The organism is Lachnospira eligens, assembly GCF_009680455.1.
Classification (GTDB): domain Bacteria; phylum Bacillota; class Clostridia; order Lachnospirales; family Lachnospiraceae; genus Lachnospira; species Lachnospira eligens_A.
Genome location: NZ_WKRD01000004.1, coordinates 57,672 through 288,357, shown reverse-complemented (window position 1 = coordinate 288,357; position 230,686 = coordinate 57,672). Strand labels below are relative to the sequence as shown.

The window sequence follows — 230,686 nt, the reverse complement described above, 5'->3', positions numbered from 1 at the left end:
TCCATAAAGATAAACTTCTGTGCTTTCTCCAAATCCTTAAGCTGTGCCTCTAATCCTTTCACTGCTTCATCAAAATACACAATATCCGTATTCTGATAGATTGGATACTGCGAATTTCTTTGTATGTAACTTGCTATATTTCCTGCTTTCGGAATTGTTTCTTTTATTCTGCTCAAACACTCCTGACTGTCCGGAAGCATTGGTAACAATTTGCTATCAATTTCTGCATATCGCTCACGCATTTTATGTGTGCCACCATTCAAACCAATCAGCAAATACAGGCCTACACCCATAATTGGGAAAATTAGAATTAAGATGACCCAAGGCATTTTCATAGAGGATGTCTTATTTGATGCGTACAATCCCAAAACCAAGATTCCACTCAAAATCCTTGTAAATAAATTTATGATTTCTGCATATTCATTCAAGCGTGTTACGATAGTAATAATAAAAATCACTTCCAGAAGAATGCAGATTATGGAAAAACACAGCCGTTTTACCCCATTTTTTGTTTTTGCTTTGCCCTCTAAAGTATCTTGTTTCATATATATTCCACCTTCCTACTTGCTCAGTTTTCTCCCTAAATTTCGTAGAACATACCAATTTTGTCTTTTATTCTCTGCATTTCATTATCTGCTTCAATGATTGCTCTTGCAGAATGAAGTAATTCTTCACTTATCTCATCATAGCCAGGCATTTCTTCAATTCCTTTTTTATAGCGAAGTTGATGTTCCAATGTTGCCCAGAAATCCATACCATTGGTTCGAATCTGTAATTCTACACGCATAGGTGTTTTACCCTTAGCAAAAAATACTGGTATTTCAACAATCATATGATAGCTTCGATAACCATTCGATTTTGGATTTTTTATATAATCTTTTATTTCAATAACTTTAATATCATCCTGTTGGGTAATCAAATCTGATATCATATAAATATCGTCAATAAACGCACAAACTATTCTAACGCCTGCTACATCATTGAGATATGTCTGTATATTTTCTGTTGTAAATTCATATCCCATCTTCTGCAGTTTATCGTAAATACTATTGGGCTGCTTAATTCTTGTTTTTATAAAAGAAATAGGATTTCGATTGTTCTCAACTGAAAATTCATCATCCAAAACCTCAAGTTTAGTTTGTATCTCCCGAATAGCACAACGATACATCATCATTAAATTATAAAATTTTGTAGCATTATTTAAAAACTGTAGTGATTCCGGACTGTTCATCCTGAGTTTTTTTACTTCATCTTTTGTCATGGAACTTTCCTTTCTACCTCATCCCTGATTTCAAAACATTATTTATTTTGATAGTTGATTCGTTCTCCTTGAATTACTGGATAACAAATCATTTTATCACTATCCAGATTTTCTATATGCATATCTACTGCACTGATCTGATGTTTTTCATAAGTATTGTAATAATACCATCCTTATGGCAGACAGTGGTTACGAAAGTTTTAATACCTTTGCACACCTGATCCGGAAGGGAATGTATTTCGTTATCCGCATGAAGGATATCAACAGTAATGGTATCCTTTCCTCTTATGATTTGCCTGACAGCGAATTTGATACTCATATAAGGACAACACTTACCAGACGCCATACGAAAGAAACACTGGGGAATCCTAACACCTATACCATACTTCAGCCTTCTACCGATTTTGATTTTCTTGATGAAAACTGCATGTATTACGATATTGAATTCCGTATTGTACGTGTTCGCCTTGATAATGGAACCTATATCTGTATTGCCACCAATCTTTCAGAAGAATTTCCTCTGGAAGAAATCAATAAACTTTACCTGATGCGCTGGAGCGAGGAAACAAGCTTCCGTGAACTCAAATACACCATCGGTCTGATCAACTGGCACAGCAGCAAATATGATGGAATCCTTCAGGAAATCAATGCCCATATGATTCTGTATAATTTCTGTGAATTAGTGACTTCTCACGCTATGGTAAAAAAATCTAAAAATGCCAAACGCGTCTATAAAATTAATTTCGCTATCGCAGTAAACATATGCAGGGCGTATCTCAAACACAGTGGTAACGAAACAGAGACCATGCTTCTCATACAAAAGTATCTGACACCTGTCAGGTACAATCGAAAATATCCTATTCCCCTCCGTCCAAAGAGAAATAGGGATTTCATGTATCGGGTTGCATAAATTTCGTTACCATTATACTGCATTATGAGGCAGATATGCAATCTGTCTTTTTGTCATACACAAAAAAATGATTTGAACTCATCATACACCTGCTTTCTACGCATTAGTGCACCAAAAAAATACAGCATTTCTTAACTGAACAGTATTTTCAATGCATGAACGCATATGATATACTGTTTTCATCATAAAAAACCTTATCTAAATACAGTTCATCACTCTCTGCCTTAACTTTCATAAGACAGTAGAGAACCACTGTACTAATAATGATTACGAACCAAATTAACACTTTGCCCATTCGACCACTCCTCTCAAATAAATAGAGGACCAAACCAGCTGATGGAATATTCCATCTCAAGTGCTAATTTAATCCTCACTAAATGTTTTAATATAAAATTGTACCTAATCTAAGCACACAGATTCACTCTCAGACTGATTGCGGACATCTGTGATACTGACTTGGTTTTTCGGTTTTGATATAACAGCGCTGCCTTATCTACCGCTAAATTGGTATAAAAATAAGGACTAAATTAGGCATAACCCCTTGATTTTACTGTGTTTCATCTAACTTGGTCATATTATAACTCAAACACCTGTTTCCCATCTAGAAACCGTTCGGCCTGAAACTTTTATCTTTTCGGCAAGCTGTTCCTGTGTAATATCCTTTTCTTTCCTAAGTTCTTTTAAGAAACGTCCAATCTTTTTCTGATCCATACTGTTTCCTCCTTTCATTGACAGAGTAATATTATTCTACTAAACATAACACGACACAAAGCGAGAAAATGCCGTATTTACGCTATTGGACAAACCTGTCTAGTATTATTTATATTGGCTTTAGCCCTAAAAACTTCGAGTTGTCTCTATCTTTATCTTTTAATTATACACAGGATTTGAATCTTTTTCTACTTATCTATAATCAAAAAATCCTCTCGAAAAATCCTCTTCCTTGTATTATAAAACCACTTTCATAAAGTTTTTCTTCTTTTTCAGAATACCTGCGTATCACCACGAATGTTCCGACTGTCATAATCACTCCAAATACGATTCCTGCCAGAATTCCATTCGTCCCCATTCCATAACTCTCATTCAGATAATAAGATGGCAGGAAAGAAAGGATTGTTCCCACAACCGATGGCGGTATAAATCTTAGAAAATTCTTATAGCAAAGGCACTTTACAATTTCCTTGTCTATCATTCCCAACATTCGCAAACTACAAACGACCCTGCTATTTTCTTCCTTCTCTGCCTGGATACGTGAATGAATTAACAGAAACTCTGCCATTATCATAAGCCCTATCACAAATGCCATCAAAAATAATAAAAATTGTCCTGATTTCTTTGCATCCTGGTATTTCTCCACTTTCGAAGACAATTCATAATATGTCTGCTCATCTTCATTCAACTGATTGCTTTCCTGCAGATATTCTTTTACTTCACATACTCCCGCATAAGAATCTTCCCAATTCTGAAACTGAAACAAGTTTGCGATACCAGCACTACCTGTTATATCTGCACTTAATTTTTCGAAATCAGAATCGTTGATGATCAGTGTTTTATCTGCAAAGGTCGGATTTTGATTAAACAGTATCTTTACATCTGTTCCAACAGACTGCAGCTTTCTGTCCCCGGAAATCGTTACAGTAGATACTGGCTGTATGTTATGTTCATACCCATCTTCCAGATTGTACTGAAACAAATTCAAAAACTCGCCTTCCTGAATCTGATAATCACATCCAAAATCCCGGTTTATTTCTGTCACAGGAAGGTAATTAAAAACATCATCTCTGATATAGGGAATCTGAATGACCTGTTCTACAGTAACACCATTTTTCTCCAATATATGAAGGACATCCTGTACTGAAACCTGATTCATTCCATAGATTTTTGAGTACACCATGTCATAGGGAGAATAACTTTTTGCATCCTGTAGAAAAGCCGGATATAAAGTCACACATACCCCCGTAAGCATAACAGATACCGCTATTATGAGAGATGCTAAAACATACCTACATCCCCATTCTTTCTTGTGTCTGCGGACAAATGACCATTCCACCAGATGAAACCTCATGTAGTTGGGTGCAAGTCTGCATAAGAACGTACCGATCTTTCCTGTTTTTTCTGCCCGATATTGTGCTTTTAGCAGGGTTCCAATTTTATCCAGCATAAGTCTCCCGGCATTCAGGATAAAGGCAACTGCCACCACTACTGTATATAGAACTGCTGTAAGCTTATATGCTTCCGGGCAAAACTGCCATTGCACTCCGTGAACATCTATTGCATAAATGATAACGGAAAAAAATAAAAATGACAGCACAGTTCCTGCCGCAAGTGCTATTGCTAATGCCAGCACGGATATGATCACATTTTCAAAAAGTAAGTTTCTAAACGCTTCCTTCCGGCTCATGCCAAGAGAAAACATCACGCCGTATTCCTGTTTTCTTGATGCCAGAAATGCCTGACACGAAACAGGAAGAAAAAAAAACAGAAACACTGCAGACAGAAAAAATGGAAGATAAATGTTATTGGATATTGATGAATTTACAATCGACGCATTCATAAACGTCCTGTTTGTGGAAATAACTGCAAAACAACAGAATAATGCCGTTGCAGATAAATTGCATAGAAAGTACAATCGATATTTGTAAAAACCAGCTTTCAGCATCTTTCGGGAAATATCAAAAAAGGTCATCTTTTCCACCTCCCAAACCGCACAGCGTTTTCCATATATCTTCTCTGAAATTATCGGCAGTGTTCTCTTTCTTTACTTCTTTTGCCAGATTCCCATCCTGTAGAAAAAGTACCCGGTCACAAAAGGATGCCGTATAAGCATCATGTGTTACAAGCAGAAAGCTGATGCCAGACCGTTGATTCATCTGTTTCATACATCGCATCACATCCCCGGTGGTCTTTCGGTCAAGGCTTCCTGTTGGCTCATCTCCAAAAATAATATCCGGTTCATTGATCAGCGCCCTGCCAATCGCAACTCTCTGTTTCTGACCTCCCGATATTTCCGTAATTCCTTTGTCAGCTAATTTTTCAATGCCGAGCACATACGCTATTCTTGAAAAACGCTCTTGCTGGATGTCTGCTTCTTTTCGTTCAAGAATGAGTGGTAACAATATATTTTCTTTTACTGTCAAACTCTCCAAAAGCTGGAAATCCTGAAAAATCATTCCCATATGCTTTCTGCGAAAAAATGCCTTCTCTTCTTCCGTAAGCTCTGAAAACGTTTCTCCTCCTATTACGATTTCTCCATCGTCCGGTGTGTCAACCCCGGTCAGCACATGGAGCAGAGTAGTCTTTCCACTGCCGGATGGTCCCATAATAGCAACCATTTCTCCTTTCATAACTTGCAGATTCACATTCTGCAAAATCCGCATAGTTTCTCCTGCAGTTTTATAACTTTTTGAAATATGATTTGCATTTAATACATACATCGAAGTTCCTCCTGATAATAAATTTTAAATTTGATTATCAGAAGTATTTAATCATCCATCCGAACCGATAGACTGCAAAGGGTAACTCCCGGTCTGAAAGAAAACTCACCTTGTCCGAGGTCTTTAAAGCCATCATATACCCAGAGCACCATTATTTCTATTCCACCGAAACATATACACTCATAGAAATGCAAACATATACTTTCGCTTATATCGTTTTCACTATTTGACTTTTCCAAGCATTCCATCTGCTGTATGACTATACTTTCCAAATCCCCTTCTGCATAATATCCACTCCAGATTCGGAAATTTAGCGACAAAAGTAAAATCAGCATGATGGAACTTAAAACCATAATAGCAGCAATTCTCTGTTTTTTTACTGAAATCATATGAATCAAACCCTATACTTCTGCTTTATCATCTGGAAGTTATCGCTTAATCTTTCAAATTAGTTAAATCTTCTAAATACATTTCTATATTACCACACTCTGGACAGACCGCAACTTTTACATCATCTATAATTTTTGCCTTTTGTTTTTCATCTACATGAACAACAATCCCATAGCCCCCACCATTTACTTTAAGTCTTAAATCTGACATCATAACTTTTCCGCATTTTGCACATTTTCTCATTGTTTACCACATCCAAATGTATAAATTTGTCGAGTAGACTTACACCTCACAATGTAAGCCCCTCACAGAACCGTACGTGCGGCTTTCCCGCATACGGCTCTTCATAATAATATTTACAGTCTCAAAACAAGCTGCCATAAATCTTTGGCATTGCCAATGGATAATATTTCAGCATTTCAATGAATCCTTCTCTTGTATAACTCTTTCTGTCACTTCGTCTATTCAGCACCTTAAACAGAAGTTCTCTCACTTGTTGTTTGTAGTTTGAAATCATTCTGCCATTAAAACTTATGCCATAGTACCTATAATGACCTATTAGTTTCAGATTTAGCATATCCATTAGTTTCTTTAGCGGTTGGTCTCTATTCACATACAACCATACCTTGATGTCTCGAATTTTCTGTCTGAATTTCTTAGAGCTTGTCTTTGGCATTATATATGGCATGCCTTTGCGTGAACGCCCACAATAGAATGTGAATCCCAGAAAATCAAATGTTTGTAATCTGATACACTCACCGCTCTTTTGCTTTGCCCTTGCAATATAAGCACCGCTTTGTAAGAGACGACTTTTACTATCTTCTAATTGCAAACCGAACTTTTCCATTCGTTCTTTAAGAAGCTTGTAGTAATTCTCTGCTTCCCATTTGTATTGAAATCCTGCAACAAAATCATCTGCATATACAATTAGAAAGTTATCTCCCTTGCATTTTTGGGTAATAATAAACTTATACCATAGTGTCAATACATTGTGCATATATATGTTTGCTAGGATTGGACTTATGATATTGCCTTGTGCTGAACCTTCTTCATTCACCATAAGTTCACCATTATCCAGCACTCCCACTTTAAGATACTTCTTGATAAGACCAATTATGTTGGGGTCTTTAATATAAAGTTTGAGAAACTTGATAATCCATTCATGCTTCATATGGTCGAAGAATCCTTTGATGTCAGCATCCACAATATAGCAGATTTTCGTGTTGTTTAATCTCTTATACAGTTCTTTTATTGCGTTATGACATCCTCGATTTGGTCTGAATCCGTACATGCAGTTCAGAAATCTCGGTTCATAGATAGCTTCCAATATCTTCTTTAATGCTAATTGGACTATTTTGTCCTCATAGCACGCAATTCCTAATGGTCGAAGTTTTCCATTGCTTTTAGGGATATATACCCTAATTGATGGCTGTGGTTTGTATGATTTTCTTTTCAGTCTTTCTACCAAGTCATCTATGTTTTGCTCCAGATTTCTCTCGTACTCTTTCTTAGTAATCTCATCAATACCGACTGCTTTATTTCCGTCTAATTCTTTGTGACATTGCAAAAGCATTTCTTTATTGATTAGATGATACAACGATGTGAACTCTGGTCTCGGCGAATTTGCCGATATTTCTGCTATTCTTTCTAATTTCGTTTCCATCAATACCCCCGTCCCTGAGTACGGTTGATGTGTCCTCAGAAAGACCATTATTATGTAGCTCCCTTCCCTCCATTGGCATTACCCAACTTCTTCAGTACTATGAAGCTATCCGACTGCCTACTATTCTTTTGGCATTCTCCTGTTTTGCAGTTGTTTGCCATACTTGCAATGGCAAGAAACAATAGGCTCTCCCCAGTTGACTGAATAGTCACAATGTAAAACATAAAGTGCTCTTTGACCCCGCAGAAGCAAACCATTTCTTACCATGACGATTTGGTTTGTGTTGCTTTCCGCTGGAATTAAAACGTCAGCCTTCTAGATGTCAAAATTTCGAGGCTCAATCACACTCTCTATTTTCTCGCTGTCTACGCTTAGCAACTACCATTACTGGCAGTCACCCAAGACTCGCTACTGGCGGTTGGTTAGACCTTACCAGACAGGCATTCCACCTGCTAGACTACTCGCCCTTGTCTGGGCGCACAATTCCGATTTGTTAAACTATCTATACAATACCGTATCTCTTTGGCTAATACAATAATTGCATCCCTGATATATACTTGTGCCTGGTCCACTTCGTCCAGTACATTACCTGAAAAATCACAGTTGATCAGTGCTTCCCTTGTAATAACATTGTTGATTGCTTTTCTTGCGGTGGGATCACTGGTCATTCCTCCTTTTGTGGTAAAAAAATAGCACCTTAACCATTTGGCTACCTTATTACGAGCAGTCTCAACTAACTTTCTTGCTGAATCACTGATTTGTATATCATCTTCCTGAACCAAAGCATGGGAACCATTTTCTTTTTTCTCAATATTTCTACTTGTCATATTGGGATTGTTAATATACATATTACTCTAAATCTTCATAGTATCCTCCTAATCTACTGGATCATAATTGTAATTTGCCTGTACCCCACTTACCCTTCCAATGTGAATGGTACTATCACTCATATGTTATCTCCTAAATAATTTTATATATGTCTCATCATTGTCATTTTCCGTTTCTGTTCCAGTCAATTATAACTTTTCCAGTCTTTCCAGAAACGCAACATAGAATTCTCTTTCTTTCATACAAGCCCTCTGAACTTCTATGCTTTTCGGAACATATTCCAGTGGATGGTCTAAATTATACAGAGCCTGTTTCGTTGCCTGAATTGCAGAATCTGTTGTGTTTCCCAAAATGCCGATGTTATCCACATCGTCCTCACCATTCATCTGCTTATTCAGCCTTTGTACCATCATCTGTGATATATGGCTCAACATTCCGTTTTTCTTTATTCCCAGACCATTCGCATTTACTTCCTTCGCTGCTTCCATCCATGCATCTTTTACATCCTGCGGAGCATTCGAACCAATCATATCAAATGCTTTTTCGTTAAAATCCGTATCTTCCATATATGGATTTATACTCTTATTTTCCTGTTTAGCACGTTCTGTACTAAATTGAGGAATATCTTTCTGTCTGCGCCTGTTTTCATACGGCACACCATTCATGGAATAGTTAGAACTAATCTGCATATATCAATCCCCCCTTTTTTATTTGAATTGCATTATTATCATTAGGCTTTCGCTTCAAAAACTGGTCTTTTTTCCAGATAATCCGGTAGTTCTTTTAATTCAAAATTCATACCATTCTTTACGGCGTTATATTCCTTCCAGTAAATGGAATAGAATTCATCTTTTCTTGTAAGTTCTGCCTGAGTCATTTCATACCCCCAGCCGGCACCGGTATTTGACAATACATTAACACCTTGACTCTGAATTTGAACACCATAACCGCCTGATGTTAAAATAGTGGAATTTAATGTTCCGCCTCCAACAGCTTGAAGTTTTAATAAAAAATTTTATTCAACCACTTCTTAAAGCGGTTCATACTTTCTGTCATCCATTGGTCACACTCTGGCTTCAAACATACTTTGGCTAACACCTTTCATCCACATATTCTGTGCTGCTCCATATCCTTTTTCCTGCCCTATATCATACAATCCACTGCTGTCAAAGCCTATTTTCAATACCAAATCATTTTCTTTCTTCCAGCCATTCTTATTTTAATCGCACGCTCTTTACGCTTTCATATCAAAATTGCCTTGTGACATTATATTTTCATTCATACCACCAGTTCTTTGTTCACTGTTTAATGCTTTTCTTGCATCACAAAAAGCCTCATAATATGTCGATTTTAACGCCGAATGTACCTGTGACTCTGCTTTTGTTTCCTTTTCTTGCCAGCCTACTCCCTCTGTATATGTCAGAACTTCTTCACCACATTCGTTATATACATGAACTGCTGATCCTGTTCCCTCTCCCTGAAACTCTGCCTCATATGGTATCCCGAACAAAATACAGAGCCATTTTTTATCAGCTTTTTCAACTTCTTTCATTGCGGACATATTGCCGGAATTCATTGATTGATTAAATTTTCCAATTAAGGCTGCCCTGTTCGGTGCCACTTTGCTTACTTCCATCTTACGCAAATTCATAAACGCATTTCCCATATATACGTTGTCCTGTGCATCTTTTTTTGCCAGTTCAACAATTTTCTCTTTTAAGGAATCCGTTAATTTCCATTTGTTTTTTTCAGAAGATTTAGAAACTTTTTTAACCGAAGTGCCCCATAATTTTGCTGTGCTATAATTATTTGATACCTCCATTTTATAGTAACTCCTTTCTTCATTATTCGGTGTTCTTCCAACTATGCTACCTGTTGGATTTCTCTCAGCATCAATATGATATGTAACTTTATTTGCAAACCACCATACTGATATCATCTTTTGAATTTTGACACTCAGCAATAACCATTGCATATTTCCATCATAATCCTAAAGTGCATACATATGTTGTAATTTACTCAACATATTACTTACTCTGCCTTCAACAGCTTCTGACTGATTTCTTAATTCATACCTGCTTCCATAGTAATCATTTAAACGGTCTTTCATTTCATTACAAAATAATTTTTGATCTGTTTTACCATTTAAAAACTGATTGCAGATACCACTTATTTCATTCTTCTCATTGGTATAAAAAGCTTTCTCATCTGAGATTATTTCCGACTTGTACTTATAAGATTCTGTTGGCTATAACGCGGATATTTACTATATAAATTTTTCTGTCGGTCATAGATGGAACCAATCTGATTATTTAAAATGTTCATAGCCCACTTTCATCCCTTGCTTTTTTATCGGATAAAATCACTTGTTTTCCCAGTTCCATGTCATCAAACGACCATATTACGCACACAAAGGCCATATTTTCACAAGATGGCCACTGCCTTAGTAGAAGCTCTGTATCTCAAACTCTTTGAAATACAATGCTTCCCTGCATTTTCTATATCGTCATATTGATATTATTACTTGACTATCCAGCACCTCTTTGGAGTGACTGTCTCTATCAAAAAAGAAGCCAGCAGTTTATTTACTCACTACTGACTTCCTATACTACTCATTTTATTTACTTCGCTGCATCTCAGACAAGTTTTCATTTTAAACATAACCTCTGTTTTCCCGCCAGCCTTTTACATACCACCTAATTCCAACATATACCAGTTGCATGAATAATAAGAGAAATAGCATATTGATCGGCAAACTTGAAGTTGTTTGTACAATGTTCAAGATATAACTGTTATTATGTCTTGATTAGAGTACAAACTCATATAAGAGGAACTCCCTCGGTACTCCAATATCAACATATGTGATTTCAACTTTATCCACATACTTAAATCCAAACGACATATACATTTTCTGTGGAATATCATTTCCCTCTATGCAATCAAGACGAATTGATTTAAAGTTTCTTTCCCTTGCTGTGTCTATTGCGTGTTGAACTAACTGCTTCGAGTATCCACGACCTCCATATTCCGGAAGGACACGCAAGGCATGAAGAACTACTGTCTCGTTATCATTTGCATCAATAAGCCATTTAACTGTGTGATACGCCTCATCACGATCATGATTCATAATATACGCCGCAACAATTCGACCATCTTCAATACCGATAAACTGATTTCTCTCTTTGATTGCATCTTTGATCATTTCATCTGGAGGGAAACCACCTTTATCTCCCTCCGGCAGAAAATCTTTTCCGCTCAAAACTTTACACATACCGTCATAAAACTGTCGCAATTCTATAAAATTTTTCTCTTCTGCATATCTGATAATCATAGAAATCTATCCCTCCAGGAAGTTTGGTAATTTTTACAGACAGAGTACTCTTGCAATCTGTCTATTTTTCTCATTTAATATTCATGTATAATATATGTATCTCCTTTTTCATGCAACTCCATATACGTTTTAGGTGATTTACTACCATAATTACTCTATCATTAATTGATTTCATTGTCTATATACAGACAACTAACATGCACAAAAACGGTACCAAGATGCATAATTATGAAAACTACTTATCAAATTCTTCCGCGTCCTGCTCATCCACAAGATAGCCTTCCGGTGTTGCATACTCTCCAGTAATCTCATCAAGATAACCAAGCATGCAACTAATAATCCCTGATATCCATAGCGCAGGATGTATTTTTCGAGTCTTTCGTGTAATAATAGAAATCACGATACCAATAAACGAGCATAATGGTCCACAAAATATGACATCAATATAGGTATACGGTGCATGATTTGCGCTGTAAAAGTAAAGCACAAATGAAAATAATGAGAGTATACCAAACACAAGTACTGCTGCTTTCATGATGGTGTCTTTACTTGAAGTCCCTTTTGTTCATCTTCTTCCCACTCCAAGATCAATGTTGTCCACCCCACCTGACATACTCACATATTATACCACAAGCAAAACTTTTATCTCAATAATGAAATCATTCCCCTGTATTCTTGCACTTATATCTCCATTCATACGCTCCACAAGCTCTTTTGCAATAGATAAACCCAGTCCGGTTGAGGCTCTGCCTCTTGCCACATCTGCTTTATAAAAACGCTCGAACACATGGCTTAAGTCAATATTTTCAGGATGTTCCGTATAATTGCTGATTTTAAGCAAGGCGTAATTATCCTCACGGGTAAGCTTGATACTTATATTCTTTTCCCCATGATCAAGACCATTTTTTATGACATTCTGTATAACTCTCCTTAAGCCCTGCTTATTACCTGATATATACAGCATTTCCTCAGTAATACTAATATCTGGGCAGATGCCCTGTTTCTTCCATTCATCATAATAAGAAAATACAGCTTCTTTTAATATTCTGTTCATACAACAATCCGTAAGCTCCAGCTTATACGAATCATTTTTCAGCTTAGTGAATGTAAAAAGCTCCTCCAGCATTTCATTAAGGCTATTAAGCCTTTCTCTGATTATATCAAGATATCTCCTCTGGTCATCTATATTGTCACATTCCTCTATAAGCTGGAAATACCCATCCAGTGATGTAAGCGGTGTCCTTATATCGTGTGAAAGATTAGTATATGTATCTGCAATCAGCTCTTCTTTTTTTCTGTACTCATTTCTTTCTTTTTTACGCAGGTCAAGAAGCTCATTCAATTTATCTGAAAGCTCACCTATTCCCCCCATATCTATTTCACGTTGAATCAGCTTGTTACTGTCGTGTTCTATAAGAAACGACAACTGGCGGCAGATGTCCTTAATCTGCCGCTGGTATTTCCACATAATAAATGCCTGTATAATAATTATTACTGCTAATATTCCAATAATAATCCTCATCCTCTAAATATCCCTTTTCTGAAAAATATAACTGCTTAATGACAGCATTATAATAATAAATATAACTGCCACACACATTGAACTAACAACATCATCCCTGCCTGCATTCATAGGAAGCATTGCCATCCTTCCAGTTACTGTATACTTATAGATGCTGAAGTTATGAAGTCCCTTTCTGTTAACTACATAATCTATAAAGGCATACATAATACTCATTATATTCATGGTAAGACATACCGACAAGGTCATGCTTATGACATTATTCTTAATTATAACTGCTATTGCCATACATATTAACACAAATGCATAATGAAGCGTAAGTTCCGTTAAGAAATAAGGTATAATCTCCTTCCAGTTACCCCACACCACACATTTAAACGCAAGCATATTCGCTGCTGCCTGGAATACAAATATCCCTGCAAAGGTAATTGCTGTAAATAAGGCAAGCGCAACTGCCCTTGAAACAATAAGCATACCCCTTTGTGACACCTGTCCACCAATATTCTTAATATAACCGCTCTTAATATCTGCTGTTGCAAACATAACCGCAAATATTACAAGAAAAAGTGCATAAAATTTCCCCTGTGCATTAGAAAAGAAAACATCCATTACCGTAACCTTCTTCCCTGGCTCCGTAGGTAATTCCACACTCATACCAATATTGACATTATCTGCATTCTGCTGCGAAAGCTGTTCCTTATTGCTTTCCACTGCCTGCTGTTGCTCCCATTCCTTATTAGCTGCATCATAATCTATTTTTGAAAGGAATGAGGTAAGCAGTGCTGATGCCAGCAATATAATCCATATTACATACATACTCTTTGTACGAAACATTCTGTATACATCCATCTTTATCATATTAAGCACGATTGTCACCCCCTGTAAGCCTTAAGAAATAATTCTCAAGTTCTTCACTTGTAATAGATATTCCCTTAACTGGAATTCCCGCCTTTGCAAGCTCCATGTTCAGGCTGGCACTTTCTCCCAGTCTTTCAAATATATGAATATGTTCTTTATCTATAACCTGATAGCTGCTAAAGCCCATATCATCAAGCACAGCAATAGCCTGCTTAGGATTATCAAGTGTAAGCTCTATGCGCTCACTGCATTTTTTCATAAGCTCTTCTCTTGTAAGCTCCTGCACAAGGCATCCATTATGAATAATGCCATAATCTGTAGCAAGCTTTGATAATTCCTCCAGAATATGACTTGAAATACATATTGTCATGCCACGCTCCTTTGCAAGCTTCTGGATAGTTTCACGCACCTCCACTATTCCCTGTGGATCAAGTCCATTAATCGGCTCATCAAGAATAAGCAGGTCAGGCTCGCCTACAAGTGCAAGAGCAATCCCTAAGCGCTGCTTCATTCCAAGCGAATAATGCTTTGTTTTCTTTTCTCCAACAGTATCAAGACCCACTGTTTTTAACAGCTCTTCTATATATCCTTTTTTCTTAATCCCCGTAAGCTTACATTTAATGTTCAGATTGTCATATGCCGACATATTTCCATAAAGTCCGGGAGCTTCTATAAGACACCCTACTCTTGAACGTACCTTTTGTAAGTCCTTTCCCTTATACCCAAACATTTCTATTTCGCCATAAGACGGTGTTGACAGTCCGCTAATCATCTTAAGACAGGTTGTTTTACCGGCTCCGTTTCTTCCAATAAAGCCATATATCGCACCCTTTTTAATGTGCATATTTACATCATCAACCGCCCTGTGTCTGCCATACTGCTTAGTCAGATTCCTTGTCTGCAATAATAATTCACTCAAAGCTTTTTCCTCCTTTTCTTAACTGCTCTTATCATAAAAAATAAATGCTAATCAATCGCAAATAAATAGTAAAAAAAGAGTAAATTATTCATGCAGGCGATATCCAATCCCCCATATTGTTTCTATATATTCATCAGGTGTCACGGTCTTTATTTTCTTTCTGATATTGCTTATATGCACATCCAGTGTCTTTGTTTCACCCATATATGGCTCATCCCACGCATATTCAAATATATCCTCCTTGCTAAACACCTGCTTCGGATTTTTAAGCAGCAATTCCAGTATTGCAAATTCCTGTTTTGTAATCTTAGGAAGCACCCTGCCACCGATACTTACCTCAAAGGTAGAGCGTATAAGCACCATATCCCTGAACTCAAGCCTTCCGCTGCCTTGTCCTTCCTGTATACCAGCCTTTGTTTTTACTTCCGTTTCTGATTCTATTTCTGCCTCTGCTTCACTTTGTGTTTTTGCCTCTATATGACGAAGCTGCACCTGAATACGGGCCAATACCTCTCTAATCTCAAAGGGCTTTGTTATATAATCATCTGCTCCGTCTGTCAGCACTCCGATTTTATCATCTATACTATCCTTTGCCGTCAGCACAATCACCGGAAGCCTTCCCTGTTTTCTTATCTCTTTTAAAACCTCTTCACCACTTGCACCAGGCAGCATTAAGTCAAGCAGTACAAGCGTATAAGCCTTTTCTTTTATATCCAGAAGCAGCTTTGCCTCTGTTCCTGAAAATGCCTGTTCGCATGTATAACCTGCCTTCCTAAGTACCTCACAAAGAAGGTTATTAATATTTATATCATCCTCTACAATTAGTATATTAGGCATAATTTTTACTCCTGTCCGATATTGTTTTATCACTGATTCCCTGTTTAATCTATATCATAATACTAACATAAATCATATTGTTTCATAGTTTCTACATTTCGATATTCATGCTTCTCATAATATCCTATCAGCTTACCTTCATCTCTGAGTGCTACCATGTAAACATCTTTATTCTGTTTCGCATTTATTTTTCACATTATAACATCTATCAAATTGATCCGCACTAAAAAAGGACGCAGAATCTCTCCCACGTCCCCAAGACTATCTGGCTTTATCTCCTCTCACCTTCGATACTTCCTTATGTGCCGCTTCCTGCTTCCACTCACTCAGCTTCTGCCATCTCCGGCTCTGTCTGTCTCTGCTCCTTCTCCATATACTTTTCCTTATCAAGCTGCACATTAATAGCCAGATTATCCAGTTTATCAATCGAAGCATCCAAATGAAGCTCCATTGATACTCCACGCTTAAGGTGCACGCTCTTTCTCTCCATATATATGCCACATTTACTCTGCTACTACAAATGTGATAGTTATTAGACTTTGTTGTATTTTGCCAACTTATCTCTCGCAACCTAGCCTTATATGTGATTTCTGTCCTTCTGACCAGAGATTTGCTTACAGCTTCCTTCAGATTCCACCTCACAATGGACACCCTTGCTGTTCAGCTATGCATTTCCCACTAATAAAGTATGGATTATACATCTAAAACTCGCTCTTTACAATCACTTGTAAAGGATATGAATAAGGGGACAATTAATCTTTCTCATAAATTACAGCGACCAGAGGGACAATGGAATCGTAAGCAAAAATCAGATTTGATTGATTCACTACTTCGCCATTATCCAATTAATCCAACATATGCAATTGTAGAAGAAGACGGCACTCTATCGGTTATTGACGGTGTTCAGCGTTTATCTACTATAAGAGATTATATTGAGAATATATTTGCTTTATCAAAGGATATAAATGGTATTATTATTAACGGTGAAGAAAAGAATGACGATACTCCCTATGATATTTATTATTGCAATCTTTACAGAAACTTCTTATATACCCATTATTAATTCCAAATTTATCTAATGGAAGTTCTCTCCCACATCCCTTATTCTTTGGCTCCGACTGATGAATGGTACTCTTGCGATAGGACTTCTTTTTATCATCAGATACCTTTGCACCGATAGTCTTAGGACCTCTCTCTACTGTATAGATGTTGCTGCCTTTAATCTTGGCTCCCTTTGGTTCGTGGGCATGAATCTTGGCTTTCTCCTTGGTGTGAATGACCATCGGTTTGTCATCAACCTTTCTAATTTTCAATTTTCTCACCTCCTACTTTGAAAAATAAAATAAGCCGCTAGGGAGCAAAAATTACTCCTTAACGGCTATGTAAAATCATTCAATATTCAATTATTAAAAGCAACATGAAACTGAAAGTTGTCGTCTCGCTTGCAAAGATAAAATTTCAATTTTCAGTGCCTACACTAAATCTTTTAGTTCTTTCGCAATTGTTCTATAAATAGCTTTCACATCAATTTTCAACTCCGTGCTAGTGCTATATTCTTTTCTCTTCATTGAAGCAAATGGTTCATCAACATCCTGTGGCATATAAGATTTAATTGCTGTAATTTGCACGTTATCATCATCAATGGAATCAATTTCCTTTTTATACCAATAATATTCATGCCATGGATGATCTGCATCTAATTCACTTTTAAATCCTAGATTTAGCAGATTACTATCTTCTTTTTCGTCCCCGGTAATAAAAACGGAAAAAGTGCCCTCCGATTGTTTTCTAATTTCGCATCTATACCCACAATACTTTTCCATTACAAATACATAATAAACGTCTTCTATTTCTTCAGGCATAACTTTCTTATAATACAAATCATCATTCAAATCGTAATTCATATTTTTTATTATAGGTATCTCATGCTTAAATTCTCTCCCAATAGTAAACCCTTCTTCGAGAAAGGCCGAGCATATTATCAGATACCCTTTTTCCCTATGATAACCGACATACTGATATTGTTTACCCTCAAACTTTACTACATATCGTCCATTTCCAAGCATATTCTCAGAAAGTTCCATTTTGCGTCGTTCCTTATATTTCACTAGCAACAATCTGTTTCCTACATTCATATTAATCACCAAACCTTTGACTCGAGAAATAGGAATTTTTATCATCCCTACAAACTGAAAGTTTCATTTATTTATACTTACTGATTTAATAGTATAAATCTCAATTAAAATAATCTGTATTATATACCTCTAATAAATTTTCAACGGCAGTAACTCCGTTCGGAATTTCCCTTTTACTGCGATTTATCCATATTGCATTTATTCCAACTGCCGAAGCTCCTTTAATATCACTACTCAACGAATCACCAATATGTACCACTTGTTCAGCAGACAAGCCTGTACTATTTAGTGCAAACTGAAAAAGTTCTTTTCTTGGTTTGTATGATTTAGCATCTTCACTTGTAAATATTCCATTAGGCTTTAATCCATGATATTCTATCGCTTTTAAAACATCATCTCTATCTATGTTAGATACAACATAAATTGGTACTGGACACATTTCAAAAAACTGTTTGGATTCCTCAAAAATAGGTGGCTTTATCCAATGTGCAAACATCAAATCACTTAATTCTTTTGCATTAGCCGTTGAATTGAAATACTCTATTGTTTTCTTCAATGACTCATATTCTAATTTTCGCTGTGTTTCAAAACTATCCTCATAGGCTGAATTAAATGCTTTTTGAAATTCATTCCACCAGTATGTACCTATCTCTGATTTATCAGTCACTTTCCCTGTACTATATATTTCTTGTGATACCTGTTTAATTACTTCTCCATCCTCATGTACAACAGTACCATAAAAATCTATAAACACCGCTTTTATCATTTAAATACCTCTGACTCTTCACCAACTTCAAATTTTCTTTTCCCTAATAATTACAAATATTCCTTGGAAATTGCTTCCACACCATACATTTATATAAATGCATCCAGGTCCGCTGCATCCCCAATCAACAAATTCTCGTCAAAGTGTACGATATGCATATCTTAAAATCCAGCCACATGTTCTCCGGTACAAATGATACATTTTAGAACTGCTTCCTTATTTATTTTTCATATCGAATCTTATATGCTTTTTTCTTTAAAATAGGGAATATCTAATTTATTATCATCAAGGTCGGATATTCATCCGACCTCTTGATTATACTATAGATTCTATAAAAATTCATCTGTTATCACTGCAGCATTGCTTCTTTTTTCTTCTGTTCCGCAATCTTCTCATGAATGTTGGTATTATACAGCCTGTACAAATCTGTATCCTTACTAATCTGATTATCAAACGGAATCACCACCGAGCCACACTTGATAAGTCCCATTCCCGATGCGGTATTGGTTACAAATCTAAGCTGTGCCTCTGATACTCCGATAACCTCTGCCATCTTGGAACTGTCTGTATTCGCCTGCTTTAAAAGTGCCACAAACTCTGAGTTTGCAAGCATTGTGGTTCTTATATGTAAGAAGTACCTATGAATTAGAACTCTTATCTTAATATATATCTTTGAAATATATACAAAGATGTATGTATGCGTGATTCCTATGAATCCCCATTACGCCCGCATACTCGGAACTACCATCTAGTCGCATATGCGTTCACGATACACTAATTATTAATCAGCATAATCTCCTCTTTTGCCTTCTGAGGATAAGGACTTTGACACCCTTTGTGGTTTATTATCCATCCGCCATATATCTTTCCCTGCTCGCTATGCACCTTCATCTCTCGATCCATCAATTCTCATCACGTAAGCTATGACTGATATTTGTCAGGAACTACACCGGATTTTTACCAGAAGAAATTACTTTCTTTTACAGTAGTTGAATATTCAGTAGTATGCGATATTCTTACGAACATCGTAAACATATCTTAATACACTAGATACATATTGTCGGTAACATCATATGCACTAAATTAATAAATTTAGTAACCTATTATGATTTTTATGCATGCATATAAGTTCTCTTTTGTGAACTTGTATTTTAATTATAACTTCTGAAAAATTATCGTCAAGAAAAAGTTCCTTTTTGTGTTCTTTTTGTGCTATCATATAATATGTATTTAATGTTTTTATTTGTGGAGGTTATTCAATGGAAGATATAGAAAGATCAAATCTAGCTAGAACAATAAAAAAATATAGAAAAGATCGAAAACTTACTATGGAGCAATTAAGTGAAAAAAGTGGAATAAATTTATCAACATTAAAGAAATATGAAACTGATAATAGAAATCCTAAACTAGAACAACTCTCTAAAATTGCAGAAGCGTTAGAAGTAAGTGTATTTGAATTTTTAGACATAGAGGTAAAATCTGTAAACGATATTATATCTCTTGTTAATAAAATGAATATTGCTACTGATATTGATTGGGATATTGATAATGATAAAGTATGTATTTCTTTTAAGAATAAAGAAATCAATAATTGTTTAAAAGAATACGCTGTAGATTACAAAAAAGACAATATATTAATTGAAAAAACAGAAACTAATTATGAATCTACACTTACAAGACTTATGCTTATAAATGACAAGCTCAGATAAAAATAAATCATTGCAACAGTGACCAAATTCTCGTGCAAGCGCGGATATTAACTCGTTGCTCACATAAATACAAAAATAAAATCCTGGTTTCACTTCGTATAACTTGCCATCAACCTTAAGACTAACCTCACATAACGCTATGCATCCACGCTTAATACGTATGCCTTTTCTCCTTTCAGCTGCCTGGACTGCCATATTTCCACCATACTTTCCATCACCAGCAACCGGCTTGTTTAATATAATCTTATCTTTATCTCGTATACTATATCCATCTTAACTAATAATTCCAATACTCTTAATCCACTTTGTAAAAAGTACTTTCCACTCACCAGTCTGTGCAAAATCATCACCACAGCCATAACCATGGCCACCTGTTCTGAATATATGAAGTTCAGCACTTACCCCGGCTTTTCTTGCTGCCATATAAAAGCCCACACTGTTCTCAGACAATGTTGTTCTGTCATCATCCGTTTCACATATAAATACTGGCGGCATATCCGGTCTTACAAGCTTATCCGGATTATACTTATGCAGTATCTTTGCCTTACTGTCACTGATTCTCTCAAGCACCTGTTCCTCAGACATATATCTTTTGCCTGCTTCAATACAATCGTCAATACTTATAACCGGATATGAACAAACAGCAAAATCTGGTCTTGCTGATAGTTTATCATATTCATCCTTATACTTATAATCCGCATACACATCACTTTCATACGCTGTTGATAATAACGCTGCCATAAAGCCTCCTGCTGAAAAGCCCATGACGCCTATCTTAGCTTCATCTATACCGAATTCCTGCGCCCTTCCTCTTATAACTCTCATTGCGCGCATAGCATCTATAAGTGGGACATCCTCTGCATTATCATGTTCATCTGATGGAAGTCTGCATTCAAGAACAAATGCAGCTATTCCCATACTATTAAGCCACTTTGCAACATCTTCACCTTCAAAGTTGTATACAAGGCGTCTGAACGCACCTCCTGGAATAATCAATACTGCCGGAATCCTTTGTCTGTCTGTACTGTTACCAATACCATCAGGTATATAAGGAACAATATCCGGATCTGTAATGTTCTGCACTATATGCTTTACTCTTCCATCAGGCATATCTTCAGTGTAATATTTTCTTGTAAGCTTAAAGTTCTGCGAACCCGGAGCCCCATGCTCAAACAGCCTTATCTTGTTTACTGGTGTCTTAAACACCTCATTCTGCGTATCTGTCATATCTACTCATCCCTGCTCTCAAGAAACAAAAGCTTATTAGCCTGTATGCTCAGCTCATCATAATGCATAAGCATATCACTCTCATCATATTCTTCTGAAATCACTTTATAGCCTTCAAACCTTATAAGATTCTTGAAATATTCTTCCACATCTGCTGTCTGCTTAACAACAACCTCACTGAATGCCACTCCCTCTTCTGACTCCTGAAAATCTGGTCTGTAAAGAAGCTCACCGGTAATTATATTTTCTTTATCGGCTACAAATACAGCTTTGGCATAATATTTGTTACTGTCCGTTGTCGCAAGACGTATTCTTCTTGGTGGTGCCATCGTCTTATCATTCATGGCATTCGCTTTCCTGACTTCTTCTGAATCAAAATATTCCTTTTCAATTATCATATTTAACCTTCTTTCTGTCATATAAATCACTCATAGTTTTACAATATCCAAAACAGGACGATATATTTAAGGTTCTTATGGATATATGTTCTAAACAGGCTTTTGTATCAGGGGAAACTATTTTTCCATTTTTTAGCCCCTAAAAATGGAATTTATTTTTTCACTTTCTTTTCCCCAGTTTTGCATTAAATAAATTCATTTTCTTCTTTTCACCTTGCTTCTTTTTGAAAAAATTATATTTCCTTTTTTATGAAGAATTTCGGAAAATTAGATTTGCGTGATACAAAGAAGTAATTATCTACCACTATGCTAACTCACATAGTGCTAAACGTCAATTATTTCTTACCATTATATTTCATCTGGTCTGACTTCTGTTGAATTAACTTCACACACCATCTGCATCATATAATTTTTATTCATATCACCATTATCAGGAACTAATATAAGTTCGTGTATGCTGCTTGGTAAAACATATAGCCCTTTACAATTATTAAAGCCAGCTAATTATGAGATATCAAAAACAAGGAAATACAAGCATGATATTGGAAAGATAGAAAACATGGAATACGATAAAATATCCGATTTTTATACATGTAAGAATAACTGGAAACTTACAGTATCACATATAAGACACAATAAAACTAAAACAGGACATGCAGTTCAGAAGATACCTAAGCAAAGGGATTGCGAATGTACTCGCTTAAAGTACTCTTTTAGCAATTGCAAGAAACATAAATAAACTTCATAATAAGATTCAGAACGGGAAGACAGGAACACATTTATTTCCTTTAAAAAGTGCCTGAATTTAGAAATATCAAAATAAAAATTTTAAAAACCTATATAGGTTTATTAAAGTACGCCAATTTTTGGAACATCCCATTCATTTTAATAAATAGTAACTTATCACCAGTAAACAAGCAACTTAAAGCCACTTTTATCTGGTTCAGTTTTTAAGCAGTTTGGTTCAGTTTTGGTTCAGATAAAAAACCAAACTGTACTAGTTTACACCAATTTACATTAAGTATTAGTATATACATTTTTTGCCAAACCGCTTAAATACTGCATTCTAATTTCAAGCAATTATACTATTCGTATGATTACATTCTGTCGTGGAATGTTCTAGTAATAACTGTTGCAAGTGGTAATAATCTGCTCTTTAATATGCTGATAGCATCTTCACTTATAAGTCTTGCACCACTTGTCGCCACCATAACTGGATCAACAACTATATTTCCTGCTTTATACTCTGTAAGCTTATCTGCTATTACCTGAATCAGTTCACCTGAAGCAACCATTCCTGTCTTGACAGCATCCGGATATATATCTGTAAATATACCATCCAGCTGCTCTGCTAAAAACTTAGGAGATACCTCCATTATATCTGTTACACCAGTAGTGTTCTGTGCAGTCAGGGCTGTGATTGCACTCATCGCATATACACGATTAGCTGTCATTGTCTTTATATCTGCCTGTATTCCGGCACCTTTTTAGTCTTTATATAATCTATGAGCCCCGCCTGTTCAAGCTTTTTCCTTAATCTTGTAACATTAACAGTCAACATGTTATCATCTGCTATTTTAACATCATATCCCCATTTTAATAACTGTTCACATACATTATCAGCTATAATCCTGTCATCCTCAACTATTAATATTTTATACATAGACTCACCCTGCTTCAATGTGCTTCATTATTGTATTATTATTTACAAGCTATTACGTTAAGTATATATTCATACATTCTCTTAGTTGAAGATATGCTTAAGTGTTCCTCAGTTGTATGAATATCAAAAATATCAGGTCCCATTGATATGCAGTCAAGTCCTTCTATTTTGCCTGCAAGTATACCACATTCAACACCTGCATGAATAGCCTCGATAGTTGGCTTTTTACCATACATCTGTTCAAATATCCTTACCATGTCATCACGCAGCTTAGAATCCTTCTTATATTCCCATGCTGGATATTCACCTGTAAATTCAGCATTTGCCCTGAATGCTTCACTAATGAATTTGATCTGGCTCTTAAGATTCTTTAAAGCAGCCCCTACAGAACTTCTAAGTGAGAATCTAAGACATATACCTGATTCATCTAGTGAAATCACACCAAGATTAAGCGAAGTTTCCACAAGATTATCTATATCCTGGCTCATTCTCATTATTCCGTTAGGTAATGCCTGTATAAGTGAAACTGCCTTTGTGCTATCTTCATATGTTACTGCCTCTGTGCTGCAACCCTCTGATATATCTACAACACACTTTAAGTCTGCATCAGATGTAGCAAACTCTTCTTTTATCTCTTTTGCTGCATTCTCAATAGCTGCTTTAACCTCTGCTGTCTTGTCTGCTGCTACAATAATCTCAGCCATACATTCTCTTGGAATAGCGTTATCCTTTCTTCCACCGTTAAACGCTGCAAGATATACATTATTGTCTGTGATAACATCCCTTAATATTCTTGACATAAGAACATTCGCATTACCTCTGCCTTTATCTATTTCGACACCTGAATGGCCTCCTGTCAGTCCTGATAAAGTAATACTAAGCTTTGTTCCAGTAACCTTATTTTTATCAAGCTTTAGTGTAACTCTGCTACTGCAGCCACCTGCACAGCTTGCAAGCATGATTCCTTCTTCTTCACTATCCATATTAAGAAGCTTTTTGCCCTTTAACATAGATACATCTATGGAAGAAGCACCTTCCATGCCTACTTCCTCAGATACTGTACACACGAACTCAAGACGTGGATGTGCGATACTGTCGTCATCAAGTATTGCAAGTGCATAGGCAACAGCTATTCCATCATCACCACCAAGCGTTGTTCCCTTAGCAGATATGAAATCACCATTTACCTCAAGATCCAGTCCATCCTCATCCATATTCTTATCACAATCAGGTGTCTTCTCGCATACCATATCCATATGTCCCTGAAGTATTATAGGTGCTGCATCCTCATAACCCTTTGAGGCTTCCTTTATTATGATTACATTGTTAAGTGAATCCTGATAATATTCAAGCTTTCTTTCCTTAGCGAAATCAACAAGATAATTGCTGATTTTTTCTTCCTTATATGATGGATGTGGGATATTACATATATCCTCAAAAAAAGAAAATACATTTTTAGGTTCTAATTCAGATAATACTCTCATAACACTGTCTCCTTTAAAATATTTATAATCTACAAATCTATTTTATTCATTTGTTTATCTGCTTATTTATCTTGTTCATATATACAATAAACTGATTCTTATGAAGCAGCTTTATAAAATAACACAATCTCTCATACAGCGGCTCCGCTTTATCTCCAAAATGCTCTTTCACAAGCTGTCCTATATCATAAATACTTCTTACACCATCTATGCTATGCCATACAAATGTACCGAAATCATCTAGTTCGATGTAACTATATCTGGGCTTTCGTGCAATAAGCTGCGCTATTCTGTTAAAAATCCCCTTATTGTGTACTTTGACTTCTACATGACCTTTTTTGTTTTCCCTGCATTCGAACAACGAATTATGCTTTGGAACATAGTCTAAGTAATTATCCTTCTGCTTAGCCATAAATCAAGCCTTCTCCTTTAATCCTAGAAAATAAAAATCTGCCGGCAAAATAACCGGCAGACTCATTGTAACATATTATTTATTATTTTGTCTTCTTTTCTTTTTTGTTAATAAATGCTACTAATGTTGCAACAAGACATGCAAAGAATACAAGTCCTCCAATATTACCAAGATTAATAATCTTTGATATATTAATAGCATCGCCAAGAGTATCTGCACCAATAGGAATAATAGCGAATACCGCTAAAAGGATACCAACCAGTCCTTCACCGGCAATAAGACCTGATGAATAAAGTATTCCCTGATTAACCTTAGCCTTACGCTCTTCTTCTGTAATACCTTTCTTCTTATCAAAGTAAAGTCTTACAAGTCCACCAACCATAATAGGTGTACTTAAATAGATTGGAAGATAAAGTCCTACTGCAAATGGAAGCACAGGTATCTGAAGAATCTCAACTACTATTGCAATTGCAACTCCTGCAAATACAAGTGACCATGGAAGGCTGTTACCCATAACACCTTCAACAACCATCTTCATAAGAGTTGCCTGTGGTGCTGGTAATTCTGTTGAACCATAGCCCCATGCTGCATTAAGTAAATAAAGTACTCCACCAACTGTAATAGCTGATACAGCTACACCAATAAGTTCACCAGCCTGCTGCTTGTAAGGTGTTGCACCTACTATATAACCTGTCTTTAAATCCTGTGATGTATCTCCTGCTATAGCAGCAATTATACATATTACAGAACCAATACTTATAGCCGCAACCATACCCTTCATTCCAACAGTACCTGTTGCCTTAAGAATCGCTGATGAAATAAGAAGTGTCGCAATAGCCATACCTGATACAGGGTTATTGGAACTACCTACTAATCCAACCATACGAGATGATACTGTTGCAAAAAAGAAACCAAATATGATAATGATAATTGCACTAAGAAGATTTACAGGAATAGCTGGGATTAACCACATAATAATAGCAAGTACTCCGATTCCTAATACAACAAACATCATAGGAATATCCTTAGTTAATCTTGATTCTACTCCATCTGCCTTCTTACCATATCCCTTAAGTGCCTGCTTAAATGTCCTTACAATAAGTGGTAATGACTTAATCAAGCTTATAATACCACCAGCTGCAACTGCACCGGCTCCAATATAACGTACATAATTAGACCATATCTGTGATGGATTCATCTGTGAAACTGGAATAAGTGCTGGTCCAATGATATTATCTCCACCGAATAATGCGATTAATGGCATAATCATAAACCATGCAACAGAACCACCTGCAAGAAGGTATGATGATACCTTAGGTCCACATATATAACCAACTCCTAAAAGTGCAGGTAATACATCTGCACCTACTGCTGAACCCTTATATGGTTTAATTGTAAAATCAACCTCACTTGGGAACACCTTAAGTCCATCTGCTATAAACTTATAAACAGCAGCAATACCAAGACCTGCAAATACTGTGCCAGCCTTAGCACCACCTTCTTCACCTGCAACTAATACCTCAGCACATGCCTGTCCTTCTGGATAAGGTAACACACCATGCTCCTGGACTATCAATGCACTACGAAGTGGAATCATGAATAATACTCCAAGGAAACCACCGATTAATGCAATAAGCGCTATCTCAACTAAAGAAGGCATAACTGTACCTTCCTCCTGCGCCCACATAAATAATGCTGGAAGTGTAAATATAGCACCTGCTGCAACCGATTCACCAGCAGAGCCAATAGTCTGGACCATGTTATTCTCTAATATGGAATCTCTTCTTAATATAAAGCGGATAATTCCCATTGAGATAACCGCTGCTGGTATGGATGCAGAAACTGTCATACCAACTCTAAGTCCTAAATATGCGTTAGCACCGCCAAATAATATAGCTAATAAAGCACCTATAATAACAGATGTAACTGTTAACTCAGGCATAACCTTATCAGCTGGAATATAAGGCTTGAACTCTTTCTTTTCGTTCATACTCTTTCTCTCTTTCTTAATATTCTTATGCAAAAAACGTACATAATATAATATTATTAAAAAAATATGAAAATGTCAAATATCTTTCAGATGTAAATTGTAAACCGTAAATAGTAAACATAGCTTTATTCCTATGCAATTCCTGCAATCAGAACTTTGCAAATATATTAGTACTATTCTTAAGATTCTGGGCAACACTCTTGTTTTCTATCATTTTATTGCTGATATTGACTATATCCTCAACAAGATCCTGTGTGCTTATTCTTCAAATTTCACATCCTGAAGATTATCTCTTTGAGCTGTAATTCCATCTGCACACCACTCATAGGTATTTGTAAATATCTCTGGTGTATGAACCGTTTCAAAAAGATAAGTTCCATCTGCATTTCCATAATTGCCAAGAACTTCAAGTAGTTTCTGAATTCCTGCTCCAATACTCTCTCTATTTTCGGCTTTGTCAATTTCTTTTAAAATCCGCAGAATATCTCCTTCTCCTGCAAGGATATTGTAGTTCTGCCTATTCAATATCCTCTTTCCATAAATAGATGTTCATATCAAGGCTCATCGCATATCCCCTGTCTGTGGAGAATTTTGTCGAATGAAAAGAATCATCCTTGTACATCTGCAAAAATTCTCTTGTGGTTTATTATCCATCCGCTATAATAACTTACCTTGCCGCTAAGCACCTTCATCTCTCGATCCATCAATTCTCATCGCGAAGCACTGACTGATATCTGTCGGGTAATATACCGGATTTTTACCAGAAGAATAGAAGTCAAATCTATAAGTGACATAATTTCACTGGTAAATAAAATGAACAATGCTACTGAAATTGAATGGGATATAGATAATGAAAAGGTAAGTATTTCATTTAAAAACGAGAATATAAACAATAGTCTCAAAGATTACGCCTTAGATTATAGATGTAAAGATATTAATATAGAAAATGAATCTTCTGATTCTGAAGCAACTTTAATCAGACTTATGCTTATTAACAACAGTCTAAAGTAATTACTAACTATTTATTTTCTATATAATTTCTTACAACAACATATATTTTAATTAAACTTGTCGCAAAATATTAATTTGCATATATCATGTCTTCAAGCCAAATTTGATGTCGTGAAAATTTAACAGCTAATAAAAAAAATAGAGTGCAGATTCTAACTGAATCTGCACTCCTTTTTTGTTCAGATTATAAATGGTGCTTTTTATATCTTATTATATCTTGTTATAACTTAATATCGACTTTTCCCAGTTTTCATGCATCTTTGCAGACATTATAGCTGGTCCAGTTTTTTCTCGATTTGGTCCAGATTTGGTCCAGTTTATAAATGAAAATATACTATTTTATGGTAATTTACATTAAACTGATTTTTCTTCAAATCTCTCAAACCCGCATAAACACTGTATTATAAAATCTGAAAAAACTCAAAAACAGCAATTACATTCTATCATGGAATGTTCTGCTGATAACATCCATCTGCTGTTCCTTTGTAAGGTCGATGAACTTAACAGCGTATCCAGATACACGAATTGTGAAGTTAGCGTACTCTGGCTTTTCTGGATGCTCCATAGCATCAAGAAGCTTATCCTTACCAAATACGTTAACGTTAAGGTGATGAGCACCCTGATCGAAATATCCGTCCATTACGTTAACAAGGTTGTTAACTCTCTCTGAATCATCATGTCCAAGAGCATCTGGGTTCATTGTCTGTGTATTAGAGATACCATCAAGAGCCCACTCATATGGAAGCTTTGTAAGAGAGTTAAGTGAAGCAAGAAGTCCGTTCTGCTCTGCACCATAGCTTGGGTTTGCACCTGGAGCAAGTGGTGTACCAGCCTTACGTCCATCTGGCATGTTACCTGTAAACTTACCATATACTACATTAGATGTAATTGTAAGGATAGATGTTGTTGGCTCAGAATTTCTGTAAGTATGTCTCTTCTTAATCTTGTCAAGGAATGACTTAAGAAGCCATACAGCGATATCATCAGCTCTGTCATCATCATTACCATATTTAGGGAAGTCTCCCTCTGTCTTAAATGCCATAGCGATACCTGTCTCAGGATCTCTCTCTGATACAGTAACCTTAGCATACTTAATAGCTGAAAGTGAATCTACTACATGTGAGAATCCTGCAATACCTGTTGCAAATGTTCTCTTAACATCTGTATCGATAAGAGCCATCTCAGCAGCTTCATAGTAGTACTTATCATGCATATAATGGATAAGGTTAAGTACATTAACATAAAGATCTGCTAACCAATCCATCATCTTATCAAACTTAGCAACAACTTCATCATATTCAAGAACATCTGAAGTAACTGGCTTATAAGCTGGTCCAACCTGAACCTTAGACTTCATATCTACACCACCATTGATAGCGTAAAGTAAGCACTTAGCAAGGTTAGCTCTAGCTCCGAAGAACTGCATTTCCTTACCTGTCTGTGTAGCAGATACACAACAGCAGATTGAATAATCATCTCCCCATGTTACCTTCATAACATCATCATTCTCATACTGGATAGAAGATGTTGTAACTGAGATATGAGCAGCATACTTCTTGAAGTTCTCAGGAAGTCTTGATGAATATAATACTGTAAGGTTTGGTTCTGGTGAAGGTCCCATGTTCTCAAGAGTATGAAGGAATCTGTAATCGTTCTTAGTAACCATAGAACGTCCATCGATACCTGTACCACCAACCTCAAGAGTAGCCCATGTAGGATCTCCTGAGAATAATTCATTGTATGATGTAATTCTTGCGAACTTAACCATTCTGCACTTCATAACAAAATGATCGATAAGTTCCTGTGCCTCAGCCTCTGTAATCTTACCAGCTTCAAGATCCTTATTGATATAGATATCAAGGAATGTAGAAACACGACCTACTGACATAGCAGCACCGTTCTGTGTCTTGATAGCAGCAAGGTAACCAAAGTATAACCACTGAACAGCTTCCTTAGCTGTTGTAGCTGGCTCAGAAATATCATAGCCATATGCAGCAGCCATAGCCTTCATTCCCTTAAGAGCATTAATCTGATCTGTAAGCTCTTCTCTCAACTGGATAACATCGTTAGTCATAACTCCGCATCCACAGTTAGCCTTATCCTCTTCCTTGCACTTAATAAGATAATCAATACCATAAAGAGCAACTCTTCTGTAATCACCTACGATACGTCCACGACCATATGTGTCTGGAAGACCTGTGATGATATGAGATCTTCTTGCAGCTCTCATCTCTGGTGTATAGGCATCGAATACACCCTGGTTATGTGTCTTATGATATTCTGTGAAAACCTTGTGTAATTCAGGATCTGGTGTATAACCATAGTTCTCGCAAGATTCCTCAGCCATCTTAATACCACCATATGGCATAAATGCTCTCTTAAGTGGCTTATCTGTCTGAAGACCCACTACCTGCTCGAGATCCTTCATTGATTCATCTATATATCCTGGGCCATAAGCTGTAAGACCTGTAACTACCTTAGTTTCCATGTCTAAAACTCCGCCCTTAGCTCTCTCTTCCTTCTGAAGCTCCTGTAATTTTCCCCAAAGCTTATTAGTTGCTTCTGTTGGACCTGCAAGGAAACTCTCATCTCCATCATAAGGTGTGTAATTGTTCTGAATGAAATCTCTTACATTGATTTCTTCTTTCCAAAGTCTTCCCTTGAATCCAGCCCACTGTGTCTTCTCAACCATTTGAATTGATCCTCCTTAAATATAATATATTTCAATGTACATTTTAAGAAAAATGTATTTCTTTTTGTACACTGTATACAATCTTAGTCAAAATAAAAATTGCCATGCATTATAGGATACTTATTGTTCCTATAAATATACATTGACAAATCCATAACAATTTGACCATGATTACTCTAACATGCTTCTGATAATAAATCAATAGGTTTAACAAGAGTATTTAATTTTGTACAATTTAAGGGGAATATCGTGAAATATTCCCCCTTTATAAATGCAGTATTCATCAGTACTTCAGGCTGTATTAATGTTATTTACCAATAAATTCCATTACCTGTCCTTCACTTATAAAACCAACACTCTTTGCCACACACTCACCGCTCTTAAATAAAAGTAATGTAGGGATTGACATAATATTATATTTCTCTGCAACTGATGATTCCTCATCCACATTAATCTTTACAATCTGAACATCATCCACCTTAGCTGCAACCTGTTCAAGAACTGGTCCTAACATCTTGCATGGTCCGCACCAGTCTGCCCAGAAATCCACAAGAACCGGCTTATCCGCTTTAAGTACCTCATTATTGAATTCACTTGCTTTTACATGTTTGATTTCCATATCTTATCTCCTTTATCTTTAATAATTATTATTTCATATTTCTCCGCATATATTCAAATTTTTCTCTTCTCATCTCCACAAGCATCTGCTTAATATTCCACTTTCTATTAGTATCTGTCAATACTGCCTTAAATGATACATCAAAACTCTTCTGTCTCATTTCAAAGAGAAGCTTATCCATATGCTTATCTGTCACGTCACAGAATATAACAAGACTCTCTTTATTTTCTTGTGGCTGATATCCCTCTGCATCTGATAATGATATGCCTCTTACATCATCTGCAATTTCTGCCAGAGTCCGGTCTGTATCCGACTCATTAATGAATCCGCTTATAATTCTCATATTAGATGCTGCTTTAATGATATGCTGAGGGTTCTTAACATTATATAACAATATCTTTTCCAACATTAATTATCCTTCTTTGCCTTTCTGTTAGCAATAATTTCTTTGATTTCATTAATAGATTCTTTATGTACTCTCGAAACAGCATTAGGATTTCTCTTAATAATACTTGTAATATGGCTGTATCTTCTATCAGCTCTCTCAGATAACTGTCTTCTTTCTTCAGCCACTGCTGCCATGAATTGTTCCTTTTTCTTATTAAATTCTTCTTCTGCAAATGTGGCCGTAATCTCCATTCTTCTGGCATACATCTGAAGCTGTTCATTCTCTTTCGTAAATTTTTCAAGTGTCGCCTTAAGGTCCATAGCCTCATTAATTGAAACAGCAAAATCTGCTGCCATGTATATTGCCAGAACTACTGCAATAATATCTGCTATTGTTCTTGGAATCATAAGTACTGCTGCTTCGATGGGCTTGTGTATTACACACACAAGCAAAATAGAGAATGCTCCCCATGCAAGTGATATAAAGAAACATATATGCCCTTTAAAATTAAGTGGAAGATTGCTGTAATCCCAGTATCTTACACCAAAAAGCTTCTCCATGCAGCAGCCTGTGCAGAATTCAAGTATTGTAGATGATACCATTCCTAGAAGAAAGACCAGTGGAACAATATCTTTCACTGCAATCGTACTAATCAATATTACAATTGCCCCTGAACCATATATTGGCAGGAATGGACCATGCAGGAAACCTCTGTTTACCCACTTATGTTTCCTCACAGAAACGTAACAGCATTCCCATATCCAACCTAAAAAACAATATATAAAGAAAAAAATAAGCCATTGCGATACAGCGTAATATCTCATAAGCATACCTCCATATTTAATCAAATGAGAATATGCTATATATACCTACTTCAGAGTTTCACAGAATTTATTAATAATAAGTGCTCTTCTGTTTCTGCTGATTTCAATATATTTGCCATTTCCCACTTTTGCAAGATTCTTCTTAATGTTAGTTATATAAGATATATTAATAAGCACTGACTGATTAATATAATGAAATCCTTCTGTAATAAGTACTCTGTAGATTTCTACAAGACTACAATACAATTCAATTTCACCAGACTCGCGTGAATGCATAGTAACTCTTCTGCCACCTCTTGCAAAATACATTATGTCCGCAACTCTCTCCTTATACACCTTTCTTGAAGATTGGTATACAAAATAACTTTCATTATCAATCTTAATTAGTTTTATCTCCAAGTAAATTTTCTCCTCTCATATATAATTCTTGCATGCCCTTCTAATTATATATGATATACAAAATATTTCAATGGAATAATTGCGCATCACTATACACAATTTGGTCGAATTTTATTATCTCTGATAAACTATCTTTCCTGAAGATATAGTATAATGTATTTTACCTGGTAATTCCCATCCGATAAAAGGACTATTAGATGCCTTTGATGCAAAATCTTCTTTCCTTACGGTCCATAGTTCTTTTTCTCCAAAGATAACTAAATCTGCTGCTGCTCCTTTAGTAATACTTCCCGGTATCATACGATAGAATTCAGCAGGATTCTTACTCATTAATTCCATAAGCTTCATTAAAGATATATGTCCCGGTTCTACCAGTGATTTGATTCCAAGTGCCAGAGATGTCTCCAGACCTGTAATTCCACTAGGTGCATTTTCTAATGGTCTGGCCTTCTCTTCATCACTATGTGGTGCATGATCTGTCACTATCATATCAATCGTACCATCTTTAATACCTTCAATTATCTTAATTCTGTCTTCTTCCGTTCTTAATGGCGGATTCATTCTGGCATTAGTTCCATACTTAAGTACCGCATCTTCTGTAAGAGTAAAATGATGTGGAGTTGCTTCAGCATGCACATCAGCACCAAGCTTCTTGGCAGTTCTGACAATTTCCACTGAATTTCCTGAGCTAATATGCTGTATACATACCGATGCTCCTGTATGCAATGCAAGAATACAATCTCTTGCAACCATAACATCTTCTGCTGTAGCAGATGCACCTCCATATTCAAGCTGTTCAGCAACTTTTCCCTGATTAACTCCTGGTCTTATTATAAACTCTGGATCCTCTTCATGAAGACTGATTGGTAAATCCAACTCTGCTGCCTTCTTCATGGCCTCTACAAGAACATGTTCATTCATAATCGGAATTCCATCATCTGTAAATCCAACAGCTCCCGCATTAGCAAGTGCTTCCATATCTACAAGTTCAACACCTTTTAATTCCTTAGTTACAGACGCTGTCTGCAAAACATGAATTCCTGTTGTCTCACCTTTTTTCTGAATATACTCAAGTGTTTCAATATTATCAACTGCTGGTTTAGTATTAGCCATGCAGACTACACTTGTAAAACCACCTTTTGCTGCTGCTGCTGCTCCAGTAATAATATCCTCTTTATAAGTAAATCCTGGATCTCTGAAATGTACATGTGTATCCATAAGTCCTGGTGCAACAATAAGTCCCTCTGCATTAATTACTTTTGCACCTTCCATAACATTAAGATTATATCCAGTTTCCTCAATTATATTATTCTTAATAATGATATCCATAATCTCATCTGTTTTACTGACAGGATCTACAACTCTTCCACCTTTGATTATAATCACCGATGTATCTTTCGCATTATTATCATCATTATCCTGTATCTCCGTACTTTCTAATACTCCTATATCCTCTAATTTTGTTCCACATTCAGAACAGAATAAGGCATCTGAATTATTAGAAAACCCACACTTATTGCATCTCTTTTTAATTTCTGTCTGCTCATTTTTTACAGAAAATTGCATTGCAGACTCCAATCTAGAACCACATCCAATGCAAAATACTGCATCGGGTGTTGTACTACGCATTCCGCATACCGGACATATCTTATCATCTCCACCACTCACACATCCTGTATTCTGTATATCAGTCTGCATCTGCACTGGAGCTGTATACATAACAGGTGGCGCTTGATGTGTAAACTGTACTGTTTCTGGTTGCTGTGTCTGTACAACATGTACCTGTGGCTGCATACTCTCTCTGTTTACTGCGGGTACATCTATAGAATCAGCATATTCACCAAGTATATTCCATGTCATATTCTCTGGCTGTTTAAGGAGTTCCTTTAACCTTACCATAAATGAAACATCTGAATTCATAGGTGTTCTTATCATTCTGAGTATCTCATCAAGAAAAACATTATAAAATTCACCATTATTGTAACCTGTAGCTGGATAATACAAATATAAAGCCTTTCCCGTAGCAGATTCAATTAATACAGTATCAAGTGAAACCATGACATTACCATATTCCATATTATATGCTGACATACCCGACAACGCATTGACACTGCTCTTCATAAATACAGAAAAAGTATGCTGGTCTATAACCCTGTTTTTAAAAAACTCTTTAGCTGTCTCATATCCCGCTGTTCCATACTCTGCTGTAAATCCATTATTATCTGACACTATATGAAAAGGGAGAAATCCTTCTACAGCTGTATTTGAAAGTAATTCAGCCATATTCTGATTAAGCTGTTCATCTTTTGTACTCTTAACCTTAACACTCACCTGATTATTCTTGGAAACAACCTTTACTTTTCCCATAAATACATCCTCTCTTCCTGTTATCTGACTTATTATAGATATATTTCGTATTATACATCACAATTGCTTTATATGTCACTCAAAAGAAACTATCTTTGCCTTTCTGCTTATTATTCCATTAATATACACAAGAACATGCTCCTTATAGGTTATTGAATCTCTTGCGTACATAAATGGTTCTTCTCTATAAAGCAGACACTTATATCCCTGTTTCTCATATTCATTCAGATTTGCTATTGCTTTTGCATGTATCACATTATGAATTTCCTGTTCTTCTCTTGAAAAAATTCTCTGTGGATAACCTGATGCCGCTTCCCTCAAATCTGCTATTATTGCATCCACAAACACAGCATGTTTCCTCATTCCAAACATTGCCGCCAGCTGTATACTTCTTAACCCTGAAGTTTTCTTCTTATAAGCTTTAAGTTTTCTTCTTATCGAATTATCTTCAACTCTCTCAGCTATATCTATAAGATAATCTACAGCCTCTTCATAAACACAATCTGGGCATGAAACATAATACTGGTCTGGCACAGACTGAAATCTCTTAATTGGAGGAAAATCCGCCAGTTTCATAAGCACACGTTCAGCATCATTGCATACCTCTTCTCCAAGATATCTATACTTGTCTCTTATATCAGCAAGCTGATATTCAAGCTGGCGTAAATATTCATATCCTTTTATCCAGAAATGCCCCATGCTGCCATAATTAAATAAATATGTTCTTAATTCCAGTCTGCTGAATTTTATTGTAAATATATTCTTATTCCCCTGATTAACTATAAGCATATATCCATCTTTTAACATCTGCACAGATGGTATCTGTTCCTCATCCACATCAATATAATTTCCAGTCATAACTGAATCTTTAAATACAAGAAAGCTCTCCACTGCATCATTCATAAGATAAGCAACAACCCAGTCCTTCTCCCCTTCCATATGAACAGGACAGAATACATTAAGTTCAAATACCTGTGAAAGCTTAACAAACGCATCATAATCAGAATCACGCACGTCATTAAGCATATCATTTTTATTATCTTCTGATACATAATCCACAATTTTACTCATCAATTACACATCCCTTAACATAAAGAATTGCGTGTTACTGAAACTCTGTTACATGCTTTCTCATCCACACTGGCATAAGATTTCTCTGACATTCAGGATTATAGCGTTGTTTAATTGCTATAGTCTCAAAAAAGATTTTCCACATATCTGTATATTCATCATTCACATCTTCTGTCTTTGCCAGAACTGACATATCATAATCTGTAAAATATCTTATATACATCTGCCCATCAGTAGTATGAACTACAGACTTTTTTCTGTTATCATCAATTATAAGCCAGTTCTCAGAAGGCATTCTGTCAGCAAAATGTAAAGAAACTTCATATATAACATCGCTTTCTGGTTCAAGATGACACACATATACTTTGTTACCAATTGAATTAAACCTTGCAAACTCCATAAAATATCTTGTCTCGTGCAAAACCTTCCTGCGTATATCCTTAATTCTCATAACATCAGAGTCATTTCTCATAAATGTTATATCTGATCCAATCTTAAACCCTTTTATCAGAAACCTATAGGCTGTATCTAATGCATCCTGTTCTGACGATAAACATGCATAATACACACATGCATATGCCTCTTCAGATATCTTATGTTTTATCGAGCGCACTACTTTCTTATACTCTTCTTCATTATACTCAACATATATATATTCGTCGAATAAAGAAATCTGTTCTTCTCCACGCTTTTCAAGTCTAACACATCCATGGCCTACTTTCAAAGCCTTCTCCCATGCATGATATATACAACACATCATATCTTCAAATGTATTCTCGCATGTAAATATATACATAAACAGACCTCCATATAAAAACTCTTCATTACATCCATCATATATACCAACACTTTTTATTCAAAAAGTGAAAGCTGCTGATACTTTTCATTCTGATGCGTAATCTCCCAGTTCTCCTTGTGATTATCATCAGTCAGACATTCCGTTATATATGACTCCTCTATTGGTATTCTATACATCATTCTTCCATTACATGTTATAAAATAATGTGCTCGCTTAAGTACTACACCAATCTTCTTTAATATATCAAAATCAAGCTTCGCATATCTTCTTGTCTCCACTATTCGTCTGGCAGACTTAGGACCAATTCCAGGAATTCTTAAAAGCATATCATATGATGCATTCTGTACTTCGACAGGAAACTGTCCAAGATGTCTTATTGCCCAGTCACACTTTGGATCAAGCTGTTCATTAAAATTAGGTCTGCTCTCTGACAATAATTCATCTGCCTGAAATCCATAGAACCTAAGAAGCCAGTCTGCCTGATATAACCTGTGTTCTCTTAATAGTGGAACATCTGCATCCAGCTGTGGCAATGCAGAATCCTCATTAAGTGGTATATAAGCAGAATAAAATACTCTTTTAAGATCATAATTCTTATATAAATGCTGCGTCGTTCTGATAAGCGTAAGATCAGTTTCCGGTGTCGCACCTATTATCATCTGTGTACTCTGCCCTGCAGGCGCAAATGGACGCTTTACACACATATCTTTAGAAACCGCTGGAAGCGATAACTTATCTCCTGATTCCAACGCTGTTCTCTGTGTTCCTGATAATGCTGCTTGACCGTTATCCGTCCCGTTCTGGTTGAATATGCTTCCTGTCAAATATCTGTTAATGCTGCTTCTTTCCATTCGTGCATCTTTTCCCAATGCCAGTCTGTTAGCCGCAATTGTACCTGTAATCTTTTCCATAGGCTCAAGAATAGTCTTAAAACTCTTATTAGGAGCAAGCTTAGAAAGACTCTGTGCTGTAGGCAGTTCCAGATTAATACTTACCCTGTCTGCAAGATACCCAGCCCTTGAAAGCAGCTCATCTGGTGCTCCCGGTATAGCCTTAACATGTATATAACCATTAAATCTATACTTAGTCCGTAAAAGCATCAGTGTTTCACATATTCTTTCCATAGTATATGACGGATTCTTCAAAACCCCAGAGCTTAAGAATAATCCTTCAATATAATTACGCTTATAAAACTCTATAACAAGCCTGCATAATTCATCAGGTGTAAATGTAGCCCGCGGCACATCATTAGAGCATCGGTTCATGCAGTATTTGCAATCATACACACAATGATTAGTCATTAAAACCTTTAGAAGCGAAATGCACCTGCCATCAGCACCAAAGCTATGACATACACCGCATGCCACGCTGTTCCCAAGGAAGCCTTTCTTTCCCTTCCTGTCTACTCCACTTGATGTACATGCAACATCATACTTGGCAGCATCTGCCAGAATTTCTAATTTCTCCATAGTTGTAAGATCTGAATGTAATTCGAACATATGTTTATTATAGAAACATATGTTCGGTATGTCAAGCATTTTAATCAAAAAAAATAGAGCCATACCTTATCAGTATGGCTCCGTCTTTTTCAGAACAAATGCATCAACTATTTTCTTTACTGTGGCAATTTCTTCCGAACTGCACATCTTCAATTCATCAATTATATCTATACTTGCTCTATTTCCACGCATATTTCCTAACATCAGATAATCTGGCGTTACATTAAGATAATTACATATATCTACAAACAAAGTTATGCTGCAATTGGTTCTTCCACCTTCAATATTAGAAAGATATGTCTGCGACACACCCAGCTCTTTAGCCATTTCCGTCTGTTTTATACGCATTTCCTTTCTTCTCTGCTTAAGTCTGGGTCCAATATTTATAATTCGTTCTTTCATAACTTCCTCACACGAACTCTTTCAAATTATTGATAAAATTCATTATTATTTCCTGATCTTTCTGAGACATGCTGTCAAATATATAATCAAGAAGCCGGCCTCTGACATCATACAGATTTAAATACATAGATGGGACATAACCATACAAATCGTAAAGTCTTATAAGAACCATTGCATCCGGAAGTTCCTTATTATTCTCAATTTTGCTGTATTTAAATCTTGATATTCCCAGATTATCTGATATAACCTGTTGGTCAGTTATACCATTGACATCTCTAATACATTTTAACATAGAATCCTTAGTTGAATCCTTGTCAATAGATTTAAGCAGTCTGATATACTTTACAGTATCATCTGAAAAATCAGCTATCTTCTTCTCACACATATAAAGAATATGCTCACTCACAACGCCTCTTACATATTCCTTCTTTGATTCTTCACCAAATGTCTCTATTTCTGAAGAAATCACATACCTGCATGGCTTTTCATCGACATCAACTAACATCTTGTCAATATCCGCCCCTGAATCAGAAAATTTTCTGAGGTCAATGCCTGACACCATGCTCCTTCCCGCTTCCCTGTTAGAATACTCTGGTGTAGTCATGCCAACCCGCACAGCCATTTTCGCCTGATCGTAGTCCATTAATTTTCTATATATGCTCATTCTTTTGCAAAATGCTTTGTAACGATCTGTATACTCCATAGCAACCCCTGTACATTAGTATGATTACTATTAAATTTTAGTATACGCACATTCCGCACATATATAGCGTTTGTTGCGAATTAGATTAGTGCAAATGTTTATGTGCAATTAATGATAACATCTTGATTTTATCATATCGGAATAAATTTCTTAGTGTATAGAATAATATTTGTGACAGATAATAAAAATGTTGCATAATATCGCAAAAATACATTTAAGACATTCAAAAGTACAGTTGAGACATAAGCCATTTAAAAATATTTTATATCAAATATAATTAATAATATCTTAATGAAGGAGGAAAATGTTATGAAGAAAACAATTAAGTCTGCATTAAGCAAAGGCGTTTCTGCCATGCTTAACCGCACTTTAACTTCTGGTGCTAATGCTTCATCAAGCTACTTTTTAAATCAGCCTGTTGAACCAACATCATTAAAGAAGTTTAAGAAGACAAGATAATGGTAGAGAAACTTTCTCGCCACATAGCTTTATGGCTTATAAAATCAGGTATACTTGAGAATGATGACATTGATTTATACATATACGCAATACAATATTTATTATTGATTATTAATCCGACAATTATTTTCACAGCGTATTGTATAGCCACTCATAATATAACGATTGGACTAATTGAAGTATTTTCGTTTTTGCTCATAAGAAAATATTGTGGTGGTTATCATTGTCAGTCTTCTACGGCATGCCTGATTTTTTCTGTCATAATACTTATTGCAATTGCATGGCTTTCCTCCTTCATTAAGCCATCATTATATATGTTTATTGCGCTTATAATTGCTGACGCGGAATTAATTATTAAAGGTCCTGTAATATCTGTTAATCACTCAGTATCAGACTCAGAGAAAAAATATTATCACCGATGCCTTATCGGTATACTGGCTGTTTTTAACATTATTATTATCACAGCAACTGCCTCACACCTGTATAGGACAGCAAGCTGCATATCAATTGTAATTATTTTCTGCTTTATTTCACATATTGCATGTATGACAGAAAAAAACAGGAAGCTGTACTATTAATTCATACAGCTTCCTGTTTTCTATATCATAAGCATTATTGATATTGTAAATTCATTTTCATCAAACTGTTCAATGTGGCTTCCATGATATTTATCGACAATCTTATCTATGCTCTTCATTCCATATCCATGTTTTCTGTCAGAATCCTTCTTAATTGAAATGAAATTTCCTCCTATTATTTTAGGTGGAACAGCACATGAATTTACACATTTGATAAGTGTTGTCTCTTGCTTTCTCTTAACAACCAGTTCGATATATTTTTCATTAATTTCCTCACATTGCTTCGCAGCTTCATATGCATTCGATAATATATTGCCAAACAATGCCACTATATCTGTGGCAGCTATATCATCTATTGTTCCTGGCCGTATATCCACAACAAATTCTATATTTTCTATATAACATTTGCTATTATATTCGCTTATTAAACCGTTTAGTACATTATTATTAGAAAATGTTGTTCTCTTCTTAATATTATATTGTTCCATAATTGAAGTTATATAATCCTTCAAATCACTATTAGTTTCCATATCAAGCATTGTATTAAGATGATTATTCATATCATGTCTTAATATTTCAAGACTTTCGTTCTTCTCATTTTCAAGCTTATAATATCTTGCGTCTGCCTTTTCCTGTTCAAGCTGAATCTTGATACGTTCATTTTCAGCATTACGTTCATCAATTTTTATGTTAGACCACAAAATTAATATATCTGAACATACCAATCCAATCGAACTTATCATCATCCATATCGTCTCTTTTTGATGCAAATCCCAGGTTGTTCCAATAATATAATATGTCATAAAAACAATTAATGATGTTGTCAATGAACCCATTAAAAGAATTTTTGACATATCACCTTTATCGAATACAATGCTCCTCTTCTTTATAAACACTAACGTCTGCGTTATTAAAAAATAGCTAATATTACATAGGCAAAACATAAAAATTATATCTACCGTATCCTTTTTACCTGCATTCTCAATACCAACAATATATCTAGCTGTAAAAAACATTATTAATTCCGATAATGCATTCATTGCATTTAATATAATACCCCAAAACACTGCTGATCTTTTGCTTATATTAAACAATAATGCTATTAACAAAATATACGTTGAATTGTTAATTGCCGTAATAAAATATATATTTCCCGTCAGAAACACGCCAAACATTACAGCATGTCCTATCATGATAGCAATGCCCGTCACCCACTGTTTATATCTATGTTCATACATCTGTGACATACTCATCCACAATACTATTGCTTCTACAAGATGTGAAAAAATGTAACTCATTATAATTTCCATATCCACCTACTCCTGCCCTGCCAGATACAGAAGCATTTTCTGCTTGAATGCAGTTCTTTTTTCTCTTGATAAATCTATTGGTTCTTCGATGCCCTTAAGTTCAATATACTTATCAGTAAATCGCTCAACTCTGTCTATATTAACAATGAAGGATTTATTGACAAGAAAAAATTTATCCTCATCAAGAACACTCTGCCAATAAGAAAGACTTTTGAGACTTATGTACGACTTCGTATCTGTTTTGATATATCTTTTTCTAACAAGTGACTCTATGCATATAATCGAATCCTGTTCAATAATTACATTATCACCCTTATATTCAATATTGATTTTCTTGCTCTGACTCTTGCTGCATAATAATAATGCCTTATGTAAACCTCGCATAATCACAGGTCTTTCCAATGTTTTATTAATATACCTGAAAACTCCCTCGTCCATTGCATCATCAAGATAGCCCATATACGAAGTTATTATGAATAACACAATATTCTTGTTATTATTTCTTAAACATTTGCCAGCTTCAATTCCATTAATTCCGTCCATCTCAACATCAAGAAATGCAATGTCAATCTTTTCATTATTCTTAGCTGCTTCATCTCCACTGTTATATTCATAAACCTTATAATCCGTTATCTTATGATCAGCAAAGAATTCATCCACATATTTTCTTATCATATCAATATAAAGCTTATCATCATCACATATTAATATATTCATGCATTATCCTCTTCACTTAACTAATTAATAATTTTATTATATCAAAATGTTTAAAAAAACGACAGAAATTTCTTCCTGCCGTTTCTCTTAACATATATATTATCAATCTAAGAAGCCTGCTCAAACTGCGAATTATAAAGGTCAGCATAGAAACCGTTTCTTGCAAGAAGCTCATCATGAGTTCCCTGCTCAACGATATCACCATCCTTCATAACAAGTATCACATCAGCATCTTTGATGGTTGAAAGTCTGTGTGCAATAACAAAGCTTGTTCTGCCCTTCATCAGATTATCCATAGCCTTCTGGATTCTCTCCTCTGTTCTTGTATCAACAGAAGATGTTGCTTCATCAAGAATAAGGATTGGATTATCTGCAAGGATTGCTCTTGCAATTGTAAGAAGCTGCTTCTGTCCCTGTGAAACATTGCTTGCGTCCTCGTTAAGCTCACAGTCATAACCACCCGGAAGTGTCTCAATAAAGTGATGTGCATTAGCTGCCTTGGCTGCTGCAATAACTTCCTCATCAGTTGCATCAAGCTTTCCGTATCTGATATTCTCCATAATTGTACCCTTATAGAGCCATGTATCCTGAAGAACCATTCCAAATGCGTCTCTTAATTCTCTTCTGTTGAAATCCTTAACATTATGTCCATCAACAAGAATAGCTCCATCATTAACATCATAGAATCTCATAAGCAGTTTAACAATAGTGGTCTTACCTGCACCTGTCGGTCCAACGATAGCAACCTTCTGTCCAGGCTTAACATTTACACTGAAATTCTTGATGATAGTCTGGTTCTCATTGTATCCGAATCTTACATGCTCGAAATCAACCTCGCCCTTAATTCCTTCTGTAGAAACAGGATTCTTAACAGTCTGGTCTTCCTCTTCTTCATCAAGAAATTCAAATACTCTCTCAGAAGCTGCTGCCATAGACTGTACCTGATTGATAACCTGAGCAATCTGCTGGATTGGCTGTGTGAAATTCTTCACATACTGGATAAATGCCTGAATATCACCGATTGTTATAACATTTTTAATAGCAAGAAGACCGCCGGTTAATGCAACACATGCGTAACCTAAGTTACCTACAAACATCATGATTGGCTGCATCATTCCTGAAAGGAACTGTGACTTCCATGCTGAACCATAAAGGACATCATTAGTCTTGTTAAATGAATCAACCATATCCTTTTCTTTATTAAATGACTTAACAATCATATGTCCGCCATAAGTTTCCTCAATCTGTCCGTTAATATGTCCAAGATACTCCTGCTGTGTTTTGAAATATCCCTGTGACTTCTTAACAACGAAAGAAACAAGTCCCACTGATATTGGAAGTATTATAACCGCAATAAGTGTCATAAGCGGTGAAATGCTTAACATCATAACAAGAACACCAATCATAGTAGTTAAAGATGTAATGATTGTTGTAATACTCTGGTTGAGTCCCATTCCAAGTGTATCAACATCGTTAGTAATTCTTGATAACACCTCACCATATGTCCTGCTCTCGAAATACTTCATAGGCATACGGTTAATCTTCTCGCTGATTTCTTTTCTTAATCTGTAGCAGACCTTCTGTGTAATGCCTGTCATTATCCAGCCCTGTACAAAGTTAAATACTGCACTTGCGGCATACAGACAAAGCACGAATATAAGAATTGTTCCAATCTTTCCAAAGTCAATTCCACCAGTTCCACCGATTTTCTTTACAAGACCTTCTGACAGAGCTGTAGTTGCCTTACCAAGAACCTTCGGACCTACAACAGAAAATACTGTTGAGCATACAGCCATAACTGCAACAAATATTATCGCAATCTTATAGCTTCCAATATATCTTATAAGCTTTCCTATTGATCCTTTGAAATCCTTGGCTTTCTCAACAGGTGCCATTCCTCTTCCCGGAGGTCCCATTCTTCTTTTCGGTGGCATTTTGATATTTTTATTATCTTCCATACTGACTAGGCCTCCTTTCCAAGCTCTTTAGCAGAAAGCTGTGAACTTGCAATCTGCTGATATGTCTCACATGTCTTCATAAGTTCTTCATGCGTTCCCTTGCCAACAATCTTACCATCATCCATAACAAGAATCTGATCTGCATGAAGGATTGTGCTGATTCGCTGAGCTACAATAATAACAGTGGCATCAGACACATTTGCAGCAAGCTCCTTACGAAGAATTGCGTCAGTTTTTAAATCAAGTGCTGAAAAACTGTCATCAAATATAAACACTCTTGGGTGCTTTGCTATTGCTCTGGCAATAGAAAGTCTCTGCTTCTGACCGCCTGAAACATTAGTACCGCCCTGTGCTATAGGACTGTCATACTTCTCAGCCTTATTATCAATGAACTCAGTTGCCTGTGCAATCTGTGCTGCCTTAACGACATCTTCATCGCTTGCATCAGGATTACCGAATCTTAAATTACTTGCAATAGTACCAGAGAAAAGCATTCCCTTCTGAGGCACGTAACCAAGCTCACTTCTTAAGTCATGCATAGAGATATTTCTTATATCATGACCATCAATAGTAATGCTTCCTCCTGTAACATCATACAATCTTGGAATAAGATTAACGAGCGTTGACTTTCCACAGCCCGTACTTCCTATAATTGCTGTAGTCTTACCCGGCTCTGCTTTAAATGTAATATCCTCAAGTGCGTTCGCTTTAGCACCCGGATACATGAAATTTACATGATTAAACTCAACTACACCCTTTGCAGACTCAATTGTCTCAGGATTCTCAGAGTCTTCTATTGAAGAATGTGTATTAATAACTTCATCTATACGGTCAGCTGCAACCATCGCTCTTGGAAGCATTACAGACATCATTGTAAGCATAAGGAATGACATAACTATGAGCATCGAATATGTTATAAATGCAGTCATAGAACCTACCTGCATAACTCCGGCATCAATTCTGTGTGCGGCAACCCACACGATAAGAACTGACAAACCATTCATGATAAACATCATGCTTGGCATCATGAATGTCATTGTTCTGTTAGTAAAGAGCATTGTCTTAGTAAGCTTCTTATTAGCTTCATCAAATCTTTCCTCTTCCTTCTTCTCTCTTCCAAAGGCTCTTATTACAGAAAGACCTGTAAGAATCTCTCTGGATACAAGATTGACATTATCTACCAGCTTCTGCATAAGCTTGAACTTAGGCATCGCAATTACCATAAGAAGCATTACAAATGCAATGATAACCGCAACAGCCATAACTATAACCCAGCCCATGCCGGCTCCCGTTCCAACAACCTTTATAATTCCTCCAACACCAAGAATTGGTGCATACAGAATCATTCTCAGCATAATAACCGTAACCATCTGAACCTGCTGTACATCATTAGTTGTTCTTGTGATAAGTGATGCTGTAGAGAATTTGTCCATCTCAGCATTAGAGAATCCCATGACATTAGAATACAGTTTTCCTCTCATATCTCTTGCAACGCCTGCACCAACTCTTGATGCAAGGAAGCCTATACATACAGAAGTAACCGCCATAAGAAGTGCCATGGCAACCATCTTAAGACCAGCTGCCCACAGATACTTAGTCTGGATAAAATCCATGTCCATTCCTGCCTTGGCATCCATGCTCTTTGCATAAGCAACGCCCATAGACGAAACAAGAGTCTTTCCCATGGTATCAATAGTCTTCTGGAATTCGCTTCGCATAGAAAGGATATCGTCTTTACTCATAGCCCCTGCACTATACATTGCCTTCACTATCTGTCTCATATCCACACATATAGTTTCAACCTCATTACCATCCGAATCTTCCATCATCTGTGTAAATGTAGTTAGTTCAACGCCCATAGACTTTCCAATATCTTCTACCGAAACATTGGCAAGCTGTTCTTCACTTACATGCATCTGCTCTGCCATACGGCTCTTGAATGCACTTTCAGTCACTGAAGACATCTGGTTGTTAATTATAAGTGCTGTAAAAAGTGTGTCGTCTAAATCAGTCTTGTTCTTAGAACCTTTGACACTTAATTCATAGACATTATCATCTTCATTATAAGAATACGACTGTTCCCACAGCTGTGCTTCTTCCTCTGTCATAAAAAGCTTCGCAGTGTCAAATTCTTCCTTAGTAATCTTTTCTGGCACAGTATGCTCTATGCCTCCATTCTGTATACCTGTATCAATGATATCTGAAGTATACGCAGGAAGCGACAAGTCACACACTGCCTGAACAATAAGCAGTGCAAATACCAGCACTATCGACTTCCAGTATGGCAGCACATTTTTAATAATTCTGCTCATAAACACTCTCCCATCTTTATTAATAAATATTTTCAAAAAATCTGCTTTCAATAATAAATAAGCGTTTCTTATATTAACACCGATTTTCATCATAGTAAATTAATGTCAAATGTATTTTTATAAATAATTTATAAAGAATGTTTGAATAATAACAATATATATGTTATTATACGCGCGAACGTCATCCGTTTTTCGGAGATGTATCTTAACAAGCCGGAAGGGCTGCATACCTTTCCGCAAAGGAGACAATATGAATACTATCAATGCAACTCGAACTTCTGCAACGAAGTTCAACACTAAGTACATGGTGGAGCTGGCACTTATGGTTGCGGTCATACTCGTTATGTCACTGACCCCATTAGGCTACATCCGTACCCCTGGACTTTCTATCACCCTTTTAACTGTTCCTGTAGCTGTAGGTGCTATCATCTTAGGACCTGTCGGCGGTTTAATCTGTGGTCTGACATTCGGACTTACAAGCTTTTATCAGTGCTTCGTTGGAGGCGCAATGGGAACTGTTCTTCTCGGAATTAATCCATTTGGTACATTTGTAACAACAGTAGTAACAAGAACTCTTGAAGGCTTCCTTACAGGACTTATATTCAAGGGACTTCACAGTATTAATGGAGTTAAGAAATTTTCTTATTATATAGCAAGCCTCTGCTGTCCTTTACTTAATACTTTATTATTCATGAGTTCACTTGTTCTCTTCTTCTATAATACAGATTATGTACAGGCCTTCGTTACTGCACTCGGAGCTAAGAACCCACTTATATTCGTAGTATTATTTGTTGGTGTTCAGGGACTTATTGAGGCAGGAATCTGCTTTATTGTTGCTAGTGTGGTTTCCCGTGCATTATATGCTGCACTTAAGCTTAACCAGAATTAGTCAGTCACTTTGATTGAATAAATCGGACATTAATCAACGGAGGATTAGTTTTGTTTACAGAGATTTCAGTTAATGATATTAATGATTTTAGATTAGGTCATGCTTCCAATAAGGAAGCTGGCACTGGTGTAACTGTTATATATTTTCCAGACGGAGCTACAGCAGGCTGTGACATTAGCGGTGGCGGTCCGGCATCAAGAGAAACACCTCTTACTATGCCTATGACTGCTGACAATCCGATTAATGCCATCGTGCTGTCAGGCGGTTCAGCATACGGTCTTGCCGCATCTGACGGAGTTATGACATGTCTTGAAGAACATGGTATAGGATATAACACAGGCGTTTCACTTGTTCCGCTTGTATGCCAGTCATGCATATTTGATCTTGGATATGGAAGCTCTAAAGTACGCCCAGACAGTACTATGGGATATGAGGCCTGCATTCAGGCACTTATGAAGGCCGGTGTTGTCAATACTGATGCTTCCACCGCTGCCAATTCGGATAGCAGCGAACCCATTCAGGGCTGTATCGGTGCCGGAACAGGTGCGACTGTCGGCAAGATTATGGGAATGAAGCAGGCTGAAAAGTCAGGACTTGGAATATATTCAGTGAAAGCTGGCACATTTATAATGACAGCAATTGTTGTTGTAAATGCACTTGGAGATATATCAGATTATGAAACCGGTAAAAAGCTTGCCGGACTTAAGAACGCTGACAGAACAGAGTATATAAGCTGTGAAGAAGCACTCTATCAGTTCATGGCACCTCGCGATATGTTCACAGGCAACACAACAATCGGTGCGATTATAACCAACGCTGCATTTAACAAGGCTGAACTTAACAAGATTGCATCTATGGCAAGAAATGCGTATGCACGCTGCATTAATCCAGTCGGCACAATGGCAGACGGAGATACAATATATGCTGCAAGCACTGCAAAACGAGGCGGCAACGAAGCTGTACGTGTTGATATCAACTTCGCAGGAACACTTGCTGCCCGCGTTATGTCCGCTGCAATTAAGAATGCTGTAATGAATTCTAAGATATCTGATGAAGAATTTTTAAGCATGGTAAAGTAACACATGAAATAATCCCCGATAAGCTGCTGTTCTGACAGTCTTACCGGGGATTTTTATATTATCTTTATTTTTACATTTTAATTATTCACAAAGCTTAGAAAATGCATCCGCAACAAACTGTACCTTAGTTCCTATAATAACCTGTACAGATGTCTTTCCAGGTTTCATAACACCAGCAACACCAGCTGATTTAATAACCTTATCATTAACAAGTGTAATATCCTTTACTTCAAGTCTCAGTCTTGTAATACAATTATCTATGCTTGCAATATTCTCTTTTCCGCCACAGCCTTCAAGAATTGTCTTTGCAATTGCTGTATAATCGTCACTTGCAAGTTCAACTTTCTTTTCTGCTTCTATATCATCATCTTCTCTGCCAGGAGTCTTTAAATCCCATTTCTTAATGGCAAATAAGAATACAAAATAGAATACGAAGAATGCTGCTATACCAAGAGGAATTATCAACCATGTCTTCTGTGCTGCCGGAAGAGATGATGAGAATAACAGGTCAGTAGCACCTGCTGAGAAACTAAATCCTGCTCTGAAGCCTAATGCAACTGTAATCATTGTAAATATACCATAAAGAAGTGCATAGATAACATAGAGTCCAGGAGCAAGGAACATGAAACCAAATTCAAATGGTTCTGTAACACCACAGATAAATGCACATAATGCTGCAGAAGCAACAAGTCCTATAGCTACTTTTTTCTTAGCTGGCTTTGCACATTTAATCATAGCTAAAGCTGCACCAGGAACACCAAACATCATACATGGGAAGAAGCCTGACATATACATTCCAAGACTCCATGAAACATCACTTGATGTTTGTCCTGCCCAGAAGTGCTGTAAATCTCCAAGTCCGATAGTATCAAACCAGAATACGTTGTTCAACGCATGATGTAATCCGGTAGGAATTAACAATCTGTTCAAGAATGCATAGATACCTGCACCAACAATATCAAGCTTTACAATTGCCTTACCAACGCTTACTAATGCGCTGAACAGTAATGGCCATACAAATAATAACACAACAGATACAAGAATTGATACTACTCCTGAAACAATTGCTACGCATCGTTTTCCACTAAAGAAAGATAACCAGTTTGGTAATTTTGTATCTTTAAACTTGTTATAACACATAGCACCGATTATACCAGCAAGAATACCAATAAATGGATTCTCAATCTTGTTAAATGCAAGAGTTTTAGTTGCACTGTCTGCTATAGAAGGTATAATTACTGTAACAAACTTTGTAGAAAGAAGTGTTGTCATCATAAGCCACGAAGCAAGTGCCGCAATTCCTCCGGTACCATCATTTTTATCTGACATACCTACACCGACACCAATTACAAAAAGGATTGCCATGTTATCAATTAAAGCTCCACCAGCTTTTACAAGAAACAGACCAATCATATCAGCTGCGCCCTGAATATCTCCACCCTGAATAGCTTCTGGACACAGCATATAACCGATACCCATAAGGATACCACATATAGGCAGTACTGCCACAGGAAGCATTAACGCTTTTCCCAGTTTTTGAAGAAATTTCATACTTTTCTCCTCCTTTAAATCATTATTAATCGGGGTTATCCCAATCACGCGCATTGTGAAATCCTGAGTAATTATGATATTTTCAGAACTTCATCATCAATAGATACCTCACCCTCCTTTATTAGATTAATTTTATTATAATCGTCGGTATTGCATATAAGGACTGGTGTAATCGTATCCAATCCTGCCGACTTTATTTTTTCAAGATCAGCCTCTAAAAGTAAATCACCCTTTTTTACCTGCTGACCACCTGAAACATGTGAAATAAATGGTTCTCCCTTGAGCGTTACCGTATCCAGCCCAATATGTATCAGTAATTCTGTTCCCTGACTGGTTGTCATTGTCACAGCATGAAGAGTATCAAACACCATTGAAATCTCACCATCTGCCGGAGCATATATCTTTCCTTCAGAAGGGATTACTGCAAATCCATCTCCAAGAACCTTTTCTGAAAATGTTGGATCTGAAACTTCAGTAATTGGCACCACTTTTCCTTTACATGGAGAATAAATAATATTATCCTTTGACTTTCCTTTGAAAAAACCTAGCATATTATCTCCTTTCCATCAATATATACTCTCTTAATATTCAATTCCTCATCAATAAGCACGAAATCTGCTTGTTTTCCTACAGAAATACTTCCGACTTTATCATATATACCAATTTCCTTTGCCGGATTCTCTGTTGCACACATAACAGCTGTTTCTAATGAAATCCCTGCTTTTTTAACGACATATCGAAGACAATCCATTAAATTAGTTGCTGATCCGGCAATTGTTCCATCATGTAATGTTGCCAGATTACCTTTTACCACTACAGGCTGTCCTCCAAGAGTATATTCGCCATCCTCTAATCCTGTTGCTCTCATGCTGTCACTGATTAGTATTATGCGTCCCGCACCCAACATAGCAAATGTTGCCCGTATTACTGATGGATGAATATGAACTCCATCACATATCAGTTCTGCATGACATTGATATGAATCTCTTATTGCACCTATAACACCAGGCTTTCTATGATTCATAGGGGGCATTGCATTGTATAAATGTGTTGCATGAGTTGCACCATGTTGAATTGCCTCCATCGCAGTATCATAATCCGCTGCTGTATGAGCAATCGACACCACAACATTATCTTTTACTTTATCTATGAAATCCATCGCACCCGGCTCTTCTGGTGCAATATCAACAATCTTTATTAAATCATGTGCAGCTTTCTGGAGTTCACAGAAATACTCATAATTACAATGCATAATATTCTCTGCTGCCTGTGCACCCTTTTTTTGTGGACTTATAAAAGGTCCCTCCATATTAATTCCTACCAGATGGGCTCCACCATTATATGAATACTCTCCGGCATTCTTCATAACTTCAACAAGTTCTTCCTTAGCTATCGTCATGGTTGCCGGACATATACTCGTCACTCCGACAGAAGCCTCATACCGCGAAATTATATCAAGTGCCTCTTTAGTTCCATCACACATATCTGCGCCCTTGCATCCATGAAAATGAATGTCAACAAGTCCTGGAATCATCTTAAGTCCTGTAGCATCTACAACTTCATCGCCAACATAATTATGTATATCCAGCACTTTGGTGAATGTACCGTTATCTACAACGACATCTCCCTTAACAAATACATTATCCTGTGTATAAACATCAGCATTCTTTATAATCATATCTTCTCAACCTTCTATCCACCAAGTTAATAAGCTTTAGTAAATCTTACTAAGAGCTGCTTCATCTGCTACCAGTGTTACATCATTATGCAGCTGCAGAACTGATGCAGGAACATATGGTGTAATATGTCCAAAAAAGGCTTCTTTCACAATCTGTGCTTTATCTTCCCCACTTGCAATAACCAGAATCTTCTTTGCCTGCATTATTGTCTTGATTCCCATTGTGTATGCCTGTCTTGGAACGTCTTCTGCTGATTCAAAAAATCTCTTGTTAGCTTCTATTGTAGATTCTGTTAAATCAACACAATGAACCTGTTTTTCAAATGAATCTGATGGTTCATTAAATCCTATGTGTCCATTATGGCCTATTCCTAGAAGTTGTAAATCAATACCTCCAAGAGACTTAATCAGTTCAGAATATCTGTTACATTCTTTTTCTGAATCCTGCTCCATTCCATTAGGAATATGAGTATTCTCAACTGATATATTCACATTATCAAATAAATTCTTATGCATAAAATAATAATAACTCTGATCATTGTCCTGACTGAGTCCCTTATACTCATCAAGATTAACAGTCTTAACTGCTGAAAAATCCAAGTCACCTTTTTTATACCATTCTACTAACTGCTTATATAACCCAACTGGCGTTGAACCAGTCGCAAGTCCAAGTACACATTCCGGCTTCATAATAATCTGTGCTGATATAATATTAGCTGCCTTTCTACTCATATCAGCATAATCTTTTGCTTTGTATATTTTCATCACTTATCACTCCATTTCACATATTCTGCTACGAACACCAAGTACCATTGATGGCGATACACTAAGCTCATCTATACCCATCTTAATAAATCTCTCTGTAAGAGTAGTATCTGCTCCAAGTTCTCCACAGATTCCTACCCATTTACCATGCTTATGTGCACCCTGTACGGTCATCTCAATCATCCTGAGAACTGCCTCGTGATGCGGATTATAAAATCTGTCTAATCTGTTATTCTGCCTGTCAATTGCAAGTGTATACTGTGTAAGGTCATTAGTACCTATACTAAAGAAATCTACAAGCTCTGCAAGTTCCTCACTTAGCATAACTGCCGCCGGTGTCTCTATCATAATTCCCTGCTCTGGAATCTCATATGGAATATTCTCATTCTCCAGTTCCTCTGCCACCTCAGCAACAATCTTCTTAATACTTACAACTTCTTCTACAGAAATAATCATTGGATACATTATAGATAAATTACCATATTTAGCAGCTCTTAATAATGCTCTCAACTGTGTTTTGAATATATCCGGCTGTTCCAGACATATTCTTATGGCACGATAACCCAGCGCAGGATTATCCTCCTTGCCAAGACCAAGATAATCTGCTTTTTTATCTGCTCCAATATCAAGTGTACGAATAACTACTTTTTTATCAGCCATCATCTGTAATACCTGACGATATGCATTAAACTGTTCTGTTTCGTCCGGAAGTTCATCTCTTCCAAGATACAGAAACTCACTTCTGAATAATCCTATTCCTTCAGCATCATTTTCTAATACATAAGCAACATCAGATACATTTCCAATGTTCGCATAAAGGTTAATCTTTCTGCCACTCTTTGTGACTGACTCTCTTCCTTTATAATTAGCAAGCAGCTTTTTCTGTTCCTGTTCCTTCTGCTGGGCTTCCTTAGCCTGTGCTATCTGATTCTCATCCGGATTCAGGTAGAAAATTCCATTCTGACCATCTACAATTGCATTAACTCCATTGGGTAAGGATTCTAACTCAATTGGTACACCAATTAATGCTGGAATATTCATCATTCTTGCAAGAATTGCTGTATGGGAATTAGCCGAACCATGTACGAGCACAAATGCTAAAATCTTATTCTTATCCATCTGTACAGTTTCACTCGGTGTCAAATCATCTGCCACAATAATTGATGGCTCTGTGTTTTCCCAGTCAGGCTGCTCTTCACCGCTCAAATTGCTCACCAGACGATTAGATATATCCTTTACATCCGCTGAACGTGCCCTCATGTAATCGTCATCCATATTAGCAAACATGTCAGCAAAATTATCTCCTGTTATTGACACCGCATATTCTGCATTAACATTCTCATTGCATATCATATTATGAATGGCATCCTGATAATCTTCATCTTCAAGCATTATCTGATGCACTTCAAATATCTCTGCATTAACTTTACCAACCTCCTTTAATGCTTTATCATACAGCCTGGCAAGCTGTTGAAGCGTCTTTTCTTTAGCTTTGTCCAGACGCTTTAATTCTTCATCAACATTCTCAACATGTACACGCTTAATCAGACTTTCACTTTTCTTTAGAACATTAACTGGTCCGATGGCAGTACCCTTATATACTGATTTTCCAATATATTTCTCCATATTCTACCCTCTCAGATTCTAATAATAAACATTCCCCAGATATACAAATATTTATTATATTAACTAAAATGTACTAATTTCCATGTATTAAATTGTCGTTCGCTTTATTATGTTTACATATTAACAATTTTTTAACAAAATGTCCAGCATTATTTGTCATATTTTAATAAATTATGTATTTTTATTAATACATTGCAGATTAAAAGGCAATAAAAAAGACTAACCAGCCAGTGTAATTTATAATACAACGCTGATTAGTCCATATTAGTATTTCTATCTGTCCGCATTTTTCAACTTATGATTAACAGCCATCGCAACCACACCAAGTAACACAATGAAAAGAGAGATAAACTGCGATGTAGAGAATATTCCGACCTCACCTCTGTAATCGTTTCTTAAGAACTCAATTGCAAATCTTCCAAGTCCGTAGGTTATGCAATATAAGAATCCAATATTACCTGCTGCCATATGCTTTCCGGCAGCTTCCTTACCGTCAGCCTTGCGCTTCATAACAGCAGTATAAGAAAACTTAGCTGCTATTATCATAAGAAACGCCATATTAAGAAAATCTGCCCCCGATGATATAAGCTGTGTAGGAATCAGTTTAACTCCTGATGGTGCAAGTGAACCAGCCGGGAAAACAACTCCCCAGGCTGCATCTGTCTGTCTTCCGTAACAGCAGCCTGCAAGGAAACAGCCGATTCGTCCAAAGCCCTGTGCCAGCGCTATCTCAGGCATTACCAGGTCAAAATATTCAAGGAATGATAACTTCTTAATCTTTACATATATAAGGTTGCACAGTACACCTGCAATAAGTCCGCCATATACAACGAATCCCGATGAGCCAAGCACACCTATAGGATCTTCTATAAAATCCTTAAAGCTCACTATTATATACAACAGCTTTGCTCCAAGAAATCCCGATACTCCCGCAATTATCGCAATATCAATAAGAGCCTCCTCTTTCATTCCCATTTTCTTAGCCCTGTACTCGCCAACAAGCAGTGCCAGCACAAAACCTATGCCAATCATCAGTCCATAACCATGAATTACGAACTTTCCTATATGAAATAAATCTGTCTTCATAAAATCAATCTTCCTTTCTGTCACCTGTGAACCAATCCTACATCAGTCCCAGCTTTTCCTTAGCCATCGCAAGTCTTCTGTCAAATTCCGCATAAAATGCCTTATCATCAGCACATCCGGCATATGTCGTCATATAGAACACTCTTAAGTTAAATGTATTAAGAATCTTCACATTATCCTCTGAAAGTCCCGGTAGTGCCGCCTGAAGCTGCTTCACATACTCATGCCATCTGACAATATAAGAATCATACTCCGCAAGTCCCTCGATGCCAAGCCATTTTTTCAGTTTAATCTTCGATAGATTATCCTTATTACACTCGCCCTTCTGCACAATATATTTAAAATGTGTCTCATCCTCCCAGTATCTTCCAAGTGGGAACATTCTGCATATTCCCGGTCTTATCGTATGTATATTGCACAGATTATCTTCACGAAGAAAAGCACATCTTCCGTCTGATTTCTGCATTTTTAAATTAGGCATAATAATACCATCCACAACATTTAACTCAAGCTCGTTCATCGTAAGCTGTTCAAATGTTTTCCCTAATCCGGTTGTGAGCTTGTAACAGTCATATGGGTCAATCACAATCGTACTTCCCATATTCTGGCAGCATACAGTCTGACAGCCCTTACACGAGTTAGTATCAACACGCACAAGGTCATTCTCAGTATACAGTCTGCCATCCGATATATCTTCTAATGAAACATTTCTTAACATTATTCAATCCTTTCAAACGTGTACAAAAGATTATAAATCTTCACGCACATATTTACTTCACATTTAACTATAGTAAAAAATATGTATCAAATCAAGAACATTTTACTCCCATTTTTCGCCATAATGTGCTAAAATACATTCTTGTATATTTATTTTAGGAAATCTGATATTGAGAAAGGATTAAGAAAAATGAAAGATAAGATTGTTACATTTGGTGAAATTATGCTTCGTCTCTCTCCTGAGAACAACGCAAGATTTACTCAGTGCAATGCATTTGAGGCTGTTTATGGAGGTGGAGAAGCCAATACTGCTGTGTCCCTTGCTAACTTTGATGTTGATGCTAATTATGTAACAAAGCTTCCAAAACATATAATCGGACAGGCTGCAATCAACTCACTCCGTCAGTACGGCGTGGGCGTAGACCATATCGTGCGTGGCGGCGATCAGATTGGTATCTACTTCCTTGAGAAGAAGACAAGCCAGCGTCCAACTAACGTTATCTATAACAGAGCAGGTTCTGCATTTGCGCTTGCTACTGCTGATGACTTTAATTGGGACGAAATATTTGACGGTGCAACATGGTTCCATTTTTCAGGAATCACACCTGCAATCTCTGATGAGATGACTAATATCTGTATCACAGCCTGCCAGAAGGCTAAGGAAAAAGGCATGACTGTAAGCTGTGACTTAAACTACAGAAGCAAGCTCTGGTCAAGCGAAAAGGCATGTGAGGCAATGTCTCGTATATGCCAGTATGTTGATGTATGTATCGCTAACGAAGATGACGCTATCGGTATCTTCTCTATGAATCCTGCCGATGCTAATGGCGAGGAGAAAAATGCTTACATTGCCAAGGAACTTATGAAGAAATTCCCATTCAAGATGGTTGCTTCAGTATGGAGAACAGAAACTTCTATCACAACATTTAAGCTCCAGTCAATGATTTACACAGAAGGCAAGGCTTACTACAGCAAGGAATTTTTCATGCACATTCTTGACTACATCGGTGCCGGAGACGCTTACTGCGCTGGTCTTATCTACAGCCTTATCAACAACTTTGACCCTCAGAAGGCAGTTGAATTTGCTAACGCTGCAAGCTGCTTAAAGCATACTGTAAGTGGAGATTACAACTTAGTTACAGTTGACGAAGTTATGAAGCTCGCTTTCTCTGATGCTGGTAACGAAGTTCAGAGATAATTTTATTATTCATATAAAAAACTTAAAGGCAGTTAATCCCTTATATAAGAATTAACTGCCTTAGTTTTTAAGTTCATTTCATAATCACTCTTTTTCCCCGGCAACAATCCTGCCCTCATAAATCTCAATTATCTCATCTGACAGCATTTCAAGTTCTTCCTTGTCATGGCAGGCAATTATAATAAGTGCTCCTCTTTTTTTCTGCTCCTCAAGTATCTTGTGAACCTGTTTTGCACACGCTTCATCGAGCGCATTTATAGGCTCATCAAGAATTATGATATCAGGTTTTTCCATAAATGCCGCTGCTATTCCAAGCTTCTGCTTCATTCCAAGTGAATATTTTTTATAGGTTCTCTTATCGCCAGGATCCAGTCCCACCTGCTCCATTGCATGTCTTATATCTTCAATTTCAATCTTATTCTTAATACATGCCAGCATCTCAAGGTTCTTCAATCCCGTATATTCCGCCACAAACGAAGGATTCTCTATAAGAATTCCTATGCTTGGTGGAAATGTAAAATCTTTTCCCAGTATTTTCCCATCAATCTCAATTTCACCCTTCACTTTTATAAGCCCACTTATAGCACGCATAAGCATGGTTTTTCCAGAACCGTTCTTTCCCTTAAAACCATATACCATGCCACTTTCAAGTTCAAGATTAACATTATCAAGAACTCTTGCTCCTTTTATATCTTTACACACATTTCTTAATACAACCCTCATACACTATATCTCCTTTGCATTTAATATATCCATCCTGCTGACATATATATATACTGCTATTATGGATATAAGTATTATTACAACATCAGCAATCATCATATGAATACTGTCTGTTCCTCCAGCAGTATATATATTATTTCTCATACACATAAGACCATTGAATACCAGTAATACATTTCCTGAAAATATCGTTATTATCATTCCTGTTGATATAAGTAAAAGTGCTATTACAGACGAACATATCATTGATAAAAACATCTGCACCAGTGCTATGGCAAATAATGAAAGCAACGGAAGAACCAGACTCATAACCACTATTTTACCTGCTGCCACATTTGTTACATTCTCTGGATATCCATATATACGAAGCACTTCCATATGCACATCCAGTCCCGGTTCATATCCATGAATTACACTTATAATTACAATTAATATATCCGTCAACGCTGTCATATATAAAGCACTTGCAAAACACCACATAACTTTACCTGCAAACCATTTGCCAATGCTTCCACATCTGATTATTATCTGCATACCCACACTGCCAAAATCCCTGACACAATAGTTTCCTACAATAAATGCAATGCCAAGAACCATAAACAGATACTGTTCTGATATATAAAATTCTGCCATATTGTCTGGTTTAATTATTCTGCTGCCCCTGTAAAACACCTGAAACAAATCCCCCACTGATACCTGACCTGTATATCCATGTGAACCGGTTTTTCTTCCCAGACTCATATCAGCAATAATTACCAGTGCAGCTATTACAACAGTCGATATTATGTATAAATATTTTCTTTTAAATATTCCACGCGCTATATCATTTTTTAAAATATTCCAAAACATCATCGGTTTCTCCTTAAACTGTCACATTTTCCCATCAATAATATAACCATAAGCAGTACAGCCACTATCACAGCCATATACACAAGACTGCTGTATCTCCATCCATTCTGGTATACCCTGTATGTTATAAATGTTTTCAGCACTCTGGCATTTCCCTGCTCAACCAGCATATACAGATTAAGTACTATGCATATAAAATATCCGGCAATCCAGCTATGTATATATCTGTGTATTATCATCAGCATTTCCATGTTTATAATCATCATTAAAATTAATGTTATGAAAATTCCTGAAAACACTGTGATAAACTTTGTGTCTGTAAGATATGCTCCATAAACTCTCTTTGCCATCGCATTTTTTGACTGCCAGTTATCAATAATTCCATGTGTCGATACAACACCGCCTATAAACACCCAGACAGCCATAATAACTACATATAATACAATCCTGCCAATTCCCCCACCAATTACAGAAATGTAAAAATTTCTTATATTAACATACCGCACCATTCTGTTATCATCATACATTCTTCTAAAATACGATATTAAAAGAACCATAATAACAGGAATTGCTATATAAGGAACAACCCTGTAATTATATGTAATAATAAAATCTTTCACGCATGTGACGCCCTTTGCCTTTCTTGCTGCAAATGCATATTCACACACAAATAATGAAACTAAAATAACAACAGCATACAATGATATCTTTTTCCACTCCGGTGGTCTTTTCCAGATTCTCCACTTCATAAAATCCCCCTTTATTAATTATTCAATAGAAAATACCATTCTTCTCTCTAATGGATACTGTGACATAACTATGTAAACATCAGACTCTGCATATCTCTGTCTGCTATTAACCATCCATGCATCCTTATACTTTATGTTGGTTACAAATTGTACTCTCTGTGTTTCACCTGATGCCACTGTCTTAATATCAGTATTCATCCTTTCCAGAGAGTTGCTGTCACCATTAAATTCTGTACAATAGATAAATAATGATGCCAGACGGTTTATGCTTACAGCCTCCTGTCCGTTATTTTTTATATCAACAGTAAATACAAGATAATCTGAATCGTCTTTTCCTTCTGAAAATATTCCAAGCTGTTCTTTTGTGTAATCTTTTAAAATACCTGCCCTGTCATACATTTTGCATGATACCGGTGAGATACTCACATCTGCTGTAATAATATCCGCTATGTCAGGTGTATAATTAATCCATTCCCCATACCCGCATTTTTCAATCTTTTTGGATGGAAAAATCGTATTAATTCTGATTGTAAGCACAAGCCATACTGCCAGAACCACTACTGCACATACTATCAATGCTATTTTCTGCTTTCTTTGCTTTCCCGATAATCTGTCGTTATAAAACATCCATTTTCACGCCCCTTACCATAAAATGCACATATCCGCATAAAACAAGCACAACAAACAATATGCATAAAGAAACTAATGTTGTTGGCGAACTCTGTGGAACATAAAACACCTTCTGTATTGCAAGCCCCCTTATAACCGGATTACCCGAATATACAACCAGCCTTCCCGATACTATACATATAAGAAAAGGCAGCGATAATACAACAAATCTGTTATTAGCATATAATGACAGTGATAATGCCAGTCCCGCTATAAGTCCTGCAAATACAAATATCAGTGCCATATATACAATGCAATATGCAATCACATTTTTAACAGCAAGATTCATAAACAATGCCTTATAATTCGGCAGCTGGTACCAGTCATAATTAATTACCGGAAACATTGTCATTGTAAGCATAAGATTAAGTAACAACGGAAATACTGCTGAAACCCCGGCAGTCATAAACACCGCTACAGATTTGGCTGCCAGATATTCTCTTTTTTCACCTCTTACGGCTATATTCTTAAGTATTCCGGACTTCCTGTCTGTGTAAAATGATGCTGCATACGGAATAGTTATTAATAAAAATACCACCATCTGGTATATATTAATCTCTGGATTAATCATTCCACCCATCCAGCTTTCCGTAACATTTCCAACAACAGAAGACGCAATATCCGGATGATATCCGTCAAATATATGACTGACTGATGGTATAACTTCTAATACAAAATGTGCCAGTCCCAGCATCCCTCCTAATAACATTGCAGCTTTAAGTTCTTTCCCATGAAAAGCTCTGTAAAGTTCTATTCTTATCATTCGCCCCATATACATCACCTTCTTACTCAATATTAAACTTTATAAAGTTTTCCCCGTTAGCGACCTGCTGAACCCCTAAAAGGCTTAATCTCAGATAAATATTGTCATAATTAATATCCTCAGTGTCTGTCGCAACATTTCTGCCATTCTCATTTCTGTAATATTTTTTTACTATCTTGTCCGGCTCAACCATACATAAAACTATATTGCGGTGTTCCCCAGCCTTAAGTGTCATATTTCCATAATCTGCGCCTGTTGATTCTGCATAATCGTAAAATATTGATTCACATATACTCAATCTGGTAATCTCCCCATTCTCCCTGTCCAGACTATATGACTTTATTCCAGCAATATTAATTGTGGCTTCTGAATCTGAGTTATTAACAAGTTCTGCCGATATCATAAAAATCTTAGTACCAATCCCATCATATCTGCTGTCAAATGTCCCGTCTGCTTCATTGTATGTGTTAGTAAATCCTGCTTCTCTTGAATTAACCTTTTTTATCCATTCTATAAAATTACTGTCTGTACCACCAATTTCTTTATACGCATCCATATTATCAGCCAGTATAGCCTTATTTACCTTTATACTAATATTATAGTTTAAATGTGGACTTGTAAGAATTGTTCCCTCTTTAGAATAATCATCTATAATTACTGCGTCTGATGGCAACTTCATAACATCCGCTTCCATAATATATTCACGATTCGTCTCAATTCCACCAGTCTGCTCAGTTTCAGTCTCCGTCTGCTGTATATCCGTATAATCTTTATAAGAAACTCCACAACCTGATATACATGTCATACTTATCAATGCTACAAATATGCCAACAAACCATTTCTTTCTCATAAAACCCCTCCCTTTTTTGATTTAATCACACTTGCTTTTCTATATTAATATACGAAATCATGCGGAAAAAAGTTTGACAGTTTTATCAGTTATAACTGATAAAAATCAAAAAAGGATTGGAGACTTCTGACAATCTCCAATCCTTCTAAATCATCATATATTCATTTTCTAGGACTTATCCCCATACTTCTTCAGCAATTTCCTTGACAAGCTTTAACTTAGCCCACTGCTCTTCCTCAGTAAGCTTATTTCCAATCTCGCATGAAGCGAATCCACACTGTGGGCTCAGATACAGTCTGTCAAGCGGAACATATTTTGCTGCCTCATGAATTCTGTTAATAACAAGCTCCTTGTTCTCAAGGGCTGGTGTCTTAGTTGTAACAAGTCCAAGAACAACCTTCTTATCCCCTGATACCTTTGCTAATGGTGCAAATCCGCCTGAACGTTCATCATCATATTCAAGATAATAAGCATTAACATTTTCCTCACCAAAAAGTAAATCAGCAACGCTGTCGTATGCGCCTGAACTGAAGAATGTTGAATGATAGTTACCTCTGCACACATGTGTGTTGATAAGAAGATCTTCTGGTGCTGCAGCTACAACCTCGTTGTTTAACTTAAGCATAAGCTTCTTGTACTCTTCAAGAGCCTCCCCGCTTCTGCCTGTAAGTGCAACAGCAAGCTTTGGATTAACCATTCCACCCCATACGCAGTCATCAAACTGAAGATTTCTACAGCCTGCTGCATATATTTCAGTAACAAATTCATTGTAAGCCTTGATTACATCTTCTGCAAATGCTTCCTCTGTTCCGTAGATTGCAAGTGTATCTGCTAAAAGCTCTGCGCCCGTAAAATATGCGTAGAACTGTCCCGGTGAAGGAATTGTCTGCTTTGCAACAGTGTTCTCATCCTCTAATGCCTTAACGAATTTGAAATGTTCAACAAATGGATGGTCCTTTACTGATATTTTACCAACCATATATGTATCATCAATCATTGCTGCTTCTGCATCAAATGTTGTATTACCGTCAACTGTCTTTCTATGCTCAACGCCATTGAAGCCCCACATGAAATCAAGATGCCATGTAGATCTTCTGAACTCTCCATCAGTAATAACATGATATCCAAGCTCCTTAACCTTTGCTACAAGCTCTCTTATGCAGTCGTCTTCAACTGCTGTAAGCTCTGCCTTGTTAATCTTTCCGCTCTCATAATCAGCTCTTGCCTTCTTTAATCTTTCTGGTCTTAAAAAACTTCCCACATAATCATATCTGAAAGGTGTATGTAATTTACTCATGTGTATCCTCCTGTTATAAATCAATTGTAAGGATAATTGTATCAGATATGATTTGACATTTATAATACATTTTAATTGTGGTTAGCCATATCTTTAAACTATGTCTAGTTTTGCTTTATGACCTTATTTACAGGTGTGTTCACATACTGAAAGAAGCCGTTATGGATCCATCCTTCTGATAAGACCATAAAATAAGGCAGCCCCGCATAGCTGAGTCTGCCTTACTTTCTTTATTTAATGTTGATGCCACTGGCATATTGCTGCAGAAACTGTTTCTTTCCACATGGTCTTCCCAAATAATATCCCTGCAGATAATCAACCTTCATTTCTTTCATTTTCAGAAGCCATTCTTTTTCCTCGATGCCTTCTGCGCATATCCTGACGTTAATACTATGTACCATGGTGATGATATTTTTATATAATTCATAATCCCTGTCACTGTTCATCGCCTTGGCAGTAAAATCCCTATCCATTTTCACGTAACTTGGATTCATATCACGGATACAATGAAGATTCGAATATCCTGTTCCAAAATCATCGATTACAAAGGGAATCCCGTTCTTGTCCAGAGTTTTACGGAATTTACAGAACGAAGGTGTCATATCCATAAATCCGCTTTCTGTCATTTCAACACATAAGCATTCCGGCTGTAATGAATATTTTTGAATTGCATCCAGAATATCCCGCTCCACATTGCCTTGCAGGATCTGAACATAGGATACATTTACATTCATCCGAAAATCAGGAATATATTTCTGCATTTCACAGCACATTGCTGCAGCTTCGTTCAAAATATATCTTCCAGCGGGAATGATTAATCCGGTCTCTTCCAATAATGGGATAAACTCCATCGGTGAAACAAACTCCCGCCCTTCTTCCGTTATCATGGAAAAACGCATCAGTGCCTCTGCTCCAATGATCTGTTCGGACTGACAGTCCACAATCGGCTGGTAGTATACTTCAAAGCCATCATAATGGTTCACAATAGCATTACGAAGTGTTGCTATGATTCTTCCTTTATGTAAAAAGACCTCATAGTCATCCTGGTCAAAAATATAGAATCCATTTTTACCCATGCTTTTTGCCTGTTTCAAGGCAAATTCAAACTTTTTGCGGCATTCTTCGGTTCCCTCACAAAATGTTGCTGCATCTATAACACCAATAGAAATAGAAAATATAGCTTCATAATTTTCGTCTACTATGAAATTATGAAGTTTATCTGAAATCTTTTCTTTCAGTGCCACAGCTTCTTCTGCGGAGGAAGCTTCCAGATCCACGATCACATACTGATCCGCTACCAGATGGTAAATTCTCTGCTTGTCTGAAAGGCATTCCTTCATACAGCCGGCTACGCTTTTCAGGATATAATTACCATAATCAGCTCCCCTGGAGCTATTGATCGCTCCAAAATCATCAATTCCTATATGCATAAAAAATCCCTTGGTAATGGGTTCTTTTTGTGCACGCAGGTAAGCAAGGAATTCCGGACCGCCAAGCAGTCCGGTGACATTATCAGCCCTTCTCTTGTTGCCGGTCTCATTCAGACACCCGACCAGATACTCTGCATTTCCCTGCTGATCATTGACAACGATACCACGGCTGTTGATCCAGACCGGCATACCTTCTTTATCAAGCCATCTATAATGAAGATTATGTACCTTTTCTCTTCCTTCACATATATCCGCAAGATGCTTTGCCAGCATCTCACGGTCTTCTTCATATACTACATTCATAACTTCATTTGACATATCTGTCAGGATATTACTCGGTATATTAAATCGTTCCACAGCTGACTGTGAAATCTCAAAGGTATTATTCTGCAGATCAAATATATACAGATAATCGTCCATACATTCTGTAATGATCTCAAATAAAATATCAGCTGCCTGCTCTCCAAATAATTTAAATATATCATTAATCACAACAATAACCTTCCTTATGACTACTTCACTCTATTCCTGTCATTTTCTAGAATAACTTAAAGATATTCACGCGGTCATGCATCTTGGCTGCTCCCTCTGCCAGATTAATACTGATCGCAGTATTCTCTTCTGAGGATGCTGCATTGCCCTGTACCACACCGGACAGCTGTTCAATTCCCTGACCGATCTGTTCCAAGGACTCAGCCTGGGAGTTTGCTTTCTCCATGGTGTTCTGTGCAATCTCTGCAAATGACTCCATATCTGCAATGATCTGATTGAATGCGTCTGCTGTTGTTCTTGTAATCGTATTGCCATTTTCGATTTCCACTAAGGTCTTATCGATCAGATCTCTTGTATTTACAGCAGATTTTGCACTGTCTGCTGCCAACTTGCCGATCTGATCTGCCACTACTGCAAAGCCTTTTCCTGCTTCTCCTGCTCTGGCAGCTTCAATGGAAGCATTCAGGGATAACAGGTTGGTCTGGGATGCAATATCCTCGATATCTGTGATAATATTACCGATCTCCTTGGAGATTTCTGTAATGTGCTCCATTTCCATCAGCAGATCGTTCATTTTTTCTTTTTCTTCGTTCGCTTTATCTGCAGAGGCTTTTACACGTGCAGATGCGCTCTGTGTTTCCTTCGCTGTATCTGCCGCCAGATCCACGACCGTATCAATGGTGGCATTCAATTCCTCGATTACTCCTGCCTGCTCTGTTGCACCGTCCGCCAGGGATTTTGATGCATTTTCCACCTCGGATGCATTCGATGATACCTGTTCTGCCAGATTGCTGATCTCGGTCAGGGTACTGTTAAACCGTTTCAGAATATACAGCAGTGATACCTTCAATTCCGAGAAATCGCCTAGGAAATCTGTAATATCATCACCATTTCTGGTCAGGTCACCCTGCGCTATTGCCTTTACCTCCATAGAGATCTCGCTGACATAATCTGCCAGAATACCCATGGCTTCTTTCAGATTCTTAATGGTATCGCCAAGCTCATCATCAGACTCATAGGTAAGCATTTCTACATTAGATAGTTCGCCCTTACGCAGGCTGGCAACTGCTGCATCTATCTGTTCTACCGGCTCAGTAATGGAATTGGTAATGATCCTTCCGATCAGTGTCGTCACTACAGCAATCGCAAGACCCGCTGCCACAATCACGACAAATATGATGATGGTGCATACATTGGCCATGGTCTTTGCCTGATCTAATTCTACCTGGAACTCGTCACGTAATATAGTTAATTTTTCAGTAAAAGCTTTATATTCTTCATACACCTCTCCGGTCATCAGCTTTGCTGCTTCCTGCTGTTTATTCTCACGGCTCAACTTCAGGATTTCATCTGAAGCAGCCCTGTATTTTTCCCATGCAGCGTTTGCTACTTCGTAATCGTTCTGTCCTTTTTTAGCATCACTGTCTGCAGACATGATTGCATCCAGATTCGCATCTGTATCTTGGATCTGACTCTCCAGCTTCCGAATTTCCTCTTCACAGGCAGTCATATCCGATGCATCTGATTCTACCAGGTGCTGATACTGCTTGATTCTGTATTTCGCAGTCATTGTCTCTAAATCCTGCAGATATTCCAATGACGGAGACCAGACCTCCGTGATCTTCTCTATATTTGAACGGATCACTAATGTCGAGATCAGTGCCACCAACACTAAAAATAATGTCATAACAAGTACTGTCATTCGATATACTTTTAATTTTCCTGCAACCTTTAAGTTAGCTATACGCTTTTTAATCTTTTCCATGATAGTTTTCCCTTTCTTTGTAAATTATTGATCTTTTATCACATTTGTTTATCCATAAACTGCTATAAGATAGCATACTTTATTGGAAAAGTCTATAAAAAAAGCATTAAATTATTTTCTACTACATATTAGTGGTTCTATTGCTAGAAACTGGTGAAAATACTTCTTTCTGACCATCCAATCCCAAGTCTTTTGCCATTTGTTCCATATCCTTATATATCTTGTCTTTGTACTTATCATAAAGGAACTCAAATCCATCTTTGCGAAGAATTGATGGCGAATTATCCATGTGAATGCAGTCTTTCATAACACAGTCATATGCAAGATTTCTGCACATAAATAAACTGTATGTCTAGACAGCTTAAGCTGTTGTTCTGTTAACTGCAAACTGCACTTCTATTATTGTTCCTCCTGATGGGTTAGGCCTGATTGCAATACTGCCATCGTGTACCCGCACAATTTCATTAACAAGCGCAAGTCCAAGACCAACACCACCAAGCTCACGGCTTCTTGATTTATCTACGCGAAAGAAAGGTTCAAACACACGTTCCTTAAGTTCCTCTGGAATTCCACTTCCCGTATCCTCTACTGACAGATAAACCTGCTTTTCCTTCTGATATGCCTCTACTATGACCTGTCCACCAGAATGATTATATTTTATGGCATTCTCAACAAGATTATATACAAGCCTATATATAAGTATATCACTTCCAACCATATTTACATCCTTACATTTTCCAATAAGCTTTATATTCTTTTCCTGTGCAAGTGGCTCCAGATCCGCCAATACCTCATCAATAAGTGCATTAACTATAATCGTCTCATCACGTCCCACTGTCTGAAGCTCGCTCATGTCAAGGAGCGTTTTTACCATTTTACTAAGTCTTTCATTCTGTTCAGTAACCATCTTTATCGTCTGTATGGTATCTGCATCATTACCTGGATGCTTGCCAGAATTATATAAATCAAGCTGAATCTGCATTAATGATAATGGAGTCCTAAGCTCGTGTGCCGCATTCTCAGTAAACTGCCTCTGTATCTTAAATGCCTCCGATAGACGTTCAAGCATCTTATTATACGAAACACAAAGACACTTACAGAAGATATTGATGCTATACGAAAAATCGAGGAGCAGATAGCAATAGCAAATAAAACATCATATAATCGTGTAGGTTTTCCTACATTTTTATATGATAAAAAACCGACAATTTTATATTAACATTTGCACCATAAACAGGTATGCGGATAAGCCAATATAAGATATAATGACATAACAGGTGTAACAAATTGAAAAATAAAAAAAACAACTTTAATATTTATTATGTGGACAATTATGTACGATGGTGATAATCACTTTCCGCACGATGGCAAACAAGGCAGATGTGGCAGTGGTGAGGGATATAGCTGGGATGATAATGATTACAGACCTGACGGATGTCTGGAACTTCCAAGCATACTCAGCATTGCCTGTCGGTCAGTTGCAAAAAGAAGGGGCTGAAAAGCCTGCTCTTATATATACATATATCTGTCTCCTATTTTTAACTCCAGCTCATACGGATATCATACATCAGCCTTGTAAGTGCAATACTGTCTTTAGCTGTATATACATCACTGCTGCAATATCCAAGTTTTACACATCTGCTTACTTCTCTGATTTCATATTCAAAGCCATTTATATCAACCGGACACTCGATTGTTTCTGGTTCTTTTCCTTCCACCTCAAGTATCATGGTCTCGGCGTGTTGGAAATCCGGTAAAAATATACTTCCCTTTGTTCCCTCAATTCTGGCATTACGTTTTAATTCCTGCCCAATTGTCTGGACTGATTCTGCCGTACATCCATCATTATATGTCAGTTTGAGACAGCTGTAATCATCTGTTCCATACTCATTAATATGTACTTTTTGAGTTTCTACATTCTGCGGCTCATTCCCTGTAACAATACGCAGAAATCCCAGATTATAAATTCCTATGTCCAACAAAGCACCTCCACCAAGTGCAGGGTTAAATTTACGCTCTTTTCTGGCACCTGTTGCAACAAACCCATACTGACATGAAATATGTTTTATTTCTCCAATAACTCCTTGCTGTAAGATACTGTGTAAACGATCATACAATGGAAGAAACCATATCCAGAGTCCCTCCATGATAAAAAGATGCCTATCCCTTGCCAGCTTGTACAGTTCCTGTGCCTGTTTATCATTTATCGTAAACGGCTTTTCGCACAATACATGCTTTCCATGTTCAAGACATAACCTGCAATTCTCATAATGCAAGGTATTTGGTGTTGCTACATAAACAGCCTCAACATCCTGATCTTTAACCAGTGCTTCATACGAATCATAATATCTTGGGATATCATGCTCATTAGCAAAGGCTTTTGCACTTTCAATGTTACGTGAACCAACTGCTACTAACTGTTCATTTTCTTTACTCATCTGATTTATGGTTGATGCAAATTTTTTTGCAATATTACCTGTAGCCAAAATTCCCCACTTCATCTTATCTCTCCCATCGATTCTATAAATTTATATGTAATATATCCTCATTTAACAATTATTAAAGGATACAAATCTATTATACCTTATATCATCATCTTCGCATATCCATTTTATATCATATTTTATAATACAAAAGGCCAGACCCGCCAAGCCCAATGGTTACTGACGAATCTGACCTTTTACAATTACTAAAAATTTTATATATTATCCTTCAATCTCTTTAATAAGATTAACCATCTCAATAGCACCTTCAGCGCACTCAAATCCCTTATTGCCTGCCTTTGTTCCGGCGCGCTCAATTGCCTGCTCGATTGTATCTGTAGTAAGCACTCCAAACATAACAGGAATATCACTTGCTAAAGAAACATTTGCAATGCCTTTGGAAACCTCGCTACACACATAATCGTAATGGCTTGTAGCACCTCTTATAACTGCACCAAGACATATAACTGCGTCATACTTGCCGCTTTTTGCCATCTTTGAAGCTATCAATGGTATCTCAAATGCGCCCGGCACCCATGCAAGATCAATATTTTCTTCTGAAACATCATGTCTTACAAGCCCGTCTTTAGCTCCCGCAACAAGCTTAGACACAATAAATTCATTAAACCTTGCCGCTACAATACCTACCTTAATTCCACTGTCAACTAACTTACCTTCTAAAACTCTCATCATCAATTTCTCCTTATAAATAATTCATATTTTTACACTACATTTAAAATGTGTCCCATCTTTGTCTGCTTTGTCTTAAGATAGAACCTGTCAAAGCTGGTCGCATCTATCTCAATAGGCACTCTCTCACTGATTTCGATTCCAAAATCTGCAAGCTGGTATACCTTATCGGGATTGTTAGTAAGAAGCCTTAAGCTCTTAGCGCCTAAGTCTTTCAATATCTGTGCTCCTATGTAGTACTCGCGTGCGTCTCCCGGCAGACCAAGTGCCAGATTAGCCTCAAGTGTATCCATTCCCTGATCCTGAAGTGCATATGCCTTAAGCTTATTAACAAGCCCGATTCCTCTGCCCTCCTGTCTCATATAAAGAAGTACTCCCCTGCCTTCATTGTTAATCTGTGTCATCGCTGACGCTAGCTGCTGACCGCAGTCACATTTCATTGAGCCAAATGCGTCTCCAGTCAGGCACTCTGAATGTACCCTGCACAAAAGATTGCTGCCATCACCAATGTCTCCCTTTACCAATGCAACATGATGCTCGCCATTTAACTTATTAACATAACAGTGTGCCATGAATTCCCCATACTTTGTCGGCATTCTTGTAACTGCCACACACTCAACCAAGTTGTCATGTCTCTTTCTGTATTCCTGAATTGCTTTAATTGTTATGAATTTGAGATTGAATTTTTCGGACATTTCTATGAGGTCTTCTTTTCTCATCATTGTTCCGTCCGCTTTCATTATTTCACAGCACAGACCACATTCTTTAAGTCCTGCTATTCTCATAAGGTCTACTGTTGCCTCTGTATGTCCGTTTCTTTCAAGAACTCCATTAGGTTTTGAACGTAGTGGAAACATATGTCCCGGTCTTCTGAAATCCTCAGGCTTTGCTTCATCTGACACACATGCTCTTGCAGTAAAGCCTCTCTCCTCTGCCGATATTCCTGTTGTCGTCTTAACATGGTCTATTGACACTGTAAATGCAGTTTCATGGTTATCAGTATTGTCAGCAACCATCTGTGTAAGTCCCAGCTTTCTGCACAAATCTCCACTCATAGGCATGCATATAAGTCCTTTTCCATATGTCGCCATGAAATTCACATTTTCAGTAGTTGCAAATTCAGCGGCACATATCAGGTCGCCCTCATTCTCTCTGCTTTCATCATCTGAGACAAGTATCAGCTTTCCATCCTGTAAATCCTTAACTGCCTCTTCTACTGTGTTATACTCAAACATTTTCTTTTACCTTCCTTTCCCTTTGATATTTTAAAATCCATTCTTTAGCAGGAACTCTTTCGTTATCCCGCTTTTCGGCTTTTCCTTTTCAAATGTGATGAATTTCTCTATGTACTTACCGACAATATCATTTTCAAGATTAACTACATCACCAGCTTTCCTAAGTGACAGCGTTGTCGCACCTGCCGTATGCGGTATTATTGATACTGAAAAGCTCTGGCTGTCCGTCTTGGCAACCGTAAGACTTATTCCATCTATGGCAACCGAACCTTTTTCAACAATATATTTTAATATTCCGCTGTCTGTCTTAATCTGATACCATATCGCGTTATCATCCTTGGTTATCGCTGCAACTTTTCCTGTTCCATCAATATGTCCTGAAACTATATGTCCTCCGAACCTTCCATCAGCCGCCATTGCCCTTTCAAGATTAACTGCACTACCACTCACCAGTTTGCCAAGTGATGAGCGGTTCAGCGTCTCATGCATTACATCCGCATTAAATGTATTATCATATATCCCTGTCACTGTAAGGCACACACCATTGACAGCAATGCTGTCTCCTATATGTGTTCCCTCAAGGACTTTTTCTGCCTGTATTGTAAGGATTGCCGACGCCGTTCCTTTTTTCACATTATTCACATGTCCGATTTCTTCAATAATTCCCGTAAACATTACAACTCTCCTTCAATCAGAATATCGTCACCAAGAAGACGAACTGTCTTGTTTCTCAACTGATATGCTTCATCTACATTTGCAACACCCTGACCTTCAACTGCTGTCTTACTGTCTGCCCCGCCAAATATTTTAGGTGCAATGTAAGTCTGAACCCGTTTCACAATTCCAGCCTGCAATGCCGAGAAGTTAAGTGTTCCGCCTCCCTCTAGAATCACGCTGTCGATACCTTTTTCTCCAAGTATGTTCATAAGCTCTTTAAGGTCAACGTGCTGCTCTGATTCTTTTGTAATTATCACTTCACAGCCTGCATTTTCATATAAAGATTTCCTGTCGCTGTCGGTACTACATGTAGCAATTATTGTTGGTATCTGCCCTGTACTTTTTACAATTCTGCTGTCCAGCGGAGTTCTCAATCTGCTGTCGCATATGATTCGCACAGGATTGTGTGGATTGCTTACGGCTGTACTTCTACAGTCAAGCATTGGATTATCAGCAATCACAGTGCCGACACCAACCATAATTGCCGCATATCTGTGACGGTCTGCATGCACATTTTCTCTTGCCTGCTCACCCGTAATCCACTTGGAAAGTCCCTTATATGTGGCAATTTTCCCATCAAGTGTCTGTGCCGTTTTCATCACAACATATGGCTCTTTATTCCTTATGTAATGAAAGAATACATAATTCATCGCCAGACATTCTTCATTGCATACACATCCTTCAACTTTAATCCCGTGTTCTTCCAGATATTTAACACCTTTTCCACTTACCAGAGGATTAGGATCCATCGAACCTATCACAACCCTGCTTATTCCTGCCTGCACAAGTGCTTCAGTGCAAGGCGGCTGTTTCCCATGATGGCAGCACGGCTCAAGTGTCACATATATGGTTGCTCCACTGGTATCCTCCATACATCTTGAAAGTGCATCTCTTTCCGCATGAAGCTCACCATATTTCCTGTGCCAGCCTTCACCTATAATTCTATCATCCTTTACAATTACAGCTCCCACCAGCGGATTAGGATTAACCCAGCCTGTTCCTCTCTTCGCCAGTTCAATCGCCCGCTTCATGTAGAATTCATCTTCTTTTGAAAAATTGTTATTTATTTCCTGCTGCATATCTGCACCTTCTTTCTGTTCCTTCCTGTCCTGCTTTTCTCTTTCCTGATTTTCCTTGTTTGCTGTATCTTAATTTCATTCTTAATGTGCTTGTTGTTTTCCTGATTTTGCCGGTTCAAAGTCGTGATACCTATAAGTAGTCGCATTTTCAATGGTTTAGTAGGTAATTGCTTAAGTTTTCTTCAGTTTTTAGCTAAAATAAACCTACTAAAGCCACAAAAAACTTACATTTATAGGTTTTTACCAAATTTACCTGCTGCCATTCTGCTCTGAATTGCTATAATATGCCGCCAGATTGCTCAGAATTGAATCGCCGTAATATGCAGCCGCCACAATTGCCAGTTCCAACATTTCAGACCAGACTCCGCCTCAACAATACAGACATCCTAGCACGACCAAAATCCAGCCCAGACATAAAAAAAGCTTCCAAAGCAGTTTCATCTCACCACTTCAGAAGCCTTACGCCAAAATATCGAATTTCTATAATCAAATTCTTACTCTGACAATCAAAAAAACTCTGAGATAATAATTCATCTCAGAGCCAGTATCCACATTCAAGCCAGCCATTCATTCTACTATGATTACATTATGAATAACTAACTTTAATATCACTTCTTCCATCCAGACTTTACTGTCGGCTTCGGAATTACACCGAATCATGCTCTGGCTTACGCCTCGGCTCGTGGGCTTTACCACCGGTAGGGAATCACACCCTGCCCTGAAGTTCCATATGTATTAAATTGTTTATAGTATACACCCGATTTTTAAAAAATCAAGTACTTGACATATTTATTAATTTTATGATACTATACCACGGCACAATTAAATATGGTTATATTGGAAACGACACATCCCCCGGATGATAACGAACAACACATGTTTTGCTTATGTTATTATTTAAGGAGGATTTTTTTATGCCAAAAAACAAGTTTCAGGATGTTGTTTTCACAATTATTATGGCAACAATTATGGTCTATGGAATGGTCGTATATAATGTTGCCCTCAACACAGGTACTGTAAATGGTACTACTTTCTTAGCTGCAACACATGAATTGCCAATCATGGTTCCTATTGCATTCGTACTCGAATTCTTCGTTGTAGGAAAGATTGCTAAAATGCTTGCTTTCACAGTTATGCGTCCTACAGACAGACCTCAGTTCATCACATATGCAATATCAATATGCATATGCTGCATTATGTGTCCGATTATGAGTCTCGTTGCAACATTTCTTTTCAAAGAACCATCCTTTGGCATGTGGGTTAAGACATGGGCAATGAATTTCCCTATGGCAATCTGCTATCAGATGTTCTATTGCGGACCATTTGTAAGGCTTATATTCAGGGCAATATTTGTTAGAAAAAATGCTGATGCAACAGAAGCTGTAACGGCTGCAGAGGCAGAATAATATTAATCACTAAGGGGCTGTCACTTGACAGCCCCTTAAAAAAATCAATTATTTATAATATTACATTTTCAAACAAAAATACCATTACCGGCATGGTTACTATAGCACTAAGCGTTGTAATCACATTTATGGCACTGGCATATTTTGAATCATTGCCATATACCTGACACATCTGCGTAACTGTTGATGCTGAAGGTGTAATAACTGCCAAGAAAACAATAAGCATAATTTTAGGTGCATCCTGAGAAATACCAGCAAGATGGCTTAATTTTATCAAAAGAAGTGCTATAAGCGGTACAACAACCATTCTCAACAAAGAAACAAAATACAGCCTTCTGTTAGCAAAAATTTTCTTTAAATCCATCCCTGCAAAAAGCATTCCTGTAACTATCATGCTGGCAGGTCCTATCATATTGCCAACAGAGCCTATCGTATCATTAATTATTAAAGGCAGTCTGATTCTTGTAAAGAAAAGTATTACACCAACCACAATCGAGATCATATTTATATTTAACACAATCTTCTTCCAGTCATATGAACTTTCACGGCTGATTATTTTTTTACAGTGAGTCCACAAAAAGATAAGCTGCACACTCATGAAAACACATCCGTAAAGCACCCACTCCTGACCTAGAATAAATGTCACAATTGGAACAATAAGATTACCTGAATTTGAATAATAAACAGATGCTATCTCCACCTCATTCAGGTGAAACAATCTCCCCATAACTGATATAACTCCAAGCAATACAATCTGTAATGTCACTGATGCCGCCAAAGCAAGCAACAACCCATTTACTGTCTTTGATGTATAATCCACCTGAAAAGCCTTTATAATGACACATGGTATAATCAGGTATAAAACAATTTTGGATAAAACTTTACTGTCCTCATCTTTTACGATACCTGCTTTTACAATAATAAAGCCCATAAGAATCATAATGAATAGCTCTACTATCTGTTCCATAAGAAGTATGCTAATATGCATAAAAATCATCTCCTATTGTTATGATACGCCCAACGCATTATATACATCTTTTGCAATTATCATTCATCCACCAGGCATAACATTCTTTTAAGCAAAAGCCTCCTCTTTTATATAAAAAATCAATATATAAGCAGGGGAAACTTTTCCCCCACCTATATTACATATGTTCTTTGCAAATATCAAGATGCATAACTAATGCCATAGGTCGTATGTCTGATTGAATAATAGCTCCTGTCCCATACGCCGCAAATTCATATGGGAAAATCATTCTTGCTATTTGTATTGTTTAAGAAATATTTATCGGAAAGTGGCATAGATAATGACCATATCATTGAGATTGCTTTAGATGGCATTGAAAATGAGGAGTTGAGAGATCCAAAGAAGTGTTACCAGTATATTAAAGATGCAATGAAAGATGACCAGAAGTATTATCTACTTTTAGACGAAGTACAGTTTATGCCACGATTTGAGGAAGTTCTGAACAGCCTGCTTCGTATCAGCAATATTGATATATATGTGACTGGCAGTAATTCTAAGTTTCTATCCAGTGATATTGTAACTGAATTTAGAGACAGAGGAGACGAGATAAGAATATATCCGTTGTCTTTTGCAGAGTTCTATGCAGCTTTCGGTGGAGATTATGATGATACTTGGGAAGAATATATGATATATGGTGGTTTACCACAGGTGGTACAGTTCTCTATGGAACGCCAAAAGGCTGAGTATCTAAAAAACATTTTCACAAATGTTTATATTAAGGATGTTGTAGAAAGAAACAAGCTTCGAAATGTTGATGAGATTGATACATTAGTAGATATTCTCGCTTCTTCGATAGGGGCTCCTACTAATCCAACAAAAATATCAAATACTTATAAAAGTGAGCGTGGTATAAATTACAGCAATAAGACCATATCCAACCATATAGATTATCTTGTGGAGGCATTTTTGATTTCTAAAGCTGACAGATATGATATTAAAGGCAGAAAATATGTAGGGGCAAATCTGAAATACTATTTTACAGATGTGGGACTTAGAAATGCCAGATTGAATTTTAGACAGCAGGAACCTACTCATATCATGGAAAATATTGTTTACAATGAGCTACTTATCAGAGGCTATAATGTAGATGTTGGTATTGTAGACGTATATACGAAAAATGATGAAGGAAAAACAACTCGAAAGCAGTTTGAAGTTGATTTTGTGGTCAATCAGGGTAGTCAGAGATATTATATTCAGGTGGCTTACGATATGACTTCAGAGGAAAAGCAGAAGCAGGAACTTAATTCATTTAGAAATATTCCAGATTCATTTAAAAAGATTGTGATAGTAAACGGAACAAAAAAACCTTGGAGAAATGAAGAAGGCTTTGTAATCATGGGAATGAAGTATTTTTTGCTTAATGCGGATAGTTTGGAGTTATAGTATGCTTGGACTTGACAGAATTTTTTAGAATGCGGGAAGCTTCTTGCATATTAATTACTAGTCCTCATTAGAAATTCCATATGGTAACACATATTCTTCATCAGGCAGTTCTGATATTTCACCTGCATTAATGTTTTTACTCTTTTCATACACAACCTCCAGCAATTTAATAAAAAAGACCAGCAAAATGCTGGTCCTAAAATATGTATATATCCAGACATACAATCACCAACATGTGGTCAAAACATCTGGAACACTCCATTTGTCAAAAATTTCTAATATTACATTATAATGGGTAAGAACTTAAGTCAATACCTGTATTTTATCTAATGTTATTTATGCTGCACGATGTATATCTTTTTAGTTTAAGCATAGCTTTCTTCCATATCACTGATATCTTCAAGAACCTCCCTTATTCCATAAAGCATTTGCTCTTCAGTTAATTTATGTATCACTTCCCGCTTAGAGATCTGATTCTCAATTATTGGAATCAAAAGATTTCTTGCAAATTTCTTCCTATCATTACTTGCAAACATATCTTTAAGAGTTTTTCCATCTAATTTATCCTTTAATCTGTCTACGGACTTTTCTGCTTCCTTATTGCTAAGAAGATATTCTGATGCCATTTCAGTAAACACATCCTGAATTATTTCCACCATTTTATCCGCATCATCTTCAATAAAGCTTCCAACCACAGCATTTGTTACTTTCCCTGCTGCAGAACCAGCAACCATAGAACCAACTAAGCCACCCACAATTGTACCTATTCCTGGAATTGCGGAACCGATTGCTGCGCCGGCAACCCAGCCTCCTGTTCCAGCCCCTACCGTTGCAGCTGTATTTGCCATATTTTTAAACAACTGTTTTCCTGATATTCTCCCTCTGAATATGTTGGCAACATCAAAGGAAGACAGTACAACAAATGTGATGCCTGCCGTAATTGTATTGCTCCTTAAGAGCTTTGCGGCAGCTTTCATTGCCGCTGCGCCATAAATAGGCTTTGAACCTACACGGAATGCATTAATTAAAACTGCAGATGCTTTCGGCCCCATCATAGCAACTATAGCTTCTGAACTTCCTACAAGTGCACTATTAAGCCCAGCTTTAGATAATTGCGCTGCAAGTACTGATGTAATAAATGCTGTTCCACCTACTTTAAGACCTGAATATGTTGCAATTTTTATAGCATCTTCAAAATCTTCTCCATTCCACATTGATGTCGCAAATGTAATCATCGCAGTAACACCAAATGCAGAGGATGCTATTATTGTTCCGTTTACTGCATCGTATGTAAGAGATTCAACAGTTCCTGCTTTAGCAATATTTTTTGCCTGTGCATATGTAAAGTGTCCTTTCTTAACAATATTCTTTGCCTCATTAGGATCAGACACCCCCTTTACCTGTCCATTTTTTATCTTCTCCTCCATTGCCATTACAGCTTCATCATACTTATCAGATGGAACTTCTATCTTCATTGGTTTTCCATCCGTCATATATCTGAATGTACCTTTTCCATCATTTTCAAAGCATTCATTTATACATCTTTTTCCTGTAGCGCAATACTTCGACTGTATATTTACGCCATCAACAACTCTGTCAGCACCATTTTTAGCGTTATCATCTCCAACAATCTTTGCATCATGTCCTGTCAGTTTATCAAATAGGTTATTAGCTCTTTCCGCGGCAAAACCATGTCCCTGTCTTGAATGAAATTTCTCTTCTTCAAACTGATTATTAACAGTCCTAAATGCTCCTATCCCTCGACCTGCTGATTCAGCTCCGAAATTATTCTTCTTTTCATTTTCAATTTTCTTCTTCTCCGCCTTTTTGTTAGCCTCAAAGTTTTTCATTTCATTTAGGAAATTTTTTAATGGAGTCTTGTTTATAAAAGAACCTTCTATATAAAATGTGCTTCCGTCTAAAAAATCTATTGCCAATTCACGATTACAATCTTTTTTGCTACTCTTCAATATCCTCAATTGTTTTATATCATCATACCAAAGCTTTTTAGGCTTCTCCATTGTTTCCACATAATACATCTTATCATCAGTAAAAATATAACCATTTTTACCACTTCCAAATACAGTTGTATCAAGAAAACCTAGCATTGTAGTTCTATCCATCCCCTGTGCAAATGTTTGTAATGCATTATCAATTTTCTTAATAGGAATATTTCCTTTGACATGATAATTTCCAGCAGCCGTCATATCTGCCAAATACTTTCTCATTATCTCAATCTTTTCTTCATGTTCCCCCATAAAACTAATTCTCCTTATTCTCTGTCACTACATTTCCTAATAATTCAACATATCTGTGCATAAGCTCCTGCAAATAAAACCCATTCAGCCTTTTTGAAACTGGAAGACTATCAAATTTGCTGCCTGCATAATCTAAGGCCTCATTCCACAACTTATTTAATTCCAACTTTTCAGGATACATTTCCGCAAACGCTTCTTTTATTGTATCTTCTATATATATCTTCTTATCTTCAACAATTCTTTTCTTCTTATCTTCACCTGCAAGAAATGGAAAATCCATATGCATTGTTTCATTCAATAATCTGTTTATCACATCACAGTCACCATTCATGTAGCTTCTCCTTGAACCCATCTTATTCTTTCTTTACCTTTTAATCATACTTTTGCCATCAGCAAGAAATATATTTCTGTTTTTCACGCATATAAACTGAATATATTATAACTCTTTGATGACTTGACAGCAAGATTTGTTATTTTTCATAGCATCTAACCGACTGCAATGATTTCGCACTTCCATTTATTAATATATTATAAAGCAGCTTGTTATCAGAATATATGAGATATATAATTATAAAATAGAAATAAAAAGCACAATAAGGAGCAAGCAGATATATGTTTTATTTTATATTGGAACCCATAATGATGTATAACTGGATATTAATATTAGCGGCAGTTATCCCTGCGGTATTCCTTATGATTAAAGTATACAGAGCAGACAGAATGGAAAAGGAAAGCGGCTACCTTTTAAGACAGCTAGTTATTGCGGGAATTCTATCCACCATTATTGCCCTAATTGAGGAAAAAATAGGGGAATGGATTTTATCATGCTTTGTTCCCGGAAATAAATTGCTGTATCAGATAATTCTTTATTTTGTTATTGTTGCCATAGCCGAAGAAAGCTCAAAGTATTTCTTCTTAAAAAAACGGACATGGAATAATCCAGAATTTAACTGTCAGTATGACGGTGTTGTATATGCAGTATTTGTTTCTCTCGGATTTGCCCTTTGGGAAAATATCAACTATGTTTTATCATATGGTTTTTCAACTGCTATTGTAAGAGCAATTACAGCAATTCCAGGACATGCCTGTTTTGGTGTATTTATGGGTGTATTCTATGGTCTCGCAAGAAAACAGTATAATCGTGGAAAAAAATTTAGCTCCAAGATATTCAGAATATTCAGTGTTGTGTTACCAGTTCTATTACATGGCTCATATGATTTTATAGCTTCCATGGAAAATACAATGGGAGGTCTATATTTCGTGGCCTTCGTTATTATACTTTTTGCACTGTCTTTTGGACTGGTAAACATCTCATCAAAGAATGATAAATACATATGATATAGAAAACACCAGCACATTTAACCTTAACGTGCTGGTGTCTGTATGTTAATACTTTTCGTATTTATTCATCTGTCTTCTTTTTAAGAATACAAGAAATACTACCACGCAGGAAATTACTATCAGAACTGTTAATGCTCCAAATGTAACCGCTGCTGGATGATTATTAATTAAGCAACATATTTATAAGCCAGATTATTGGCAGGAAGATATGCATCTCCTCCATACAAAGCTGTATAATCATTTACCACCTTATTACCTTTTGCAACTGCATTTCTGCAAAGTATACCATTATCCTTATATTCTTCTTCGTCCCATTCAATGGAGTTTATTTTATGTATTGATAATCTTTTATTTTTTTTCGCATAATCCGTATATTTCCACCAGAATATGTTAATATATGAATATCAATCCACAGATTGGAGAATTACCATGAAAGCATATGAAAGATTATTAAAATATGTCACTTTCCGTACACCAAGTGATGAAAACAGTGAAACAACTCCCTCATCTGCATGCCAGTTTGAGTTAGCCAGATTTCTTAAAAATGAGATGGAAGGATTGAATTTATCGGACATTGTACTTGACGATATGTGTTACCTGTATGGTAAGCTTCCAGCAACCAAAGGTTATGAAAATGCACCTGCTATCGGATTTATTGCACATATGGATACTGTGTCCGATTATTGCAATCACGATATTACACCAGTAATAACAGAAAACTTTAATGGTGTATCACTCACACTTCCTGCGGGAATAACCTTGTCTGTGCATGATTTTCCTCATCTTGGCACTCTTAAGGGTCGTACACTTATCACATCAGACGGAAGCACTATACTTGGTGCCGATGATAAAGCAGGTATTGCTGAAATCCTTACTATGATAGAACATTTGCAGAAAGGCAATATACCTCATGGAACAATATGTATTGCATTCACACCTGATGAAGAAATCGGCATGGGAGCTGAACATTTTAACATAGAACAGTTCGGTGCCAAATACGCCTACACAATTGACGGCGACACAGAAGGCGAGATTCAGTACGAAAACTTCAACGCATGCAAAGCGGATTTTCATATTAAAGGCTTCAATGTACACCCAGGTTCTGCCAAAGACACCATGATTAATGCCAGTCTTGTTGCAATGGAGATTAACAATGCGCTTCCTGCTATGGAAACCCCTCGCGGCACAGAAGATTACGAGGGCTTCTACCATCTTGTCAGCATGTCTGGCGATGTCAGTGAGGCTTCGCTTAATTATATAGTAAGAGACCATGATAAGAATTTATTTGAAGCAAAGAAAAATACTCTGCGATTAATCGAAAAGAATATGAATGAAAAATGGGGCAAGGGAACTGTTACGCTCACCATTAAAGACCAGTATAAGAATATGTCCGAAATCATTGCGGGCTGCATGAATCTTATTGATAATGCAAAGAAAGCCTGTGAACTGGCTGATATAGTACCGCTTATTCTTCCTATCCGAGGGGGAACAGACGGCTGTCAGTTAAGCTTCAAAGGTCTTCCATGCCCTAACCTTGGAACTGGCGGACACGCATACCACGGTCCTTATGAACATATTACTGTTGAAGGCATGGATATGACCGTTGCAATGCTTGTTAAATTGGTTGGAACATTTACTGAATAACAACTATATTTCATAACACAAAACAGGAGTTAAGCTATTGACCTACTCCTGTTTTGTATTATCAGTTGCTATTCAGTTTTTATTACTTTCGCTTTGAAACAACATACATAACTGCTGCTGCAATACATCCAGCTAACGCAATAATTGCTATTACAAGCCATAATTTCCCATGATTTCTGTCCCCAGTGTTGATTGATGATGCATTTGTTTCATTTTCATCAAATGTATACTGGCTTGTTGTTTCTGATTCTATCTGACTGATGGTCTCTGTTTCTGTTTCAGATTCTTTAGTACTCTCCATCTCTGTTTTTGTCGCCTTGCTGCTCTCTGAATCAGATTCTTTGATACTTTCTGTTTCTTTACTACTTTCAGTCTCCTTGATGTCCTCAGTTTCAGATTCTGTTTTCCTGCTGCTTTCTGTCACTGTTTCTGTCTCTGGTTCTGTCACTGCTTCCGTCTCTGGTTTTGTCTCCGGTTTTGTCTCTGGTTCCGTCTCTGGTTTTGTCTCTGGTTTTGTCTCCGGTTCTGTCTCTGGTTCCGTCTCCGGTTCTTTAACAGTAAAATGTGCACTAGCTGTTCCACTCGATGAAGCAATACCTATAACATGCTCTCCCGTCGATAAATTTTTTATTAAATCTGGATTAAGTGTTACAATAATACTTCCTGCTTTTACCGTATAATCCTTGTCTTTTACAAGCTCTCTGCCATCAAGTTCTACTTTTACAAAATCTGAAAATGCTGCATTAGACTTAAATGTAATTGCCTTATCGGAATTCTTATCAATTATACATTTATCACCAGCAATTATTTCTGGCGTCAGTTTTGATGTAACAACACTATCTTTGTCTATCTGCTTTGATGCATTTGAATCTGCAAAGTATTTTAAACATAAAGAGCAGTAATAATATTCAGTATTACCTTCCTGAGTCACTGTAGCTGCTTTAGCTTCTACATGCTGTAACTTATGATTATCCTTATTTAATTCACCATATTCCTCATGACATACTTCACACACTGCACGATTGACGCATGTTGCCTCTCCGCCACTATGAATATGCTCTGGAATGCCACCCTTTATTTCAAATGTGAGTATATTATTCTCGATTGAATTGACACTGATATAAATATCTCCGTAAATCCATATATCTTCACCTATTCCTAATGCTGCATCTGCCTTTGTGTTATACTGTCCACCAAGAACTTCATAATTCCATTTAGGTGATGAAAAATACATATTACTTGGAAACTTAGTGTCACTGTCTATAAGATAACATACCAGACCGGATTTTAATGGGATTTTATCCACTCTGTTTCCATTAATCTTGAACATCTGCTTATATTGAGAATCATATTTGTTACCATTATCCTCAAAGTTTCTGTACTCAAGATACAATGTCTTACCCTTTTCCGGAATATCCATCTTATATCCTGTAATATTATCCGTACCTGAAGTTCCTAATGCTTTAAGACTATATTCTCCTTCGGACAAAATCGTCTTAATATCATTCTCATCAGCCCAGCCTAATACTTCTTTTTCCTTAAGAGACATAAACTGTGGTACTGGAGATATATGCTTTGCCATAACTGACATGAAATACACCGGTGACGCATTCTTTGAGTTATATAAATCCTTCAGCCCCATAATATGTCCCATTTCATGTACTGCTGTTGCAATTGATACAAATACCTGGTCATCCCCATCCTTAAATAAATATCCGTTAGTATCACCATCAGGCTTACAATACGAATTGGTTATCTGGACATATTTGTAACTATTAATAGTTTTTTTGCCGGTATTAACAGAAATATTATTAACATAATCTGTATAATTCCACAATGGTGATGACCAGCTTACTGATATATTACCTGACCCATTATTCTTATAAATAATTGTAATTGAATCAATAGTACCATTGTTATCTTTATCAAGCACACCATAGTCATAGTATACAGTATTATTATAATCAGAAATTTTATTACCAGATGATATGGCATTATTAACAGCTTCTGACCACTCCTGCCTAAGCTCATACATTCTGCTTGCACGCTCCGAAGCATCTTTATAACCAATGGTATTAATATCACTGTACTCTGCATAATACCCACGAGGATGTGAAAGTACAATTGAACCGCCATTATCATATAAATATACACTTCTCATTCTTAATTTGTTATCTGATACACATTTGTAATAATCGCCTACACTATATGAGCCTGCATTATATGAATTATCTGTTATTTTTCTGACAGAACTGCCTTCATATACATCATTTATAAATTCGGTTTCACCTGCAAATCTGGCAAATACCACTAAATTAGTAAAATTACTGTCATCATCATCTGCCTGTATCCTGTCTTTATCACCTGTTAATAACAAAATTGACAGAAAAACAGCGCAAAATAACAGTATTAGTTTGATTTTTCTCATAAAAATTCCTTTCCATGTATAAACAAGCTAACTATTATATTATCCGGTTTCTCTGTCAGAATCTTACCATATTATTAAATTTAATTCAATTCAAATAACTATTTTACGGCTTGCACACACCACAAGCTTCATACCCCATATCAATAATCTCCTGCCTGCTTCCTGTATAAATCTTTTTATTGGAAGCATCCATGCTCTTTGCACTGTTGCAGGATTCTTTGTGGAACTTCTTAGTATTCGTATTAAGTACATATGTCTGCACATTTGCTTCTGCTGCAGTTGTTGACTTTGAAGCATCTGCAACTATTGAATCGTCCTGATGGCTGTCACCTGTTGCATAATCAATAGCAATTCCCGGCTGTGCATTAAAACAATACACATTGAAAAGAATTCCATCGCCATTATCCTCAACTGACTCAGCCTCCATCTGCACACCGCTGGCAACAAGATTATCGCCAGAAAATACAGGTGTTACGCGGTACAAAACATGATTATTAGTTTCCTTTATGTAATCCGCCACCATATTTTCAAAAGGCAGCATACCATCAACATTAAGATATCTTGTTCCTGTAATCAGATTCTTTTCATTGGCATTCTCTCCGGTAAGCTGATATCCAATCAGATGACATCTGTTATACAGATATTTGCCATCAACATTATCATACTTAGCCGTCTGCCAGCCTGTCGGCTTCACCTCACCAATAGAGCCGCGCTTTTCCGCAGGCATAAGATCTTTACCAATATTCGCAAATGCTGTGGTACATCTTCCCAGACCGTCAAGCTCACCATAGCTTTCAAATGAAGCAGTCGTCATATCTGCTTCAGTAAAATCAGGATTATTGTCATTAATTACAACATATGGCTTTCCATCATATGAAAGAGTTACCATATCTGCCTGCCATGATGCTGACAACGCCTCACCTGCATTGGCAGTATTCTTAGAAGAGCATCCGTTTACCCAAAGCCCGCTCCACACAATGAAGCCTACCAGTAAAAATGCGGTTACTCTTCTCAATACTTCTAACCTTATATTACGCATGTATTTTTCCTTATTTCTTTCTTACATATCTTTCTTCAGTAATTTTCTCATGAGAATTACCCTCAAAATCAGTAGAACCCTCCAGCTTAAAATCATTAAGCATGTCCTTAGGAAACTTCACATCAGAAGGATACTTCCTGTTCCACTTATACAGATAAACCTCATCCACCATATCCTCATAAGAAACAATCTCAGAGTCCTCAACAAAACAGAAATCATCCCTTCCGGCAAAACCAAACTCCTGATTAACCTCAAGATTCTCATAATCACAAAAAAGCTGCTTGCTATATAAAGAAAGCCATAACTTCCCGCCATCAAGCATCTTAATAATATGCTCATTAAGAACACTGTCCTTAGAAACTCGTCTGTTATTAAACATAATTCCATAATCATCATCAACAATAGATATAACCTTCATAATGTCCTCCTTCTTTTATGTCCAGCAAGGTGTGACTGGGTTGGATAAAGGACTTTCTTAAAGGTGGAACGTGTCATTAAGACGCTGTACGGATTTTATCCGCGTTACAGTCACCGTCCGCAACCGGCGCATACTCGCCATCCATGGCTCGAATGCGCCTTTTTCTCACATCGTGTGCGAAAATTGCTACACATTTTATAAAATCCTACAGCCTCTAAACTCCACTTGAACCTTCAAGAAAGTCCTTTATCCAACCCAGTCACATCCTCCCCATCACAAACACAGTTGCTCTACACGACCATAGCTCAATCCCGCCACCACACCAGCAAGGGAGCAATGCGACCAACGCTGAACCACGCATCTCACCCCACCACAAAAGCGAGGGAGCAACGCGACCAACGCAAGTAGGTAAAAACTCCCCGGGGTGGTGGGCTGGGTGTGGTTGTATGGTTTAATTGAAAACCGTAAGAAGACGCCGGTACTTAGTGCGTGGGGAGAGCCGCCGAAAGGCGGCAAATCCCCACAAACTTAGTACCCGCTGCGTCTTCGCCCGAGCGGGAGCGCGTTTTCAATTAAACCATACAGCCATCCCCAGCCCCCTCTCCGGGGAGCCATTTCTTACCTACTTCTTAAAGGGAAACCTCCCCGATTCCAGCCTCTTCTTAAGCATAACCCCACCTATCGTCTGAGGCTGCTTAGCCGGACTATTTTCAGCTTCTCTTTCCTCCGCTTCTGCAATTCTGCGGCGAATCTCTTCCATCTTGTTATCCATTGCAGCAATCTGATCTGCACATGAAGACAATTCTGCAGCCAGCTGTTCTGCTTCAGAATCTGGAATATTCTTCTTATAACGAACCTTATGCTCCACGCTCGCCCAGAAATCCATGGCAATTGTACGGAACTGAACCTCAACCTTCATCATCTTCTTTTCATTCTGAAGGAATATCGGTATCTCAATTATAAGGTGAAGACTTCTGTAACCGCTTGGCTTAGGATTCTTGATATAATCCTTTCTCTCGACAAGCACTACATCGTCCTGCTTTAACAGGCAGTCGGCAAGCATATAGATATCTTCCGGGAAAGAGCATATTACTCTTACCCCCGCAATATCTCTTATACCTTCCTCAATGCCTTCCATTGTTATAGGAATATTTTTCTTCTTCGCCTTCTTAAATATTCCATCCATAGACTTAATTCTGCTCTTGATACTCTCAATAGGATTTCTGTCATACTGTAATGAGAACTCCTCATTAAGCACCTTGAACTTAGTCTCAACCTCCATAATGGCGCATCTGTAATAAGCCATCAGTGTGTTAAACGGCATAATATTTTCTTTTAATAACTCAATCATTTCATCAGAAAGGAGATTCTCTTTAATGAATCTTTCCTGTTCCTGCTTGAGTATCTCTTCTAATAACATAGTAACCCCTTTTACCTTTGATGCATCTTAAAGTGCCTTCTTAATAGCAGCTAAAAGCTCATCATATGTATCAAATGCCTCTAATTCAGGATTATCAGCCTTAATCTGCTCTGTACTCTTAAAGAGGAAGCCTGCCTTGCTTGCCTTAATCATTCCTAAGTCATTGTGGCTGTCTCCTGATGCAATAGTATCATAACCAATAGACTGTAAAGCCTTAACTGTTGTAAGCTTTGACTGCTCACAACGCATCTTGAAACCTGTAATCTCACCATTGTCAGCGACCTCAAGTGAATTACAGAAAATAGTTGGCCAGCCCAGCTTCTTCATAAGCGGAGTAGCAAACTGTGTAAATGTATCTGAAATAATGATAACCTGTGTTATACTTCTTAATTCATCAAGGAATTCCTTTGCTCCCGGAATTGGGTCAATCTTAGCAATAGTATCCTGAATTTCTTTAAGTCCAAGACCATGCTCCTTAAGAATACCAAGTCTCCAGTTCATAAGCTTATCATAATCTGGTTCGTCTCTTGTTGTTCTCTTAAGCTCTGGGATTCCGCTTGCCTCTGCAAATGCAATCCATATCTCTGGTACAAGAACGCCCTCAAGGTCTAAACATACAATATTCATATCATTATCTCCTCGCTTATTATTCTTAGATACACTCGTATCTCATGTGTTATTTCACTTATATTATTGTAACCCACTACCTGTCAAAACTCAATATGCCATTTCTAAGTCTTTCAAGCCCATCCATTAAAGTTGTCTTAGGACATGCAACATTCAGTCTTAAGAAATGTTTTCCATCTCCGCCAAAGCCTTCTCCCGCTGACAGGAAAAGTCCTGTATTCTTTCTTATATATGCCGCAAGCCTTGTTGAATTGTCTGTGATATCAGACACATCAAGCCAACAAAGATAAGTTGCATGTGATTCCACCATTGACACTCTCGGAATATTGTCTTTTATGAACTTTTCGGTAATCTGTTTATTCTCGTAGATATATTCTCTTAACTGCTCAAGCCATTCCTCACCCTTTGTAAATGCAGCTATAGCCGCATCAACTGCGAAAACATTTGGCTCAGCTACCTCATCGGTATTGATTGCACGCCAAACCTTGTGACGGAGTCGCTCATCCGGCACACATATTGCTGCTGTCTGTAAGCCTGCCATGTTAAATGTTTTCGTAGGTGCTATGCATGTTACAGATATATTCTTACACACCTCCGAAACACTTGCAAATGGCACATAATCAATGCCCGGGTCTGTAAGCTCGCAGTGAATCTCATCAGATATAACAACGACTCCATACTTGTAAGCAAGCTCTCCGATACGTGCAAGTTCTTCCTTTCTCCATACATTTCCACCCGGATTCTGTGGGTTGCACAGAATAAGAAGTGTTGTCTGTGGGTTCTTGAGCTTAACTTCAAGGTCTTCAAAATCTATTACATACCTGCCATTCTCATATGCAAGCTGGCTCTGTAACACATTTCTGCCATTATTAAGAATACTGTTAAAGAAAATGTTGTATACAGGTGTCATGATTACAACATTCTCTGCTGGTGTCGTAAGCTTTCTTACAGAGCTTGATATTGCAGGTATAACGCCTGTTACGAACATAAGCCAGTCGTCTTCCATCCTGAAATTGTGGCGTCTTTCCCACCAGCCTGTGTATGCATCATACCAGTCCTTTGATATCTCAGTATAACCGTATACACCGATGTCTGCCTTTGCCTTAATAGCCTCCGTTATCTCAGGTGCTGTCTTAAAATCCATGTCAGCAACCCACATAGGAAGCTCATTCTCTGCCACATTCCATTTTAAAGAATCCGTATTACGGCGGTTCACTACTGTATCAAAATCATATTTCATTCTCGGATTTCCCTTCTTAATTCTACTTATTAATTCCTGCATACTATCTTAGTAAGCGAAGGATCAACCTTATCCTTCTCAATTATAAGCTTATCTATACTGTCTGCTGTTATCGTTCCGGAAGTTGGATTTAACACGCTGTCAACCCTGCTTGTGATATCAGCATCTACTGTTGAATACTCGAAAGCAAGTGTTGTATTAATAAGCTTGCAGTTCTTCATAACAAGATTGTCAATGTAGCATAATCCCTGAAGACTCTCTATTGTACAGTTAATAAACGTAAGATTCTTTGAATTCCAGCCAAGGTACTCACCTGAAATGTATGAATCATACACTGTTATATTTTCAGCATTCCAGAAAGCATCCTTGCTCATAAGTCTTGAATTTCTCATCTCAAGATTCTTACTTCCGTCAAATGGATAATTGCCAACAAGCTTAAGACCATCAATCTTCATATCGTTGCTGTTCATTGCAAAATAATTACCCTTTGCCACTACATTTGTCATAGTAACATTATCACAGCTCCAGAGAGTTTCCTCTGCATTGACAAATTCCACATTCTTAAGACCTAGTCTGTTACATCTTCTGAAATTCTTAGGTGCTTCAATAATTGTATCCTCAACATTAATATCGTTAGTGTACCATACTCCTGCTCTTCCCATCTCAAAGAAATAACAGTCCTTTACATTGACATTGTTGCAGTACCAGAGTGGATATTTCCACTTAAAGCTGCTGTTTACAAGCTCTATATTACTGCTCTCCTTTAATGGAGACTCACCATCATCAAATATAGAATCTTCAATACGAAGGTCTTTGCTTGCAAAAAGAGCACGTTCTCCTGTAAGAAGCTGCTACTTAACTAATTTCTTTTCCATATTTACTCCATTCTTATCTACAAACATTAAAACCCAATCACCATATTATAAGTGATTGGGTTACATTCTAAACATTCTTAAGGTTCTCTACCATCTCTTCCATTGTGTGCCAGCCAAGTACTGCACATTTAACTCTTGCTGGCATATGAGAGATATCTCTTAATGCTCCGGCTTCATCAAGCTCATCAATCTCTTCCTCAGTTGCCTCATCCTTAATCATCTTAAGGAAAAGTTCTGAAAGATGTACTGCCTCATCTATAGGCTTTCCAATGATAAGCTCAAGCATTATATCTGCTGATGCCTGCGATATTGCACAGCCATCTCCTGTAAATGCCCCATCAACAATAGTTTTCTTAGCATCATCAAACTTAAGCTTTAAGATTATGTCGTCTCCACAGCTTGGATTAACACCCTCAAGCTCTAAGTCTGCATTGTCTATATCATGCTTATGATATGGATGCATGTTATGGTCCGTAAGAACCTCATTATAAAAAGTTTTAGTCTCCATATCCCATAAGCCCCCTGATCTTAGATAGTTCTTCTATAAAATGCTGTACTTCTTCTTCTGTGTTATAGAAAGCAAAGCTTGCTCTCGTTGTTGAATTAACCTTAAGGAAATCCATTAATGGCTGTGCGCAGTGATGTCCTGCTCTTACTGCAATATGCTGTGAATCAAGTATAGAAGCAACATCATGTGGGTGTACTCCGTCAATTGTAAATGTGACTATACCCTCATGGTCTTCTGCCTTCGGAGAACCTATTAAGTTAACTCCCTTCATATCATTAATGGCGTCAACAGCAATCTTAGTAAGCTTTCTCTCCTGTGCCATGATTGTGTTAAATCCAACTTTGTTAATATATTCAATTGCCGCATGAAGTCCGACTGCACCGCCAGTATTAACAGTTCCTGCCTCAAACTTATGTGGAACCTCTGCATATTTAACTCTGTCCCAGTGAACAATCTCAATCATCTCACCACCGCTTAAGAATGGTGGCATCTTGTCAAGAAGCTCTTTCTTGCCATATAATGCTCCGATTCCCATAGGTGCTAACATCTTATGTCCAGAAAATACAAGGAAGTCAACATCAAGGTCTGTTACATTAACCGGCATATGAGGAACACTCTGTGCTCCGTCAGCCACAATAACCGCACCATGTGCATGTGCAACCTCTGCAATATGCTTTATATCATTAACTCTTCCTAATACATTAGAAACCTGGGTAACTGCTACAAGCCTAGTCTTATCTGTGATAACCTCTAAAGACTTGTCTGTAATCTCTCCATTCTCATCAGGTGTAAGCTGCTTTAATACCGCTCCACATTTTTCTGCAACATGCTTCCATGGAAGGAAATTGCTGTGGTGTTCCATAACACTAACAACAATCTCATCACCCTCTTTAATGAAATTCATTCCATAACTGTATGCAATTAAGTTAAGACTCTCTGTAGCATTTCTTGTAAATACTATCTGGCTTGCATCTTTAGCACCAATAAACTGAGCTACTGCCTTTCTTGCATTCTCATAACTTTCTGTAGCAATCTCACTTAATTCGTATACACCTCTGAACGGATTGGCGTTCATCTCCTGATAATACTTATTAACTGCATCAAGAACAGCCTGTGGCTTCTGTGTAGTCGCTGCATTATCAAGATATGCAATATTGCTTCCCGAAATAAGTGGGAAATCTTTTCTTATAGACTCAATCGTCTTACTTAACTCACTCATTAATAAACCTCTTTAATGTAGTCATGTATCTCGTTCCTGATACCATCATCAGGGATTTTGCCGCATACAGCTAAAAGCTTAGCTGCTGCCAGCATATTATAACATTCTTGTGCCGGTATTCCTCTTGATTCAAGATAGAATAAAAGCTCCTCATCAGGCTTTCCTATAGTTGCACCGTGATTACCGACAACATCTTCTTCTGCACATAGAATAATAGGAATAGTCTGGTTGACACATTTTTCATCAATAAGAAGAACTTCTTCCTTCTCATTACCAACAGAACCTGCTGAACCCTTAATGAAATCAATAGTTCCTCTGAACAGCTTAAATGCTGTATCTCTCAATGCACCTGCCGCATTGATTGCACATTCTGTCTTCTTGCCGATATGTCTTACGCAGTAGTTCATATCAAGTCTTTCTTTACCTGCTGCAACATATCCAATCTCTGCAGACATAGAGCTTCCATCACCTGCAAGCTTAATCTCACAGCCTTCGTATCTGTTCTTTCCGCTTAAATAAAGCTGCACAAGTTCAATTCTTGCACCATCTTCACAGTAACCACCGATATCATTAATAAATGTTGTCTCACTGCCTACCCTCTGAATCTGGATAAGACGGATAACCGAATCCTTGGCGGCATATAATCTTGTCTGTACTGCTGCGAAGCCTTCTCCATCTTTATCTCCATTAAAATCCATGTAAACATCAATGCTGGCATTCTCTTTAGTTTCAATACCAACAACATTGATGTCTGCATTACTCTTTCCATAATTGAAGTCGAGTCTTACAAAACCTGCATTCTTCTTATCTGTTATATAATATACAGGTTCAGCCTGTGACTTCTTAGCTGCCTCTGTAATCTCCTGACCACATCCACCAATGATATTGTCAAGCTCACCATTGTTAAGCTTTCCATCATCAATGAGACTTACATCATTAACAGAAGCATTTAACTCACCTGTACGGTTAATTACAACCTCTCCAACCTTGCTCTGGTTCATATGAAGATGATTCCATGTCTTGGCTGGGATACGGTTTATTATCATGTCCTTTTCTTCGATACCTATCATATCATATTCCTCACTCTGATTAACTTAACCAATGCTGCCCTTCATCTCAAGCTTAATAAGATTATTCATCTCCATTGCATACTCAAGCGGAAGCTCCTTAGATACATTATCAGCAAATCCTGAAACAATCATTGCTCTCGCATCATCTTCCGGAATTCCTCTTGACATAAGATAAAATACAGCATCATCACTGATTCGTCCAATTGTTGCCTCATGTCCTACATCCGCATCATTAACACGGATATCCATAGCCGGAATTGTATCAGATCTTGAAATATCATCTATCATAAGTGACTGACATGAAACTGATGATTTACTCTTCTTAGCCTTGGTAGTCATTGTTACCGCACTTCTGAAAGTACTGATTCCGCCACCCTTAGATATTGACTTAGTACTTACAACTGATGTTGTAGCTGGTGCGTTATGAACTACCTTCATACCTGTATCAAGGTTCTGTCCTGCTCCTGCAAATGTAATTCCTGTGAATTCACAGCTTGAGCGTTCTCCATTAAGGATACTCATAGGATACAGATATGATACATGCGAACCAAATGAGCCTGAAACCCATTCAATCTTACCACCTTCAGCAACAGTTGCTCTCTTAGTGTTAAGATTATACATATTCTTGCTCCAGTTCTCAATTGTTGAGTAACGAAGCTTTGCATTCTTAGCCACAAAAAGCTCAACCGCACCTGCATGAAGATTGGCAACATTATATTTAGGTGCTGAACATCCTTCAATAAAGTGAAGACTTGCACCCTCATCAACAATAATAAGTGTATGCTCAAACTGACCTGCTCCTGCAGCATTAAGTCTGAAATATGACTGCAGAGGAATCTCAAGATTAACTCCCTTTGGTACATACACAAATGAACCACCAGACCATACAGCTCCGTGAAGTGCTGCGAACTTATGATCCTGTGGTGTAATAAGCTTCATAAAATGCTCGTGTACCATATCTGCATATTCACCTGTAAGTGCACTTTCCATATCAGTGTATACAACACCCTGATCAGCAACCTCCTTACGGACATTATGGTATACAAGCTCTGAGTCGTACTGTGCTCCAACTCCGGCTAATGACTCTCTCTCCGCCTTAGGAATACCTAATCTGTCAAATGTATCCTTAATCTCTTCTGGTACATCCTTCCAGTCACCCTTCATATTCGTATTGGCACGAACATAAGTAGCAATATTATCCATATTGAGTCCATCAATAGACGGACCCCAGTCAGGCACCTGCATATTATTATATATCTCTAATGACTTAAGTCTGAACTCTCTCATCCAAGCAGGATCATGCTTCTCTTCTGATATCTTCTCAACGATTTCTGGAGTAAGTCCCTGCTTTATTCTATAAGAATCGTTCTCTTCGTTCTTAATATCATAAACACTTCTGTTTATGTCATCTACAAATGTCTTTTCTTCCATTACAAGCCTCCGAGCCTTAATTACTTGATGAATCTTTCGAAACCATTCTCATTGATATCATCAATCATAGCACTGTCGCCTGTTGCAACAACATTACCATTGACAAGAACATGAGTATAATCCACCTTAAGTGCCTCTAAGATACGGGTGCTGTGAGTGATAATAAGAAGTGCTCCGTTCTGAGTCTTCTGATATTCTTCAACACCTAGCGATACTGTCTTAACAGCATCTACATCAAGTCCTGAGTCAGTCTCATCAAGAATAGCAAGAGAAGGCTCAAGCATAAGAAGCTGTAATATCTCAGCTTTCTTCTTCTCACCACCTGAGAAACCAACATTAAGGTCTCTGTCCATATATGATGGATCCATCTGAAGGAATTCCATCTTCTCCTGAAGGAGCTTCTTGAACTTGAAGTATGTCATCTTCTTTCCACGCTGCTCCATAGAACTTCTTATAAAATTACCAAGTGTGATACCAGGAACCTCAATAGGATTCTGGAAAGACAGAAAAAGACCTGCCTGTGATCTCTCAGCAACATTCTTAGAAAGTAAATCTTCTCCGTTAAATGTAACCTTACCACCTAATATCTCATATCTTGGGTTACCCATGAGAGCATAACCAAGAGTAGACTTACCTGCTCCGTTAGGTCCCATAAGTACATGAGTCTCTCCCTTATTAAGAGAAAGATCAACCCCATGAAGTATTTCTTTATCTTCAACACCAACCTTAAGCTGGCTCACATTTAATATTTCCTGTGCCATAATGCCTCCTTAGCTGTACATTCTTTTAGCAACACACATAATATCATTGAAAGAAAAGGTTGTAAAGTTATTCATAATAACAATTGTTACTATTGTTTAACATAGTTACTTCTCTTTTGCGGCTTGAACCCACAATTCCATCTCCCGTTTCTTTGCATCATTAATATTGCTTACTATTTCCCTTGCGAATATATCATCTGTTTCTTTTTCTCTATTTCGGAAACCATCGTATCTTCATATATATATCTTACCTCCCTGAGATAATATATAAATACAGGTATCTCATCACTGTAATCCTTGCTCTTTGACACAACCAACTCCATCCACTTATACTCACCATCAAGAAGCCGTCTGAATATCAATCTCAATGATTTTTTATTGTTTCTGAAATGCTCAAGCACCCTGTCTGGATTGGCAAAATCTCTATATGTCCCGGCATCCTCAGGGTGAACTACTCCCATATCAATATATTTGTCAATATATTCCTTAATACTGCCTGATAATCCGGCATCTCTTATTATGTCCTCCTGGGTTGACTTTATAGGTTCATATCTGTCATGCAGAAAATCAGCCCTGAGTATCTTAATAAATGTATTATATATAATATCCATTGCATCTTCTCTTGCACCTGCCTGATAATCAGCTTCTTTCCATGTGAAAAGCACTCTCCTGTTATCCTCAGAATAATTTGTTGGCTTAGTAACCTCAAATACATACCATTTATATGTTCCATCCATATTATATCTTATCTGGTATGTTCCTCTTTCTTTCCCCTCATCAAGCTGTTTCTTAATTCTGCCAAGATTAATAGCTTCCTTGTAAAGTGAAACATCATCCGGGTGGATAACACCATACTTAATATATCTGTCTGCATATTCTGCAATAGTCTTAGGTCTTGGTGTCATAACATAATCAGGCTCATCTGTCCTTCTTATAAAGTGATATGCTCCCGTATCAAGATCAACATCTGCAATCTTCCAGAAGTAATCAGTTATCTCCTTAAGATAAGACTTATCATTCTTTCTTGTTTTTAAAATAATAAGCTTATCAGCTACGTTGTCCTTATCATCAACAAGCTTCTCATAATCACTTATAGGCATAGGTCTGTAATAATAGTATCCCTGTGCATATTCACAGCCCAGGATTTCAAGCAGCTTAAGCTGTTCATCAGTCTCAATACCCTCAGCAATAGCCGGAATATCGAGCTGTCTTGCCATATCAAGAACTGCAGTTATAATGCTTACACCTTTATCATTATTTTCCGGATTAAGGTCTAGAAATTTCATATCCAGTTTCAGAACATCTGCATCAATATCCTTAAGCATGTTAAGTGATGAATATCCGCTTCCAAAATCATCAATAAGAATCTTAAAGCCCGCATTCTTAAATGCCTTCTCCGTATCCTTAATTACCGAGCCATTCTCCACATATGCACTCTCTGTAATCTCTATTTCAATATACTCTGTTGAAATATTATATTTTTCAATCATGCCTTTAAGTATTCTTACAACATCCATAGAGTATATATCTGCTCTCGAAACATTTATTGATATTGGCAGTACTGTTCTTCCCTCATCAAGCCATCTTCTTATAGTCTGACATACTTTATCCCATATATACACATCAAGTTTATTTATGAATCCATTCTTTTCAAGCAGCGGTATAAACTGTCCTGGTGAAATAAATCCTTTCTCAGGACTTATCCATCTCACAAGTGCCTCAGAACCAATAATCTTACCTGTCTGTAATATACATTTGGGTTGAAGATAAAATGTAAATTCTCCATTATCCATTGCACTGCATATCTCTGGCATAAGCTTTGCTTCTGCTTCCTGTTCCCTTGCCATACTATCATCATACCAGAAGATATCCTTATCAGGGCGCTGTTTTGCTATCTCTAGCGCACCATACGCATAGTCACACATCTCACCTGTAGTTATATCCTTATCTGCAGTCTTATATGCACCATAATATGCCCTTGTAATATCATGCCCCCTGTATCCGTTAACAATACCTGATATTCTTTTTCTGATTAGATTAATCACATCATCGTTCTCTTCAAATATAACACAGAAATTATCTCCACCCATATATCCGGAAATTGTTCCATACCCGGCATCTATACTCTTAAGAGCTTCTCCAATCTCTATAAGAAGCTCATCACCAGTTTCACGACCATACCACTTATTAATAAGGTGAAAATTCTCTATATCTATCGCCAGTATGCAATATGTTTTGTTATCAAAAAGTACTGTTTTATCAGCTATTCTCCAGAAAGTTCTTCTTAATGGAAGATTCGTAGCCAGATCATAATTATATCTATCAGGGTTAATCCTTAACTTATTGTACCTGCTCATGTCTACCATAGCTGCCTCCTTTGTACCCTCAATATCTTATAAGCCCACGTTGCTCAAAATACCATCTCCATTTTATCATTATTACATTGATAAAACAATAATTTAAATATAAAATAACTATCAACTGGATATGTTTAAAAAATTATATAAAGGAGACTTTAACATGGCAAAATACATAATGGCTCTTGATGCCGGAACAACAAGCAACCGCTGTATTCTTTTCAACAGAAGTGGTGAGATGTGCAGTATTGCACAGAAAGAATTTACACAATATTTTCCAAAACCCGGCTGGGTCGAACATGATGCAGATGAAATCTGGTCAACGATTCTGGAAGTTGCCAGGCAGGCTCTTGCAAATGTAGGTGCTAATGCGTCAGATATTGCCTCAATAGGAATAACCAACCAGCGTGAAACAACAGTTGTATGGGACAGACATTCTGGTGAACCCGTATACAATGCTATTGTGTGGCAGTGCAGAAGAACTTCAGAATATGCAGATTCTCTTAAAGAGAAAGGGCTTACCGAAACAATCCGTAATAAAACCGGTCTTGTTATTGATGCATATTTCTCTGGAACCAAATTAAAATGGATTCTTGATAATGTTAAAGGTGTCCGTGAGCGTGCCGAAAAAGGGGATCTTCTTTTTGGAACAGTTGAAACATGGTTAATCTGGAAACTTACTAAAGGTCAGGTTCATGCCACAGATTATTCCAATGCATCAAGAACAATGCTTTTTAATATTAACACTCTTGAATGGGATGACGATATATTAGCCCAGCTTGATATTCCAAAATGCATGCTTCCAAAGGCGGTCCCATCAAGCAGCATATTCGGTGAGACCTCCGCTGAATTCTTCGGCTGTCCTATTCCAATCGGAGGAGCTGCCGGCGACCAGCAGGCAGCACTTTTCGGACAGACTTGTTTTGATGCAGGAGAGGCCAAGAATACATACGGGACAGGCTGCTTTCTTCTTATGAATACAGGAGAAAAGCCTATTTTCTCCAAGAATGGTCTTGTTACTACTATTGCATGGGGACTTGACGGTAAAGTGAACTATGCCCTTGAAGGCTCAATATATGTAGCCGGAGCTGCCATCCAGTGGCTTCGTGATGAAATGCATTTTATAGATTCTTCACAGGATTCAGAATATATGGCAAGAAAGGTTCCCGATACCAATGGATGCTATGTTGTTCCTGCATTTACAGGACTTGGTGCACCGTACTGGGACCAGTATGCAAGAGGTACTATCTTAGGAATAACCCGTGGTGTCAACAAATATCACATTATACGCGCTACACTTGAATCAATTGCTTATCAGGTAAACGATGTTCTTGCTGCAATGAAGGCAGATTCAGGCATAGAACTTTCTTCTCTTAAGGTCGATGGTGGTGCAAGTGCTAACAATCTTCTTATGCAGATGCAGGCAGATATATCCGGTGCTCCTGTAAACAGGCCTGTATGTGTTGAAACAACTGCCATGGGTGCGGCTTACCTTGCCGGACTTTCAGTTGGTTACTGGAAAAGTACCGATGACATAAGAAAGAACTGGTCTGTAGACAGAACATTTGACCCTGAAATCACCCAGAATGAGCGTGATTCCAAAGTCAGAATGTGGAAAAAAGCTGTTTCTTATTCATTTAACTGGGATAAATAATTCCGTCGGATGATTCTTCTAACATATAAAAGCGATATTGTATAAAAGTAAATTCATACAATATCGCTTAATCTTTTTATTACCTTACAGCACTCTTCTGGTTTTTGTGCATTGCACGAAATTTAATAATGTTATTTTACCTATTATCCACCTTCTCCGGATACATATCATGATTTGCCATACGGTTGAATGCCACATCTTCCCACTTAGTTCCTGGCTTTCCATAATTGCAGTATGGATCAATGGAAATTCCACCACGGGGTGTGAATTTGCCCCACACTTCAATATACTTTGGCTCCATCAGCTTAATCAAATCCTTCATAATCACGTTCACGCAGTCCTCGTGAAAATCCCCATGATTACGGAATGAAAACAGGTACAGCTTTAAGCTCTTGCTTTCCACCATTCTCTCGCCTGGGACATACGAAATAATAATGTTTGCGAAATCAGGCTGCCCTGTAATTGGACAGAGACTTGTGAATTCCGGGCAGTTAAACTTCACGAAATAATCATTTTCCGGATGTTTGTTTACAAATGTTTCAAGCAGGCCAGGGTTGTAATCTGTCTCGTAATTGTTCTGCTGGTTGCCTAATAATGTTAAATTCTCTTTTTCTCTCATAGCTTTCTCCAATTTTTATTTTATTGCAGGGTCACTTACCCCATTTGCTGCAAATGCAGCCGCTCTGTCGATACAGGTTCCACATTTGCCGCAAGGCACATCCTTTCCTTCATAGCAGGACCATGTAAGCTCGTATGGTGCGTTAAGCTCTAAGCCCATCTTCACCACCTCCGCCTTAGTCATATTCACAAATGGCGCCTCCACCTTTAACTGATGTCCTGAGCCCTCAAAAATCGCCTGATTCATAGCATCATTAAACATCGGTGAACAGTCTGGATAAGCAAAACCAGCTGAATCATCTGCATGTGCGCCATAAAGAATCACGCTGCAGTCCTTGCTTAGTGCAATGCTTGCCGCCGATGAAAGAAACAGTCCATTTCGAAATGGCACATAGGTGCTTACAGGCTTTTCGCCCTCCGTCTTTTCAATCTGCATGGCATAGCTCTCCTCTGGAATTTCCTCTGTAGACTGCTGCAATAAAGAGCAGTTGCTATATTGAAAAATCTTACTCAGATCCAGGAATAACTGCTCCACTCCGTAAAATGCAGAAACAGCCTTTGCCGCCTGAATTTCTTTATCGTGCTTCTGTCCATAAGAAACTGACAGAGCAATTACATTGTCCTTTCCATATCGGCTCACTGCCAATGCCAGTGCCGTAGTGGAATCCACGCCACCGCTTGATAATACTAATGCTTTCATAACTCATCTCTCCTATCTTAGATACATTTGTAATGCTGCATCGTCCTTAAAGCTTCCTCTTAACTCTACAGTCATTGTTCTCGTGTTGTTTTTCTTAATTCCTCTTGCCGACACACAGCTGTGATATCCTTCAAGCACCACCGCAACATCCTCGCTTCCTGTTATCTCTGTCATAATGTCCGCAATATCCTGACCGATTCTTTCCTGTAACTGCAGTCTTCTTCCAACCATATCGCATATTCTTGCAATCTTTGATAAGCCTATAACCTTCCCATTAGGAATGTACGCAACTGTCGCCTTCATATCATACATAAGCGCCATATGGTGCTCGCAGTAAGAAAACAGGTCGATGTCCTTCATAACTACAACCTTAGAAGTATCAAGTTCCTCAATTCCATCCTCAAATGTCTTATCAAACATCTGCGCAATTTCGTGATTGGAGTAATTCATCCCAAGAAAGACCTCCTCGTACATCTTCGCAACTCGCTTTGGTGTATCCTTTAAGCCCTCCCTCTCCGGGTCGTCGCCCAATGCAACAAGAATCCCTCTAATATGCTCCTCAATTGCTTTCGTATCTATCATCATAATCTCCATTCTTGCTTCACCCCGCAAACTTTGGGCTGAAAGCACAAATTTGCACGTAAAAAATCTTTGATATTAGGATTTTTCACATTATACGCCCCTTTCCTCTGGGTTCCAGATTACCTTGTGCATCTGAATCTGAAGACGCACATCATTCATCCTTTTACTGGTCATGAAATTCACGATTTCCACTGGCTCAATTGAACCAAACACTGAGCTTATGAATACCTGGCATCTTTCTGTCAGATGAAATTTTTCAATTATTTTCTCTGCACATTCCAAATCATTAATGCTGCCCGAAACGAACTTGACTGTGTCCTGCTTTCTTAAAGCCTCCATATTGGAGAGAAGCATTTTCTCCTCACAGCCGCTGGATGGCAGCTTGTAATCCATAGTAAGGCTAAGTTTTTCTTTTGAAAATGCATTGGCAAGGGGAGCAATATCAACCGCTCCATTAGTTTCAATCTCTACTCGAATGTCCGATTTGTTCAATAATTTTTCTACCAGACTCCTGATATCCTTCTGTAATAAAGGCTCTCCCCCTGTCAGCGTCACATTTTTAATGCCTGTCTCACTGACATATTCACAAATCTTATCTGGTGACAGCTCCTCGTAATCACAAGCTGGCTCATTGGCCCACTTTGTATCACAGTAGGAGCAATTCAGGTTACAACCCTTGAATCTGATAAACACCGCCAATTCTCCGGCTCTTCTTCCCTCTCCATTAATACTTATAAATTTCTCAACAACTTTCATATTAGTTTCTTTCCTTTATTGTTCGTATGCTGCTACATTATTAGGTGTCTCGTATACTTCCACTCTGTGGATTGGAAAGCCTTTTACACTCATCAGCTCATAGAAATATTTTGAAAAATGCTCCGCAGTAGGTCTGAAGCCAACTTCAATCATACGAAACTCCTCCGCCTGTAATGCAGCAATTGTCGCACCTTTTAGAGAACCTTTTTCATAAATCAAGCTGTGGTCAAAATCATCACAGATATCCTTCAAAGCATTTTTTAAATCAGAAAAATCCACAAGCATTCCTCTTGTCTGACCCTCATCCTTTAACTGGTCTGCTGCTATTTCAACAACAACTCTCCAGCGGTGACCATGAAGATTCCTGCATTTTCCGGCATACCCCTTCAGAAAATGTGCAGAATCAAAGCTGTTCTCGGTTTTTAAATAATACATTTTAGTTTCTCCTCTAATTTATTGTGGAATAAAAACAGAATTGCTTAGAAAAGAACGTGCCCCACTGTGAGCACATATAGAAAGCCCTGTAAATGTATACACACCTACAGGGCTAAATTACATAAAAAGTCTTCTTAGCAGCCCTGGTTTTATTTAACGACAGGATGGTACAAACGAACTGTCGCGCATTTTTATGCGATATGTCTATTATAAATATTTTTCTGGATATGTCAATGTAAATTTTCCCCCAGCAGCTGCACCTTTATCACGTTCATTATGCGTGCCGAGTATGTTTCCTGAATTTCTCCTGCAAATGTTATTGAAACCATATCATTTACTACCAGGTCAGACAGCGCAATCTCTGTTTCCTCCTTCGTCCATGAAGTTTTATATTTGACCCTATTAAACCAATCCTAAACCGATTAATCTTTTAATATATCTTATCAACCTCATCTTCATACACTGATTCAGTATGAGTATCAAATAGCACCCATTCCACCAGATCAAAACAATCTGGATTATCCTGCAAGAACCGGTTTACTGTATGTACCGCAATCTTTGCCGCCAACTCAACAGGAAAACTATATACTCCCGTTGATATGGAAGGAAATGCAATAGACCTGATTCCATTATCCATTGCCAGCTTCATAGAATTAAAATAGCAGTTAGCAAGAAGCTCCTCTTCTCTATCTCTGCCTCCATTCCATATCGGTCCTACAGTATGAATAACATAATCGCATGGTAAATTATAGGCTTTTGTTATCTTTGCTTCTCCAGTCACGCATCCGTGAAGTGTCCTACACTCAGCCAGAAGTTCCGGTCCTGCGGCTCTATGAATCGCACCATCTACACCGCCTCCGCCAAGAAGAGAGTTATTTGCTGCATTAACAATTGCCTGCACATCTGTTACTTTTGTTATATCTCCTTTTACTGTCTTAATCAAATACATCTTTCTTACCTGCCTGTTTATTATATTACCTCTGCCCCAAATGGCATCAGAGACAATTTAGCAATTTTGAAAAACTGCTTTCCGAAAGGAATTCCAATAATTGTTATACAACATATCAGACCTGCCAAAACCCACGACAGTCCACTCAACAATCCACCACATATAAACCAAAGTATATTTCCTAATATGCTCATATCAATATTCCTTCTCTATCTCTCCATCTATTCCATACATTTTCTTGAATGCATCAAGGTCTGCCTGATTTTTAATCAGCATAACCTCCTCTATCTTACCTGTATGAATGTCCTTAAAGCCTGCAACCTGCTCACCATTACATATGCTTGCCTTGATTACCGGTTTCTTATTTTCTTTATCATATGTCTTCATAACTATCTTTTTCTTAAAGAATCCCACTCTGAGCACCTTCTTTTGACTTTGCCATCAGTATAACAACTGCCTATACCATTCATCCTTCGTCATATCATCACCACAAATCGTATGGTTTCATGGTTTCTGAATTTCGATATTCATGTTTCTCATAATATCCTATCAGCTTACTCTCATCTCTGAGTGCCACCATGTAAACATCTTTATTCTGTTTCTCATTATGAAAAGTATAAACGATATTATGGCTTTCATCTGCTGCAAACCAGTCCACGACCTGCTGTATTTTATTCCTAGATTCCGGACTATGACAATCTAACAAACTTCTTCCAATAAGTTTATCTCCGCCTCGCTTCGCATAGCTGGTAACAGCTGCAGTATTCATGTAGATAATCTCATGTTTGAGATTGCATATAACAACGGATGCCCTGTCCTGATCAACAATACTCTTATAAAAGCTGACATAGGATTTAAACTTAATTACCTTTTCATTATCCAGCCTCTTTTGAAGTTGTGGTTTCTTTCTTCGATAATAATCGTATATCTCTTCATCAGGTATCCAGATTTGTGCCTCATTTATCTTATCAAGTACAGCTTCAACAATCTGTTCATCTGCCAGTAAATCAGGTACTTTATCATGCTCTGTTACATACTTTTTGTATTCTTCATACACCCATCCTGTAATCTTATCCTTCTGCTTCATCTTTAGATTACTAAATTGTTTGTTCATCTGTAAAATCTGACCATCAATCTTTTTATGTATTTTAGTTTTCTTACTTTTTGCCATCTTCAGCTATCCTTTAAAACTTCACTATTTCCGGTTCATGGGTAAATGATGAGAATGTGGCTGTTGCATTCTTGAAATAGAATACCTCGGTATTTCCATCATCTGCTGAGTACATATTCTGTAAAGATGGATAAGCATCAAGCATAGACTGTCTTGCTTCTCTTCTGTCATCTTCTACAAGTTCTCCGGCTACACGAAACCACTCGCCATTTTTAAATGCACAAATTTCTACCTTCGGGTTTGCGTGAATCTGCTTTGAAACATCCTTTACCTTGCCAGTCTGAATATACAGCTTTCCTTCAAAAATGTGTGCTGTTCCAAAAGGTCTTACCCTTGGCTGGTCGCCTTCTACTGTTGCCAAATAATATGTCTCTGCTTCTTTTAAAAATTTAGCTACTCGTTCCATGATGTAATCCTCCTGAATTGATTAATATCGTTTCATATTTACAAGCAGTTTCATTCTATTAGTTATAAAGGTATATCTTCAATAAATCTGTTGTTGCTTTGTCATTTATGACGGCCCGTCCTATTGTTATGCCATTGCTGATGATAATATATTCTCCGTTTTCATATCTGGCATTTACCAAATCATCTTCCCCTTTTAAGTCTATACATATACTTGATATAATTCCGCAAATCTCCTCTTGTGAGCTTCCGCTTTTTATCTCATAAGCATAATCCGCATCTCCTATCTCATTCAGATCAGTTACCAAACAATACTCCGCTCCATTCATCAGCATTTCTTCATTCAAAGTTGGTAATTGAGCCGTCTTATACTCATTAAATAAAAAGATAACTACAAGCGCAATGAATGCCGGAAAAAAGATACCGCCAAACCGCTGTGCATAATTTTGTTCTTCCCACCGCTTGCTATGACGACCAAACAGCGGTATTTTCATCTGCACCAAACCTGCTCCTATACTTACAAGCAAAAAATAAAATATAACTTTTATCAAAGACTCATCCCCCATTTAATCATTAATAAAAATATCGTTCCTAAAACGACGCCTACTAACCATATAAAGCGAAACACCTTGTTATATCTCGAACTATTAGAACAAGGAACAAGCCAATATTCCTGTGGAAACTCCAAAATGTATTCTTTTAATTCCTGCTTCAATTCCATGACTATACTCCACATTAATCCAAATAGCACAATGCACACCGTTCCATAATATGTAATTGATGCATTTGTAACCACAGCAAAGAAATAATGTGCCATCTTAAGAAGGAAGATACACCACGCAATACAGCATGAAATTGTAAACGCCCTTTTCATTTTCCACTTCAAACCAAATATAACCTCTGGAACGAATACAGTCAATGCCCCCATCGGCAATCCTCCTGTTCGTCCATGTGTGAAATCGCTCTCCGACTCCAAAGACCAAATTCCTATCAATACTATTACTGCTGGTATTAGTATGGTGCAGAACAAGTTATATGCAATAATCAACACATTTTCATTGTCGTCGTTCATAACTTAGCCCCCAATCAGTTCATCAAGCCTGATAGCCACTCTTCCTGATAATGAATAATACAATGCTGTTAGCTTTGCCTTGTCGTACAAATTTGCATACACATTATAATAACATAGCGATATTGACATACCGAAGCCAAATATTTTTAAGGGTATAGACGTTACATCAAGTTCTTAGTATATGAAATTTGCAAATTATTCTTGGATTTGGCTCAAATCAAATGCACCGTTCTCAATCAACTTCAAAATTGTGTCTACCAAGTTGTTTTTTACAGTTTCACTTTCATTTTCAACGCCAGAATACTCTACGTAAATAGTGTTCTCTCCCATATCAAAGGTTGCATAATATATTACGGTTTTGATACCTTGACTATTTGACTTTGTTACGAAATATCCTGCATCGATATCAACGCCGTCTACACTTGAAGTGATTGTATTTCCATCAATGATAGTATCTAATAGATTTACACCCTGTTTAGATACTACCATTCTTGTATCACTAATTTTTCCCTCAAAACCCAGAATATTATGATTGTCAGCATCAAAGTAAGCATCTGCGGTAACAGGCAGGTCTGCAAAAAGCATTTCAATCTCAGCATTGCTCAAAGGTCTTGTTGTTACATTTAAGTTAATTGAAGATTGTGATAAGTCATTTTTAACAAAAGTAATTGTTTCTCCACCATCCAGCGTGGCAATATCGTTTTTTGTACCAAACAGATTGCTTTGAAAAACTCCCACTCCAATCACAACAACGAGTACGAAGCAAGCAGCAACAGACACCCATTTTTGCCGATTAGTAATTTTACTTGTTTTTTTCATAGGTTCAGCCTCCTTAATATACTGATTATCGACATTTCCCAATGCCCTTAAAAGTTTCTTTTCTTTCATACAGAGATACCTTCTTTCTCTAATAATTTTTTAAGTTCGTTCCTTGAACGAAATAATGACATCTTGATTTTGCTCTCACTCATACCATATTCCGTTGCAATTTCTTTAATGGGCGATAAATACCAATATCTTCTCATAAAGATTTTTCGCTGTTCTAATGACAGGGAAGAAAGAAAGCGGTTGAGAATATCCGTTAGAGCAATTTCTTCAACAATGTTTTCTGTACTATCCAACGATGGTATGCACTCTTGTATTTCATCAAAAATCAATGACATTTGCCCGCCATTACGTTTCTTTGCATTGAGCAGTTCGTACCTGTCCAAAGATAAGTTGCGAGTAATCTTCCCTAAAAAAGTTTTTAGGACAGATGGACGGTTAGGCGGTATGCTGTTCCAAGCTCTTAAATAAGTATCATTTACACATTCCTCGCTATCTTCGTCATTGTGAAGAATATTAGAGGCTATATATCTGCAATACTTTCCGTATTTTTTTGAAGTTTCGGATATAGCAGCTTCGGAGCGCTCCCAATATAAATCTAATATCTGCTTATCATCCATAAGCTTCTCCTCCTTCCCCTTGTATTAAGGTCTTTCACCCTAATAGACGAGAAAAATGTGTCAAGCGTCACTTAAATTCAAAAAATATTTATTCAAAGATTAGCTTTCATTTTTTGAAAGAATATAATAAAACAGCAAAAGACGTACACCAACAAGTCTCTTAATATTCAATGCGGAAAAAGATATTTCAAATGGGGGTTTAATTTTGCCCCCTCCAGGGGATTATACTGGTTCCACCAAAGGCGGGGTTTCGCAACACCATAATTACTTGTTGCTTCCTAAAGGAAGCTCATTACTTCCTTCCATCTTCTTACTTATCGTTTTCTTCCTGTTCCTGTATGTATTTTCTTACCGTTTCTTCATTCACATTTCCTACTGTCGATACGTAATATCCTCTCGCCCAAAAATGTCTATCTCCCCACTTGCTCCTATATTCCGGATGTCGGTCAAACAACATCAATGTGCTTTTTCCCTTCAGATATGACATAAACTCTGAAACACATAGTTTCGGTGGAATTGCAATGTACATATGTACATGATCAATACATACTTTTCCATCTGTTAGTGTTACCTATTTCATCTCACACAATTTTTTGATTGTTTCTACTAAATCTCTCTTTGTTTCACCATACATTATTTTTCTTCTAAACTTTGGAATAAAAACAATGTGATATGTGCAATTCCAGCGTGTGTGTGTTATACTTTGATTATCCATTTGGATACCTCCTGTGTTTTGATATGGTCTGCGAAACCAATATCATTATAACACGCAAGGTTTTATTTTCTAGCACTCTAGGTAACGCTACGGCTTTGCCTCGGCCCCCATTTCAAATGGGGGATTAACAAAACTTTTCATTTACGGTTCATCCGGGAGCTGTACTACCTCTACAATTGCTTCAATTGTTTCAACCGGAGCATCGCTCCATGGATATGCCGCATCATCACAGCCTGCCTGCTCAAGTAATTCTTTTGCATTAGGACCTAATAATTTCTGATATACATCATACACAGATGCAAGCTTATTCGAAAATTCCACCTGTTCAGAGTTTCCTTTATCAGAAAGCCATGATACTGTCTCTTTTTTAATCTCATCTGTGGTCATACTGGTTCCAACTCCCCAGTTAAGCAAATGTGTTGCAGTTTTAATAGAATTCATTCCATTTCCGGCTGTTCCCGGCTGAATATTCGAATCAATTTCATCTAATACACCTCTGAATTCTTTATATGACGGCTTCACATCCTGTAATTGATTTTGTTTCTTCGTCTCTGTTTGCTCCATATTATTATCTTCTGCTGTTGCCAGCTCACTATTATCTTCGCTCGTAACGACCTGCTCTGTACTGTTTCCGGTATTAGTCATACTTCCGTTTTCCTGCTGCCCACATGCGGTCAATGAACATACCATAACTACCATAATCATCAAAAATAACTTATTCTTCATATCTTTTTTGTTCCTTTCATTCTACATTATTATTCGTTCCATGATGTATAACTGCCCATCTTTATATTCTGCGGTAATGTCACCTCCCATTCTTTCAGTCTCTACTCTCATGAAAACACTCCTAAAACATCTGTATAATTCTTGCAATCTCCATAACTACAATCTTTAGCATCACTCCACCGGACATCACATAAAACCATATCTCACGCATATGCTGTGACTTTGCAATTGGTGTTGCTATTGCTGCAATAATTATGATTGCAGCTCCGACACATCCGACGATGTTTGGAACACTCACAAGTGAAAATATTCCGGGATTACAGCTTCCATCTATCGTATACTGAATTGTTTTATCCAGTCCGTCTCTTGCGGCTGCAAAGCAGCATATAACAAGACCATATGCCAAAACAATCAGGCTCCTTCTGCCCCAGAAATTAATGTTGCTTCTGTTACCGATTGAGTATCCAACAAGCCCAACCAGCGATACAATCATAAGTGTAGTAACTGTTGTTACCATATTTCCAAAATAGAGTTTCATCCTTCTTTCCTCCTCCCATAATATAAATGACGCAGTGCAAAACTGTAATATTACAATCTGCACTGCGTCTTAGCGTCTGGCTTCCTTTACTATAAATTTTTCTGCATCAATCAGGCTTTCTTCTTTACACTTTGGACAAAACAAAGGAAAATTTGTTAATACCGTATCTTTCCTTGCCAGTGTACTGTTTGTCGGGGCAGGCATCACGGAACATGACCAGCATTGCCCCTGTACCACAGCCACAGTCCAGTACGTCCTGACAGGGTTCTTTCAAAAGCTCCTCCAACAAGTCGGGGTAATCCTTGCGGCACAGGTTGTACACGCTGGGGTCACTGTCATCAAATTTCTCCGCCGCAGCGTCAAACTCCCGCAGAGTGAGATTTTTGTATTTTTGGTTTGTCATAATAGCACCTCTGCATATTCATTTGCCATTTAGTTAGTTTATACTAATCGAATATTATCATATTTCTACATAGTTTTCAACATCCTATCTGTGTCTGTAGTCTATCAGCAACTTGACCCTTTCTATTTTTATAAAAAGCTTAGATTTTTGTCTTGACAACTGAGCCACTATAGAGTAACGATATATGAAAAAGATGTGAGAGGAAAATCATGAAGGTTGAAACATTATCAGAAAAAGATATCAATGCGATCGGGCATGCATTCGGTTATTATGAATATGCTCAGGGCGAAAAGGGGCTTGTTTCCGCATACAGCAGCAAAGACGCAGTCGTCAGTTATATCAACGGCTATGTGGAAATGGTACTGCAGGCAGGTATGCTTTATACAACCGGTCCGCAGCAGGAAGCATTTATTGCCTATAAGCGCTGTGATGAAAAAGTGGGACTGAAGGCAGGTCAAAAGCTGATAAAAGGGATGTTTGCAGGATCATCCTTTGGTGAAGTGGTACGGATGCTCAGCATTCTCGGAAGCGGTGGATCATCTTCCATTGAAAAGAAACTGAAAAAGAAAAAACAAAAATACCTGTTTGTCGGATTGGTATGTGTGCGGGAAGAATACCAGGGGCAAGGCTATATGAGGAAAGCGCTGGAGCTTGCGTTTGCCGAGGGCAACAGACTGGGACTCCCGGTCGTACTGGATACCGATGCCAAACTGAAAAGTGATAAATACAGACACCTTGGCATGGAACTGGCAGGCGTCCGTACCTGCAAAAACGGCAGTAAATTATACGAACTGATCAAATATCCTGATTCCACGGTCTAATGAAATTAAAAATCATACACTGTCTAATGAAATTGGAATTTAATAATTAGTTTTTTTCGCAATCAAGACTCCAACAGGAGCTAAACCGCCATCCACCAAATTCACTTTGACAACTGTAAAGCCATAATCCGTAATAAACTCACAAAAATTTTCCTTGTTCCATTCTTTGTATGCTTTAAATCCTGTAATAGACATCAATCGCTTTCGTAAACCACTTGATTTTTTCTCTGCCCATAAGAAGGTTGGTGCGTACAAAATGCCGTCTTTTTTTAATACTCTACGAATTTCCTGCATTGCTTTTTCAGGCTCTGGCATAATGTGCAGTGCATTTGAAATTACTACACAATCAAAATTTTCATTCTCATATGAAAGTGCCGTTGCATCGGCTACGCAAAAACTAAGTTTTTCTGTTGTACCTCTCCTTTTCGCTTGCTTAATCATATTTTCCGAAAAATCGGTTGCCGTCCAGCTATTAGTACAATCAGACAATGGGAAAGATAGCTGCCCTGTTCCACAAGCTAATTCTAATACATTCATATCAGATTTGAGATAATCTCTAATATATCCGCAGATTGCATTATAAAATTTCTTATCTGACTCCATCAAAGGTGCATATATTTTTGCAAGTCGTTGCCAATAACCCTTGTTTGCCTTGTCTTTCATATCAAAATCTCCATTTTATTCAATAATACAACTTCTGAGTTATAGTGCTATTTTTTTCCATTTTCTAATCTTAGTTCTAAATGTTCCGAATGGAGCAACTGTGTTAACATGTATGAACTTGTATACTTCCCAGACAGCTGTCTTAGTTGCTTCGCCAGCCCATTTTCTCATATGTGGTTTAAATAATTCTTCCTCACTTAGCGAATCGATCATTGCATAAATAGAATTAATATTATCATTCAACATATCTTTCAACTCCTGCAGTGACAGATACGCATATGTATCTGTGAACCATTGATATAATTCACCAAGCTGATTCCATTTAAAATCATCTGAAGGAGTTTTGACATGAAGACCTTTTCTTTCATCTGCTTCCCATTTAAGGACGAGCGTTGTCCATCCAACTTGGTAAGCGAGATTTTCTGCCGGAGTTCGGTCAACTTCATCAACCCTCTTATCCTTTAAAGATTCTGGAATATCATTAAATTCAAAAATATACTTTGCAAAGCTTTTATTTATCTCTTTTTTAAGTTCGTCTTTATTCTCGTATGTTCTCAATAGTCTATTTCTCCAAACTTGAATTTGGAACGTGCTTTATAAATTTTTTCCGATCCCCTCAAGTTCGTTCATGGAATCCTTGTTTTTTTCAAGTTCATCTCTGGCTGTTGCGTAATATGATTTTTTGAAAAGCATATCCCATGAAAGATATTTTGCCATACAGTCAAACTGCTTATCAATCAGCTCATACTGGATACTGTCTACGGGAGAACCGCCTACAACAATCGTGCCAACTTTTTTATTTTTTAACTGCAATCCACGGCAGTAGCACTTATCAATGATAAGTTTCAATTGTGCTGACATTCCCCACCAATAAACTGGTGTAGCAAAAAGAATCATATCTGCGGCAGCAATTTTATCAATTGTAGGATTTGTATCATCCTTATCGACACATCCCTTAGAGCATTGACAGACACCACATCCCTTGCATGGTGTAATGTTGAGTTTGTCAGGTTCAATGATTTCAATTTCATTCTTTTCTGATGCTCCTTTTATAAATGCATTGATTGCTGTCAGCGTGTTTCCTTTTCTGGCACTTCCATTAATGATTACAATTTTCATGCGTGTATCCTCCAACTTCCGATTTAGTGTCCTTTTATAACGGTTGCATCATCTCAAGAATGATTCCATCCGGGTCTCTGAAATAAAACGCTCTGCTTTCCACAAATCCATCTGCCCTGAAATCGAAATACTGCGGTTCAGACAAGCACTCCACATGATTTTCGATAAGGGCTTTGTAGACAGAATCAATGTCATCCGTATAAAAGCATACTTCCGAGATAGATGTCGTAAACAAGTCTGATTGTTCTTTGTGGATTTTGCTGTCTACAAATTGAATCAATTCAACAGGCGGTGTTTCAATATTCTCAGAACCATTCAAATAAGCAACCCTTGCCTTACAATTTTTCTTTTGAAACATTTTATCTGTCTCTTCGCCAACCATCATGATTTCTCCTTGATATTTAAGTCCAAGTATATCTCTATAAAATGCAATTGATTTATCTAAATCTGAAACCGTCAATCCTACATGATATATTCTTCCAACCATTTACTATTCCTCCTTAACAAATGATAAATACCGATTTGCAAAACACATTCTTTTTTACATAGGCGCAGTATACCACATTTCCTGTGCCTATGCGATATCATTTAATGCTTATTCCGATATGAACTCATCTTCTCCACAGTGACCTCCGGATAAAAGTAAGTAAGAATCGTTGCTTTCGGAACTCCTGCGGCAAGTGCTTTTTTCACCTCTTCCTTCTGCTCCGGCGTATATGACCAGTGCAGCATTCGGTTAGTGATGTTCTTTCTTTGGTTATGAAGCTTAATGAACAATCTTCATTGAAAATATCTGCTGATAAGGATAACAGATTGCTTTTATTTAATGAATGTATTAAAAAAATCCGCTAAATTGCGGATTTTTTCTTTAATCTCTTGACCTATGTTTAAATTATACAGGAAGCTTTTCTGTATTTAAGAGGTGATACCCCATACATTTTCTTAAAGCTGCGTATAAAGTAGCTCACATTCTGATATCCACTGCACATTGCAACCTCAGTAACGGATGTTGCTGATTCCTCCAATAGCTGTCTGGCATGCTCCAGCCTGAGATGATTGATATACTGCGACAGAGTAATATGAAAATGCTCTTTAAAGTAGCGTGATATGTATTTTTCTGACAAATGAAACTGTGCACCAAATTCCTTCAGTGAAATTTCCCTTGTATAGTTTTGCTGAATATACGTTATCATTTCTTTTTCTATTGTGTTGGTGCCATTTGTGCCATTTTCCAGTATTAGATTATTGCTCCACATTTTCTGGATGAATTTGATGAGAGTTATTTTGGTTTCAAATTGCGCCTCTATATTTGCAGCATCTGTGTTTTCTGCGTTTTTCCCTGATATCTGTGCATTTATCTCTATCAGCCGCTCGCATATATCTGCTGCTGTATCATTTATCTGAGGACTAATCATAAGTCTGCCTCGTTTGAGAGGGGATAGGATTGATTTTTCCATGAGATCGTCCGTCTGAAATGATATATATTCAAGAGGAAACAAAAATGTGTAATAATCTGCATCTCCTGTCGGCGAGCCCATGAAATGCAGACTGCCCGGAGATACCACAAATGTATCCTTTGGGCTTCCTATATAGTTTTCACCTGATATGGTCACATGCAGCTTGCCCTGCTTTACATATATAATTTCCAGCTCATCATGCCAGTGTACCGGAATCTGGAATGCACGCTTTACATCACTGATATGATATTGACTGAACGGATTTTCCGGTGTGCCGTGTGGCCGGTTTTCTTTTAATTCAAAATACATTTTTCTACATATTCCTTAGTCTCTTTTAATTCCCATCCGGTTTGTTTGCTGTAATAATTACATATCAACTGTTCTATATTTTAACATATTGCATGCATAAGGTGTGCATTTTTTTATTTGTTCCCTAGGATTTAGTGAATCTACGCTGTGGTATGAGCAGTAACTTAGTAATAGATAAAGTGGAAATAGTACAATTTTCCCTTGAAATAATACAAGAATTATTTGTGATAATGTAATATATTGATACATGCAAGCTTCTCTTCTTTATATCTTCCTCTCCCTAATGAAGCTTATAACGAGAAGTTTGCTTTCATTCTGTTAATATCACAAGGTATACATACATTATAAATGAGGTAAAATCTATATGCAGGTTCAAAGAAAAACACTTACACAGCTTTCCATTCCAATATGCTTTGAAACACTTTTTTACATGCTGGCAGGCATGGTTGACACTCTTATGCTGTCATCCGTGAGCGACCAGGCGGTTGGTGCTGTCGGCACGGCAAATACATACATCTCCGTTTTCATCATCATGTTTGGTATCATCTCAAGCGGTATGGTTGCTGTCATGACGCAGAATATCGGTGCCGGAAAACCAGGTATAGCATATCAGGCAAGGCAGCTTGGACTTATATTTAACGCTGTAATAGGTGTGCTCATGGCTGTTTTTCTGACTGTTTTTTCCGGAAATATTCTCAAAATGGTCAGCATTGCACCGGCGCTTTTTGATTCGGCAAATACTTATCTGCGCATTGTTGGAGGTGCCTGCTTTTTAAATGCTCTCATACCGATTTATTCAAGCTACCTGAGAGTTTTCGGCTACACAAAGCAGTCACTTTGGGCATCAATTATTGGAAATGTCATTAACTTTATACTTAACGCTGTTTTTCTCTTTGTAATGCACTGGGGCGTTATGGGTGTTGCCACTGCAACGGTTATCTCACGTATTGTCAATCTGATTATTGTTGCCACAATGGGCGCTGTGCTCATCAAGGCAAAGAACAGTCCTGAGCGCATAGCTTCCGGAAAAATTCTCGGACAGATTATAAAGATTGGCTTTCCGTCTGCCTGTGAAACCGCACTTTACAATATCGCCATGACTCTTGTAGTGCGTTTCATGAACCAGATGGATGCTGACGGAATGAACGTCACAGCGCGTTCCTATGCCTCACAGATTGCTAACTTTTCGTACTGTATCGGTGCTGCCTTAGCTCAGGCAAATGCCATTCTGACCGGCTGGCATATCGGTGCAAAGGAGTATGACGAATGCGATAAGGGCACTCGCAAGGCCGCTATCTATGGTGTGATTACGGCATCCTGCCTTTCTATCACATTTGCGCTTTTGGGTAACTACATTGTGCGAATCTTCACGAATGACGTACAGATGATAAACCTAGTCACAAAGCTTCTCGCCATTGATGTTGTGCTGGAGCTTGGAAGAGTCACCAATCTGGTCTATTGTCAGGCACTGAAGACAAGCGGTGATGCCGTTTTCCCGGTTGTCATGGGTGCCGTTTTCATGTACCTTGCGGCGGTCGGCGGAACATACTTCTTCGGACTGCATCTGGGGCTTCTCGCAGTCGGTGCTTACATCGGACTCGCAAGTGACGAGTGCATCAGGGCTGTCGGCATGGTGCTGCGCTGGAATAGCGGAAAGTGGAAGAACAAGGGACTGGTTGATTAGAATATTCGGTGCTTTGTGCCGTGTTTCGATTTTTAAGCCGATTCAAAAGTCAAGTTCCTCTTAAAAATTAAATGTTTCTGGGTCAGAACCGTGTTTTTCGTTCTTGTTAAGCTCATTTATGGCATTCATATCACCCTCAGACAATTCAAAATCAAACACTTCAAAATTAGAAATAATTCTTTCCTGATGCGTTGACTTTGGAAGTACAATTATTCCTCTCTGAAGCTCCCATCTTAAAACAATCTGTGCAGGTGTCTTACCATACTTGTCAGCCAGTGCAATAATCACCTCATTTTCAAGTGTTCCTGCTCCGTTGCCTCCAAGTGGGCTGTAGGCTTCTATTGCAATACCATTCTTCTTAGCATATTCAACATTTTCAATATTAGCGTAATAAGGATGAATCTCAATCTGGTTAACCGCTGGTACAACTGTCCAGTTTTCACTGAGAGTCTCAAGATGGTGAACATTGAAGTTACTTACACCGATTGCCTTGATTTTGCCAGCCTTGTACAGGTCCTCCATATCTGCCCACGCCTTCTCATAACCGTTAGCTGGCCAGTGAATAAGATACAAGTCTATGTAATCAAGTCCCATGTCTTCCAAGCTCTGTAAAAATGCTTCTTTAGTTCTTCCCTGTCTAATATCCTCATTCCAAAGCTTAGTTGTAACAAATATATCCCTTCTGTCAATGCCACTCATACGTATGCCTTCGCCTACGCTTTTTTCATTGCCGTAAACCTTAGCTGTATCAATATGTCTGTATCCAGCCTCAATCGCCCATTTTACTGCATTAGCTGTATCAGCTCCGTCTGGTGTTCTAAAAACACCAAGACCTATCTGTGGAATTTTAACTCCATTATTTAATGTAATATAATTCATATAATTCAAATCTCCTTTATCTGTTTTCTTTCATTTTACACCATGTAAACGTTCAATTTCAATTATAGTATTGAGTCCTCTTACCTCAAAATTGATATGAAAAAATAGGACTTAAATCATTCAAGCCCTTGTTTTATAAGGTTTCTCTTGATTTAGTCCTATTTTAACGTATGCCCCTTTTATAATTAAAGGATATCTGTGAGCATTATTTTTCCATTCATTTAAAAATAAATCTGCTTATCTGGTTAAATATCCAATATAATTAACCTCCATATATTTTATGGTTATATTATACACCGTTTTACACTTTTATGAGGAAATCCATAATTATACTCTTAGCATTCTGTATCCTATACCAATATGCGTCTGTATATACTGCGGGGAATTGACATCTTTTTCAATTTTCTTTCTTAATGTTGCCATAAATACTCTAAGTGATGCCAGATCATTTTCCCATGAACTCCCCCATATATTCTTAGTAATATAAGTGTATGTCAGCACTCTTCCTACATTTCTTGATAATAATATAAGAAGCTTATATTCAATAGGTGTAAGATGCAGCTCCTCTCCATTCAGATATGCACAGCCAGCCGCGTAATCAATTTTTAAATCTCCATTCTCAAATACACTTGTATTCTGAGTCATATCTGTCTGCATAAGCGACAGTCTTCTTACTGTTACACGCAACCTTGCAAGAAGCTCATCTACTGAAAATGGCTTTGTAAGATAATCGTCTGCCCCTGCATCAAGTGCTTCTATCTTATCAGCATCTTCAGTTCTTGCGCTTATAACAATTATTGGTGTATTAGTCCATGTTCTTATCTTTTTTATAACTTCCACCCCATCTATATCAGGAAGTCCTAAGTCTAGCAGAATTATATCAGGATTATGTGATGCAGTCTGCGAGATGGCACTCTCTCCATTTACAGCAGTTAAATACCTGTAATTATTAGTTTTTAATGTTGTTGTTATGAGATTTCTTATTGGTGAATCATCCTCAACTACAAGAACCTGCGTTTTATTCATTTAAATGTACCTCACTTAACTGCAGTTTGAATTCGAAAATGCATCCATGTGGTGTATTATCCCTTAATTCCAGTTCACTTCCATGTGCATTTATAATAGTTTTACATAAAGATAACCCAAGTCCGAGACTTCTTCTGTTATCTGCAATTTCATTGTTACAGGTAAAAAATGTATCAAATACATTTTCTTTCATATCATCAGGTATTCCCTCGCCATTATCTTCAACGGATATAATTACATATCTGCCTTCTTTTCTTGCTTTAATATATATATCAGAGCCTTCCTGTGTATACTTTATCGCATTATCAACTATATTAATAATAACCTGTATTATAAGTCTGACATCCATTCTCACAAGAAGCAGTTCTTTGCCGCAATCCACATGTATTTTATGTTCACAGCTTTTTCTGTTGATATGTTTTAACGCTTCAGCAATAACTTCATCTATCAGCTGGTCAGACATATTAAGAGTTACTGTTCCATCCTCAAACCTTGTTACAAACAATATATTCTCTACCAGACTGATTAACCATTCTGAATCATCATATATATCTGTAAATATCTGCTCTCTCGTATCATTATCAAGCTTATCATAATTGTACATAAGATTATTGGCATTACCTGATATTGATGTGAGTGGTGTTCTTAAATCGTGTGAAATCGTCCTTAAAAGATTAGCCCTTAACTGTAGTGTCTTTTCCCTGTAAGCAGCCTGTTCTGACATACGAACATGTTTTTTCAGTTTAGATTCCAGAGTTCCTGTAAGCATTGACGCAGCAAGCATAATAACACATGTGAGCGGATATCCTGTGTCATATGTATGAAAAGTAAATCTTGGTTCTGTCAGGAAGAAATTCATCAGAACAACACTTACAAGCGAACCCGCCACACTCCAGATATATCCATTAGTGAATATCGAAATCAAAAGCACGCACAGAAGATATACCATAATAACATTTGATTCTGTAAATCCAATATATATAAGCAGCATTCCTATTACTGTTGCAATGCTTAAAAGGCCTATTGTTATTAAGAATTCTTTTACAAGTTTTTTTAATGTCTTTTCCGTTATAATTACCACCTTATTTTATTTTGTATATAATAACACATTTTCAATTTAATATCTCTTTTTTTCGTTATCATCACTTTCATTCAATACAGCATTCATTGTATCTTTGTCATTGGTTCTTCTTGTTCTGTTCATAAATCCGTCTATTTTATTCATAACATACCATCCTGCTGCCATAAATAATAATATCACAACTATCAGTATTATTATAATCAATCCCGTCTTCATGCTCATGCCCCCTAATCTTAAACCTTAAAGCATTTTTTCAGATTTTTATAATCTCCTAACACAAGTAATGTAATATCTTCTGTAAGTACAATATCTGGTTCAACATTTACATTTATTGAGTCATTATGCTTTATAGCCATTATGTTTACTCCATATTTTTTTCTTATATCAAGTTCAATAATACTTTTTCCTAACCACGACTCAGGAACTTCCACTTCAAGAATTGCATGAGTATTATCCAGTTGTATTAAATCAAGAATATGGTCCGCAGTGTAGCGTACTGCAGCCCACTTTGCTTCGTGTTTTTCAGGATATACAACCGCATCTGCACCATTACGCAGCAGGAATTTTTCCTGTACATCCCGCTCAGCTCTTGATACCACATATCTGGCGCCAAGTTCCTTTAACAGTGATGTTGTTTCCAGCGAATTCTGAAAACTGTCACCAATTGTCACCATACACACATCAAAATTTCCAACACCTAATGATTTTAAAAATTCAGCATTCGTGCTGTCTCCAATCTGTGCATTTGTGACTATATTCATAACATCGTTAATTCTGTTCTCATCAGTATCAACTGCCATCACCTGATGTCCAAGCTGATTAAGCTGCATAGCCATATGTTTTCCAAATCTTCCGGCTCCTATAAGTAATACATTCTTTTTCATATTGTACTCCTATCCTATATTAATCTTTTCTTCAGGAAATTTTGAATAGCTGTTTCCATTTCCAGAAAAAGCAGCATATATTAAAGTAAGACCGCCAACTCTGCCCATAAACATAAGAATAATAAGAACAATTCTTGATAATATTCCAAGCTGTGGAGTAATACCTAATGTCAATCCGACCGTACCTACTGCTGATGCTGTTTCAAAAAGACATTTTCCTAATGAAATTCCATCTGTGACATTTATAATAAATGCGCCCGTAACAAATAATGTAATGTACATCATAGCTATCGTAGCTGCATTTTTAACTGTATCGTTATCTATTCTTCTTTCAAAAAAATGAATATTCTTATTTCTCTTAAATGTTGCAACCATGTTTCCCATAAGAACTGCAAATGTAGTTGTTTTCATACCACCTGCTGTTGAACCTGGTGAACCACCTATAAGCATAAGAATTATCATAATCATTACAGATGCCTGTTTCATTGCATTAAGGTCAACCGTATTAAATCCAGCAGTCCTTAATGTCACTGATTGAAAAAGTGCCTTAAATACAGGCATTCTCTCGCTTCCAGTCATCATATCATTTATCATAAATATAATTGCAGGTACTGTTATAAGAACGGCTGTTGTAACAATTATTAATTTGCTCTGCATCTTATATCTTTTAAAATGATACTTATTATTCTTAATATCTTCCCACGTAACAAATCCAATTCCACCTATCACAATAAGAAGCATCAATGTAATATTAATAACAGGATTACAGGCATATGTCGTCATTGAAGCAAATTGATTATCCGCTGTTCCCAGCACATCAAATCCTGCATTACAAAATGCTGATATTGAATGAAATATTGCAAACCAGATTCCTTTCAATCCATAATCCTTGCAGAATACCGGCATCATAAGCAATGCTCCTGATAATTCTATAATGAATGTTCCTTTTAATATAAATCCGGTAAGCCTGACTATTCCGCCAACCACTGGTGCTGATACAGATTCCTGCATAAAGCTTCTTTGCATTAAAGACACTTTCTTTCCTGACAATATAGAAAATGCAACAGCAACAGTAATTACGCCAAGCCCTCCTATCTGTATAAGCGTAATTATTACAAGCTGTCCAAATAAAGACCAGTAGCTTCCTGTATCCAGTACTACTAATCCGGTAACGCATACCGCTGATGTAGATGTAAATAATGCATCACCAAACGGTGTTACACAACCACTGGCTGATGAAACCGGCAGCATAAGAAGCAATGCTCCTAATATAATTAATCCACCAAATCCAATTGTTATAACCCGGAATGATGACAAATGTTTTCTTATCCTGTTGTCAAACATAAAAAATTCCCCTTTTCTAACATAATTGAAATCTACCAGAATTATGTTAAAAAAGGGGTTAAGCATTTTTATATGATATTAAGATTATATTAAGATTATTATCTCTCCCGAATCATGATAATCAGAAGATAAGCTGCTCCGAATACAACTATACTCCCAGCCATGATTAAATACATCTGTGACACGCCAACAACATGTCCCCTGAATACAGGATTACAGTCGAGAGTGTTCCTTATGACTGTGACCGCTTCTGACGGAAGCCCTGTGTCCGCCATCTCTTTATACACTCCATTGAGCATGTGGTTCTTAACCAGGGAAGTTCCATATGTACCCGGAAGGTAGGACAATGCTTTCTGCAGCCCTGAACTAAAATTAGATATCGGCATGTATGCACCACACACAAATCCATACCCTGCACTTACGATTGTTCCAACCGCCGACAACTGCCCCTGCGTCTTTAGCGGATAGCTTACAATGCTTGAAAGCGTGCTTCCAAATAACACCAGCAGAATCATATCCAATATAACAAATATTACATCTGACGCACTCATATACCAGCCCATCTTCAATATGTAAAGCAGGCATAATGCAAGTGCTGTGCCATTAACCATAAGCGAATTAAGTACTGTTGATAAGAAATATCCTATATAAATCTTTGTTTTGCTTACAGGCGAAACATCAAAATCTTTTCTTGCTCCGCTGGCTCTGTCCTGAACCATCGTAAGATTGACGCAGAATGTAACAGTTACACAGCTTACTGCAAGAAGTGCCGCAGCTAACTGTGCTGCCACTGTGCCGTTAATTATTTTGTCTGGTAAATCAATCATGTCCTTAGTTGCAGAAACAAAAGAATCTTTGTATACATTTGCTAAAAATGTTGCGTACAAAACAATAAGAATTACCGGAGTTATCATTGATGAAAACAACATTCCTTTGTCCTTAAAAAAGAGTTTTCTGTTTCTGCTTACAAGTGCGGTTATCTCTTTCATCACTGACCACCTCCCAATATTTTCCCAGTCACAGCAAGAAATACATCATCCATACCGCCTTTTACGACTTCATAATCACGGAATATCTCCTGATGTTTCACAATCATTTTCGTAGCTTCAAGTGTGTTCTTAACCTGAATCCTGTAACCATCACGGATTGCTTTGTACTCTGTTTCCAAAGCTTTAATCTCATCCTCTGTAACTCCATACAAAGATATCGTATCTTGAACATATTCATTCTTTAATTCCAAAGGAGTTCCCTCTGCCACGATGCTTCCCTTATCAAGAATCACAACATATCCGGCACTTGCCGCCTCCTCCATGTAATGAGTTGTAAGGAATACCGTCATGTTCTCCTCTGTACGAAGTCTCTCAATAACATTCCATATAAGAAGCCTTGTCTGCGGGTCAAGTCCCGTCGTCGGCTCATCAAGAATCAGTATCTCCGGTCTGTGAATCAGCGCCCTTGCAATATCAATTCTTCTTCTCTGTCCGCCTGACAGCTTACCAACCGGTCTGTTAATGTAATCCCCGAAATCAAGTATCTCCACCAGTTCTGCCAGTCTTTTTTCGAATGAATTTCCAGTAATTCCATACAACGCCGCCCTGCTTTTAAGATTCTCCTTAACCGTAAGAGGTTTATCAAGAACACTGTCCTGAAACACAACTCCCAGCAGCCTCTTTGTTTCACTGCCTGCCCTGTCTGCTTCTTTATCCTTAATCCACACATTTCCACTGTCCTTGCGTAACTGCCCGCATATAATAGAAATCGTTGTGCTTTTTCCAGCACCATTTACACCTAAAAATGCGAACAATTCTCCCTTCTTTACGCGGAAACTTAAGTCATTAACTGCCTTCACATCGCCAAAACATTTATTCAGATGTTCTATCTTAATAATATCCGACATACGCCCCTCCTTATTGAGAATCACTTCATGTATTTATTAATCCATTTTACCACATCCAGCTTGCCATTACCGCAATATTCATATATATACTTTTTCCATCCCCATGTCTATACGCTTACTACTAAGTTGCATTATAAGCACACCAAGTTGCATTCAGACAAAAAAGACACAAAGCAATGTACTTTGTGCCTTAAAAATCATATTAGTTTCATAACATTTTCAGAATAAATCCAGCATATTATCCAGATATATATCTTCTCTCACATGTATCTGATACTCCGGCTTCGTCATATAATATAACAGAAATTCCAGAACCAGTGCGCTTCCAAGCCCGCGTCCTTCAATCTTAAAATTGGAAAATCCCATCGGCATATATGTATTCCTGATATCACCAACACTGATAAATGCCGGATTCTCCATTGCCTTAGAAAAGCGGTATCCACTCTGTGAATCAGGTGCAACGCATACATGATCTGGACAGTCCTCGCCAAGATTCTGGCGGCTCACAATCTCATAGCAGTTCTTTCTGTCGTAACATCCGAACCAGCAGCACTCATTACACAGGAATTCCACCTTATCCTTTTCTTTATCTGTCAGCTTCGCCAGCTTATCAAATGCTTTATTCAGCCTGAAATCCGGCACTACATACTGGAAATCTTCTCTTTTTACTTCATCCAGAAAATCATTGAAATCCGTCAGCACCTTCGTTGTCGATGATACAAGATAAAGATTGGGATAATGCTTCTTGATATACCTGGCAAGAATGTCCGAATGTACAATCACGCCATTGCTAATTCCCTCGCTGTCATTAAGTGCCTTACATAACGCATTACATTTTTCATCAGCTAAATGTTCTTCGCGAAGCAGTGAATTGCTGAATGTCAGCCTTGCCGATATCCCATATTCACTCATCAGATTCATAACTTCCTGCACACCATGTTCACCGGAACCTATTCGTCCACCGCCCCAGATACAGTCTGCAGGCGCACCATATATTGAGCCAATCCCGCACCAATCATAGAAATACTCTCTGTGCTCCCGATATATCGGCAAAAATGCTTCATACAACTCATAGAATTCAAACAGCCCCGGAAGATGGTAATATGCAATAGTCTTTCTCATTAAAATAATCCGTCTCTTTCATACATGATTATGATTACTATTGTTATACCATATTCCTAGGGAGTTCTCTACTAGCTTATTGGAAATATTGACCCATCCCGGTTTTCAAATGTTTCGTAGCCCCTTGAAACTATACTCGAAGCAATTCCAAGCTCTGTTGCCTGCAAAATCATATTTTCCATTATGCAGAATGCATCTGCTGTCTTGAACAAAATTAACATTTAACATCAAAATATTTATCTCTGAATACATTATAGGGAATATACACATATTACCGCCATGTCATTACATAATCTTTTTCGCCCGTAGCTTCGTCCAATCCTTCATTCTGAATCTCAAATCCTTCTCTCTGATAAAAATGTATTGCTCTTGTGTTTTTCTGATACACATTTAAACTTAATTGCGTTCTGCTTTCCTTTACAAAATCCAGCAAAAGTTTTCCTATGCCCTGCGACTGCAATCTATCACAGACAAAAATCCCTTCAATATAATCACCATTTAAACCTATAAATCCCTGTATTTCCCCATTACTCTCACACACATAGACCTCCGCCTGTAACAGCATTTCTTTTACCATCTCATAATTACTTTCCCAGTATTGAGCAGATATAAAATTATGTGCCTTTATATTAGTATCCAGCCATATGTCTGCTACTTTAGTTATATCTGCTTTTTGTACTACTCTTATCATAATAACTTCCTCTATTGAACTAAGCTTGCAGATAGCTTTTTATAACAAATGCATACGCATCTTTTGAATGTTTAAATATTTTAACCTTCTCCCCATAAGTGCTCAGTTCCTGCAATAATCCTTTTTTCATTCGATTAAATTCAAAAACCCATTTAATGTTCAACCATAAAAAATCCCATGTTGGTCTTGAATTATAAGACTCTCTTCCTCTCCTTTGCCTAATCCATCGTTTAAATACTCTTACTAATCTTATAATTGTGTATTCATCTAATACAATAACATTATCACAGCAGTCAAAGCTTTCTTTAAAAACCTTTCTAGGAGAACCTTCTACAATCCAGTCATTTTCTTTTATTATATCATCAATCAACTTTTTCAACCGGCCATGACTTTCTGAGTGCCACATAGGAAATCAGAAAATTTGCAAACCAGCCAGCTGGTACAGCAAGCCAGACAAATGCTATACCAAAACGCGGTGCACAAATCAGAGCAACTGACAGGCGGATTGCAAGGTTAACCATATTAGCTATAAGAAATGGCCGCATGATTCCCAGCCCACGAAGGACTCCATCCGTTGCCATCTTGATACCCATGAAAATGAAAAAGTAACCTAACCATTTCATATAATCCCCTGACACCTGATATGCCAAAGCTGTTCCATCTTTACCAAGGAACAGTGAAGAAATGTGTGTATGCAGTGTCTCAATGACTATGAAAGCAAGGACTGCAAAACATATATCTAACACAAGCGCAGCGTGATATCCTTTTTTAATACGCCCAATTTTCTTTGCACCAAGATTCTGGGAAACATAAGGTGACACTGCATTTCCAATGGATACAAATATAAGTGAAAATACATTTTCTACTCTCATTGTTGCAGCATAACCTGCAAGTGCCTGTGTACCAAACGGATTTACAACTGCCTGTACTATCATCATGCCAATCGATACTGTAGACTGCTGAAGAATTGATGGTATGGCAATCTGAAGCATTGAACGTAACTCTTTCCTGTCAAACCAGTCAAAGTGACTTTTATACCGACGCATACGGCAAAAGAAAATTATAAATGAAAATACTGCTGAAATCCCCTGTGCAATCAATGTTGCAAGAGCTGCACCAAACACGCCAAGTCCTAAGCCAGCAACCATCCAAAGATCCATCAGAATATTTAAGACGGAAGAAAATATCAGAAGCACTAACGGAATCTTTGATTCACCGATTGAAGTAAACATCGTTGAAAGAATATTGTACATAAACAGAAACGGAAATCCCACAAAATAAACACGAAGATACAGTACAGCTTCATCCAGTATATCAGCCGGTGTCTGTAATAAACTCATCATTGGATGTGATAACCCGAAACCAAAGATTCCCAATAATACACTTAAAATCAGAAAACTGATTAATGATGTTGATACAATGGTCTTCATTTTACTATAATTTCTTGCACCAAAATAACGGCTCACAAGCACTCCGGCACCTACCCCGGCACCAAGTGCCACACAAATAAATACATTTGTGAGAGCAGCGCATGCTCCGACAGCCGCAAGTGCAGATGAACCGACAAACTGACCGACAATAATTGAGTCAGCCATATTATATACCTGTTGGAAAAAACTACCCAGAATCATAGGCATGGCAAAAACAGTCAGTGCTTTAAGGGGCGCATCGGTAATTAAATATTCATCCTTTGACATTCTCTTATTTCTCCTTGAATTTCTCGTTTTTATTCTCTCCCCATATACCCCCTGATATAATTCACAGCATCACTTATTTCATCAATAATCTTATCTGGAATCTGCAGATTATACTGTCTTAAATCCACATCCTGTAATAACTGTCCAAGGCTTGTACCCTGATTGTATTGAACAATAAACAGGCTGTATAGAGGTATTTTGTCCCCGAATACATCCATATAATTATTAACAAGTGAGAAGTTGATAGTTCCTAGCATTGTGTGACATTCAACAAGATACAATTTATCAGGAATGTAGTCATACACATGCATTTTATCATTCTTAATCTCTTCTAACAATAATTCCTGCCCATTTTCTGATTCAGCATCCATATCTTCTTCATAAAAATCTGATTCTGACGCAGCTGCTGTATCCTCACTTGAAGGGATTTCTTCTGCTGTCTCCGGGAATTCTGATATATCAATTCCTTCAAACAAAGTACTCATATCCCCTAGATTATTATCTTTTTCTCTCTCTCCAGCCTTGAGATCCCAGTCATCAACAAACTGCTTATAATTGCCATAATTGTTCTTAAGAAATTCCATGTTATCATATATTTCCTGTTCATTGACTCTCATCTTTACAATGGTAAGAATTGCATTGCCAAGCTGATCAATCGTTCCCACATATTTGCCGGTAAATACATCGTCCTTTAACACAAGCGACAGAAATAATGGTTCTCCTGACATATTTTTATAACCGGTATCAACAAATACATTGGTTGCATCATAACTTGTTACCATCTTAAGCTTAACATCCATATATATAATATGTTCATATGGATCAGCCAGAACATAATCTATTATCTTTGATATGGTTGGTGTCTCCACTGTTTCATCCACATTTTTTCTAATATTATATAAAACTTCTTCTTCTTTTCTCAGATAAATATTCTTATATATATTGGTCATTGCCCCTGCCTCCACTCTCACTGTAATAACTTCATAAGTACAGGAACAACCGCCTTCAATTGTTTCTGTACCTCATAAGGAATCTTTCCATAATCAATATTATCTGCCATATGAATTATTGCAGTATACTGATATTGCGGAATTGTTAATGTATATGCACTTCCGACAAACAAAGAATTAATAATACTTACATTAATCTTTCCAAATAATGTCGTTATCTCCGCTATTACATATGTACCCTTCTTAACCTCATAGACAACCGGCAAACTATTAATATTCATGCTCTGGATAATTGTCTGCTCCATCTCCACGGCATAATTACTATCGTCACCGGTATACATCATCTCCTGCTTCTCTTTTATCTTATTACTGATAAAATCGACTGTTTTAGGAATCAGTGGCTTTAGCTCTCTTTTAGCACGTTGCCATCCAATCAGATAGCTATAATAAACAATATCATTCTTGTGCGCCTTATTAAATGGCAGTATGGACAATGAAGCTGCTATCTTGTTAAGCGTCCCACAGTAGCTTCCTACAAATGCGTCGCCTCTTTTAGTAAGATTAATATAAATAAGTTCTTTAGTATCAGGTTTTATGTATCCTGTTTCAACCAGGGCATTAGTCGCTTTATGAACACTTTGTGGAGCCATTGAAGCATCCATATGATAAATCCTGTTTTCTATATCTTCATTGACATATGCAACAATATCTTCAATACTAATCTGACCAGCATACACATGAAGCAGATAGGCTATATTATTCTTAAGACTCTCGATTCCCATAATTGTATAGCCTTCTGCAATGGTAACATTCCTTGACTCCACACTGACCCCTTTACTTTGATTACTAAAAACTCTCTTATTTCCTGATGGACAATAAAATGTGAGATATTTTGCGTCAATTTGTGCAAAATAATTCTCAATATCAGCATTCGCTTTTTCTAATGTCCTGATACACTGCCTTTTTCTGCTCTTCTCAAGTCTTCTGTTATCAAGAATCATTGCCAGCTCATTTGTCGGAATCCTTGTATCATCAAATGACCACTTGATAAGCGGTAATCCAGCATCTTTTAATCTTTTATTAAGGTTATTCGGATTCTGTGAATAATGTGTATCACTTATAAATGCTTTAATTTCCTTATGCTTAGGTGCGTTAACATCATATAATGCCTCACTGTTCTTATGCATTACATGCCTCATGTCAGAGGCCCATTCAAGTACATCACACTGCTGTTCTGTCAGGCTGTCAGCCAGATTCGCAGATGTAGCTATTTCCTTGTTGCGCTCCATTCGCATTTTTACATATTCTTTTGATAAACTTATAAATATCCCTTCCTTCTATATTATTTTTAAACTTGACAAATGCTGTTTATATTATAATCTTTTTCACATGTAATTCCAATTAATTTATGATAAATCTGGTCATTTCACGAAAGCATTTCTTTACCGGAAATATTCAAAAAAGCGCCCAGAAACTGCCCCGCAGCCTATCCGCTGCTTCTGTCTCTGAACGCTGTTATTATTCTTAAACCCATATTCTATTACTGTCAGACATTTTACTTTACATAAGTCTGTTAAGTGCTTCTGTCGCAAGTGCACTACGCACAGACTCTTTCTCTGTAAATGTTATCTGCGCACATTTAGTACTGCCTTTCATATTATGAGCAAGATATGTGAGTCCTGAATTAGTCTTGTCCAGAAATGGGACATCAATCTGGTTAGTATCGCCAAGAATCACCAGCTTGGACCCCTGTCCACATCGTGTGACAATATCCCTAATGAGCGACCTTCCTATATTCTGCGCTTCATCACATATTATAAAACTGTTCTTTATGCTCATACCTCTTATATAAGCTAATGGAAATACCCTCAACAGCCCTGTCTCCATCATATCATCTATCTGAATCTGTATCTGGGCATCTTCTTCATGATTACCCTTTCTAAGTAAATCCTCAAGATTAGAATAAAAGCATCCAAGCAATGGTCTTGTCTTATCCTCAAGTTCTCCAGGAAGGAAACCAAATGCTTCATCACTTGATACATTTGCACGTCCGATATATATTTTGTCATATGATGTGCTACTGGTATGTCTTGTAAATTCATCAGTATATGTCTTATCAAGTGCTGCTGCCATTGATAAAAATGTCTTTGCTGTTCCAGCAGGTCCACGTAGTATTACAAGCGGTATCTCCTCTGCCGGAGCTAAAAGTGCATCAAGTGCAAATCTCTGAAGCCTGTTCTGTGGTCTTATTCCAAATGCAGTTGTATCCTTCAGCAGCCTGATACAATTGTCTCTATATACACATAATGCAGAAGTATTACCGTCTGTAAGTGTTATATATTCATTTGCCACAAATGGCTTCTCATCAGCAAATATCTCTGGAGCAAGACTCTGCTTCTTATATATATCATCAATAATTTCCCGTGATGTTTTAATCTCACGATACCCCACATATGAAGACTCTTTTATCTGATCATTCTTATACTCCTGAACTTCAACTCCACATGCTGCTGCAGCAATTCTCATCATAATGTCATTAGTAACAAGGATAACTGCTCTCTTTGTCTTTCTTGCAATCCCAATACATGAGCTGATAATTCTGTTATCCGGCTTCTTAATGTCGAACCCCTCCGGAAGATTTTCCTGTGAAACCTCATTTGGCTCAAATATCAGCTTACCATCTGTTTCTTTCAGCTTAACTCCCTTTATAAGATTACCCCTGTTTCTTATATCTTCCAGTATTCTTGCTGTCTGACGCGCATTATATCCAATCTCCCCATCAGGATTTTTCTTTGAGTCCAGCTCCTGAAGCGTCGTTCCCGTAATAACAACCGTATTATCTTCAAAGCCATATATAGCACCAGGACTCTGAAGCAGAATGTTAGTATCAAGCACATAATATTTTTTCATAAGAAAATCATCCTCCTCTGCATATATTTACAGAACCTTTGAGCCATTTGCCATAAGTTTAAATGTTGCCCCCAGCATATCAGCTGCACCTCTGCACATCATCATTCTCCCAAGAAATATCTCAAAATACTCATACATTGAACATATCTTAGTATCAATCTGAAGATTAAGTGAAATTGTTTTCTTTTCTATATTCACTTTTAATTTATGTTCAGTAACCGCATAATTAACCCTGTCGTGTATATCAAATGCCGCCTTCCCTTTTTCACTTCTTACCCTGTCACGCCTTACATCTGTCTTATCAGCAATAATAAGTGCTGCTGATACTACATCAACTGCACCACCTGTTGATTCATCATGGTTAGAAATTGCCGATACAATTGTTATTCTGTCTTTAATATCCATGTCCGATTTTTTCAATATTTCATTAGCAAGTAATCCACCGTATTCCGCATGGTGTGACCTGTTAATTGCATTTCCAATATCATGCATATATCCGGCAATCTTAGCCAGTTCAATATCATGCTCACAATATCCGAATCTTTTAAGAATCATCGCTGCTGTATCAGCTACAATAGAGCAGTGAATCTGCGAATGATCCGTATACCCTAGAAGTCCCAGATTATAATTCCCCTTATTTATAAACTCATTAATTTCTTTATTCTTTTTTATTTCTTCAAATGTCAAAAAACCGCCTCCCTTTACTTTAAGTGTAAATGAGAGACGGCTTAACCGCTATCTTTGTTATGTAAAATAATGTAAAATCAATGTGAAATCATCTGTTAAGTGTCAGATGGCATTATCAAAATCTCATGTGCCAGATACCCGCTTCCTATAAATTCATAATATATCTCACTTTTATAGGTAAAATTCCTCTGTTTTCCCCTGTAAGTCCTGTGTAAATCACTTTCTTTTTATGAGTTTTCCTATAAATGTCTCATGTTCGGTAACTTTATAGGCAAATGTCTCGACTATTTCTATAGTCATCATTATTTCTGTCCTATAAAACTTTCAAAAATGCGACTACCTATAGGTATCATGTTATTCATACTGTCCAAAAATAAAATTCTTTCATGAACAATCAAACGATATTTTCCTTATACCACCCCAATATCCGCAAATACTCTTCCTGCCGGAATATTCAATACATTTTTCAAGTAATCAAAAAGCTCTGCAGCATATTTCAGTCTTGCTTTTGCATAGATTTCACCTTTGCCGTCAAAACGGTTTGTGTGTGTCATTATTTACTCCCAGTTACTCTCTGCTTCGTCCAACTTCTTTACAAGTGTATCTTTAAGAGCTGTAAACGCAGGAATAAAGCTGTCGCGTATCAGCAGAATCAATTCATCTACTTCCTCCTCATTATATATATGAACAGAGGTGTTGCGCTTTTTTAACATAAGCAGCCATGTTTCTGAATCATCTATAAACCCAAATTTATAACCAAGCTGCAGAATCTCTCGTGGTGATCCAGTAGAAGAATCTTCTACACCATGTTTTCTCATAATCTCCTGCAACGCTTTCCATGCAAGTTCAAAAGTAAGATTAAATTGTCCAATAACCCCTGTCCGGTATATATCATTAGTTTCTGCCATCTTAAAATCCGCATTTGCTAATATAGTCAGACAATTAATAAAGTTATCAAGCTTTTTCATAAATCACTACACCGTCCTTTTCTATCTCCTCTTTTAATTCATCTGAAATTGATACATCTGCCTGTACAATATCGAACATCAGGAGAGAATGTGTTTTTTCCTTAATATCCCAGTAAAAACCATCGAAATCTCCACCATACACAGCAATATCTATGTCACTCCGCTCCGTGTTCGTACCTCGCGCACGAGAACCAAAAAGTATGATTTTGGTAATAGAATGTTCCTTTGCAAAATAAACAATTTCTCTTAATATCCGGTCTGGTAAATTGTATTTCATATTCAATATTGCCCCCTTATCTGCACTCATTATACTTAATTCTGTTCATAAGCACAATAAACTTACCCCATTGTTTTCCGATAAAACATATATGAATAAACTACTGGCAGAATGCATGGTACAATGACTAGAGCAAGAAATATCCACACATTTTGAAATGGTGAGGTTACAATCATTGCAATTCCCCCAATTACCATACATTTTCCGCCAAATCTATGTGTATGATACCAGTTGTCAGAATCATTCAATGCCCACGGAATGCGAAAACCAATGCTATAGTTTGGTTTTACCTTTGGAATAAAATTGCCTAAAATAAGATACAAAATTCCAACTAACAATCCGCAGACAAATCCAATATTGAGCTTATATCCCCAATTATATACATAGAGAATATTGCAATTAACCAAAGAAATCACCGGACAAATCCACATAACAACACGGAATACCTTTTTGCTTATATTTTTTCTCTTGGGGTCAATATTAGTTGCAACTATACATATAAAATGAAAAAACAGCATCATTACCGGAAGTCCAAAGACTGCAAATGCTTTAGAACAATACCCATCTGGTTGATTGTCAACTCCAAAATGTGTTGCGACAGAAGCTGGCAACTGTCTCCATAAAAGTAAACCTATAAAGATTGGAAGTAATGTTATGACAGATGTTAATATTAACATTTTTTTATGTTGTTTAATCATGGTCTTTTTCTCCTTTTAATTCACTAATCCATAATAAAATCTCCTCAAGCACAGTAGCGTTAAGCTCATAATAAATATATTTGCCCTCCCGCTCGTCTCGAATTAAATCAGCTTCCTTCAAAACAGACAGGTGTCTGGAAACTGCCGCACCCGAAATTGAAAAATGATTGCTAATCTCTCCAGCAGACATTCGGGACTGTTTAAGCAGATTAAGTATCTCGCGTCTTGTAGGATCAGCAAGCGCCTGAAGCGTATCCTGCATGCTCACATTCATCCCTCCTTCATTTAACATTTAACTTAAATGTTAAATGAATTATAACACACCACCTTTATTTGTCAAGAACTCAATTCCTTTCATCAATGCTGAGTACCTTTCCGTCTTATTTTTAATATTGTCTTCATTAACACCATAATAACTATATAAATCTTTCCTCTCAAACTCTGCTATAAACACACTATCTTCCTATAAATTCATGAAAAATACGCTGGTTAAAAATGGTGGGAAGAACCTAATCTTCCCACCCCTTGTACATTTACTATTCTTATTTATCGTATTCCAGATAAGCACCCTTCATTGGGCTTGCTGCAAGTTCACTGAATAATCTTAATACACCCTTCTTATATTTGCGTTGTTTAGGTTTCCACTGTTTTCTTCTTTCCATAAGAATCTTGTCTATCTCTTCAGGTGTCATTCTCTTTCCTGCAACACCTACTATGTTAAGCTTTCTTTCCTCAACATCGATTTCAATAAGATCTCCTTCTTCAACGAGTGCAATAGGACCTCCATCTACTGCTTCCGGGCTGCAGTGTCCAATTACCGGACCGGTAGATGCTCCCGAGAACCTTCCGTCTGTAATAAGTGCTATACTCTTACCCAGCTCCTTATCACTGCTTATTGCCTCTGATGTATAGAACATCTCAGGCATTCCACTTCCTTTAGGTCCCTCATATCTTATAAATACAGCATCACCCTTCTGAACCTTATGATGAATTACTGCATCAAGACATGCCTCTTCGCTATCGAATGGTCTTGCATTAAGTACTGCCTTAAACATTTCCTTAGGGCAGGCTGTATGCTTAATTACTGCTCCCTCTGGGGCAAGATTACCTTTAAGAACAGCAATGCTTCCATTCTCTCCAATAGGCTTATCGTATGGTCTGATTATATCTTCCTTGGTAACATTTACATTGTAGCGCTTGTTGAAATCATCAAGCCACTTATTACATCTTTCATAGAATCCATTTGACTTAAGTTCTTCAAGATTCTCACCAAGAGTCTTTCCTGTAACAGTCATTACATCAAGATGGAGATGTTCCTTAATTTCTTCCATAATTGCTGGAACACCGCCTGCATAATAGAATACTTCTGCTGGCCATCTTCCTGCTGGACGTACATCAAGAAGATAATGTGCACCACGGTGTAATCTGTCAAATGTATCTCCTGTAATCTCAATTCCGAATTCATGTGCAATTGCAGGAATATGAAGCAGACAGTTAGTACTTCCTGATATTGCTGCATGTACAAGAATTGCATTTTCAAAGCTATCCATAGTTACTATATCTGATGGTTTCATATTCTTCATCTTTGCAAGCCTTACTGACTGTCTTCCTGCTTCTCTTGCATAGGCTAACAGGTCAGGACTTGTAGCTGGCATAAGAGCACTTCCAGGCAGTGCTAATCCAAGTGCCTCTGCCATTATCTGCAATGTTGATGCTGTTCCGATAAATGAACATGCACCACAGCTAGGGCATGCATTACATTTTGCCCAGTCAAGCTTCTCTTCGTCAATCTCGCCTCTTTCATACTGTGCACTGTACATTCCAAGCTGCTCAAGTGTAAGCATTTCCGGACCTGCATTCATTGTACCGCCTGGAACAAATACAGATGGAATATTAACTCTTGCAAGTCCCATCAGATTACCAGGAACTCCTTTATCACAGCTTGAAAGATATACACCTGCATCAAATGGTGTTGCATTTGCATGTATCTCTATCATATTAGCTATCATTTCCCTGCTTGCAAGACTATAATTAATACCGTCAGTTCCCTGACTTTCACCATCGCATATATCTGTACAATAGTACCTTGCTCCGAATCCGCCTTCTTCAGCAACACCCTTTCGAACCTCTTCCACAAGTATGTTAAGATGTCCGCTTCCCGGATGACTGTCACCATATGTACTTTCTACCATGACCTGTACTTTTCCAAGGTCTTCCTTCTTCCAGCCTGTGCCAATTCTCAAAGGATCTAATTCTGGGGCTAATTTTCTCATTTCCTGACTTACTAAACACATAATAATTACCTGCCTTTCTTCTTATCTTAATAAATTCATCTGTTCTAATTTTTCGTACACCTTGTCTTTCTCAGTATCATCCACACACATCTCTACATTGTCAAACTGTGGAAGACTAAATACTCCGAGCATCGACTTGGCATCAACTAAATACTTACCACACATAAGGTCTACATCTTTATCGCAGCCTTCTGCTATCTGTACCAGATGCTTTGCATCAGTCATATTGTTCAAACATACCGGTATTTTTACCATTTGCAACCTCCTGTTTTATATCTTCTTAATTAAATATTGACCTTTAATAATATCTAAGCAAATATTGAAATAATCAGACTTACAATTAATGCTGTTATACCTATAAGTGTTTCCATAATAGTCCACGACTTTAATGTAGTTTTCTCATCTATCTCAAGAAATGTTCCTACAAGCCAGAAACCAGCATCATTTACATGACTTAATGCTGTTGCACCACCACATATTGCACAACACATTGCTGCTCTGTATAACATGCTTGTTGCCATAACTGCAGGCATAGTTGCCATTATTCCTGATGCCATAGTCATTGCAACCATAGAACTTCCTACAGATGCTCTTACAAGTAATGCAATAAGAAATGCTACAAGTATAAGTGGCATTCCGCTCTTCTCCAATGCCGGACCTATTATATCTCCAAGTCCTGAATCCTGAAGCATCCATCTGATTACTCCACCACTTGCTATTACCAGAAGTATCATTCCGACTGGGCGTAATGAATGATCAAGTATCTTCTTTAACTGGGCTCCTGTATATCCTTTTTTTATTCCAAGGAAATACATTGCAGCAAGTGTTGCTATTGTCAATGCAAGGAATGGTTTTCCAATGAATCCCAGCACATTTTTCACATCGACCGGAATCGGCATGTATTTAGAAACAGTACTTACCAGTATTAATACAAGTGGTATAAGAATCACTCCAAGCACCAGTCCAAATGGAGGCAGTTCCTTAGAATCTTCCTTAATCTCTTCCACATTAACCGGTAATTTAGTAAACACTTTGTTTCCAATGAATCGTCCCCATATTACACCTGCTACTATCATACATATCAATGCAGTTGGGATACCAACCATAATCATCACTCCAAGATTAACTCCAAGTGAATCTGCCACGAGAACAGAACCTGCTGATGGTGGAACAAATGCGTATCCACTTGCAAGACCTGCAAGAAGCGGTATTGCATAATATAATGTTGACTTCTTAGTCTGCTTTGCAACACTGAATGCAAGTGGTATAAGTACAACCACACCTGCTTCAAAAAATACTGTTGTTCCTATAACCAATCCTGTAATTCCCAGTGCAATTCCAGCCTTCTTCTGACCAAGCTTATCAATAAGTGTCTGTGCTATTCTTTGTGCCCCGCCACTTACCTCAAGAATTCCGCCAAACATTGAACCAAGACCTACAAGTAATGCTATTCCCTGAAGCGTTTTGCCAACACCCTTTTCAACCGTATCTGATATCATTGTAAGCGGCATCCCTGCTCCAACACCTATGATAATAGCTGCTATCATCATCGATATAACAGGATGAAGCTTAAATTTGATTATTAACAACAGTAACACAATAATTCCGACTGCTGCCGCTATCAGTAATCTGGTTGGATTTGCAACAAATACTGTCTGCTCCATATCGTTTTACCTCCTAATCATCTGATGTATTCCAATTAATACATCATACCTTTTCTTTGTTTTTTGTAACACTTTTGTCTTTTTCCAAGATTTATTCCGAAATTCATCTGATGTATTTAATATAATACATGATATTTAGAAAATCAATACTGTAAAATTGCTCAATTTTTCTGTGCTTTTTTGTGCATTTTTTCATTTTGACAATTAAATGGAAGCATTATATCATTAATATTACTAACATAGGAGCATAGGAATCGTATGATGAATTTTGAATCTGATGAGAGAAATCTTCCACAGAAGATTTCCGAAGACATAATATCTTTTATATTAAATGAACATTTACAGCCAGGTGACAAGCTTCCTAATGAAGCACATCTTGCTAAAGAACTCAATATTGGAAGAAGTTCTCTTCGTGAAGCCATGAAATTACTTGCTTCACGTAACATTGTGACAATCAGACAGGGATCTGGAACATATGTAGCATCATCACCCGGTGTAGTTGATGACCCCCTCGGATTTACATTCATACCTGACAAAAAAAAGCTTGTCCAGGATCTGCTCGAAGTCCGTTTTTTACTGGAGCCAGCTATCGCAGCTATGTCTGCAACATATGCGGATGATAATGATATTGAGAAAATTGTTTCTTTGTGCGATGAAGTTGAAGAACTTCTAAAACAGAAAAAGGATCATACCCAGAAAGATATAGAATTCCACACCGCAATAGCAATGGGAAGCAAGAATCTTATTATCCCAAGACTCATTCCGATTATCAACAGCTCAATTCCTCTTTTTGTTGAGACAACCGGTAATGTTCTTAAAGTAGAAACTATTGAAACTCACCGTGAAATAGCTACTGCCATTGCACAGCATAATGCAATCAAGGCACAGGATGCCATGACCATGCACCTGATGTACAACAGAAGATGCATTAATTCTAAACAGAATTTATAATATATTGTAAACAGCCTTCATATAATGCTTTACATTTATATAAATATGTGCTTTAATAATGCCTGTACAAATCAATTATATAAGCAGAGTAGGAATATGTGCGTTAAGTGCCATATGGACAGGGAGTTGCCATACGGACGAAAAGATTTCTTGCGATACATAATCCGCATCCCGCTGCTACATATACTGGTCAACAGCCTCTTATGTAGTGCGAATACTACTGCAAAGGAGGTTATTTTTATGTCAATTCTATTAAAAAATTTTGCATTTTCAGCAAAAGAGTTCAGATGTCTCAAGTCAATTGTTGCTGCGGCACTTCTCGTCGCACTTCACACTGTTTTAGCAGTTTTTGTATCTATTAATGTAACCCCGGCACTCAGAATTTCAGTATCTTTCCTTGCTAACTGTGCAATTGGATACATGTTCGGTCCTGTTATGGGATTCATGTGCGGAGGACTTGGTGATATAGTCCAGTATATCATTAAGCCAACCGGTCCTTATTTCCCGGGCTGGACATTAAGTGCTGCTTTAGCTGGACTTATCTATGGTTTATTTTTCTATGACTGCAATATCAAAATTTCCAAGAAAAAAATAACAGGTGAAAAACGCAGCCTTTTAGAGATTATAGATTTCAAATTCCTTATTAGAGTTGTGCTTGCCCTTACTATTGATACACTTCTTGTAAATGTTCTTCTTGGAACATACTGGTGCAGCATAATGTACGGCAAAGGATTTATGTTTTATCTTACAATGAGATTTACCAAAAATCTAATCCAGCTGCCTATCAACATTTTCTTAACTTACAATGTTATAGGAATCGTTAAAGTAATTAATAATAAAATATATAAAAACGAATAAACAAAACGCAGGATATAGTGACTAACTCCCATATATCCTGCGTTTTTTGATTTATCATTGCTTACTGCGTATTTAATCCGCTCTCCTGCTAATCTTTGCATGGCTTCAATTATTGATATGGAACTCTTATGAAATAATTATATCATGATACCTATCAATAGTCGCATATTTAAAAGGCTTATATGATAAAAGCGGTGTGTATCTATATTGATAGTCGAAAATAAGCCTATAAATTGATAATATCTAATGTGATTTATAGGACTTTTCTTTAAAAAGATAGTGTGACATGAGACAAAAGGCAAAAATGAACCTATAATGAACGGCTTATTTTTTAATTTATAGGAAATCATCAACGTTTCATTCTCTTTGCAAACGGGAATTTCACGAACTAACTACATTGTCAAAAATTTCATTACAAAATTCACCATTATATCTTTTTCTTCTGGTCTTGACTCTGCAATCATAAGCGTAATCGCAACCAATGTTCCGTCTGTGATTTACCTATCTGTACTCAACGATTTCTTCTAATAGTTTCCTTGGTCTTTTAACCGGAGCTTCATCAGCAAAACCAACCGCAACAATTCCTGTCAACTGAATGTCTGTTCCGATAAATTCCATCAATTCATTATAAGCAAAGCAAGTATTGGCAATCCACAAGGTACCCAATCCATATCCCGTTGCTGTCAGAATCATATTTTCAATTGCCGCACCTATGGACAGCGAATCACAAATTTCAACGATTCGTTTCTCATTTTCAATACTTGCAAATGGCGTGTGCTGATTAGTATTAAGCACTGCTATGAGACATGGAGCCTCCTTCATGATTCTGACTGTATTCTCAGCATCTGGTATGGCAAATGCCCATTCAGGCATTAGTTCATGAGTTGTTTTTTCTGAATTTATACCATTACGCATGACATCAACCAATTTATCTTTTTCTTCACCCTGATATACAATAAATTTCCAAGGCTGCCTGTTTTTTGCAGATGGTGCAAGAGAAGCACTGTATATAATCTCTTCAATTAGCTTTCTATCAAGCTCATCCGGCTTATATTTTCTTATACTTCTTCTATTCTCAATTTCTCGTATCATAGAATCATCTCTCCATTGTTTATACCCTCTTATAAATAATTGGTTCATCATATCCAAAAGTTCTTTTTCCGTTAACTTCCATGCTTTCAGATACTTCCAGGCAGCTATCAGAAAACTTTTCCCAAAGCTTAAATGTCATTACCGGTGAAAACTGGCTTATGCTGCCTCCCTCCCAGATTCCACTCTTTTCATGATAAAGTGCGGGTGTAAACTTTTCAGATTTTTTCAGTTCAGCATAATCAACATTCTTCATAGAATTATATGAAAATGTATTCTTGTCTTCTCCTGCTGGAATTTCATATGAAGAAAGAACAATTCCGTCGTCAGTTTCCATAATAAGGAAAATATGTGGTGATGCATGGCGTTTTCCATTGGTTTCATAATAACTTTCTTCAACAACAAATTTCCCATTAAAATCCTTAGGAATGTTTTTTATTTTATCATTACATATAGTATTGATGTGTTCTGCATAAGGATATATTTTTCCTGCCTTCTGCATCATATCAAACTGTTCTTTGTTATCAAAATGTCCTGTCATCATTCCTATAAATTTATCAAGTTTCATCTTATTTTTGCCTCCATCTTTAAATTTTATATAATTAATTTCGATGATTCACTACTCTATACCATCCTTAAGCCATTTGGCAATATTGGTGAAATCTATCTTAAGATTATCATCATATATATTCACCGGAACTGGCTTGTCAAATCCATAAATAACAGGATACACATCACTCTCGAAGAAATACACCAGAACCTTCTCCTGCATGTAATCAACTATCCAGTATTCACGCACCCCTGCTTCAATATACTTGGATAACTTCAAAGTGTAGTCCTTTTTCTTAGTAGATGGAGAAATTACTTCTACAAGAAAATCCGGTGCACCATATACACCAAAACGCTGAATCTTAGAAGAATCACATACAATGCCGACATCTGGCTGAACCATAGTCTTTTCATCACAATCAAGCTGTACATCTACTGGTGCAATAAAAGGACGACAGTTACCACCATTCTCCACAATAAAATTAGCAATCTGACGATGAATCTCTCCTCCAATTGACTGATGTCCAAAGGTTGATGAAGCCATATCATAGAAATATCCATCAATCAGCTCACCCCTCTGTTCATCAGGCAAAGTACGGTAATCATCTACAGTATAACTTCCGTTCCTCTCATATCTGTTGTATACATGCTCTCTTACCTCAAGCGGTTCTTCAAAAAAATGCTCCAAAGCCAGAAGCGTATCGTATCTTGGATTCACCGTCTCCCCGGAAAAAATCTTCTGCACAGTACCTAATGGTACACCTGATAAATTGGCAATCTGTGCATATGTATAACCCTTTTCCTTCTTCTTATCCTTCATCTCCTGAATAGTCATAGCAATACCTCATTATGAAAAAACAAGAATATCTGTTACCATTTTGATAGTAATAAAATATCCATATGTCAATCTGGAAATATCCAAAATATATCCATTTCATGTTATGCACTTCCATATTTTAACCGTTTTATGATTGAAATAAGAACATTTACCGATAAATTATCCGACATAACCACATTTGACATGATAACACTGTAATGAAATTATCAAGATGATTGCCGGAGATGGAAAGATTTAATCTTTCTGAGAAGGACGCTGAGCAGACTATCTGAAAAGATGACAAGCGACGCGCCGACAACTACCACTACTATACAAACCGTATGTTAGGCGCTGCTGGCAACTTTGATATTACACTGAATACTGAACTTGGCTCTGATTATATTTTTTCTCTTCCAACCAGTTCTCCCCAATCATATTCCCCATCAAGCATCAGATCACCGTTAAATTCCATTGCCCGTTCTTCCAGTGATTTATGTTTATTACTAGTTGTTAATTTGTCATATAAAATAATCTCTTTTCCTGTATTTAAAAGCGAAAGATTCGCATTCACACAATCTTTAATATTTCGCAAAAACTCCAATCCCCCTATACATATAAAAAGGCTCTGCCTCACATCAGCAGAGCCTCTGACATTTTCCTTCAAAACCTATGGTTTCTAGCCAGATTGTGGTAAATGTCAAACCCGTATAAAGCTCATAAGGCACTGCTCTCTGGCACAACACCTTACTTCTTAGCTTGGCAGGTACTCAAGTTACCTATCTTTAATATTATATTACCTATCTTCAAGAAATATGTCAATTACAAATATTTTATTTTACTAAAAATTTATAATTTGTATTTTAAAAATCAAAATCCCATCTTCTTAAGTCCCGCAACAACCTGCACATAAAATTCCCGAACATCAAATCCTTTAATGTTCTCCCTGTTAAGATCTATCATATCACCATGCGATATGCCTCTTTTGCCGCTGACAGTAAGAAACTGATAGTTCTGTCCCCATCTAAAGGATTCTTCTCCAACAAGTCCGTCATTTGGTCCGTCAAAATATTTCACCAGTGGATATGTAAAATTAAGTGGAAATCTTCCAGAAGCCGGATGGTTTAGTTTAGAACCAACTGACTGATAATAAATGTCTGGATTATCCTTTATTTCATTGTTGAATTCACTGCATTTTTCTGATGTAAGGTCATATACGGCAGCAAGAAAATCAGGGTTAATGTCTCCAAGTTTAGCCGCTCCCGCGTTATATGTATTGGCAACCATCTGCTGCTGTTTTTCAGGAATTTTGCCAAGAAGGTAATCAGCAAACTGACAGCCCCTGTGTGGTGTATTTATCGTTGTAAGAGAAGCCACATAAGGTGCAATATCTGTAAGCGCTAACGCTGCCCTCATGTCAAGTCCTCCTTTTGAATGAGCAATTACATTTACTTTCTCACAACCTGTCTCTCTTATAATCTGATGAATCCTTTCTGCCAGCTCTTTAGCACTGTCTCGCACAGCCGCAGCACTGTTATGATTTCCATAGTAAATCACTGCACCATTAGCCTCAAGCTCTGCCGGTATTCTTCCCCAGTAATTAAGATGTTCAAAATCCCTGAAAAATACGCCATGCACCATAAGAACAGGATATTTCGTACTGCATATCCGCTGTTCTTTGCGCTGCAGATTTCTCTTAGCACGCATTTTCTCCATGCGGACTTCCTCACCAACTGTCTTTATAATAATATGAAGCATGACAAGATGTGCAACAGGTATCCATCCACACACGATTCCAAGCACTCTCCATCTGATTCCAAGCTGCTCAGATGTCGCATACACCATAATAATTCCTATCCAGAATATTATGCTTTCCACAAGAATTCCTATCCCTGCCCGGATAAGCCAGTAAACTGGCGTTTTTACTATTCCTGCCGGACCGCCAAACCATTTTTCATAACAGCCTGTAAACCCTATTATCAGATATATTGATAATATTACTGTCGTCCAGCAGAATATTTTCAGCATAATTCTGCCAAAGTTACATACTTTAATTCTCCCCATAATTAATCTCCCCTATTGTTTTTCTCAACTTTCTTGCCGCCGAACTCACCGGGTGTCTGCTGTCATAGACAAGACATATATTTCTCTTCGGAATATTATCCTTAAGAGATATCTTCACAATCTCTTTCTTATCAATCGATTCCTGCGCCATTGTCTCTGGTAAGAATGCAAGTCCTAATTCACATTTTACAAGAGGAAGTATCTGGTCTGTTGTCGCAGCCTCCGTATCAGGCTCTAATTCAACCCCATGTGACATAAATAAATCTTTATAGAATCTGAATGTCATAGTCTCTCTGCCAAGGCATATCAGTGGATAATCCGTCAATTCTCTTATTGATAATTCCTGACTTCCCAATGCTGTAAATGTAGTTCCTCCGACAAGTATTTCCTGAAAAGAATGCAACACCACCGTCTTTAGTGATGAATCTGCGTACACAGGTGATGATACCACTGCAAAGTCTACCAGTCCATTTTTTACTGCATCAACCGCCTCCGGCGTTGAATGATTATATATCTTAAGCCGGATTCCGGGATTGACCATGTGAAATGCTTTTAACTTATCAAGAAGAAATATATTAAGCGCAGTCTCACTTGCCCCTATGGAAATACTGCCATGTGAAAGACTTGCACTGTCCGCAAGCTCTTCTTCTGCTGCCATAAGCTGTGTCATAGCCGCTGTAACCCTTATATACAGTTTTTCCCCCTCTGGTGTAAGCTGTATTCCCCGGTTATTTCTTACAAACAGTGTTGAATTAATCTGCTGTTCCAGACAGTTCATTGCCCTTGTAACATTAGGCTGGCTGCTTCCTAACGCCTGAGCAGCTTTCGTAAAATTCTTGTACCTGGCTACATAATAAAATATCTTGTAATACTCAAAATTAACGTCCATAACTTATCACTCCGTAATATCTGACATATCATATTGTTATAGCATTTATATCAATTATAGTTTTTACTTATTTCTGCCACAATAGTATAATCTAGCCGAAAATGAAAAACAAGAAGGAGCTGATGATTATGAAAGAAAAAACTATCTTTCCAAGAGAAGAAAAATCTGAGGTTTTATTTGATAAAATTCTAAATGACCCATGGGCTTATAATAAACTTTTCCAGACATTCTGTAACAATCTGTTTTGCAATGATGATTCTGAAGCAATACTTTCTCCGCTTCAATTCACGGAAGCATTATTCAACTGCTATTCTAATAAAGACTTATCTGCATTTCTTATGGCTATCACGCAAAATACCATGTTTGATTTACTGAGAAATTCATTTCTTATTCCATACCGCTTCAACGCTGATGGAAAGCAGAATCCCATAATTATGACCGACGATAAAGGTATGCTTCTTCCAGAATTTGCTGATTCTGTTCACGAAAAAGACTATCAGCATTTTTATAACATTTATAAGAACCTTGATAATAATAAAAATATGTTTCTTGCCGAGGCTTACAGATACAGTCACACATATGGTGATGACCCGTCTGTAGTTGAGCAGCAGATTCTTGAGAGAAGCACTGGTATACTGCTTATCCGCGAACTGCCTGACACTGTCAGAATGAAGGAAACCGAGGCAGAGGCCTATAGTGCTGTATGGGATCTTATGCTTGAGCTTGAGAAGAATCTTCCAATGGCATACATATTCTATGGTCAGGATTCATTCGTTGAACACAATGAACATTTTGATGAACTTGGGATTTTCCTTCCTAATTCTATATTCTTACGAAACCTTGAACACCATGTTAAGAAAGCAGAGGCGATTATATATGCCAAGGACTAATTACATTGACATTATGGAAAAAAATCATATGGAAATTCCGTGGCACGACTATACGAATGCCGACAGCAATGCATTAATTGCTAATGCAGACCTTATAGAAAAAGCCTCCGTTATCGGTCGTGTAGGTCTGATTATGCTATCATGCGGCACTGGTGCATGGCGTGTCCGTACATCTATGAATAAGCTATCCAAGGAACTTGGAGTAACCTGTACCGTGGATGTTGGCCTTATGTCTATTGAATTTAACTGCTTTGATGGTAATGACTGCGTATCACAGTCGTTAAGCATTGCCAATACCGGTGTTAATACCTCCAAGCTTTACAGAATGGAACAATTTGTTGACAATTTCCCTAATGAAGAGGCCCACCTTACAGGTGAAATGATTCATAAAAGGCTTGATGAAATTGAACAGATACATACCCTGTATTCACCGGTAAAGCTTGGACTTGCCGCCGCTCTTGCATGTTGCGGATTCACATTTCTGCTTGGCGGCGGTCCTATAGAGATGCTTTTCGCATTCATTGCAGCCGGAACAGGTAATCTTATAAGGACAAAGCTTATTAAACATCATTTTACACTATTCATGAATATAGCAGTTTCTATATCTGCATCATGCCTTATATATGCAATTCTGCTTAAACTTGCTATTCTGATGTTTAATATCCCTTTTGTACATGAAGCCGGATACATATGTTCCATGCTTTTCATAATACCGGGATTTCCTTTCATCACCAGCGGCATTGACCTTGCAAAGCTCGACCTGCGGTCAGGTATTGAAAGGCTGACATATTCAATAATTATTGTACTGGTTGCTACTGTGTTTGCATGGATTATGGCTTTATTACTGCATTTACAGCCAGAAGAATTTACAACATTACATATTGGAAAAATGTTACATCTGATATTAAGACTTGTTGCCAGCTTCTGCGGTGTGTTCGGATTCTCTATTATGTTTAACAGTTCCGTTCCAATGGCGGCAATGGCGGCTCTTATCGGTTGTATTGCCAATACCCTGCGTCTTGAACTGGTTGATTTTACAGGCATGCCTGCCGCTGCTGCCGCATTTATTGGTGCTGCCACTGCAGGACTCCTTGCCTCATTTATTAAAAATTATAATGGATATCCTAGAATATCACTTACAGTTCCTTCCATAGTTATTATGGTACCCGGACTTTATTTATACCGTGCAATATACAATTTCGGCATAATGTCCCTGACAGAAGCGGTCTCATGGTTTACATCAGCAATTCTGATAATTGTTGCACTTCCGCTAGGACTTATATTTGCCAGAATTATTACGGACCGCACATTCCGTTATTGCACTTAATATTAACTATACATTTATATAAGGAGGAATTATTATTATGCTTACTTCTGTAACAGGTATTAACTGGGGCGACGAGGGCAAAGGCCGTGTAATTGACCTTCTTGCTGAAAATGCAGATATAGTCGTCAGGTATCAGGGCGGCAATAACGCCGGTCACACCGTTGTAACTAATCAGGGAAAATTCGTTCTTAATCTACTGCCATCAGGAATTCTTCACCCAGATGTAATATGCATTCTTGGTGATGGCATGGTTGTTGACCTTGAACATCTTGCCAATGAAATAAAACAGATTGAAGACAGAGGAATACAGATTAATCCAAAACATTTGAAATTATCTAAAAAAGCTACAATATCTATGCCATGGCACAGGATACAGGATGAACTTGAAGAAAACAGACTGGAACGAACCGGCTCTGCTTTCGGTTCTACAAGACGAGGCATAGCATATGCCTACAGTGACAAATACAGAAAAAAAACTCTGCGTCTCGGCGACCTGCTTCACTTAGATGATACAGCTGTACAGGCAAGACTAAAAACTATTCTTGAATCCAAGAACCTTGAGCTTGCCGGCTGCTATCATCAGGAGCCTATGTCATATCCGGCACTTCTTGACTGGTGCAGGGAACAGGCTGAAAGGTTCAGCAAATACATATGCGATACAGGCACATTTATAGACAAAGCATTATCCTGTGGTAAAAAAGTTATTCTTGAGGCTCAGCTTGGTGCATTAAGAGATATTGATTACGGTATCTTCCCTTACACTTCAAGTTCATCAACTATATCTGCCTATGGTCCTATCGGTGCAGGAATTCCCGGCAGACACGCTGACCATGTCGTTGGCGTGCTTAAAGCTTATTCTACATGCGTTGGTGCAGGCCCATTTGTTGCTGAAAATGCTGTTTCAGAAAAATGGCAGCAGGACTTAAGAGAAGCCGGAGGTGAATTCGGTGCTGCAACAGGCCGTCCTCGCCGTGTTGGTCCTTTTGATGCAGTCGCAAGCAGATACGGACTCAGATGCCAGCATGCAGACAAAATCGCACTAACCAAGCTTGATGTATTAAGCTCTATGAAAGAAATTCCTATAATTACAGGCTACAATGACCCAAACGGCTCTCTGGTTGAATTTGACCCAACTGATAACCTTGATTCATGCACTCCTGTTATATACAAAGTTCCCGGCTGGGAAGAAGATATATCACATTGCAGGACATTTGACGAGCTTCCTGCTAATGCAAAAAATTACATTAAAACAATTGAGGATATGCTTCATGCAGAAATCAACTTTATATCTGTCGGTGCTAAGAGAGATGAATATTTATTAAAAGGAGAGTGGCTATGAGACATCTGATAACCCCTATGGATCTTTCCGTTGAAGAAACTATGAATATATTAGATCTTGCGGAGCGGATATCCATTGGACCACAATTATATAAGCATGTTGCCGATGGCAGACAGCTTGCTACACTTTTTTACGAACCAAGTACCAGAACCCGTTTATCTTTCGAGTCTGCTATGTTAAGTCTTGGAGGACAGACACTGGGCTTTTCAAGTGCAGCTCAGTCTAGTGCTTCCAAAGGTGAAACCGTTGCTGACACTGTAAGAGTTGTAAGCTGCTATGCAGATATAATTGCGATGAGACATCCAAAAGAAGGTGCTCCACTACAGGCATCAATATATTCACGCATTCCTATAATAAACGCAGGAGACGGCGGTCATGCACACCCTACACAGACACTTATTGATATGATGACTATAAGACAACGTAAAGGAAGGCTTAATAACCTGACTATTGGTTTCTGTGGCGACCTGAAATTCGGACGGACAGTACATTCCCTTGTCAGTAGCCTTACCCGTTTCTCTGATAATAAATTCTACTTCATATCTCCCGAAGAATTGCGGATTCCAGATTATCTGAGAGACGATGTATTAAATCCATCTAATTCAACTTATGAGGAAGTGTCAAGCCTTGAAGATACTCTTCCTAAACTTGATGTTCTGTACATGACAAGAGTACAGAAAGAAAGATTTTTCAATGAAGAAGAATATCTCCGTTTAAAAGATGTCTACATTCTTGACGAAGAAAAGTTAAAGCTGGCTGATAAAGATATGCCTGTTCTTCATCCTCTGCCACGAGTCGATGAGATTTCCCTTGATGTCGATGACAATCCAAGAGCTGCATATTTTGACCAGGTCCAGAATGGTAAATATATAAGAATGGCACTAATCATGGCATTGCTTGGTATTACTGATCCGGTAACCGGCAGAACAGTTCTTGATACACACAGCCTATAACTAAACATTCCATATAAAAACTGCCATCCGCTAAACTTAATGTTAAACGGACGGCAGTTTTATGTTTTTATATATTTATCCCCAGACTTCTTCCGGTTCTGCGTTATGCTCCCCTGTCCTTAAAACATCCGGCATATGCATAACCGACAATCTGTCCATTGTCAACTGCCTTGATATATGGATATCTGTCTGAAATATTCACAATTCTTTGTCTGAATTCTTCTACAGAAGGCACATCATATTCAAATGTTATCGCTGTATACTTAACATATGGTGCATATATATCAAGAAGTTCCTCTGCATCTTCAATTGTTACATTCTGAATTTCCATAATTTTCTCTCACTGTTTCAAGATTAGTTATCAATGCATATATTACTCTTCCATATCGTCCATTCTCAACAATTCTTCCATGGTCAAACACCTGTATATGACCGCCATCTGCTTTCTGCATATAAAAATGCGTATATCCATTAGTATGTCCTTCATCTATCTGCTTCCATATATCCGCTATAACAGCTTCCCGTTCATCCACTCTAATGATATTACGGAAACTTCTTTTTGTATATACAAGCAGTTCATCCATGTTCTTACAGCCTGCAAATCTGATAAATTCACGGTTTGCAAAAAGAATTTCATCATCATTCTTATCTGCTTTGTATATGATAAATGCTCCTGGAAGATTTTCAGAAACATCTTTAAGTGCAAAACCAAGCTGTGTACGAATATCCTTTCTGAGTCCGTTCTTATATGCCATGCAGCCATTCTTTCCACGAAGTTTCACCTCATAAAGTGCAGTATCAGCACAACGCATGAGCTTTGATGGTTTGTCAGCATGAACCGGATATTCAGCATATCCAACTGATATAGTGAACTGATGCTCTTCACCTTCATATTTAAATGACCGTTTTAACTTTGTGAATTCCTCCAGTTTTTCCTTAACATCAGCACATGTACAATCTGGCAGGAAAATACAGAATTCATCACCACCGTTTCGTCCTAAAAGCACATTTTTATCAAAAAACTTCTGCATTCCCTCGGACAATACCTTAAGTGCCACATCGCCATAAGCATGACCATACATATCATTGATAGTCTTAAAATCATCAATATCAAATTCTACTCCTACACAGTGATTATCCGGATTCTGCTTAAGATACCTTGTTACTCTTTCATCATATCCATGACGGTTATTTATTCCTGTCAAAGCATCTGTTATAGCCAGCTTCTTAAACTTCTTTCTGTGTTCGTCAAGCACAAGCAGAGCACATGTAAACCCTGTAAGAAGCAGTACAATAATAATTCCGCCTATTCCAACCGCATACAGATATATTCTTTCAGACTGAGTCTTATATGGCATTATATCAAGCTTCCACTTGCTGTCTCCTATATCAAATGTATACGAAACAGGATTCTTTAACTCTTCTTCCGAGCCATACACTTCTTCAAATTCAGACTCCCACGGAAAAGCAGTTTTATATAATGTATAATTATAACCAAAATCTGAAAGTGCTTTCATTGAATCAGCAAAAATCTCAGGAACACGGATTATAACTATTGTAAATCCCCAGAAATCTTCATGTCCGTTTTCTTCAATGTATACAGGTTTTCTTACAGCTATACCATATTCTCCCTGCTTTAATTGAAATGGTCCCTGCATTGTAACAACTTTATTATCTCTTCCATAACGGCATATTTCACCACGATCTTTATCATTTAACAGATTAATCTTTCCCGCATCATTACCTTCCTGAGGATAAATATCTGTCACAACACCACCTGGTGCAATCTGTATACTCTGAACAGAATCTGTCATCATCTCCTCTGCTATCTCATAGAATTTATTAAGCTGTCCATCATTACTTATAATTATCTGTCTTAATGTGTCCGAAACGCCTATGCCTTTCATAATATCTGTCTTCATACGCTCGGCATAAGTCATTGCGTTAAGATTCGCCATTGTCCTGTTCTGCTTATTCTGTTCGTTATTTATGCTGCATACAATACCTGCCACAGCACTCATTCCGATTATAAATACAACTAGTCAAATAATAATATTTTTCTTTATAAAATGCATCTCATTCACTCCAAACTGCTGATTTGTAAATATTTGTTTATTATATCACCTTAAATGTTATTCTGCATTAAAAATGACGCAGGAATTTCCTGCGTCATTGCATATGTCCTTATATGAAACCGCTTTATATATTAAGGAAATCTTTTCTATAATCCACCTTAAAGAATTCTGCAAGCTTAATCATATCTTCGTCTTTTATTGTATTCTTTCTCTCAAGTCCAGCTGTAAGCATATATATCTGTGCAGCTTTTTCAACAGTTTCAATAAGTCCAAATGTCTCATCAAGAGTTTTTCCAGCACCATATATTCCATGCATTGCCCATATAACAAGTCTGAATTCTTTCATTTTTTCTGCTGTTGCCTCGCCTATTTCATTAGTTCCGCAAAGCATCCATGGGAGAATACCTACACCATCCGGAAACACAACTATACACTCTGTACACATTTCCCAAAGTGTATGCGTAAATTTCTTCTCGTCAAGTTCATGAACATAATTCATGGCAAGTGTGTTAGTTGGATGTGAATGTATAACAACTCTGTTATCTTTATCAACAGAAAGTCTTGCCATATGACTCATAAGATGCGCTGGTAATTCGCTTGTGAATTTTCCTCCATCCTTATATCCCCATAATAACTGCGCTGTTGTTCCATCTTCAGCTATTCTTATTATTCCAAGATTATTCTCTGGATCTGTCTTTACATTTTTAAAGTACTTACCTGTACCGGTTACTATAAATATTCTGCCAATAAGTGCATCTGCTTTGAAACCCGTCGGAATCTCTCTTAACACATGATTAATATCAAGATATTGTGCAACTTCTTCTTCATCAAGCATATAGCTGATATTACCACCATTTCTTTCGTCCCAGCCAAGACGATACATATTAGCTGTAGTATCACACATTTCTTTAACAAAAGGTGCTGTTAATATATCTTTCATTATCGTGCCTCCAATACTTTCTTTTCGTAATCCATAACCTCACTGACATAATCAGCTGCCACATTTTCTCTATTAAGATATTCCTGCCATATATCTCCAAATGGCATAATCTTTAATTCTTCCTGTGCTGCCATAAGTTCTGTGAACCTTCCTTCGTTCTGAAGATTGCGAAGTGATTCTGGCTCTAACAATGCATACAAAAGAGCTTTCTGAACACTTCTCATTCCGGTTATCCATGCAGATATTCTATTAATTGATGCATCGAAATAGTCAGTTGCTATAAATACCTTGTCAAGCGCATCTGCTCTGACAATTTCTTTAGCAATCTCTCTGGTTTCGTCATCATATAAAACTACATGATCGCTGTCCCATCTTACAGGTCTTGTAATATGTAATGCTAAGTGGTCATTGAATAAAAGCATTGATGATACCTTATCTGACACAACCTCTGTAGGATGATAGTGTCCATTATCCATAAGTGGGGTTATGCCTGCTCTTGCTACATAATTCATGCAGAATTCAGACGAACCAACTGTGTATGATTCAACGCCTATGCCAAATACTTTAGATTCAAGACACACAAACACTTTGCTCTTATCATATGGAATTGAAAGAATTTCATCTAAAGATTCTTTAAATCTCCTTCTTGGTCCAAGTCTGTCTGCCGGAATATCCTTATAGCCATCCGGAATCCATATGTTCATTACACATGGCTGTCCTGTTTCATTAGCAAAATATTCTGATATCTCAATACATCTCTTGCCATGTTCAATCCAGAATTTTCTTACTTCTTCATCTGGTGAGGATAATGTAAGTCCATCTTTAACCATTCTATGTGAGAAAAATGTTGGATTAAAATCAATTCCCATATTGTATTTCTTAGCAAATTCAACCCATCTGGTAAAATGTTTTGGTTTAATTGAATCCCTGTCTGAACCGTCATCTATAATGGCATAACTGGCATGAAGGTTTAGCTTCTTCTTTCCAGGTACAAGTGTCAATACTTTGCTTATATCCTGCATAAGCTGCTCAGGAGTAGCTGCTCTTCCCGGATAATTTCCAGTAGTCTGTATACCACCTGACAGACTTTCTCTGCTGTCAAAACCAATTACATCATCTCCCTGCCAGCAATGCATTGATACCGGCACATTCTTTAATCTATCTAATGCAGCCTCAGTATCAACTCCTATACTCTGATATATCTTCCTTGCTGATTCATATCGTTCATTAGTCATATATAGCATTATCCTCCTTATATAATCTGAAATTTATTATCTTTTCTGCTCAAATCGTTTAATATCAAAGGAATCTCTTACACACGCTCTTGCTTCCTTCAAATTCTTAAACACACTATCTGCTATCATCTGCGCCATAATATTTCCAATAGCAGTAGCCTCTGCTGGTCCCGCTACTACTGTTTTCCCAGTCGAATCAGCCGTAAGCTGATTAAGATATCCAGCATTAGCACCTCCACCTATTACATATATTGCATCATATGTAATGTCCAGATTCTTTTCTATCTGCATAACTGTATCTGCATAACTGTCAGCCAGACTCTTATATACAACTGCTGCAATCTCTCCGGCTGTGTCAGGTATAATCAAATCATTATTATTGCAGTATGATTTGATTGCCTCTGTCATATTCTCTGGTGCAAGAAAGCATTTATTATTAACATCTATCCTTGATGTTATATAGTCTGTCTCCTCTGCTTCCTTACAAAGCTCTGCAAATGTATATCTGTCTCCAAATTCATGCCTTACAGATTGTATAATCCAGAGGCCCATAATATTCTTCAAATATCTAAATCTATAATCGTATCCACCTTCATTGGTAAAATTACACACCTGACTTTTCTCATCACATCTTGCCTTTAGAAGTTCTGTCCCCATCAGTGACCATGTTCCAGAACTTAAATACAAAACATTATCTGCTACTGTTGGAACAGCCATAACTGCGGATGCTGTATCATGACTTGCACACATAACAACCCTTGTATTGTATCCAACAATCTTCTTAATACCATCAGTTAATTCTCCCAGTATTGTTCCCGGCTGCTTAAGCTCCATAAACATATTTCTGTTGATTCCAAGCATATCAATCAGTTCATAATCCCATTGTTTAGTTTCCGGATTAACAAGCTGTGTTGATGTTGCATTGGTATATTCCGATGCTTTAACCCCCGTAAGAAGAAACTGAAAATAATCTGGAAGCATAATAAATGTCTTCGCTTCCTTTAACTGTTCAGGTCTTATAAATTTATCCGACATGAGCTGGTAAATTGTATTAAACTTCTGTTTCTGAATACCTGTTCTCTTATATAATTCTTTTTCGGATATCACCTTATAAACTTCTTCATCCATTCCATCTGTACGTTCATCCCTGTATCCATATACATTTCCTATGCATTTGTCATTATCATCAAGAAGAACATAATCAACAGCCCATGTGTCAATCGACATGCTTACTGGAATTTTCCCGAGTTCTTTACATTTTTTCATTCCTTCAATAATATTGGCAAACAAGCTGTCAACATCCCATAACTTGTTGCCATTATCATTAATCATGCCATTATCAAAACGATATACCTCTTCTATTGTCATTCTGCCGTTGTCCATGGATGCAAGAATATGTCTTCCACTTGAAGCCCCAATATCAACGGCAAGGTAATATACCGGTTTCATACAATCTTACCTCCTGTATTAAATTCATATATTAATCAAGATGAAAAACACACCTTAAATCATCACTCACAGGACTGTCGTCTGGATTAACCCTCATAAGAGGCGCCATATATTTCCACCACTTTCTGTTGATCTCCGTGTCTGCTGACTGTGCCCACTTTTCTTCATCTTCAATCTCTATATATCCATATAATATGTTAGTTTCATCATCTAGAAATATAGAATAATTATGTCCGCCATATTCGTGTATCATTGCCTTCATTTCAGACCATAATTCATTGTGACGCTTTTCATATTCATCAGCACATCCAGCTTTAAGATACATTTTAAATGCTTTTCTTATCATTCTGTAATGCCTCCACTAAAGCCAGTATTGTAAGTGACTGTCCATATGCCATAGGTGCTATAAGTATGTTCTTATAATGCTCTGCATCATATCCCATACCAGTTCCTCCAGAAACATTAAGCACTGTTCCATCTGAATCAATATTTTTAAGTATTGCATTTATCGCTTTGTCAGCAACATCTATATAAGAATCATCAAGTATTCCCATTCTGATTCCCTTTAATATACCGGCTGTAATTGCAGCACTTCCGGATACTTCTTCATAACTTGATGAATCTGTAAGTACTGTATGCCATAATCCGCTTTTACTCTGGAGCTTCTTAAGAGCAGCTGTCTGGGCTTTATAAGCATCTATTATTATCTCTTTAACACCACTGTTAAGTGTTCCCTTAAACATATCAACATAATCAAGAATTCCTAATGTGAACCAACTATTCCCTCTGCACCAGAATATACCACCGAAATTATTCATTTCATTAAATGTCCAGCCATGATAAAACAATCCTGTCTTGTTGTCGCAAAGATACTTTATATGCATAAGTACCTGATGTATTGACTCATTTATCCAATCCTGACGATTATACTTCTGACCCATTTTATTAAGGAATAAAACTGTCATAAACAGAGTATCTATCCACATTTCATTCTCATTGAGTCTTACTCCCTGTCTGTCTCCATTCGCACTTGTAACATGCTGGAATCCACGTTCCTTTGTTCTTGGAAGGCAGTTCATAAGCCACTCTGCCCATTTGATACACAGTTCCTCGAACTGTGTATCATTGTAATAGTTATTTAATTCAACAAGAGTAAGTAACGGTGTTGTTGTGTTGATATTCTTTGATGGAAGACCTTCTGCTATATTTTCTTTAAACCATTTGTAAAGAAATTCTCTATACTCATCATTGCCATTAATCTGCATTATCTTAAGCAATCCATATAAACCGACCCCCTGTGGCCAGTCCCACTCTTTAATTCCAAAGTCTCTTTTAAAGAAGCCTATTGACTCGCCGCCTTTTTCCAGCTCTTCATCATTATCAGGTCTGCCAAGATTCATAAGCTTATCAATTACAAGATTAAGCTTATTCTCAATTTCTTTCTTGTCAGGTTTTTTATTGTTCATATATATGTCCTCCGTTTTTATCTTATTTTTATCCCAACAATCCAAATACTGTTGGCAGCCACATACTAAGCTGTGGTACAAATGTTACAAAAAGAAGTGCGACCAAAATTGCTACAAAGAATGGCACCAGTTTCTTAATTACCTCTTCTACCTGAAGATGCGATATACTACAACCTACAAATAATACGCTTCCTACAGGTGGTGTAATTGTTCCAATTGAAAGATTCATAACCATCATTACACCAAACTGAATAGGATTCATACCTAATGCCTTAACTACAGGAAGGAATATAGGTGTGAATATAAGTAACGCCGGAGCCATATCCATAAATGTTCCTACAATCAGAAGTATCAGGTTAATAATTAACAGAATAACAATCTTATTATCAGACACACCCAGTAATGCTGCACTTATAGCCTGTGGAAGACCAGTGAATGACAATACGAATGACAATACTGATGAAGCTCCTATTATAAGCATAACAATTGCTGTCATAACTGCTGTTTCTTTTAAAATTCTTGGAATATCTTTAATCCTAATGCTCTTATAAACAAACACAGCCAGTATAAATGCATACACAACAGCTACACCAGATGCTTCTGTCGGAGTAAAATATCCTGATAATATACCACCAATAATAATTACAATGAGGAAAAGACTTGGTATAGCATCCCAGATTGTCTTTAATACAACCTTAGCTGTAAGATGATCTCTCTTGATTACATATCCATGCTTTTTTCCATATACGAAAGCAACTACCATACACAGTAATGCCCATAATAATCCCGGAATCCAGCCAGCCATAAGTAATGCTGCAACTGAAACTCCACCACTTGCTGCTGAAAATACAATGAATGAAGCTGTTGGTGGAATTAACTGTCCTACTGGTGCTGAAGCAACATTTGCTGCTGCTGAAAATGCCCTGTCATATCCCTGTTCATTCTCAAGTGGCTGCATAACACCACCAATTGCTGTTGCTGCTGCAATACCTGAGCCTGATATAGAACCAAACATTGCGTTACCTGCAATGTTAGTCATTGCTAAAGAACCTGGAACCTTACCTAAAACAAGCATTGCCAGATTAATGAGCCTTTTTGCTATACCACCATTACTCATTAACAAACCTGCAAGTACAAAGAACGGAACTGCAAGTAATGTGAAGCTGTCAATACCTGTAACCATTTTCTGAGCTGATATAAACACACCAAAATGTGGTGTAAGAAACATAATTAATGTAACAAGTGATGCTGATATAATACTGAATGATACCGGAACACTAAATGCCAGTAATAAAAAGAATACTATTATCAATACAATTGCTGCCTGTATTTCCATATTGCCTCCTTCTGCATATATATGCATTATTCAATCTTAATTCTGTCTTAATTTCTTAAAATGATCTACAATCTTAAACACTCCGTAAATAACCATGAGAACTCCACATACCGGAACACATACATAATAGACCTGCATAGGAATCTGCATAGCTGGTGAGAGCTGTCCTGCTGCATTAGCAGTAACCATAATTCCACCAATAATCATTACTGAAACACTTAAAATCATAATAAGCACATCTATTGCAATCTGAGCAAGTGTTTCATTCTTTGGCTTGAACTTCTTAACTATAAGATTGATAGCCAGATGACTGTTTTGTCCATATGCGTAAGGAACGCCCATCATTGTCAGCCATATGAGCATATATCTTAATAATTCCTCTGTATATTTGCTTGGATTATGTAACACAAATCTTGTAATTACCTGCCAGCAGCATCCAAGTACCATACCGGCTACAAGCACCTCTAATATTATTTCAACTACTTTATTCAAATACTTCATGCTTTTCTCCTTTCTTCCTGCAAACCATGGGCTTATATGCATTAATCTGCATATTTCTGAATGTCATCATATAGCTTCTTATATGCTTCGCCCTTGTTATAGAAGTTGGCATGTATTGGCTGTACTGCCTCAATAAATGGTGTCTTATCTATATCCTTATATACATGCACGCCTTTACTTTCTGCATGTTCAATGGCATCCTCCATCATTCCATTATAAAGACTCTTAAAGTTATCATTTGTTTCCTCAAGTGCTTTTATAAGACTCTGTCTCTGTTTCTCTGACATCTTGTTCCATGTCTTAGTACTTATAATGAATATATCTGGTGAAAACTGATGCTCTGTATATGTATAAGACTTAACAAGATCTTCATGTCCATCAACAGTAAGAGCAAGCTCTGTGTTCTCTGCTCCATCAACGACACCCTGCTGTAATGACGCATATGTCTCTGATGCAGCCATAGGAACCGGTGTTCCTTCCATTTTCTCAATCATATCCATTGATGTTGAACTTGGCATTGAACGAATTTTCTTTCCACTAAGAACTGATGTATCTGTAACTGGAACATCATCTTTAAGATAGAAATTTCTTGCACCATTAGCATAATATCCAACAGCTATATATCCATCATCTGCTGTATCAGCAAATAATTCTTTAACTGCTTCACTATTCTCCATCGCATTATAATAATGCTCCTGATTCTTAAACAGATAAGGAATTGCAAATATTGCATATCTGTCATCAAACTGACCTAATGTGTTAGAGCTTACTTTTGCCATATCAATAATTCCAGCCTTAACCATCTCTATTTCTTCTTTTTCTGTACCAAGAACACCACTGGCAAATATCTTAATATTTACCTCATCACCAGATTCTTTTGCGGCAAAATCTGATACCTTAGCAATTGAATCCGCTATTTCTGAACCCGCTGACTGATTATGCGCCAACTGAAGAACTAATTTATCTGATGAATTAATCCCTTTAACCTTAATAAATGTTACTATTACAATAATGAGACACACTGCAACAAAAGCTGTGCCTATTATCTTTTTATAAGCTTTCATAACCTTCTCCTTTCTTATGAGACCCCTTTATTGTTGTTACTTTTTATTTTTGAAATCCGCGCGTATTTCAAGGCTTGTTTCATAAGCCATTTCTTATCTTGTAACTGGATTATATCACCGCAAAATAATACTTTTCTTGAACAATATTGCTATATATGTTTGATTTTTTAAATATATTGCTCTATACTTTTTAATTAATAATAATTAATTGTGAGGTATTGTATGGCAGATAATAAAATCACTTTTTTTGGCAAATGCGATGGAATATCCGTAGAACAGCTTATCCGTTATAGCCGGTTCAATATGAATGTGAAGCATTTTCACAACCAGTATGAGATATTCTACATAATTGAAGGAGAGCGCCAGTTTTTCTTCGATAACAAAAGCTATAATGCTTATGCTGGAGATATTGCAATACTTGATACCAATCTGGTTCATACTACATGCTCAATATCAGATGAGGATAAAGGCTACAACCGTGTTATTCTTTACATTGATTATGAAAAGATGTGTGATTTTGACAAAAAGTACCCTGGTCTTAATCTTGTTAATTACTTTCATAATAATTATGGCATATACCACCTCAATGAAGACCAGCGTATAGCATTTCTTAATCTATACAGGGATTTAAGACATGAATTAACCAAAAAGAACAGTGGATATCAGTCAAGGGTGGAAATTGCAACTATATACTGGCTATATAAACTGCTCTCCCTGAAACATGACAGTACGCAGATACATGCTGTAATTAATAGCCCAAAAGAATTATCTGCCTCTAACATAAGTGCCTATCTTGAAGCTAACTACACAAAAGAGCTCGCCCTTGATACTATCTCAGACGAGCTCTTTATGAGCAAATATTATATGTGCCGCATATTTAAAGAATACACTGGATTTACTATCTCCGAATATGTTAATACTCTCCGCATTAAGAAAGCCACCCAGATTCTTGAATCCTCTAATCTCAGTATATCAGATGTTGCTGCTGAGCTTGGTTTTGAAAGTGCGTCATATTTCGAAAGAATATTTAAAAAAATAATGAATGTAACCCCTTTAAAATACCGTAAAACTCACCAGTCTGTTACAATCGAACATGAAGAACTCAACACACTTGATGATTCTGATTATCTTGACTAATTTTACAATTCATTAATAAGCCAAATATTATCTTCTCATACCCATACCACAGCTCATTGATGAGTCATTGTCTGGTATTTCTGAGACATATCTTGCATTAAAGGCTGCATTGACTTCTGATATCTCTTTCACTCCGTCAATGTAGTCTTTAAAATATGTCATTAAATCTATTCCGCTGCTCTCGCAGCCTTCTGTTTCTTCCCATTCCTTTATTAACTGGATTCTTTCTGATTTAGTTGTGTCTTTTATTAATGTGCTTTTCATTGTATGTCTCCTTATCTTAAAATCTATCCTTTATAACTCAAATTATTATATACAGATGCATCTGGCATTGTTCTCATACTTGGTCCTACTACAACAAATGTGCCATGACTATTGTAATAGCTGTATCCTGATACCTGATATACAGGTGGATTGTCATATACAAAATCCGGTCCGGTTCCGCCATATGGATTACCACCACCATTTACATTATTAACTGCAGTTTTCGCTGTATATCCTATGTAAGCCATTGCTCCCGTTAATGCAAATGGTAATAGTGTAAGTAATATTACAATCGGATACATAGCTATATTTCTCATAGCAAGATAAAACTGACTCTTATGTGTTGTCCTGATTATAACATATGTTATTACTGAAATTAATAATACTGGAACAAGCAATATAATTATTGGAATCTGTATATCAAAATAAAATTTGACTCCCATTGGTATCGCTTCTGTCATAGCTAATGCAACGTAGTATATTACATTCATCACTCCAGATTTCCAGTTATGGATTAGCCATTTAATCTTAGATGATGACTTCGCAACAAGCATAAAAATTATAAATATAACTAATAATGGTGGACACACTATCATTAAAATAAACATTAAAATTTTTATTATAAATCTTGAATTATCAGCAAACTCTTTATCCTTAATTTTCTTGTTTTCAAATTCCTCTTTTTCTTCAGCCGTTAAATGATTATATATATACTCATCAGCTTTTTTCTTGTTCTTCTTTATTTTTCGTATACTTGCAATTCCAATTACCAACAAAAAAGTAAATGCAACAGCTGCACCAAAACCTTCTCCTCCATTTGGAATATAAGGTCCGATTGCCGCAAATAAAAAAGTCATAAAAAATATAATATGATATTTTATATCAGATTTTTTCTTTCCTTCTGCTATAATAGGGATAATTACTCTATCCTGACCTTTTTCTTCCTGCTTATATCTTACTTTTTGTTCTGGTACTGGTTTTTGTACATGTATTTCATTTTCATTCTTTGACACTCTTTTTAACTTATTAATAAATGCTTTTCCAACTGATGACTTAAACACATCTCCTTTTTTATTCACGGCATCCAAAACATTTTTGGCATCCTCTGGATTATTAATATCATATTTTTGTTTAATCTTAAGAATAACCTGCAATTCAACTTTTGCCCGCTCATATTCCTGCTGCGTATCAAATGTAAACCCACCCAGTGAATATTTTTTATCTTCCATAATCTGTGCTTCATCTGCGAAGCTGCCTTGTTCGTAAATGTAAGCGCCACATTAGATGATGGCTCAACGAACAGTTCTGTTATAAGATACGCTATTATATATGTAAGTACAAATGTTTTTCCCGAACCTGGAACTGACGCAACCCTTATGTTGCCTTCTGTCTGTGTTATTGCCTCTGTCTGTTCCTTCGTTGCCTTTTTTTCAATCAGATAATCCAAGAAACTACGCATATTCTCAGATAAATCGTCCCTTGAACCTTCTGCATTTACAATTACCTTTGTTGCTTCATCACCAAGTGTCAAGGAGTGGTTCTGTTCACAGATATTGTTAAATGTGTAGATTGGAAGATTTTTACCAAAGACATCTTTCAGACATATAAATATAACATATGTCTTCTTAATATGAGTTATTATCATTACTAGATAATACTAATATAATTACACTATTATATTACCACATTTATATGAATATTGATATCAATAATCTTATATAGTATATGAATAGTTTGTTATCTAATCTGTCTCTGGTATGATAATGTAATATGTTATTTCATTAATGTGAATTAATTGAATCAAATGCATTAAAAAGTTCTGAAAACGCATTCAAATCTAAAAATCTGAGGTCGACAATGTCGCTAATGCGACAGTCAGTATCATCAATTCTGAATATACAAATGATCTCTTGGGAATAAGAACCTCATCAATTACTGTAAAATCAATGCATTCTTTAGGAATTTCTCCTACAGGGGGATAGAAACATTTGACTTCATCAGTATCAAATGAAATACTTGTAATGTAATCATTTAAGGATATAAAGGGTGTATTTTCAATGCAATATGGTAGATTATAATTAATAGATAAGAACTTATGTGTTAAATCCAGATAGGATTTAATAATAAAGAAGTGATTAACTTGAAATTTCCAGTGCAGTTTTATCTATTAAATTTCACAAAAATGCAATTTTATGAAATTTCTATCTCACTATATTTTCATTATAATTTGAAAAAGTGAAAATTCTATGCTAAAATAACATTAGAAATTTCATTTTCCGTTTTTCGGAGGAAAGGAAACAATCATGACAAATAGAGCTGGAACATTTGTAAGTAATCTATCAGGCGAAATGGCTTATAAATCTTTTCGCCCGGCTCCCCTTCCACCCAATCCTCCTATTGAGATATCTGGAGAGCTTCTTACGAAACTTATTGATGCTAATAAGAAAATAGCAACACTTGAAGGATTATCATCTCGTATACCTAACATGGGGCTTTTCGTTTCCATGTATGTTAGAAAAGAAGCACTTCTTTCTTCGCAGATTGAAGGCACACAGTGTACTCTTGAGGATATCTTGAATCCTCTTATTGAAAATAACACTAATAGAGATGTTTCTGATGTTGTCAACTATATTCGTGCAACTGAATTTGCACTTGAGCGACTAAAAACATTGCCTCTGTGCAACCGTTTAATTAAAGAGACTCACGCAGTTCTTTTGGAAAGTGCGCGAGGACAGGAAAAAAATCCTGGGGAATTCCGATATTCGCAAAACTGGATTGGCGGACAGGGAAGTACTCTTAAGAATGCCAGATATATTCCACCAAACCCGGAAGATATGTTAACTGCCATGTCTGATCTTGAAAAATATATAAATAGTGATGATACCCTCGATCCATTGATTCAGGCAGCCTTAATTCACTACCAGTTTGAAACCACACACCCATTTCTTGATGGCAATGGACGTGTAGGACGACTACTCATTACACTTTTCTTGATGGAAAAAGGTATTTTGTCAACTCCGGCACTTTATATTTCATATTACCTAAAGATGAATCGTATAGAATATTATGATCGTATGACTCAGGTACGACGTACTGGTGATTATGAGCAATGGATTTCTTTTTTCCTTCAGGCATTTGCAGATTCTGCGGAGGATGCAATCCATACAATTGACCGACTTACTGAATTACATGATAAAAACTTAAAGTTATTTAATGCTTTAACAAAGAGACAGCGTACCAGTGCCCTTAAAGTATTTGCCTATTTGGAATCTAATCCTATTATTGATATTCAGAAAACTGCTACTGCACTTGAAATGTCGTATAATACTGTGGCAAAGGTAGTTTCCATCCTGATTGATGATGAAATATTGGAGCAAACAGATAAATCTGGAAAGGCTAAGATTTATTCATATATAGAATATCTTAATATCCTTCGTAAGTACACCTAAAAGGTAAGCATAAAACAGATGACATTTAATTAGAATTTTTTATAATGCGAAAAATGCCCACAATCATCATATTTAATGGTAGTCCTTACTAATGCAGATACCACAACCTGATTACATTCCTTTGTTACATCGAATAGTTTTCCGTTTGGCAAAGGAATAGCTTCAGTTTCCAAATTAAAGCCAAATAGATCTCGGACCTTATTAAAAACTGTTGCTGATGGGAAATAAGCCTGATGGGTGGTATCTTCTTTGAATTTGTAATCTTCAAGTTTTAAAATGCCTGATAATTCAAAAAAGATATCCTTTTGGGATTTTCCCTGAATAGTTTTGTCCATAGACAACCTCCTTTTCTAGCCTTTGGCTTAATATTTTTCTATATAATCAGCATGGATTTAAGCAATAAAAAAAGCACGGAAAATCCGTGCTAATACATGCTGAATAAATAGCTCCTGATTTGTATGTCACAAGTCCATACAAATGACAAATTCTCAACAAGAGAATAAATAGGAATTACTGATATAATATGAAGTTATCATGGGTATAAACTAAACGCAAGAATATAATGATATTTTAGTATGATACATAATAAATGTATTAATTGATGTTTCTCATATACATAGTCTTGCGTCCGACTCCGGTTTTAATAATAGCTCCTTCTTCTACAAGTTTTTTAGTGCAGATTTAACAGAGGAACTGCTAAGGCTAGGACATGAAAGTAAGGCATCCTGTTTTGAAAACTTTCCAAGCGTATTTTCTGTGAATGACTTTACAATGTCGTAAGCACTGGTCTTCTTTCCAGTTTTTGTTGCGTGTTTCTCCCAAACGTTACATTTTTCTACCAATTATAATATATTTTGGGAGAAAAACAAAAGAAACGGGAGTAACATTTTACTATCTTATATATTTTCCACTTAAATTTGATTTATTTATTGTCTTCATTATTCTGTTCATGAAAGTTGAAGATACACCATTTTTGGAGGGGCATTCAACAGCAATGCAGGGCAAGGGAAACTCTGAAAAGAATGATTCCTTATTCCCTTTTACTCCCTTTGCACTAAAACCCAAGTGCTTTGCTGCTTTAATTACACCATATGCATTAGTTCCCTGTTTATCTGTTCCTGCAACTTCACAAATCTGGGTAATACCTATCTTGTAACCATTCTGTTTACAAATGGTCGCAAGACATGCGACACCACAATCAGTAATGTCGTGCTGTTTTATACAATAATATCTCATCATTTCCTCTATTTTCTATTTTTATAACAACGCATCATCCTATTACTAACATTAGCCAAGCCATAAAAATACTCAACACTAAATTTACAATAACAAATATACTAGTGTATTTCTCTTGGTATCGTTTTAAATCACTAATTTTCTCTTTCTCTCGATCAGTCATTCTCCATGTTGCTGGAAATAACGCTGCAATTGAAAAAATTATAAATAATAAAATTGCAACAAAGGACAAAGTAATTACTACACCCATATCTCCATCACAAAAAAGTCCTTTATATATACTAGATGCCAGAATCAATACAAAACATACAATTTCTAAGCATTTTTGCCAAATATTAAACTTGCCTTCCATTTTTATCACCTCCTTTTTTCTAGTGTACCACATAAATATTACTAACACCATATCATTTTTTATCAATAATTTAGTCTAGTTGAACGATACACCATTTTTGGAGGGGCATTCAACCACTATATTTAGTGCAATGTTTTATTTATTTTCTAAACATAGATAAGTGCTCTGTTACAAATCATATTTTTGCATAATATGACTATTTGTTCCAACTATTTTTTCTTGATAATCCGGTTCACCCGTCACCAAATATATATTATTATATTGCTTCTCTGTTAAGCGTAAAAGTCTCACCGTTCCGGTTTTAGGTGCATATTCTTCTATTCGTCTGAAATGTTTTTCGGATGCTTTCCGGTTTTGCACTATCCGCATATACACTTCCGGTGCAATTCGCAAATAGCCATCTTTATGTAAAAACTTTTTAAGCTTTGTATACTCTGTTTTGGTTCCCCATTTCTCTGTCGGACTAAGAATAAAAGTAATCTCATTCCGTAATCCCCTCCATACTTTCAAAATGTACTTGTCCATATAATAAATCCTCCAGTATAATATATTCGCACATACGTCACAGTTCTCCGATTGCCACATTCTGTTATATCTTGTTATCAGATTTTCTTGCCCTTGTGTTTACCCTTATCAGCTTCCAAGGGAAGAATAAAACAGTGTGAAATCGTATAATAAGTTAAGGTGAGCATTTTGCGATAAATCCTTTATTTTCAAGGCTTTTGGAGGATTTTATTAAAACCCTGTGGGGGTTAATAACCACTTATAAAATTGTGGTTTTCAAATTCAAATTTTGGGGAAAAAGCATGAAATAGGGCTTATTATATTCATAAATGTATATATTATGTAATTTTAAATAAACGATACTGTCTCTGTTAATGCTTTTCTGCTGTTATGATTAGGGAGAGGAGTAGTTGTTTTGTCAGCAACACCAAGATCAAGAAGCATTAATATTTCCTCATCTTCTGGTAAATTAAAAGCTTTTGCCAGTTCATCAGGATTAAAGAAGTTAATCCAGCAGCTGTCAACACCTTCATTGTATGCAGCTAACATAAGATGGGTTGCAACGATAGTTGCGTCTTCTATTCCAGAGTTTCTTTTATCTCCTAGGTAAGTGAACACATTATTTTTATTATAAGCAACAATTAGGACTGTAGGTGCGTTATATCGGCAAGGCGTTAATTTATCAATAGTCTCTAATGCACTTTCAGATTGTACAACATATATATGCTGTTCTTGAAGATTCTTTGCTGTAGGCGCTACTCTTCCAGCTTCCAAGATAGCATCTAATTTATCTTTTCCTATTTGTTCGCTGCTAAATTTTTTACATGAATATCTGTTTTTAATTACATCTGAAAATTCCATAAATAACCCTTCCTTTCAGTGAATTTTATCTACGCTAATTATATCACTTATACAATAAAATCCCGCATTGTAATTATATTAAGTAATCATCATCTATCATTTGTTTATATTCTGAAAAGTCACCATCATTAAAATTATATCTGTATCTCACATCTTCATCGTCTACCACGCATCGAAGTATCATTGTATCATCTTCTATGTACAGATAATTTTCCGGATTCAAATAATTCTGTTTTAAAATTGCCTCAGATAAACGATATGCAATTACTGTTGAAACTTCAAAAATCTCTGAATTGGCTCCTTCTATTTCTGCTTATCATTCTTAATACTGTTTTATTTATCATGTCTTATTATCCTCCTTAAATCTTTTTCATCCAGTTATTTAGCCATTCTTCTGCGTTATTAATGTGCATGCCAACAATAATCACATATCCATATTTTTTTGCCATATCATGAAGATACTGTACACAATATTTATACAACTCCTGACTCATGCTTTTGTATGTGGTGTGTCTGCTCTGCAAAAGCCTGAAATGTTCTATTATAATAACATTATATTTATTATGCCCATTGTCATCTGATATAAGTTCAACATCTCTATCATCTATAGCTTTAAAATGTATATTATCACATTGTGACTTAAATAATTTTAGAGCCTCATCGCATATTTCATCAAAACTTCTTTCATCATTTTCTTTATCAGGTGAAAAAGCCTGTTCATACATATGTGTTTCTATTCCTTGTAATATATTGTTATGCACATCCTTACCAACCTGCCTATGAAAAATACTTATAATACCGTTAAAGCCTCTGACATAAATAATCTTTTAGCTAAGTCAGAAAAGAAAGAAAATGAACTTGTCATTCCTACTTTTCTGCAGTCAAGAATGAAAAAATAGGGGGGTTCCCCTATTTTTCCATTCTCTAACCTGCTTTAATTTTCAACATTTCCCAGCTCTGCCCGAAACATCAGTCTTCTCGTTCCCCTGATATTCTCAAACTGGATTTCATATGTCTGTGTAACCTTATCGACCTTAACAATCTCGCCAGTTCCAAATACCTTATGTCTGACTTTATCTCCAACCTCGAATACAACCTTTGGCAGCATCTGCTCAGTCACACTTCTGATTAATACTCTGCTGTTGTTGATACAGTCAAGAAGATTAGTATCAATGTCACTTAAAAATGCTGATGGTCTTGCAGCGAAACGGCCATCTTTCTTTCTATAAGTGCTGAGGTAAAGCATATTCTTAGCCCTCGTCATCGCAACATACAACAATCTTCTTTCCTCTTCATATTCGTCTTCATTACGAAGCCTGCTGCTTGGAAACTGTCCTTCAACGAGTCCTGGTACAAATACTGTATCAAACTCAAGTCCTTTTGCTGTATGAATTGTCATTACTTTTACAACATTATACTCTCCGTCCTCATCTTGCGCTGAAAATAATGCAAAATGGCTTAACAGATCAGCCAGCTCAACCTTTTCCTGATTATCTTCCTCCAATGCCGTAATAGTCCTGATAAGCTCTGACACATTATCAAGTCTGGTCTGGTCGATATCCTGCTCCAATGCCTGACGATATCCCATGTCAAGACATTTGTTTACTATATCAGTACAGGTATAAGCAACATATGTATCATGCAATTCACTGATTGCATTGTAATATTCTATCACATGTTTCTGTGTTATATCGCCATCTTCAATCTGCTTTCCAAGTGCCTTGAAAAGACTGCAGTTGTTCTGTGCCGCTGCATTTTTAAGCTTCTCAACAGACTTCTTACCAAAGCCCCTTCTCGGTCTGGATATAGTATACAGCAAATCCATGTCCGTAAGGCTGTACACCATTCTCATGTATGAAAGCACCGTTCTTATCTCTTCGCTTTCATAGAATTTCGCACCGCTTAGTATCTTGTAAGGAACTTTTCTTTTTATAAATGCTTCCTCTAACGACCTTGTCTGTGAAGCAGCCCGCACCAATATAGTATGGTCGCTGTACTTCATATTCTTAGCCACATTATCAAGAATTGTATCAGCTATCCACAAAGACTCATTCTCCTCGGTGTCAGGTGCATTAAATACCGGCTTATTGCCATCTGGTCTGTTAGAAATCATCTGCTTTTCAAGCCTGTTCTGATTAGCAGAGATAAGGGATTTCGCTGCATTTACAATCTGAGGAGTGCTTCTGAAATTCTCAGTAAGTGAATAATCCTGCACATTTTCATGTGTTTTATCAAAATTAATCATGTATTCAGGGTCAGAACCTCGCCATGTATATATGTTTTGGTCGTCATCACCTACCACAAACAGATTCTGATACAAACCGCTTAGAATGTGAAGCAGCATATCCTGTTTCATATTGACATCCTGATACTCATCGCACAAAACATATTGACATTTTTCCTGCCAGCGAATCCGCACGTCTTCATTTCTGTTCAAAATGTATAAAGTAAAATTAATAAGGTCTTCAAAGTCCAGAGCATAATTGTCACACTGTCTCTTAAGATAATTATAGAAAACCCTTTTATCCACATTTTTCTCGCTGGAAGCCCTTCTTTTAAGCTCTGTCTTATCAACGCCTGCCATAAGCTCAACATAGGATATATCCTGCTTGGTTATGTCTATATCACTCATTATCTTCTTCGCAGTATTGTCCTTGAGCGATATTCCCATATCATCTGCCACATCCTTAATCATTTCCAGCTCTGCCTTCTTATCAAGAATCGTGAATGTTTTGGGAAATGTCAGCCTGTGAATCTCCTCTTTAAGAAACATGTTACAATATCCGTGAAATGTTCCTGTAAAACAGTTGGCGTTATCACCAACAATATTCCTTAATCTGTGCTTCATCTGCGAAGCTGCCTTGTTTGTAAATGTAAGCGCCACAATAGATGATGGCTCAACAAACAGTTCTGTTATGAGATATGCTATTCTATATGTAAGTACAAATGTTTTTCCCGAACCTGGAACTGACGCAACCCTTATGTTGCCTTCTGTCTGTGTTATTGCCTCTGTCTGTTCCTTCGTTGCTCTTTCTGGTATGTTCATAGTCCTCTTTACCTGTAAATATTTAGTATACCTTTGGTATCTCTCCATCAATTCCATACATTTGTTTAAATGTATCTATATCCGCGGCCTGCTTAATCAACATTATCTCCTCTATCTTACCGGTATGGATATCCTGAAATCCCGCAACCTGCTCCCCTGTGCATATGCTTGTCTTCAGTACTGGTTTCTTATTCATTTTATCATAGGATTGTGTGTTTCTTTCTAAATATACTCATGATTTATAACTCCAAGGCCTGCCTGCTTGTATATATGGTGGTCACTCTGATGTTAAAAGTGACCACTTGTGACCACCTAGTGAACACTTAATCATAAAAGTGACCACATACTAGTCACTCTGATGTTAAAAGTAATTACTAATTTTTCTATTTTTTTGTTTTATAAAGAGTATTATTTCTTTCTCCTACTTTTTCTATCAAACCTGCTTTCATCATTTTATCTATTAGCTTTCTTGCTCCAGTTCTGGATTTATAATTACAGATTTCCACTACTTTCTGCATAGAAATACTTCCATTCTCCCCAATGTAAGCAAGTATCTTATCTTCTTTTGGCATAGCTTTTGCAGTATCTGTTTCGCTATTATCCGTTGAATTCCTTATATCTGCTGCCCCCGGAATATATACCACCTGTCCAACTTCGAGTTTTAATGTTACTCTGTCATTACGCTCTGAAAAATCAAATTCCGGCTTTTTCCAGTTTTGTTCTGCCCATGCTGTCATAATCTTATCGACACCACTTCCAGCACGCTCACCAACATTAACAAATCCAAACATTTTTAAAATATTAGGGTTTCGTGGATCACTATTGCCACCCGCATAAAACTCCTCTTTTGTTATCCTGATAGTTCCGGGATTGGAAATGCTAAGTTCCTTTCCATTTTTGACAACAATGATTCCCCGTCTTCCATAATAATTTGCATGTGCCAGTGCATTTGCCAATGCCTCTTCCAACGCATCATGCACATCCACTCTGTCTACCCGGTATCCATCTCTTCTATTGGCAAATGGAACAGCTACTTCATCGTCTATTCTTGTACGCACTTTACAGAAAAAGTCGTATATATTACCGCTCCAATCGCCCTCATTAGAATGTGTACGGAACAGCCAACGCACGGCTTTATCATCACATTCCTCACGATAATCCAGAAAATAATTAGGAAAAACTTCAGTAATATGATAAGCTTCTCCAAAGAATAATAATCCTGCTATCGTTGGCGATAATGTTCCCATCTTATTCTTCGCCGCTGCTCTTAATTTCATAAGGAACTCATCATTTTCAAGTGCATTCCATGGATGTCCACTATGAAGTTGCTCAAATACGATTCGATAGCCCTTTATTGTATCCTGATTCAAAACATCCAATCCAAACTCATCCAATACTTCCACGTCTCCAGATACATCTCTCTGATCTGCAAACATAGCCCTGACTGCCTCTTCAGTACAGAGAAAATCTCCTTCGTAATCTCTTTTATAAGTGCCTTTCATTGGATCAGTTCCAATATAAACCGGCTTATCATGCCTATCTGCTGCCGGTATATCAATTTTAAGTATCTTTTTATCTTCCACCTCTATAACCTGAACATGATGATTCAATAGTATATTTTTTGATATCTTATTTCTATCATTTAGGGTGCTCCAGAAATCCTTCTGATATTTAATAATCTGCTTATCTGTCAATCCCTCAATCGTAAAGGAATCACTATGCTCCCTAATTCCAAGCAGAATAGTGCCTCCATTGGTATTAGCAAAAGATGAATATGTCTCCCATATGCTCTCAGGAAGTCCACCATTAGCCAGCTTGCACTCTCGTTCATGATCTTCGCAAAGGTTCAATTTATTTAATGTTTCCTGCTTCATCTTTTACCCCCTAACACAATTCAAATTGTTCTAAAACTGATATCTGCTCTTTATTATCCCAAACGTGCTATCGAACATTTATTTGTTTTTATTATACACTATTTTTATGTATACACAAACATCAATGTAAATAATATTACAATATATGTACCTATTATGGGATATATAATATTTTTTTACACATAATTAAAAAACGCAGGTTTCCAAGCCACACCAAAACATTTGGTGATGTGCTCATCCTCCTGCGTCATACACATTATACATCCTTTATTGTTTCCCTTAACCTATCTATATTATGCGCTTTTCGCTTAAGAAAAAACAGCCATATAAAATAAAAGCCCAGAGAAGTTTTTTCTTCCCCGAGTTCTTATTTTATTCAGTTTAAGTCATTGATAATCATTATATAAATTTTGCAACAACCTCAAGCTCTTTTCTCTTAGGTCTTTCAGGTGGCTCCTGTCCCCTGTAGCCAACAGCAATAACAGACACAACATTTTCACTGTCTGGAATATTAAGCAATTCTCTTAACGCCTCACCATCTCTAATGCCCATTACCAGAGTATCAAGCCCCAGTTCAGCAGCTTTAAGAAGCAGATTATCATTCTGCAGACCAAGGTCATAATAGCCCCAGCCGTCACCAGCCTCATTAACCGGACTGCCTGTATTCTTATCAAAGCCGACCATTCCCTTTACAAATGTTGTAACTATATATGCGCCTGCTCCTTCCGAATTAGCCTGATTAAATTCCGGAAGACATTTTTCTCTAAGTTCTTTCACCGCATTTTCAGATAATACACAGTAATATCTTGATGTCTGCAGATTCTTCCATGAAGGTGCATATGACGCAGCCTTAATAAGTTCCTCAAGCTGTTCCTTAGTAACCTTACGCTCAGGATTATAATTTCTTATGCTTCTTCTTTTCTCCATTACTGCCTGTAATTCCATATGTATACCTCTTTTCTATGATTATAGTTACTAATGTTTCCGCTCAATCTACACATCATTATCTGCTTATCATAAAATGCCTCCTCTAAGTAAGTTCATATCCCTTTAACTGCTTTCTGTATGTTCTATACTCCGGACAGTATTTTTCAACCTCCGCCCAGAATTCTGCCGAATGATTCATATGCCTTCTGTGCGAAAGCTCATGCACGATTACATAATCCATCAGCTCCTGCGGCATATAATACAACTGGTAGTTGAAATTCACATTGCCTTTAGAACTACAGCTTCCCCACCTTGTTTTCTGGTTACGGATAGTTATTCTTCCAACGCTCACATTCATTATATCACAGTAATACTGTACTCTCTTTTCAAATGTATCCTTTATATTATCAAGTTCCTGATTCGACAGACATTCAATACCCGGCGCACCTGTACCGTGTCTGTTATCTGATTTCTGTCTGACAAAATCCAGTTTCTTCCTGATCCATTCATCATGTTCTTCTATAAATCGGTTAATCGCTGCTGATGACATTCGCAATGGAGTTCTTACTATCACTTTCCCATCTGCGTGAACCTCTATTCCTATTGTTCTTCTTCTGGATTTTATTACCTGTATGTTCATGATTCTACCTTGTAAATGCTTTATCTTCCCACAACCTTCTTAAGATATTCATTTTTCAGCTTATTCTGCTCTTCAAGCCTCTTATTTTCATCTTTTAAATGCTGTATATATTCCCGTGTCAGTTTAACACCTCCACGAACCGCTATGTCTTCATGCTTTTCCATCTCATCAAGCCACTGGAATAATGACTTTTCCCTGATTTCGTTATATGTGTTATCTTCTCTGTTAAACATTTTCCGCCTCCTTGCACACATCAACCCAGCCCTTAGCCCGTGACACGTCTTCCAACTCAGCAATTGTGAGCTTCACTGCAGAATGGTCGTCGCCTGCTGCCGGATACACAATGTCAAACTGTTTAAGGCTTTCATCAAGATATACATCAATGCCCTCATTAATGCCAAATGGGCAGACTCCACCAGGAGCGTGTCCGATTATATTCTCAACCTCTTCAAATGGTATCATCTTTGCTTTTACATGAAATGTGTCTTTATATTTTCTGTTATCTATCTTCGCAGTTCCTTCTGTGATTATCAATACTGCCTTGTCGCCCTGAAGAAAAGACATTGTCTTGGCTATCCTTCCTGGCTCGACTCCAAGTGCCTCCGCTGCCATTGCAACCGTGGCCGTTGATTCACCAAGCTGTATTACATGCTCTCTGTATCCTGCTTTCTCCAGATATCCAAGTGCTTTTTCTAATGACATATAAACCCTGCCTTCTTTCCACATATTTTTAAACAGTTTCTATAATACCACACACGCGGCTTCCAATGGCATATATTCTTAAAATTTCATATTTAGCAATTGCTGATTAAATAAAAATCCCGCGACAGTCATACAACCGTCACGGGATTAAAATCATTTATTCATATGTGTGTTTCTTATGCTTACCAAAAGCTGCCTGTTCCTCGACACTGTGGTCTGCAACATTCATCTTCTGATGTACTTTCTTTTTCTTTAATGGATGCTTTGGATTCTTATCCATAACAATCGCTCCCTTTCTAATTCAATAATAAATGATTAGTCATTAGCCTTCAATAGCAATGTACTTCTTATTCTCAACTGCTTTAGCTTCTTTCTTAGGAACTGAAAGTCTTAAGATACCATCTTCATACTTAGCCTTGATATCTTCCTGTGTGACACCTTCACCTACATAGAAGCTACGGCTCATAGCACCAGCATATCTTTCCTTACGGATGTATTTACCTTTCTTATCCTTTTCATCCTTATCAAGTCCCTTAGCAGCACTTATTGTAAGGTAACCGTTATCAAGCTGTGCATTAATTTCATCCTTCTTAAATCCTGGAAGATCAATATCAACTTCATAACCTGTATCAGTTTCCTTAACATCAGTCTTCATTACATTATTTGCATGCTTACCATATAAAGCCTTGTCAACTTCAGGAAATCCGAAGTCCATCCAATCATCATTAAATAAATTCTCTCCAAAAATACTAGGCATCAACATAAGTCATTCCTCCTTTAACATATACCATTATCTTGTTACCTTGTTTCTTTGGAACCGGGATGTTTCAGTAACCTCTTGAGGTACTTTCCTTTACTTTCGTACCTCTTTTGGTTCCCTTCCTTTGTTCTTGGCTATGTTATATACCTTTTTATTAGCACTGTCAAGGGGTGAGTGCTAATTTTTTTTATTTTCCAATTATAAAATCCCGCAACCCCAGTATTTACATGGGATTGCGGAATTATAAAATATTTATAAACTATATTTTTTCAGTCGTTTCAAAAGAAAATTATATAATTCTTTATTAAGTTCTCCGTTCTTTTCCTCATCTTCCATATATTCAGGAAGCGGCATATTTGTATCACATTCTCCACATATATCAATACCTAAAACCTTCTGGTTTCTTATAATTATCCCAAGCATATGCTCTAATGTCCCAAGCTTCATATGTCCCTGACTCCAATTGGTTTCACTTATGCTTTCATCAAGAACATCCTTATCAATAGATATGTATACAGGAACTGATAAATCAATCTGGTTTGTTTTAGATTCCATTGCTTCGGCTCTTATCTCCTGTGCTGAATATGTTATAAGTTTATTACTTCTTAACCCAATCGCATTAATATCTTTCTTCTCTGGTCCCACTAGAATAAGCTGGCAAATATACGGATTGTCTTTAATCACCTTTCCTGCCCAGTCTCCGCAGCTTGTTAATCCTTCAATCATAGGTTTTTGCATATCGGTATGGTGATCAAATACAACTAAAGAAAACGGTTCCTTAATTCTGTCAGTCATTATCTTAGTAACATAATGGTAGTTACCCGAATCAAGAAAATGTATTCCATGAATTCCAACAGAATCAACTCTTTCACCTATCTGTTTTTCAGCTTCGTCTGATACATACATATCACATCCTGTAATATCAGTGCAGTCTATCCATGTAAGTGATGTTTTTTCCTTAGCAAATTCATCATCATATACACCTGTGAAATCAAGAATAAAATTGTTGTTTTTCTCTCTTTGCATTATACAATCACCTCAATGTATGTTACTTTTTCTCAAATTCCTCGCTTATCTTCTCCACAAGATTATTCTTTGCAAGTCCATAAGCAATCTTAACTGTATTATACACTGTTTTGTCCGTTGCTGCTCCATGTCCCTTAACAACCGGCTTCTTAACGCCTAGAAGAATTGCTCCGCCTTCATTGTTGTAATCAAACTTTGGCTCAAGTCTGCCAATAAATGCCTCTAGCTGTGCCTTTTGGGTATCAGATGCACCTGCTGCTGCCCTTCTTATATCATCAAACACAACCTTTGCTGTTCCCTCGATTGATTTAAGAAGCACATTCCCTGCAAATCCATCACATACAACAACATCTGCGTTGCCGTCTAACACTTCTTTGCCTTCAATATTACCTGTGAAATTAAAACCACATTTTTCTAAAAGCTCATGAGCTTCCTTAATAACATCACTTCCCTTTCCAGCTTCAATGCCATTAGAAAGTGTTGCAACTGTCGGATTCTCAATTCCGAGTGTCTTCATGTAAGCTACACCGAGTCTTGCAAAATCGACAAAACGGTCTGCCTTGCAGTCAATATTGGCACCGCAGTCAACTATACAGAATGGCTTGTCATTACGGCCATTAAGAACTACTGAAAGTGCCGGTCTTGTCGCATTTAACTTGCCAAGTATAAGGATAGAACTTATAAGCACAACTCCTGTTGCACCACATGTCACGAATCCACCGATATCCTCATTCATGCGGCACATTTTAAGTCCCTTGATTAAGGACGAATCAGTCTTATCGTGGTAAGCGTCAACCGGGTCATCATAATTAGTTATCTCCTGTGTGCAGTCCACTATCTCAAGCTGCGATTCATCATAAGTTACATTGGCAAGGAAATCCTCCAGCTCGGCCTTCCTTCCCATCAGATATACATACAAATCTTTATTCTCACTGATTGCCCTGATTGCACCCAAAACAAGCTCTGTCTGCGGCTTGTCAGCACCAAGCAAATCTACAACTATCTTTATCAAATCTCATCCTCCTTGTTTTACGAAGTAAAATCCGAGTCCATTGACGAGGAGAGGATTTAGCCCTCCTTCTGCTCCCTCCAGAAATTATCAAGCAGATTCTTATACACTGCCTCTGAAAATGGAGCTTTTGACAGCTTCTGCTTTGTCTCCTCTGACAAATGCTTTGTCGCAGCAAACTCTTTTCCAGCCGCCTCATACTTTGACAAATATCTGTCAAGTCTTGAACTTGCACCCAGTTCAATTAATGTCTTTAACTGTGGACATAGAATTGCTGTAAATCCATTTTTACCACATATGCACTCATATTCCTTAAGAAGCGAATCATAGACTGACTCTGACTCCGAATAAGCACATCCCGATATAAGAACCAATTTCTGTCCCGTCTTTGGATTTCTTATGCCGTGAAATGACTCGCCATTTTCAGGTGGCTTCTGTCCCCTGTAAGTACACATCATGCTTAAAAGTCTGTCTGTGAAAAGCTTCATCTGCCCCGGCATGCCAAAAAAATACAACGGATAACTTTCAATTATAATGTCTGCTTCTTCTATTCTTTTCTTAACTGCCGGCATGTCATCATTTTTGATAACACACTCGCCCTCAGTCCTTGCCCAGCATGAAAGACAGCCCATGCATGGAGTAACATTTAAGTCGGAGATATTAATTATCTCCGACTCGTATTCACCACCTTCGCATATTCCCTTTACAAATGCGTTGGTTACCGCCATTGTAGTGCTGGCACTCTTATGTGGACTTCCATTTAAAACTAATATCTTAGCCACGTCCAAATAATCCTCTTCTCTTTCTTGCAGGAGCCTGTGATACACCAAGTAACTGTGCTGCTCCAGGAACCTCTCCTACTGCCTCACTGTATTCGCTGTAACGGCCTATTTTTCTGTATTTCTCATATCTGTCATCAAGAAGCTTATCAACCGGCTTCTTCTCTAACTGCTTTATTTCTTTTGAAAGGTCATCAGCAAGCTTTTTCATAAAATGTGATGTTTCTTTCTCTTCTGAAAAATCTTCCGGTTCTTCAACAACCTTTTCTACGATACCCATTTTATTGAGGTCTGATGCTGTAAGCTTGAGATGTTCTGCTGCCTCTGGCGCTCTCTTAGGATCTTTGAATAGAATACTTGCACATGACTCAGGTGTGATTACTGAATAATATGCATTTTCAAGCATCCATACTTCATCCGCAACAGCAAGTGCAAGTGCGCCGCCGCTCCCGCCTTCACCAATCATTACTGATATAATAGGTGTCTTAACATCTGTAAGCTCATACAGGTTGTTGGCGATTGCCTGTCCCTGTCCTCTTTCTTCTGCGCCCTTACCGCAGTTAGCACCCTGTGTATCAACAAAACAGATAACAGGTCTGTGGAACTTTTCAGCCTGCTTTATAAGTCTTAATGCTTTTCTGTATCCTTCTGGAAGAACGCAGCCAAAATTCCTTAAAAGTCTTTCGTTTAAATCTCTTCCTTTTTCAATTCCGATTACAGTTACAGGCTTTCCGTTAAGTCGTCCGATACCTCCAACAATGGCATGGTCGTCTGCAAAGCATCTGTCACCGTGAAGTTCTACAAAATCAGTTATTGTAGCATTTATATAATCCGATGCGGTTGCTCTGCCGCTCTTTCTTGTACGGCAGATTCTGTCATAAACACTTAAATTCTCGTTTGTCATGATTAATCTTTCTCCTTATATTGCAATGCAATACTGTTATGCACTTACTGTTTCTGCATGTATTGCAAGAATGTTAGCAAGATATGCCCTCTGTTCCTGTCTTGGCACGATATCATCTATAAATCCGTTCTTTAACTGGAACTCTGCGCTCTGGAAATTATCCGGAAGCACTTCACCTGTAACCTGCTCTACTACTCGCTTTCCTGCAAATCCAATCATTGCACCCGGTTCAGATATGATTATATCTCCAAGCATTGCAAAGCTTGCTGTAGCACCGCCCATTGTAGGGTCTGTTGTACATACAACATATAAGAGTCCTGCGTCACTATGTCTCTTGGCTGCTGCTGAAACCTTTGCCATCTGCATAAGTGACAGTGCGCCCTCCTGCATTCTTGCACCACCTGAAACTGTATATCCGATAACTGGAAGTCTGTTCTTTGTAGCATATTCAAAAAGTGCTGTAATTCTGTCCCCAACAACTGTTCCCATAGAACCCATCATGAAGTTAGGCTCCATAATGAATATGCATGTATCATTCCCACCGATAGTTCCTCTGCCGCATACAACGCCCTCTGTCTCACCGCTCTTTTCTCTGGCAGACTCATACTTTTCCTTGTATGATGGAAAATCAATAGGATCTGTAAATTCCTGATCATTAAACATTACATCAAACTTTTCTGTAAGCATCTGAAGTCTGTTCTTTGCCGGCATACGGTTTAGCTTCCCGCATAACGGGCATATGTAGTAATTCTTCTCCAAATCCTCTTTATTGATTTCTTCTTTACATTTGTTACATTTAACTGTCATTATTATTCTCCTGCCTTGATGTTCTCAATTGCCTCATTCAACGCATCAACTGTTGTAACTGTGTACATCTTTGCTTCTGGAAGTGTCTTCTTAACAAATCCTGTAAGTGTCTTTCCTGCTCCTACCTCGATAAATGTGTCTATTCCGTCAGCCCACATATTCTTTAATGTGTCCTCAAACCTTACACTTGAAGAAGCCTGAAGTGCTATTGTTTCTATAATCTGTGCTGTATCCTGTGGATAAGGCTTTCCTGTTCTGTTGGCATATATCTCTGTCTGTGGAGCATTAATTGTCATTGCCTTGAGTGCCTTCTCAAGTTCTTCACTTGCATCCTTCATATAAGGAGTATGGAATGCACCGCTTACTGCAAGCTTAACTGCCCTGCCTCCTTTTTCCTTGATTGCAGCGCAGAATGCGTCTATCTCGTCAGCACTTCCTGCACATGAAATCTGTCCAGGACAATTATAATTAACCGGCCAGATTTCCTTGAATTCCTTACATGTCTCTTCAACAACTTCTGGAGCAAGCTTAAGTGCTGCTGCCATTCCGCCTGCATACTTTGTAGAAAGCTCACCCATCTTGGTTCCTCTGATAACTACCAGTTTAAATGCGTCCTCTATTGATAAAACTCCTGCGTATGCAAGTGCAGGAATCTCTCCAAGTGAAAATCCTGCTACAGCGTCAGCCTTAATTCCGGCATCCTTAAGCGCATTGGCAAATGCAAGGTCTGTAAGGAAAAGTGCCGGCTGTGTATTCTCTGTCTTGGTAAGCTCCTCGCCTTCTCCTTCAAAGCACACCTTAACTGTTCCCGGACGGAGCGACTCCCCCAAATCATATAATTTCTTTGCATCAGAATCTGAATCGTATAGGTCTTTGCCCATTCCTACATACTGCGCACCCTGACCTGAAAATAATACTGCTATTTTTCCCATTAATTTATTCCTCCGTTCCATATATATCCTTACGGTCTACTGTTGTAAATGTCATGCTTCCCTTTGCGTACACATTGCCATCTACCTTAACTACTGCGTCAAATGATGCGAGAACCTTGTTGATTCTTGTAGCTGTAACTGTAATATCAAGTGTATCTCCTGGAATTACAGGCTTTACAAACTTGAATCCGTCTACTTTAAGAAGCACATATAACTTGCCCTCTTCCCTGCTCTTTCCACCGTCATCGATTACAAGTGAACAGAGCTGGGCGCAGCTTTCAATTATAAGTACGCCCGGCATTATAGGTGCGTCAGGAAAATGTCCCATAAAATATGGTTCATTAATTGATACATTTTTAATACCTCTGGCACTTACATTAGGCTCAAGCTCTAACACCTTCTCAATCATCTGGAAAGGTGGGCGCTGTCCTATTCTTTTATTAATCTCAAATATGTTCATCATAATGATAATCCTCCATCAAGCACGATAACCTGACCTGTTACATATGAAAATGCGTCTGAGCAAAGTGATGATACAACATTTGCAACATCTTCTGCCTTTCCTAACTTATGCATTGGGATTGCGTCTAAATACTCTTTCTTCTTCTCTTCTGGAATTGCATCCAACATCTCTGTCTCTATAAATCCCGGTGCTACTGCATTTACACGGATTCCGTAACCTGCAAGCTCCTTAGCCATTGTCTGTGTCATTGAATTAACAGCACCCTTTGTTGCACTGTATACAGACTGTCCCGGAAGTGCGAATTTCGAGCTGACTGATGACATGTTGATGATGACACCGCTCTTCTTTCTGAACATTTTAAGTACTGCCTGCTGTGCGCAGTAGAAGTAACCCTTAACATTTAAGTCCATGCATGTATCAAGTGTATCCTTGTTGAGCATGAGAAGGTACTCATCTCTTACAATTCCTGCGTTGTTTACGAGTACATCTATTCCGCCAAGCTCCTTACTTACATCTTTAACCATCTGCTTAACCTGATTAAGGTCTGAAACATCTGCTTTATATGTTATGGCTGTTCCTCCTGCTGCCACGATTTCATCAAGAACCTTCTGTGCCTGTTCCTCTGAATGGCTGTAATTGATGACTACGGCATATCCGTCTTTTGCCAGACGTATAGCACAAGCCTTTCCAATACCACGGGAAGCTCCTGTAACTAATGCTACTTTCATATCTGTGTGTCCTTTCTTTAAGAAAATGTCAGTTCTTTGTCATGGGCATCTGCCCCTGCTTCATTACTTGCTGAGTACGATTGCTGTGTATGAACCCCCTGCACCATATGCAGCTACAAGTACATTGTTTAACTTAGAAGCTTCAACATTAGTCTTAGAAACGCTTCCGTCTGCTGCAATGCTGTATGCTTCCTGTGAAGGTATCTTTCCAGCAAACATAAGTGCTGCGTGTGCTGCTGCTGTTGTTGCTGCTGCTGCTCTTGACTCACCAAGAACTTCCTTTAATTCCACAACCGGTTTTTCTGCCAGTTTGTCACCAAATACTGCTGTCAATCCCTTGATTTCTACATCATCGACAGCCTTCATTCCGTTTGCGAAACCAAATACTGCATCTATATCATCAATTGTCATTCCTGCGTCTGCTAATGCGTTATTAACTGCATTTGTAAGGCCTGCCTCTGAACCTGTAAGTGTTCCGAACTTAACATTTGAATGAGCCATTCCGTATCCTGCTGCATGGCAGTAGATTCTTGCACCACGCTCCCTGGCTGCCTTCTCATCCTCAATAAGAACTGAAGCACTGCCATCGCTTAATACGAATCCATCATTTCCTGAAAATGGGGTAACGACACTTTCAGATGTAACACCTAACTTACCGAAAAGCTCTGTCATTATGTCGCTGTTCTCATCAGAACCTGTGGCTAACATAGCATTTTCCTGTCCTGAACGGAGTACGCTCATTGCATATGCCATGCTTGCAAGACCAGACTGTGCACCGTTAGTAACTGTTACATTGTAGCCCTTGATTCCTGAGCAGATTGAAAGATATCCGCCTGCTGCATTGTATACAGTGTTAGGAAATTTGAATGCACTTCCTGAAGCATTGCCCTTCTCTGTAATCATACTCTGGAAATCACAGCATGTTCCAAGTGCACCCTCTGACGTTCCCACAATTATTCCAATATCTGTTGCATTATCGTCTGTTACTGCATAATCAGCGTCCTTAAGTGCTTCCATACCTGATACTGCCTGAAGCTGACTGAAATTATCAAGCTTTCTATAGAATGACATCTTAAGTCCAAGTGCATCATAATCTTCCTTGCCGACTGAACTTCTTAAATTAGCTTCTGTCAGAGCTTCGTTTTTTACTGCATTTGCAACATATGTATCTACACCGTTGCCGCTTGGTGTAACCACACCAATACCTGTGATAACAAGGGGCTTCTTCTCTTCCTTAACTGTCACATTTCCAGCCTCTTTGCTAAAGATAATACTTGCGTTATTACCGCCGAATGCAAATGAGTTGTTCATTACGCTTGTAAGTTCTTTTTCATGTGCCTTATTAGGGCAGAAATCTATCTTTCCGGCCTTTTCAGCAAGCTTATCCATATCCTCGTCCTTAAATCCGAGTGTTGGAACTACTGTATTAGTTGTAAGTGCCTTGATTGAAAATACTGCTTCAATTGCTCCTGCTGCACCGAGGCAGTGTCCTGTCATAGCCTTTGTTGAGCTTACTGAAAGATTATTGTTCTCGCCGTCAAATATTGTATGTAATGATAAGAATTCTGCATCATCGTTCTTAGCCGTTCCTGTTCCATGTGCATTAACATATCCGATGTCCGATTTCTTCAATCCCGAATTCTTAATTGCTCTGTTGATAGCTTCCATCTGACCTTCTCCATCCGGTCTTGGAGCTGTGATATGGTGTGCGTCACTGCTGACACCAGCACCTAATACTTCACAATACATTTTTGCATTTCTTGCCTTAGCATGCTCGTAGCTTTCTACTACTACGACACCTGAACCTTCACCAAGTGTAATTCCTGTACATCTGTTGAATGGTGAGCAGCCATCTGCGTCAAGTGCATGAAGTGATAAGAATCCGGCATATGGTACTGCTGCAAATGTGTCTGAACCACCTGCAAGTACTACATCTGCCTTGCCTGCTCTGATAAGCTCGCATGCGTATGCAATACTGATTGTTCCGGCCGCACATGCATTTGCAATATTAGTAACAACGCCGCCTGCATGGCACTGACCTGCAACCTGAGGTGCTATTGATGAGATTGGCATCTTAGTTACATCACTTGCTTTCTTGCCATGCTCATAATAATCAGAAATGCTGACTGCACCACCAACACAGCTTCCAATTATAACCGAAGCTTTAGGGTCTCCTGCAAAATCATCAAGTCCTGCGTCCTTCATTGCCTCGCCTGCTGCCTTGATACAAAGCTGTGCTGAACGGTCAGCATCTTCGCTTCCCTCAAAATCTCCAAGTGTGTCGCACTTAACTTCTGCTGCAAGGTCTGCGTAACAGTCTGTTGTATCAAGTGTTGTTGTTTTATGTATTCCTGAAACCGAATTAATGGCATTATTCCATGCTTCATCTACTGAATTACCGATAGCACATATCATTCCAAGACCTGTAATGACTGCGCGGTTATTATTCTCTGTCATAATTGCTCCTTTATTGTTATTTTCATAATTTCTTATAATACTTTTTTGGGGGTGGAGTGTGTAGTTGTCTTTGTTTTGGACTTTGTGAGGCATGTTCTTGCTTATTATGCCCAATCTTCCAGCTCTGGTGCGTCGGTTTGGACTTTTCAAGTCCTGTTTCTGCTTCTAACGTCCAATCTGCTCGCTCTGGTGCGTCGGTTTGGACTTTCCAAGTCTTGTTTCTGCCCACAACATCCAATCTGTCAATCTCGTCACGCTGTTTTGGACTTTCAGGAATCCAATTCCACCAAAAAGTCCAATCCATCGACTCTAGCATTCCCGTTTGGACTTTGTAAGCAATATTCCAGCCTAAAAGTCCAATCCGTCAGCAACATCCAAGCAATCAACCACAACTTATATCCGTAACTAATACGGGTGCCAGAAAAGTCATCTGACACCCGCCACATTTTATATATTATGCATTTTCTTCGATATACTTAGCGATTGTCTCAATGCTGTAGAAGTGTTCTTTGCCAACACCTGTCATCTGAACACCGAATTCATCATCAACATAAGCAATGATTTCAAGTGAATCAATTGAATCAAGTCCGATTTCACCATCTCCGAAAAGCTGTGTATCAAACTCTAAAACATCTGCGTCAATTCCTAAATTCTCACATAAAAAGTCTTTTAACTTTGGCATAATTTCGTTAGTGCTCATTATAATATTCCATCCTTTTTCTTTAATCATATTGTGCGTCCACTAAAAAAAGCACCTACACATTATATATTTTTTTGTAAAAATTTGGCATAACAAAACCCGTGTAGTGTTCGAAAACGCTACACGGGTTCTATAATTGTACTAATTTCGGACATTTTCGTTAAAGTGTCCAAATATTATCGTCAAAGCATTGAATTATCTACACAGTTCTGCCTCTCAATTCCACAACATTATCAGAACTTCCTAAGATACTCCACCATCATATCAATAACCGCACCGCTCTCTGGCATAAAAGGCTCAAACACACTGAACGCATGTGTAAGCTTTTTATTCTTAGGAAAAACTACAAGTTCATGCTCTCTTTCTGCTCTTGTCAGTGCCTTCTCAAAATCTGTTGTATATCTTCGTAAGAAATCATTATGGCTTGTCACGAGCCAGACTGGTGCAAGTGAGTTCAGCAGCTCCCTGTTTTCAAGATTAACATACTTTGCGAATGGAGTTTTCTTGTAATCCCTGCCATACAGATACTTTGGAAGAAAAAGTCCAATCTTATCAAATCTTGATGTATAGAACATTCCACTTATAAGCCCAAGCGCATTAATGCGAAGTCCTGATGGTGTGACATTTGCTGCCCTCGCTATATTAGTGCTGTTCTGGATGGCATTGGCATATGTGATAAGGCATGCGCCGCCGCTGTCACCTGCCATATATACATGTGACGAATCGCCGCCATCTGCTGCCAGCCTCTCCTTTATATAATCCATTGCCATGAAAACGTCTGCAAGCTGGTCATATATAAGGCAGTCTGGAATCAGCCTGTACTCTATGCTGTATACAAGAAATCCCTTCTTGCAAAGCAGAGCACAGAAATATCTGTTAAACTCCTTATTACCAATAATAAGACCTCCACCATGAACATTAATAATTACAGGAAGAATCTTTTCCTGTGAATCTTCCGGTCTGTATATGTCAAGCATATGTGCTTTAATTCCATCATCAGCATATGCAATGTCAGTACTGCATCTTACTCCTTCCGGAAATGTTAATCCTGCATCTCTTCCTGCACATGAATCTTCAAAATCTTTTCTCTGCCTGTAAAACTGTTTTGTTAAAATATTCCCCATTGATGTACTCCCGACAATTACTTCTTCATATTAGATATAATAAGGTCAAGCTGACCCTCAAATAATTTCTCGATTCTTTCAACGGTATCCTTGATTTCATCAACAGTCTTGGCCTTTTCTTCTTTAATAATCCATCTTATAAGCAATCCAAATATAGCTTCCTCATAGAAACTGCATATAATCTCGACATCCTTAATAGAAAGTATGTATCCTTCAGACATTTTTCTAATCTGCAAAAGTGCCAGATAATGAATTCGTGTCTTAACATATTTTTCCAGCCACTCTCTTCCTCTTGCATCAAAAAGATTAGCCCATACTTTCCTATGAATTATACTATATTCTATAAATCTCATAAGAACCTTGTCCATCTCACCATTGTACTCTTCATTGAATTCATCAATCTTTGCCTGGACAACACCATCCAGTACATCATATATATCGGAAAAATGATAGTAAAATGTGCTCCTCGTAATACCACATTCATCGGCTATATCTTTAATTGTGATTTTCTTCAGTGATTTTTTTTCAGCAAGTTCAAGTGTACACTTCATTATTGCTTTTCTTGTCAACTGCGACATGTAAATCTCCCCGTTCACTTATATTTGCCTGCATATTGTAGCATATTTAACGTTGAAAGTCACTTTTTACTTAATTATATTACTTATTATAAACATTTTAATTAATGAATATTTTATGACACATTTTCAACAAGGTTGTTGTATCTGATTCTCTTAGTAAGCATAAGATATCTTTTAGGTGTCATTCCGCAATATGTCTTAAAATCTCTTATAAACTGTGGCTGGTCATAATACCCAAGATTAACAGCTGCTTCTGTCATATTATCCACATTGCCATAATTAAGGAATTCCAGACTTCTCTGAAACTGTATTATCTTGCAGAATACCTTATGGGAAAATCCCATCTGCTCAATAAAAATCTTATTAATATATCTTTCTGTATATCCAACTGTGTCAGCCATTTCTGAAATTCTCATCAGGCCTCCTGAATTATATGCCAGCTCTTTAACTGCCATAAGTATCTCCATCTTACCAAACGGCTTTTCCTGTCTCATCTCCAGTTTAGTATATTCTTCAAGAAAATAATTAATCCTGTCTTTGAATGTCTTCTTTTTTTCCATCCCACTTACAAATGTTCCATTATTATCAAGAAGTATATCTTCCAGATAGAATCGGCAGTCAACAAGATCCCGCAATGTCACATTAAGTCCAACCGGCATGCTTCCAGGCATGAACCTTACTCCAAAATACTCTTTCTTCCCCTGCCACTCTACATCTAATGCTTTAATAGGACTACCAATTGCATAAGCAGTCATTCCATTTTCTCCATATTCGAAAAGCATATCTACACAACTATCAGGAACTGTAGTTATTTCCTTTGTTTTTTCAAGTCTGAATGTGTAGAAATGTGATATCCCCTGATTAAGATATATTTCCTGCTTAAAATCCTGCGTCTCCAATACAAGAAAAGGCTGGGTAGGTCTTAATTTGTCTGTTTTATACTCCATATTGCCTCCTCTTTTCCCCCTACATTTAAGCCAACGACAAGTTTGGACTTTTAGCAGATATATAATTCCACCAAAAGCCCAAGCCATATTATTTATATTTTAGCCTTAAATCTATCATATCGCAATGCATTTATATCTATAGATGTTTTTCCATCTACTATTAAATCTGCCAGTTCATGACCAATTGCGGGTGCTATTCCAAAACCATGGCCACAAAATCCTGTTGCAAGAACAAGCCCCGGAACCTCTGATACATTTCCTAATACAGGAACACCATCTTTCATCTGGTCAGCCCAGCCTGCCCACGTCCTTACTATCTTGGCATCCGCAAGATCTGGAAAATATTTCATAATACCTCTGCATATACAAGGAGCAGTAATGCTGCTGCATATCGGGGTTCCATTATCCTTATTGACTGCCTCATAACCTGATGAGCCACCAAATACGAATGAACCATGCTTTGTCTGATGTCCATAAAAATCAGCTTCTGCTGTTCCTAACATCTGGTCAAACATATGTGGTTCAGCTTCTGTTACAAGTGCTTCAATAAGTACTCTGCTCATAGGCACATCTATTCCTACCGTACCAAGAATTTCTTTACTTTCATAGCCGGCTGCCACAACAACTGTATCTGCTTCATATATATTATTAGGGGTGATTACCTTTTTTAATCGACCTTTTATCTTCTTTAATTCTATTACCTTTTCACCCGTAATGAATCTTACGCCAAGCTTTCTTGCTGTCTTATAGAAACCCAATGTTGTCGTAAGCGGATTGGCATGACCATCTGTGGGACACCAGCTTGCACATGTTACCTCATCTGACAGATAAGGATTAATACGGCGTACTTCATCTCCATCTATCATTCTTACATCAAGTCCCACCTTGACAGCCCTTTCGGTAAGCCCTTCAAGAATCTGTTTATGTTTGTCATTCTTTCCAAGTCTTAAATTTCCATCCTGATGATATTCACAGTCAACTTCAAGTTCCTCTGATAGTGATGGCCACAGGTTCTTTATTCCGTACATGACAAGAGGAAGTTCTCTCGGGTCTCGTCCTGACTGACGGACACCTCCGCCATTTCTTGACGAGCCACCATTTCCAATATGGTCGCTGCCTTCAAGAACAATTACATCAGTGCCTTTCTTTGCCAGATAATAGGCTATAGCATTACCTATAATTCCGCCACCTATAATAATTACATCTGCTGTATTTGCCATAATTACACCTCCTTGTTGTCCTCTGCTTCATTACCAAGAATTCTCATTTCTGTAGGTCTCATTGGTGCTCTGCTTGTTGCCGGTTCAAGTGTTGCCGGCGACACTCCTAATTCCCTTGCAACAATTCCCTTAACAAGCTTTGCACAGGTCTGTCCCTGACATAGTCCCATTCCTGTTCTTAAATATCTTCTTATTTCTGTCATTGTCCACATACCATCATGAACAGCTTTTCTTATCTCACCCTTTGTAATCTCTTCACAGCGGCAGATGAGCATATCGTCATCTGGTGCCGGAACGAATTCTCCTATATCCCTTAAACGGTCATTTACTTCGTGCATATTCAATCCTCCTTATTTTGCATACAAAATCCAGCCCCTGGTGAGGGGGAGGATTATGCCTCTTTCTTGAAAAATCTTGCCTTCATAACAAATTCTGAAGGAACTTTTATAGTAAGCAGATTGGTTTTATCAAATGCCGGTGAAGACTTCACACTGATAACCTCCGCCGCACATACCTTCTGTCCATTACGTCCAAGAGCTATTCCTCTGTCACCCGTCTTTGGCAAAGGTAATAACTCATACGGCATCGTGACGCTTGCAAAGCCTTCTTCATATGTTTCGTCAACAAGGAAAATTGCCTGACCTGAACATGAAGCCACGCACATTCCACAACCAATGCATGTTGCACTTTCATCAACATCCGGAAGTGAAGTAATCTTTTCTCCTATCTTGATACATTTCTTAGGACATGCATCCTGACATGGATTACAAGGTATATTCTGGGTACATTCCATTACAGGATGAACTCCCGGTCTTCTTGTCACACCCGGAAATCTCTCAATCTCATCATCTGCAACATATCCTTTAGTAAGAAGTGTTGTAGAAATATCGATTCCTTCCTCTGTTTTTTCTATAAGCTTACCTCTGTTCTTTGGTGCAAACATTCCCTGCCTTAAACCATCAAGTGCTACATCAAGACTCTTTAAATTCTCATCTAATTCTGTTTTATCTATGTATCCCAGATACTCAGCTGCTGCGATTCCTGCCATACGTCCCTCAATCATAGCTGAACTTGCCTCTTCAATTCCTGAAACATCTCCAGCAACGAATACCCCCGGAATAGAAGTTCTTCCATATTCATCACATATAGGAACCTGTCCTCCACGCTTTGGATTATCCTCCATCTTACAGCCTGACATTTTAAGAAGCTGTGACATAGGTGAAAGTCCAACGGCCAGACATATTGTGTCTACATCAAAATATTTTTCTGTACCTTGTATGAATTTGAAAGATGAATCAACCTCTGCTATTGTTACTCCAGTAACATGGTCATCTCCTTCTGCTTTTACTATCGTATGTGACAGATAGAATGGAACTCCTGTACGTGCTACCTTTGCTGCATGCACTCCATATCCGCCAATTCTTGGTGCAGCATCAACAAGTGCCACAACCTCACAGCCACACTGTATAAGCTGATAACTTACAACAAGTCCTACATTTCCTGAGCCAAGCATAAGAATTCTGCTTCCTGGCTTAACTCCATGAAGATTCATCATTGTCTGTGCTGCTCCTGCACCAATAACCCCCGGCAATGTCCAGCCTGGAAATGTAACCATATTTTCTGCTGCGCCTGTAGCAATTATTATTGAATCTCCTTTAAAATGATGTATCTCATCGCCAATTCTTACTGTAATCTCTTTGTCCTGATACATTCCACAGACTGTTGCATTAAGAACAACCTTAACTCCTGCTGCATCTGCTTCCTTTAATAAATCTTCACCTATCTTAAAGCCCCTTATCTTAGCCTTATGCTCCTTAGAACCAAAGAATTTATGTATCTGCTTAAAAAGCTGTCCTCCTGGTTTTTCATTTTCATCAAATACAACTACTTCAAGTCCTCTCTTAGCTGCTTCTATTGCTGCTGATAACCCCGACGGACCTGCACCAACTATAATAAGATCAAATCGCTTCATATCCACACTTCCTTTCATCTACTGCTCTTCAAATGGTTTGTCACTCACTCCATACTGTGTCTGGACCTTCATGCCCTCCTCTAAAGGAGTAACACATGTCCTTATATTTGGTTTTCCATTAACAACCATTACGCAGTCTGTACATCTTCCTATCGCACAGAATATTCCTCTGGGCTTATGCTCTTTCTTTGTATATCTGTGTATCATAACGCCCTGCGCTTTAAGAGCCGCTGCAATTGGTTCTCCCTCATAGCCTGTCAGTTCTTTCCCATCAAAATAAAATGTTACAAGCCTTCCTTTTTCTTGTTTTCCCAATATTGGATGTTCTTCAATTCTTGCTCCCATAACTACCATCCTTTCTACATCTCTTTCTGGCTGCCTGCAATCTGTACGATATACAGGAAAAGCGCCCAGCCAGCGGATTTCGCTGTACTGGGCGCCTTTGCCTTAACAATTGTATGCTTTGAATTGTACGACCTCATTTATATTATAAATTGTAAAAATCAGAACTAAACTGTGCCAAAATCTATATACATAAACAAGTGCTGCTGATTGCAATATGTTCGTAAGATTTGTATTTGCATGACTATCAAAATAAATTTACATAAATTTCATGTATTCTTTTCCATAATGTGCTAGACAAACATATTAAAAGATGTTACTTTCTTATAGGACTAAAGGACTATTTATATTCGAATTTGTTATTCGATATAAAGCATTTATGAAAGGAAAATTAATGAACAAGTACGGACATGTAACCGTAACCAAAAGACTTACTCCTAACCTTAAGAAAAGACATGATTTTGCTTTAAGACTTGGAAGTATTATGCCAGATATTCTTCTGCATACTTACATCAAAGGTCATACATGGGATTCTTCATATGATAAAATTGCCAGAAGACTTCATCGCCTTGAAAGACACGGCAGAATGAATTGTTTATCCTTCTTATCTTTAGGATATGCTCTGCATTACATAGAAGATTACTTTACATTTCCACATAACTCATGGTATCCGGAACCAATGTCTGAACATGTGTTATATGAAATTAAGTTCATGAATTATATAAGAGAAGCTAAGAATGATATCGACAAACCTCTGATATCTAATAATGGACGCGGCGTGTCTGCTGACAGAATGTTAGATTATCTCATAACTAACCACAAACAGTATGCTGCTAACGATCAGGGCTTTGATAATGACTATAGTTTCATCTCTTCTGTTGGTTATGCATTTGTTGACAACTATGTAAAACTATTCATGATTAACAGCGGCAAGGATATCGTTATTGAAATGAATGAAGACTACATTGCACTTAATACTAATATCTAAAGAATTGTACTTTAAAAAACACAAGTACAACATCCCACGGCTTAATGTACGCAATAGCTGATAAACACTGGGGTTGCGACCTTTTAGTAAAGTTGTAAAGTTCTAATATTGTCAAATTATACCTTGTTTTACCATAAACTGTGTGTTATATTAGACGCGTAGATGATTTTTGCTCAAATCATTGCAGGGCTTACCCTCTTCCTTGGGTAGGCCCTTTTTCTGCCTTATTCAGCCTATTCTTCATTTTTCTTACCACTTACCCTTGTAGAAATTACTGCTCCAAGCGGTACCATGCTAACCAATATTCTTCCATCAGGCTTTCTCGTAATCAGAGTACCGCCTCTCTGGATATAACTCTTATCTATGTCCTTATATCCCAGATAATCTATCGACATTCCATATGTCATCTGGATTCCCTTATATATAAGTGAAAGTGTATTCAGATGGTCATGTCCGCAAAACATCCATTTAATAACACCATTCTCCACTGCTTTATTAAAAAATGTTCCTTCAAACTTTGAAATCCCAAAATGCTCATTCTTCTCAGCAATACTGCCATGCTGATATATTACGCTCTTATCACCAAGTTTCATCTTACGGTATGCTTCCTTAAATTCCGCAGGCGGCATGTGGAAAAATGCCATCGCCTTAATATCTGGATTACATTTTTTCAAGTCATTAAGCCTGGTCATGCACCAATCCACCTGGTCATCATGTATCCGGTCAAATCCGCTGTAAAACCAGCCTCCCTCGCCATACATATTGGAATCAAGCATAACAAGCGGCAATAAAGCATTGCCATCTGAATCGGTAAGATTGATAAAGAAGTTTCCTACACCTGTAAGCTCTTTCCTGCCTTCAGTAAATATGCAGTATTTCCCCTTCTTATAAATCTGTGCCAGTTCTTCCTTATTACATGTCGAACCCATCTCACAATCGTGATTACCGAATACAAGTGTATACGGAATTGCAAAGCTGTCCATGAATTTCATCAGCTTGTATGCCTGCTTTCTGTTATTAAGCGTACCCGCCTTTGGCAGAAATGGAAATATAGAATCTCCTGTAAGCACTATCATATCAGGCTTTGCCTTATGAATAATCTTTGTTACTGCATTTAGCGCCAGGTTATCCTTCTTCCTTGATATGAAACCAAATCCCAGATGAAGGTCTGTAAGCTGCAATATCTTAAAATCTTTATTCTTATCAATTGTATATGTAAATGTTTCCTTGTCTGTCTGCTTTAAATTGTCTGATTTATACATACTTTCACGCCTTTCTTTCCGGCACTAAAATTAATACCGGTTATATATTTAGCTGAGTGGTATTAATGCTCCTATAGCAGAAACTATTGTCGATACTACCATAAGAATCTGAAATGGCAGCGTTCCTATCACTCCGCATATAGGACTTGCTCCTGCTTTCTTTCTTGATTTACCATATGTCAGAACGAGCATTATGCTCACCAGTACAACTACACCACTCATAATTCTTGTAAGTATTATAAAGCTGCTTACTCCGAATATTGCAAATAATATACATGGAACTGTCGCTATAAGCCAGCTTACACGGTTGCCGATTCCAACCTGCTCATGCACGACATCTCTTAAAGCAAGTGTGTTACTCCAGAATGTTGTAAGCAGTGCAAAAAGCGAAAAGATACCTGCAAGAATAACTGCCCATTTTCCGATGCTCTCTCCAAGCTGCATATAAGCAAGTTCCTTATCTATTGTTCCCTTAGTTCCAAGAAGGACTGTAAGTGTCACAACAAGCACGAACGCTGACGACAGACCAAAGCCTATGAATATTGATTTTCTTATCTTACCCGGATTGCCATCAAGTCCTTTAACAACCTGAATAACCGCCTGATTAGCTGATGTCGCAAATACAACCATACTATACAGTGCAAGCAGATTATTCCAATGGAAAGGTGCTGTATAGAATCCATTAACTGGATGTGTAAATGTTCCTACTGTCATAACTGCAACTATTCCCATAAGAAGTATTACAGCGTATTTCTGTGCAATTCCTACCGCCTTCATTCCCATGAATACTACAATTCCAGCAATCACATAATATATTATCTGTGCTGCCCACAGTGGAAGTCCAAACCAGTTCACAAATATCTGCGCTCCACCATTAATATTGCCACTTACTCCTATCATAATCGCAAGTCCATACACCACAAAAACAATCCAGCTGAATACTTTCTTCATCACTCCATGGAACAGCTCACCCTCAAAGCTTTTTACAAGCTGCACACCGCCGTTGTTATACGAAAGTTCCGCAATTATAAGATGCAGAATTACATTAATGATGTAAGCTGCTCCTACCATCCAGATAACATCAATCATACTGTTCTTAGTTGCAAGATACGGAACTGCTATAATTCCCGTTCCTATACTGTTTCCCACAATCATGCTTATTGCCTCAAATGTGGTGAGCTTTGCTTCTGATTTTATTGCCATGTATGCCTCCTTTTACTGCCTTGTTTCTTATCTGACTCTACTTTTCACTTCCTGCCTCTCGCCCTGGCTTCATTTTACCTACTATTTCGTCAATTTCTACTTCTTTCGTGGGTCTTTCCTATATTTATTATAGTATATCACCAACTAGCATTTGACCACAACCGCCCCCAGTGCTATATTATGTACGAAATAAGCGCACACAGAAAAGGAATAAACGCAATGAGCAGAAATGATGAAAACAACTATACACTGCGTCCTCTTACTATAGATGACGCTGAAGAATACAATGCACTTTTAAGGTATGCCTTTCAGGTAACTGAACAGGAGCTTGCCGAGACAGGCTGGAAGGACGATGAGATTACCCAGTCCAAATTCCCTGTTCTTCAAAGAGCTGATGTACTTGGCTGCTTCAATGGTGATGATCTGATTGCACAGTTTGCAGTATACCCTCTTGATATGAATATTTACGGTGTTAAATACAGCGTAGGCTTCGTTACAAGCGTATGTACATATCCTGAATACACAGGACATGGAATTATGAAAAGACTGATGATTCAGAGCCTTATACGAATGAGAGATGCACACAAATCATTTGCTTTGTTGTATCCATATTCAATTCCATTATACCGTGGTCTTGGCTGGGAAATTATCTCTAACAAGATGACTTATACAATCAAGGATACGCAGATTCCAAGAAAGCTTAATGAGCCCGGTTATGTCAGACGAGTTTCATGGGACGACAAAGAATTTAAGGAGCTTCATACCAAATTTGCTGAAAAGACACACGGCTGTCTATATAGAAACAATCTTGCATGGGAAGAATACTGGCGCTGGGACGAGGACGACACCTCTGTTGCCATCTATTATTCTAAGGACGATGTACCTTACGGATATATGGTATACATGATAAGTTCTGATGTCATGCATGTGAAAGAAATGATTTATCTTAACCGAGAGGCACAGCTTGGCTTGTGGGAATTCATACATGCCCACGATTCAATGATTGACGAGGTCCGTGGAAACAATTACTACAGTGAGCCAATCGCATTTGAACTCGATGACAGCGATATTAAAGAGACAATCCGTCCATACACAATGGGGCGAATTATTGATATCAGACAATTCTTTGCCAAATATGCCTGCGACCCAGACGAGCCATCTGTTTGCATACGCTTCTACATTGAAGATGACCTTCTCGCATGGAACAATGGTTACTTTACATTCCTTTTTGATAACGGCAAATGTATTGAAACCGAACAGCAGCCTGATTACGAAGTATCCATGTCAATCGGCACATTAACTACATTAATGCTTGGCTACAAAACCGCTGAGAAGCTGCATGTCATGGACAAGATACAGGCATCAGATGAAGCTATTGAACATCTGGATGACATACTTTTTCATAGAATTCCGTATGTTTCGGATTATATCTGATTATGATGCTGATATGATTTTTTAACACAAAAGCCCATAGAATCTGCTTCTATGGGCTTTCCTATCAATTATTATTCAATTTCTCATTCCTTATAACCAATGTTATTATTACCAAAACATTTATCATAAGAAATCAATAACAATCTTATGTGTCTTGTGGTTAAGCTTCATTCTGCTTGTATACACAAATTCAAAAAGAATATAAGTTGTAAGATAATAGAAGAAATTCATATTCTTTACCCAGAGCATTGGATAAAGAAGCATAAGCGGAATACCTGTAAGGATAAAGAATCTTCTTCGTCCAAACTTTCTTTCCAGCTTAGTTCTTTAAAAGCTGTCTGTAATAAATCCCATCAAAGGATTAAGAATTACATCAAGATATGTTGCAATTGAAAATATAAGCGTAGCCTTAACAACTGACATATTACAAAATGTCGTGTAAAAATATAAAAGCCATGCCCCGCTTATCGCCAAAGCTCCGCTTCCCAGCATATTACCACTTCCATATGCCAGCTTGTGAATGAGAGTTATCTTTTTGTTTTTAGTTACTGTGCCACTCATCATTAACCTCCATATCTTTTATATCACTTTGTATGTTATATATTTCGTGCTATATAATATATATCAGTCGCAAGAATGTCGAGTGTTAAAAATTAGACAATTTTACAAAAATATGATATAAAATATATATCATTAACATTTTGGGGGTATCTATGTTAAATATTACAGAAAAATCAGAAGATGAAGCTGCTAAAGATTATGTACTCAGACAGCTTATTTACAACATTGTCCACACTAACCTGCTGCCAGGTCAGAAGCTTGAAGCACCTGAACTCTGCTCACTTATGAATGTCAGCAATAATCCTTTACGCGAAGCAGAATTAGAACTTGCACAGTCAAAACTGATAGAGATAAAGCCTAAGATTGGAGCATTTGTATCATATGTTAATTCAGATATTGTAGAACAGCTCCGCGACTTACGCTGTGTACTTGAGGCACAGCTTGCAGTTGAAGCATGCGATATACTGACAAAGAACCAGCTTGATTCATTATATGAAAATGTAGCTTTATGGGAAATGTATATCAAACGCGGTGATGAAGAAAAGATTTTCACACTTGATAAAGAATTTCACGGAAGTCTGTATAAAATGTGTGGCAAAACTGTATGGTACAACCTTGTAGAAAGCATGGCACCACATTTTGACAGAACTACAATATTAAGTTTCAGATGCAAAGAAACAGGTAGAATCCTGAAAGACCATGGAGAACTTGTAGCCGCCATCGAGAATAAAGACAAAGAAAAAGCTGCCCATATATCGCAGAGACATATGAGCAGATATTCTGAAAATATTGATGCAATCAGAAAACATTTTCCTGATTATTTTAATGATTAACTGCGGCAACCGCATATCATACAATTAAATACGTGTTGTCCACTTTCCACAGTCCCACACATCGGTCGCAAGACCATCGTAGAACTCTGGTTCGTGGCAGACCATAAGTATACTGCCCTTATATGCCATAAGGGCTCTTTTTAATTCATCCTTAGCATCCACATCAAGGTGATTAGTAGGCTCATCAAGTACAAGGATGTTACTCTCACGGTTAATAAGCTTGCACAGACGCACCTTTGCCTGCTCTCCACCAGAAAGAACCTTAACCTTGCTCTCGATATGCTTGGTTGTAAGGCCACATTTGGCAAGGGCTGAACGAACCTCATACTGTGTATATCCCGGAAATTCCTGCCATATCTCCTCAAGACACGTAGTTTCAATTCCAGCCGGAGTCTCCTGCTCGAAATATCCTATCTCAAGATAATCTCCCTGCTCAACATCACCTGACAGAGGCTTAATAAGTCCTAATATGCTCTTTAGTAATGTAGATTTACCAATACCGTTAGCACCTGTAAGCACAATCTTCTGGCCTCGCTCCATCTCTAAGTTAAGCGGACTTGAAAGCGGCTCATCATAACCAATTACAAGGTCGTGTGTCTGGAAAATATATCTTCCCGGTGTTCTCGCTGTCTTGAAATTAAACTCTGGCTTTGGCTTCTCTGCTGCCAGCTCAATAATATCCATATTATCAAGCTTCTTCTGTCTAGACATTGCCATATTTCTTGTGGCAACTCGTGCTTTATTTCTTGCAACGAAATCCTTAAGCTCCGCAATCTCCTGCTGCTGCTTATTGTAAGCTGCCTCAAGCTGCGCCTTCTTCACAGCATATACCTTCTGGAAATTATCATAATCGCCTGTATAACGGTTCAGCTCCTGATTATCCATATGATAAATAACATTTATAACGCTGTTAAGGAATGGTATATCATGCGATATCAGTATAAATGCGTTCTCATAATCCTGAAGATATCTCTTAAGCCACTCGATATGCTCCTTATCAAGATAGTTAGTAGGCTCATCAAGAAGGAGAATGTCCGGCTTCTCAAGAAGCAGCTTTCCAAGCAGTACCTTAGTTCTCTGTCCACCTGAAAGCTCAGTTACATCCTTATCAAGTCCAAGGTCAGATAGTCCCAATGCTCTTGCAACTTCCTCAACCTTCGCATCTATCATATAGAAATCATGCATTGTAAGAAGGTCCTGAATCGTTCCCGCTTCTGCCATCAGCTTGTCCATCTCTTCTGGTGATGCATCGCCAAGCCCGGCGTATATCTCATTCATCTGATTCTCCATGTCATACAGAAAGTCAAATGCTGAAGCAAGCACTGACTGGATTGTCATGCCCTTCTCAAGCACAGCATGCTGGTCGAGATATCCGACTCTGACATTCTTAGCCCACTCAACTTTTCCCTCATCAGGCATAAGCTTGCCTGTTATTATATTCATAAATGTGGATTTACCTTCGCCGTTGGCTCCCACTAATCCAATCTTATCAAGCCTGTTAAGCTGGAAAGACACATTGTTAAAAATCGCTCTGTCGCCAAATCCGTGTGTAAGTCCGGTTACTGTAAGTAAACTCATATCTGATATCCTTTTCTATTAAAATTTCTTAAAGTATTATAAGTTATGTACATTATTATTGTAAATACCTTTATTATCTGATAAACTAAAATATTGTTTGTATACACAATTTATTAATTATTCTTACATGATAGGAGGGTTAATATACATGGATGAAATGTCATTTGAGTGGAGCGAACATGAACATCACTCTCACCACTCACATAATTCCGGTAATTCGCATCATCATCACTCGCACCATACAAAGAAGCATAAACGAAAACGTATCATAATCGGCGTTGTTATTGCGGTAATTCTTATTCTGGGATTAGGCGGAGCATTTGGTGCTGTTACTGCTAAAAAAGAAATATCTGATATAAAGCAACAGGCGGTAGTCCTTAAAGCGGACCTTAAAAATGTATTATCTGCACTGAAGGCACAGGATGCTGATTCCACATTTGCTGCATGCGATGAGCTTGATATAGCACTTGACAATATTAATGCCACATTAGACAAGCCTTTATGGAGAATGGTCTATAAAGTTCCTAAGTTTAAAGGTTACATAGACTCTGTAGAGAAACTTCTCTCTCTTGTAGATGAGGCTTCTAATGATATTGCACGTCCTACAGCAGCTGTTTTTGAAGAATATCCTTTATCTGAACTGAAGGTAGATGATGGTTTTAACATTACTGTTATTAATGCATATCTGTCTCTTCTTGAGGATATTGAGCCTAAGATTGACGATATTGTATATTCCATGAATCAGGTTAATCTCCCTATGGGACTTAACAGCATGATATCTGATTACTCTACACAGATTGCTTCAATGACTGGTTCATATGATAATCTCAAAGAGTTCCTTCCTCTGTTCAAGGCATTTATAGGAGATGGCTCTGACAGAACATATCTGCTTGCCGCACAGAACTCTTCTGAGATTCGTGCTTCCGGCGGCTTCCCTGGTTCAGTTGGAACCATAAGAATCCGCGATGGAATTCTTTCAATAGGTGATTTCAGCAGTGTATATAATGTTCTTTCAACTCACACTCCTTCTGCTGCCGGTATAACAGATGAGGAAAAAGAGCTTTTTGGTTCATGGATGAATGCACCAAGAGATGCATGTTTTGATCCTGCCTTTGAAAGAGTTGCTTATATATGGGCACTTGCCTACGAGCAGAAGAATTTTGAGCACGTTAATGGTGTTGTTTCCCTTACCCCTGCAATTATTCAGAACATGCTTGGATACATCGGCAATGTAACACTTTCCGATGGCACAGAGTTAACTGGAGATAATGCTACACAGGTTTTACAATATGACCTTTATTACAAGTACCTTAATGCAAATGCTTCTTCTTCTGCGGGCGATTACGTTGATAATTTATTTGCAGAAACAGCTAAGGTTACCATGGCAAAGCTGGTATCTGACTTTGATGTAAAAAAAGCCGGTGATTATTATAAAGTATTCTCGGATGGAGCTAAGAACCGTACAGTTATGATGTGGATGGAAGATGAGGCTGAACAGGCACTTGTTAAAAATGCCGGATGTTCCGGTGGACTTAATGATGACTCTGAGAATCCTGAAACCGGAGTATACTTTAGTATCTCTGATCCATGTAAGTTAGGATGGTTCCTCAATATAGACACACAGATAAGTGAGCCTGTTGTTAACAGTAATGGTTCAAGCACTTATGAAGTAACTGCTACATATAGCAATACATTAAGTGATAATGACAAAATCAATGCCGGTAGATACATCCTTGGAAGTTATGGTGGTACAATTACTGGTTATATCCATATATTTGCCCCTGCTGGCGGCTCTATCTCTGATATAGAGATGAGCAATGGAGATACAATGTACACTGGCAATTACAACAATCTTCAGGTTGCCTACAGATTTGGCAATTCAATTGCTCCTGGTTCAAGCATAACAGTAACATACAAAATTACTACTGCTTCTGGTGTTACTAACCCACTTGGTGTTAATTCAACACCTACATTACAGAACTACAGATAGATGATATTAATCACTATCTTTACACAATAAAAATTGGCGGCTGATATGAAAATCTATCAGCCGCCATTATTATTTATTCAATTATTATTTTACAACTTTCTTCTTTGATGAAACAACCATCACAACTACTCCTGCTGAGATAATCATTGCCAATGCAAATGGTACTGCATGCATTGTGTCTCCTGTCTCAGCAGTAGGCTCTTTAACTGTTGTATCTGTTCCTGTTGATGGAACATTTGCATCATCCTTATTATCAGGTGTTGAAGGTGTTGGATTAACCTCTTCACTGCCTGCTGTTAGCTTAGGAATAACTGTTACATTAGTCTTCTCTGTACAACCTGCATGTAAGCAGTGCTGTGACTTAGAGCCTTCTTCGGTAGTAGTGGCTTCCTTATCTACTGTGAACTCGTTGGCAAATTCATGTCCAAGGGCTTCGATTTCTCTTGTTTCTTCATGTCCACATACTGTACATATTCCATGCTTTTCACCCTTTTCTGTACATGTTGCTTCCTTAGTTGTTGTCCACTCAAATACATGAGATACAACTTCGCCAGCCTGTGGCTTAACGCTTATTGCTTCTTCACTTGTTGTATCAAGTCTTGCACCAACATTATCGCTTAATACACCGCTCTTAATAACTAAGAGATTATGCATATCAATTGTTCCGTCTGCATTTCTTGATGGTCTGATTGTTGTATCTACACTTTCGAACCACTCATCTGTAGCCTTCTGACCAAGATTATTGTATGATTCTGAGCCATTATAAATGTAGTTATCATCTCCGTGCTGTGAGAATGGAATAAGGTCTGCCTTAGCAGTTAAATCTGCCTTAGACATAGATATAAGGCCGCTAACCTTCCACTCCTTAAGCATAGAATCCATTGTATTAAGACCTATGCTATATGAATCTGCATTACCATTGTTATAAGCTGTACATCTTGTAATAGAGATATCAGGACAGCTGTTACTTGTTATTCCCTTTGCATGATTTCCAAATGAAACACAGTTAATAAGCTTATGTCCTCCCTTAAGATATCCTCCACCTAACTTAAATCCGTTACCTTCACCATAGTTATAACCTGCAGCAGTTACATCATCTGTTGTAAGCCATCCATTGTTGTATGCTACACAATTTTCAATTGTAACTGAACCAATTGTACCAGATACTGACTTAGCATAGAGATCCCAGCCATCATCAATATTGTTATGTGATATACAACCATAGAATCTGTTGCCTTCACCACATGTTAATTTTGCTGCAAATCCATCTGCATCATTTCTTCCTGCATCACAGTTATCAAATGACTCACAGTTCTTGATAAGATTTCCTGTTGGCCATAACTTACCCTGAATTCCTGCATAGTTATCAGCTCCACCATTTCTGCTTATCTGAATACCGCTGTTTGCCGCATGATTTACTGTACACATATCTATTGTATTATAGTTACCGCTTACCTGAATACCTACCCCTGATGAATCCTTTACATATAAACCATATACATGCCAATAACTTCCGATTACTGTAAGACCTGCGCCTGACAATACAACACCATCAGTTCCATCTGTTGAGATTGATTCTGCAACAAGATTAATTGGCTTATCTGCTGTTCCGCATACACTTCTGTTAATTGTAATCCATTTATCATATACACCATTCTTCATAAGAATAGTCTGTCCTGGCTGTGCATATGAAACTGCTGTATTAATATCTAATGGACTTTCTTCAGTTCCGTCACCAGTTGTCTTACCATCTGGAGTTACAATAATTGTCTGTCCAGCCTCACCATATACCTTACGAGTAACATTTGTTTCACTTGTTACTGTTGTAGTTGATGTAATATTAGCTGCCGCTGCTGGTTCAAATTCTGCCTTAATAGTATTGCTTCCAACATTAACTGCAACTGGAATTCTTACAACCTCATCAGCTGTTACTTCCTTAGAAATAGCCTTACCGTCAGCACTTCCTGTTACCTTTAAAGTTCCTGCACAATTAGGAACTACCGTGTATTCATACTCACCTGCTCCACATGTGTTAGAAGAATATACTCTGATTGATGGTGTTACCTTGTCTTCTACGACCTCAGATGTTGCAAGTCCCTTACTTTCTGATGTAGTAAACTTGATATCAGTAATCTTAACACCAATCTTTCTTGCTACCATAACACCTACAACTACTGTTCCATCTTCCTGTACTGATGTAAAATCATTAGCTGTAAGCTTCTGTGTCTGTGTTCCATTCTCTGTTGTTGCAACTGCTTCGTATCCATCATCAGTCTTTCTTACTGTAAATGTATACTCAGCTCCAACCTTGAACATATCTGTTCCTGTTAACTGGTTAAACTTAACATTATTATTAACTCTGTCTACACCATCTTTGTTAGATGTATCTGCTGATGTATAACCTGTGATATAACGCATTGTTGGTGCATTAATCTTAGAGCTGTACATCATTGATGAGAAGTAGTTAAAATATTTGTGTACATAACTTGGTGTACCCCAGTTATTAACACCTAATGTATCTGCAACTACAACACCAAAACCTGTCTGATTATCAGGGGTAAGAGATGCATCTGTTACTGTAAATGTTGCAGTTAATTCAAAGTTCTCTTTCTCTGGATTAACCTTAGTGTAGTAATATGAGAATCCATCTTCATCATCAGAAATCTTTCCTGAAGCCTTAGCCTGAATTTCCATACTTCCTGTTGTATTAGTAATATCTTTTGCTTCAACTGTAGCAACTTTCTTAGATGCTGTATCACCATTAGCAATATTTATAACCTGTGCATTACCATCAGCTTCTGTGATAGTTGCCTTAGTCTCCTGAGCTGAACCAACAGTTGACACATACCAGTTCTTCTGTGCATCTGCAGTTACTGATAACTCTTTTTCTGAAACAGCTGAACAATATCCATCTGCTCTATTTGCAACAACACTGAATTCATATGTACTTCCAACTGTTAAATTCTTAACTGTATAATCACCTTCTGTGATTCCATCAATCTTAACTGCTGTGCTTTCATCAGAACCTTTAACCTTATATGTTAAAGTATAATCCTTTGCATCGCTTATATTAACCCAATCAAGATATACTTCTCCATTACCCTTGTTTTCAGCCCATGTAATAGTTGGCATCTTAACACCGAGTATGAAATCTTTTACTTCATAAACATCTGAAGCTTTATCTGCACAACCTAATCTCTGTGCTGTTGCTACAAATGTATAATCACCACTTTCATGAGCTGTAAAATTAACTGTTGCTGTTCCTTCTGATCTCTTTATAACAGCTTCTCCAGCCTGTCCATCATTATGAAGCATTGTTACCACAATATCTTCAGCCCCATTATACTCATCCACAATTCCTTCAACAGTAACAGTAAAACCATCTGAGCCTGCTTCTACTTTACTGATAACTGGCTTTGCTACTGATTCCCAGTCAACTACAGTCTTCTTATTTAACTGTGAATAATATACTTTCCAGATCTGAGCTGTTGCTCCTCCAAGGTATGCATAATATGTCTTGCCAGCTTCTACCTTTGCTTTAACAGTATTATATGTACTTGCATCTGTGGAATTTTTCACCTCTGCTGCCTTAGTTCCATCTTCCGCTACTATATAGAAAGTCTTGCCCTTTCCTATCTTAGTATCAATTGCTAACTCTCCATTAGCTGCTGCTGTATACTTTATATAACAACCACTATCTGGTACTGTTCCTGCTGAATTCTTTCCATTAGTCTGTGCCTTTGCTGATCCTGCCTTAGCATTATCTCCTAATGCACTGAACCCATCATCAAATGTCTTGTCATCTGTGGCATTATTATTAGCCCAGCCTGTTCCACATAATGTTAAACCATTATTATATGTTGTTGAAGCCAATATATCTGCAGCTAACCACTCTGCTTCTGCAGGTGTAAAGTATACCTGCCAAATCTGAGCTGTTGCTCCTCCAAGGTATGCATAGTATGTCTTTCCTGCTTCTACTTCTGCCTTAACAGTATTATATGTACTTCCAGAAGTTCCATTTTTTACTTCTGCTACCTTAGTTCCATCTTCTGCTATTACATAGAAAGTCTTGTTCTTTCCTATCTTAGTATTAATAGCTAATTCACCATTAACAGGTGCTGTATATTTTACATAGCATCCATTATCTGGTACTGTTCCTGCTGCTGTCTTTCCATCTGTCTGTGCCTTTGTAGATCCTGCCTTGGCATTGTCTCCTAATGCACTAAAACCGTCTTCAAATGTCTTGTCATCTGTAGCATTATTATTAGCCCAGCCTGAGCCACATAACACTAATCCTGAGTCTCCTTCTTGTGCTGCAAGAATATCTGCTGCTGACCATGTCACAACAGAAGACTCTGCACTTGCTGTCGATGCTTTAGCAACAATGTTATTAGAGCCGGTAACCGGCATAATACTAACAACCATTAAAGCTGCCATAAGAACAGACAACATTCTTTTAGTTCTTTTTCTCATGAAAAAAGCCTCCTTTTCCTTTTCATAAATCTGTAATAAGAGTACCATCTAATAGAACAAATAGTCAATAACACTTTTAGTAAATGTTTTTCTGAAAGTCGTTAAAACTAGATATTACTTTGTAATAATTGTACAATAATTATCATATATCTATATACAAAAATGAGGTCTGGATAACCAGACCTCATTCATATGTTTTATTATACTATTTGCTTACACTAAACTCTCTTTCTCTTCTTTTCGAAAAGAACTACGGCTGCTGCAAGTAATGCCATAAGCATAATTCCTGCATATACAGCTATCATATTTCTAGAGAAATCACCTGTCTTAGGAAGAACCTCAAGCTTAGTCTCTGCAATATAACCATCTGTAAAGCATGCTCTGAATGTATGCTCTGCTGCTTTTAAGCTCTTAATGTAAGAAGCCTTGAATGTAACAACTGTTGTGTTACCATTAGCTACTACTGTGTACTTAGAAGCATCAAGAACTACATCATCAACCATAATATAATCAAATGTAGATGCATCTGCATCAATTGTCCACACAATATCTGTAGATGTTCCCTGAATAACTGCAACATCTGTTGTATTACCTTTAACAACATCTTTACCTGTTATAGATATTGTCTTATGTCCCTTAATTCCCTCAGGAACTTCAATCTTAGCTGATGGAGTACCTGTCATTCTTGCACCTGTATTAGCTGCTGCCTTGTCTGTAAGTACAAGAAGACCATTCATGTTGATTGTGTTATCAGCATTTCTTGTTACCTTATGTGATGCATATACATGTGTTGCATGATCCATTGCTGTATCAACTGATTCAAACCAGTCATCTGTTACAGTTTTAGCTGAATTCTTAGCTGTTCCTTCATAATTCCAGAAGTAGTTAGTATCGTTATCAACCTTTGTCTTGTCCTGTGTTCCAAGTAATTTAAACTGCTCAACATTATCTTTCATATATGTTCTGTATGAAAGTACACCTGTTGCTGAGAAATCTGTATTCTTAGCTGAATTTGTATAAAGAGCAATATTATAAGACTCATTATTGAATGTTGTACAGTTAATTACATTAATATCTGGACAAGAGTTAGAATCAATACCCTTAGCCTTGTTATCAAATGCTACGCAGTTCTCAAGAACATGCTTGCCTGACATGCTGTCGCCACCAAGCTTAAATCCATTACCGTTACCAGCATTTGTACCATCTTCAAGGTAACCATTGCCATAAGCAACTGAATTCTTAATTGTTACAGCGCCAATTGAACCTGACTGAACCTTAGCAAAAAGATCCCATCCATCATCAGCGTTGTTGTATGAGATACAACCATCAAATACATTACCATCACCAACTGTTAACTTAGCTGCAAAACCATCAGCATCTTCATAACCTGCATCGGCGTTACCATATGATGTACAGTTAAGAATTAAGTTATATGCTGGCCACATATCAAATTCATCTGTTGTAAGATATCTGCTAACCTGAAGACCTGTATTACCATTGTGGTAAGTCATAATGTTATCCATTGTATTATACTTACCAGAAAGCTGAATACCCTTCTGTGCATTAGCTGAATTAGTTACATCAAATCCCTGGAAGTACCAGTAATCACCTGCAAGTACCATACCTGCACATAATCCCTGGAAATCAAATACTGGTCTTGAAGAAGCTTCTGTATCAGCTACCATCTGAATAGGCTTATCTGCTGTACCATTAACACCTCTCTCAACCTTAACTGTCTTCTCAAGGTAATATGTACCTTCCATAACAACGATAGTCTGTCCTGGCTGTACATACTTAACAGCATCATAGATGCTCATTGGATCTTCCTTAGTACCAACACCATACTTACCTGGTGCTACATAAATTGACTGTCCTTCAACGCCATATGTTCTGTATGTTACAGTAAATGTGCCTTCAATTGGCTCATATGATGACATAACCATATCCTTTTCTGGAATATAGCCAGCATCTGGTGTAAATACATATCTAAATGAATTCTTACCTACATTAAGTGTTGTTGTTGCAGGCTTAACAACTGTATTAGCTGCAACAGCTACATCTGTAGCAATTGCGTTATCTTCACTATCCCAGATAGAAAGAACACCATCACAGTTAGCTGTGAATCTGAATTCATAATCACTTGAACCTGTTGCAGTCTTAGAATTAAATGCTGCATTAGTTACTAATTCTTCAATTGGCTTCTCTTCTGCTGGAGCATCATCAGATGGATTAATTGTTGTAAATGTTACATCTGAGAATGTTGCCTGTGCATATCTACTTGTGAAGAAACCTACATATACATTATCAGAATCAAGCTGTGATAATGTTTCAGTGTCATAATACTTCTTAGTTGTTGAATATGTTCCATCTACTGATTCGTATGACACAAAATATCCTGTGTTATTCTTCTGAATTGTAAGATACATCTCAGTAACAGGATTCTCTATTGTTGCATCAACTGGCTTAACAGCATTACCAATAACATTGACATTCTGTGCATATCTCTGCTCAAGAGGATACATAGCACTCTGGAACTGTTTTACTGTTTCAGTATCATTAGCCTCTATTGCTGCAATGTTATCCTTAGTAAGCCCCTTCTTCTCCTGTGAAGCAATACCGATCTTCTGAGATACCTTAAGTGCTGTTGTATCATTAGTAACTTTACCAGCTTCTTCATTCCAGTAATATTCTGTCTTAGAAACTACAGCCATATAAGAATTGTTCCATCCAGAACCACCAAGTCTGTCTGCTGCCATAAGACCAAAGCCTTCCTGGCCGTTTGATAAATTCCACTGATCTACAGTTACTTTAGCTCTTAATGTAAAGTTAAGTGATGTAGGTACTGCTGTATAATAGAAATTAAGACCATCAAATGATGCTGGAACTAATTTTCCGTTATTACCGCTTCCATTAAGAACTCCATTAGCATCTACTGCTCCAGATCTTAATGTAACTGAACCAGTTTCATTAATGTTTCCTTCATATGCTGAATTAGACTCGCTTGCACCGTTACCATATACGATATATCCCCATACCTGCTTAGCTTCAGCTGTTGCTGTTGCAGATATTGTTGACTTATCAGATACAGCAGCTGGTGTCTCTCTAACTGCTTCAACTGCAAAATCATACTTTGTACCAACAGTTAATCCTGTAACATCATAAGATGTAGCAGATGTTGAACCAACCTTTGTTCCGCCAACATAAACATTGTATGATGTAGCTTCCTTAACTGACTGCCATACAAGACTTACTGTACCATTACCCATGCTTGTTGCACTGCTGATAGATGGTGCTGAGAGTGGATAAGCAAAGTTAAGCTTAACTGTATTACCAGTCTTATCCTGTTCATTCTCTCTAGAAGCTGTGATTGTAAATGTATACTCACCTGAAGAAGCTGGAGAGAATGAAACCTTTCCGCCTTCACCTTCAAGTGCATATCCCTTTGTTTCTGTATTACCTGAAGCATCTGTCATAACAACGCTTACTTTATCTGCACCATCATTACCAAGAACCATTGTAAATGGAACAGTTACATTTGCTCCGTCCTGAGCCACTTCTCCAATTACTGGTGCAGCAACTTCTGACCAATTTTTTCTTGTAACAACTGGTGCATCACCACCAACTGTATCTGTAACAACTACCTTGAAGATATAATTGTTATTTTCAAGTCCTCCAAGATAATATGTTCCTGCATCTGCTAATTCTAATGTAGAAACTACTGGGTCATTCTTTGCTGCCGTTACTTCTGTCTTAGTTACTACATCTCCTGTAGAATTAAAGATTGCCATCTGACGATTGTCTGTTCCACCTTCTACCCAGTAAATCTTAACCTTAGCTGTTCCTTCTGTCTTGAAAGAAACAAAGTTCTTCATATTAGCAATATCAGCCTTACCGCCAAAGTTAATTCTCTGTGTTCCAGCAAATCCGTCATCCCAAGTCTTGCTGCTTGAGTCAATCTTAGTCTTTGCACTCATATATAATGTAAATGCATTATCTGTTCCTGCTGCAACAGTCTGTCCATCTGTAAACTTTCCTGCTGCTGCCGCCTCAAGCTTAGCACCATCAAGTTCGTATTCCTTAACAACTGGCTCTTCAACCGGTGCTGTCTCCTCAACTTCAATCTTGAAGATATAATTGTTATTCTCAAGACCCCCAAGGTAATATGTTCCTGCATCTGCTAATTCTAATGTAGAAACTACTGGATCATTCTTTGCTGCCGTTACTTCTGTCTTAGTTACTACATCTCCTGTAGAACCAAAGATTGCCATCTGACGATTGTCTGTTCCACCTTCTACCCAATATACTTTTACTTTTGCAGCATTAAATGTCTTGAAAGAAACCAGATTCTTCATATTAGCAACATCTGCTTTACCACCAAAGTTTACTCTCTGTTTACAAGCGTAACCATCTTCCCATGTTTTATCACTTGAGTCGATTTTAGTTTTTGCACTCATATAAAAAGTAAAATATCCATCAGTTCCTGCAGTAACAGCCTGACCATCTGTATACTTTCCTGCCGCTGCTGCTTCAAGTTCAGTACCCTCAAAAGTGTACTTCTTGCCACTCTCTGCAGCCTTTGCCTTGCTTGTGAATATACCACTAAATGAAGTAAATGGCATAATAGCAACAACCATCAGCACTGCTAAAAAAGCGGCTAAAATTCTTTTACCCTTTTTCATAAAATCCTCCTTATTATATTGTAGGCATAGTAAAGTTCCTGTTACTAACAGCATATAACATGTTCTTTTCGACATGTTGCACTACAGCATGTCCCCTATACCAAAAGTTACTATCATTTTAACCCAACCGCCGATTTGCGTCAATAAGCATTATGGTTAATTTTTATGTATATTTTCTATATTGCCAACGAATTTTGTGCAATTCTGCTATAATTATCCAGTATTAATGTACATAATGTCTAGATAAAACAATTACCCCCTGCAGTATCTGATGATACTACAGGGGGGTAATTATTCTACTGTCCACCAGTAGTTAATACTGACTGAACTGTCTTAAACAAAATCTTAATATCAAGCATAATGCTCCAGTTATCAATATAATTCAGATCCATCTTAACAATTTCTTCAAAATCGCTAACCGTCTTTCTTCCATAAGCCTGCCACATTCCTGTGATGCCTGGTTTCATAGAAAGCCTTCTCTTATGATGTCCTTGATATTGCTTAAACTCTGCTACCGTTGGTGGTCTTGTACCAACAAGACTCATATCTCCCTTAAGAACATTAATGAACTGCGGAAGCTCATCAATACTTGTCTTTCTTATGAACTTGCCAACCTTAGTTATACGAGGGTCATCTTTCATCTTAAACATAAGACCACTCATCTCATTCTGTGCCATAAGATCTTTCTTTCGTTCTTCAGCATCCATATACATAGAACGGAACTTATATATCTCAAAATAACGGCCATTCTTTCCAACACGTTTCTGTTTGAAAAAGATTGGACCTGGCGATTCTATCATAATAGCAGGACCTACAAAAATCATTGCAATAAACATAACTATAAGTCCTACAATTGCTCCGAGAATATCTATGCATCTCTTAACAAGCATTCCCTTCCAGTCATATATTCTGTTAGCAAATGTAATGACAGGAACTGCTCCTATGTAACCCAGCTTACTGTCAAAATCCTTATAGCTGTCAAGAATCTCAAGCTTAAGATTAACAATTACTCCCATATCCTCAAGTTCCATAACCATAGGCTTGATACTTTCGCGGGTCTTGTAATCCACATCAATAAACACTTCGTCAACAATCTCGTTCTTAATATAACGCATCATTGAATGTACATTAGCAACTACAGGAAATCCCTCTATTGACTGACCTGTCATATCTTCATCAGTAATTACAATACCATCTATACGACGCATCCAGTCATTCCTTGCCGCAGCTTTGGAAAGTGTATCTTCCGCCCTGTTTTTAATAGTGATAACAAGTATACTGTTGGTACGCTTTCCTCCATTACGATGCTTCATATATACCTTGACAAGCATCCTTAATAAAAACATAAGCACTGTTCCCATAAAAAATGTAATTACATACACACTTCTTGGAACACCCTGTGCAGTTTTACTCAAAAGTTCATAAACAGCTATAACAGCTGATGAAATAAGACTTTTCTTCATAACAGAAGCAAGTTCTTCAAATTTGCCACGATTAAGTACATCGCCTTTAATGTTACAGAATAAAGCAGCTATTAATACAGCTATAATAATTGTGACTATATTGCCATTAAGCACTTTCATTACATATGAAAATGTATTATTTCTTATTTCCATCAGCCATATAAAACCAGACATGTAATAAGACATTATAAGCGCTATTGCATCTGTAATAAATATTAAAACATTCTGAATACTCTCTTTGGTTTTGTTTACATTAACCATACGTTAATTGGTCTTACCCTCCCCGCTATTTTTTAACTTTTCATAACAAGTCGTGTATTAATACTTCATATTAAAATATACTTTCCCCAACTGAAATACGCTAATCAGCTCACATTTCAAAATGAGCCTTGCTAATTATTATATAGTCACATATTAAAAATATCAATATATATTTGCATATTCTGTAGCAGCATTGCAATAATGATACATTGCCGTCATAAGATTCTTTAGTGCTGTATTATCTAAATATTTATCGACATATCTGGCGTAAACATATGCACCATACTCAAGCATCATTATTTTATCTTCACTATCTCCATTCTTCTGAACGTATATATTAACATTATCAGCAAGCTCATACGCTTTCACATTACTGATATCTATATAATATAATGAAGCATCTGTCTTTTGTGGAGCAATGATATTCTTGTTTCCATCTTTATCTTTCACATAAAATGTATAATTATCAATACTATATCCGTCTGACAACTCAAAATAATTCCTTAATATTGTATCTGATTCAAGAACAAGAGAACTTCCATAATAGCTTATTCCTGAAACACTGTCTGCATTAACCAGCTTTCCTGTATATGTATTGAATCCAACCATATCCATATTCTTATCATCATCCGTCATTATAGAATTGGCAGGATTATCTGTGTTATATCCAAAATATTGCTGTGCAGCTGTTCCATAATTAAGCATTGCTTTAACTGCATTTACAGCTTTATCAGAATAAACTCCACTTGCAGCATTAATTACAGATTCAGCATAATCTGTTACTGAGTATGTATGAACTTCACCCTTAACGCCATTACTTACGATTCTGGCATTTACCTTATCAGCCATCTGCTTTGCTGCTATTCCGCAAGAGAACACATACAAACCATCGGTTGTCTTTCTTGCATCGGCTAACATAACCTTTGACACATTTCCATCAGGCATAGTAAATTCCATGTACGTGCTGCTGTCCTTAACCAGTTTATCAGGAAGATTCATGTAGAAATTCATATCAATCTTTCCGTCCATGCTTAATGTATATCCTTCTAATACATCACCCAAATCAACATTATTTGATGTAAATGCTTTTATACAGAAGTTATAATAATATTTTCCATATCTGCCATAACCATTATAATAATAACTTCCTTCACAGTCAGAATCATAGCTTACTACATTTTCCCAGACCATCTTATCATCAGTTTTCCCCGGATTAGTGCTCTCTGAATACGAATATTCAACTTCAAATGCTTTCTTATCAATATTAACAACAACTGCATAATAAGTTCCAGGATTGAGAATCACTTCTTCCTCCAGAGGAATAGTGTGTATTCCTGCAAAAGTTGTTCTTCCGCTTGTACTCGCCTCAGCATGCTTAGTCCCGCTTATCGGGTTGCTGGCATCTTTAAGGTCAGTATATATATCAATTGTATATCCAACATCTGCTGTCTGTGTAAAAGATAAAGATACTGACTTAAGAGTTTCAGATGCAACACCTTCTTTTTCTGATACATAAAATACATTAGCTGCACCTGTATAATATCCTACTGTTGCTGTATGCAGCCCGCCATCAAGCTGATAATTATTATCCAGCCCATCCTCTGCTGACATATCAAATACCCAAACAGTATCTGCAAGCGAATAAGTTTCATACGACATCCAGAAATAATCAAAATAATCACCCCAGCTGTTTCTTATAAGCCATGCACCATTATTTGAAGGCTTTGTAGTTGTCGCAAAATTATCCTTGGAATAATCATCGTCCCAACCCACAATCATAACTGCATGTCCACCACCTGAGCTTACAATTCCCTGCATATCATAATATGAATTATTAAGGTGGTTCTCTCCTGCATAATAATGAGTATAGCTTGCACCAACAGCACCATGCTCCATGATCTGCTGCTTAACAACATCAGGCTGCTCCTTAACATTAATTCTGTATGCATTCTGCAAATGTGCCACATCGTAATCATAAGCATATTTGTTATCAAGACCATTATTATATACTGCCTGGGCATCAGCATATGGAACATCTGATTCATTGACAGCTCCTACCCACTGGCTGAGTCTCTTTACTGCATACTCGTAGTTACCACCCTTTTCCAGATATGACATGTTGGTATTATTATTATAATACTTAGAATAATCCCCTTTGGTTCCACCGAGCGGATCAATAACTGAGTTAAATGTAAAATGTATAAGCTGCAATTCACTCAGGTCAACACTAGAATCTCTCTGACCCTTAGCTATAAGGTCAAATTCTTCAAGTCCTATAGACGAGAATGCCCAACATGTTCCATAAGGATTCTGATTTCTTGATGGGTGTTCCTTCTTATATGAAGAAACATCCTCTGGGTATGCCGATGGTACATTTCTCTGTGCATATGCTGCAATATCCGATACATATACCGGAGCATCACTATCAAGACTACTTGGTATGTAACTTCCTATATACGCAGAATCCACAGACTGTACCTGCTGCGAATAATCTTTTGCGTCAATTGTGTCTCCATTTACAGTCATATATCCAATAGGACTTGTAATAAGAAGTGCACTTAATAATAACGCTGATAACCTTTTAATTCTCATATAGTCAATTCCTTTCTCTATTCAATTAACACGTATGTTTCATAATAAAATAATATCATACCTTCATATAAGTTTCTATGTTTTTCGTTAAAATATTAATTATAATTATCTCTTATCTGCTCCCTTGCATTCTCCACACTTTCCTCATCAGGTACCATTATGTATAACGACCACCCTGGCATTGAATATGTTGTTGATGAATAACTTCCAACTCCCGTAACACTTATCTGTGTAATATTCCATGCTGCCATATCATTAAGCTGTGTCTGTGCAAGATCTGCAATAAAGTCATAACTCATATCTGTAATTACATTTTTAGACACTTCTGATAATACAGATGTATAATTTGATATAATTGCTGGAGAACAAGCTTTTTTAATTGCTGCCTCCATTATCATCATCTGGTTACGGCCTCTCTGTCTGTCCCCATCTGAATATGCGTATCTTTCTCTTGCAAATGCAAGTGCCTGCTCACCATTAAAATGATTAACACCATTATGTACTGTGAGATTTCCAGCCTGACTAAGAGTTGCTGAATAATCAAGTGTCACATCAACACCTCCGAGTGAATCAATTATTTTCTCAAATCCACTGAAATTAACTTTTACATAATAATCAATCTGGATACCATAAAGCATCTCCAGAGTATTTCTGGAACACTCAATTCCATAAACACCTGCATGTGTAAGCTTATCCCTGACACCATTGGATATAGAAAGTGGAACATAATAATCTCTTGGCGTATTAATCATAAGAATATTGTGTGTCTTCTTATTAATAGACATAATAATATTGACATCACTACGGCTCACCTCATTAATACCGCCTCTTGAATCAATTCCTGATATATATACATTTATAACATCATCACTTGAAAGATAATTATCTGTAACATTCTCTTCTGTCGTTGCCACTTTAATTGTAAATTCACCACTATATATAAGCTTCACATCTGACGCAAACCCGGTGAAATCTCCCATCTCATCAATCATTTCAATACTGCTTGTTTTCATAATGGCAGCATCAATCTGTCCCTGCAGCAAAGCATCTGCCAGCTCCATTATATTAGAATACTCTGGATACTCCGCCATAAATCCACCTGCACCCATCTTTTTAATAAGCTCATCAGTACTTTCACGATCCACAGCTGTTCCTATACCAATGGATTTATTATTAAGCATATCTACGCTGTCATATCCGCCGTCGTTAAGTACATACACACCCATAACAATTTTTTCTTCCTGAGTTGTTGTAATCTTGTTTATCATATGTCTTGTCTGATTAAGGTAAATGCTTCCCATAATAAGCACAACAATCATAATAATGGCAATTATCTTCGTAATAATTCCTGGAACAAACCACTTTTGTGTAAATGCTGTTACTGCCGTTAGTATAACAAGCACCACTGCAGCAATGATGCAATATTTAACTGGAACAACCCTGACATTTATTAAAAGAGCTATAAACACCACAGATACTGTAAGCATAATAATACTTATTAACAGTCCAGTATATTTTAATATCTTCTTCATACACACATCCTTTCTTCCTTGAATCTAAAAAGGACGGCACATCTTACTTATGTGCCGCCTTCATATCCATAACTAATTATTATCCTCATGTCCATAGTACTTGCCATAATATTTACCGTAATATTTGCCATAGTACTTACCATAATAAGAATTTCCTGTCATATCAACTTTATTAAGTACACAGCCAAGAAGCTTGCACCCTGTCATCTCAAGCTGTTCCTTAGACTTTCTTGCAAACTTATAGCTTATATCACCTGCTCCGATTACAAGAATTCCGCCATCACATACTTTAGAAATAACAGCAGCATCGATAACACTTCCTATTGGTGGTGTATCAATGATAATCATGTCAAATGTAGCTCTTGCTTCTTCTACCATCTTGACAAATCTGTCGTTACCGACAAGCTCACTTGGGTTAGGTGGTACAGGTCCTGCAAATATCATGCAGAAATTAGGAACATCACTTACGCATATAACATCCTTAAGTTCATTCTTTCCTGAAAGATAATGAGTAAGCCCATATTTAATCTTACCCTTCTTACCTCTGTTCTTCATAACTGACTTTCTTGTATCTGCATCAATAAGCAGTGTCTTCATACCATTCTGTGCAAAAGACATAGCAAGCTCAAAAGATACTGTACTCTTTCCCTCACTTGGTGTACTGCTTGTTATAAATATTACCTTATTATTATCACCAGAGAATTCTATGTTAGTTCTTAACATCTTATAAGCTTCTCTGGTCCTGAAATCAAGGTTGCTCTGTTTTACTGAAAACTCCTGCATCTCTAGTCCTCCATAAACTCTATGCCATCAGCATTTCTTTTACTGTTCTTGTTATTAGTGTTCTTATTAATATCAGATGATTTAAAACTTCTTGCCTTCTCATCATCAGTGCCAAGTACTACTTTCTCTTTACCTTTCCGGGGAGACCTCCTTCTGCTGGCAGTTTCTTCCTCAGCCTGATTCATAGGAATAAGTGCAAGTGTACTGATACCTAAATATTTTTCGATATCTTCAGAACTCTTAATAGAATCATCAAGCAAATGCTGTATAACAACAACGGCAACCGCAATTATAATACCAATAACAGCTCCAATCAGTGTCCACTTAGGAACTGATGGTGAAACAGGGCTTGTTGGAAGATTAGCTGAATCAACCACATTAACAGCCTCAATATCCATAACCTGTGTAATATGCTGTGCTGCAAGATCTCTTACCGCATTAGCAACCTTCTGAGCCTGCTCAGGATCCGGATTTATTACTGTAATAGCAATTATTCGTGTATCATCTGTATTAGTTGCAGAAACCTTTTCCACAAGGCTTTCATAAGTTTCATCCAGATTAAGCTGTTTAATAACACCTTCTATAACATAACGGCTTGTAACAAGCTGTTCATAATCCTTAGAAAGAGTTGTTGAAAGCTGTACATCACTATAAGTAACTGATGTACTGTTCTGCTTATTAAGGATGTAAACCTTAGTTGTAGACTGATACTGAGGTGTTATAATAAAATAGCTGTAAAGAAATCCTACTGCACCGCATACAACAGCTGCCAGTATTATAATCCACACCTTATGAAGCAATAACGCAAATATTTCTCCAAGATTGATTTCAATCTCATCTGTACTCTTATTAATTTCCATCATTAATTCTCCTTTAATTATTCGTATCTGCTAACAGTCTGTCAAATGCATTGCCATATAATATACTGTCAACATACCCCTCATCATATTTTTTATAAAGCATCCTGCTGCACTCTTTCATCATAGGTGTTCTGCTGCCCTCGCAACGATGGGCATCTGTTCCTACATAATCAACAAGCTGTTCTTTTAATAGCTTATGTACAAACTTCTTAATTTCTTTACCTGTATCTCCGGTAATGCTTGATGCATTAACCTGAATCTCTACCCCCATGCGGCTGAGTCGCCTGACATTCTCAATGTCATCAACCATACATCCATATCTTTCAACATGTGCTATAACAGGCTGATATCCCTCACTCATAATCTCATCAAGAGAATTTCTTATATACTGATATGGATCAGATGGCATGAATTCAACAAGAACATAATCAGTTCCGTTTATTCTGCTTATCCTTCCATTATCAAGTTCCTCACACATCTCATCATGAAACAGAATCTCATTGCCCTGGTAAAGCTTAATATCTGTTCCCTGTGCGGCTGCTTCCTTTCCAACAGATTGAATAAGTTCCTTAACATTCTGCGGTGAAGCATTACGATGCCCACTTTTAAAATGTGGAGTAGCAATCATGTGTGTAATTCCCTCTGATTGTGCTATCTTAAGCATCTCAAGAGTTTCTGTTATATCTCTTGAACCATCATCTATCCCTGGCATTATATGACAATGTACATCAACGATATACTCTGCATTTTTCTTATTATTACCAAACAACATACTATTCCTTATACTATCTTATTATTAAGTAAACCTTAAATATTTTATCAATGTACTTAGAACATGTCAACCATTGAAACGAATATTTTAGAATTTGGTCAAAAAACTCAGGGAACATATTATTTCCCTGAGCCTGTGTTTTTATTATCCAATTAATTCATAGCTTTCATTAATTTTCCCAGCCTTAATCTGAGCCATTCTTTCCTCAATCCTGCTCTTAACCAGCTTGGCGACCTCTTTTTTCTTAAGCTCGCCATACTCTGAATAAAGAATTGGCTTTAAGAAATGTACCTGTGTATCTACTCTTTCAAATGTATTGCTGTTCATGGATTTATACGAATCAAAAAGTGCTATAGGAACGATAGGTGTCTTAGTCTGTAAGCTGCACGAAAAGCAGCCAGCCTGAAATTCCTGAAGTTCATTCTTATTGTCAGTGTAACCTCCCTCAGGAAATATAAGGAAATTCCTTCCTGACTTGACCTGTCTGGTAACATCCATAATAGCCCTTACCTTGTCACGGTTATTGTCAAGATCAATAACGACTGCATCAATAAGACCACATACCTGACGGCTCATAAGTCTTTCAGCCTGCTTCTTCCCCCAGAGGACACCACACGGCTTTTCCTGTGCAAGAATAATTCCCAGTGCATCATATTTGCCCTGATGATTAGGATACATTATGTAATTGCTGTCCGTCGGAATATTTTCTCTGCCATACACCCTGGTTCTTGTTCTGGCATGCTTTCTCATGTAATTAATAATCCACTTGGCATACACAAACCGTTCAGTTTCTGAATAACGGTTCTTGTTGGCAATCATTTTATTAGCCTTAGGTACAGCATGAAGCACCATGTGCCAGCTTGATATAACAGTACATTTGAAACGCAGATTAAACATTATAATTCCTCATCTTTCTATATAATACCTGCTGCAGATGCAAAATATTTTTCGAAATCACCACGAATAAGTGCATATCCTGCCTCATTCGGATGCATTCCATCCTTACTATAATATGCCTTCATATCGCCAAGTGCAAGAAAGCTTTCACGAAGACTTAATATTTCACAGCCGTTTTCCTTGGCAACAGCTCTCATTATATCGCCATATTCTGCATACTCATCCTGCATCTGCTGAACTGAGTTCACATATTCTGACATAATATCTTTATCTACTCCACTTTTAAGCAGATATGACAGATACACTTCAATAGCAATCGGTGGTGCAATTACTGCTGTTACTGCTACTCCCTTTTCCTGTAACAAATGTATCATATTCTCATAATTCTTCTTAAAATCCTGTGGGGCAACTCTGTGCCTATGTTCATAATCACATCTGCCCTCACATATTGACTTCCAGTTATAGTCGCAGTCGTTACCGCCGCATTCAAGAAATGCCACATCAGGTACCGGATGATTTGACATTATCTGTGTAAGCCACATTTTTACTCTCTCTGATGTGAATGTCGGCATCGCATAATTGACAAACTTCATATTATATTGTGCCTGCATTGCCTCAAATCCAATTGCATCTGAACTGTGATAATTCCATGCTTCATCCGGCATAACTCCTCGCATAAGTGAGTCACCAAACATGTAGTATGTTTTCATAAGCTGCCTCTTATCTTAAATTAGGAGCCGGAAGAGGATTCTCTGGTGTAACTGCATCCCAGTAATTGTTCATAAGCTTCTCTAATGCTCTCTGTGGAATCATTGGCTGCGAAGCGTAGTCAATCATATCCTGAGGGATATCCTCACCTTTTCCCATAACCTTACCAATTTCTGTATATCTCTTAAGATATTCATTAATCTGGTTTACCATTGGTGGAATTGCAAACATTTCACTCTGTGGACAAAGAAGTGCCTGATATCTGCCCTTGCCATAGATAAAATTAAATTCCTTGATAAGTGCGTCATATATCTCATATGTTCTTCCATATCCGCATGATGATATAACATAATACTTCTTATCACCCATATCATAACGGAACTCGTGGAACGCATTATCTCCGATATCTCTTACCTTGCCCTTGTAAGTCTCCATAAGTGGCATGATTCTGTCAACAAATGTTTTCATTGGACCCGGCATGCCAAAGAAATACAATGGGAAGCTGTATATAATAACGTCAGCGTTCATGAACTTGACATGAACATCCTGCATAACGTCATTGATAACACACTGACCTGCTGTCTTTCCCCAACAGCTCATACATCCCATACATGGCTTAATATCCATATCTTTAACTGTAAGAAGCTCAATCTCTGCTTCTGGATTAGTCTCCTTAAGTCCCTTAAGAACTGCATTTGTCATCTGCATAGTATTACTCTTAGGTCCTTTAGGGCTTCCGTTTACTACTAAAACCTTCATTATTAATCCTCCTTGTTTTCCGCAGGAAAATCCGAGTCTCTCTAGCGAGGAGAGGATTTGTCCTCCATAAACTTCTCAAATGCTTTAAACTGTTTTCTCATCGTGTCATATCCATACTGATAACATTGAAGAAGTTTTTCATTATTATTCTCAAAGTGTCTTATCATCTGCTCCTCCGGACGGATAACAAAGACTTTCCCCTCCTCCACAAGCTTTTTCATGAACTTATCCTGCCTGTCATAAGCCTGCCTTCTGTGTGCCATAACCTCACAAAGCTCTGGGTATTTCTTGTAACTCCACTCGATAAGCTTCTTTATCTTAGAATAATCCGTAGGCTTAGAACCCTCTGGCTTGGTAAGTACAACAACAATCTTATCGCACCCTTTCTCAACTGCTCTCTCAACCGGTATTGAATCAATAATGCTTCCATCCAGATAATGATAACCGTCAATTTCAACAGGTTCGCATATAAATGGCACAGAGCAGCTTGCCATCTGACACTTCAGAAATTCATCTTTCGTCTTAAAATTTCCTTTATACTCAGCCTTTCCAGTCTCGCAATTAACAACAACACTCTCACACTCTGTCTTAGATGCGAAAAATGTATCAAAATCATAAGGAATATCTTTAAGCGCATATTCGGCTACCAGCATTTCAAGATTAAGAATCTTCTTATTCTCGAAAAGCTGTCCGACTCCATAATAGCTTTCAGCATTTTCATGGGTAATTATCTTTTTCGTTCTTCCTTCCTGTCTGGAAACATAGTTTACCGCATTACCTGCCCCCGCAGACACACCTATAACATAGTCATAATAAATGTCCTTCTTAAGCATGTAATCAAGAACTCCGGCTGAGAAAATACCTCTCATAGCCCCGCCTTCCAGTACAAGCCCTGTCTTTACTTTGCTCATAAGCGCCTCTTATTTAGCGTTAGCTTCTACATAATCAACAATATCTTTAACAGTTTCAAGCTTGGCATCAGAATTGAATCTGATCTTAAACTCATCCTCAACAGTAATAGCAAGTAACATCATATTAAGAGAATCAACTCCTAAATCTGTTGCAAGAACACTGTCCATTTTAATAGTTGCCGGGTCGCACTGTGGCATAACCCTTCCAAAAATTTCCTTTAATTTCTCAAATACCATGATAAAATCTCCTTTTGATTTATTTTATGAAATCCGGTGGGTGGGGTGTGCAGACGACGGACAGTTCACGGTTTATGGGTTTATGCTCCAAAAAGCACGCTCCCGCTCGGCTTCGGACGCAGCGGTCACTAAGCTCCTGCTTCGGTGCGAGGACTTCGTCCTCTCACCTCGCATTTGCTAAGTGCCGGCGTCCTCAGACGGTTTTTTCCACACAAACCTATAAACCGTGAACCTACGACTGACACCTTCCCGGATTTTATTAACTAAATGCGGGATCGCCAGCCGGAGGCTGGCTGCCCGTCCGTCTGTCACTACACCTGATTTCTCAATATCTTCATCGCTCCAGATCTCTTAAAATCCTCTGTTCTCACCTTCATCTTAAGCACTCTCTTGAATGAAGGAAGTTCCTTATTAACCTCATTAACAGTTTCCTGCAATCTGTTCTGGATTTCTTCCTCAGATGCACCATCTAATTCAGGCATATATGGAATAATCTCAACACCGATAACAGTGTTTCCATTCATTTCCATCTCCTGTACAAGACAATCCTTTACAAGTGGCTGCTTATAGAATAATTCCTCAATCTCTTCTGGCGATACATTTTCACCATTAGGAAGAATAATAAGGTTCTTGATACGACCTGTTATGTATATCCAGTCATTATCATCAAACTCAACAAGGTCACCTGTCTTAAACCATCCGTCTTCTAATACTTCTGCTGTATGCTCAGGATCCTTGTAATATTCCTTCATTACATTGTCACCCTTAATCCAGAGTTCTCCGTCAACAACCTTAACCTGCTGTTCTGGATAAATATGTCCCATAGACTCAGGCTTCTTATCTGTATCGCAATTGCCTGATGTCAGGTTAGCACACTCTGTAAGTCCATAACCTGCACATAATGTAATTCCTAACTCTCTGCATTCCTCCATCTGTCTTGGAGGAACAGGTGCAGCTCCGCACATGATAAGCTCAAGATCTCCTAAGAATGCTCTTCCCTTAAGCTTGGCAATGTTAAGAATAATCTCAACAAGACCAGGAACAAGTACAAGAGTTGTAGGTCTTACAACAGGAATATCACCAATACCGGCTCTCATATCAGTACATGTGTATGTAAGTGAGCCTGTGTAGAGCTTAGCCATATATCCCATAATTGCCCCAAATATGTGTGAAAGAGGAAGCATAGCTATATATATCTTATGGAGAATACTTCCTGGACCAAATACTCCGTTAAATGAACCTCTCATAATAGAACCGTGGCTGTGAACTGCACCCTTAGGTGCTCCTGTAGTTCCACCTGTAAAGAAAATTGCTGCTGTAGTATCCTTTTCAACATCTGCAAATGTGCTTTCAGTCTCACCAATAGAAGTGCTTGACCATGTCTTACAAGGAAGATTAGCTGTAACCTCCGTAAATTCCTTACCAACGAACATACCGGCAAGGTCAAACTTCATGCTGATTCCTGCAAGTGCCTTATCGTTAAGTGCATTAGGAAGCATAATAAGTACATGTCCGGCCGCCGGAATTGCAAGGAAAAGCTCCATTGCATCAAGATCGTTCTTTGCAAGTACAGCTATGTTAGAGCCCTTCTCAAGCCCTAATGAATTAATAAATGTAACTCTCTTTGCAACTCTTGAAACAAGCTCCTCATATGTATATGTAGTAACCTTGTCACTTATGGCTGGATAATCAGAATATTGCTTCTTAATAAATTCAAGAAACTTTGGAATAGTTGGAATATATTCCAGAGTCGCCATTTCATCAGGGTCTACCATGTTATAAAAATAATTATTCATGTTTTGTCTCCTTTTGATTTATTTTATGAAATCCGGTGGGTGGGGTGTGCAGACGACGGACGGTTTACGGTTTATGGGTTTATGCTCTAAAAACACGCTCCCGCTCGGCTTCGGACGCAGCGGTCACTAAGCTCCTGCTTCGGTGCGAGGACTTCGTCCTCGCACCTCGTATTCGCTAAGTGCCGGCGTCCTCAGACGGTTTTTTCCACACAAACCCATAAACCATGAACCTACGACTGACACCTTCCCGAATTTTATTAACTAAATGCGTGGTCGCCAGCCGGAGGCTGGCTGCCCGTTCGTCTGTCATTCACCCCACTACTGCTGCCCGCCTCCGGCATCCAGACCGCACCACAGGGGCTGCGAGCCGGGTGGGAACGAAGGACTGAGGGGGTATGGCGTTCTGAAACCGTTTGAGGACGCCGGCACTTGGCGAATCCGTGTGTAGGGAGGGCGGTGAAAGCTTGCTTTCAACAGCCCGCACTCCCTACACAGATGAGCCTAGTATCGCTGCGTCCGAGACCGAGCGGGAGCGCGTTTCAAAACGCCATACCCCCGCAGTCCGCACGCTTTCCAGCCGGCCGCAGCCCCGTCCGTCCTGTCACTACCTTCCGAGCTGCTCCACAGCCTCCCGGAACCTCGCACACTCACCTGCGAGATACTCCGCATTAAGCCCTTTTCCCTCTTTAGTAAGTTCCATCGGCTCGCCAACATACAGCTTAAGTCTCTTCCCAAACAGCTTATGATATTCTCCGTCATTATATACCGGAACAATTTTTGCACCTGACATAACTGCCAACATTGCAAAGCCCGGCTTGAATTCATCCATAACCCCTGTCTTAGAAGTATGTCCTTCTGGGAAAATTATCATATTATCTCCTGCACGAAGATGCTCCGATGCTCCTCTTATCCATGTAATATCTGTTCCAAAGCGGTCTACAGAAATAAACTTACCACCGCTTGTAAGCCACTTTAGAATCTTCTTATCAGCCCAGTCTTTGGCTATTATAAGGACACTGTTCTTAAACAGCATATAAAACATCTGTCCGTCATTATGTCCCACATGATTGCCAATAAATATGACTCCGCCTTTTTCAATTTCCTCTTTAGCTTTTCTGCTCTGATAACATATCTTAGGTCTGAACATAATATACAGGTAAGCGTATAAAAGACCTCTCCCCATACTGGCTGTTACATTAATAAATGCATTTTTCTTTCTCATTTGATACCTCTTGCTGTCAAATCATTTATCCGCGTATTACTATTTAATCACAAGTTAATACACAAATGTTCCAATATCATACAATATGTTTCCAATCAGCATTGTATGTTTTTTAACAAATATTTTCAAAGGTCAATTAATTTCTTTTTGGCACTTATGTAACATTTTGTCGTATTTTGTTTACTATCATTTGCAAATGTTGTACAATATAGTTAACTGCAAAATACATTTTTTATAGTATTTTCATAACAATTTTATATATATTTTATAATCTGATTAATAGGAGTTTATTATGGCAAAATCTGAAGAAATCAGTTTTACTTCTGCACATGAAATTAAAGCTGACCGCAGAATTCTAAAAACTAAAAAAGCGATTTACGAAGCACTTGTTGAGCTTATGCAGAAGAAAAAGCTAAATTCAATAACAGTTACTGAGCTTGCTGCACAGGCTGACATTAACAGAAAAACATTTTACACATATTATTCAACTGTCAATGATGTTCTTGATGAAGGGATTAATGAACTTATAACATCTCTTAAAGATCTTTTGTGTGCTATGTCTGAGGATTATAATATGTTCTCACCTCAGACTTTATTTGCATTTCTTAATACAATTATGTCTGATGCAGATATTGCAAGAGACCTTTTTGCTTCGGACAACGGAAGCCTGCTTTTTAACAGGCTCCAGAAAGCATTGCAGGAAACTCTTCTCAAAGAGCTGGTAAACAGGGATATTAAGATGAATGTTCCTTCTGAACAATATCCTCTGATTTCTAGCTTTGTCGCTGGCGGAATGGTTTCCGCGTATTATGAATGGATAACCGATCCTGACGGTATTACTCTTGATGAAATGGCACGCACACTTACAACGCTTATTATTTCTGGCGTTCACGCATTTGCATAAGGAGAGCTTATGACTTTTAATGACAAATTTAAGTTTCTGATGGATATAACAAACACTAATAACACAACTCTGGCTGGTGCTGTTGGCATCGATAATTCTGCTGTAAGCCTGTATCGCAGTGGTAAGAGAAAATGTCCTCGTAATAAGGAAATTTTAAGACGAATGTCGGACTATTTTGCCGCTTCAATTAAACTCAGCTATCAAAGAAAGGCTTTGGCTCTTGCATCTGATTATAGCAGATTCAATCATTCCAGACCTTTGCCTGAATATTCAGACATGCTTTACCAGTGGCTGGCGGATGAGCTTCCTCAGACCAATACACTGGTTGACGGCATTCTTAATGAAAATATCTCTTCATCGGGCACTAATAATATTATGGGAATAAAATCCATTGACGTAATTCCCAATGCTACCAGTATTCTTTATAAGTCCGAAGGAAAAAAACAGGCTGTTATCAGTTTTATCAACCATCTTCTTACCCTCGAAGACCATGGTACAGTATATGTATGGATTGATGATGATGTTTACAGTATATTTGATAATAAGGAAATTCTTAATTCTATACAGGAGCTTCTGCTCAGATTGATAGATTATGGATATACTATATGCCAGATTTCCCCTTCTCCTGTTAATACCACTCAGTTTTTTGAAGAGTTTTTCTACTGGGTTCCGGCATATATTACCGGACGGGTGAAATCTTACTACTATCCTCGCATGCGTGATAATCTGTTTTCAAAAATAAGCATAATTTATCCTCCGCATGTTGCAGTTTACTCTGACTGTCTTTCAACGGTAAGTGATAATTCATTTACTGTTATGACAACCGAACCTGCAGTTGTTTCAATAAAAGAGAATGAATTCAAAACATTTTTATCCTACTGCAGGCCAACCATGAATATATATGAATCAGCAGAGGATGTTTCTGAGTGTTTCCACCGTATATTAAACACCCATGTAAACCATATCCAGAAGGGATTGAGTCTTCCTCCAGCAGCCATGCCGGAAGAGCTGATAACAGAGTTTCTTAATAATAATCCTGACAGCCTTGGTGTAAATCTGCGTACCTCTTACCAGTTATCCACTGTATTTGATGATTTACGCAATGTTGATATATGTCCACTGGCAACTGCTGAAGAAGTTATAGCTGGCCATGTTCCGGTTATTTTCCCTGTTGTAAGACAACAGACAGCTGTATATTACACGCCCCGTTCATATGCAAAGCATCTGCAGAATATTATAAGAATTATGGATACACATCCTGACTATTTCTTTGTTCCGATACAATATGATCCAGATGATAACGTATGTATAATTGTTAACGAAGGATCTGAGGCAATGCTTATCCGTACAGCCCTGCCAAGCATGGTTTTTGACTTCAATCATCCACAGATTGTACAGAACTTTCAGGAATATCTTTACCATATTGCTAACGAAATTGGTTATTCGGATATCAATCGTAAGAAAATCCGGGCACAGCTCAAAGAATTAATAAATGTACTAGAAAAAGCATAAAAAATACCGGTTAAGTTCGTAATATAACAAACTTAACCGGTAATTTTTATTCTGATTACATCTTAAAATACTTCATATCTTCATTAAGCTGGTCTGATACTTCCTTAACCTTAGCTGCTGTTTCTGCAAGAATATTAATAGTTGCATTAAGCTCCTGCATAGAAGATGTTGTCTGCTGTGTTGAAGCAGCATTCTCTTCTGATATAGCAGAAAGATTAGATATTACATCAACAACGGTAACTCTTGAACTGTCGCATACTTGTGCATTTCCCTTGATAACATCTGTTCCATGCTTTGAAACATTAATGCCATTACCAACTTCCTTAAATCTTTCCTTAGTTGCTGCAAGCTTTTCATACTGCTCTCTTACAAGAACTTCTGTACTTCTCATAACCTCAAGTGTTTCTTTCGAATCATTCTGGAGATCTGTAATAATCTCCTGAATCTTACTTGCTGTGCTGTCAGATTGTGATGAAAGCTTCTGAATCTCTGATGCAACAACTGCAAATCCTTTTCCTGCTTCTCCTGCTCTTGCAGATTCAATAGAAGCATTCAGTGATAACAGGCTTGTCTGGCTTGCAATATCTGCAATAAGTGAAGCAGCATTGCCAATCTTATCTACCGATTCATTAGTTGTCTCTATCTGTTTTGCAATTCTTGCAACTGCATCAGTAGTTCTCTGGACTGCATCACTTAATTCAATCATTGTATCCTGTGAAGCACTTTCGGCTTCTTCCATGTTCTTAGATGTCTTTGTAAGGTCAGCAATATTATTAACTATCTGAGTAATCTGTTCACCCATTGTCATAATTTCATTAGTTGCTGTCTCAATATCTTCTGCCTGTGATACTGCACCCTTAGATATCTCTTCTACTGCTGTACTGATTTCTCCTGCAGCAACACTTGACTGTGAAGCCATAGAGTCAATTGAATTACCTGACTCACCAAGATCTGTTGCAGACTTCGCAAGACTTCCAACAATTTCTCTTAACTTAATTATAAGAGTTTCAAGGGCTCTGCCCATGTCTCCGATTTCATCCTGTCTCTTAAGTACAGTCTTATCAACCTCTACTGTAAGATCTCCTCCGGCAACTTTCGTTACAGATACACTTGCTCTCTTAATCGACTTTGAAATACTCTGTGCTATAAATGTTGCCACAATTCCTACTAATATAAGTACTACTGCAGAAACTATAAGCATTGTTCCAACCTTCTGCATTATATAGTTTGTAATATCTGATGTAGGCTGTCCTGCAAATACACATCCTACAACCTGGTTATTATCCTTTAGTGGCACATATACTGCACAGTATCTCTTTCCATCTACCTTATAATTAGTATCTCTATATGTCTTTCCCGTCTTAACTACATCCCACACTTCACTTGATATATCTGTTCCCGTTAATCTTGCTCCCTTATTATCAGTAAGCGTTGTAAGAACTCTCTTGGTTCCATATGTAAGTGTAACCTGGACATCATTCTTGGAGTTCTTGACATATATATCAAGTGCAGCCGGTTTAATAGTCAATTCTTCGCCACCCTTGAATAATCTACCGTTCTTATATTCATAGTTGCCTTTAATATCCTCATAAGAACTCTGTACTGCCCCACTTAACAGTTCTAGTCCATCCATGGCCTCTTCTTCCAGTCCTGACTTAAGACTGAATACTGTAGTTGTAATAAGCCCCAGTACCATAACAATTACCGGTACAATAGCAAGCATAAACAGTCTGAATGTAATACCCGCTCTTCTCTTCTTTCTATCAGCGGCAACCTGTCTGGCTTTCTTCTTAACCTCAGCATCAAGCTCTTTCTTCTTTGCCCTGATCTCTTTTACCTTCTTCCTATTCTCAGCCTTAATCTCTTCAACTTTTTCAGTTCTTTCGGCCTTAGTATGCATTTTCCCCATTATAAGACCTCCCTTTCCTCTTATTAAATTATTCACCAGAACATTTTCTTGTTCATATTGTTCTTTAAATTATACACTATTACACCAATTTTAGAAACCTTTTTCTTGTCAAAATATTAAAGTTTCACCAAAAAATTGCTAAAATCCGCCTTTTTTCTATTTCTTAAGCACATTTGCTTTTATATATGCAAATGTATACTCTTCCCCTTTATCAGCAAGCATCTTCAAAAGATTGTGAAGAAGTTCATCTGTTTCCGGGTGCATAATATAATGCCCAAGCCCCTTAATATAGTAATCCAATGGATCTGAATCTTTGTACTTGTCTTTATTATATATCCTGCTCGCTGCAACTCTGTCGCAAAACATCTCAGCAACATATTTCACAGGCATTTTCATTCCTGCAAGAATAGTGCTGTTACCATCGACATCGTAATCTATCCAGTATTCAAAATGATGTTTGTTCCTACCCTTATGATGCAGCCAAGCCTTTGAAACACCTTCATCTTCACGCTGGGCATTATTAGGACTTCTATGTCCATCCTGATAGTACTTAACCCCTGGTATGAACTCCGATGGCGAATATTTTGACAAATCATGCATCATTCCCTGCCTGTATAATTCAAGCTTAAAGCAGTATTTTCTCACCAGCCTTCTGTGGGAATTAACCGTGTGCAGATGCCCATTGAAATTATGCAGCAACTTCTTCAATGTCATACAGACTCATCCTCCATCATCATTCTTCTACATATCCGTCAGCGGTTCTGTCTATAACCTCACCTGTATCAGGATTAACTGAAATCCCATTAACCTCAAGTCTCTCGTCAATCTGAATTACAAGGCACTGTCTTCCATCAATTACCTGTGTACTCACAATATCTGTCTTATCTGAATTAATCTTTATGACAACATCCGGCGTTTTCACTTCAAATTTCTTACCAGACGAAACATTTGATGCAACAAGCTTTCCATGTTCACCGGCAGCCATCTCAAAGTGCTCCTCGAAATTCTCGAGTTTTTCTTCTTTAACACCACTTTTTTCCAGTAGGTCCTTCATCTCAGTTTTATCAAGC

General features: G+C 37.5%; 238 protein-coding genes, 11 pseudogenes and 2 riboswitches (2 of these 251 only partly in view). Of the genes and pseudogenes, 32 read left to right on the top strand and 217 right to left on the bottom strand.

The window, feature by feature from the left end; all coding sequences use genetic code 11:
• The 3 genes and pseudogenes from cls to GKE48_RS15095 all read right to left on the bottom strand — a co-directional run.
• Window positions 1-545 carry the start of a cardiolipin synthase gene (gene cls, locus GKE48_RS07050; protein WP_154300739.1) on the bottom strand. Its footprint begins 1,015 nt before the window's first position, so only the first 545 of its 1,560 coding nucleotides appear in the window; the start codon lies at window positions 543-545; its stop codon lies beyond the left edge, outside the window.
• A 35-nt stretch (window positions 546-580) separates the two neighbouring features.
• Window positions 581-1,261, bottom strand: coding sequence for a GTP pyrophosphokinase (locus GKE48_RS07045; RefSeq protein WP_012740929.1), 681 nt, complete (start codon window positions 1,259-1,261; stop codon window positions 581-583).
• Between the two features lie 38 nt (window positions 1,262-1,299).
• Window positions 1,300-1,434, bottom strand: a pseudogene (locus GKE48_RS15095) (linear amide C-N hydrolase); the annotation flags it as partial.
• Window positions 1,435-1,436: 2 nt separating this feature from the next.
• Here GKE48_RS15095 and GKE48_RS07035 point away from each other — a divergent pair.
• Window positions 1,437-2,171: a transposase gene (locus GKE48_RS07035; protein WP_154300738.1), complete on the top strand. Its 735-nt coding sequence runs from the start codon at window positions 1,437-1,439 to the stop codon at window positions 2,169-2,171.
• 148 nt (window positions 2,172-2,319) lie between these two features.
• Here the strand turns inward: GKE48_RS07035 and GKE48_RS14550 are convergent, their stop codons facing one another.
• From GKE48_RS14550 to GKE48_RS06935, 20 genes and pseudogenes are all read right to left on the bottom strand, one after another.
• Complete coding sequence (locus GKE48_RS14550) at window positions 2,320-2,466, bottom strand: hypothetical protein (RefSeq protein WP_012740931.1); 147 nt, start codon at window positions 2,464-2,466, stop codon at window positions 2,320-2,322.
• A 287-nt stretch (window positions 2,467-2,753) separates the two neighbouring features.
• Window positions 2,754-2,882, bottom strand: a complete 129-nt coding sequence (locus GKE48_RS07030; RefSeq protein WP_041689005.1) for a helix-turn-helix transcriptional regulator — start codon at window positions 2,880-2,882, stop codon at window positions 2,754-2,756.
• Window positions 2,883-3,084: 202 nt separating this feature from the next.
• Window positions 3,085-4,725 (bottom strand): FtsX-like permease family protein, encoded by a 1,641-nt coding sequence (locus GKE48_RS07025; protein WP_242854958.1) that lies wholly within the window; start codon window positions 4,723-4,725, stop codon window positions 3,085-3,087.
• 118 nt (window positions 4,726-4,843) lie between these two features.
• A complete protein-coding gene (locus GKE48_RS07020) occupies window positions 4,844-5,605 on the bottom strand; it encodes an ABC transporter ATP-binding protein (RefSeq protein WP_012740934.1) in 762 nt (253 codons plus the stop codon).
• 47 nt (window positions 5,606-5,652) lie between these two features.
• Window positions 5,653-5,994 carry a hypothetical protein gene (locus tag GKE48_RS07015; RefSeq protein WP_012740935.1) on the bottom strand — a complete coding sequence of 114 codons (342 nt, stop codon included), beginning with the start codon at window positions 5,992-5,994 and terminating at the stop codon, window positions 5,653-5,655.
• Between the two features lie 46 nt (window positions 5,995-6,040).
• On the bottom strand, window positions 6,041-6,238 hold the full coding sequence (locus tag GKE48_RS07010; RefSeq protein WP_041689007.1) for a nucleic acid-binding protein: 198 nt from the start codon (window positions 6,236-6,238) through the stop codon (window positions 6,041-6,043).
• 121 nt (window positions 6,239-6,359) lie between these two features.
• A complete protein-coding gene (gene ltrA / locus GKE48_RS07005) occupies window positions 6,360-7,658 on the bottom strand; it encodes a group II intron reverse transcriptase/maturase (RefSeq protein WP_154300737.1) in 1,299 nt (432 codons plus the stop codon).
• A gap of 452 nt (window positions 7,659-8,110) precedes the next feature.
• Complete coding sequence (locus GKE48_RS14795) at window positions 8,111-8,506, bottom strand: hypothetical protein (RefSeq protein ID WP_243138462.1); 396 nt, start codon at window positions 8,504-8,506, stop codon at window positions 8,111-8,113.
• 168 nt (window positions 8,507-8,674) lie between these two features.
• The gene (locus GKE48_RS06995; protein WP_154300736.1) at window positions 8,675-9,175 is read right to left on the bottom strand and encodes a hypothetical protein; all 501 of its coding nucleotides are present in this window, start codon (window positions 9,173-9,175) and stop codon (window positions 8,675-8,677) included.
• Between the two features lie 41 nt (window positions 9,176-9,216).
• On the bottom strand, window positions 9,217-9,363 hold the full coding sequence (locus GKE48_RS14545) for a hypothetical protein (RefSeq protein ID WP_173016902.1): 147 nt from the start codon (window positions 9,361-9,363) through the stop codon (window positions 9,217-9,219).
• Between the two features lie 186 nt (window positions 9,364-9,549).
• A complete protein-coding gene (locus GKE48_RS06990; RefSeq protein WP_242827283.1) occupies window positions 9,550-9,675 on the bottom strand; it encodes a DUF4885 domain-containing protein in 126 nt (41 codons plus the stop codon).
• Between the two features lie 45 nt (window positions 9,676-9,720).
• Window positions 9,721-10,308, bottom strand: a complete 588-nt coding sequence (locus GKE48_RS06985) for a hypothetical protein (RefSeq protein ID WP_173016903.1) — start codon at window positions 10,306-10,308, stop codon at window positions 9,721-9,723.
• 831 nt (window positions 10,309-11,139) lie between these two features.
• Window positions 11,140-11,241 (bottom strand): DUF6040 family protein, encoded by a 102-nt coding sequence (locus GKE48_RS14790; RefSeq protein ID WP_279238051.1) that lies wholly within the window; start codon window positions 11,239-11,241, stop codon window positions 11,140-11,142.
• Window positions 11,242-11,292: 51 nt separating this feature from the next.
• Window positions 11,293-11,817, bottom strand: coding sequence for a GNAT family N-acetyltransferase (locus GKE48_RS06975; RefSeq protein WP_154300734.1), 525 nt, complete (start codon window positions 11,815-11,817; stop codon window positions 11,293-11,295).
• Window positions 11,818-12,348: 531 nt separating this feature from the next.
• On the bottom strand, window positions 12,349-12,423 hold the full coding sequence (locus tag GKE48_RS06965) for a hypothetical protein (protein WP_444305381.1): 75 nt from the start codon (window positions 12,421-12,423) through the stop codon (window positions 12,349-12,351).
• Between the two features lie 16 nt (window positions 12,424-12,439).
• Window positions 12,440-13,339: a sensor histidine kinase gene (locus GKE48_RS06960; RefSeq protein ID WP_154300733.1), complete on the bottom strand. Its 900-nt coding sequence runs from the start codon at window positions 13,337-13,339 to the stop codon at window positions 12,440-12,442.
• 3 nt (window positions 13,340-13,342) lie between these two features.
• Window positions 13,343-14,197, bottom strand: coding sequence for an ABC transporter permease (locus tag GKE48_RS06955; protein ID WP_154300760.1), 855 nt, complete (start codon window positions 14,195-14,197; stop codon window positions 13,343-13,345).
• 1 nt (window position 14,198) lies between these two features.
• Window positions 14,199-15,116, bottom strand: a complete 918-nt coding sequence (locus GKE48_RS06950) for an ABC transporter ATP-binding protein (protein ID WP_154300732.1) — start codon at window positions 15,114-15,116, stop codon at window positions 14,199-14,201.
• An 84-nt stretch (window positions 15,117-15,200) separates the two neighbouring features.
• Window positions 15,201-15,953, bottom strand: coding sequence for a response regulator transcription factor (locus GKE48_RS06945; protein WP_154300731.1), 753 nt, complete (start codon window positions 15,951-15,953; stop codon window positions 15,201-15,203).
• A 261-nt stretch (window positions 15,954-16,214) separates the two neighbouring features.
• Window positions 16,215-16,410, bottom strand: a pseudogene (locus tag GKE48_RS06935) (DUF6674 family protein); the annotation flags it as partial.
• Between the two features lie 231 nt (window positions 16,411-16,641).
• Here GKE48_RS06935 and GKE48_RS15175 point away from each other — a divergent pair.
• Entirely contained in the window at window positions 16,642-17,016 is a 375-nt protein-coding gene (locus tag GKE48_RS15175; RefSeq protein WP_082413950.1) for a DUF262 domain-containing protein, read from the top strand.
• A 25-nt stretch (window positions 17,017-17,041) separates the two neighbouring features.
• On the opposite strand, the pseudogene GKE48_RS15090 reads toward GKE48_RS15175, so the two are convergent.
• The 4 genes and pseudogenes from GKE48_RS15090 to GKE48_RS06910 all read right to left on the bottom strand — a co-directional run.
• Window positions 17,042-17,236: pseudogene (locus GKE48_RS15090) on the bottom strand (hydrolase); the annotation flags it as partial.
• A gap of 189 nt (window positions 17,237-17,425) precedes the next feature.
• Window positions 17,426-18,037, bottom strand: coding sequence for a hypothetical protein (locus GKE48_RS06920; protein WP_154300730.1), 612 nt, complete (start codon window positions 18,035-18,037; stop codon window positions 17,426-17,428).
• 151 nt (window positions 18,038-18,188) lie between these two features.
• On the bottom strand, window positions 18,189-18,854 hold the full coding sequence (locus GKE48_RS06915) for an HAD family hydrolase (protein WP_055213914.1): 666 nt from the start codon (window positions 18,852-18,854) through the stop codon (window positions 18,189-18,191).
• 349 nt (window positions 18,855-19,203) lie between these two features.
• Window positions 19,204-19,473 (bottom strand): annotated as a pseudogene (locus GKE48_RS06910) (VirB4-like conjugal transfer ATPase, CD1110 family); the annotation flags it as partial.
• Window positions 19,474-20,113: 640 nt separating this feature from the next.
• On the opposite strand from GKE48_RS06910, the gene GKE48_RS06905 reads away from it, so the two are divergent.
• A complete protein-coding gene (locus tag GKE48_RS06905; RefSeq protein WP_055213918.1) occupies window positions 20,114-20,563 on the top strand; it encodes a helix-turn-helix domain-containing protein in 450 nt (149 codons plus the stop codon).
• A 273-nt stretch (window positions 20,564-20,836) separates the two neighbouring features.
• Here GKE48_RS06905 and GKE48_RS06900 read toward each other — a convergent pair whose 3' ends face one another.
• The 3 genes from GKE48_RS06900 to GKE48_RS15170 all read right to left on the bottom strand — a co-directional run bounded on the left by GKE48_RS06900 (window position 20,837) and on the right by GKE48_RS15170 (window position 22,608).
• Window positions 20,837-21,790, bottom strand: a complete 954-nt coding sequence (locus tag GKE48_RS06900; RefSeq protein ID WP_055213919.1) for an alpha/beta hydrolase — start codon at window positions 21,788-21,790, stop codon at window positions 20,837-20,839.
• 2 nt (window positions 21,791-21,792) lie between these two features.
• Window positions 21,793-22,188 (bottom strand): hypothetical protein, encoded by a 396-nt coding sequence (locus tag GKE48_RS06895; RefSeq protein ID WP_022098338.1) that lies wholly within the window; start codon window positions 22,186-22,188, stop codon window positions 21,793-21,795.
• 348 nt (window positions 22,189-22,536) lie between these two features.
• A complete protein-coding gene (locus GKE48_RS15170; RefSeq protein ID WP_416388734.1) occupies window positions 22,537-22,608 on the bottom strand; it encodes a hypothetical protein in 72 nt (23 codons plus the stop codon).
• A gap of 61 nt (window positions 22,609-22,669) precedes the next feature.
• Here GKE48_RS15170 and GKE48_RS15085 point away from each other — a divergent pair.
• Window positions 22,670-22,991 (top strand): annotated as a pseudogene (locus GKE48_RS15085) (IS5/IS1182 family transposase); the annotation flags it as partial.
• Between the two features lie 318 nt (window positions 22,992-23,309).
• Here GKE48_RS15085 and thiD read toward each other — a convergent pair.
• The 6 genes and pseudogenes from thiD to GKE48_RS06860 form a co-directional block, all read right to left on the bottom strand.
• Window positions 23,310-23,663 (bottom strand): annotated as a pseudogene (gene thiD, locus GKE48_RS06885) (bifunctional hydroxymethylpyrimidine kinase/phosphomethylpyrimidine kinase); the annotation flags it as partial.
• Window positions 23,648-23,851 (bottom strand): winged helix-turn-helix domain-containing protein, encoded by a 204-nt coding sequence (locus GKE48_RS14945; RefSeq protein WP_154300729.1) that lies wholly within the window; start codon window positions 23,849-23,851, stop codon window positions 23,648-23,650. The pseudogene thiD and the gene GKE48_RS14945, both read right to left, overlap by 16 nt.
• 38 nt (window positions 23,852-23,889) lie before the next feature.
• Complete coding sequence (locus GKE48_RS06875) at window positions 23,890-25,335, bottom strand: aminoacyl-histidine dipeptidase (RefSeq protein WP_119226215.1); 1,446 nt, start codon at window positions 25,333-25,335, stop codon at window positions 23,890-23,892.
• Window positions 25,336-25,381: 46 nt separating this feature from the next.
• On the bottom strand, window positions 25,382-25,747 hold the full coding sequence (locus GKE48_RS06870) for a PqqD family protein (protein WP_012740332.1): 366 nt from the start codon (window positions 25,745-25,747) through the stop codon (window positions 25,382-25,384).
• A gap of 82 nt (window positions 25,748-25,829) precedes the next feature.
• Window positions 25,830-27,737, bottom strand: a complete 1,908-nt coding sequence (locus tag GKE48_RS06865; RefSeq protein ID WP_022098341.1) for an OPT family oligopeptide transporter — start codon at window positions 27,735-27,737, stop codon at window positions 25,830-25,832.
• A gap of 258 nt (window positions 27,738-27,995) precedes the next feature.
• Window positions 27,996-28,262, bottom strand: a complete 267-nt coding sequence (locus GKE48_RS06860; protein ID WP_022098342.1) for a hypothetical protein — start codon at window positions 28,260-28,262, stop codon at window positions 27,996-27,998.
• A gap of 288 nt (window positions 28,263-28,550) precedes the next feature.
• Here GKE48_RS06860 and GKE48_RS14540 point away from each other — a divergent pair, with 288 nt between their 5' ends.
• Window positions 28,551-28,748: a hypothetical protein gene (locus GKE48_RS14540; protein WP_194173943.1), complete on the top strand. Its 198-nt coding sequence runs from the start codon at window positions 28,551-28,553 to the stop codon at window positions 28,746-28,748.
• 433 nt (window positions 28,749-29,181) lie between these two features.
• On the opposite strand, the gene pflB is transcribed toward GKE48_RS14540, so the two are convergent.
• From pflB to GKE48_RS06805, 11 genes are all read right to left on the bottom strand, one after another.
• A complete protein-coding gene (gene pflB, locus GKE48_RS06855; protein ID WP_022098343.1) occupies window positions 29,182-31,440 on the bottom strand; it encodes a formate C-acetyltransferase in 2,259 nt (752 codons plus the stop codon).
• A 307-nt stretch (window positions 31,441-31,747) separates the two neighbouring features.
• Window positions 31,748-32,059 carry a thioredoxin gene (trxA, locus tag GKE48_RS06850; RefSeq protein WP_012740337.1) on the bottom strand — a complete coding sequence of 104 codons (312 nt, stop codon included), beginning with the start codon at window positions 32,057-32,059 and terminating at the stop codon, window positions 31,748-31,750.
• A 28-nt stretch (window positions 32,060-32,087) separates the two neighbouring features.
• Window positions 32,088-32,468, bottom strand: coding sequence for a DUF3783 domain-containing protein (locus tag GKE48_RS06845; protein ID WP_154300728.1), 381 nt, complete (start codon window positions 32,466-32,468; stop codon window positions 32,088-32,090).
• Window positions 32,468-33,271, bottom strand: coding sequence for a putative ABC transporter permease (locus tag GKE48_RS06840; RefSeq protein WP_022098346.1), 804 nt, complete (start codon window positions 33,269-33,271; stop codon window positions 32,468-32,470). Before GKE48_RS06840 ends, GKE48_RS06845 begins: the two co-directional genes overlap by 1 nt.
• A 45-nt stretch (window positions 33,272-33,316) precedes the next feature.
• Entirely contained in the window at window positions 33,317-33,670 is a 354-nt protein-coding gene (locus GKE48_RS06835) for a LytTR family transcriptional regulator DNA-binding domain-containing protein (RefSeq protein WP_022098347.1), read from the bottom strand.
• A 114-nt stretch (window positions 33,671-33,784) separates the two neighbouring features.
• Window positions 33,785-36,037, bottom strand: coding sequence for a dihydroorotase (locus GKE48_RS15165; RefSeq protein WP_154300727.1), 2,253 nt, complete (start codon window positions 36,035-36,037; stop codon window positions 33,785-33,787).
• 75 nt (window positions 36,038-36,112) lie between these two features.
• Window positions 36,113-37,108 carry a DUF3878 family protein gene (locus GKE48_RS06825; RefSeq protein ID WP_243138461.1) on the bottom strand — a complete coding sequence of 332 codons (996 nt, stop codon included), beginning with the start codon at window positions 37,106-37,108 and terminating at the stop codon, window positions 36,113-36,115.
• A 34-nt stretch (window positions 37,109-37,142) separates the two neighbouring features.
• Entirely contained in the window at window positions 37,143-37,904 is a 762-nt protein-coding gene (locus GKE48_RS06820; RefSeq protein WP_154300726.1) for a TIGR03915 family putative DNA repair protein, read from the bottom strand.
• 56 nt (window positions 37,905-37,960) lie between these two features.
• Window positions 37,961-39,406 (bottom strand): putative DNA modification/repair radical SAM protein, encoded by a 1,446-nt coding sequence (locus GKE48_RS06815; RefSeq protein ID WP_055287929.1) that lies wholly within the window; start codon window positions 39,404-39,406, stop codon window positions 37,961-37,963.
• 69 nt (window positions 39,407-39,475) lie between these two features.
• Window positions 39,476-39,808: a helix-turn-helix domain-containing protein gene (locus GKE48_RS06810; RefSeq protein WP_022098352.1), complete on the bottom strand. Its 333-nt coding sequence runs from the start codon at window positions 39,806-39,808 to the stop codon at window positions 39,476-39,478.
• 7 nt (window positions 39,809-39,815) lie between these two features.
• Window positions 39,816-40,511 (bottom strand): helix-turn-helix domain-containing protein, encoded by a 696-nt coding sequence (locus tag GKE48_RS06805; RefSeq protein WP_022098353.1) that lies wholly within the window; start codon window positions 40,509-40,511, stop codon window positions 39,816-39,818.
• A gap of 309 nt (window positions 40,512-40,820) precedes the next feature.
• Between GKE48_RS06805 and GKE48_RS06800 the strand changes: the two genes are divergently transcribed.
• Together GKE48_RS06800 and GKE48_RS06795 are read left to right on the top strand one after the other, a co-directional pair.
• Window positions 40,821-40,970 carry an AgrD family cyclic lactone autoinducer peptide gene (locus GKE48_RS06800; protein WP_119218719.1) on the top strand — a complete coding sequence of 50 codons (150 nt, stop codon included), beginning with the start codon at window positions 40,821-40,823 and terminating at the stop codon, window positions 40,968-40,970.
• A complete protein-coding gene (locus GKE48_RS06795; protein WP_154300725.1) occupies window positions 40,970-41,548 on the top strand; it encodes an accessory gene regulator B family protein in 579 nt (192 codons plus the stop codon). Before GKE48_RS06800 ends, GKE48_RS06795 begins: the two co-directional genes overlap by 1 nt.
• A gap of 20 nt (window positions 41,549-41,568) precedes the next feature.
• Here GKE48_RS06795 and GKE48_RS06790 read toward each other — a convergent pair whose 3' ends face one another.
• From GKE48_RS06790 to GKE48_RS06775, 4 genes are all read right to left on the bottom strand, one after another.
• Window positions 41,569-42,858 carry a sensor histidine kinase gene (locus GKE48_RS06790; RefSeq protein ID WP_154300724.1) on the bottom strand — a complete coding sequence of 430 codons (1,290 nt, stop codon included), beginning with the start codon at window positions 42,856-42,858 and terminating at the stop codon, window positions 41,569-41,571.
• A gap of 6 nt (window positions 42,859-42,864) precedes the next feature.
• Window positions 42,865-43,575: a LytR/AlgR family response regulator transcription factor gene (locus GKE48_RS06785; protein ID WP_154300723.1), complete on the bottom strand. Its 711-nt coding sequence runs from the start codon at window positions 43,573-43,575 to the stop codon at window positions 42,865-42,867.
• 107 nt (window positions 43,576-43,682) lie between these two features.
• The gene (locus tag GKE48_RS06780; RefSeq protein ID WP_022098358.1) at window positions 43,683-45,533 is read right to left on the bottom strand and encodes an ABC transporter ATP-binding protein; all 1,851 of its coding nucleotides are present in this window, start codon (window positions 45,531-45,533) and stop codon (window positions 43,683-43,685) included.
• A 5-nt stretch (window positions 45,534-45,538) separates the two neighbouring features.
• Window positions 45,539-47,845: an ABC transporter ATP-binding protein gene (locus GKE48_RS06775; protein WP_154300722.1), complete on the bottom strand. Its 2,307-nt coding sequence runs from the start codon at window positions 47,843-47,845 to the stop codon at window positions 45,539-45,541.
• 250 nt (window positions 47,846-48,095) lie between these two features.
• Between GKE48_RS06775 and GKE48_RS06770 the strand changes: the two genes are divergently transcribed.
• Window positions 48,096-48,734 carry an ECF transporter S component gene (locus GKE48_RS06770; RefSeq protein ID WP_012740357.1) on the top strand — a complete coding sequence of 213 codons (639 nt, stop codon included), beginning with the start codon at window positions 48,096-48,098 and terminating at the stop codon, window positions 48,732-48,734.
• A gap of 50 nt (window positions 48,735-48,784) precedes the next feature.
• Window positions 48,785-49,813 carry a P1 family peptidase gene (locus GKE48_RS06765; protein WP_055213954.1) on the top strand — a complete coding sequence of 343 codons (1,029 nt, stop codon included), beginning with the start codon at window positions 48,785-48,787 and terminating at the stop codon, window positions 49,811-49,813.
• An 81-nt stretch (window positions 49,814-49,894) separates the two neighbouring features.
• Here the strand turns inward: GKE48_RS06765 and GKE48_RS06760 are convergent, their stop codons facing one another.
• The 7 genes from GKE48_RS06760 to GKE48_RS06730 form a co-directional block, all read right to left on the bottom strand.
• Window positions 49,895-51,364 (bottom strand): PTS transporter subunit EIIC, encoded by a 1,470-nt coding sequence (locus GKE48_RS06760; protein ID WP_154300721.1) that lies wholly within the window; start codon window positions 51,362-51,364, stop codon window positions 49,895-49,897.
• 71 nt (window positions 51,365-51,435) lie between these two features.
• Window positions 51,436-51,915 (bottom strand): PTS sugar transporter subunit IIA, encoded by a 480-nt coding sequence (locus GKE48_RS06755; protein WP_022098362.1) that lies wholly within the window; start codon window positions 51,913-51,915, stop codon window positions 51,436-51,438.
• Window positions 51,909-53,042: an N-acetylglucosamine-6-phosphate deacetylase gene (gene nagA, locus GKE48_RS06750; RefSeq protein ID WP_154300720.1), complete on the bottom strand. Its 1,134-nt coding sequence runs from the start codon at window positions 53,040-53,042 to the stop codon at window positions 51,909-51,911. Before nagA ends, GKE48_RS06755 begins: the two co-directional genes overlap by 7 nt.
• 36 nt (window positions 53,043-53,078) lie before the next feature.
• Window positions 53,079-53,807, bottom strand: a complete 729-nt coding sequence (nagB, locus tag GKE48_RS06745) for a glucosamine-6-phosphate deaminase (RefSeq protein ID WP_154300719.1) — start codon at window positions 53,805-53,807, stop codon at window positions 53,079-53,081.
• A gap of 6 nt (window positions 53,808-53,813) precedes the next feature.
• The gene (ptsP, locus tag GKE48_RS06740) at window positions 53,814-55,433 is read right to left on the bottom strand and encodes a phosphoenolpyruvate--protein phosphotransferase (RefSeq protein WP_055213960.1); all 1,620 of its coding nucleotides are present in this window, start codon (window positions 55,431-55,433) and stop codon (window positions 53,814-53,816) included.
• A gap of 273 nt (window positions 55,434-55,706) precedes the next feature.
• Entirely contained in the window at window positions 55,707-56,519 is an 813-nt protein-coding gene (locus tag GKE48_RS06735; protein WP_154300718.1) for a prolipoprotein diacylglyceryl transferase, read from the bottom strand.
• Between the two features lie 37 nt (window positions 56,520-56,556).
• On the bottom strand, window positions 56,557-57,237 hold the full coding sequence (locus GKE48_RS06730) for a YkgJ family cysteine cluster protein (protein ID WP_154300717.1): 681 nt from the start codon (window positions 57,235-57,237) through the stop codon (window positions 56,557-56,559).
• A gap of 189 nt (window positions 57,238-57,426) precedes the next feature.
• Here GKE48_RS06730 and GKE48_RS06725 point away from each other — a divergent pair, with 189 nt between their 5' ends.
• Window positions 57,427-58,434 carry a sugar kinase gene (locus tag GKE48_RS06725; RefSeq protein ID WP_055287840.1) on the top strand — a complete coding sequence of 336 codons (1,008 nt, stop codon included), beginning with the start codon at window positions 57,427-57,429 and terminating at the stop codon, window positions 58,432-58,434.
• Window positions 58,435-58,518: 84 nt separating this feature from the next.
• Here the strand turns inward: GKE48_RS06725 and GKE48_RS06720 are convergent, their stop codons facing one another.
• The 11 genes and pseudogenes from GKE48_RS06720 to GKE48_RS06670 form a co-directional block, all read right to left on the bottom strand.
• Complete coding sequence (locus tag GKE48_RS06720) at window positions 58,519-59,157, bottom strand: ATP-binding cassette domain-containing protein (RefSeq protein WP_154300716.1); 639 nt, start codon at window positions 59,155-59,157, stop codon at window positions 58,519-58,521.
• A gap of 3 nt (window positions 59,158-59,160) precedes the next feature.
• On the bottom strand, window positions 59,161-60,009 hold the full coding sequence (locus GKE48_RS06715) for a hypothetical protein (protein ID WP_118009593.1): 849 nt from the start codon (window positions 60,007-60,009) through the stop codon (window positions 59,161-59,163).
• Window positions 60,006-60,755 carry a hypothetical protein gene (locus tag GKE48_RS06710; RefSeq protein WP_154300715.1) on the bottom strand — a complete coding sequence of 250 codons (750 nt, stop codon included), beginning with the start codon at window positions 60,753-60,755 and terminating at the stop codon, window positions 60,006-60,008. Before GKE48_RS06710 ends, GKE48_RS06715 begins: the two co-directional genes overlap by 4 nt.
• 18 nt (window positions 60,756-60,773) lie before the next feature.
• Window positions 60,774-61,382, bottom strand: a complete 609-nt coding sequence (locus tag GKE48_RS06705) for a hypothetical protein (protein WP_154300714.1) — start codon at window positions 61,380-61,382, stop codon at window positions 60,774-60,776.
• A complete protein-coding gene (locus GKE48_RS06700) occupies window positions 61,372-62,196 on the bottom strand; it encodes a hypothetical protein (protein WP_154300713.1) in 825 nt (274 codons plus the stop codon). Before GKE48_RS06700 ends, GKE48_RS06705 begins: the two co-directional genes overlap by 11 nt.
• 13 nt (window positions 62,197-62,209) lie before the next feature.
• Complete coding sequence (locus tag GKE48_RS06695; RefSeq protein WP_154300712.1) at window positions 62,210-63,037, bottom strand: hypothetical protein; 828 nt, start codon at window positions 63,035-63,037, stop codon at window positions 62,210-62,212.
• A 175-nt stretch (window positions 63,038-63,212) separates the two neighbouring features.
• Window positions 63,213-64,334 (bottom strand): 5-methyltetrahydropteroyltriglutamate--homocysteine S-methyltransferase, encoded by a 1,122-nt coding sequence (locus GKE48_RS06690; RefSeq protein ID WP_154300711.1) that lies wholly within the window; start codon window positions 64,332-64,334, stop codon window positions 63,213-63,215.
• A 230-nt stretch (window positions 64,335-64,564) separates the two neighbouring features.
• Window positions 64,565-66,256 (bottom strand): EAL domain-containing protein, encoded by a 1,692-nt coding sequence (locus GKE48_RS06685; RefSeq protein WP_253007774.1) that lies wholly within the window; start codon window positions 66,254-66,256, stop codon window positions 64,565-64,567.
• A gap of 46 nt (window positions 66,257-66,302) precedes the next feature.
• A complete protein-coding gene (locus tag GKE48_RS06680; protein WP_055287843.1) occupies window positions 66,303-68,021 on the bottom strand; it encodes a HAMP domain-containing methyl-accepting chemotaxis protein in 1,719 nt (572 codons plus the stop codon).
• Window positions 68,022-68,142: 121 nt separating this feature from the next.
• A complete protein-coding gene (locus GKE48_RS06675; RefSeq protein WP_173016901.1) occupies window positions 68,143-68,328 on the bottom strand; it encodes a hypothetical protein in 186 nt (61 codons plus the stop codon).
• A gap of 54 nt (window positions 68,329-68,382) precedes the next feature.
• Window positions 68,383-69,111: pseudogene (locus tag GKE48_RS06670) on the bottom strand (sensor histidine kinase); the annotation flags it as partial.
• Window positions 69,112-69,342: 231 nt separating this feature from the next.
• Here GKE48_RS06670 and GKE48_RS06665 point away from each other — a divergent pair.
• Window positions 69,343-69,519, top strand: a complete 177-nt coding sequence (locus GKE48_RS06665) for a hypothetical protein (RefSeq protein ID WP_173016892.1) — start codon at window positions 69,343-69,345, stop codon at window positions 69,517-69,519.
• 40 nt (window positions 69,520-69,559) lie between these two features.
• Here the strand turns inward: GKE48_RS06665 and GKE48_RS06660 are convergent, their stop codons facing one another.
• The 5 genes from GKE48_RS06660 to ribD form a co-directional block, all read right to left on the bottom strand.
• The gene (locus tag GKE48_RS06660; protein ID WP_154300708.1) at window positions 69,560-70,522 is read right to left on the bottom strand and encodes a Gfo/Idh/MocA family protein; all 963 of its coding nucleotides are present in this window, start codon (window positions 70,520-70,522) and stop codon (window positions 69,560-69,562) included.
• 204 nt (window positions 70,523-70,726) lie between these two features.
• Window positions 70,727-71,194 carry a 6,7-dimethyl-8-ribityllumazine synthase gene (gene ribH / locus GKE48_RS06655; RefSeq protein ID WP_022097602.1) on the bottom strand — a complete coding sequence of 156 codons (468 nt, stop codon included), beginning with the start codon at window positions 71,192-71,194 and terminating at the stop codon, window positions 70,727-70,729.
• A 32-nt stretch (window positions 71,195-71,226) separates the two neighbouring features.
• Window positions 71,227-72,429, bottom strand: coding sequence for a bifunctional 3,4-dihydroxy-2-butanone-4-phosphate synthase/GTP cyclohydrolase II (locus tag GKE48_RS06650; RefSeq protein WP_022097603.1), 1,203 nt, complete (start codon window positions 72,427-72,429; stop codon window positions 71,227-71,229).
• A gap of 30 nt (window positions 72,430-72,459) precedes the next feature.
• Window positions 72,460-73,104, bottom strand: coding sequence for a riboflavin synthase (gene ribE, locus GKE48_RS06645; protein WP_154300707.1), 645 nt, complete (start codon window positions 73,102-73,104; stop codon window positions 72,460-72,462).
• Window positions 73,104-74,225: a bifunctional diaminohydroxyphosphoribosylaminopyrimidine deaminase/5-amino-6-(5-phosphoribosylamino)uracil reductase RibD gene (ribD, locus tag GKE48_RS06640; RefSeq protein WP_154300706.1), complete on the bottom strand. Its 1,122-nt coding sequence runs from the start codon at window positions 74,223-74,225 to the stop codon at window positions 73,104-73,106. The genes ribE and ribD overlap by 1 nt, the downstream gene beginning before the upstream one ends.
• Window positions 74,226-74,830: 605 nt before the next feature.
• A riboswitch (FMN riboswitch) is annotated at window positions 74,831-74,955 on the bottom strand.
• Window positions 74,956-75,139: 184 nt separating this feature from the next.
• Here ribD and GKE48_RS06635 point away from each other — a divergent pair.
• Complete coding sequence (locus GKE48_RS06635) at window positions 75,140-75,631, top strand: DUF2798 domain-containing protein (protein ID WP_022097606.1); 492 nt, start codon at window positions 75,140-75,142, stop codon at window positions 75,629-75,631.
• A gap of 52 nt (window positions 75,632-75,683) precedes the next feature.
• Here GKE48_RS06635 and GKE48_RS06630 read toward each other — a convergent pair whose 3' ends face one another.
• A complete protein-coding gene (locus GKE48_RS06630) occupies window positions 75,684-76,619 on the bottom strand; it encodes an AEC family transporter (protein ID WP_022097607.1) in 936 nt (311 codons plus the stop codon).
• A 258-nt stretch (window positions 76,620-76,877) separates the two neighbouring features.
• Between GKE48_RS06630 and GKE48_RS06625 the strand changes: the two are divergent.
• Window positions 76,878-78,041, top strand: a pseudogene (locus tag GKE48_RS06625) (ATP-binding protein); the annotation flags it as partial.
• A 365-nt stretch (window positions 78,042-78,406) separates the two neighbouring features.
• Here GKE48_RS06625 and GKE48_RS14535 read toward each other — a convergent pair.
• Window positions 78,407-80,299 (bottom strand): glycine zipper 2TM domain-containing protein, encoded by a 1,893-nt coding sequence (locus GKE48_RS14535; RefSeq protein ID WP_173016900.1) that lies wholly within the window; start codon window positions 80,297-80,299, stop codon window positions 78,407-78,409.
• A gap of 4 nt (window positions 80,300-80,303) precedes the next feature.
• On the bottom strand, window positions 80,304-80,651 hold the full coding sequence (locus GKE48_RS06615; RefSeq protein WP_173016899.1) for a hypothetical protein: 348 nt from the start codon (window positions 80,649-80,651) through the stop codon (window positions 80,304-80,306).
• Window positions 80,652-80,938: 287 nt separating this feature from the next.
• Here GKE48_RS06615 and GKE48_RS06610 point away from each other — a divergent pair, with 287 nt between their 5' ends.
• Window positions 80,939-81,637, top strand: a complete 699-nt coding sequence (locus tag GKE48_RS06610) for a PrsW family intramembrane metalloprotease (protein WP_206671573.1) — start codon at window positions 80,939-80,941, stop codon at window positions 81,635-81,637.
• A 432-nt stretch (window positions 81,638-82,069) separates the two neighbouring features.
• Window positions 82,070-83,284 carry a peptidase T gene (gene pepT, locus GKE48_RS06605; RefSeq protein WP_154300704.1) on the top strand — a complete coding sequence of 405 codons (1,215 nt, stop codon included), beginning with the start codon at window positions 82,070-82,072 and terminating at the stop codon, window positions 83,282-83,284.
• An 82-nt stretch (window positions 83,285-83,366) separates the two neighbouring features.
• On the opposite strand, the gene GKE48_RS06600 is transcribed toward pepT, so the two are convergent.
• From GKE48_RS06600 to GKE48_RS06540, 13 genes and pseudogenes are all read right to left on the bottom strand, one after another.
• Window positions 83,367-85,661 carry a metallopeptidase domain-containing protein gene (locus GKE48_RS06600; protein WP_243138460.1) on the bottom strand — a complete coding sequence of 765 codons (2,295 nt, stop codon included), beginning with the start codon at window positions 85,659-85,661 and terminating at the stop codon, window positions 83,367-83,369.
• A gap of 154 nt (window positions 85,662-85,815) precedes the next feature.
• Entirely contained in the window at window positions 85,816-86,751 is a 936-nt protein-coding gene (locus tag GKE48_RS06595; protein ID WP_154300702.1) for a DNA/RNA non-specific endonuclease, read from the bottom strand.
• Between the two features lie 10 nt (window positions 86,752-86,761).
• Window positions 86,762-87,169: a hypothetical protein gene (locus GKE48_RS06590; RefSeq protein WP_012740402.1), complete on the bottom strand. Its 408-nt coding sequence runs from the start codon at window positions 87,167-87,169 to the stop codon at window positions 86,762-86,764.
• A gap of 622 nt (window positions 87,170-87,791) precedes the next feature.
• Window positions 87,792-88,589: a GTP pyrophosphokinase gene (locus GKE48_RS06585; protein ID WP_012740404.1), complete on the bottom strand. Its 798-nt coding sequence runs from the start codon at window positions 88,587-88,589 to the stop codon at window positions 87,792-87,794.
• A 27-nt stretch (window positions 88,590-88,616) separates the two neighbouring features.
• Complete coding sequence (gene thrH / locus GKE48_RS06580) at window positions 88,617-89,216, bottom strand: bifunctional phosphoserine phosphatase/homoserine phosphotransferase ThrH (protein ID WP_012740405.1); 600 nt, start codon at window positions 89,214-89,216, stop codon at window positions 88,617-88,619.
• 76 nt (window positions 89,217-89,292) lie between these two features.
• Window positions 89,293-90,498 carry a MalY/PatB family protein gene (locus GKE48_RS06575; protein ID WP_243138459.1) on the bottom strand — a complete coding sequence of 402 codons (1,206 nt, stop codon included), beginning with the start codon at window positions 90,496-90,498 and terminating at the stop codon, window positions 89,293-89,295.
• A pseudogene (locus tag GKE48_RS06570) lies at window positions 90,486-91,307 on the bottom strand (DUF3737 family protein); the annotation flags it as partial. The gene GKE48_RS06575 and the pseudogene GKE48_RS06570, both read right to left, overlap by 13 nt.
• 91 nt (window positions 91,308-91,398) lie before the next feature.
• On the bottom strand, window positions 91,399-91,839 hold the full coding sequence (sufU, locus tag GKE48_RS06565; protein WP_012740408.1) for a Fe-S cluster assembly sulfur transfer protein SufU: 441 nt from the start codon (window positions 91,837-91,839) through the stop codon (window positions 91,399-91,401).
• Window positions 91,829-93,058, bottom strand: coding sequence for an aminotransferase class V-fold PLP-dependent enzyme (locus tag GKE48_RS06560; protein ID WP_154300701.1), 1,230 nt, complete (start codon window positions 93,056-93,058; stop codon window positions 91,829-91,831). The genes sufU and GKE48_RS06560 overlap by 11 nt, the downstream gene beginning before the upstream one ends.
• Window positions 93,058-94,128 (bottom strand): SufB/SufD family protein, encoded by a 1,071-nt coding sequence (locus GKE48_RS06555; RefSeq protein WP_154300700.1) that lies wholly within the window; start codon window positions 94,126-94,128, stop codon window positions 93,058-93,060. Before GKE48_RS06555 ends, GKE48_RS06560 begins: the two co-directional genes overlap by 1 nt.
• 24 nt (window positions 94,129-94,152) lie before the next feature.
• Window positions 94,153-95,559 (bottom strand): Fe-S cluster assembly protein SufB, encoded by a 1,407-nt coding sequence (gene sufB, locus GKE48_RS06550; protein ID WP_012740411.1) that lies wholly within the window; start codon window positions 95,557-95,559, stop codon window positions 94,153-94,155.
• Between the two features lie 20 nt (window positions 95,560-95,579).
• Window positions 95,580-96,320, bottom strand: coding sequence for a Fe-S cluster assembly ATPase SufC (gene sufC / locus GKE48_RS06545; protein WP_012740412.1), 741 nt, complete (start codon window positions 96,318-96,320; stop codon window positions 95,580-95,582).
• A 173-nt stretch (window positions 96,321-96,493) separates the two neighbouring features.
• Window positions 96,494-98,686: a putative bifunctional diguanylate cyclase/phosphodiesterase gene (locus tag GKE48_RS06540; RefSeq protein WP_118350691.1), complete on the bottom strand. Its 2,193-nt coding sequence runs from the start codon at window positions 98,684-98,686 to the stop codon at window positions 96,494-96,496.
• A gap of 154 nt (window positions 98,687-98,840) precedes the next feature.
• Between GKE48_RS06540 and glpK the strand changes: the two genes are divergently transcribed.
• Complete coding sequence (glpK, locus tag GKE48_RS06535; protein WP_154300699.1) at window positions 98,841-100,331, top strand: glycerol kinase GlpK; 1,491 nt, start codon at window positions 98,841-98,843, stop codon at window positions 100,329-100,331.
• Window positions 100,332-100,467: 136 nt separating this feature from the next.
• Here the strand turns inward: glpK and queF are convergent, their stop codons facing one another.
• The 19 genes and pseudogenes from queF to GKE48_RS14765 all read right to left on the bottom strand — a co-directional run bounded on the left by queF (window position 100,468) and on the right by GKE48_RS14765 (window position 110,846).
• Window positions 100,468-100,950: a preQ(1) synthase gene (gene queF / locus GKE48_RS06530; RefSeq protein ID WP_022098312.1), complete on the bottom strand. Its 483-nt coding sequence runs from the start codon at window positions 100,948-100,950 to the stop codon at window positions 100,468-100,470.
• 15 nt (window positions 100,951-100,965) lie between these two features.
• The gene (gene queC, locus GKE48_RS06525) at window positions 100,966-101,649 is read right to left on the bottom strand and encodes a 7-cyano-7-deazaguanine synthase QueC (RefSeq protein WP_022098311.1); all 684 of its coding nucleotides are present in this window, start codon (window positions 101,647-101,649) and stop codon (window positions 100,966-100,968) included.
• A 12-nt stretch (window positions 101,650-101,661) separates the two neighbouring features.
• Window positions 101,662-102,234 (bottom strand): GTP cyclohydrolase I FolE, encoded by a 573-nt coding sequence (folE, locus tag GKE48_RS06520; protein WP_055214613.1) that lies wholly within the window; start codon window positions 102,232-102,234, stop codon window positions 101,662-101,664.
• Window positions 102,235-102,321: 87 nt separating this feature from the next.
• Window positions 102,322-102,987 carry a putative 7-carboxy-7-deazaguanine synthase QueE gene (queE, locus tag GKE48_RS06515; RefSeq protein ID WP_022098309.1) on the bottom strand — a complete coding sequence of 222 codons (666 nt, stop codon included), beginning with the start codon at window positions 102,985-102,987 and terminating at the stop codon, window positions 102,322-102,324.
• 15 nt (window positions 102,988-103,002) lie between these two features.
• Window positions 103,003-103,422 carry a 6-carboxytetrahydropterin synthase QueD gene (queD, locus tag GKE48_RS06510; RefSeq protein ID WP_055287860.1) on the bottom strand — a complete coding sequence of 140 codons (420 nt, stop codon included), beginning with the start codon at window positions 103,420-103,422 and terminating at the stop codon, window positions 103,003-103,005.
• 430 nt (window positions 103,423-103,852) lie between these two features.
• Window positions 103,853-104,371 (bottom strand): O-acetyl-ADP-ribose deacetylase, encoded by a 519-nt coding sequence (locus tag GKE48_RS06505; RefSeq protein ID WP_022098307.1) that lies wholly within the window; start codon window positions 104,369-104,371, stop codon window positions 103,853-103,855.
• A 20-nt stretch (window positions 104,372-104,391) separates the two neighbouring features.
• Entirely contained in the window at window positions 104,392-104,565 is a 174-nt protein-coding gene (locus tag GKE48_RS06500; protein WP_012740421.1) for a YccF domain-containing protein, read from the bottom strand.
• Window position 104,566: 1 nt separating this feature from the next.
• The gene (locus GKE48_RS06495) at window positions 104,567-104,785 is read right to left on the bottom strand and encodes a hypothetical protein (RefSeq protein ID WP_055214003.1); all 219 of its coding nucleotides are present in this window, start codon (window positions 104,783-104,785) and stop codon (window positions 104,567-104,569) included.
• A gap of 70 nt (window positions 104,786-104,855) precedes the next feature.
• Window positions 104,856-105,542, bottom strand: a complete 687-nt coding sequence (locus GKE48_RS06490; RefSeq protein WP_055214005.1) for a PAS domain-containing protein — start codon at window positions 105,540-105,542, stop codon at window positions 104,856-104,858.
• A 13-nt stretch (window positions 105,543-105,555) separates the two neighbouring features.
• On the bottom strand, window positions 105,556-105,948 hold the full coding sequence (locus GKE48_RS06485; RefSeq protein WP_055287861.1) for a pyridoxamine 5'-phosphate oxidase family protein: 393 nt from the start codon (window positions 105,946-105,948) through the stop codon (window positions 105,556-105,558).
• A 58-nt stretch (window positions 105,949-106,006) separates the two neighbouring features.
• Window positions 106,007-106,498 carry a hypothetical protein gene (locus tag GKE48_RS06480; RefSeq protein ID WP_242854951.1) on the bottom strand — a complete coding sequence of 164 codons (492 nt, stop codon included), beginning with the start codon at window positions 106,496-106,498 and terminating at the stop codon, window positions 106,007-106,009.
• A complete protein-coding gene (locus GKE48_RS06475; RefSeq protein ID WP_228003398.1) occupies window positions 106,495-106,875 on the bottom strand; it encodes a hypothetical protein in 381 nt (126 codons plus the stop codon). The genes GKE48_RS06480 and GKE48_RS06475 overlap by 4 nt, the downstream gene beginning before the upstream one ends.
• A 339-nt stretch (window positions 106,876-107,214) precedes the next feature.
• Complete coding sequence (locus tag GKE48_RS06470) at window positions 107,215-107,907, bottom strand: hypothetical protein (RefSeq protein ID WP_012740428.1); 693 nt, start codon at window positions 107,905-107,907, stop codon at window positions 107,215-107,217.
• Window positions 107,904-108,464, bottom strand: a complete 561-nt coding sequence (locus GKE48_RS06465; protein ID WP_012740429.1) for an RNA polymerase sigma factor — start codon at window positions 108,462-108,464, stop codon at window positions 107,904-107,906. Before GKE48_RS06465 ends, GKE48_RS06470 begins: the two co-directional genes overlap by 4 nt.
• A gap of 310 nt (window positions 108,465-108,774) precedes the next feature.
• Window positions 108,775-109,179, bottom strand: a pseudogene (tnpA, locus tag GKE48_RS06460) (IS200/IS605 family transposase).
• 141 nt (window positions 109,180-109,320) lie between these two features.
• Window positions 109,321-109,905, bottom strand: coding sequence for a hypothetical protein (locus tag GKE48_RS06455; protein ID WP_055214011.1), 585 nt, complete (start codon window positions 109,903-109,905; stop codon window positions 109,321-109,323).
• A 121-nt stretch (window positions 109,906-110,026) separates the two neighbouring features.
• Entirely contained in the window at window positions 110,027-110,443 is a 417-nt protein-coding gene (locus tag GKE48_RS06450; protein ID WP_117913803.1) for a hypothetical protein, read from the bottom strand.
• A 50-nt stretch (window positions 110,444-110,493) separates the two neighbouring features.
• Window positions 110,494-110,623: pseudogene (locus GKE48_RS06445) on the bottom strand (cysteine-rich KTR domain-containing protein).
• On the bottom strand, window positions 110,568-110,846 hold the full coding sequence (locus GKE48_RS14765; protein WP_055287865.1) for a class I SAM-dependent methyltransferase: 279 nt from the start codon (window positions 110,844-110,846) through the stop codon (window positions 110,568-110,570). The pseudogene GKE48_RS06445 and the gene GKE48_RS14765 overlap by 56 nt, the downstream one beginning before the upstream one ends.
• Window positions 110,847-111,055: 209 nt before the next feature.
• Between GKE48_RS14765 and GKE48_RS06440 the strand changes: the two genes are divergently transcribed.
• Window positions 111,056-111,667: a GNAT family N-acetyltransferase gene (locus GKE48_RS06440; RefSeq protein WP_008119056.1), complete on the top strand. Its 612-nt coding sequence runs from the start codon at window positions 111,056-111,058 to the stop codon at window positions 111,665-111,667.
• Window positions 111,668-111,706: 39 nt separating this feature from the next.
• On the opposite strand, the gene GKE48_RS06435 is transcribed toward GKE48_RS06440, so the two are convergent.
• The 6 genes from GKE48_RS06435 to GKE48_RS06415 form a co-directional block, all read right to left on the bottom strand.
• Window positions 111,707-112,330, bottom strand: a complete 624-nt coding sequence (locus GKE48_RS06435; protein ID WP_012740435.1) for a class I SAM-dependent methyltransferase — start codon at window positions 112,328-112,330, stop codon at window positions 111,707-111,709.
• A gap of 39 nt (window positions 112,331-112,369) precedes the next feature.
• Entirely contained in the window at window positions 112,370-112,888 is a 519-nt protein-coding gene (locus GKE48_RS06430) for a ClbS/DfsB family four-helix bundle protein (protein WP_012740436.1), read from the bottom strand.
• A 36-nt stretch (window positions 112,889-112,924) separates the two neighbouring features.
• On the bottom strand, window positions 112,925-113,449 hold the full coding sequence (locus GKE48_RS06425; protein ID WP_154300698.1) for a flavodoxin family protein: 525 nt from the start codon (window positions 113,447-113,449) through the stop codon (window positions 112,925-112,927).
• A 34-nt stretch (window positions 113,450-113,483) separates the two neighbouring features.
• Window positions 113,484-113,936 carry a VOC family protein gene (locus tag GKE48_RS06420; protein ID WP_154300697.1) on the bottom strand — a complete coding sequence of 151 codons (453 nt, stop codon included), beginning with the start codon at window positions 113,934-113,936 and terminating at the stop codon, window positions 113,484-113,486.
• Window positions 113,937-114,037: 101 nt separating this feature from the next.
• Window positions 114,038-114,226, bottom strand: a complete 189-nt coding sequence (locus GKE48_RS14530; protein ID WP_165437550.1) for a helix-turn-helix domain-containing protein — start codon at window positions 114,224-114,226, stop codon at window positions 114,038-114,040.
• A 110-nt stretch (window positions 114,227-114,336) separates the two neighbouring features.
• A complete protein-coding gene (locus GKE48_RS06415; RefSeq protein WP_154300696.1) occupies window positions 114,337-115,215 on the bottom strand; it encodes an AraC family transcriptional regulator in 879 nt (292 codons plus the stop codon).
• Window positions 115,216-115,579: 364 nt separating this feature from the next.
• Between GKE48_RS06415 and GKE48_RS06410 the strand changes: the two genes are divergently transcribed.
• On the top strand, window positions 115,580-116,899 hold the full coding sequence (locus GKE48_RS06410) for an MATE family efflux transporter (RefSeq protein ID WP_154300695.1): 1,320 nt from the start codon (window positions 115,580-115,582) through the stop codon (window positions 116,897-116,899).
• Between the two features lie 60 nt (window positions 116,900-116,959).
• Here GKE48_RS06410 and GKE48_RS06405 read toward each other — a convergent pair whose 3' ends face one another.
• The 26 genes from GKE48_RS06405 to GKE48_RS06280 form a co-directional block, all read right to left on the bottom strand.
• Window positions 116,960-117,778 carry an aldo/keto reductase gene (locus GKE48_RS06405; protein WP_154300694.1) on the bottom strand — a complete coding sequence of 273 codons (819 nt, stop codon included), beginning with the start codon at window positions 117,776-117,778 and terminating at the stop codon, window positions 116,960-116,962.
• A gap of 327 nt (window positions 117,779-118,105) precedes the next feature.
• A complete protein-coding gene (locus GKE48_RS06400) occupies window positions 118,106-118,804 on the bottom strand; it encodes a response regulator (protein ID WP_022098254.1) in 699 nt (232 codons plus the stop codon).
• Window positions 118,797-119,885 carry a sensor histidine kinase gene (locus GKE48_RS15000; protein ID WP_253007812.1) on the bottom strand — a complete coding sequence of 363 codons (1,089 nt, stop codon included), beginning with the start codon at window positions 119,883-119,885 and terminating at the stop codon, window positions 118,797-118,799. The genes GKE48_RS06400 and GKE48_RS15000 overlap by 8 nt, the downstream gene beginning before the upstream one ends.
• Window positions 119,886-119,921: 36 nt before the next feature.
• The gene (locus GKE48_RS06390; protein ID WP_022098252.1) at window positions 119,922-120,101 is read right to left on the bottom strand and encodes a hypothetical protein; all 180 of its coding nucleotides are present in this window, start codon (window positions 120,099-120,101) and stop codon (window positions 119,922-119,924) included.
• 17 nt (window positions 120,102-120,118) lie between these two features.
• On the bottom strand, window positions 120,119-120,769 hold the full coding sequence (locus GKE48_RS06385; RefSeq protein WP_012740446.1) for a potassium channel family protein: 651 nt from the start codon (window positions 120,767-120,769) through the stop codon (window positions 120,119-120,121).
• 9 nt (window positions 120,770-120,778) lie between these two features.
• Window positions 120,779-122,113, bottom strand: a complete 1,335-nt coding sequence (locus GKE48_RS06380) for a TrkH family potassium uptake protein (RefSeq protein ID WP_154300693.1) — start codon at window positions 122,111-122,113, stop codon at window positions 120,779-120,781.
• Window positions 122,114-122,211: 98 nt separating this feature from the next.
• The gene (locus GKE48_RS06375; protein WP_154300692.1) at window positions 122,212-123,102 is read right to left on the bottom strand and encodes an ABC transporter permease; all 891 of its coding nucleotides are present in this window, start codon (window positions 123,100-123,102) and stop codon (window positions 122,212-122,214) included.
• Window positions 123,102-124,010 carry an ABC transporter ATP-binding protein gene (locus GKE48_RS06370; RefSeq protein WP_154300691.1) on the bottom strand — a complete coding sequence of 303 codons (909 nt, stop codon included), beginning with the start codon at window positions 124,008-124,010 and terminating at the stop codon, window positions 123,102-123,104. Before GKE48_RS06370 ends, GKE48_RS06375 begins: the two co-directional genes overlap by 1 nt.
• A gap of 219 nt (window positions 124,011-124,229) precedes the next feature.
• Complete coding sequence (locus GKE48_RS06365; RefSeq protein ID WP_154300690.1) at window positions 124,230-125,132, bottom strand: hypothetical protein; 903 nt, start codon at window positions 125,130-125,132, stop codon at window positions 124,230-124,232.
• 71 nt (window positions 125,133-125,203) lie between these two features.
• Window positions 125,204-125,353, bottom strand: a complete 150-nt coding sequence (locus GKE48_RS06360; protein ID WP_154300689.1) for a hypothetical protein — start codon at window positions 125,351-125,353, stop codon at window positions 125,204-125,206.
• Between the two features lie 50 nt (window positions 125,354-125,403).
• The gene (locus tag GKE48_RS06355) at window positions 125,404-125,823 is read right to left on the bottom strand and encodes an N-acetyltransferase (protein ID WP_154300688.1); all 420 of its coding nucleotides are present in this window, start codon (window positions 125,821-125,823) and stop codon (window positions 125,404-125,406) included.
• A 19-nt stretch (window positions 125,824-125,842) separates the two neighbouring features.
• Window positions 125,843-126,193 (bottom strand): P-loop NTPase family protein, encoded by a 351-nt coding sequence (locus GKE48_RS06350; RefSeq protein WP_173016897.1) that lies wholly within the window; start codon window positions 126,191-126,193, stop codon window positions 125,843-125,845.
• On the bottom strand, window positions 126,186-127,520 hold the full coding sequence (locus GKE48_RS06345; RefSeq protein ID WP_154300686.1) for an MATE family efflux transporter: 1,335 nt from the start codon (window positions 127,518-127,520) through the stop codon (window positions 126,186-126,188). The genes GKE48_RS06350 and GKE48_RS06345 overlap by 8 nt, the downstream gene beginning before the upstream one ends.
• A 29-nt stretch (window positions 127,521-127,549) precedes the next feature.
• Window positions 127,550-128,470: a hypothetical protein gene (locus tag GKE48_RS06340; RefSeq protein ID WP_022097746.1), complete on the bottom strand. Its 921-nt coding sequence runs from the start codon at window positions 128,468-128,470 to the stop codon at window positions 127,550-127,552.
• 17 nt (window positions 128,471-128,487) lie between these two features.
• Window positions 128,488-129,765: a hypothetical protein gene (locus tag GKE48_RS06335; protein WP_022097747.1), complete on the bottom strand. Its 1,278-nt coding sequence runs from the start codon at window positions 129,763-129,765 to the stop codon at window positions 128,488-128,490.
• Window positions 129,766-130,030: 265 nt separating this feature from the next.
• Complete coding sequence (locus tag GKE48_RS06330) at window positions 130,031-131,380, bottom strand: PhoH family protein (RefSeq protein WP_154300685.1); 1,350 nt, start codon at window positions 131,378-131,380, stop codon at window positions 130,031-130,033.
• A 27-nt stretch (window positions 131,381-131,407) separates the two neighbouring features.
• Complete coding sequence (locus tag GKE48_RS06325; RefSeq protein WP_022097213.1) at window positions 131,408-132,067, bottom strand: HD domain-containing protein; 660 nt, start codon at window positions 132,065-132,067, stop codon at window positions 131,408-131,410.
• A 410-nt stretch (window positions 132,068-132,477) separates the two neighbouring features.
• The gene (locus tag GKE48_RS06320; RefSeq protein WP_154300684.1) at window positions 132,478-132,621 is read right to left on the bottom strand and encodes a hypothetical protein; all 144 of its coding nucleotides are present in this window, start codon (window positions 132,619-132,621) and stop codon (window positions 132,478-132,480) included.
• A 3-nt stretch (window positions 132,622-132,624) separates the two neighbouring features.
• On the bottom strand, window positions 132,625-133,035 hold the full coding sequence (locus GKE48_RS06315; RefSeq protein WP_154300683.1) for an HI0074 family nucleotidyltransferase substrate-binding subunit: 411 nt from the start codon (window positions 133,033-133,035) through the stop codon (window positions 132,625-132,627).
• On the bottom strand, window positions 133,022-133,312 hold the full coding sequence (locus GKE48_RS06310; protein WP_154300682.1) for a nucleotidyltransferase family protein: 291 nt from the start codon (window positions 133,310-133,312) through the stop codon (window positions 133,022-133,024). The genes GKE48_RS06315 and GKE48_RS06310 overlap by 14 nt, the downstream gene beginning before the upstream one ends.
• A 62-nt stretch (window positions 133,313-133,374) precedes the next feature.
• Window positions 133,375-134,010, bottom strand: coding sequence for an SdpI family protein (locus tag GKE48_RS06305; RefSeq protein ID WP_154300681.1), 636 nt, complete (start codon window positions 134,008-134,010; stop codon window positions 133,375-133,377).
• Window positions 134,003-134,278 (bottom strand): autorepressor SdpR family transcription factor, encoded by a 276-nt coding sequence (locus GKE48_RS06300; RefSeq protein ID WP_022097132.1) that lies wholly within the window; start codon window positions 134,276-134,278, stop codon window positions 134,003-134,005. The genes GKE48_RS06305 and GKE48_RS06300 overlap by 8 nt, the downstream gene beginning before the upstream one ends.
• 45 nt (window positions 134,279-134,323) lie before the next feature.
• Entirely contained in the window at window positions 134,324-134,464 is a 141-nt protein-coding gene (locus GKE48_RS06295) for a hypothetical protein (protein WP_154300680.1), read from the bottom strand.
• A gap of 88 nt (window positions 134,465-134,552) precedes the next feature.
• Window positions 134,553-136,304: a dihydroxy-acid dehydratase gene (ilvD, locus tag GKE48_RS06290; RefSeq protein WP_022097133.1), complete on the bottom strand. Its 1,752-nt coding sequence runs from the start codon at window positions 136,302-136,304 to the stop codon at window positions 134,553-134,555.
• 21 nt (window positions 136,305-136,325) lie between these two features.
• Complete coding sequence (locus GKE48_RS06285; protein WP_021866832.1) at window positions 136,326-136,559, bottom strand: HPr family phosphocarrier protein; 234 nt, start codon at window positions 136,557-136,559, stop codon at window positions 136,326-136,328.
• 53 nt (window positions 136,560-136,612) lie between these two features.
• Window positions 136,613-137,968: a GntP family permease gene (locus GKE48_RS06280; protein WP_055214050.1), complete on the bottom strand. Its 1,356-nt coding sequence runs from the start codon at window positions 137,966-137,968 to the stop codon at window positions 136,613-136,615.
• A gap of 258 nt (window positions 137,969-138,226) precedes the next feature.
• On the opposite strand from GKE48_RS06280, the gene GKE48_RS06275 reads away from it, so the two are divergent.
• Both GKE48_RS06275 and GKE48_RS06270 read left to right on the top strand, forming a co-directional pair.
• Entirely contained in the window at window positions 138,227-138,919 is a 693-nt protein-coding gene (locus GKE48_RS06275) for a FadR/GntR family transcriptional regulator (protein ID WP_022097134.1), read from the top strand.
• 82 nt (window positions 138,920-139,001) lie between these two features.
• Window positions 139,002-139,098: riboswitch (THF riboswitch) on the top strand.
• Window positions 139,099-139,159: 61 nt separating this feature from the next.
• Window positions 139,160-139,777 carry a folate family ECF transporter S component gene (locus tag GKE48_RS06270; protein ID WP_206671572.1) on the top strand — a complete coding sequence of 206 codons (618 nt, stop codon included), beginning with the start codon at window positions 139,160-139,162 and terminating at the stop codon, window positions 139,775-139,777.
• Window positions 139,778-140,278: 501 nt separating this feature from the next.
• On the opposite strand, the gene GKE48_RS06265 is transcribed toward GKE48_RS06270, so the two are convergent.
• From GKE48_RS06265 to GKE48_RS06240, 6 genes are all read right to left on the bottom strand, one after another.
• Window positions 140,279-140,869, bottom strand: coding sequence for a nitroreductase family protein (locus GKE48_RS06265; RefSeq protein WP_154300679.1), 591 nt, complete (start codon window positions 140,867-140,869; stop codon window positions 140,279-140,281).
• A 19-nt stretch (window positions 140,870-140,888) separates the two neighbouring features.
• Window positions 140,889-141,434, bottom strand: a complete 546-nt coding sequence (locus tag GKE48_RS06260) for a hypothetical protein (RefSeq protein ID WP_012740486.1) — start codon at window positions 141,432-141,434, stop codon at window positions 140,889-140,891.
• Window positions 141,435-141,485: 51 nt separating this feature from the next.
• Window positions 141,486-142,250: a Uma2 family endonuclease gene (locus tag GKE48_RS06255; RefSeq protein ID WP_154300678.1), complete on the bottom strand. Its 765-nt coding sequence runs from the start codon at window positions 142,248-142,250 to the stop codon at window positions 141,486-141,488.
• Between the two features lie 379 nt (window positions 142,251-142,629).
• Entirely contained in the window at window positions 142,630-142,896 is a 267-nt protein-coding gene (locus GKE48_RS06250; protein WP_012740488.1) for a hypothetical protein, read from the bottom strand.
• A gap of 203 nt (window positions 142,897-143,099) precedes the next feature.
• Entirely contained in the window at window positions 143,100-144,293 is a 1,194-nt protein-coding gene (locus tag GKE48_RS06245) for an esterase/lipase family protein (protein WP_154300677.1), read from the bottom strand.
• Entirely contained in the window at window positions 144,280-145,182 is a 903-nt protein-coding gene (locus GKE48_RS06240) for a LysR family transcriptional regulator (RefSeq protein WP_117913767.1), read from the bottom strand. Before GKE48_RS06240 ends, GKE48_RS06245 begins: the two co-directional genes overlap by 14 nt.
• Window positions 145,183-145,283: 101 nt before the next feature.
• Between GKE48_RS06240 and GKE48_RS06235 the strand changes: the two genes are divergently transcribed.
• Genes GKE48_RS06235 through pyrB form a run of 4 tightly spaced genes read left to right on the top strand, consistent with a single transcriptional unit; the run spans window position 145,284 to window position 149,691 of the window.
• Window positions 145,284-146,072: a DUF4866 domain-containing protein gene (locus GKE48_RS06235; RefSeq protein WP_243138458.1), complete on the top strand. Its 789-nt coding sequence runs from the start codon at window positions 145,284-145,286 to the stop codon at window positions 146,070-146,072.
• On the top strand, window positions 146,059-147,399 hold the full coding sequence (locus GKE48_RS06230; RefSeq protein ID WP_154300676.1) for a threonine/serine exporter family protein: 1,341 nt from the start codon (window positions 146,059-146,061) through the stop codon (window positions 147,397-147,399). Before GKE48_RS06235 ends, GKE48_RS06230 begins: the two co-directional genes overlap by 14 nt.
• A 37-nt stretch (window positions 147,400-147,436) precedes the next feature.
• A complete protein-coding gene (locus tag GKE48_RS06225) occupies window positions 147,437-148,738 on the top strand; it encodes an adenylosuccinate synthase (protein ID WP_154300675.1) in 1,302 nt (433 codons plus the stop codon).
• Window positions 148,735-149,691, top strand: coding sequence for an aspartate carbamoyltransferase (gene pyrB, locus GKE48_RS06220; protein WP_154300674.1), 957 nt, complete (start codon window positions 148,735-148,737; stop codon window positions 149,689-149,691). The genes GKE48_RS06225 and pyrB overlap by 4 nt, the downstream gene beginning before the upstream one ends.
• 103 nt (window positions 149,692-149,794) lie before the next feature.
• Here pyrB and GKE48_RS06215 read toward each other — a convergent pair whose 3' ends face one another.
• The 10 genes from GKE48_RS06215 to dctP form a co-directional block, all read right to left on the bottom strand.
• Complete coding sequence (locus tag GKE48_RS06215; protein WP_154300673.1) at window positions 149,795-150,022, bottom strand: GNAT family N-acetyltransferase; 228 nt, start codon at window positions 150,020-150,022, stop codon at window positions 149,795-149,797.
• Window positions 149,997-151,712, bottom strand: coding sequence for a diguanylate cyclase domain-containing protein (locus GKE48_RS06210; protein WP_243138457.1), 1,716 nt, complete (start codon window positions 151,710-151,712; stop codon window positions 149,997-149,999). The genes GKE48_RS06215 and GKE48_RS06210 overlap by 26 nt, the downstream gene beginning before the upstream one ends.
• Before the next feature lie 178 nt (window positions 151,713-151,890).
• The gene (gene rhaD / locus GKE48_RS06205; RefSeq protein WP_012740499.1) at window positions 151,891-152,706 is read right to left on the bottom strand and encodes a rhamnulose-1-phosphate aldolase; all 816 of its coding nucleotides are present in this window, start codon (window positions 152,704-152,706) and stop codon (window positions 151,891-151,893) included.
• Complete coding sequence (locus GKE48_RS06200) at window positions 152,706-153,950, bottom strand: L-rhamnose isomerase (RefSeq protein ID WP_082426071.1); 1,245 nt, start codon at window positions 153,948-153,950, stop codon at window positions 152,706-152,708. Before GKE48_RS06200 ends, rhaD begins: the two co-directional genes overlap by 1 nt.
• Before the next feature lie 27 nt (window positions 153,951-153,977).
• Window positions 153,978-155,390: a rhamnulokinase gene (gene rhaB / locus GKE48_RS06195; RefSeq protein ID WP_154300672.1), complete on the bottom strand. Its 1,413-nt coding sequence runs from the start codon at window positions 155,388-155,390 to the stop codon at window positions 153,978-153,980.
• A 31-nt stretch (window positions 155,391-155,421) separates the two neighbouring features.
• Window positions 155,422-155,736 carry an L-rhamnose mutarotase gene (rhaM, locus tag GKE48_RS06190; protein WP_154300671.1) on the bottom strand — a complete coding sequence of 105 codons (315 nt, stop codon included), beginning with the start codon at window positions 155,734-155,736 and terminating at the stop codon, window positions 155,422-155,424.
• Window positions 155,717-156,856: a glycoside hydrolase family 88/105 protein gene (locus GKE48_RS06185; protein WP_022097385.1), complete on the bottom strand. Its 1,140-nt coding sequence runs from the start codon at window positions 156,854-156,856 to the stop codon at window positions 155,717-155,719. The genes rhaM and GKE48_RS06185 overlap by 20 nt, the downstream gene beginning before the upstream one ends.
• Before the next feature lie 28 nt (window positions 156,857-156,884).
• Window positions 156,885-158,192 carry a TRAP transporter large permease gene (locus GKE48_RS06180; protein WP_055287896.1) on the bottom strand — a complete coding sequence of 436 codons (1,308 nt, stop codon included), beginning with the start codon at window positions 158,190-158,192 and terminating at the stop codon, window positions 156,885-156,887.
• A 36-nt stretch (window positions 158,193-158,228) separates the two neighbouring features.
• Window positions 158,229-158,693, bottom strand: coding sequence for a TRAP transporter small permease (locus GKE48_RS06175; protein ID WP_041689054.1), 465 nt, complete (start codon window positions 158,691-158,693; stop codon window positions 158,229-158,231).
• 41 nt (window positions 158,694-158,734) lie between these two features.
• Window positions 158,735-159,757, bottom strand: coding sequence for a TRAP transporter substrate-binding protein DctP (gene dctP, locus GKE48_RS06170; protein ID WP_154300670.1), 1,023 nt, complete (start codon window positions 159,755-159,757; stop codon window positions 158,735-158,737).
• A gap of 222 nt (window positions 159,758-159,979) precedes the next feature.
• On the opposite strand from dctP, the gene GKE48_RS06165 reads away from it, so the two are divergent.
• Window positions 159,980-160,894: an AraC family transcriptional regulator gene (locus GKE48_RS06165; RefSeq protein WP_154300669.1), complete on the top strand. Its 915-nt coding sequence runs from the start codon at window positions 159,980-159,982 to the stop codon at window positions 160,892-160,894.
• 27 nt (window positions 160,895-160,921) lie between these two features.
• Here the strand turns inward: GKE48_RS06165 and GKE48_RS06160 are convergent, their stop codons facing one another.
• The 3 genes from GKE48_RS06160 to GKE48_RS06150 are packed head-to-tail and all read right to left on the bottom strand — an operon-like array spanning window position 160,922 to window position 162,803.
• Entirely contained in the window at window positions 160,922-161,158 is a 237-nt protein-coding gene (locus GKE48_RS06160; RefSeq protein ID WP_012740508.1) for a hypothetical protein, read from the bottom strand.
• Between the two features lie 23 nt (window positions 161,159-161,181).
• Window positions 161,182-162,237 carry a hypothetical protein gene (locus GKE48_RS06155; RefSeq protein ID WP_330583098.1) on the bottom strand — a complete coding sequence of 352 codons (1,056 nt, stop codon included), beginning with the start codon at window positions 162,235-162,237 and terminating at the stop codon, window positions 161,182-161,184.
• A complete protein-coding gene (locus GKE48_RS06150; RefSeq protein WP_154300668.1) occupies window positions 162,234-162,803 on the bottom strand; it encodes a UvrD-helicase domain-containing protein in 570 nt (189 codons plus the stop codon). The genes GKE48_RS06155 and GKE48_RS06150 overlap by 4 nt, the downstream gene beginning before the upstream one ends.
• Before the next feature lie 658 nt (window positions 162,804-163,461).
• Here GKE48_RS06150 and GKE48_RS06145 point away from each other — a divergent pair.
• Window positions 163,462-164,607: a Fic family protein gene (locus GKE48_RS06145; RefSeq protein WP_154300667.1), complete on the top strand. Its 1,146-nt coding sequence runs from the start codon at window positions 163,462-163,464 to the stop codon at window positions 164,605-164,607.
• Between the two features lie 29 nt (window positions 164,608-164,636).
• Here the strand turns inward: GKE48_RS06145 and GKE48_RS06140 are convergent, their stop codons facing one another.
• The 34 genes from GKE48_RS06140 to GKE48_RS05985 form a co-directional block, all read right to left on the bottom strand.
• Window positions 164,637-164,942, bottom strand: a complete 306-nt coding sequence (locus GKE48_RS06140; protein WP_154300666.1) for an RAD52 family DNA repair protein — start codon at window positions 164,940-164,942, stop codon at window positions 164,637-164,639.
• A 556-nt stretch (window positions 164,943-165,498) separates the two neighbouring features.
• On the bottom strand, window positions 165,499-165,846 hold the full coding sequence (locus tag GKE48_RS06135; protein WP_118370443.1) for a cysteine peptidase family C39 domain-containing protein: 348 nt from the start codon (window positions 165,844-165,846) through the stop codon (window positions 165,499-165,501).
• Between the two features lie 31 nt (window positions 165,847-165,877).
• Window positions 165,878-166,195 carry a P-loop NTPase family protein gene (locus GKE48_RS06130; RefSeq protein ID WP_022097868.1) on the bottom strand — a complete coding sequence of 106 codons (318 nt, stop codon included), beginning with the start codon at window positions 166,193-166,195 and terminating at the stop codon, window positions 165,878-165,880.
• 168 nt (window positions 166,196-166,363) lie between these two features.
• Complete coding sequence (gene cas2, locus GKE48_RS06125) at window positions 166,364-166,720, bottom strand: CRISPR-associated endonuclease Cas2 (protein WP_012740515.1); 357 nt, start codon at window positions 166,718-166,720, stop codon at window positions 166,364-166,366.
• A gap of 327 nt (window positions 166,721-167,047) precedes the next feature.
• Window positions 167,048-167,560: a nitroreductase family protein gene (locus tag GKE48_RS06120; RefSeq protein WP_119212156.1), complete on the bottom strand. Its 513-nt coding sequence runs from the start codon at window positions 167,558-167,560 to the stop codon at window positions 167,048-167,050.
• 73 nt (window positions 167,561-167,633) lie between these two features.
• Window positions 167,634-167,783: a hypothetical protein gene (locus tag GKE48_RS06115; protein ID WP_012740529.1), complete on the bottom strand. Its 150-nt coding sequence runs from the start codon at window positions 167,781-167,783 to the stop codon at window positions 167,634-167,636.
• 136 nt (window positions 167,784-167,919) lie between these two features.
• Entirely contained in the window at window positions 167,920-168,285 is a 366-nt protein-coding gene (locus GKE48_RS06110) for a hypothetical protein (RefSeq protein ID WP_194173942.1), read from the bottom strand.
• A 209-nt stretch (window positions 168,286-168,494) separates the two neighbouring features.
• Window positions 168,495-170,606, bottom strand: a complete 2,112-nt coding sequence (locus GKE48_RS06105) for an ATP-dependent helicase (protein WP_243138456.1) — start codon at window positions 170,604-170,606, stop codon at window positions 168,495-168,497.
• A 22-nt stretch (window positions 170,607-170,628) separates the two neighbouring features.
• Window positions 170,629-170,802: an aspartate dehydrogenase gene (locus GKE48_RS06100; RefSeq protein ID WP_154300664.1), complete on the bottom strand. Its 174-nt coding sequence runs from the start codon at window positions 170,800-170,802 to the stop codon at window positions 170,629-170,631.
• 187 nt (window positions 170,803-170,989) lie between these two features.
• Complete coding sequence (locus GKE48_RS06095) at window positions 170,990-172,480, bottom strand: RNA-binding domain-containing protein (RefSeq protein ID WP_154300663.1); 1,491 nt, start codon at window positions 172,478-172,480, stop codon at window positions 170,990-170,992.
• A 399-nt stretch (window positions 172,481-172,879) separates the two neighbouring features.
• Complete coding sequence (locus GKE48_RS06090; protein WP_119212158.1) at window positions 172,880-173,425, bottom strand: nitroreductase family protein; 546 nt, start codon at window positions 173,423-173,425, stop codon at window positions 172,880-172,882.
• Between the two features lie 85 nt (window positions 173,426-173,510).
• Window positions 173,511-174,047 (bottom strand): M48 family metallopeptidase, encoded by a 537-nt coding sequence (locus GKE48_RS06085; RefSeq protein ID WP_012740541.1) that lies wholly within the window; start codon window positions 174,045-174,047, stop codon window positions 173,511-173,513.
• A 20-nt stretch (window positions 174,048-174,067) separates the two neighbouring features.
• Entirely contained in the window at window positions 174,068-174,280 is a 213-nt protein-coding gene (locus GKE48_RS06080) for a hypothetical protein (protein ID WP_012740542.1), read from the bottom strand.
• On the bottom strand, window positions 174,273-174,749 hold the full coding sequence (locus GKE48_RS06075; protein ID WP_154300662.1) for a YbaK/EbsC family protein: 477 nt from the start codon (window positions 174,747-174,749) through the stop codon (window positions 174,273-174,275). The genes GKE48_RS06080 and GKE48_RS06075 overlap by 8 nt, the downstream gene beginning before the upstream one ends.
• A 157-nt stretch (window positions 174,750-174,906) precedes the next feature.
• The gene (locus GKE48_RS14930; protein ID WP_012740544.1) at window positions 174,907-175,029 is read right to left on the bottom strand and encodes a hypothetical protein; all 123 of its coding nucleotides are present in this window, start codon (window positions 175,027-175,029) and stop codon (window positions 174,907-174,909) included.
• Between the two features lie 42 nt (window positions 175,030-175,071).
• The gene (locus tag GKE48_RS06070; protein WP_012740545.1) at window positions 175,072-175,512 is read right to left on the bottom strand and encodes an Hsp20/alpha crystallin family protein; all 441 of its coding nucleotides are present in this window, start codon (window positions 175,510-175,512) and stop codon (window positions 175,072-175,074) included.
• A 249-nt stretch (window positions 175,513-175,761) separates the two neighbouring features.
• The gene (locus GKE48_RS06065; RefSeq protein WP_055214081.1) at window positions 175,762-176,535 is read right to left on the bottom strand and encodes an arginase family protein; all 774 of its coding nucleotides are present in this window, start codon (window positions 176,533-176,535) and stop codon (window positions 175,762-175,764) included.
• A gap of 22 nt (window positions 176,536-176,557) precedes the next feature.
• Complete coding sequence (plsX, locus tag GKE48_RS06060; protein ID WP_118264714.1) at window positions 176,558-177,547, bottom strand: phosphate acyltransferase PlsX; 990 nt, start codon at window positions 177,545-177,547, stop codon at window positions 176,558-176,560.
• A 56-nt stretch (window positions 177,548-177,603) separates the two neighbouring features.
• Window positions 177,604-178,326: a flavodoxin family protein gene (locus tag GKE48_RS06055; RefSeq protein ID WP_195616506.1), complete on the bottom strand. Its 723-nt coding sequence runs from the start codon at window positions 178,324-178,326 to the stop codon at window positions 177,604-177,606.
• Window positions 178,319-179,227 carry an acetyl-CoA carboxylase carboxyltransferase subunit alpha gene (locus GKE48_RS06050; RefSeq protein WP_012740549.1) on the bottom strand — a complete coding sequence of 303 codons (909 nt, stop codon included), beginning with the start codon at window positions 179,225-179,227 and terminating at the stop codon, window positions 178,319-178,321. Before GKE48_RS06050 ends, GKE48_RS06055 begins: the two co-directional genes overlap by 8 nt.
• 36 nt (window positions 179,228-179,263) lie before the next feature.
• Complete coding sequence (locus GKE48_RS06045; protein ID WP_012740550.1) at window positions 179,264-180,034, bottom strand: acetyl-CoA carboxylase carboxyl transferase subunit beta; 771 nt, start codon at window positions 180,032-180,034, stop codon at window positions 179,264-179,266.
• Between the two features lie 2 nt (window positions 180,035-180,036).
• Window positions 180,037-180,966 carry an ACP S-malonyltransferase gene (locus GKE48_RS06040; RefSeq protein ID WP_243138455.1) on the bottom strand — a complete coding sequence of 310 codons (930 nt, stop codon included), beginning with the start codon at window positions 180,964-180,966 and terminating at the stop codon, window positions 180,037-180,039.
• 4 nt (window positions 180,967-180,970) lie between these two features.
• Window positions 180,971-181,429 carry a 3-hydroxyacyl-ACP dehydratase FabZ gene (gene fabZ, locus GKE48_RS06035; RefSeq protein ID WP_012740552.1) on the bottom strand — a complete coding sequence of 153 codons (459 nt, stop codon included), beginning with the start codon at window positions 181,427-181,429 and terminating at the stop codon, window positions 180,971-180,973.
• Window positions 181,426-182,157, bottom strand: a complete 732-nt coding sequence (locus GKE48_RS06030) for an SDR family NAD(P)-dependent oxidoreductase (protein WP_012740553.1) — start codon at window positions 182,155-182,157, stop codon at window positions 181,426-181,428. The genes fabZ and GKE48_RS06030 overlap by 4 nt, the downstream gene beginning before the upstream one ends.
• A gap of 63 nt (window positions 182,158-182,220) precedes the next feature.
• Complete coding sequence (locus tag GKE48_RS06025; protein ID WP_154300659.1) at window positions 182,221-184,614, bottom strand: beta-ketoacyl-[acyl-carrier-protein] synthase family protein; 2,394 nt, start codon at window positions 184,612-184,614, stop codon at window positions 182,221-182,223.
• 22 nt (window positions 184,615-184,636) lie between these two features.
• Window positions 184,637-184,930 carry a hypothetical protein gene (locus GKE48_RS14525; RefSeq protein WP_173016896.1) on the bottom strand — a complete coding sequence of 98 codons (294 nt, stop codon included), beginning with the start codon at window positions 184,928-184,930 and terminating at the stop codon, window positions 184,637-184,639.
• 138 nt (window positions 184,931-185,068) lie between these two features.
• Window positions 185,069-185,344 carry an acyl carrier protein gene (locus tag GKE48_RS06020; RefSeq protein WP_012740555.1) on the bottom strand — a complete coding sequence of 92 codons (276 nt, stop codon included), beginning with the start codon at window positions 185,342-185,344 and terminating at the stop codon, window positions 185,069-185,071.
• Window positions 185,345-185,547: 203 nt separating this feature from the next.
• On the bottom strand, window positions 185,548-186,438 hold the full coding sequence (locus GKE48_RS06015; protein ID WP_154300658.1) for an alpha/beta hydrolase: 891 nt from the start codon (window positions 186,436-186,438) through the stop codon (window positions 185,548-185,550).
• A gap of 17 nt (window positions 186,439-186,455) precedes the next feature.
• Entirely contained in the window at window positions 186,456-187,016 is a 561-nt protein-coding gene (locus tag GKE48_RS06010; protein WP_119212168.1) for a TetR/AcrR family transcriptional regulator, read from the bottom strand.
• 113 nt (window positions 187,017-187,129) lie between these two features.
• Complete coding sequence (locus GKE48_RS06005; RefSeq protein ID WP_173016895.1) at window positions 187,130-187,963, bottom strand: helix-turn-helix domain-containing protein; 834 nt, start codon at window positions 187,961-187,963, stop codon at window positions 187,130-187,132.
• Between the two features lie 92 nt (window positions 187,964-188,055).
• A complete protein-coding gene (locus GKE48_RS06000; protein WP_022097566.1) occupies window positions 188,056-189,183 on the bottom strand; it encodes an NAD(P)/FAD-dependent oxidoreductase in 1,128 nt (375 codons plus the stop codon).
• Window positions 189,184-189,185: 2 nt separating this feature from the next.
• Entirely contained in the window at window positions 189,186-189,521 is a 336-nt protein-coding gene (locus GKE48_RS05995; protein WP_154300656.1) for a (2Fe-2S)-binding protein, read from the bottom strand.
• Between the two features lie 53 nt (window positions 189,522-189,574).
• Window positions 189,575-191,155: an FAD-dependent oxidoreductase gene (locus GKE48_RS05990; protein WP_154300655.1), complete on the bottom strand. Its 1,581-nt coding sequence runs from the start codon at window positions 191,153-191,155 to the stop codon at window positions 189,575-189,577.
• Window positions 191,156-191,173: 18 nt separating this feature from the next.
• On the bottom strand, window positions 191,174-191,509 hold the full coding sequence (locus GKE48_RS05985; protein ID WP_330583097.1) for a (2Fe-2S)-binding protein: 336 nt from the start codon (window positions 191,507-191,509) through the stop codon (window positions 191,174-191,176).
• Window positions 191,510-191,891: 382 nt separating this feature from the next.
• Between GKE48_RS05985 and GKE48_RS05980 the strand changes: the two genes are divergently transcribed.
• Window positions 191,892-192,485 carry a zinc dependent phospholipase C family protein gene (locus tag GKE48_RS05980; RefSeq protein ID WP_173016894.1) on the top strand — a complete coding sequence of 198 codons (594 nt, stop codon included), beginning with the start codon at window positions 191,892-191,894 and terminating at the stop codon, window positions 192,483-192,485.
• 233 nt (window positions 192,486-192,718) lie between these two features.
• Here the strand turns inward: GKE48_RS05980 and GKE48_RS05975 are convergent, their stop codons facing one another.
• Both GKE48_RS05975 and GKE48_RS05970 read right to left on the bottom strand, forming a co-directional pair.
• Window positions 192,719-193,747, bottom strand: coding sequence for a metallophosphoesterase (locus GKE48_RS05975; protein WP_154300653.1), 1,029 nt, complete (start codon window positions 193,745-193,747; stop codon window positions 192,719-192,721).
• A gap of 48 nt (window positions 193,748-193,795) precedes the next feature.
• Window positions 193,796-194,950, bottom strand: coding sequence for an amino acid permease (locus tag GKE48_RS05970; RefSeq protein ID WP_119212173.1), 1,155 nt, complete (start codon window positions 194,948-194,950; stop codon window positions 193,796-193,798).
• Window positions 194,951-195,169: 219 nt separating this feature from the next.
• On the opposite strand from GKE48_RS05970, the gene GKE48_RS05965 reads away from it, so the two are divergent.
• The gene (locus tag GKE48_RS05965) at window positions 195,170-196,384 is read left to right on the top strand and encodes a GNAT family N-acetyltransferase (RefSeq protein ID WP_154300652.1); all 1,215 of its coding nucleotides are present in this window, start codon (window positions 195,170-195,172) and stop codon (window positions 196,382-196,384) included.
• A 123-nt stretch (window positions 196,385-196,507) separates the two neighbouring features.
• Here the strand turns inward: GKE48_RS05965 and GKE48_RS14665 are convergent, their stop codons facing one another.
• Window positions 196,508-196,648 (bottom strand): hypothetical protein, encoded by a 141-nt coding sequence (locus GKE48_RS14665; protein ID WP_206671571.1) that lies wholly within the window; start codon window positions 196,646-196,648, stop codon window positions 196,508-196,510.
• 63 nt (window positions 196,649-196,711) lie between these two features.
• Window positions 196,712-196,945: an MFS transporter gene (locus GKE48_RS14660; protein ID WP_206671570.1), complete on the bottom strand. Its 234-nt coding sequence runs from the start codon at window positions 196,943-196,945 to the stop codon at window positions 196,712-196,714.
• 152 nt (window positions 196,946-197,097) lie between these two features.
• Between GKE48_RS14660 and GKE48_RS05955 the strand changes: the two genes are divergently transcribed.
• Window positions 197,098-197,778, top strand: a complete 681-nt coding sequence (locus GKE48_RS05955) for a GntR family transcriptional regulator (RefSeq protein ID WP_154300651.1) — start codon at window positions 197,098-197,100, stop codon at window positions 197,776-197,778.
• Window positions 197,779-197,802: 24 nt separating this feature from the next.
• On the opposite strand, the gene GKE48_RS05950 is transcribed toward GKE48_RS05955, so the two are convergent.
• The gene (locus GKE48_RS05950; protein ID WP_154300650.1) at window positions 197,803-199,356 is read right to left on the bottom strand and encodes an ABC-F family ATP-binding cassette domain-containing protein; all 1,554 of its coding nucleotides are present in this window, start codon (window positions 199,354-199,356) and stop codon (window positions 197,803-197,805) included.
• 148 nt (window positions 199,357-199,504) lie between these two features.
• On the opposite strand from GKE48_RS05950, the gene GKE48_RS05945 reads away from it, so the two are divergent.
• Complete coding sequence (locus tag GKE48_RS05945; RefSeq protein WP_243138454.1) at window positions 199,505-201,346, top strand: DUF4012 domain-containing protein; 1,842 nt, start codon at window positions 199,505-199,507, stop codon at window positions 201,344-201,346.
• An 84-nt stretch (window positions 201,347-201,430) separates the two neighbouring features.
• On the opposite strand, the gene GKE48_RS05940 is transcribed toward GKE48_RS05945, so the two are convergent.
• The 15 genes from GKE48_RS05940 to GKE48_RS05870 all read right to left on the bottom strand — a co-directional run bounded on the left by GKE48_RS05940 (window position 201,431) and on the right by GKE48_RS05870 (window position 225,291).
• Window positions 201,431-205,819 carry a hypothetical protein gene (locus GKE48_RS05940; protein WP_154300648.1) on the bottom strand — a complete coding sequence of 1,463 codons (4,389 nt, stop codon included), beginning with the start codon at window positions 205,817-205,819 and terminating at the stop codon, window positions 201,431-201,433.
• A 218-nt stretch (window positions 205,820-206,037) separates the two neighbouring features.
• Entirely contained in the window at window positions 206,038-210,498 is a 4,461-nt protein-coding gene (locus tag GKE48_RS05935) for a right-handed parallel beta-helix repeat-containing protein (protein WP_173016893.1), read from the bottom strand.
• A gap of 296 nt (window positions 210,499-210,794) precedes the next feature.
• A complete protein-coding gene (locus GKE48_RS05930; protein WP_055214118.1) occupies window positions 210,795-212,222 on the bottom strand; it encodes a sugar transferase in 1,428 nt (475 codons plus the stop codon).
• A 162-nt stretch (window positions 212,223-212,384) separates the two neighbouring features.
• Window positions 212,385-214,814: a C1 family peptidase gene (locus tag GKE48_RS05925; RefSeq protein WP_055214120.1), complete on the bottom strand. Its 2,430-nt coding sequence runs from the start codon at window positions 214,812-214,814 to the stop codon at window positions 212,385-212,387.
• A gap of 95 nt (window positions 214,815-214,909) precedes the next feature.
• The gene (locus tag GKE48_RS05920; protein ID WP_154300646.1) at window positions 214,910-216,346 is read right to left on the bottom strand and encodes an LCP family protein; all 1,437 of its coding nucleotides are present in this window, start codon (window positions 216,344-216,346) and stop codon (window positions 214,910-214,912) included.
• 72 nt (window positions 216,347-216,418) lie between these two features.
• Window positions 216,419-217,129 (bottom strand): polysaccharide biosynthesis tyrosine autokinase, encoded by a 711-nt coding sequence (locus GKE48_RS05915; protein ID WP_022097585.1) that lies wholly within the window; start codon window positions 217,127-217,129, stop codon window positions 216,419-216,421.
• A gap of 2 nt (window positions 217,130-217,131) precedes the next feature.
• Window positions 217,132-217,992: a YveK family protein gene (locus tag GKE48_RS05910; protein WP_154300645.1), complete on the bottom strand. Its 861-nt coding sequence runs from the start codon at window positions 217,990-217,992 to the stop codon at window positions 217,132-217,134.
• A 10-nt stretch (window positions 217,993-218,002) separates the two neighbouring features.
• Complete coding sequence (locus tag GKE48_RS05905) at window positions 218,003-218,761, bottom strand: CpsB/CapC family capsule biosynthesis tyrosine phosphatase (protein ID WP_154300644.1); 759 nt, start codon at window positions 218,759-218,761, stop codon at window positions 218,003-218,005.
• 144 nt (window positions 218,762-218,905) lie between these two features.
• Window positions 218,906-219,658, bottom strand: a complete 753-nt coding sequence (locus GKE48_RS05900; RefSeq protein WP_243138453.1) for a lysophospholipid acyltransferase family protein — start codon at window positions 219,656-219,658, stop codon at window positions 218,906-218,908.
• A gap of 17 nt (window positions 219,659-219,675) precedes the next feature.
• Window positions 219,676-220,368: an SGNH/GDSL hydrolase family protein gene (locus tag GKE48_RS05895; RefSeq protein ID WP_154300643.1), complete on the bottom strand. Its 693-nt coding sequence runs from the start codon at window positions 220,366-220,368 to the stop codon at window positions 219,676-219,678.
• A gap of 10 nt (window positions 220,369-220,378) precedes the next feature.
• The gene (locus GKE48_RS05890; protein WP_154300642.1) at window positions 220,379-221,125 is read right to left on the bottom strand and encodes a flavodoxin family protein; all 747 of its coding nucleotides are present in this window, start codon (window positions 221,123-221,125) and stop codon (window positions 220,379-220,381) included.
• 41 nt (window positions 221,126-221,166) lie between these two features.
• On the bottom strand, window positions 221,167-222,036 hold the full coding sequence (locus GKE48_RS05885; RefSeq protein WP_055214130.1) for a patatin-like phospholipase family protein: 870 nt from the start codon (window positions 222,034-222,036) through the stop codon (window positions 221,167-221,169).
• A 9-nt stretch (window positions 222,037-222,045) separates the two neighbouring features.
• Window positions 222,046-222,273, bottom strand: a complete 228-nt coding sequence (locus GKE48_RS05880) for a phosphopantetheine-binding protein (RefSeq protein WP_022097592.1) — start codon at window positions 222,271-222,273, stop codon at window positions 222,046-222,048.
• A 311-nt stretch (window positions 222,274-222,584) separates the two neighbouring features.
• A complete protein-coding gene (locus tag GKE48_RS05875; RefSeq protein ID WP_243138452.1) occupies window positions 222,585-224,069 on the bottom strand; it encodes a class I adenylate-forming enzyme family protein in 1,485 nt (494 codons plus the stop codon).
• A 604-nt stretch (window positions 224,070-224,673) separates the two neighbouring features.
• Complete coding sequence (locus tag GKE48_RS05870) at window positions 224,674-225,291, bottom strand: lysophospholipid acyltransferase family protein (protein WP_022097172.1); 618 nt, start codon at window positions 225,289-225,291, stop codon at window positions 224,674-224,676.
• A gap of 292 nt (window positions 225,292-225,583) precedes the next feature.
• Between GKE48_RS05870 and GKE48_RS05865 the strand changes: the two genes are divergently transcribed.
• Together GKE48_RS05865 and GKE48_RS05860 are read left to right on the top strand one after the other, a co-directional pair.
• The gene (locus GKE48_RS05865; RefSeq protein WP_118009408.1) at window positions 225,584-226,195 is read left to right on the top strand and encodes a TetR/AcrR family transcriptional regulator; all 612 of its coding nucleotides are present in this window, start codon (window positions 225,584-225,586) and stop codon (window positions 226,193-226,195) included.
• A 9-nt stretch (window positions 226,196-226,204) separates the two neighbouring features.
• A complete protein-coding gene (locus GKE48_RS05860; RefSeq protein WP_154300641.1) occupies window positions 226,205-227,707 on the top strand; it encodes a hypothetical protein in 1,503 nt (500 codons plus the stop codon).
• 55 nt (window positions 227,708-227,762) lie between these two features.
• On the opposite strand, the gene GKE48_RS05855 is transcribed toward GKE48_RS05860, so the two are convergent.
• The 3 genes from GKE48_RS05855 to GKE48_RS05845 form a co-directional block, all read right to left on the bottom strand.
• Window positions 227,763-229,616: a methyl-accepting chemotaxis protein gene (locus GKE48_RS05855; RefSeq protein WP_022097169.1), complete on the bottom strand. Its 1,854-nt coding sequence runs from the start codon at window positions 229,614-229,616 to the stop codon at window positions 227,763-227,765.
• Between the two features lie 156 nt (window positions 229,617-229,772).
• The gene (locus tag GKE48_RS05850; RefSeq protein ID WP_154300640.1) at window positions 229,773-230,330 is read right to left on the bottom strand and encodes a DUF5662 family protein; all 558 of its coding nucleotides are present in this window, start codon (window positions 230,328-230,330) and stop codon (window positions 229,773-229,775) included.
• Window positions 230,331-230,349: 19 nt separating this feature from the next.
• Window positions 230,350-230,686, bottom strand: the 3' end of a protein-coding gene (locus GKE48_RS05845) for a DUF4317 domain-containing protein (RefSeq protein WP_243083482.1). Its footprint extends 836 nt past the window's final position; the window shows 337 of its 1,173 coding nt (coding positions 837-1,173); its start codon lies off the right edge, out of view; its stop codon occupies window positions 230,350-230,352.

Bases quoted from the DNA above. Each gene is read 5' to 3' on its own strand.
- GKE48_RS07045 (WP_012740929.1), bottom strand. From the start codon at position 1,261: ATGACAAAAGATGAAGTAAAAAAACTCAGGATGAACAGTCCGGAATCA.
- GKE48_RS07035 (WP_154300738.1), top strand. From the start codon at position 1,437: ATGGCAGACAGTGGTTACGAAAGTTTTAATACCTTTGCACACCTGATC.
- GKE48_RS14550 (WP_012740931.1), bottom strand. From the start codon at position 2,466: ATGGGCAAAGTGTTAATTTGGTTCGTAATCATTATTAGTACAGTGGTT.
- GKE48_RS07030 (WP_041689005.1), bottom strand. From the start codon at position 2,882: ATGGATCAGAAAAAGATTGGACGTTTCTTAAAAGAACTTAGGAAAGAA.
- GKE48_RS07025 (WP_242854958.1), bottom strand. From the start codon at position 4,725: ATGAATGCGTCGATTGTAAATTCATCAATATCCAATAACATTTATCTT.
- GKE48_RS07020 (WP_012740934.1), bottom strand. From the start codon at position 5,605: ATGTATGTATTAAATGCAAATCATATTTCAAAAAGTTATAAAACTGCA.
- GKE48_RS07015 (WP_012740935.1), bottom strand. From the start codon at position 5,994: ATGATTTCAGTAAAAAAACAGAGAATTGCTGCTATTATGGTTTTAAGT.
- GKE48_RS07010 (WP_041689007.1), bottom strand. From the start codon at position 6,238: ATGAGAAAATGTGCAAAATGCGGAAAAGTTATGATGTCAGATTTAAGA.
- ltrA (WP_154300737.1), bottom strand. From the start codon at position 7,658: ATGGAAACGAAATTAGAAAGAATAGCAGAAATATCGGCAAATTCGCCG.
- GKE48_RS14795 (WP_243138462.1), bottom strand. From the start codon at position 8,506: ATGTATATTAACAATCCCAATATGACAAGTAGAAATATTGAGAAAAAA.
- GKE48_RS06995 (WP_154300736.1), bottom strand. From the start codon at position 9,175: ATGCAGATTAGTTCTAACTATTCCATGAATGGTGTGCCGTATGAAAAC.
- GKE48_RS14545 (WP_173016902.1), bottom strand. From the start codon at position 9,363: ATGACTCAGGCAGAACTTACAAGAAAAGATGAATTCTATTCCATTTAC.
- GKE48_RS06985 (WP_173016903.1), bottom strand. From the start codon at position 10,308: ATGGAGGTATCAAATAATTATAGCACAGCAAAATTATGGGGCACTTCG.
- GKE48_RS06975 (WP_154300734.1), bottom strand. From the start codon at position 11,817: ATGATTATCAGATATGCAGAAGAGAAAAATTTTATAGAATTGCGACAG.
- GKE48_RS06960 (WP_154300733.1), bottom strand. From the start codon at position 13,339: ATGAGGATTATTATTGGAATATTAGCAGTAATAATTATTATACAGGCA.
- GKE48_RS06955 (WP_154300760.1), bottom strand. From the start codon at position 14,197: ATGATAAAGATGGATGTATACAGAATGTTTCGTACAAAGAGTATGTAT.
- GKE48_RS06945 (WP_154300731.1), bottom strand. From the start codon at position 15,953: ATGCCTAATATACTAATTGTAGAGGATGATATAAATATTAATAACCTT.
- GKE48_RS15175 (WP_082413950.1), top strand. From the start codon at position 16,642: ATGGATTATACATCTAAAACTCGCTCTTTACAATCACTTGTAAAGGAT.
- GKE48_RS06920 (WP_154300730.1), bottom strand. From the start codon at position 18,037: ATGGAACTTTCTGAGAATATGCTTGGAAATGGACGATATGTAGTAAAG.
- GKE48_RS06915 (WP_055213914.1), bottom strand. From the start codon at position 18,854: ATGATAAAAGCGGTGTTTATAGATTTTTATGGTACTGTTGTACATGAG.
- GKE48_RS06905 (WP_055213918.1), top strand. From the start codon at position 20,114: ATGGAAGATATAGAAAGATCAAATCTAGCTAGAACAATAAAAAAATAT.
- GKE48_RS06900 (WP_055213919.1), bottom strand. From the start codon at position 21,790: ATGACAGATACGCAGAATGAGGTGTTTAAGACACCAGTAAACAAGATA.
- GKE48_RS06895 (WP_022098338.1), bottom strand. From the start codon at position 22,188: ATGATAATTGAAAAGGAATATTTTGATTCAGAAGAAGTCAGGAAAGCG.
- GKE48_RS14945 (WP_154300729.1), bottom strand. From the start codon at position 23,851: ATGTATAAAATATTAATAGTTGAGGATGACAGGATTATAGCTGATAAT.
- GKE48_RS06875 (WP_119226215.1), bottom strand. From the start codon at position 25,335: ATGAGAGTATTATCTGAATTAGAACCTAAAAATGTATTTTCTTTTTTT.
- GKE48_RS06870 (WP_012740332.1), bottom strand. From the start codon at position 25,747: ATGGCTAAGCAGAAGGATAATTACTTAGACTATGTTCCAAAGCATAAT.
- GKE48_RS06865 (WP_022098341.1), bottom strand. From the start codon at position 27,737: ATGAACGAAAAGAAAGAGTTCAAGCCTTATATTCCAGCTGATAAGGTT.
- GKE48_RS14540 (WP_194173943.1), top strand. From the start codon at position 28,551: ATGAACAATGCTACTGAAATTGAATGGGATATAGATAATGAAAAGGTA.
- pflB (WP_022098343.1), bottom strand. From the start codon at position 31,440: ATGGTTGAGAAGACACAGTGGGCTGGATTCAAGGGAAGACTTTGGAAA.
- trxA (WP_012740337.1), bottom strand. From the start codon at position 32,059: ATGGAAATCAAACATGTAAAAGCAAGTGAATTCAATAATGAGGTACTT.
- GKE48_RS06845 (WP_154300728.1), bottom strand. From the start codon at position 32,468: ATGTTGGAAAAGATATTGTTATATAATGTTAAGAACCCTCAGCATATC.
- GKE48_RS06840 (WP_022098346.1), bottom strand. From the start codon at position 33,271: ATGAGATATTACGCTGTATCGCAATGGCTTATTTTTTTCTTTATATAT.
- GKE48_RS15165 (WP_154300727.1), bottom strand. From the start codon at position 36,037: ATGGGAAAAGTAAAGGTTGTTTCCAAGAATAATCAGGTGAGTGTTAAG.
- GKE48_RS06825 (WP_243138461.1), bottom strand. From the start codon at position 37,108: ATGAGTAAAATTGTGGATTATGTATCAGAAGATAATAAAAATGATATG.
- GKE48_RS06820 (WP_154300726.1), bottom strand. From the start codon at position 37,904: ATGTATATATTTACATGCGAGAATACATTTGAAGATATGATGTGTTGT.
- GKE48_RS06815 (WP_055287929.1), bottom strand. From the start codon at position 39,406: ATGTTCGAATTACATTCAGATCTTACAACTATGGAGAAATTAGAAATT.
- GKE48_RS06810 (WP_022098352.1), bottom strand. From the start codon at position 39,808: ATGAAAGAACGAATTATAAATATTGGACCCAGACTTAAGCAGAGAAGA.
- GKE48_RS06805 (WP_022098353.1), bottom strand. From the start codon at position 40,511: ATGGAGTATACAGATCGTTACAAAGCATTTTGCAAAAGAATGAGCATA.
- GKE48_RS06800 (WP_119218719.1), top strand. From the start codon at position 40,821: ATGAAGAAAACAATTAAGTCTGCATTAAGCAAAGGCGTTTCTGCCATG.
- GKE48_RS06795 (WP_154300725.1), top strand. From the start codon at position 40,970: ATGGTAGAGAAACTTTCTCGCCACATAGCTTTATGGCTTATAAAATCA.
- GKE48_RS06790 (WP_154300724.1), bottom strand. From the start codon at position 42,858: ATGGAAATTATAATGAGTTACATTTTTTCACATCTTGTAGAAGCAATA.
- GKE48_RS06785 (WP_154300723.1), bottom strand. From the start codon at position 43,575: ATGAATATATTAATATGTGATGATGATAAGCTTTATATTGATATGATA.
- GKE48_RS06780 (WP_022098358.1), bottom strand. From the start codon at position 45,533: ATGGAAGATAATAAAAATATCAAAATGCCACCGAAAAGAAGAATGGGA.
- GKE48_RS06775 (WP_154300722.1), bottom strand. From the start codon at position 47,845: ATGAGCAGAATTATTAAAAATGTGCTGCCATACTGGAAGTCGATAGTG.
- GKE48_RS06770 (WP_012740357.1), top strand. From the start codon at position 48,096: ATGAATACTATCAATGCAACTCGAACTTCTGCAACGAAGTTCAACACT.
- GKE48_RS06760 (WP_154300721.1), bottom strand. From the start codon at position 51,364: ATGAAATTTCTTCAAAAACTGGGAAAAGCGTTAATGCTTCCTGTGGCA.
- GKE48_RS06755 (WP_022098362.1), bottom strand. From the start codon at position 51,915: ATGCTAGGTTTTTTCAAAGGAAAGTCAAAGGATAATATTATTTATTCT.
- nagA (WP_154300720.1), bottom strand. From the start codon at position 53,042: ATGATTATAAAGAATGCTGATGTTTATACACAGGATAATGTATTTGTT.
- nagB (WP_154300719.1), bottom strand. From the start codon at position 53,807: ATGAAAATATACAAAGCAAAAGATTATGCTGATATGAGTAGAAAGGCA.
- ptsP (WP_055213960.1), bottom strand. From the start codon at position 55,433: ATGGAGAAATATATTGGAAAATCAGTATATAAGGGTACTGCCATCGGA.
- GKE48_RS06735 (WP_154300718.1), bottom strand. From the start codon at position 56,519: ATGAAGACAGATTTATTTCATATAGGAAAGTTCGTAATTCATGGTTAT.
- GKE48_RS06730 (WP_154300717.1), bottom strand. From the start codon at position 57,237: ATGTTAAGAAATGTTTCATTAGAAGATATATCGGATGGCAGACTGTAT.
- GKE48_RS06725 (WP_055287840.1), top strand. From the start codon at position 57,427: ATGAAAGATAAGATTGTTACATTTGGTGAAATTATGCTTCGTCTCTCT.
- GKE48_RS06720 (WP_154300716.1), bottom strand. From the start codon at position 59,157: ATGAGGGTTGTATTAAGAAATGTGTGTAAAGATATAAAAGGAGCAAGA.
- GKE48_RS06715 (WP_118009593.1), bottom strand. From the start codon at position 60,009: ATGATGTTTTGGAATATTTTAAAAAATGATATAGCGCGTGGAATATTT.
- GKE48_RS06710 (WP_154300715.1), bottom strand. From the start codon at position 60,755: ATGAAGTGGAGAATCTGGAAAAGACCACCGGAGTGGAAAAAGATATCA.
- GKE48_RS06705 (WP_154300714.1), bottom strand. From the start codon at position 61,382: ATGTTTTATAACGACAGATTATCGGGAAAGCAAAGAAAGCAGAAAATA.
- GKE48_RS06700 (WP_154300713.1), bottom strand. From the start codon at position 62,196: ATGGGGCGAATGATAAGAATAGAACTTTACAGAGCTTTTCATGGGAAA.
- GKE48_RS06695 (WP_154300712.1), bottom strand. From the start codon at position 63,037: ATGAGAAAGAAATGGTTTGTTGGCATATTTGTAGCATTGATAAGTATG.
- GKE48_RS06690 (WP_154300711.1), bottom strand. From the start codon at position 64,334: ATGAGTAAATTACATACACCTTTCAGATATGATTATGTGGGAAGTTTT.
- GKE48_RS06680 (WP_055287843.1), bottom strand. From the start codon at position 68,021: ATGGAAAAGATTAAAAAGCGTATAGCTAACTTAAAGGTTGCAGGAAAA.
- GKE48_RS06675 (WP_173016901.1), bottom strand. From the start codon at position 68,328: ATGAAAGACTGCATTCACATGGATAATTCGCCATCAATTCTTCGCAAA.
- GKE48_RS06665 (WP_173016892.1), top strand. From the start codon at position 69,343: ATGTGGACAATTATGTACGATGGTGATAATCACTTTCCGCACGATGGC.
- GKE48_RS06660 (WP_154300708.1), bottom strand. From the start codon at position 70,522: ATGAAGTGGGGAATTTTGGCTACAGGTAATATTGCAAAAAAATTTGCA.
- ribH (WP_022097602.1), bottom strand. From the start codon at position 71,194: ATGAGAGTTTTAGAAGGTAAGTTAGTTGACAGTGGAATTAAGGTAGGT.
- GKE48_RS06650 (WP_022097603.1), bottom strand. From the start codon at position 72,429: ATGTTTGAGTATAACACAGTAGAAGAGGCAGTTAAGGATTTACAGGAT.
- ribE (WP_154300707.1), bottom strand. From the start codon at position 73,104: ATGTTTACGGGAATTATTGAAGAAATCGGACATGTGAATAATGTGAAA.
- ribD (WP_154300706.1), bottom strand. From the start codon at position 74,225: ATGCAGCAGGAAATAAATAACAATTTTTCAAAAGAAGATGAATTCTAC.
- GKE48_RS06635 (WP_022097606.1), top strand. From the start codon at position 75,140: ATGCCAAAAAACAAGTTTCAGGATGTTGTTTTCACAATTATTATGGCA.
- GKE48_RS06630 (WP_022097607.1), bottom strand. From the start codon at position 76,619: ATGCATATTAGCATACTTCTTATGGAACAGATAGTAGAGCTATTCATT.
- GKE48_RS14535 (WP_173016900.1), bottom strand. From the start codon at position 80,299: ATGGGGGAACATGAAGAAAAGATTGAGATAATGAGAAAGTATTTGGCA.
- GKE48_RS06615 (WP_173016899.1), bottom strand. From the start codon at position 80,651: ATGGGTTCAAGGAGAAGCTACATGAATGGTGACTGTGATGTGATAAAC.
- GKE48_RS06610 (WP_206671573.1), top strand. From the start codon at position 80,939: ATGATGTATAACTGGATATTAATATTAGCGGCAGTTATCCCTGCGGTA.
- pepT (WP_154300704.1), top strand. From the start codon at position 82,070: ATGAAAGCATATGAAAGATTATTAAAATATGTCACTTTCCGTACACCA.
- GKE48_RS06595 (WP_154300702.1), bottom strand. From the start codon at position 86,751: ATGCGTAATATAAGGTTAGAAGTATTGAGAAGAGTAACCGCATTTTTA.
- GKE48_RS06590 (WP_012740402.1), bottom strand. From the start codon at position 87,169: ATGAAGGTTATATCTATTGTTGATGATGATTATGGAATTATGTTTAAT.
- GKE48_RS06585 (WP_012740404.1), bottom strand. From the start codon at position 88,589: ATGTTATTAGAAGAGATACTCAAGCAGGAACAGGAAAGATTCATTAAA.
- thrH (WP_012740405.1), bottom strand. From the start codon at position 89,216: ATGAATATTGTATGTTTAGACCTTGAGGGCGTTCTTGTACCAGAGATA.
- GKE48_RS06575 (WP_243138459.1), bottom strand. From the start codon at position 90,498: ATGCAGGAATTAATAAGTAGAATTAAGAAGGGAAATCCGAGAATGAAA.
- sufU (WP_012740408.1), bottom strand. From the start codon at position 91,839: ATGGAGACTAAAACTTTTTATAATGAGGTTCTTACGGACCATAACATG.
- GKE48_RS06560 (WP_154300701.1), bottom strand. From the start codon at position 93,058: ATGAGTGAGTTAAGTAAGACGATTGAGTCTATAAGAAAAGATTTCCCA.
- GKE48_RS06555 (WP_154300700.1), bottom strand. From the start codon at position 94,128: ATGATAGGTATCGAAGAAAAGGACATGATAATAAACCGTATCCCAGCC.
- sufB (WP_012740411.1), bottom strand. From the start codon at position 95,559: ATGGAAGAAAAGACATTTGTAGATGACATAAACAGAAGTGTTTATGAT.
- sufC (WP_012740412.1), bottom strand. From the start codon at position 96,320: ATGGCACAGGAAATATTAAATGTGAGCCAGCTTAAGGTTGGTGTTGAA.
- GKE48_RS06540 (WP_118350691.1), bottom strand. From the start codon at position 98,686: ATGGTAGACATGAGCAGGTACAATAAGTTAAGGATTAACCCTGATAGA.
- glpK (WP_154300699.1), top strand. From the start codon at position 98,841: ATGGCAAAATACATAATGGCTCTTGATGCCGGAACAACAAGCAACCGC.
- queF (WP_022098312.1), bottom strand. From the start codon at position 100,950: ATGAGAGAAAAAGAGAATTTAACATTATTAGGCAACCAGCAGAACAAT.
- queC (WP_022098311.1), bottom strand. From the start codon at position 101,649: ATGAAAGCATTAGTATTATCAAGCGGTGGCGTGGATTCCACTACGGCA.
- folE (WP_055214613.1), bottom strand. From the start codon at position 102,234: ATGATGATAGATACGAAAGCAATTGAGGAGCATATTAGAGGGATTCTT.
- queE (WP_022098309.1), bottom strand. From the start codon at position 102,987: ATGAAAGTTGTTGAGAAATTTATAAGTATTAATGGAGAGGGAAGAAGA.
- queD (WP_055287860.1), bottom strand. From the start codon at position 103,422: ATGTATTATTTAAAAACCGAGAACAGCTTTGATTCTGCACATTTTCTG.
- GKE48_RS06505 (WP_022098307.1), bottom strand. From the start codon at position 104,371: ATGTATTTGATTAAGACAGTAAAAGGAGATATAACAAAAGTAACAGAT.
- GKE48_RS06500 (WP_012740421.1), bottom strand. From the start codon at position 104,565: ATGAGCATATTAGGAAATATACTTTGGTTTATATGTGGTGGATTGTTG.
- GKE48_RS06490 (WP_055214005.1), bottom strand. From the start codon at position 105,542: ATGGCAAAAAGTAAGAAAACTAAAATACATAAAAAGATTGATGGTCAG.
- GKE48_RS06485 (WP_055287861.1), bottom strand. From the start codon at position 105,948: ATGGAACGAGTAGCTAAATTTTTAAAAGAAGCAGAGACATATTATTTG.
- GKE48_RS06475 (WP_228003398.1), bottom strand. From the start codon at position 106,875: ATGGGGGCATTGACTGTATTCGTTCCAGAGGTTATATTTGGTTTGAAG.
- GKE48_RS06470 (WP_012740428.1), bottom strand. From the start codon at position 107,907: ATGAAAGAAAAGAAACTTTTAAGGGCATTGGGAAATGTCGATAATCAG.
- GKE48_RS06465 (WP_012740429.1), bottom strand. From the start codon at position 108,464: ATGGATGATAAGCAGATATTAGATTTATATTGGGAGCGCTCCGAAGCT.
- GKE48_RS06455 (WP_055214011.1), bottom strand. From the start codon at position 109,905: ATGAAGAATAAGTTATTTTTGATGATTATGGTAGTTATGGTATGTTCA.
- GKE48_RS06450 (WP_117913803.1), bottom strand. From the start codon at position 110,443: ATGAAACTCTATTTTGGAAATATGGTAACAACAGTTACTACACTTATG.
- GKE48_RS14765 (WP_055287865.1), bottom strand. From the start codon at position 110,846: ATGACAAACCAAAAATACAAAAATCTCACTCTGCGGGAGTTTGACGCT.
- GKE48_RS06440 (WP_008119056.1), top strand. From the start codon at position 111,056: ATGAAGGTTGAAACATTATCAGAAAAAGATATCAATGCGATCGGGCAT.
- GKE48_RS06435 (WP_012740435.1), bottom strand. From the start codon at position 112,330: ATGAAAGACAAGGCAAACAAGGGTTATTGGCAACGACTTGCAAAAATA.
- GKE48_RS06425 (WP_154300698.1), bottom strand. From the start codon at position 113,449: ATGAAAATTGTAATCATTAATGGAAGTGCCAGAAAAGGAAACACGCTG.
- GKE48_RS06420 (WP_154300697.1), bottom strand. From the start codon at position 113,936: ATGGTTGGAAGAATATATCATGTAGGATTGACGGTTTCAGATTTAGAT.
- GKE48_RS06415 (WP_154300696.1), bottom strand. From the start codon at position 115,215: ATGTATTTTGAATTAAAAGAAAACCGGCCACACGGCACACCGGAAAAT.
- GKE48_RS06410 (WP_154300695.1), top strand. From the start codon at position 115,580: ATGCAGGTTCAAAGAAAAACACTTACACAGCTTTCCATTCCAATATGC.
- GKE48_RS06405 (WP_154300694.1), bottom strand. From the start codon at position 117,778: ATGAATTATATTACATTAAATAATGGAGTTAAAATTCCACAGATAGGT.
- GKE48_RS06400 (WP_022098254.1), bottom strand. From the start codon at position 118,804: ATGAATAAAACGCAGGTTCTTGTAGTTGAGGATGATTCACCAATAAGA.
- GKE48_RS06390 (WP_022098252.1), bottom strand. From the start codon at position 120,101: ATGAAGACGGGATTGATTATAATAATACTGATAGTTGTGATATTATTA.
- GKE48_RS06385 (WP_012740446.1), bottom strand. From the start codon at position 120,769: ATGAAAAAGAATGTATTACTTATAGGAGCCGGAAGATTTGGAAAACAT.
- GKE48_RS06380 (WP_154300693.1), bottom strand. From the start codon at position 122,113: ATGTTTGACAACAGGATAAGAAAACATTTGTCATCATTCCGGGTTATA.
- GKE48_RS06375 (WP_154300692.1), bottom strand. From the start codon at position 123,102: ATGAAAGAGATAACCGCACTTGTAAGCAGAAACAGAAAACTCTTTTTT.
- GKE48_RS06370 (WP_154300691.1), bottom strand. From the start codon at position 124,010: ATGTCGGATATTATTAAGATAGAACATCTGAATAAATGTTTTGGCGAT.
- GKE48_RS06365 (WP_154300690.1), bottom strand. From the start codon at position 125,132: ATGAGAAAGACTATTGCATATTACCATCTTCCGGGGCTGTTTGAATTC.
- GKE48_RS06360 (WP_154300689.1), bottom strand. From the start codon at position 125,353: ATGTTAATTTTGTTCAAGACAGCAGATGCATTCTGCATAATGGAAAAT.
- GKE48_RS06355 (WP_154300688.1), bottom strand. From the start codon at position 125,823: ATGATAAGAGTAGTACAAAAAGCAGATATAACTAAAGTAGCAGACATA.
- GKE48_RS06345 (WP_154300686.1), bottom strand. From the start codon at position 127,520: ATGTCAAAGGATGAATATTTAATTACCGATGCGCCCCTTAAAGCACTG.
- GKE48_RS06340 (WP_022097746.1), bottom strand. From the start codon at position 128,470: ATGACCAATATATATAAGAATATTTATCTGAGAAAAGAAGAAGAAGTT.
- GKE48_RS06335 (WP_022097747.1), bottom strand. From the start codon at position 129,765: ATGCGAATGGAGCGCAACAAGGAAATAGCTACATCTGCGAATCTGGCT.
- GKE48_RS06330 (WP_154300685.1), bottom strand. From the start codon at position 131,380: ATGAAAAAATATTATGTGCTTGATACTAACATTCTGCTTCAGAGTCCT.
- GKE48_RS06320 (WP_154300684.1), bottom strand. From the start codon at position 132,621: ATGACACACACAAACCGTTTTGACGGCAAAGGTGAAATCTATGCAAAA.
- GKE48_RS06315 (WP_154300683.1), bottom strand. From the start codon at position 133,035: ATGAAAAAGCTTGATAACTTTATTAATTGTCTGACTATATTAGCAAAT.
- GKE48_RS06310 (WP_154300682.1), bottom strand. From the start codon at position 133,312: ATGAAATACAATTTACCAGACCGGATATTAAGAGAAATTGTTTATTTT.
- GKE48_RS06305 (WP_154300681.1), bottom strand. From the start codon at position 134,010: ATGATTAAACAACATAAAAAAATGTTAATATTAACATCTGTCATAACA.
- ilvD (WP_022097133.1), bottom strand. From the start codon at position 136,304: ATGTGTTTAGTAAGTCAGGAAATGAGAAAATTAGCCCCAGAATTAGAT.
- GKE48_RS06285 (WP_021866832.1), bottom strand. From the start codon at position 136,559: ATGGTAAAAATACCGGTATGTTTGAACAATATGACTGATGCAAAGCAT.
- GKE48_RS06280 (WP_055214050.1), bottom strand. From the start codon at position 137,968: ATGGAGCAGACAGTATTTGTTGCAAATCCAACCAGATTACTGATAGCG.
- GKE48_RS06275 (WP_022097134.1), top strand. From the start codon at position 138,227: ATGATGAATTTTGAATCTGATGAGAGAAATCTTCCACAGAAGATTTCC.
- GKE48_RS06270 (WP_206671572.1), top strand. From the start codon at position 139,160: ATGTCAATTCTATTAAAAAATTTTGCATTTTCAGCAAAAGAGTTCAGA.
- GKE48_RS06265 (WP_154300679.1), bottom strand. From the start codon at position 140,869: ATGATACGAGAAATTGAGAATAGAAGAAGTATAAGAAAATATAAGCCG.
- GKE48_RS06260 (WP_012740486.1), bottom strand. From the start codon at position 141,434: ATGAAACTTGATAAATTTATAGGAATGATGACAGGACATTTTGATAAC.
- GKE48_RS06255 (WP_154300678.1), bottom strand. From the start codon at position 142,250: ATGACTATTCAGGAGATGAAGGATAAGAAGAAGGAAAAGGGTTATACA.
- GKE48_RS06245 (WP_154300677.1), bottom strand. From the start codon at position 144,293: ATGGGGAGAATTAAAGTATGTAACTTTGGCAGAATTATGCTGAAAATA.
- GKE48_RS06240 (WP_117913767.1), bottom strand. From the start codon at position 145,182: ATGGACGTTAATTTTGAGTATTACAAGATATTTTATTATGTAGCCAGG.
- GKE48_RS06235 (WP_243138458.1), top strand. From the start codon at position 145,284: ATGAAAAACAAGAAGGAGCTGATGATTATGAAAGAAAAAACTATCTTT.
- GKE48_RS06230 (WP_154300676.1), top strand. From the start codon at position 146,059: ATGCCAAGGACTAATTACATTGACATTATGGAAAAAAATCATATGGAA.
- GKE48_RS06225 (WP_154300675.1), top strand. From the start codon at position 147,437: ATGCTTACTTCTGTAACAGGTATTAACTGGGGCGACGAGGGCAAAGGC.
- pyrB (WP_154300674.1), top strand. From the start codon at position 148,735: ATGAGACATCTGATAACCCCTATGGATCTTTCCGTTGAAGAAACTATG.
- GKE48_RS06215 (WP_154300673.1), bottom strand. From the start codon at position 150,022: ATGGAAATTCAGAATGTAACAATTGAAGATGCAGAGGAACTTCTTGAT.
- GKE48_RS06210 (WP_243138457.1), bottom strand. From the start codon at position 151,712: ATGAGTGCTGTGGCAGGTATTGTATGCAGCATAAATAACGAACAGAAT.
- rhaD (WP_012740499.1), bottom strand. From the start codon at position 152,706: ATGAAAGATATATTAACAGCACCTTTTGTTAAAGAAATGTGTGATACT.
- GKE48_RS06200 (WP_082426071.1), bottom strand. From the start codon at position 153,950: ATGCTATATATGACTAATGAACGATATGAATCAGCAAGGAAGATATAT.
- rhaB (WP_154300672.1), bottom strand. From the start codon at position 155,390: ATGAAACCGGTATATTACCTTGCCGTTGATATTGGGGCTTCAAGTGGA.
- rhaM (WP_154300671.1), bottom strand. From the start codon at position 155,736: ATGATAAGAAAAGCATTTAAAATGTATCTTAAAGCTGGATGTGCTGAT.
- GKE48_RS06185 (WP_022097385.1), bottom strand. From the start codon at position 156,856: ATGAACAATAAAAAACCTGACAAGAAAGAAATTGAGAATAAGCTTAAT.
- GKE48_RS06180 (WP_055287896.1), bottom strand. From the start codon at position 158,192: ATGGAAATACAGGCAGCAATTGTATTGATAATAGTATTCTTTTTATTA.
- GKE48_RS06175 (WP_041689054.1), bottom strand. From the start codon at position 158,693: ATGAAGTATTTGAATAAAGTAGTTGAAATAATATTAGAGGTGCTTGTA.
- dctP (WP_154300670.1), bottom strand. From the start codon at position 159,757: ATGAAAGCTTATAAAAAGATAATAGGCACAGCTTTTGTTGCAGTGTGT.
- GKE48_RS06165 (WP_154300669.1), top strand. From the start codon at position 159,980: ATGGCAGATAATAAAATCACTTTTTTTGGCAAATGCGATGGAATATCC.
- GKE48_RS06160 (WP_012740508.1), bottom strand. From the start codon at position 161,158: ATGAAAAGCACATTAATAAAAGACACAACTAAATCAGAAAGAATCCAG.
- GKE48_RS06150 (WP_154300668.1), bottom strand. From the start codon at position 162,803: ATGATAATAACTCATATTAAGAAGACATATGTTATATTTATATGTCTG.
- GKE48_RS06145 (WP_154300667.1), top strand. From the start codon at position 163,462: ATGACAAATAGAGCTGGAACATTTGTAAGTAATCTATCAGGCGAAATG.
- GKE48_RS06140 (WP_154300666.1), bottom strand. From the start codon at position 164,942: ATGGACAAAACTATTCAGGGAAAATCCCAAAAGGATATCTTTTTTGAA.
- GKE48_RS06135 (WP_118370443.1), bottom strand. From the start codon at position 165,846: ATGATGAGATATTATTGTATAAAACAGCACGACATTACTGATTGTGGT.
- GKE48_RS06130 (WP_022097868.1), bottom strand. From the start codon at position 166,195: ATGGAAGGCAAGTTTAATATTTGGCAAAAATGCTTAGAAATTGTATGT.
- cas2 (WP_012740515.1), bottom strand. From the start codon at position 166,720: ATGGACAAGTACATTTTGAAAGTATGGAGGGGATTACGGAATGAGATT.
- GKE48_RS06120 (WP_119212156.1), bottom strand. From the start codon at position 167,560: ATGGAATTTTCAGATGTAATTAAAAACAGATATTCATGTAAAAAATTT.
- GKE48_RS06110 (WP_194173942.1), bottom strand. From the start codon at position 168,285: ATGTATGAACAGGCTTTTTCACCTGATAAAGAAAATGATGAAAGAAGT.
- GKE48_RS06105 (WP_243138456.1), bottom strand. From the start codon at position 170,606: ATGAACATACCAGAAAGAGCAACGAAGGAACAGACAGAGGCAATAACA.
- GKE48_RS06100 (WP_154300664.1), bottom strand. From the start codon at position 170,802: ATGAATAAGAAACCAGTACTGAAGACAAGCATATGCACAGGGGAGCAG.
- GKE48_RS06095 (WP_154300663.1), bottom strand. From the start codon at position 172,480: ATGAAGCAGGAAACATTAAATAAATTGAACCTTTGCGAAGATCATGAA.
- GKE48_RS06090 (WP_119212158.1), bottom strand. From the start codon at position 173,425: ATGGAATTACAGGCAGTAATGGAGAAAAGAAGAAGCATAAGAAATTAT.
- GKE48_RS06085 (WP_012740541.1), bottom strand. From the start codon at position 174,047: ATGAACATACAGGTAATAAAATCCAGAAGAAGAACAATAGGAATAGAG.
- GKE48_RS06080 (WP_012740542.1), bottom strand. From the start codon at position 174,280: ATGTTTAACAGAGAAGATAACACATATAACGAAATCAGGGAAAAGTCA.
- GKE48_RS06075 (WP_154300662.1), bottom strand. From the start codon at position 174,749: ATGTCATTAGAAAAAGCACTTGGATATCTGGAGAAAGCAGGATACAGA.
- GKE48_RS14930 (WP_012740544.1), bottom strand. From the start codon at position 175,029: ATGGATAAGAATCCAAAGCATCCATTAAAGAAAAAGAAAGTACATCAG.
- GKE48_RS06070 (WP_012740545.1), bottom strand. From the start codon at position 175,512: ATGTTGATGCCTAGTATTTTTGGAGAGAATTTATTTAATGATGATTGG.
- GKE48_RS06065 (WP_055214081.1), bottom strand. From the start codon at position 176,535: ATGCAAAGAGAGAAAAACAACAATTTTATTCTTGATTTCACAGGTGTA.
- GKE48_RS06050 (WP_012740549.1), bottom strand. From the start codon at position 179,227: ATGACAAACGAGAATTTAAGTGTTTATGACAGAATCTGCCGTACAAGA.
- GKE48_RS06045 (WP_012740550.1), bottom strand. From the start codon at position 180,034: ATGACAGTTAAATGTAACAAATGTAAAGAAGAAATCAATAAAGAGGAT.
- GKE48_RS06040 (WP_243138455.1), bottom strand. From the start codon at position 180,966: ATGGGAAAAATAGCAGTATTATTTTCAGGTCAGGGTGCGCAGTATGTA.
- fabZ (WP_012740552.1), bottom strand. From the start codon at position 181,429: ATGATGAACATATTTGAGATTAATAAAAGAATAGGACAGCGCCCACCT.
- GKE48_RS06030 (WP_012740553.1), bottom strand. From the start codon at position 182,157: ATGAAAGTAGCATTAGTTACAGGAGCTTCCCGTGGTATTGGAAAGGCT.
- GKE48_RS06025 (WP_154300659.1), bottom strand. From the start codon at position 184,614: ATGACAGAGAATAATAACCGCGCAGTCATTACAGGTCTTGGAATGATA.
- GKE48_RS14525 (WP_173016896.1), bottom strand. From the start codon at position 184,930: ATGCTAGAGTCGATGGATTGGACTTTTTGGTGGAATTGGATTCCTGAA.
- GKE48_RS06020 (WP_012740555.1), bottom strand. From the start codon at position 185,344: ATGATTAAAGAAAAAGGATGGAATATTATAATGAGCACTAACGAAATT.
- GKE48_RS06015 (WP_154300658.1), bottom strand. From the start codon at position 186,438: ATGGGGAATATTTTAACAAAACAGTTTTACAGGCAGAGAAAAGATTTT.
- GKE48_RS06010 (WP_119212168.1), bottom strand. From the start codon at position 187,016: ATGTCGCAGTTGACAAGAAAAGCAATAATGAAGTGTACACTTGAACTT.
- GKE48_RS06005 (WP_173016895.1), bottom strand. From the start codon at position 187,963: ATGGAGTATAAAACAGACAAATTAAGACCTACCCAGCCTTTTCTTGTA.
- GKE48_RS06000 (WP_022097566.1), bottom strand. From the start codon at position 189,183: ATGGCAAATACAGCAGATGTAATTATTATAGGTGGCGGAATTATAGGT.
- GKE48_RS05995 (WP_154300656.1), bottom strand. From the start codon at position 189,521: ATGCACGAAGTAAATGACCGTTTAAGGGATATAGGAGAATTCGTTCCG.
- GKE48_RS05990 (WP_154300655.1), bottom strand. From the start codon at position 191,155: ATGAAGCGATTTGATCTTATTATAGTTGGTGCAGGTCCGTCGGGGTTA.
- GKE48_RS05985 (WP_330583097.1), bottom strand. From the start codon at position 191,509: ATGGTAGTTATGGGAGCAAGAATTGAAGAACATCCAATATTGGGAAAA.
- GKE48_RS05980 (WP_173016894.1), top strand. From the start codon at position 191,892: ATGAACAAGTACGGACATGTAACCGTAACCAAAAGACTTACTCCTAAC.
- GKE48_RS05975 (WP_154300653.1), bottom strand. From the start codon at position 193,747: ATGTATAAATCAGACAATTTAAAGCAGACAGACAAGGAAACATTTACA.
- GKE48_RS05970 (WP_119212173.1), bottom strand. From the start codon at position 194,950: ATGGCAATAAAATCAGAAGCAAAGCTCACCACATTTGAGGCAATAAGC.
- GKE48_RS05965 (WP_154300652.1), top strand. From the start codon at position 195,170: ATGAGCAGAAATGATGAAAACAACTATACACTGCGTCCTCTTACTATA.
- GKE48_RS14665 (WP_206671571.1), bottom strand. From the start codon at position 196,648: ATGCTTCTTTATCCAATGCTCTGGGTAAAGAATATGAATTTCTTCTAT.
- GKE48_RS14660 (WP_206671570.1), bottom strand. From the start codon at position 196,945: ATGAGTGGCACAGTAACTAAAAACAAAAAGATAACTCTCATTCACAAG.
- GKE48_RS05955 (WP_154300651.1), top strand. From the start codon at position 197,098: ATGTTAAATATTACAGAAAAATCAGAAGATGAAGCTGCTAAAGATTAT.
- GKE48_RS05950 (WP_154300650.1), bottom strand. From the start codon at position 199,356: ATGAGTTTACTTACAGTAACCGGACTTACACACGGATTTGGCGACAGA.
- GKE48_RS05945 (WP_243138454.1), top strand. From the start codon at position 199,505: ATGGATGAAATGTCATTTGAGTGGAGCGAACATGAACATCACTCTCAC.
- GKE48_RS05940 (WP_154300648.1), bottom strand. From the start codon at position 205,819: ATGAGAAAAAGAACTAAAAGAATGTTGTCTGTTCTTATGGCAGCTTTA.
- GKE48_RS05935 (WP_173016893.1), bottom strand. From the start codon at position 210,498: ATGAAAAAGGGTAAAAGAATTTTAGCCGCTTTTTTAGCAGTGCTGATG.
- GKE48_RS05930 (WP_055214118.1), bottom strand. From the start codon at position 212,222: ATGGTTAATGTAAACAAAACCAAAGAGAGTATTCAGAATGTTTTAATA.
- GKE48_RS05925 (WP_055214120.1), bottom strand. From the start codon at position 214,814: ATGAGAATTAAAAGGTTATCAGCGTTATTATTAAGTGCACTTCTTATT.
- GKE48_RS05920 (WP_154300646.1), bottom strand. From the start codon at position 216,346: ATGAAGAAGATATTAAAATATACTGGACTGTTAATAAGTATTATTATG.
- GKE48_RS05915 (WP_022097585.1), bottom strand. From the start codon at position 217,129: ATGCAGGAGTTTTCAGTAAAACAGAGCAACCTTGATTTCAGGACCAGA.
- GKE48_RS05910 (WP_154300645.1), bottom strand. From the start codon at position 217,992: ATGATGGAAATTAATAAGAGTACAGATGAGATTGAAATCAATCTTGGA.
- GKE48_RS05905 (WP_154300644.1), bottom strand. From the start codon at position 218,761: ATGTTGTTTGGTAATAATAAGAAAAATGCAGAGTATATCGTTGATGTA.
- GKE48_RS05900 (WP_243138453.1), bottom strand. From the start codon at position 219,658: ATGTTTAATCTGCGTTTCAAATGTACTGTTATATCAAGCTGGCACATG.
- GKE48_RS05895 (WP_154300643.1), bottom strand. From the start codon at position 220,368: ATGAAAACATACTACATGTTTGGTGACTCACTTATGCGAGGAGTTATG.
- GKE48_RS05890 (WP_154300642.1), bottom strand. From the start codon at position 221,125: ATGAAGGTTTTAGTAGTAAACGGAAGCCCTAAAGGACCTAAGAGTAAT.
- GKE48_RS05885 (WP_055214130.1), bottom strand. From the start codon at position 222,036: ATGAGCAAAGTAAAGACAGGGCTTGTACTGGAAGGCGGGGCTATGAGA.
- GKE48_RS05880 (WP_022097592.1), bottom strand. From the start codon at position 222,273: ATGGTATTTGAGAAATTAAAGGAAATTTTTGGAAGGGTTATGCCACAG.
- GKE48_RS05875 (WP_243138452.1), bottom strand. From the start codon at position 224,069: ATGAATAATTATTTTTATAACATGGTAGACCCTGATGAAATGGCGACT.
- GKE48_RS05870 (WP_022097172.1), bottom strand. From the start codon at position 225,291: ATGAGAAAGAAAAATGCATTTATTAATGTAACAGCCAGTATGGGGAGA.
- GKE48_RS05865 (WP_118009408.1), top strand. From the start codon at position 225,584: ATGGCAAAATCTGAAGAAATCAGTTTTACTTCTGCACATGAAATTAAA.
- GKE48_RS05860 (WP_154300641.1), top strand. From the start codon at position 226,205: ATGACTTTTAATGACAAATTTAAGTTTCTGATGGATATAACAAACACT.
- GKE48_RS05855 (WP_022097169.1), bottom strand. From the start codon at position 229,616: ATGGGGAAAATGCATACTAAGGCCGAAAGAACTGAAAAAGTTGAAGAG.
- GKE48_RS05850 (WP_154300640.1), bottom strand. From the start codon at position 230,330: ATGACATTGAAGAAGTTGCTGCATAATTTCAATGGGCATCTGCACACG.